The organism is Pseudarthrobacter sp. CCNWLW207, from assembly GCF_037203945.1.
Lineage (GTDB): Bacteria > Actinomycetota > Actinomycetes > Actinomycetales > Micrococcaceae > Arthrobacter.
Map to the genome: position 1 here is coordinate 115343 of NZ_JBBCBS010000004.1, position 230686 is coordinate 346028.

Annotated in this window: 217 protein-coding genes, 1 tRNA gene, 2 pseudogenes and 2 riboswitches (1 of these 222 only partly in view); of the genes and pseudogenes, 130 read left to right on the plus strand and 90 right to left on the minus strand. The window is 64.2% G+C overall.

The window, feature by feature from the left end:
• The 4 genes from V9L17_RS08370 to V9L17_RS08385 form a co-directional block, all read left to right on the plus strand.
• On the plus strand, window positions 1-768 hold the 3' portion of the coding sequence (locus V9L17_RS08370; protein WP_337351112.1) for an acetolactate synthase catalytic subunit. 951 nt of this gene lie to the left of the window's left edge; only the last 768 of its 1719 coding nucleotides appear in the window; the start codon falls outside the window, past its left edge; it ends in the stop codon at window positions 766-768.
• 723 nt (window positions 769-1491) lie between these two features.
• Window positions 1492-2385, plus strand: a complete 894-nt coding sequence (gene pdxS / locus V9L17_RS08375) for a pyridoxal 5'-phosphate synthase lyase subunit PdxS (RefSeq protein WP_337351113.1) — start codon at window positions 1492-1494, stop codon at window positions 2383-2385.
• Between the two features lie 6 nt (window positions 2386-2391).
• On the plus strand, window positions 2392-2634 hold the full coding sequence (locus V9L17_RS08380) for a hypothetical protein (RefSeq protein ID WP_337351114.1): 243 nt from the start codon (window positions 2392-2394) through the stop codon (window positions 2632-2634).
• A gap of 654 nt (window positions 2635-3288) precedes the next feature.
• Window positions 3289-3492, plus strand: coding sequence for a hypothetical protein (locus V9L17_RS08385; protein ID WP_337351115.1), 204 nt, complete (start codon window positions 3289-3291; stop codon window positions 3490-3492).
• Window positions 3493-4256: 764 nt separating this feature from the next.
• On the opposite strand, the gene V9L17_RS08390 is transcribed toward V9L17_RS08385, so the two are convergent.
• The 4 genes from V9L17_RS08390 to V9L17_RS08405 all read right to left on the minus strand — a co-directional run bounded on the left by V9L17_RS08390 (window position 4257) and on the right by V9L17_RS08405 (window position 6724).
• On the minus strand, window positions 4257-5024 hold the full coding sequence (locus V9L17_RS08390) for an SCO1664 family protein (RefSeq protein ID WP_337351116.1): 768 nt from the start codon (window positions 5022-5024) through the stop codon (window positions 4257-4259).
• A complete protein-coding gene (locus tag V9L17_RS08395) occupies window positions 5024-5578 on the minus strand; it encodes a DUF3090 domain-containing protein (RefSeq protein ID WP_337351117.1) in 555 nt (184 codons plus the stop codon). The genes V9L17_RS08390 and V9L17_RS08395 overlap by 1 nt, the downstream gene beginning before the upstream one ends.
• A 24-nt stretch (window positions 5579-5602) precedes the next feature.
• Complete coding sequence (locus V9L17_RS08400) at window positions 5603-6295, minus strand: MSMEG_4193 family putative phosphomutase (RefSeq protein WP_337351118.1); 693 nt, start codon at window positions 6293-6295, stop codon at window positions 5603-5605.
• A gap of 66 nt (window positions 6296-6361) precedes the next feature.
• On the minus strand, window positions 6362-6724 hold the full coding sequence (locus tag V9L17_RS08405) for a UBP-type zinc finger domain-containing protein (protein WP_337351119.1): 363 nt from the start codon (window positions 6722-6724) through the stop codon (window positions 6362-6364).
• 179 nt (window positions 6725-6903) lie between these two features.
• Here V9L17_RS08405 and V9L17_RS08410 point away from each other — a divergent pair, with 179 nt between their 5' ends.
• From V9L17_RS08410 to V9L17_RS08420, 3 genes are all read left to right on the plus strand, one after another.
• Window positions 6904-8670: an FAD-dependent oxidoreductase gene (locus tag V9L17_RS08410; protein ID WP_337351120.1), complete on the plus strand. Its 1767-nt coding sequence runs from the start codon at window positions 6904-6906 to the stop codon at window positions 8668-8670.
• Window positions 8654-9520, plus strand: a complete 867-nt coding sequence (locus V9L17_RS08415) for a hypothetical protein (RefSeq protein ID WP_337351121.1) — start codon at window positions 8654-8656, stop codon at window positions 9518-9520. The genes V9L17_RS08410 and V9L17_RS08415 overlap by 17 nt, the downstream gene beginning before the upstream one ends.
• 103 nt (window positions 9521-9623) lie before the next feature.
• Window positions 9624-10058 carry a hypothetical protein gene (locus tag V9L17_RS08420; protein ID WP_337351122.1) on the plus strand — a complete coding sequence of 145 codons (435 nt, stop codon included), beginning with the start codon at window positions 9624-9626 and terminating at the stop codon, window positions 10056-10058.
• 168 nt (window positions 10059-10226) lie between these two features.
• Here V9L17_RS08420 and V9L17_RS08425 read toward each other — a convergent pair.
• From V9L17_RS08425 to V9L17_RS08450, 5 genes and pseudogenes are all read right to left on the minus strand, one after another.
• Window positions 10227-10591: pseudogene (locus V9L17_RS08425) on the minus strand (PDDEXK nuclease domain-containing protein).
• Window positions 10588-10857, minus strand: coding sequence for a DUF1016 N-terminal domain-containing protein (locus V9L17_RS08435; protein ID WP_337351125.1), 270 nt, complete (start codon window positions 10855-10857; stop codon window positions 10588-10590). The pseudogene V9L17_RS08425 and the gene V9L17_RS08435 overlap by 4 nt, the downstream one beginning before the upstream one ends.
• Before the next feature lie 872 nt (window positions 10858-11729).
• Complete coding sequence (locus V9L17_RS08440; protein ID WP_337351126.1) at window positions 11730-12467, minus strand: hypothetical protein; 738 nt, start codon at window positions 12465-12467, stop codon at window positions 11730-11732.
• 70 nt (window positions 12468-12537) lie between these two features.
• Entirely contained in the window at window positions 12538-14067 is a 1530-nt protein-coding gene (locus V9L17_RS08445; protein ID WP_337351127.1) for an FAD-dependent oxidoreductase, read from the minus strand.
• A gap of 146 nt (window positions 14068-14213) precedes the next feature.
• A complete protein-coding gene (locus V9L17_RS08450; RefSeq protein WP_337348148.1) occupies window positions 14214-14681 on the minus strand; it encodes a DUF4383 domain-containing protein in 468 nt (155 codons plus the stop codon).
• A 195-nt stretch (window positions 14682-14876) separates the two neighbouring features.
• On the opposite strand from V9L17_RS08450, the gene V9L17_RS08455 reads away from it, so the two are divergent.
• Window positions 14877-15695, plus strand: a complete 819-nt coding sequence (locus tag V9L17_RS08455) for a CPBP family intramembrane glutamic endopeptidase (protein ID WP_337351128.1) — start codon at window positions 14877-14879, stop codon at window positions 15693-15695.
• A 42-nt stretch (window positions 15696-15737) separates the two neighbouring features.
• Here the strand turns inward: V9L17_RS08455 and V9L17_RS08460 are convergent, their stop codons facing one another.
• Both V9L17_RS08460 and V9L17_RS08465 read right to left on the minus strand, forming a co-directional pair.
• Window positions 15738-16637: a hypothetical protein gene (locus V9L17_RS08460; RefSeq protein ID WP_337351129.1), complete on the minus strand. Its 900-nt coding sequence runs from the start codon at window positions 16635-16637 to the stop codon at window positions 15738-15740.
• 9 nt (window positions 16638-16646) lie between these two features.
• Window positions 16647-17675 carry an SPFH domain-containing protein gene (locus tag V9L17_RS08465; RefSeq protein WP_337351130.1) on the minus strand — a complete coding sequence of 343 codons (1029 nt, stop codon included), beginning with the start codon at window positions 17673-17675 and terminating at the stop codon, window positions 16647-16649.
• A gap of 75 nt (window positions 17676-17750) precedes the next feature.
• Here V9L17_RS08465 and V9L17_RS08470 point away from each other — a divergent pair, with 75 nt between their 5' ends.
• Entirely contained in the window at window positions 17751-18512 is a 762-nt protein-coding gene (locus tag V9L17_RS08470; protein ID WP_443198021.1) for an NUDIX hydrolase, read from the plus strand.
• A 145-nt stretch (window positions 18513-18657) separates the two neighbouring features.
• Window positions 18658-20154: a flotillin family protein gene (locus V9L17_RS08475; RefSeq protein WP_337348143.1), complete on the plus strand. Its 1497-nt coding sequence runs from the start codon at window positions 18658-18660 to the stop codon at window positions 20152-20154.
• A gap of 127 nt (window positions 20155-20281) precedes the next feature.
• Here V9L17_RS08475 and V9L17_RS08480 read toward each other — a convergent pair whose 3' ends face one another.
• Window positions 20282-21046, minus strand: a complete 765-nt coding sequence (locus V9L17_RS08480; protein ID WP_337351132.1) for a hypothetical protein — start codon at window positions 21044-21046, stop codon at window positions 20282-20284.
• 485 nt (window positions 21047-21531) lie between these two features.
• Window positions 21532-21692, minus strand: a riboswitch (cyclic di-AMP (ydaO/yuaA leader).
• A gap of 446 nt (window positions 21693-22138) precedes the next feature.
• On the opposite strand from V9L17_RS08480, the gene V9L17_RS08485 reads away from it, so the two are divergent.
• The 4 genes from V9L17_RS08485 (at window position 22139) to V9L17_RS08500 (ending at window position 26167) form a co-directional block, all read left to right on the plus strand.
• Window positions 22139-22351 (plus strand): hypothetical protein, encoded by a 213-nt coding sequence (locus V9L17_RS08485; protein WP_337348141.1) that lies wholly within the window; start codon window positions 22139-22141, stop codon window positions 22349-22351.
• Window positions 22352-22400: 49 nt separating this feature from the next.
• Window positions 22401-23294: a ribonuclease Z gene (locus tag V9L17_RS08490; protein WP_337351133.1), complete on the plus strand. Its 894-nt coding sequence runs from the start codon at window positions 22401-22403 to the stop codon at window positions 23292-23294.
• An 82-nt stretch (window positions 23295-23376) separates the two neighbouring features.
• Window positions 23377-24354: a dienelactone hydrolase family protein gene (locus tag V9L17_RS08495; protein ID WP_337351134.1), complete on the plus strand. Its 978-nt coding sequence runs from the start codon at window positions 23377-23379 to the stop codon at window positions 24352-24354.
• Between the two features lie 349 nt (window positions 24355-24703).
• Window positions 24704-26167, plus strand: a complete 1464-nt coding sequence (locus V9L17_RS08500; RefSeq protein ID WP_337351135.1) for a protein adenylyltransferase SelO — start codon at window positions 24704-24706, stop codon at window positions 26165-26167.
• Between the two features lie 69 nt (window positions 26168-26236).
• On the opposite strand, the gene V9L17_RS08505 is transcribed toward V9L17_RS08500, so the two are convergent.
• A complete protein-coding gene (locus V9L17_RS08505; RefSeq protein ID WP_337351136.1) occupies window positions 26237-27094 on the minus strand; it encodes a C40 family peptidase in 858 nt (285 codons plus the stop codon).
• Window positions 27095-27097: 3 nt separating this feature from the next.
• Window positions 27098-27299, minus strand: a riboswitch (cyclic di-AMP (ydaO/yuaA leader).
• 378 nt (window positions 27300-27677) lie between these two features.
• Here V9L17_RS08505 and V9L17_RS08510 point away from each other — a divergent pair.
• Entirely contained in the window at window positions 27678-28955 is a 1278-nt protein-coding gene (locus tag V9L17_RS08510; RefSeq protein ID WP_337351137.1) for a lytic transglycosylase domain-containing protein, read from the plus strand.
• A gap of 72 nt (window positions 28956-29027) precedes the next feature.
• On the opposite strand, the gene V9L17_RS08515 is transcribed toward V9L17_RS08510, so the two are convergent.
• Entirely contained in the window at window positions 29028-29129 is a 102-nt protein-coding gene (locus tag V9L17_RS08515) for a hypothetical protein (RefSeq protein ID WP_337351260.1), read from the minus strand.
• Window positions 29130-29322: 193 nt separating this feature from the next.
• Here V9L17_RS08515 and V9L17_RS08520 point away from each other — a divergent pair, with 193 nt between their 5' ends.
• From V9L17_RS08520 to V9L17_RS08530, 3 genes are read left to right on the plus strand one after another with little or no spacing between them, the layout of a single operon-like run.
• Window positions 29323-29685, plus strand: coding sequence for a TraR/DksA family transcriptional regulator (locus tag V9L17_RS08520; RefSeq protein WP_337351138.1), 363 nt, complete (start codon window positions 29323-29325; stop codon window positions 29683-29685).
• Between the two features lie 2 nt (window positions 29686-29687).
• Complete coding sequence (locus tag V9L17_RS08525) at window positions 29688-30203, plus strand: DNA alkylation repair protein (protein ID WP_337351139.1); 516 nt, start codon at window positions 29688-29690, stop codon at window positions 30201-30203.
• A 24-nt stretch (window positions 30204-30227) separates the two neighbouring features.
• Window positions 30228-30668, plus strand: coding sequence for a DUF1810 domain-containing protein (locus V9L17_RS08530; RefSeq protein WP_337351140.1), 441 nt, complete (start codon window positions 30228-30230; stop codon window positions 30666-30668).
• A 30-nt stretch (window positions 30669-30698) separates the two neighbouring features.
• Here V9L17_RS08530 and V9L17_RS08535 read toward each other — a convergent pair whose 3' ends face one another.
• Window positions 30699-31205, minus strand: a complete 507-nt coding sequence (locus tag V9L17_RS08535; RefSeq protein WP_337351141.1) for a metallophosphoesterase family protein — start codon at window positions 31203-31205, stop codon at window positions 30699-30701.
• A gap of 118 nt (window positions 31206-31323) precedes the next feature.
• Here V9L17_RS08535 and V9L17_RS08540 point away from each other — a divergent pair, with 118 nt between their 5' ends.
• The 3 genes from V9L17_RS08540 (at window position 31324) to V9L17_RS08550 (ending at window position 32934) form a co-directional block, all read left to right on the plus strand.
• Window positions 31324-32079 (plus strand): class I SAM-dependent DNA methyltransferase, encoded by a 756-nt coding sequence (locus tag V9L17_RS08540; RefSeq protein ID WP_337351142.1) that lies wholly within the window; start codon window positions 31324-31326, stop codon window positions 32077-32079.
• Window positions 32080-32144: 65 nt separating this feature from the next.
• A complete protein-coding gene (locus V9L17_RS08545; RefSeq protein ID WP_337348129.1) occupies window positions 32145-32336 on the plus strand; it encodes a DUF1918 domain-containing protein in 192 nt (63 codons plus the stop codon).
• A 49-nt stretch (window positions 32337-32385) separates the two neighbouring features.
• Complete coding sequence (locus V9L17_RS08550) at window positions 32386-32934, plus strand: NUDIX hydrolase (RefSeq protein ID WP_337351143.1); 549 nt, start codon at window positions 32386-32388, stop codon at window positions 32932-32934.
• 24 nt (window positions 32935-32958) lie between these two features.
• Here V9L17_RS08550 and V9L17_RS08555 read toward each other — a convergent pair whose 3' ends face one another.
• Window positions 32959-33636: an endonuclease/exonuclease/phosphatase family protein gene (locus V9L17_RS08555; protein ID WP_337348127.1), complete on the minus strand. Its 678-nt coding sequence runs from the start codon at window positions 33634-33636 to the stop codon at window positions 32959-32961.
• 158 nt (window positions 33637-33794) lie between these two features.
• Here V9L17_RS08555 and V9L17_RS08560 point away from each other — a divergent pair, with 158 nt between their 5' ends.
• Window positions 33795-34598, plus strand: coding sequence for a thioesterase family protein (locus V9L17_RS08560; RefSeq protein ID WP_337351144.1), 804 nt, complete (start codon window positions 33795-33797; stop codon window positions 34596-34598).
• Between the two features lie 38 nt (window positions 34599-34636).
• Here the strand turns inward: V9L17_RS08560 and V9L17_RS08565 are convergent, their stop codons facing one another.
• Both V9L17_RS08565 and V9L17_RS08570 read right to left on the minus strand, forming a co-directional pair.
• Window positions 34637-36331 (minus strand): SulP family inorganic anion transporter, encoded by a 1695-nt coding sequence (locus V9L17_RS08565; protein WP_337351145.1) that lies wholly within the window; start codon window positions 36329-36331, stop codon window positions 34637-34639.
• Between the two features lie 11 nt (window positions 36332-36342).
• Window positions 36343-36732: a DUF2177 family protein gene (locus V9L17_RS08570; RefSeq protein WP_337348125.1), complete on the minus strand. Its 390-nt coding sequence runs from the start codon at window positions 36730-36732 to the stop codon at window positions 36343-36345.
• Window positions 36733-36748: 16 nt separating this feature from the next.
• Here V9L17_RS08570 and V9L17_RS08575 point away from each other — a divergent pair, with 16 nt between their 5' ends.
• On the plus strand, window positions 36749-37516 hold the full coding sequence (locus V9L17_RS08575; protein WP_337351261.1) for a lipoate--protein ligase family protein: 768 nt from the start codon (window positions 36749-36751) through the stop codon (window positions 37514-37516).
• A 46-nt stretch (window positions 37517-37562) separates the two neighbouring features.
• Here the strand turns inward: V9L17_RS08575 and V9L17_RS08580 are convergent, their stop codons facing one another.
• The 3 genes and pseudogenes from V9L17_RS08580 to V9L17_RS08590 form a co-directional block, all read right to left on the minus strand.
• Entirely contained in the window at window positions 37563-38204 is a 642-nt protein-coding gene (locus tag V9L17_RS08580; protein ID WP_337351146.1) for an MBL fold metallo-hydrolase, read from the minus strand.
• Window positions 38201-39286: pseudogene (locus tag V9L17_RS08585) on the minus strand (S-(hydroxymethyl)mycothiol dehydrogenase). The gene V9L17_RS08580 and the pseudogene V9L17_RS08585 overlap by 4 nt, the downstream one beginning before the upstream one ends.
• 97 nt (window positions 39287-39383) lie before the next feature.
• Window positions 39384-39641, minus strand: a complete 258-nt coding sequence (locus tag V9L17_RS08590; RefSeq protein WP_310163639.1) for a mycoredoxin — start codon at window positions 39639-39641, stop codon at window positions 39384-39386.
• A gap of 118 nt (window positions 39642-39759) precedes the next feature.
• Between V9L17_RS08590 and V9L17_RS08595 the strand changes: the two genes are divergently transcribed.
• Entirely contained in the window at window positions 39760-40509 is a 750-nt protein-coding gene (locus tag V9L17_RS08595) for an SOS response-associated peptidase (RefSeq protein WP_337351147.1), read from the plus strand.
• A gap of 59 nt (window positions 40510-40568) precedes the next feature.
• On the opposite strand, the gene V9L17_RS08600 is transcribed toward V9L17_RS08595, so the two are convergent.
• Window positions 40569-40991 carry a VOC family protein gene (locus V9L17_RS08600; RefSeq protein WP_337351148.1) on the minus strand — a complete coding sequence of 141 codons (423 nt, stop codon included), beginning with the start codon at window positions 40989-40991 and terminating at the stop codon, window positions 40569-40571.
• A 19-nt stretch (window positions 40992-41010) separates the two neighbouring features.
• Between V9L17_RS08600 and V9L17_RS08605 the strand changes: the two genes are divergently transcribed.
• A complete protein-coding gene (locus tag V9L17_RS08605) occupies window positions 41011-41331 on the plus strand; it encodes a chorismate mutase (protein WP_337348120.1) in 321 nt (106 codons plus the stop codon).
• A 93-nt stretch (window positions 41332-41424) separates the two neighbouring features.
• Here the strand turns inward: V9L17_RS08605 and V9L17_RS08610 are convergent, their stop codons facing one another.
• Complete coding sequence (locus V9L17_RS08610; RefSeq protein ID WP_337348119.1) at window positions 41425-41814, minus strand: hypothetical protein; 390 nt, start codon at window positions 41812-41814, stop codon at window positions 41425-41427.
• 166 nt (window positions 41815-41980) lie between these two features.
• Here V9L17_RS08610 and V9L17_RS08615 point away from each other — a divergent pair, with 166 nt between their 5' ends.
• The 6 genes from V9L17_RS08615 to pdxS (V9L17_RS08640) all read left to right on the plus strand — a co-directional run bounded on the left by V9L17_RS08615 (window position 41981) and on the right by pdxS (V9L17_RS08640) (window position 50244).
• Window positions 41981-42313, plus strand: a complete 333-nt coding sequence (locus V9L17_RS08615) for a DUF6504 family protein (protein WP_337351149.1) — start codon at window positions 41981-41983, stop codon at window positions 42311-42313.
• Complete coding sequence (locus tag V9L17_RS08620; protein WP_337351150.1) at window positions 42310-45798, plus strand: DNA polymerase III subunit alpha; 3489 nt, start codon at window positions 42310-42312, stop codon at window positions 45796-45798. Before V9L17_RS08615 ends, V9L17_RS08620 begins: the two co-directional genes overlap by 4 nt.
• A 146-nt stretch (window positions 45799-45944) precedes the next feature.
• Window positions 45945-47954 (plus strand): threonine--tRNA ligase, encoded by a 2010-nt coding sequence (thrS, locus tag V9L17_RS08625; protein ID WP_337348116.1) that lies wholly within the window; start codon window positions 45945-45947, stop codon window positions 47952-47954.
• 20 nt (window positions 47955-47974) lie between these two features.
• Window positions 47975-48562, plus strand: coding sequence for an HIT family protein (locus V9L17_RS08630; RefSeq protein ID WP_337348115.1), 588 nt, complete (start codon window positions 47975-47977; stop codon window positions 48560-48562).
• On the plus strand, window positions 48552-49181 hold the full coding sequence (gene pgsA, locus V9L17_RS08635; RefSeq protein WP_337348114.1) for a phosphatidylinositol phosphate synthase: 630 nt from the start codon (window positions 48552-48554) through the stop codon (window positions 49179-49181). The genes V9L17_RS08630 and pgsA overlap by 11 nt, the downstream gene beginning before the upstream one ends.
• Window positions 49182-49317: 136 nt before the next feature.
• Window positions 49318-50244, plus strand: a complete 927-nt coding sequence (pdxS, locus tag V9L17_RS08640; protein WP_337351151.1) for a pyridoxal 5'-phosphate synthase lyase subunit PdxS — start codon at window positions 49318-49320, stop codon at window positions 50242-50244.
• 73 nt (window positions 50245-50317) lie between these two features.
• Here the strand turns inward: pdxS (V9L17_RS08640) and V9L17_RS08645 are convergent, their stop codons facing one another.
• From V9L17_RS08645 to V9L17_RS08655, 3 genes are all read right to left on the minus strand, one after another.
• Window positions 50318-51814, minus strand: a complete 1497-nt coding sequence (locus V9L17_RS08645; protein WP_337351152.1) for an FAD-binding oxidoreductase — start codon at window positions 51812-51814, stop codon at window positions 50318-50320.
• Between the two features lie 117 nt (window positions 51815-51931).
• Complete coding sequence (locus tag V9L17_RS08650) at window positions 51932-53572, minus strand: helix-turn-helix transcriptional regulator (RefSeq protein WP_337351153.1); 1641 nt, start codon at window positions 53570-53572, stop codon at window positions 51932-51934.
• A gap of 183 nt (window positions 53573-53755) precedes the next feature.
• Window positions 53756-55768: a M3 family metallopeptidase gene (locus V9L17_RS08655; RefSeq protein ID WP_337351154.1), complete on the minus strand. Its 2013-nt coding sequence runs from the start codon at window positions 55766-55768 to the stop codon at window positions 53756-53758.
• An 83-nt stretch (window positions 55769-55851) separates the two neighbouring features.
• Here V9L17_RS08655 and V9L17_RS08660 point away from each other — a divergent pair, with 83 nt between their 5' ends.
• The gene (locus tag V9L17_RS08660) at window positions 55852-57105 is read left to right on the plus strand and encodes a CapA family protein (RefSeq protein ID WP_337351155.1); all 1254 of its coding nucleotides are present in this window, start codon (window positions 55852-55854) and stop codon (window positions 57103-57105) included.
• Between the two features lie 6 nt (window positions 57106-57111).
• On the opposite strand, the gene V9L17_RS08665 is transcribed toward V9L17_RS08660, so the two are convergent.
• The gene (locus V9L17_RS08665; protein ID WP_337351156.1) at window positions 57112-57861 is read right to left on the minus strand and encodes a type 1 glutamine amidotransferase; all 750 of its coding nucleotides are present in this window, start codon (window positions 57859-57861) and stop codon (window positions 57112-57114) included.
• Window positions 57858-59150, minus strand: a complete 1293-nt coding sequence (locus tag V9L17_RS08670) for a Mur ligase family protein (protein ID WP_337351157.1) — start codon at window positions 59148-59150, stop codon at window positions 57858-57860. The genes V9L17_RS08665 and V9L17_RS08670 overlap by 4 nt, the downstream gene beginning before the upstream one ends.
• A gap of 91 nt (window positions 59151-59241) precedes the next feature.
• On the opposite strand from V9L17_RS08670, the gene pdxT reads away from it, so the two are divergent.
• The 9 genes from pdxT (at window position 59242) to V9L17_RS08715 (ending at window position 69143) form a co-directional block, all read left to right on the plus strand.
• Window positions 59242-59952 (plus strand): pyridoxal 5'-phosphate synthase glutaminase subunit PdxT, encoded by a 711-nt coding sequence (gene pdxT, locus V9L17_RS08675; protein WP_337348617.1) that lies wholly within the window; start codon window positions 59242-59244, stop codon window positions 59950-59952.
• A gap of 3 nt (window positions 59953-59955) precedes the next feature.
• Window positions 59956-60711: a YebC/PmpR family DNA-binding transcriptional regulator gene (locus V9L17_RS08680; protein ID WP_337351158.1), complete on the plus strand. Its 756-nt coding sequence runs from the start codon at window positions 59956-59958 to the stop codon at window positions 60709-60711.
• A 35-nt stretch (window positions 60712-60746) separates the two neighbouring features.
• Window positions 60747-61325 (plus strand): crossover junction endodeoxyribonuclease RuvC, encoded by a 579-nt coding sequence (gene ruvC, locus V9L17_RS08685; protein ID WP_066291703.1) that lies wholly within the window; start codon window positions 60747-60749, stop codon window positions 61323-61325.
• 90 nt (window positions 61326-61415) lie between these two features.
• Window positions 61416-62060, plus strand: coding sequence for a Holliday junction branch migration protein RuvA (ruvA, locus tag V9L17_RS08690; RefSeq protein WP_337351159.1), 645 nt, complete (start codon window positions 61416-61418; stop codon window positions 62058-62060).
• Window positions 62053-63141, plus strand: a complete 1089-nt coding sequence (gene ruvB / locus V9L17_RS08695) for a Holliday junction branch migration DNA helicase RuvB (RefSeq protein WP_337348614.1) — start codon at window positions 62053-62055, stop codon at window positions 63139-63141. Before ruvA ends, ruvB begins: the two co-directional genes overlap by 8 nt.
• Window positions 63142-63329: 188 nt before the next feature.
• The gene (yajC, locus tag V9L17_RS08700; protein ID WP_337348613.1) at window positions 63330-63734 is read left to right on the plus strand and encodes a preprotein translocase subunit YajC; all 405 of its coding nucleotides are present in this window, start codon (window positions 63330-63332) and stop codon (window positions 63732-63734) included.
• A gap of 103 nt (window positions 63735-63837) precedes the next feature.
• Window positions 63838-65595, plus strand: a complete 1758-nt coding sequence (gene secD, locus V9L17_RS08705; protein WP_337351160.1) for a protein translocase subunit SecD — start codon at window positions 63838-63840, stop codon at window positions 65593-65595.
• A complete protein-coding gene (gene secF, locus V9L17_RS08710) occupies window positions 65596-66615 on the plus strand; it encodes a protein translocase subunit SecF (protein WP_337351161.1) in 1020 nt (339 codons plus the stop codon).
• A gap of 134 nt (window positions 66616-66749) precedes the next feature.
• Window positions 66750-69143, plus strand: coding sequence for a RelA/SpoT family protein (locus V9L17_RS08715; protein WP_337348610.1), 2394 nt, complete (start codon window positions 66750-66752; stop codon window positions 69141-69143).
• Here the strand turns inward: V9L17_RS08715 and V9L17_RS08720 are convergent.
• The 3 genes from V9L17_RS08720 to V9L17_RS08730 form a co-directional block, all read right to left on the minus strand.
• The gene (locus V9L17_RS08720) at window positions 69024-69749 is read right to left on the minus strand and encodes a type IV toxin-antitoxin system AbiEi family antitoxin (protein ID WP_337351162.1); all 726 of its coding nucleotides are present in this window, start codon (window positions 69747-69749) and stop codon (window positions 69024-69026) included. The two genes, V9L17_RS08715 and V9L17_RS08720, sit on opposite strands and share 120 nt — an antisense overlap.
• A gap of 111 nt (window positions 69750-69860) precedes the next feature.
• On the minus strand, window positions 69861-71600 hold the full coding sequence (locus V9L17_RS08725; RefSeq protein ID WP_337351163.1) for a DUF349 domain-containing protein: 1740 nt from the start codon (window positions 71598-71600) through the stop codon (window positions 69861-69863).
• A gap of 67 nt (window positions 71601-71667) precedes the next feature.
• A complete protein-coding gene (locus V9L17_RS08730; protein ID WP_337351164.1) occupies window positions 71668-72468 on the minus strand; it encodes a peptidylprolyl isomerase in 801 nt (266 codons plus the stop codon).
• A 234-nt stretch (window positions 72469-72702) separates the two neighbouring features.
• Between V9L17_RS08730 and hisS the strand changes: the two genes are divergently transcribed.
• The gene (gene hisS, locus V9L17_RS08735; RefSeq protein WP_337351165.1) at window positions 72703-74073 is read left to right on the plus strand and encodes a histidine--tRNA ligase; all 1371 of its coding nucleotides are present in this window, start codon (window positions 72703-72705) and stop codon (window positions 74071-74073) included.
• Window positions 74074-74193: 120 nt separating this feature from the next.
• Here the strand turns inward: hisS and V9L17_RS08740 are convergent, their stop codons facing one another.
• On the minus strand, window positions 74194-75438 hold the full coding sequence (locus V9L17_RS08740) for an APC family permease (protein ID WP_337351166.1): 1245 nt from the start codon (window positions 75436-75438) through the stop codon (window positions 74194-74196).
• Window positions 75439-75545: 107 nt separating this feature from the next.
• Between V9L17_RS08740 and aspS the strand changes: the two genes are divergently transcribed.
• Window positions 75546-77330 carry an aspartate--tRNA ligase gene (gene aspS, locus V9L17_RS08745; protein WP_337351167.1) on the plus strand — a complete coding sequence of 595 codons (1785 nt, stop codon included), beginning with the start codon at window positions 75546-75548 and terminating at the stop codon, window positions 77328-77330.
• Window positions 77331-77402: 72 nt separating this feature from the next.
• Window positions 77403-78203 carry a GNAT family N-acetyltransferase gene (locus V9L17_RS08750; RefSeq protein WP_337351168.1) on the plus strand — a complete coding sequence of 267 codons (801 nt, stop codon included), beginning with the start codon at window positions 77403-77405 and terminating at the stop codon, window positions 78201-78203.
• Between the two features lie 19 nt (window positions 78204-78222).
• On the opposite strand, the gene V9L17_RS08755 is transcribed toward V9L17_RS08750, so the two are convergent.
• Window positions 78223-78894, minus strand: coding sequence for an acVLRF1 family peptidyl-tRNA hydrolase (locus tag V9L17_RS08755; RefSeq protein ID WP_337351169.1), 672 nt, complete (start codon window positions 78892-78894; stop codon window positions 78223-78225).
• Window positions 78895-78973: 79 nt separating this feature from the next.
• On the opposite strand from V9L17_RS08755, the gene V9L17_RS08760 reads away from it, so the two are divergent.
• The 14 genes from V9L17_RS08760 to nusB all read left to right on the plus strand — a co-directional run bounded on the left by V9L17_RS08760 (window position 78974) and on the right by nusB (window position 92560).
• Window positions 78974-80386: a replication-associated recombination protein A gene (locus tag V9L17_RS08760; protein WP_337351170.1), complete on the plus strand. Its 1413-nt coding sequence runs from the start codon at window positions 78974-78976 to the stop codon at window positions 80384-80386.
• Between the two features lie 228 nt (window positions 80387-80614).
• Window positions 80615-81241: a 30S ribosomal protein S4 gene (gene rpsD, locus V9L17_RS08765; RefSeq protein WP_066291666.1), complete on the plus strand. Its 627-nt coding sequence runs from the start codon at window positions 80615-80617 to the stop codon at window positions 81239-81241.
• A 145-nt stretch (window positions 81242-81386) separates the two neighbouring features.
• A complete protein-coding gene (locus V9L17_RS08770) occupies window positions 81387-81761 on the plus strand; it encodes a DUF948 domain-containing protein (RefSeq protein WP_066291665.1) in 375 nt (124 codons plus the stop codon).
• Window positions 81762-81777: 16 nt separating this feature from the next.
• On the plus strand, window positions 81778-82008 hold the full coding sequence (locus V9L17_RS08775) for a DUF6167 family protein (protein WP_337351171.1): 231 nt from the start codon (window positions 81778-81780) through the stop codon (window positions 82006-82008).
• A gap of 113 nt (window positions 82009-82121) precedes the next feature.
• On the plus strand, window positions 82122-84800 hold the full coding sequence (gene alaS, locus V9L17_RS08780) for an alanine--tRNA ligase (protein ID WP_337348600.1): 2679 nt from the start codon (window positions 82122-82124) through the stop codon (window positions 84798-84800).
• A 7-nt stretch (window positions 84801-84807) separates the two neighbouring features.
• Entirely contained in the window at window positions 84808-85407 is a 600-nt protein-coding gene (gene ruvX / locus V9L17_RS08785) for a Holliday junction resolvase RuvX (protein ID WP_337348599.1), read from the plus strand.
• The gene (gene mltG, locus V9L17_RS08790; RefSeq protein WP_337348598.1) at window positions 85404-87164 is read left to right on the plus strand and encodes an endolytic transglycosylase MltG; all 1761 of its coding nucleotides are present in this window, start codon (window positions 85404-85406) and stop codon (window positions 87162-87164) included. The genes ruvX and mltG overlap by 4 nt, the downstream gene beginning before the upstream one ends.
• The gene (locus V9L17_RS08795) at window positions 87161-88021 is read left to right on the plus strand and encodes a shikimate dehydrogenase (protein WP_337348597.1); all 861 of its coding nucleotides are present in this window, start codon (window positions 87161-87163) and stop codon (window positions 88019-88021) included. Before mltG ends, V9L17_RS08795 begins: the two co-directional genes overlap by 4 nt.
• A 26-nt stretch (window positions 88022-88047) precedes the next feature.
• Entirely contained in the window at window positions 88048-89247 is a 1200-nt protein-coding gene (gene aroC / locus V9L17_RS08800) for a chorismate synthase (RefSeq protein ID WP_337348596.1), read from the plus strand.
• 59 nt (window positions 89248-89306) lie between these two features.
• On the plus strand, window positions 89307-89816 hold the full coding sequence (locus tag V9L17_RS08805) for a shikimate kinase (RefSeq protein ID WP_337348626.1): 510 nt from the start codon (window positions 89307-89309) through the stop codon (window positions 89814-89816).
• Complete coding sequence (gene aroB, locus V9L17_RS08810; protein ID WP_337348595.1) at window positions 89813-90904, plus strand: 3-dehydroquinate synthase; 1092 nt, start codon at window positions 89813-89815, stop codon at window positions 90902-90904. The genes V9L17_RS08805 and aroB overlap by 4 nt, the downstream gene beginning before the upstream one ends.
• Complete coding sequence (locus tag V9L17_RS08815) at window positions 90904-91422, plus strand: tetratricopeptide repeat protein (protein WP_337348594.1); 519 nt, start codon at window positions 90904-90906, stop codon at window positions 91420-91422. The genes aroB and V9L17_RS08815 overlap by 1 nt, the downstream gene beginning before the upstream one ends.
• A gap of 164 nt (window positions 91423-91586) precedes the next feature.
• Window positions 91587-92150 (plus strand): elongation factor P, encoded by a 564-nt coding sequence (gene efp / locus V9L17_RS08820; RefSeq protein ID WP_337348593.1) that lies wholly within the window; start codon window positions 91587-91589, stop codon window positions 92148-92150.
• Window positions 92150-92560, plus strand: a complete 411-nt coding sequence (gene nusB / locus V9L17_RS08825) for a transcription antitermination factor NusB (protein WP_337348592.1) — start codon at window positions 92150-92152, stop codon at window positions 92558-92560. The genes efp and nusB overlap by 1 nt, the downstream gene beginning before the upstream one ends.
• 107 nt (window positions 92561-92667) lie before the next feature.
• On the opposite strand, the gene V9L17_RS08830 is transcribed toward nusB, so the two are convergent.
• On the minus strand, window positions 92668-93939 hold the full coding sequence (locus V9L17_RS08830; RefSeq protein ID WP_337351172.1) for a PrsW family intramembrane metalloprotease: 1272 nt from the start codon (window positions 93937-93939) through the stop codon (window positions 92668-92670).
• Window positions 93940-94141: 202 nt separating this feature from the next.
• Between V9L17_RS08830 and pyrR the strand changes: the two genes are divergently transcribed.
• The 13 genes from pyrR to V9L17_RS08895 all read left to right on the plus strand — a co-directional run bounded on the left by pyrR (window position 94142) and on the right by V9L17_RS08895 (window position 109305).
• On the plus strand, window positions 94142-94729 hold the full coding sequence (gene pyrR, locus V9L17_RS08835; protein WP_337348590.1) for a bifunctional pyr operon transcriptional regulator/uracil phosphoribosyltransferase PyrR: 588 nt from the start codon (window positions 94142-94144) through the stop codon (window positions 94727-94729).
• The gene (locus V9L17_RS08840; RefSeq protein ID WP_337348589.1) at window positions 94726-95724 is read left to right on the plus strand and encodes an aspartate carbamoyltransferase catalytic subunit; all 999 of its coding nucleotides are present in this window, start codon (window positions 94726-94728) and stop codon (window positions 95722-95724) included. Before pyrR ends, V9L17_RS08840 begins: the two co-directional genes overlap by 4 nt.
• Window positions 95724-97064 (plus strand): dihydroorotase, encoded by a 1341-nt coding sequence (locus tag V9L17_RS08845; RefSeq protein WP_337351173.1) that lies wholly within the window; start codon window positions 95724-95726, stop codon window positions 97062-97064. The genes V9L17_RS08840 and V9L17_RS08845 overlap by 1 nt, the downstream gene beginning before the upstream one ends.
• Complete coding sequence (locus V9L17_RS08850) at window positions 97064-97585, plus strand: PH-like domain-containing protein (RefSeq protein WP_337348587.1); 522 nt, start codon at window positions 97064-97066, stop codon at window positions 97583-97585. Before V9L17_RS08845 ends, V9L17_RS08850 begins: the two co-directional genes overlap by 1 nt.
• A gap of 4 nt (window positions 97586-97589) precedes the next feature.
• Complete coding sequence (gene carA / locus V9L17_RS08855; protein ID WP_337348586.1) at window positions 97590-98867, plus strand: glutamine-hydrolyzing carbamoyl-phosphate synthase small subunit; 1278 nt, start codon at window positions 97590-97592, stop codon at window positions 98865-98867.
• A complete protein-coding gene (gene carB / locus V9L17_RS08860) occupies window positions 98867-102196 on the plus strand; it encodes a carbamoyl-phosphate synthase large subunit (RefSeq protein WP_337348585.1) in 3330 nt (1109 codons plus the stop codon). Before carA ends, carB begins: the two co-directional genes overlap by 1 nt.
• The gene (gene pyrF / locus V9L17_RS08865) at window positions 102189-103061 is read left to right on the plus strand and encodes an orotidine-5'-phosphate decarboxylase (protein WP_337351174.1); all 873 of its coding nucleotides are present in this window, start codon (window positions 102189-102191) and stop codon (window positions 103059-103061) included. Before carB ends, pyrF begins: the two co-directional genes overlap by 8 nt.
• A gap of 109 nt (window positions 103062-103170) precedes the next feature.
• Window positions 103171-103488 (plus strand): integration host factor, actinobacterial type, encoded by a 318-nt coding sequence (gene mihF / locus V9L17_RS08870; RefSeq protein WP_337348583.1) that lies wholly within the window; start codon window positions 103171-103173, stop codon window positions 103486-103488.
• Between the two features lie 44 nt (window positions 103489-103532).
• On the plus strand, window positions 103533-104105 hold the full coding sequence (gene gmk, locus V9L17_RS08875; protein ID WP_337348582.1) for a guanylate kinase: 573 nt from the start codon (window positions 103533-103535) through the stop codon (window positions 104103-104105).
• Between the two features lie 39 nt (window positions 104106-104144).
• Window positions 104145-104405: a DNA-directed RNA polymerase subunit omega gene (gene rpoZ, locus V9L17_RS08880; protein WP_003800778.1), complete on the plus strand. Its 261-nt coding sequence runs from the start codon at window positions 104145-104147 to the stop codon at window positions 104403-104405.
• 30 nt (window positions 104406-104435) lie between these two features.
• Window positions 104436-105680 carry a bifunctional phosphopantothenoylcysteine decarboxylase/phosphopantothenate--cysteine ligase CoaBC gene (gene coaBC, locus V9L17_RS08885; RefSeq protein WP_337348581.1) on the plus strand — a complete coding sequence of 415 codons (1245 nt, stop codon included), beginning with the start codon at window positions 104436-104438 and terminating at the stop codon, window positions 105678-105680.
• Between the two features lie 77 nt (window positions 105681-105757).
• A complete protein-coding gene (gene metK / locus V9L17_RS08890) occupies window positions 105758-106993 on the plus strand; it encodes a methionine adenosyltransferase (protein ID WP_337348580.1) in 1236 nt (411 codons plus the stop codon).
• Window positions 106994-107142: 149 nt separating this feature from the next.
• Window positions 107143-109305: a primosomal protein N' gene (locus V9L17_RS08895; RefSeq protein ID WP_337351175.1), complete on the plus strand. Its 2163-nt coding sequence runs from the start codon at window positions 107143-107145 to the stop codon at window positions 109303-109305.
• A 23-nt stretch (window positions 109306-109328) separates the two neighbouring features.
• Here the strand turns inward: V9L17_RS08895 and V9L17_RS08900 are convergent, their stop codons facing one another.
• From V9L17_RS08900 to V9L17_RS08915, 4 genes are read right to left on the minus strand one after another with little or no spacing between them, the layout of a single operon-like run.
• Entirely contained in the window at window positions 109329-110432 is a 1104-nt protein-coding gene (locus V9L17_RS08900; RefSeq protein ID WP_337351176.1) for a glycosyltransferase family 4 protein, read from the minus strand.
• Complete coding sequence (locus V9L17_RS08905) at window positions 110429-111358, minus strand: alpha/beta fold hydrolase (protein ID WP_337351177.1); 930 nt, start codon at window positions 111356-111358, stop codon at window positions 110429-110431. Before V9L17_RS08905 ends, V9L17_RS08900 begins: the two co-directional genes overlap by 4 nt.
• A gap of 11 nt (window positions 111359-111369) precedes the next feature.
• Window positions 111370-112245, minus strand: coding sequence for an aldo/keto reductase (locus V9L17_RS08910; RefSeq protein WP_337351178.1), 876 nt, complete (start codon window positions 112243-112245; stop codon window positions 111370-111372).
• A 35-nt stretch (window positions 112246-112280) separates the two neighbouring features.
• Window positions 112281-113243, minus strand: coding sequence for a sugar-binding transcriptional regulator (locus V9L17_RS08915; RefSeq protein WP_337351179.1), 963 nt, complete (start codon window positions 113241-113243; stop codon window positions 112281-112283).
• Window positions 113244-113366: 123 nt separating this feature from the next.
• Here V9L17_RS08915 and V9L17_RS08920 point away from each other — a divergent pair, with 123 nt between their 5' ends.
• The 4 genes from V9L17_RS08920 (at window position 113367) to V9L17_RS08935 (ending at window position 117765) form a co-directional block, all read left to right on the plus strand.
• Window positions 113367-115178 (plus strand): glycerol-3-phosphate dehydrogenase/oxidase, encoded by a 1812-nt coding sequence (locus tag V9L17_RS08920; protein ID WP_443198022.1) that lies wholly within the window; start codon window positions 113367-113369, stop codon window positions 115176-115178.
• A gap of 95 nt (window positions 115179-115273) precedes the next feature.
• Window positions 115274-116023 (plus strand): MIP/aquaporin family protein, encoded by a 750-nt coding sequence (locus V9L17_RS08925; RefSeq protein WP_337348574.1) that lies wholly within the window; start codon window positions 115274-115276, stop codon window positions 116021-116023.
• A 40-nt stretch (window positions 116024-116063) separates the two neighbouring features.
• Entirely contained in the window at window positions 116064-117578 is a 1515-nt protein-coding gene (gene glpK / locus V9L17_RS08930) for a glycerol kinase GlpK (protein WP_337351180.1), read from the plus strand.
• A gap of 40 nt (window positions 117579-117618) precedes the next feature.
• Complete coding sequence (locus tag V9L17_RS08935) at window positions 117619-117765, plus strand: hypothetical protein (RefSeq protein ID WP_337351181.1); 147 nt, start codon at window positions 117619-117621, stop codon at window positions 117763-117765.
• On the opposite strand, the gene V9L17_RS08940 is transcribed toward V9L17_RS08935, so the two are convergent.
• The gene (locus V9L17_RS08940; RefSeq protein WP_337351182.1) at window positions 117756-120095 is read right to left on the minus strand and encodes a PEP/pyruvate-binding domain-containing protein; all 2340 of its coding nucleotides are present in this window, start codon (window positions 120093-120095) and stop codon (window positions 117756-117758) included. The genes V9L17_RS08935 and V9L17_RS08940 overlap by 10 nt on opposite strands.
• Window positions 120096-120393: 298 nt before the next feature.
• On the opposite strand from V9L17_RS08940, the gene leuS reads away from it, so the two are divergent.
• The 5 genes from leuS (at window position 120394) to V9L17_RS08965 (ending at window position 127121) form a co-directional block, all read left to right on the plus strand.
• Window positions 120394-122925: a leucine--tRNA ligase gene (leuS, locus tag V9L17_RS08945; protein WP_337348570.1), complete on the plus strand. Its 2532-nt coding sequence runs from the start codon at window positions 120394-120396 to the stop codon at window positions 122923-122925.
• Between the two features lie 58 nt (window positions 122926-122983).
• On the plus strand, window positions 122984-123991 hold the full coding sequence (locus V9L17_RS08950; RefSeq protein ID WP_337348569.1) for a DegV family protein: 1008 nt from the start codon (window positions 122984-122986) through the stop codon (window positions 123989-123991).
• 49 nt (window positions 123992-124040) lie between these two features.
• On the plus strand, window positions 124041-124970 hold the full coding sequence (locus tag V9L17_RS08955; protein ID WP_337348568.1) for a ComEA family DNA-binding protein: 930 nt from the start codon (window positions 124041-124043) through the stop codon (window positions 124968-124970).
• 24 nt (window positions 124971-124994) lie between these two features.
• The gene (locus V9L17_RS08960; RefSeq protein ID WP_337351183.1) at window positions 124995-126881 is read left to right on the plus strand and encodes a ComEC/Rec2 family competence protein; all 1887 of its coding nucleotides are present in this window, start codon (window positions 124995-124997) and stop codon (window positions 126879-126881) included.
• A gap of 66 nt (window positions 126882-126947) precedes the next feature.
• Window positions 126948-127121, plus strand: coding sequence for a hypothetical protein (locus V9L17_RS08965; RefSeq protein WP_337348565.1), 174 nt, complete (start codon window positions 126948-126950; stop codon window positions 127119-127121).
• 537 nt (window positions 127122-127658) lie between these two features.
• On the opposite strand, the gene V9L17_RS08970 is transcribed toward V9L17_RS08965, so the two are convergent.
• A complete protein-coding gene (locus V9L17_RS08970) occupies window positions 127659-128519 on the minus strand; it encodes a hypothetical protein (RefSeq protein WP_337348564.1) in 861 nt (286 codons plus the stop codon).
• 618 nt (window positions 128520-129137) lie between these two features.
• On the opposite strand from V9L17_RS08970, the gene holA reads away from it, so the two are divergent.
• The 6 genes from holA to V9L17_RS09000 all read left to right on the plus strand — a co-directional run bounded on the left by holA (window position 129138) and on the right by V9L17_RS09000 (window position 133954).
• Entirely contained in the window at window positions 129138-130154 is a 1017-nt protein-coding gene (holA, locus tag V9L17_RS08975; RefSeq protein WP_337348563.1) for a DNA polymerase III subunit delta, read from the plus strand.
• A 400-nt stretch (window positions 130155-130554) separates the two neighbouring features.
• Window positions 130555-130851: a hypothetical protein gene (locus V9L17_RS08980; RefSeq protein ID WP_337348562.1), complete on the plus strand. Its 297-nt coding sequence runs from the start codon at window positions 130555-130557 to the stop codon at window positions 130849-130851.
• Between the two features lie 219 nt (window positions 130852-131070).
• Complete coding sequence (locus V9L17_RS08985; RefSeq protein WP_337348561.1) at window positions 131071-132288, plus strand: hypothetical protein; 1218 nt, start codon at window positions 131071-131073, stop codon at window positions 132286-132288.
• On the plus strand, window positions 132285-132887 hold the full coding sequence (locus tag V9L17_RS08990; protein ID WP_337348560.1) for an ATP-binding cassette domain-containing protein: 603 nt from the start codon (window positions 132285-132287) through the stop codon (window positions 132885-132887). The genes V9L17_RS08985 and V9L17_RS08990 overlap by 4 nt, the downstream gene beginning before the upstream one ends.
• Window positions 132884-133387 (plus strand): hypothetical protein, encoded by a 504-nt coding sequence (locus tag V9L17_RS08995; RefSeq protein ID WP_337348559.1) that lies wholly within the window; start codon window positions 132884-132886, stop codon window positions 133385-133387. Before V9L17_RS08990 ends, V9L17_RS08995 begins: the two co-directional genes overlap by 4 nt.
• A 3-nt stretch (window positions 133388-133390) precedes the next feature.
• Entirely contained in the window at window positions 133391-133954 is a 564-nt protein-coding gene (locus V9L17_RS09000; protein WP_337348558.1) for a hypothetical protein, read from the plus strand.
• A 134-nt stretch (window positions 133955-134088) separates the two neighbouring features.
• On the opposite strand, the gene rpsT is transcribed toward V9L17_RS09000, so the two are convergent.
• Window positions 134089-134349: a 30S ribosomal protein S20 gene (gene rpsT / locus V9L17_RS09005; RefSeq protein ID WP_066291556.1), complete on the minus strand. Its 261-nt coding sequence runs from the start codon at window positions 134347-134349 to the stop codon at window positions 134089-134091.
• Between the two features lie 161 nt (window positions 134350-134510).
• Entirely contained in the window at window positions 134511-135104 is a 594-nt protein-coding gene (locus V9L17_RS09010) for a type II toxin-antitoxin system PemK/MazF family toxin (protein ID WP_337348557.1), read from the minus strand.
• Window positions 135105-135288: 184 nt separating this feature from the next.
• On the opposite strand from V9L17_RS09010, the gene lepA reads away from it, so the two are divergent.
• Both lepA and hemW read left to right on the plus strand, forming a co-directional pair.
• Window positions 135289-137142 (plus strand): translation elongation factor 4, encoded by a 1854-nt coding sequence (gene lepA / locus V9L17_RS09015; RefSeq protein ID WP_337348556.1) that lies wholly within the window; start codon window positions 135289-135291, stop codon window positions 137140-137142.
• A gap of 36 nt (window positions 137143-137178) precedes the next feature.
• Window positions 137179-138408, plus strand: coding sequence for a radical SAM family heme chaperone HemW (gene hemW / locus V9L17_RS09020; RefSeq protein WP_337348555.1), 1230 nt, complete (start codon window positions 137179-137181; stop codon window positions 138406-138408).
• A 74-nt stretch (window positions 138409-138482) separates the two neighbouring features.
• On the opposite strand, the gene V9L17_RS09025 is transcribed toward hemW, so the two are convergent.
• Both V9L17_RS09025 and V9L17_RS09030 read right to left on the minus strand, forming a co-directional pair.
• Window positions 138483-138902 carry a DUF4870 domain-containing protein gene (locus V9L17_RS09025; protein WP_337348554.1) on the minus strand — a complete coding sequence of 140 codons (420 nt, stop codon included), beginning with the start codon at window positions 138900-138902 and terminating at the stop codon, window positions 138483-138485.
• A gap of 99 nt (window positions 138903-139001) precedes the next feature.
• The gene (locus V9L17_RS09030) at window positions 139002-139847 is read right to left on the minus strand and encodes a DUF3097 domain-containing protein (RefSeq protein ID WP_337348553.1); all 846 of its coding nucleotides are present in this window, start codon (window positions 139845-139847) and stop codon (window positions 139002-139004) included.
• A gap of 187 nt (window positions 139848-140034) precedes the next feature.
• Here V9L17_RS09030 and hrcA point away from each other — a divergent pair, with 187 nt between their 5' ends.
• From hrcA to V9L17_RS09045, 3 genes are all read left to right on the plus strand, one after another.
• A complete protein-coding gene (gene hrcA / locus V9L17_RS09035) occupies window positions 140035-141048 on the plus strand; it encodes a heat-inducible transcriptional repressor HrcA (protein WP_337348552.1) in 1014 nt (337 codons plus the stop codon).
• Window positions 141049-141129: 81 nt separating this feature from the next.
• Window positions 141130-142257, plus strand: a complete 1128-nt coding sequence (dnaJ, locus tag V9L17_RS09040; RefSeq protein ID WP_337348551.1) for a molecular chaperone DnaJ — start codon at window positions 141130-141132, stop codon at window positions 142255-142257.
• Window positions 142258-142259: 2 nt separating this feature from the next.
• Window positions 142260-143042: a 16S rRNA (uracil(1498)-N(3))-methyltransferase gene (locus tag V9L17_RS09045; RefSeq protein ID WP_337348550.1), complete on the plus strand. Its 783-nt coding sequence runs from the start codon at window positions 142260-142262 to the stop codon at window positions 143040-143042.
• Window positions 143043-143050: 8 nt separating this feature from the next.
• Here the strand turns inward: V9L17_RS09045 and V9L17_RS09050 are convergent, their stop codons facing one another.
• Entirely contained in the window at window positions 143051-143971 is a 921-nt protein-coding gene (locus V9L17_RS09050) for a GerMN domain-containing protein (RefSeq protein WP_337348624.1), read from the minus strand.
• Between the two features lie 390 nt (window positions 143972-144361).
• On the opposite strand from V9L17_RS09050, the gene V9L17_RS09055 reads away from it, so the two are divergent.
• The 5 genes from V9L17_RS09055 to V9L17_RS09075 all read left to right on the plus strand — a co-directional run bounded on the left by V9L17_RS09055 (window position 144362) and on the right by V9L17_RS09075 (window position 149871).
• On the plus strand, window positions 144362-145447 hold the full coding sequence (locus V9L17_RS09055; RefSeq protein ID WP_337348549.1) for a PhoH family protein: 1086 nt from the start codon (window positions 144362-144364) through the stop codon (window positions 145445-145447).
• Complete coding sequence (ybeY, locus tag V9L17_RS09060; RefSeq protein ID WP_337348548.1) at window positions 145444-145917, plus strand: rRNA maturation RNase YbeY; 474 nt, start codon at window positions 145444-145446, stop codon at window positions 145915-145917. The genes V9L17_RS09055 and ybeY overlap by 4 nt, the downstream gene beginning before the upstream one ends.
• On the plus strand, window positions 145914-147245 hold the full coding sequence (locus V9L17_RS09065) for a hemolysin family protein (RefSeq protein WP_337348547.1): 1332 nt from the start codon (window positions 145914-145916) through the stop codon (window positions 147243-147245). Before ybeY ends, V9L17_RS09065 begins: the two co-directional genes overlap by 4 nt.
• The gene (era, locus tag V9L17_RS09070; RefSeq protein WP_337348546.1) at window positions 147229-148188 is read left to right on the plus strand and encodes a GTPase Era; all 960 of its coding nucleotides are present in this window, start codon (window positions 147229-147231) and stop codon (window positions 148186-148188) included. The genes V9L17_RS09065 and era overlap by 17 nt, the downstream gene beginning before the upstream one ends.
• Before the next feature lie 99 nt (window positions 148189-148287).
• The gene (locus V9L17_RS09075) at window positions 148288-149871 is read left to right on the plus strand and encodes an LCP family protein (RefSeq protein WP_443197971.1); all 1584 of its coding nucleotides are present in this window, start codon (window positions 148288-148290) and stop codon (window positions 149869-149871) included.
• 67 nt (window positions 149872-149938) lie between these two features.
• On the opposite strand, the gene V9L17_RS09080 is transcribed toward V9L17_RS09075, so the two are convergent.
• Window positions 149939-151891 carry a M13 family metallopeptidase gene (locus V9L17_RS09080; RefSeq protein WP_337351184.1) on the minus strand — a complete coding sequence of 651 codons (1953 nt, stop codon included), beginning with the start codon at window positions 151889-151891 and terminating at the stop codon, window positions 149939-149941.
• 253 nt (window positions 151892-152144) lie between these two features.
• On the opposite strand from V9L17_RS09080, the gene leuA reads away from it, so the two are divergent.
• From leuA to V9L17_RS09095, 3 genes are all read left to right on the plus strand, one after another.
• Window positions 152145-153884, plus strand: coding sequence for a 2-isopropylmalate synthase (gene leuA / locus V9L17_RS09085; RefSeq protein WP_337351185.1), 1740 nt, complete (start codon window positions 152145-152147; stop codon window positions 153882-153884).
• Between the two features lie 88 nt (window positions 153885-153972).
• Window positions 153973-154725: a DNA repair protein RecO gene (gene recO / locus V9L17_RS09090; RefSeq protein ID WP_337351186.1), complete on the plus strand. Its 753-nt coding sequence runs from the start codon at window positions 153973-153975 to the stop codon at window positions 154723-154725.
• A gap of 2 nt (window positions 154726-154727) precedes the next feature.
• Window positions 154728-155573 (plus strand): isoprenyl transferase, encoded by an 846-nt coding sequence (locus V9L17_RS09095; protein WP_337351187.1) that lies wholly within the window; start codon window positions 154728-154730, stop codon window positions 155571-155573.
• On the opposite strand, the gene V9L17_RS09100 is transcribed toward V9L17_RS09095, so the two are convergent.
• The gene (locus V9L17_RS09100) at window positions 155561-156565 is read right to left on the minus strand and encodes an alpha/beta hydrolase (RefSeq protein WP_337351188.1); all 1005 of its coding nucleotides are present in this window, start codon (window positions 156563-156565) and stop codon (window positions 155561-155563) included. The genes V9L17_RS09095 and V9L17_RS09100 overlap by 13 nt on opposite strands.
• Window positions 156566-156687: 122 nt before the next feature.
• Between V9L17_RS09100 and V9L17_RS09105 the strand changes: the two genes are divergently transcribed.
• Complete coding sequence (locus V9L17_RS09105) at window positions 156688-157758, plus strand: quinone-dependent dihydroorotate dehydrogenase (protein WP_337348540.1); 1071 nt, start codon at window positions 156688-156690, stop codon at window positions 157756-157758.
• 86 nt (window positions 157759-157844) lie between these two features.
• Here V9L17_RS09105 and V9L17_RS09110 read toward each other — a convergent pair whose 3' ends face one another.
• Window positions 157845-158447: a DUF3043 domain-containing protein gene (locus tag V9L17_RS09110; protein ID WP_337351189.1), complete on the minus strand. Its 603-nt coding sequence runs from the start codon at window positions 158445-158447 to the stop codon at window positions 157845-157847.
• Between the two features lie 166 nt (window positions 158448-158613).
• Between V9L17_RS09110 and V9L17_RS09115 the strand changes: the two genes are divergently transcribed.
• From V9L17_RS09115 to V9L17_RS09135, 5 genes are all read left to right on the plus strand, one after another.
• Window positions 158614-160044 carry a dipeptidase gene (locus tag V9L17_RS09115; protein WP_337351190.1) on the plus strand — a complete coding sequence of 477 codons (1431 nt, stop codon included), beginning with the start codon at window positions 158614-158616 and terminating at the stop codon, window positions 160042-160044.
• A gap of 206 nt (window positions 160045-160250) precedes the next feature.
• Entirely contained in the window at window positions 160251-160640 is a 390-nt protein-coding gene (locus tag V9L17_RS09120; protein ID WP_066291471.1) for a HesB/IscA family protein, read from the plus strand.
• 184 nt (window positions 160641-160824) lie between these two features.
• Entirely contained in the window at window positions 160825-161697 is an 873-nt protein-coding gene (ctaC, locus tag V9L17_RS09125) for an aa3-type cytochrome oxidase subunit II (protein WP_337348538.1), read from the plus strand.
• A 10-nt stretch (window positions 161698-161707) separates the two neighbouring features.
• Entirely contained in the window at window positions 161708-163435 is a 1728-nt protein-coding gene (gene ctaD, locus V9L17_RS09130) for an aa3-type cytochrome oxidase subunit I (RefSeq protein ID WP_337351191.1), read from the plus strand.
• Complete coding sequence (locus tag V9L17_RS09135; RefSeq protein WP_337348231.1) at window positions 163432-163833, plus strand: cytochrome c oxidase subunit 4; 402 nt, start codon at window positions 163432-163434, stop codon at window positions 163831-163833. Before ctaD ends, V9L17_RS09135 begins: the two co-directional genes overlap by 4 nt.
• Before the next feature lie 156 nt (window positions 163834-163989).
• Here V9L17_RS09135 and V9L17_RS09140 read toward each other — a convergent pair whose 3' ends face one another.
• Window positions 163990-164283 carry an HPr family phosphocarrier protein gene (locus V9L17_RS09140; RefSeq protein WP_337348232.1) on the minus strand — a complete coding sequence of 98 codons (294 nt, stop codon included), beginning with the start codon at window positions 164281-164283 and terminating at the stop codon, window positions 163990-163992.
• Window positions 164284-164456: 173 nt separating this feature from the next.
• Between V9L17_RS09140 and V9L17_RS09145 the strand changes: the two genes are divergently transcribed.
• Window positions 164457-165248: a GntR family transcriptional regulator gene (locus tag V9L17_RS09145; RefSeq protein WP_337351192.1), complete on the plus strand. Its 792-nt coding sequence runs from the start codon at window positions 164457-164459 to the stop codon at window positions 165246-165248.
• An 83-nt stretch (window positions 165249-165331) separates the two neighbouring features.
• Here the strand turns inward: V9L17_RS09145 and qcrB are convergent, their stop codons facing one another.
• From qcrB to ctaE, 4 genes are all read right to left on the minus strand, one after another.
• A complete protein-coding gene (gene qcrB, locus V9L17_RS09150) occupies window positions 165332-167008 on the minus strand; it encodes a cytochrome bc1 complex cytochrome b subunit (RefSeq protein ID WP_337348234.1) in 1677 nt (558 codons plus the stop codon).
• The gene (gene qcrA / locus V9L17_RS09155; RefSeq protein WP_337348235.1) at window positions 166986-168056 is read right to left on the minus strand and encodes a cytochrome bc1 complex Rieske iron-sulfur subunit; all 1071 of its coding nucleotides are present in this window, start codon (window positions 168054-168056) and stop codon (window positions 166986-166988) included. Before qcrA ends, qcrB begins: the two co-directional genes overlap by 23 nt.
• 100 nt (window positions 168057-168156) lie before the next feature.
• Entirely contained in the window at window positions 168157-168945 is a 789-nt protein-coding gene (qcrC, locus tag V9L17_RS09160; protein WP_337348236.1) for a cytochrome bc1 complex diheme cytochrome c subunit, read from the minus strand.
• An 87-nt stretch (window positions 168946-169032) separates the two neighbouring features.
• Entirely contained in the window at window positions 169033-169671 is a 639-nt protein-coding gene (gene ctaE, locus V9L17_RS09165; protein WP_436473916.1) for an aa3-type cytochrome oxidase subunit III, read from the minus strand.
• A 148-nt stretch (window positions 169672-169819) separates the two neighbouring features.
• Between ctaE and trpD the strand changes: the two genes are divergently transcribed.
• A complete protein-coding gene (trpD, locus tag V9L17_RS09170; protein ID WP_337348238.1) occupies window positions 169820-170878 on the plus strand; it encodes an anthranilate phosphoribosyltransferase in 1059 nt (352 codons plus the stop codon).
• Between the two features lie 62 nt (window positions 170879-170940).
• On the opposite strand, the gene V9L17_RS09175 is transcribed toward trpD, so the two are convergent.
• Together V9L17_RS09175 and V9L17_RS09180 are read right to left on the minus strand one after the other, a co-directional pair.
• Complete coding sequence (locus V9L17_RS09175) at window positions 170941-171222, minus strand: Lrp/AsnC family transcriptional regulator (RefSeq protein WP_337348239.1); 282 nt, start codon at window positions 171220-171222, stop codon at window positions 170941-170943.
• Between the two features lie 105 nt (window positions 171223-171327).
• Window positions 171328-171726 carry a DUF3054 domain-containing protein gene (locus tag V9L17_RS09180; RefSeq protein WP_337351193.1) on the minus strand — a complete coding sequence of 133 codons (399 nt, stop codon included), beginning with the start codon at window positions 171724-171726 and terminating at the stop codon, window positions 171328-171330.
• Window positions 171727-171840: 114 nt separating this feature from the next.
• Between V9L17_RS09180 and V9L17_RS09185 the strand changes: the two genes are divergently transcribed.
• Both V9L17_RS09185 and V9L17_RS09190 read left to right on the plus strand, forming a co-directional pair.
• Complete coding sequence (locus tag V9L17_RS09185) at window positions 171841-172221, plus strand: VOC family protein (RefSeq protein ID WP_337351194.1); 381 nt, start codon at window positions 171841-171843, stop codon at window positions 172219-172221.
• 38 nt (window positions 172222-172259) lie between these two features.
• Complete coding sequence (locus V9L17_RS09190; protein WP_337351195.1) at window positions 172260-172730, plus strand: VOC family protein; 471 nt, start codon at window positions 172260-172262, stop codon at window positions 172728-172730.
• A gap of 412 nt (window positions 172731-173142) precedes the next feature.
• On the opposite strand, the gene V9L17_RS09195 is transcribed toward V9L17_RS09190, so the two are convergent.
• The 4 genes from V9L17_RS09195 to V9L17_RS09210 form a co-directional block, all read right to left on the minus strand.
• Window positions 173143-173376, minus strand: a complete 234-nt coding sequence (locus tag V9L17_RS09195; protein ID WP_337351196.1) for a hypothetical protein — start codon at window positions 173374-173376, stop codon at window positions 173143-173145.
• 9 nt (window positions 173377-173385) lie between these two features.
• Window positions 173386-173556 carry a hypothetical protein gene (locus V9L17_RS09200; protein WP_337348244.1) on the minus strand — a complete coding sequence of 57 codons (171 nt, stop codon included), beginning with the start codon at window positions 173554-173556 and terminating at the stop codon, window positions 173386-173388.
• Window positions 173557-174399: 843 nt separating this feature from the next.
• Window positions 174400-174813: a hypothetical protein gene (locus V9L17_RS09205; RefSeq protein ID WP_337351197.1), complete on the minus strand. Its 414-nt coding sequence runs from the start codon at window positions 174811-174813 to the stop codon at window positions 174400-174402.
• A 1038-nt stretch (window positions 174814-175851) separates the two neighbouring features.
• Window positions 175852-176262 (minus strand): RidA family protein, encoded by a 411-nt coding sequence (locus tag V9L17_RS09210; protein ID WP_337351198.1) that lies wholly within the window; start codon window positions 176260-176262, stop codon window positions 175852-175854.
• A gap of 107 nt (window positions 176263-176369) precedes the next feature.
• Between V9L17_RS09210 and V9L17_RS09215 the strand changes: the two genes are divergently transcribed.
• Window positions 176370-176738, plus strand: a complete 369-nt coding sequence (locus V9L17_RS09215) for a winged helix-turn-helix transcriptional regulator (RefSeq protein WP_337348247.1) — start codon at window positions 176370-176372, stop codon at window positions 176736-176738.
• A gap of 66 nt (window positions 176739-176804) precedes the next feature.
• On the opposite strand, the gene V9L17_RS09220 is transcribed toward V9L17_RS09215, so the two are convergent.
• A complete protein-coding gene (locus V9L17_RS09220; protein WP_337348248.1) occupies window positions 176805-179198 on the minus strand; it encodes an excinuclease ABC subunit UvrA in 2394 nt (797 codons plus the stop codon).
• Between the two features lie 179 nt (window positions 179199-179377).
• Here V9L17_RS09220 and V9L17_RS09225 point away from each other — a divergent pair, with 179 nt between their 5' ends.
• From V9L17_RS09225 to V9L17_RS09235, 3 genes are read left to right on the plus strand one after another with little or no spacing between them, the layout of a single operon-like run.
• Entirely contained in the window at window positions 179378-180574 is a 1197-nt protein-coding gene (locus V9L17_RS09225) for a type III polyketide synthase (RefSeq protein ID WP_337351199.1), read from the plus strand.
• A 49-nt stretch (window positions 180575-180623) separates the two neighbouring features.
• A complete protein-coding gene (locus V9L17_RS09230) occupies window positions 180624-181280 on the plus strand; it encodes a class I SAM-dependent methyltransferase (protein WP_443198023.1) in 657 nt (218 codons plus the stop codon).
• Entirely contained in the window at window positions 181273-182403 is a 1131-nt protein-coding gene (locus V9L17_RS09235; RefSeq protein ID WP_337351201.1) for an FAD-dependent oxidoreductase, read from the plus strand. Before V9L17_RS09230 ends, V9L17_RS09235 begins: the two co-directional genes overlap by 8 nt.
• A 59-nt stretch (window positions 182404-182462) precedes the next feature.
• Here the strand turns inward: V9L17_RS09235 and V9L17_RS09240 are convergent, their stop codons facing one another.
• Window positions 182463-182882 carry a nuclear transport factor 2 family protein gene (locus tag V9L17_RS09240; protein WP_337351202.1) on the minus strand — a complete coding sequence of 140 codons (420 nt, stop codon included), beginning with the start codon at window positions 182880-182882 and terminating at the stop codon, window positions 182463-182465.
• A 61-nt stretch (window positions 182883-182943) separates the two neighbouring features.
• On the opposite strand from V9L17_RS09240, the gene V9L17_RS09245 reads away from it, so the two are divergent.
• Window positions 182944-183624: a peptide deformylase gene (locus V9L17_RS09245; RefSeq protein WP_337348253.1), complete on the plus strand. Its 681-nt coding sequence runs from the start codon at window positions 182944-182946 to the stop codon at window positions 183622-183624.
• Between the two features lie 22 nt (window positions 183625-183646).
• On the opposite strand, the gene V9L17_RS09250 is transcribed toward V9L17_RS09245, so the two are convergent.
• Window positions 183647-185665 carry a S9 family peptidase gene (locus V9L17_RS09250; RefSeq protein ID WP_443198024.1) on the minus strand — a complete coding sequence of 673 codons (2019 nt, stop codon included), beginning with the start codon at window positions 185663-185665 and terminating at the stop codon, window positions 183647-183649.
• A gap of 97 nt (window positions 185666-185762) precedes the next feature.
• On the opposite strand from V9L17_RS09250, the gene V9L17_RS09255 reads away from it, so the two are divergent.
• The 4 genes from V9L17_RS09255 (at window position 185763) to V9L17_RS09270 (ending at window position 188813) form a co-directional block, all read left to right on the plus strand.
• Complete coding sequence (locus tag V9L17_RS09255) at window positions 185763-186635, plus strand: putative RNA methyltransferase (RefSeq protein WP_337351204.1); 873 nt, start codon at window positions 185763-185765, stop codon at window positions 186633-186635.
• 135 nt (window positions 186636-186770) lie between these two features.
• On the plus strand, window positions 186771-187235 hold the full coding sequence (locus tag V9L17_RS09260; protein WP_337348256.1) for an NfeD family protein: 465 nt from the start codon (window positions 186771-186773) through the stop codon (window positions 187233-187235).
• 38 nt (window positions 187236-187273) lie between these two features.
• Entirely contained in the window at window positions 187274-188221 is a 948-nt protein-coding gene (locus V9L17_RS09265) for an SPFH domain-containing protein (RefSeq protein ID WP_337348257.1), read from the plus strand.
• A gap of 244 nt (window positions 188222-188465) precedes the next feature.
• Window positions 188466-188813 carry an RNA polymerase-binding protein RbpA gene (locus V9L17_RS09270; protein ID WP_066291394.1) on the plus strand — a complete coding sequence of 116 codons (348 nt, stop codon included), beginning with the start codon at window positions 188466-188468 and terminating at the stop codon, window positions 188811-188813.
• A 124-nt stretch (window positions 188814-188937) separates the two neighbouring features.
• On the opposite strand, the gene V9L17_RS09275 is transcribed toward V9L17_RS09270, so the two are convergent.
• The 18 genes from V9L17_RS09275 to V9L17_RS09360 form a co-directional block, all read right to left on the minus strand.
• Window positions 188938-189678 carry a polyprenol monophosphomannose synthase gene (locus V9L17_RS09275; protein ID WP_337351205.1) on the minus strand — a complete coding sequence of 247 codons (741 nt, stop codon included), beginning with the start codon at window positions 189676-189678 and terminating at the stop codon, window positions 188938-188940.
• A gap of 102 nt (window positions 189679-189780) precedes the next feature.
• Window positions 189781-191442: an amidohydrolase gene (locus tag V9L17_RS09280; protein ID WP_337351206.1), complete on the minus strand. Its 1662-nt coding sequence runs from the start codon at window positions 191440-191442 to the stop codon at window positions 189781-189783.
• A gap of 58 nt (window positions 191443-191500) precedes the next feature.
• A complete protein-coding gene (locus V9L17_RS09285; protein ID WP_337351207.1) occupies window positions 191501-194446 on the minus strand; it encodes a DEAD/DEAH box helicase in 2946 nt (981 codons plus the stop codon).
• A 24-nt stretch (window positions 194447-194470) separates the two neighbouring features.
• The gene (gene tatC / locus V9L17_RS09290; RefSeq protein ID WP_337351208.1) at window positions 194471-195265 is read right to left on the minus strand and encodes a twin-arginine translocase subunit TatC; all 795 of its coding nucleotides are present in this window, start codon (window positions 195263-195265) and stop codon (window positions 194471-194473) included.
• A 48-nt stretch (window positions 195266-195313) separates the two neighbouring features.
• A complete protein-coding gene (tatA, locus tag V9L17_RS09295; RefSeq protein WP_337348262.1) occupies window positions 195314-195589 on the minus strand; it encodes a Sec-independent protein translocase subunit TatA in 276 nt (91 codons plus the stop codon).
• A gap of 32 nt (window positions 195590-195621) precedes the next feature.
• Window positions 195622-195963, minus strand: coding sequence for a hypothetical protein (locus V9L17_RS09300; RefSeq protein ID WP_337351209.1), 342 nt, complete (start codon window positions 195961-195963; stop codon window positions 195622-195624).
• Between the two features lie 10 nt (window positions 195964-195973).
• Complete coding sequence (locus V9L17_RS09305) at window positions 195974-197959, minus strand: helix-turn-helix transcriptional regulator (RefSeq protein ID WP_337351210.1); 1986 nt, start codon at window positions 197957-197959, stop codon at window positions 195974-195976.
• A 103-nt stretch (window positions 197960-198062) separates the two neighbouring features.
• Window positions 198063-198458, minus strand: coding sequence for an FKBP-type peptidyl-prolyl cis-trans isomerase (locus V9L17_RS09310; RefSeq protein ID WP_337348265.1), 396 nt, complete (start codon window positions 198456-198458; stop codon window positions 198063-198065).
• 78 nt (window positions 198459-198536) lie between these two features.
• Window positions 198537-199472 carry an FKBP-type peptidyl-prolyl cis-trans isomerase gene (locus V9L17_RS09315; protein ID WP_337348266.1) on the minus strand — a complete coding sequence of 312 codons (936 nt, stop codon included), beginning with the start codon at window positions 199470-199472 and terminating at the stop codon, window positions 198537-198539.
• 107 nt (window positions 199473-199579) lie between these two features.
• The gene (gene pafA, locus V9L17_RS09320; protein WP_337348267.1) at window positions 199580-200944 is read right to left on the minus strand and encodes a Pup--protein ligase; all 1365 of its coding nucleotides are present in this window, start codon (window positions 200942-200944) and stop codon (window positions 199580-199582) included.
• A 1-nt stretch (window position 200945) separates the two neighbouring features.
• Complete coding sequence (gene prcA / locus V9L17_RS09325; RefSeq protein ID WP_337351211.1) at window positions 200946-201653, minus strand: proteasome subunit alpha; 708 nt, start codon at window positions 201651-201653, stop codon at window positions 200946-200948.
• A gap of 2 nt (window positions 201654-201655) precedes the next feature.
• Window positions 201656-202474 carry a proteasome subunit beta gene (gene prcB, locus V9L17_RS09330; RefSeq protein ID WP_337348269.1) on the minus strand — a complete coding sequence of 273 codons (819 nt, stop codon included), beginning with the start codon at window positions 202472-202474 and terminating at the stop codon, window positions 201656-201658.
• Between the two features lie 81 nt (window positions 202475-202555).
• Window positions 202556-202759 (minus strand): ubiquitin-like protein Pup, encoded by a 204-nt coding sequence (locus tag V9L17_RS09335; protein ID WP_337348270.1) that lies wholly within the window; start codon window positions 202757-202759, stop codon window positions 202556-202558.
• 86 nt (window positions 202760-202845) lie between these two features.
• A complete protein-coding gene (dop, locus tag V9L17_RS09340) occupies window positions 202846-204465 on the minus strand; it encodes a depupylase/deamidase Dop (protein ID WP_337351263.1) in 1620 nt (539 codons plus the stop codon).
• 50 nt (window positions 204466-204515) lie between these two features.
• On the minus strand, window positions 204516-206267 hold the full coding sequence (gene arc / locus V9L17_RS09345; protein ID WP_337351212.1) for a proteasome ATPase: 1752 nt from the start codon (window positions 206265-206267) through the stop codon (window positions 204516-204518).
• Window positions 206268-206349: 82 nt separating this feature from the next.
• Window positions 206350-207414, minus strand: a complete 1065-nt coding sequence (locus V9L17_RS09350) for a tRNA (adenine-N1)-methyltransferase (RefSeq protein WP_337348272.1) — start codon at window positions 207412-207414, stop codon at window positions 206350-206352.
• A gap of 115 nt (window positions 207415-207529) precedes the next feature.
• Complete coding sequence (locus V9L17_RS09355; RefSeq protein WP_337351213.1) at window positions 207530-208696, minus strand: site-2 protease family protein; 1167 nt, start codon at window positions 208694-208696, stop codon at window positions 207530-207532.
• On the minus strand, window positions 208689-209435 hold the full coding sequence (locus V9L17_RS09360) for an HAD family hydrolase (protein WP_337351214.1): 747 nt from the start codon (window positions 209433-209435) through the stop codon (window positions 208689-208691). The genes V9L17_RS09355 and V9L17_RS09360 overlap by 8 nt, the downstream gene beginning before the upstream one ends.
• 152 nt (window positions 209436-209587) lie before the next feature.
• On the opposite strand from V9L17_RS09360, the gene V9L17_RS09365 reads away from it, so the two are divergent.
• Together V9L17_RS09365 and V9L17_RS09370 are read left to right on the plus strand one after the other, a co-directional pair.
• Entirely contained in the window at window positions 209588-210493 is a 906-nt protein-coding gene (locus V9L17_RS09365; protein WP_337348275.1) for a PAC2 family protein, read from the plus strand.
• A gap of 26 nt (window positions 210494-210519) precedes the next feature.
• A complete protein-coding gene (locus V9L17_RS09370; protein WP_337351215.1) occupies window positions 210520-210861 on the plus strand; it encodes a YciI family protein in 342 nt (113 codons plus the stop codon).
• 61 nt (window positions 210862-210922) lie between these two features.
• Here V9L17_RS09370 and mshC read toward each other — a convergent pair whose 3' ends face one another.
• Both mshC and V9L17_RS09380 read right to left on the minus strand, forming a co-directional pair.
• Window positions 210923-212200: a cysteine--1-D-myo-inosityl 2-amino-2-deoxy-alpha-D-glucopyranoside ligase gene (mshC, locus tag V9L17_RS09375; RefSeq protein WP_337351216.1), complete on the minus strand. Its 1278-nt coding sequence runs from the start codon at window positions 212198-212200 to the stop codon at window positions 210923-210925.
• Between the two features lie 15 nt (window positions 212201-212215).
• On the minus strand, window positions 212216-213049 hold the full coding sequence (locus V9L17_RS09380) for an undecaprenyl-diphosphate phosphatase (RefSeq protein ID WP_337348277.1): 834 nt from the start codon (window positions 213047-213049) through the stop codon (window positions 212216-212218).
• Between the two features lie 50 nt (window positions 213050-213099).
• Here V9L17_RS09380 and V9L17_RS09385 point away from each other — a divergent pair, with 50 nt between their 5' ends.
• A complete protein-coding gene (locus V9L17_RS09385) occupies window positions 213100-214041 on the plus strand; it encodes an aldo/keto reductase (RefSeq protein ID WP_337351217.1) in 942 nt (313 codons plus the stop codon).
• A gap of 22 nt (window positions 214042-214063) precedes the next feature.
• Here the strand turns inward: V9L17_RS09385 and V9L17_RS09390 are convergent, their stop codons facing one another.
• Window positions 214064-214330 carry a hypothetical protein gene (locus V9L17_RS09390; RefSeq protein WP_337348279.1) on the minus strand — a complete coding sequence of 89 codons (267 nt, stop codon included), beginning with the start codon at window positions 214328-214330 and terminating at the stop codon, window positions 214064-214066.
• A gap of 39 nt (window positions 214331-214369) precedes the next feature.
• On the opposite strand from V9L17_RS09390, the gene V9L17_RS09395 reads away from it, so the two are divergent.
• Window positions 214370-214603, plus strand: a complete 234-nt coding sequence (locus tag V9L17_RS09395; RefSeq protein WP_337348280.1) for a DUF5703 family protein — start codon at window positions 214370-214372, stop codon at window positions 214601-214603.
• 20 nt (window positions 214604-214623) lie between these two features.
• Here V9L17_RS09395 and V9L17_RS09400 read toward each other — a convergent pair whose 3' ends face one another.
• Complete coding sequence (locus V9L17_RS09400; protein WP_337351218.1) at window positions 214624-215784, minus strand: acyl-CoA dehydrogenase family protein; 1161 nt, start codon at window positions 215782-215784, stop codon at window positions 214624-214626.
• 12 nt (window positions 215785-215796) lie between these two features.
• Window positions 215797-217101 (minus strand): M20/M25/M40 family metallo-hydrolase, encoded by a 1305-nt coding sequence (locus V9L17_RS09405; protein ID WP_337351219.1) that lies wholly within the window; start codon window positions 217099-217101, stop codon window positions 215797-215799.
• Window positions 217102-217274: 173 nt separating this feature from the next.
• Between V9L17_RS09405 and V9L17_RS09410 the strand changes: the two genes are divergently transcribed.
• Both V9L17_RS09410 and V9L17_RS09415 read left to right on the plus strand, forming a co-directional pair.
• Window positions 217275-217357, plus strand: a tRNA-Leu gene (locus tag V9L17_RS09410).
• Window positions 217358-217619: 262 nt separating this feature from the next.
• Window positions 217620-217922 (plus strand): DUF4193 domain-containing protein, encoded by a 303-nt coding sequence (locus tag V9L17_RS09415; RefSeq protein ID WP_131132986.1) that lies wholly within the window; start codon window positions 217620-217622, stop codon window positions 217920-217922.
• A 94-nt stretch (window positions 217923-218016) separates the two neighbouring features.
• On the opposite strand, the gene V9L17_RS09420 is transcribed toward V9L17_RS09415, so the two are convergent.
• Window positions 218017-218481, minus strand: coding sequence for a GatB/YqeY domain-containing protein (locus V9L17_RS09420; protein WP_337351220.1), 465 nt, complete (start codon window positions 218479-218481; stop codon window positions 218017-218019).
• A 111-nt stretch (window positions 218482-218592) separates the two neighbouring features.
• On the opposite strand from V9L17_RS09420, the gene V9L17_RS09425 reads away from it, so the two are divergent.
• From V9L17_RS09425 to V9L17_RS09440, 4 genes are read left to right on the plus strand one after another with little or no spacing between them, the layout of a single operon-like run.
• The gene (locus V9L17_RS09425) at window positions 218593-219336 is read left to right on the plus strand and encodes a M50 family metallopeptidase (RefSeq protein ID WP_337351221.1); all 744 of its coding nucleotides are present in this window, start codon (window positions 218593-218595) and stop codon (window positions 219334-219336) included.
• Window positions 219337-219345: 9 nt separating this feature from the next.
• The gene (locus V9L17_RS09430; RefSeq protein ID WP_337351222.1) at window positions 219346-220455 is read left to right on the plus strand and encodes a glutathione S-transferase family protein; all 1110 of its coding nucleotides are present in this window, start codon (window positions 219346-219348) and stop codon (window positions 220453-220455) included.
• Window positions 220456-220472: 17 nt separating this feature from the next.
• A complete protein-coding gene (locus V9L17_RS09435) occupies window positions 220473-221582 on the plus strand; it encodes a serine hydrolase domain-containing protein (protein WP_337351223.1) in 1110 nt (369 codons plus the stop codon).
• 27 nt (window positions 221583-221609) lie between these two features.
• A complete protein-coding gene (locus tag V9L17_RS09440) occupies window positions 221610-222743 on the plus strand; it encodes an FUSC family protein (RefSeq protein ID WP_337351224.1) in 1134 nt (377 codons plus the stop codon).
• On the opposite strand, the gene V9L17_RS09445 is transcribed toward V9L17_RS09440, so the two are convergent.
• Genes V9L17_RS09445 through V9L17_RS09455 form a run of 3 tightly spaced genes read right to left on the minus strand, consistent with a single transcriptional unit; the run spans window position 222740 to window position 226365 of the window.
• On the minus strand, window positions 222740-223651 hold the full coding sequence (locus V9L17_RS09445; protein ID WP_337351225.1) for a MaoC family dehydratase: 912 nt from the start codon (window positions 223649-223651) through the stop codon (window positions 222740-222742). The two genes, V9L17_RS09440 and V9L17_RS09445, sit on opposite strands and share 4 nt — an antisense overlap.
• Window positions 223648-224988, minus strand: a complete 1341-nt coding sequence (locus tag V9L17_RS09450) for a 3-oxoacyl-ACP reductase (RefSeq protein ID WP_337351226.1) — start codon at window positions 224986-224988, stop codon at window positions 223648-223650. Before V9L17_RS09450 ends, V9L17_RS09445 begins: the two co-directional genes overlap by 4 nt.
• A 9-nt stretch (window positions 224989-224997) precedes the next feature.
• Complete coding sequence (locus V9L17_RS09455; protein WP_337351227.1) at window positions 224998-226365, minus strand: acetyl-CoA C-acetyltransferase; 1368 nt, start codon at window positions 226363-226365, stop codon at window positions 224998-225000.
• 60 nt (window positions 226366-226425) lie between these two features.
• On the opposite strand from V9L17_RS09455, the gene V9L17_RS09460 reads away from it, so the two are divergent.
• A complete protein-coding gene (locus tag V9L17_RS09460) occupies window positions 226426-227160 on the plus strand; it encodes a TetR/AcrR family transcriptional regulator (protein ID WP_337351228.1) in 735 nt (244 codons plus the stop codon).
• Window positions 227161-227210: 50 nt separating this feature from the next.
• Window positions 227211-229349, plus strand: coding sequence for an acyl-CoA dehydrogenase family protein (locus tag V9L17_RS09465; protein WP_337351229.1), 2139 nt, complete (start codon window positions 227211-227213; stop codon window positions 229347-229349).
• A 103-nt stretch (window positions 229350-229452) separates the two neighbouring features.
• Here the strand turns inward: V9L17_RS09465 and glgA are convergent, their stop codons facing one another.
• A complete protein-coding gene (gene glgA / locus V9L17_RS09470; RefSeq protein ID WP_337351230.1) occupies window positions 229453-230649 on the minus strand; it encodes a glycogen synthase in 1197 nt (398 codons plus the stop codon).
• Between the last annotated feature and the right edge of the window lie 37 nt (window positions 230650-230686).

The window sequence follows — 230686 nt, forward strand, 5'->3', positions numbered from 1 at the left end:
TCGGTTCGCATTGTCGGGGACGCAAAACTTGCCGTCCGCGACCTCATCGACGTCCTCGCCGGAATGGATCTCAGCCATCGCAAGTCTCGCCGCGATGCCCTTGTAGCAGAAATTGCGAGGGTGCGACGCGACCGCGAGGCAGTGATCAAGTCTTACGCTGAACCTGAGGAGGACATCAAGCCACAAAGCGTTGCTGCGCTGCTGGATGAGCTGACTGATGGCGAGACGACGTTTGCGGCCGACGCCAGTTACTCCTCCCTATGGACCACGAACTACTTGCGGGCCAAGCGGGCCGGGCAGCGCTTCCTGACCCCCCGGGGGTTGGCTGGTCTCGGCTGGGGGCTTCCCTTCGCGCTCGGGGCGCAGGTGGCAGACCCGGGAGGACGAGTCGTCTGCCTGACCGGCGACGGTGGGTTCGGGCACGTCTGGTCCGAACTGGAAACCATGATGAGGGAGTCATTGCCCGTCACGGTAGTTGTGCTGAACAACCAGATTCTGGGATTCCAGCGTCACGCAGAATTCGTGCAGTTCGAGGCGTGCACGTCCGCTTGCGAATTCTCTCCCGTCGACCATGCGGCCATCGCTCGCGCAGTGGGCATGGATGCAGTCCGTGTTGAACGCGGCTCCGAACTCCGGGCGGCACTGGCGTCGGCACTTGCGTCGGTGCGCCCCACCCTGGTCGAGGTGGTCGTGTCGCCTAACGAGCACCCGCCTATCACTCTGTGGGAAGCACGCGCAGAAGTCCTGGCCGCGAACCGACTTTCTTGACGAACAAAGTCTCGATCAGGCGGGCAGAGCCCAAGAGCACCGGCTTCAGAACCGGACGCAGTCTGAGGCCACTTTTCGCCGCGGAGACCATCTGGAACCTCATGACTGCTCCGCAACCAGCTGGTGCGGACATGAGGTTCCTCCCCTGGGCGGATGGCTGGATGAGCAGGGACGGGTTTTAGCCGGCAGATGAGCAAATCACCAGAGCGCTCGTCGAAACCGAGAGGGACCCGTCCCGTGCCCCACGGTTACTCCATCGCGGTCCCTGTAGAAGGGCTGGCGCCGCGTCGAAAAATGCGACACCCCGAGTGGTGGTCGCTCACGTCGCCGAAGTGACAGGGCATCTCCCGCGCCTGCGCCTCCAAATGTGACAACCCGCGCGCGGGCACATGGTGGCGCACGAGGGCAGCCTGATGATCGAGACCAATGACTGGGCCGCATCCTGATTGGCCGCAACGGGGGCCAGCAAGATCGACACCAGAGAGCGCCCCGCACTTATCAGGTGGACTGGGCCTAACACCTTGCTGAACCTGTCGAGGGCCGTCCACCTGATAAGTGCGGACCACGCATGGCCCCGGCTGTGCCGCGTGGAGGTGGCGGCCAGTCCGCGCCCTGCCCGGGTGGAGAGCGTGGATGGCTTGACGATAGACACTGCCACCCGTCGAACGGCATTCCGGGGCCTTGGAGCGCCGTGAACGTCATCGAATGGTTAGGAATATAGGAATGAACGAACAACAGCACGTAGGCACTGCCCAGATCAAACGCGGTATGGCGGGGATGCTCAAGGGCGGCGTCATCATGGACGTCGTCAACGTCGAGCAGGCCCGCATCGCTGAAGATGCCGGTGCCGTCGCCGTGATGGCGCTCGAGCGCGTTCCGGCCGACATCCGCGCCCAGGGCGGCGTGTCCCGCATGTCCGATCCGGACATGATCGACAAGATCATCGACGCCGTGTCCGTCCCGGTCATGGCCAAGGCCCGGATCGGGCACTTCGTCGAGGCCCAGGTCCTGCAGTCCCTCGGCGTGGACTACATCGACGAGTCCGAGGTCCTGACCCCGGCCGATTACACCAACCACATCGACAAGTGGAACTTCACCGTTCCCTTCGTCTGCGGCGCCACCAACCTCGGTGAGGCCCTGCGCCGCATCAACGAGGGCGCGGCGATGATCCGCTCCAAGGGTGAGGCCGGCACCGGAGACGTCTCCAACGCCACCACGCACATGCGCCAGATCCGCGCCGAGCTCCGCCGGTTGTCCTCCCTCCCGGAGGACGAGCTGTACGTCGCGGCCAAGGAGCTGCAGGCACCGTATGAACTGGTCAAGGAGGTTGCTGCCGCCGGCAAGCTCCCGGTGGTGCTGTTCACCGCAGGCGGCATCGCCACCCCGGCCGACGCTGCGATGATGATGCAGCTTGGTGCTGACGGCGTGTTCGTCGGCTCGGGCATCTTCAAGTCCGGCAATCCGGCCCAGCGCGCCGCCGCCGTCGTGAAGGCCACCACCTTCTTCGATGACCCCGATGTCATCGCCAAGGCCTCGCGCGGCCTGGGCGAAGCCATGGTGGGCATCAACGTCGACGAAATCCCGCAGCCGCACCGCCTCGCCGAACGCGGCTGGTAGCCGGTTATGTACACCGTAAATCGGAAGGCTTTCCCGTGGGACCACACACAAGCACTTCGCGAAGATTGGTCCGGGCTTACGGGATTCCTCGTGGAGGTACGTCTCTCGGGACACCGGGTGGCGGCAGGGATGGTTGAAGCTGTGTCATCTGAGGGGGATCATATCTGGATCGCAGCAGAGGGCGTGAACACCCGCAAGCTCTACGACAAACCCAGCGGTTACGAAGTCTGGGCCCAGGGAAATACCTGACGTGGCCCATCCAATGGTTTCCCCTACATCCTTGGCATAGCCCGGCCGCGGTTTGGTTCCTCCGCCGCATCGGGCTTGGGCCGGCTGCCACCTCGTGCAGGCATGGGCTTGCTATGACATGAACGATGCGTGGTCGGCCGACCGGACGAGAATCCTAAATTGAGGTGAAGAACCCATGACAAACACTCCCGAGATTCCGCTTTTCTTCGACCCCCTACTTCAAACGGGATCGCAGGAGCAGGGCCGGCCCCGGCGGAGGCCAAGCAGTTTCCGGGCACCAGAGCACACCAGGCGCCAGAGCACCCCTCTCAACCGATCCAGAGCACTGGAGCTAGTAGCAACGGACCTCGATGCCCTGCAGAAACGTCGCGCCAACATTGGACCACGCAACGCCGATCCAGCCTGAGCTGCGCATATATCCAGCGCCCTTAAGAGGTATGCCTGCGCCTCCTCTTTCAGCCATGTTTTGGTGGCAGACGACCGACCACCGCAATGGAGCATGGCCGCCGGGGCCGCAGCTGCAGCCCAAGAAATTCAACGAGCGCCCGGCGGTTTCCAAAAAACAACGAGAACGAGAAATCGCGCGCTAATAGGCCTCTACGTATTTTTCACATCCATAAACGCCCTGAAATCGACAGAAGAAGGAGAGCCGCCGTGTCGACAACAACCTCAAGGATCACTGTCAAAGTTGAGGACCGCGTATCAAGGGATCGCGAACTGGAGCAGACCTCTGCCCTGCTCCGCAGGCAAGCTACAGATTGCGGCATTCTCGTAACCAGGGTCGACCACACTACCTTCGAGGTCGTCCTCAGCCCCGACGTTCCGTTCGGACTCACCCGTGAACTCGATTTGCTCTGACTCAGAGCCGGCATGCGTGTCCCAGATCCCGCCCAAGCACCCGCGCCCCTGTCCTGGAAGCGCCAACAGGACAATTTCGTGACAGAGCCGCAACAAGGCGACGCGTACCTGGTAGAAGAACAGCATCACGAAGATGTGGAGAAACATCCCTTTGTGATTTGGACGAGTCTCAGCCCCGGCGACGTCGTGTCACTGCGAAGGCCCGGCAGCAAGGACTGTGTCGGAACAGTCGAGTCCAGGACAAGCGACGGCCTCATTATTTGGATAAGTGGCGATCTAAATGAGAGGAGAGCTTTCCATTTTCGCGAATGTCAATCCGTCCGCGTAATCCAGGGCTCCAGCCCAGATCCGCACAGTCCACCGGGTATTGCGGGGGACTGCGACTCATCGTAACCAGTTACGTGCATGAGACACGTCCAACGCTGTTCAGCGCCACCTGCCAGGACTACAACTTGAGAGACGTACTGGCGGCCCAGCTCCGTGGTGGCGAATCCGGTGCAGGATCTCGTGCATGCGTCGGGCGATCATGCCTTGGGTCGCGTTGATGGGCTGCATTGCGAGCCCGTCCGTGAGTCTGAAGCTCGCGTGCAGGCGAGAGCGGTCCCGTGGTGTTGGCCGGCAGCTTCGAAAAGGGTCAACTAGGTTGGAACAACGGCTTCTTCAAGTGATCCCAACTATCCCGAAACAGCAGGGCCCAACTTTGCGGAATGGTCCAGATAGATCGGAATCTCACACGTGCGGGGCATTCGTGTACATAAACATGCCTAGAACAGCGGCCAAGGCACCGCGGGCATCTCACCATTCGGAGCCGGAAACTGCCGGGTGGACCGCAACCGTGTGCAGCGTGCAGTGAGCGAAGCGATTTCTTCGGCGCTGAGCAAGCCGGCCAGGTTTCGGCCCAGCCCACCGTCCAGTCCTTCGGTGACACGGTCGATGCCCTCAAGTTCCTCGACGGTCAGAGCGTCTCCCAGCCACCCCCACAGCACTGTCCGCAGCTTGTGGTCACGGTGGAAAGTGAGCCCATGGTCCACGCCGTGCCGGTGTCCGTCCTTCATGGCCAGCACGTGATTGCCTTTGCGGTCGGCGTTGTTCACGACGGCGTCGAACACCGCCATGCGTCTGAGCGCCGGAGAGTCCTCGTGGATGAGGGCCACCATCCGTCCGTCCTCATCCTGACCCTCAAGGACTTGTTTCCACCCGGTCTCCGGTACGTCGTCCGCCGCAATGAGTTCCACTGCGTTCTGGTCGGGGTCTGACTCCTGCCACAGCTGCACCATTCCCCTGCCTAACGGACCGTCCCGCAGCCATGTGCGTGGCACAACGTTCCATCCGAGGACCTCAGAAACCAAGTAGGCGGCGACCTCCCGGTGGGCAAGGAAACCATCGGGAAAATCCCACAGCGGTTTCTCCCCGGCTATCGGCTTATAAACGACCGTGGTGTCGCCGATGCTGCCCAGGAAGGTGGCGTTCGACGCCGTCGTGATGCGCCCAGTGAGGAGCAGTTCGTCAGTCAGCAGGTCGGACGCCGGCATCAGACTTCCGGCAGGGTGCAGACGTGCCCGTCGGGGTCCACGGGATAACCGCAGAGCGGGCATGCCGGGCGCCCGGCGCCCACCACCTCCCGGGTCCGCTTGGCGAATGCCCGGGCGGTGCCAACCGGCATCCGCACCAGCAACATTTCGGGCACTTCAGCGTCGTTCTCCGCAAGTGATTCGACGGTGTCATCAGAGTCGACTTCGGTGATTGGGTACGCCTCTATAACCACCTGCGCGGTCGTCGGGTCCCAGCCTAAGGTCATGGCCCCTGTTCGAAATTGCTCCGTGACCGTCTCGAGCTGGTCATTGTCGACGAGCTCGATGGGAGTTCCTTTGGGAACGCTGAAGGGGTTGGATTCGAGAGTGATGAGCTGATCGAGGATTTCGTCAATCTTCTCGGCGAGCTGAGCCGACTGCTGCTTCTCCAGTGCGATGCTCACGATTTGCTTACCTGAGCGAACCTGCAGGTAGAACGTGCGCGCCCCCGGAACGCCGATGGTGCCGATGACAACCCGGTCAGGCCAGGCAAACTCGTGAACAAGTGTGGGCATGACAGTATTTTAGGCACACGAGGTTTACTGCGACTTCTGCCCTGCGCCGCCGCCCACCTGCGCATCGCCGGAGTTGATGCCCTTCGACAGCCAGGACAGATCGCCGGCGTCGGTGTTCGTCGCATAGACGGTCGGCCGAACAGCACCATAGTGGACGATCGATACGGAGGCAGGGCCCACGTTAATGCGCTGGAACAGGTCGAGGTGCATGCCGAGCGCGTCGGCGACGATTGATTTGATGACGTCACCGTGACTCACCGCCACCCATACGGCTCCTGGCCCGTACTCTGCTTCGAAGGCCGCATCGTGGCGTCGAATTGCTGCTACCGCCCGGGCCTGCATTGCGGCCATGGATTCACCGCCGGGAAAAATGACGGAGGACGGCTGCGATTGCACAGCTGACCACAGATCTTCGGTTGCGAGATCACTGAGTGTGCGGCCCTGCCACTGGCCGTAATCACACTCGGTAAGATCGGGTTCCAACGGCGCGTACGGAGTGCCGGCCTGGCGATCAAGGATGAGCTGGGCGGTCTGCTGACAACGCTCGAGGGGGCTCGATACCACCCCAACTACGGGCACGGCCGCGAGCCGGTCTCCGGTCAAGGCTGCCTGTTCGCGCCCGAGCTGGTCCAAACTGACGCCGGCCGCCCGACCCGCCAACAGGCCGGCGGCATTGGCCGTGGTGCGGCCATGCCGCACGAGGATAACTGTTGCCATCCACCCAGCCTAGCCAGCATCCTTCGCCGAACCTTGGCGACAGCACGTTTGATGCCTGGTCAGGGGTTACCGGTGCAGGCGCTCCCGCCAGTCTGCCGGTACCTTGTCTGCCGGCGCAGGCGCTGGCTGGTCCGCTGGTTTGGACTGAGGATCCGGAAGCCGCGGGCCGCGGAAGAACTTCTTCGTGGTGTGCGCGTAGAACCAGTCCTCCCCAGGTTCGAAGGACCTCACGACGGGGTGACCAGCGGTGCGCGCGTGGGCACTGGCATGCTGTGAGGGTGATGAATCGCAGCATCCGATGTGGCCGCATTGGGCGCAGCGGCGAAGATGCAGCCACCATCCAGGGCCGTCACCGCTAAGGCACTCCTGGCACCCTGTTCCGCTGGGTGTGGCAGCGAGGTTGATTCCCGGAATTGGGCGATCCTCCATGGATTCCTCCATCCATCGTTCCGGTTCTGCATCCAGCTTGCCCACTGTAGGGAGCTATTCTGGCAGAATCCCAGCGCCCTCGGAATGGCGGAATCGGGGGAACAAAGGCCCTTGTCCCCAATGTCATGGCGCGAGTATCGTGAGCGCCACCGAACCATTGAACCGGAAAGACGGCGGCCATGGATCCCTCGGTTCCGATCATGCTGATTGCCACCACAGACCCGACCTCTCGGCGCGTTCTTGGAGATGAGTTACGTCGACGGTACGGTGCCGACTACGAGGTGGTGACCTGCGCCGACTACGCCCACGGGAGGGCGGTGCTGGAGGGGCTCCGGCGCTGGAATCGCCAGGTCGCCCTCATACTCGGGTGCTACGGACCGGCTGACCGCGGTGGACTGGAATTCCTGCGCCGTGCTTATGGCTATCACCCGGCCGCCAAGCGTGGCGTTGTGGTGATATGGGGTGACTTCGCCAGCGCCCCCACTGTATTCCGGGCGATCGCGCAGGGATACGCCGAATTGGTGATCATACGTCCCGAACGATTGCGCGACGAGGAATTCCATGGGGCGATTACCGACGCCCTCGACGACTGGCACCTGGCCCAAGGGGTCGGGTTCGAGGCGGTCCGGCTGATCGGGGATGTAGGCGACGAAAGGACTCATACGTTGCGCGACTCCTTGAGTCGAAACCACATTCCGGTGGTTTTCCACCCTGCCGGGTCAGAGACGGCGAAACGGACGCTGGAGAGCGTGGACCTGCGCGACCCCAAGCTGCCGGTCATGGTGCTGGAGTTCACCGTCCCACCAATTGTCCTCGAGAACCCCAGCGACCTGGAGATCGCCGAAGCGATGGGGGTGACGCGGCCGCCACCAGCGGACAAGATCTTCGATGTGGTGGTCGTGGGAGCTGGCCCCTCCGGTCTTGCGACCGCCGTGTATGCCTCCTCCGAGGGCCTCTCCACCATGGTGGTGGAGGGCGAGGCTGTGGGAGGCCAGGCCGGCACGAGCTCGTTGATCCGCAACTACCCTGGTTTCTCCCGCGGTGTGAGCGGCGCCCACCTGGCCTACCGCTCATTTCACCAGGCCTGGACTTTGGGCACGGATTTTCTGTTCCTGCGGAAGGTGGAGGGGATTGGCGTAGACGGAGCATGCTACGCCGTGTCGATTTCCGATGGCAGTGTCGTACGGTGCCGCTCAGTGGTGGTAGCTACCGGCGTGGACTACCGTCGCCTCGGCCTGCCTCAGCTGGAGGATCTGGTCGGCAGAGGCGTCTTCTACGGGGCCACAGTCTCCGAGGCGCCGTCGATGGCCGGAAAGCACGTCTGCGTCGTGGGTGGGGGCAACTCGGCCGGCCAGGCGGTTCTGCACCTTGCGAAGTACGCTAAGCACGTGACGCTCCTGGTGCGAGGACCCACTCTTTCGGTCAGTATGTCGGACTACCTCATCTCCCAACTTGAGGCCACCCGGAACGTTGCGATCCGCTATGGCAGTGTGATCGTGGGGGCCCGCGATCGGGATGGATTCCTTGCCGCCGTCGAGGTTGCCGCGCCCGGAGCTCCCGACGCAACCCCGAGCGAGGAGATCGAGGCGGGTGGCTTGTTCGTGCTTATCGGTTCGGTGCCGCGGACCTCGTGGCTGCCCGACACCGTAGAGCGTGACCCGGCCGGTTTTCTGCGCACGGGCGTCAGCCGGGAAAACAGGGACGCCGGGTCCGTCAGGCCGGACAGGCAGCCATTGGCGTTGGAAACCAGCATGCCCGGCATTTTCGCAATCGGTGACGTCCGGGCCGGTTCGATCAAAAGAGTGGCGACCGCCGTCGGGGACGGCGCCACAGTGGTCTCGATGCTTCACACCTACTTGGCGGAGAACCCCCTGCCTGTCCCGCCCCCCGCCCCTGGTGAGGCGGCCTCGCGAGAGGAACTGCCCGGTGATGTCCGCTTCAAGTGAGGTCACACCGCTGATTCCGCCGATGCGGTGGCTGCTCTACGTCGCTGCGTTCCTCGTGTTTCTTGCCGGGCTCGTGCTGTTCGTGTTTACTCTGCAGACTGATGAATTCTTCGCGTGGACAGTTAATCCGCCCATGACCGCGGTCTTCCTCGGTGCGGCATACTGGTCGGCCGCCGGCCTTGAGGTAACCGGCGCCCGCTCAGCAAGTTGGGAGTCAGCGAGGCTGGCAGTCTGGCCCGTGTTCGTCTTCACCACATTGACCCTCGGAGTCACGCTGCTTCATCTTGATCGATTCCACTTGTCACCAGACGCTGCTCCCACTGCCCAGATAGCCACGTGGGCGTGGCTGGCAATCTACGCCATGGTGCCCGTGGCAATGGTCGTCATCAGCTGGAGACAGGTCCGGTCCCGCCGTCCTATCCCGAAGTCCATAACGGCGGGACGGCCAGTGCTACCGCCTGCACTCCGGGTGCTCCTGGTGGGAATTGCCGGCGTACTGCTGTTGTACGGCGTGGCGCTCCTGGCAGTACCCATTCCTGCCGCGACGTGGTGGCCGTGGCCACTGTCCGAGCTCACCGCGAGGGCGATCGGGGCGTGGCTGATCGGTCTTGGGTGGGCCGCCGCCCAGGGCCAAAAGAGCGGCGACCTCCGCACCGTCCGGCCCGTGGCCCTGACCTCCGTTGCCTTCGTCATCCTGCAGGCGATTGCCCTGCTGCGGTACGGCGGGGCCCTGACATGGGCGAGCGCGCAGGCTATCGGCTTCGTGACCGTATTGCTTGCTATTGGACTGGCCGGCGGATGGGCACTCGCACTGTCCCGTTCGCCGGTGGCCCGGGCCGGCATTACGTGAGCTTATCGAGTACCTACATTGAAGAGGAGAGGGGGCGGCGGCTGTGACTGCCATCCAAACTACCCCGGGGAACCAGGCCCGCCTTAGGGCGGGAGCCGCTCTCATGACGCTTGCGGGGCTGGCTTTCGTTGCGTATGCCGCAGTCTTCCTGGGGCTCAACTTTACGGGCGCCTTCCTTGAGCTGGGTATCGGCCCCGATCAAGTGGACAAGGGGATGGCGGAAGTCGAGGCATTCAGCCCGCAGCTGCATCACTACATCAGCCATCTGCACATTGCGCTCAGCGGCTTCATCGCTGCAACCGGGTTCGCCATTGCGGGCCTGTCCTGGTTCGGGGTGCGCCGAGGGGAACGGTGGGCCTTCGCCACAGCAGTTGTGGTCCCGGCCGTAGGACTCGCCGTGGCCCTCCCCGCGCATTACCCGTGGGGGTTGGCAACGATAGGGCACCTCGGCCCGGTCTACCTCGCAGTCCTGATTTTCCTGGCAGGGGTCGGCGTGGCCTACAGCGGAATGCGAAGCCCTGCGGTGAAACACGACTGAGGTGTCCTCGTTCGAACGAGTCTGAGCCACGGTGATTCCGCCTGGTTGCCTGGATCCCCTGGCTAAAGGCCCTGCGACAGCTCGGCTTCGAGTTCGCTGATGCTCGGCAGTGTTGAGGTGAATTCCTCCGGCAGGGACTTCACTATCTCGGATTCCATTCGGCAATGCCTATCGGCTTGGAGAAGCCCCGCAACGAGTATTCGGCCACCACGTTGTTTTCTTGGTTTTGCACAGCAGTAGACCGATGGTCGGCTGGTCATCCGCATGGGCAAGAAGATCGTCCACGGCGGACATGTACATGTTGATCTGGCCCAGGTACTCGGGTTTGAAGGCAGTGGCCTTCAGCTCGACCACAACGAAGCAGCGGAGCTTGAGGTTGTAGAACAGCAGGTCGACGAAAGATTCGTCCGCCCCGATAGTCACCGGACTTGCCTGCCAACGAAAGCGAATCCCTGGCCGAGTTCCAACAGGAACCTTTCGACGTGCACCACCAGTTGCCCCTCGAGCTCACGCTCATTCCGTTTGCCCGTCATGGCCACAAAGTCGAAGACGTAGGGGTCTTGAAAGACTGCTGGGCAAGGTCCGAGCCCGACGACGGCAAGGTCGCTTGGAAGTTGGTGATCGCCTTCCCGGAACGTTCGTGGAGTTTCGTCTCGATGTGGTGGGCGAGTACGTTACGGGACCAGCCATTTTCGACGGCGGCGGCTGCGTACCAGAGCCGGGCGTCCGAGTCCCCAAGTTTGTCGAGGAGGATGACGTTGCGGCCCCTGCCCAATGTTGCAACAGGCTGTTGCAACATTGGGAAGCGTCCCTGACATCTAGGACCACGGCCAATTGAGAATCATTCCCATAAATGTGTGGACTTATCTCAGAAGACCACCGTAGGTTCTGAATAGTGAATACTCGATTCGATGGACTAGCGGCCGCCGCTGCCCTTGCATGCATCATCTCTACGGCAGGCTGTGCGATATCCTCATCCCGAACTGACCCGTCAGCTCCCAAATTGTCGACCTCCGAGGCTTGCCTGTCCTTGGAGAACACCATGGACCGGGCCAGCCTGTCGTGGCCGGTGGCCAATCAACCCGTGAGCCGCGAGAGCGCAGATTTGCTTCATCAAGGCTTTGAAGAAGTGGCCGCGCGCACTGACGGGGATTTACGCACGACCCTCGACGCGTGGACAGATCGCGGGCCAGCCAGCCATCTATAAGCAGTTAGCCGGTGAGACCACCGGCGAGATGATTACCACCCAAGCCTTTGACCCGTACGTCTGCACGCTTAATCCCTCAGTCGTGCACCCTAGGCAATCGTCCGGCTACGGCTCGGTCGGAGCCAAGCCCTATACCAAATGCCTGGTCGGAACGCCCAGTCAGATCAGCCACAGCAGCGTGCTGTACATCGTGGAATGGGGTGGTCTTTCCTGGGTCCCCATGGCGAGCAGAGGTCAAACGGGCTATAACACTCGTAGCCTGACGCTGACTTCTCTCGAGTGGTTCTGTAAGAACTGGAACACGTCGACGTTCGTGCAGACAACGAACGGAACCAGCGTGCAGGCGGGACGGACGTATTACTCATCAGTTTCGACGGTGAAGACCCCATTGAGCTGCGGCAAATAGCCTCCCACAAGCACACGATTGACGGTGCCGCGCCGAAGGGCGCGGTGCCCTCACCGTTTCAGCGGGGTTTCGGTATTGACGAGGACAAGTCGGTGAAGGGCGTGACATGAAGAGTTTCGAGCTCCGGGAGCGCTTCCACTTCAGGCAGGACAGCGGAGGGCACTCCGAGAACGCTGGAGTCAAGGTCGATACTCGTGCCAAGGCACCAGCTTCCGTCTGCCGGCCACAGGTAGTTGGGCGTGAGACCGTTTCCCTGAGCCCATCCGAATGCCGGCGTCAGCATCCACCTGGCGTCGGCCAGCTCGCGGCTTTCAAGGCTGTAGAGCACGTACTGCTCGCCCTGGATGGAGGCGGTGTCCCCTTGGCGGATGGCCCTTGCTGATTCACTGTCCTCTACGACTGGCTCCCACCCTGTCCAGAACGCTGCCAGGACGGGTCCGTCAGTCGTCTTGCTGAGGACGCGGGCCAAGGCTCGGAATCCTGCGCCATCGAGGCGGCCTTCCTCAGGCGGGTACACGGTGCCAAGCCCCGGCACTGATGCCGGCTCCCCATATGCTCCGGAGAGCTCGGCCCATCTGATTCCAGGTGAGAGCCTGCGCCCCAGTGCAGTCGCGACAGCCTCCCAGCTAGCCTCGGGGGAGAAATTGTAGCCAGGAGCAGCTGTCCCGGCGGGGTGAGCTTTGTGGAGAATGCGCAGATATGACTCAAAGACGGCGGGTACGATGCCCTCGACTTTGGCCGATCGGTCAATCCGGTTCAGCCAGTCAGCTGGACGCTGCGCTTTTTCGAGTTTCATCGAGCACCTGTTCGCATGGTCGTCTCTCGTTGTTGAGTCCAACGTACCGGGGGAAAGACCTCGAAGGCGATCAGGTCGTCGGCGCGGGTGGGAGGTTTTTCGCGGCCGGCCCATGGATGACAGTGCCGTCGGTAGTGAACCTGGAGCCGTGGCAGGGGCAGTCCCAGGTGGCCTCGGCGGCGTTGAAGCCGACGGTGCAGCCCAGGTGGGTGCAGGTGGCGGAGACGGCGTGGATCTCCCCATCGGCGTCCTTGTACACGGCGGTGCTCTGACCGTTGACTTTAATGACGGCCCCGTCGCCCGGCAGCAGGTCCGCTTGGCTGGACCTACCTCCCAGTTTGCCAGCCAGGACGGCCGCCACGGTCCTGACATTCTCCTTCACGAACCGTCTGGCGCTGGAAACCGGCGTGATCCGGTTGCTGTTGAACACCGGGGCCCACGGGTTCTCCCGGCCAGTGAGGGTGTCAGCGAGAATGAGCGCGGCAGCGGTCCCGTTGGACAAGCCCCATTTGCGCAGCCCGGTGATCACATAGACGTGTTTGGCGGTGGGGGACATCAGTCCCACATACGGCAGCCCGTCGAGCGGCATGCCGTCCTGTGTTGACCAGCGGTAGGCGATCTTGTCCACGCCAAGGCGGTCGTGGGCGAATGCTGAGAGTCTGCGGTACCGTGCGGCTGTGTCGCCGGGCTCGGAGACACTGTGGCCCTCGCCGCCCGTCAGCACGTAGCTTTCCCCGTTGACGCTGGCGGTCAGAATGGAGCGCATCGGTTCGTCGACGCTGATGAAGGTGGCGTCCAGCGGTGGCGTGTCCACGCGCCCGGCCACGATGTAGGAGCGGTGCGGATGGGACCGCAGGTAGAACAGGCCCTGGCCGCCCCACGGCACATTCGTGGCGACGATGATGTCGCGGGCCCGGATGGTGCCGTTGTCGGTGTCGACTACCGCAGGGGAGCCATCACGGACGTCCTGCACCCGGGTTTCCTCGTAGACGAAACTGCCCTCGCCATTTACCGCGCGGGCCAGACCCTGAAGGTACTTCACGGCATGGATTTGTGCCTGGCCGTCGAACCGGACGGCGCCCTTGACAGGGAACGGCAGGGGCACCTCGGCGGTGAAGGTGGCCGGAAGGTCGAGCAGGGCGGCAAGGTTGGCTTCGGCGCGCACGAGGTCGAGCGCGTCATCAGTTTCGGCGTAGGTGTAATTGGCGACCCTGCGGAAGTCGCAGTCGATGGCTTCGGAGGCCACAACCTGCGCGACGTGTTCAATCGCTGCCTGGTTGGCCTGCCCATAGACGCGGGCAGTGCCAGTGCCATGGCTGCGTGCAAGTTCGGTGTAGGCGAGGCGGTGGAGGGAGGTGACCTTGCCGGTTGTATGGCCGGTGACGCCCGTTCCAATGCGTGCGGTATCGATGACCGCGACGCTCCGGCCAGCCCGCTTGAGTGCCAGCGCTGCGCTGAGCCCTGCGATGCCCGCCCCAACAACTGCGACGTCGACGTCGAGATCTCCGCTCAGGACGGGAAAATCGGTGGTTCCGGCGGTCGCGACCCAGAGAGAGGCAGGTTCACCTTCGGGCCGATCACTGTCCGCTCCATCCTTCACTGCCTCACCCCAGGATCCTGCTCTACTACCCGGCTGTGGTTTGTGCTGCGTCAGCCGCCGCCGCAGAGGGACAGCCGGCGGCCGGCCCGGGGATTTCACCCGGGGGACCGGCCGCCGTCGTCGGTTTTCCACGAACCGTGGAGGCGCTACATAACGCTTTCCTTCTTCTCCATGGCATCCCGGCCCAGCCAGAGGCCCAGGCCGACCATGCCAACACCCAGGACCAGATGCAGCCAGTTGTCCGCTGTGTTGAATGGCACGAAGTTTGCGGCCGCGTTCATGTCAATGACAAGGCCGTAGATCCACAGCAGCAGGTACACAACGCCGCCGCCAAGCAGGAACCAGCGGGCCATCCGGTTTGTCCTGGCCATGGCAATGCCGGCCACGCCAAACAGCAGATGCACGATGTTGTGCAGGATGGACACTTGGAAGACGCCAAGCAGCATGGCCCCGGACTCATGTCCGGCAAAGGTCATGGCGCTGTAATTGGTGGTGACTCCCGGGATGAACCCGAGGACGCCTACCAGCAGGAAAACGGCACCAACAATCATGGCGGTGTTGTGAAGCGTCAACCCCATCATGTGGTGGTGGGCGGGGTGTGAAGCGGTAGTCATTTTGGTCTCCCATTCACGCAAACTGCCGGCTCTTCAGGTGGAGAACCGGACCGCGGCAAGGAGTCGCAGGAATCCTGCCGACGCCCACATCGTACTCCTGAAAACCGCGCCTGGGCAGGGGAAACAGTGCCTTTGGGGCCGACGGGAACATACTGCCTGCCACTCCATCTTTTCCAGAAGTGACATGCTTGAGAGGTGACAACGCTTTCGACGCAACCGCCCCGGACCGCGCTCACCTGGAAGCTATTGCCAGCGGTCCTGCTCTCGGCATCCGGAGTGCTGCTTTTTGGCGTCGAGAATGACCTTTTTGGTTACGGGCTGCTGGCCACGAGCCTGGTGACCGCGGCACTGATCGACCGCGAGTTCGTGCGGCACCTGGTGCTGGTTGCCGGGGGAATGGTTATCATCAGCCTGGTTCCCTTGAACGCTGACCTGAGCATCACACACATGACCCTCATGGGTGGTGCCCTTGCGCTGGCCGTGCTCCTACCGTATCTCGTGTCGCGTTTCGCCTACCGCGAGAACATCATCACCTTTCCCGTGAACACGGGCCGCCGCTGGCCGTTGAGCGCGAAACTATACCTGCTTGCTGTTGTGGCCCTTGGGTACTTTATTCTTCCGGTGTACCTGATCAGCACGGGGGTCTACCAAAACTGGCCTGACGCGTCCGACCCCACCATCTTCTGGAGGCTCTTCCTCGGTGTGAACGCTGTTGGCATTTGGGACGAGCTGTTCTTCATCTGCACCACGTTCACCCTGTTGCGGCGGCATTTCCCCGACTGGCTCGCCAACATCCTTCAGGCCGTGGTTTTTTCGTCTTTCCTTTGGGAGATCGGCTACATGGCCTGGGGGCCACTGCTGACGTTCCCGTTCGCGCTTCTGCAGGGATACACGTTCAAGCTGACGAAATCGTTCACCTATGTGGTGTCGGTGCATTTGCTCTTCGACTTCGTTCTCTTCCTCGCGCTGGTGCATGCCCACAACCGCGATTGGCTGCCGATCTTCCTCTACTGAGCCTGTTCCGCAGACACGGCCCACATTGAGGGGCCTGGATGCTTACATCACGAGCTGCAGCGGCCGTTCGCCCAGCTGTACCGTGATTTCCTGGCCCCAGGATGCCGTGAGGCGGTCCTCTTCCATGCCGTCGCCGAACACGACGAGCTGGTCGGATGCAACGGTTATGTGCAGTGTTTCGCCCGACTCCAAAACACCCTCGGTCAACGAGATTCCGGTGATGGGGGAGGGCCACGCTTCGCGGACGAACCAGGCCAGGCGGGTATCTGTTGGTGCGGGCAGGGGGCGTCCTCCGCGTTCGAGGGCGATTGATGCGCACCATCCTGTGGCCCCCGTGCCGGTAGAGACGATCAGGCCGGACGAGGAATGGCGCTCGGACCGCCCATCCGGCGCGGTCAGCCGGTACCGTGCCGACTGGTGTGAGGCGTGCCCAATGAAGACCTCATTGAGTCCCGAGAGTTCCTGGCCGTCGTCGAGCCGCGCGGTCACGGTAGTGAGCTCATGGCAGCCCAGCCGTTCCGCAGGCCAGGCCGCTGCAGCTTCCTTGAGCAGCCTTGCCGCATCCCTGGGCGTGTGACGGACCAGAATGCCCGGGTTCGCTCCGGGCTCCGGGTCTATCCCGATCACGGGCTGGCCGTTGAGGTATTTGGCCGCGTTGGCCACGAGCCCGTCCTGCCCCACCACGGCGATGACATCCTCAGGTGTGAGCAGGAAACGGCTAAGGTCCGCGCGTTCCACTTCGGCATGACGCCACTCGGCGGGAACAGCGGTCCGGAGCGACGCCAGGGCTGCGGTGAGCCGGTCATGGCGCTCCTGCACGTCCTGGATACTGCGGCCCCTGGTGCGGAGGAAGAATTCGGCCTGGCCCCGCGTGGCGTGCCGGTCCAGCAACTCCTGGAGCTCAGTCCGCCGGTGGACGATGACGAGGCGCGGGTTTGCCATGGCGTGTCCCTACTTGGTGAGTGCGGTTGGCGTCGTGGGGGTGGCGGGCTCCCTGAACAGGCCTGCGAGTGCTCCGCTGAGCAGGTCCGGCGTGATGGTCAGGTTGCCGATATTCGGCAAGGACCCGGCTGCATCGCGGAGCGCCAAGGCCAGCAACGTCGCCTGCTCCATGCCCCGGTAGACCTCCATGGTGGCGGCTTCCCTGGCTGCCGCGGCCTCACCGACCAGGCGGATCTGATTTGCTTCCGCAGCGGCACCGATGTCCTTCCTTTCGGCGGATCCCCGGGCCTCGATCAGTCCGGCGGCGGCCTTTTCCTCGGCCTGGCGCCGTGCGTTGGCGCCTTCCTGGGCAACCAGGTGTTCGCGCCGGGTGGCCAGTTCGATCTGGCTCGCCATTTCGTTTTCGGAGATGGTCCGTTCACGCTCGACGGCGACGGCCCTGCGTTCGTACACGGCCCGGTCGGCTTCAGACTGAAGTTTTTCGCGGACGGGGGTCTGCAGTGCCCGTTCGACGTCGGATTCCGGCCGGACCGCCAGGACCTGGACCCCGAGGATCTCAATACCGGTGGACAGGAGCCGCGCGTCGGTCCTCAGCGCTTCGGTGAGGACAGTGCGGAGTTGGCTGACACCGCGCTCGAGGGCTTCGGCGAGCGTGGTGGTGGCGATCTGGTCGATTGCGTGGCTCTGGCACAACTGGCCGATGATTGTGGCCACCTGCTCGCGACCGGTGGCCGGGGCTGCACCGGCATGCTGGAGTCCGAAGTCGAGCCGGTTGGATACCGAGACGGGGTCGATAAAACGGTAGGTCACGTTGGCCTGGACGCTCACGTCCTGGTGGTCCCGGGTGATGGCATGGAACAGGGTGGGCAGCTCCTGGTCATCCACGGGGACCTCGCTGAGCACGGAATTCGCCGGCCGGAACCAGAATGCCTGGCCCACCCCTTGATGCTTGACCTGGCCTTTCTGCAGGTGGACGACGTAGCCGGTGGGGCTGCCAAGGAAGTGGCTGATCCAGGGGTAACGCTTGATGCTGGCCATGGGGTTCTCCTTAAGATTTATTGTCGTCACTTCGACGATAACTAACCCTAAGGCTCGTTGGGATTTATTGTCAATATGACGATAATTGCCTACGATGGCTTCATGACCCAAACCCCTGCTGCGCCGGCGCGCTTTCCGGTGACTGTCGACGTCGTCGCCCTCACCGTCCGCGACGGCGAGCTGAACGTCCTGCTGATCACCCGCCTCATTGATCCCTTCCGCGGCAAACTCGCCCTCCCGGGCGGTTTCGTGCTGGCCGGCGAGGAACTGCTGGATGCGGCCGGCCGGGAACTCGCGGAGGAGACCGGCGTCGGGCAGCTCCCGGGCCATTTGGAGCAACTGGGCAGTTACGGCCCCAAGGGGCGCGATCCGCGGGGGGATGTACTCACTGTGGCCCACCTGCTGCTCGCGCCTGACTTTCCGGTCCTCTCGGCGGGGAGCGATGCTGAACACGCGGCCTGGTACCCCGTGGGCCAGCTCATGGATGGCGGATTGCAGCTCGCCTTCGATCACGAGCGGATCCTCGCTGACGCCTTGGAGCGGGCCAAGTCAAAGCTCGAATACTCGCCCTTGGGGGCGGCTTTTTGCGGCGATGAGTTCACCATTGCCCAACTCCGGGCAGTGTATGAGGCCGTCTGGGGCACCCGGCTCGACCCCCGGAATTTCCACCGCAAGGCCACAGGCACCCCCGATTTCCTGGAAGACACCGGGCGGACGACGGCGGGGGACGCCGGCCGGCCGGCGGCCCTGTTCCGCCTGGCTCCGGCCGCCCGGCCGGCAGTAGGACAGCCGGTGCGGGCTGTACTCAACCCCCCGATCATGCGGCCGCGGGACTGAAGCCTTGCCGGGTAGGGTTTGATGCATGACGCCTGTCGCCAATTGGGGCCCACACAAAGTTGTGGCGCGGTTGAGTCCGCACCTGGACTCCGGGCTCCATGATCTGCGATGACCAGGGCGATCTGACACATCATAGGGGGAAACAATGACAGTACTTTTGATTGGCGGGGGCGCACTGGCCCTCCTGCTCATCGCAGGATTTATCTTTTACACCTCGAGCATCCGGTTTGCCAAGCCCAATGAGGCCATGCTCATCACGGGCAAGAGTGATCCAAATACGACGGATGAGACCTCGGATGACCAGTCCCGTGTCATCATCAACAATCGGGCGTTCGTCAACCCCATCACTGAACGCGTCAGCCACATCTCGCTGTCCTCGCGCCAGGTTGAAGTCACCATCGAAGCCATCTCCAACAACGGCATACAGCTCAAGCTGACCGGCGTTGCGCAGGTAAAGGTCGGGGGCGACAAGATTTCTGTCCGCAAGGCAGCCCAGCGGTTCCTTGACCAGCAGGACGCGATTGACCACTACACCCAGGAAACCCTCTCCGGCTCGCTTCGTTCGATCGTGGGTACCTTGAGCGTCGACGCGATCATCAAAGACCGTGCCCAGTTCGCTGCATCCGTTAAGGAAGAGGCCGAGCACTCCATGACCAACCAGGGTCTGGTCATCGATACGTTCCAGATCAAATCGGTTGACGATGCGGGCGGATACCTGAAGAACCTTGGCCGGCCGGAGGCTGCCCTGGTGGCACGGAACGCCAGTATTGCCGAAGCGAACTCTCAGCGCGAGGCGGCGGAAGCGAAGGCCCTGGCAGACCAGAAGACGGCTGAAGCTGAGCAGAAGCTGGCTCTCCGGCGCGCCGAATTGAAGCAGGAAACGGATGCCCGCCAGGCGGAGGCTGACGCCGCCGGCCCCCTTGCCCAGGCCGACCAGCAGCAGGCGATTATCCTGAAGAACCAGCAGGTTGTGGCGCGCCAGGCCGAACTTCGCGAGAAGGAACTCGACATCGAGGTCCGCAAGCCTGCCGACGCCGCCAAGTACAAGGTTGAAACTGAAGCAGCGGCTGACCTTGCCCGGCGTACCCGCATCTCGGAAGCCACGAAGGTTGAAGCCGCCGCTGAACTCGAAACCCGCAAGCTCAAGGCTGCCGGCAACGAGGTCGAAGCAAAGGCCCTGGCAGCAGCCAATACTGCCAAAGGCAATGCCGAAACCGAGATCAACAAGATCCGCGGCCTTGCTGAGGCTGAAGTAACGAAGTCCAAGGGTATAGCCGAGGCCGATGTCATTGGCTTGCGTGGTACTGCTGAGGCAGGGGCCATCGAAGCCCAGGCCAAGGCATACAGCGAGTTCAACGAGGCAGCCATCCTGAACAAACTTCTGGAGGTTCTGCCTTCCATCGCCCGGGAAATCGCCGCGCCGATGAGCGCCATCAGCAATATGACGGTCATCTCCAACGACGGCGCTGGCCAGGTGAGCAAAAATGTTTCCTCGGGTGTCCAGCAGACCGCACAGATGCTCAAGGACACCACCGGCTTCGACGTCATCGAAATGCTTAAGAACTTTGGCAATTCGACCCCCGCCGCGTCCACGCGAGGCACCGGCAACGGCGCAGTCAAGGAACAGGCCGGACCACAGTGATCACTCCCGGACCGGGGGACGGGTTCGCCGGGTAACACCGCCGGAACCAACAGAACGCCGCGGAACCCCTTGCGGGTCCGCGGCGTTCTGGTGTCTTCGTGGCTACGTCTTCTCAGGGGGCCCTGGCTCAGTACCAGTTGTTTGTGGCGCGGAACTCGAGGGCTTTTGCCGGGGAGCCGTGGCGCTCCTTGATGTAGCTCAATCCTCTATCCACCTGGCTGGGACGCCATTTTACTGACGTGTCCCACAACTGGTTCAGGGCATTCATTTGTTCCGCGCCCCATCCATACGATGCCAGTCGGGCGATGGCATACGAGCGTGTGTCGACTGCTTCTTCGGAGGCGCCCCCTGTAGCCGTAGCAGTGGGCGAGGGCGGGAGCGACGAGGCTGTTGGTGTGGGTGAGGTTGCCGGAGCCGGCGCCGTTGGGGGCGCCGCCGGTGCGGGCCCAGCCGACGACGTCGGCTCGGCGGGTGTGGCCGATGACATGACCGGTGGCTCGAGGACCACCGTGGGCGCCGGGGATGGCGGAACCGTGGCGGGCGATGCCGCGAGCATTCCGTCCAGCGTGGGAGCGTCCACTGGCATCGAGAGGTCGGCCACGGCTGGCAAGGCAGAGGCGCCGTGATCCTCACCTGGGTGGGAATCATCGGTGCCCGGGGAGGCCTGTGCCGGCGCGGCGCCCGGCGTGCCCGGGGCAGTGGAGGCGGCCGGCTGTGGTGCCGCACGTCCGCTGCTGTACGTGGGCAGCGTTCCCTTCGTCGTATGGGGCGCATCAGCTGCGTCGGGGGCATCTTGGACGGAGGACTCATTGCCGAAAAAGGGCAGCTCGGTAGCCTGGCTGGCCGTTCCGACCGCAAGCACTACGGCAAGGGCGCCGGTAACGACGGCCATCCGATGACCCATGACACGAAGCGAAGCGGCCCTCCTGAGGACGGCTTGGGCGTCGGACGTGAAAGCGGATGCAATCTGTGGGCTATGTGCTGTAGCCGGCCTGCTCCTTGGGGCTGCAACGGGTTTGGCCTCTGCGGGCTTCCCAGCCGCTTCGCGTCGCTCCCGGGGCCGGCGCGTTGTCTCCGGCGCGGCCGCGCTTTTTAGAGCTGACGTCGTGGGTGGTACAACTGCAATTACTTCGGTTGCAGGTGACGCAGCTTGGGTCTTGGGTGCTGAGTCCGGGGCAGGCGGGACCTCGAAGGCCGGGCCCCTGACTCTTCTTCGGCGCAGTGGGGCAGATGCCGGTCCTGCCGGAGTCGCCGCGGGATGTGGCACTTCTGCCCCGGGAATGGTTGGGGTGGGTGGAGTGGTGATGGCCGGCGCAGTTTCTGCGCGGTGTCGCCCGGCCCGAAAAGGGCGCGACTGATCCAGCGAACGGGACATGGTATTTGCCTCTCAACGCCTGCGAAGTTAGCTGTCGGGTTCGGAAGAGGTCAACCGGCCGGCACGTTCAGGCGTGACGGCTTCACCCCAAGGACCGCTGCGAAACGGCCCGAAGACTGTGGGTCCCCCGTCTCTGCCTTACTGTGTTGGGAGCCCGGGATGTGGCAGAGCTCGGCGTCAGCCCGGACGCGGCCCGATCCAGATGGGCCACCCGAAAACCGTACATGAACCGCCCCCCTTAAGTCACGTTTAGGTAACAGGACTGTCCGGAGTGGTGAGTCACCTTGCTTGCCGAGCCCATTTCTTCCGCGCGGGAGGATCGAAGAGTAGGCTGGATAGACCGTTAGGCAGTATGCGGCCGCCATTGCAGACTGGGTGTGAGTCCACCCCAGCATCCTGGAGGGGTTCCCCGTGGCCGCAGCCAGCGTCAGTCTCCCCATTGCAGGCATCGCACGGCTGTGCCCGATTTCGTGTTGGACGATTCCTTATTGGATCGAGCTTCCACACAGGCGCGTCATCACTGGCCCCGGACAGTCTCCCTTGGATTATGACAAGCGCCCAAGCGCCTGCCCTGACGATTAAATCCGTGAAAAGCGAAGAGGAGTTGAGATGGACGCCGAGGCCGTTCTTGGGTTGATCGGTGGCTATCTGGCCACTATGGCTGGGGTGTTCCTCCTGTACGCGCCCGTCCTTATCCTTGTTGTCTGCCTGTTGATGACAGCAGGCATGCTGCAACTGTTGGCATGGCCTTTTGTCGCCCTCTTCCGGAAGCTGCGCCGGAAACCTGAACCCCCCTCGGACGGGTCCTGGCTGCTGCACTAAGTATCGTCCCAGCGCTCATCGCCAAACCAGGCTTGGTTACGCTATCCCCATGCGTGACCTCGTCATTCTTGGCACAGCCTCCCAGGTTCCCACCCGGACGCGGAACCATAACGGCTACCTGTTGCGGTGGGACGGCGAAGGCCTGCTCTTTGACCCTGGCGAGGGAACCCAGCGCCAGATGCTCCACGCCGGGGTGGCGGCCAGCCAGATCACACGCATCTGCCTGACCCATGTGCACGGCGACCATTGCTTCGGACTGCCCGGGGTGCTTTCGCGGATGGCCCTGGACGGCGTTGCCCATCCGGTCCACCTGCACTTTCCGGCTTCGGGGGAGGACCTCGTCCGTGCCCTGGTTGCGGTTAGTTCTCCCGGGATTGATTTACGGTTGTATCCGCACGGCGCCGCGGGAACCGTGGCGCCCGGCCTGGAGGTCCAGCCGCTGAAGCACCGCATCGAAACGTACGGTTACCGGCTCACCGAACCAGATGGCCGCACTTTCCTTCCGGATAGGCTGGCCGCGGCAGGGATCAGGGGAGCCGACGTCGGCCGCCTGGAGCGTGAGAGAAGCCTGGGAAACGTCCGTCTCGAGGACGTGACGGTGGCCCGGCCAGGCCAGAAATTCGCCTTTGTGATGGACACCGCCCCTTGCGCGGGCGCGGAGAAACTGGCTGAGGGTGCGGATCTGCTCGTGGCGGAGTCAACATTCAGCAACGACGACGCCGGGCTCGCCGGGGAGTATCGGCACCTCACCGCCGGGCAGGCAGGGGAGTTGGCGGCCAGCGCCGCCGTCGGCACGCTGATCCTGACGCACTTCTCCTCGCGGTATGGCGATGACGTCACGCTCCTGGCCCAGCAGGCGCGGGACCGTGCCGGCGGGGCTGCCGTCACTGCCGCCCATGACCTGGACCGGATCGCTTTTCCCAAACGCCGGCAACCGCACTAAACAACAACCCCCGCAACGTCCGGCGCCCCTTGCCCGGCGCCTGACATCGGAGGAGGATGTTTGGGCATCCCAGGAGGCTCCCATGATCCAGCTTGGCAAGTTTGAGAAGTATCTGATCGAGGAATTCTTCGACGATTACCGCGCCGGGGACATGACCCACCGCACGTTTACCCGCCGGGTCGCTTTCATCACCGGAAGCATGGCAGCGGCCTCGGCCGCAATGTTGCTCGTGGGCTGCACTCCCGAAGAAGTCCCGCGCAGCACCGACCCCATGCCCACCCCCTCTCCAACGTCCTCGGCGGCAGGCAACGGCACCGCGGCCGCCGGTGCCGTCCCCGGAGCCAAGAGCCCGCTCTCCGTTCCCGAGGGAACAGCAGGGCTGACGACGTCGACAATCACGTTCCCCTCCAGCGGCACCGACATCAGGGGCTACCTTGCCCGGCCCGACGGGGGAGCGGCTGGTCCTGCAGTGTTGATCTGCCACGAGAACCGCGGACTCACCCCGCACATCCAGGACGTTGCCCGACGATTCGCCAAAGCCGGCTACAGTGCGCTGGCCCTGGACCTGCTTAGCAGGGAGGGCGGGACGGCGGGGATGGATGCCGACGCCGTACCTGGTGCACTGACGGGCGCCGGCGCCAAACGCCACGTGGCCGATTTCGCCGCTGCCTTTGACTACCTGGCGTCACAGGACTTCGTGGACCCGGCGAGGATCGCCATGACGGGTTATTGTTTCGGCGGCGGAATCACGTGGCAGGCGTCGACGGAGCTCAGCGGGCTCGCAGCCACGGCCGCTTTCTACGGCCCGGCACCGGACCTCAACAAAGTCCCAGCCATCAAGGCAGCGGTCTTCGGTGTCTATGCCGAGCGGGACCAGCGGATCACGGGGGCCATGCCGGCGCTGAAGGACGCGTTGGCGGCCAACAACATCACGCACCAGCTGACCGTTTACCCGGGCGTGGACCACGCCTTCCACAACGACACCGGTGAACGGTACAACGAGGCCCAGGCAACGGCGGCCTGGAACGACACCTTGGCGTGGTTCAAGCAGCACGTCTGACGCGCGGCGTCACCCGATGGGATGGCCGTGGTGGCACGTGGTTTGCCCGTCCGGTATCTCATGTCCCTGGATGCAGGTCACAGTGGGCGGCTGGGGAAGGTCATGGGCGAGGAAGAAGAGACTGCTCCGCCCGTGTTCAAAACCCGCATCCTCCCTCTTCAGCCAGGGCCGGTGGCTGTGTTTGGCTGAATCGGCCGGTTTCTGTTCCTCGTGCTGATGATGCCCGAACGGATTCTTGACCATGGGTACCGCGACCTTCCCATTACCCTGACTGCCCTTGGGCAGCGATGAACCGGTACGAAAAATTTTACGCCGCCGGTCCCGCCGCAGGCGCGGGTAGTCTTGAAAGATGAGCACCACAACGCCAACAACGCTCACCTTCGATGGCCGCTTCGCCCGGGAGTTCGAGGAGCTTGCTGTACCCTGGCAGGCCGAGGAAGCTCCGTCCCCGCAACTCCTCGTGCTGAACGAGCCGCTGGCCAGCGAACTTGGCCTGGATCCGGCGTCGCTGCGGACCCCGGAGGGGACGCTGGTGCTCATCGGCAACCGGGTCCCGGAAGGTGCCACGCCTGTGGCCCAGGCATACGCCGGGCATCAGTTCGGAGGCTATTCGCCACTCTTGGGAGACGGGCGCGCCCTCCTGCTGGGGGAGGTTACGGATATTTACGGGCGCCTCCGCGATGTGCACCTCAAGGGCTCGGGCCGTACCCCGTTCGCCCGTGCCGGTGACGGCCTCGCCGTCGTCGGTCCGATGCTGCGCGAATACCTCGTCAGTGAAGCCATGTATGCCATGGGCATTCCCACCACACGGTCGCTTGCCGTCGTGGCCACTGGACGGCCAGTCCGCCGCGAAACTATGCTTCCCGGGGCTGTGCTGACCCGCGTCGCGAGCAGCCACCTGCGTGTGGGCAGCTTCCAGTTCGCCCGGGTCAACGGCGACGCCGAGCTCCTCCGTCGACTGGCCGACCACGCGATCAGCCGCCATCATCCGGACGCCGCGAAGGCGGACCAGCCCTATCTCGCGCTGTTCGATGCGGTCATCGCCGCCCAGGCGTCCCTGGTGGCCCAGTGGATGCTCGTGGGATTTGTCCACGGGGTAATGAACACGGACAACATGACCATCTCGGGCGAGACCATCGACTATGGACCGTGCGCGTTTATGGATGCCTTCAACCCCGGTGCGGTCTACAGCTCCATCGACGCCGGCGGACGTTATGCCTACGCCAACCAGCCAGTCATCGCTGAATGGAACCTCACCCGGCTGGCCGAGGCGCTTCTGCCCCTGCTCCACGAGGACCAGGAGCAGGCCGTTGCGCTCGCTGTGGAGTCACTGGGCGCGTTCCGGAAGCTGTACAGCACGGCCTGGTCCACCGGGATGAAATCCAAGCTGGGACTCGGCGCGGAGGCAAGGGACGACGAAGCGGGGCCTCTGGTGAATGACCTGCTCGCCATGCTTGAAGAGGGGCAGGTTGATTACACCTCGTTCCTCCGGGGCCTCGGGTCCGCAGCCCGCGGTACACCCGATGCAGCCCGAACCATGTTCACGGACCCAGGAGCATTTGACGCCTGGGCCAAGAAGTGGCTCGCCCTGGCACCGGACGCAGACATGATGGACCGGGTGAACCCTGTCTACATCCCCAGGAACCACTTGGTGGAAGAAGCCCTGGGCGCCGCTACCGCAGGCGACCTGGACCCGTTCCACCGCCTGGTGGGCGTCCTGACGCAGCCGTACACTGAGCGCCCCGGCCTGGAACGCTACGCCGGTCCCGCGCCTGTTGACTTCGGCAGCTACCGGACGTTCTGCGGAACCTGAGCGAACAAAAACGGGGGACGACGGCGACAGGCGGCTGGTTGCCGCCCGCCGCCGTCGAACCGGCCGGACTCACGCTACGCGAACGAAGGACGCTCCCGACAACCAGCTGATGGAGTGGACTTCGGTCTTGTAACCGTCCACGCCGCCGCTAACAACCTGGCCATTGCCGGCGTAGACGCCCACGTGGCCGGCGGTGATGACCAGGTCACCGGCCGCAGGGGTGCCCACCACGGTGCCGTATGCGAAGAATTGCGTGGGTGCAAGGTCTCCTACGCTCTTGCCCACCGAGCGGAGTGCCTTCTCCACCATGGCGGTGCAGTCCTGCTGAACGCCGAGCTGCGAATAGGCGGAAGCCAGGATGGCAGCGCCGAGCGAGCCGGACGGTGCCTGCGCCGCCGGGGCGGCGGTGGAAGCCAGCTGGACGCCGGTGTTGGCCGGGGCAGTGGGCGCTGCGGCTGCCTTCGCCACCGGAGCCGGAGCCGGAGCAGTGTAGCCGGCACCCGGGATCTGGATCTGGTCACCGGGGTAGATGATGGTGGTCAGCGACAGGCCGTTCACAGCCAGGACGTCGTTCAGGGCCACGCCGTAGGTGGCGGAAATTGCGCCCAGGGTGTCGCCTGAGACGACCGTGTGGACGGTGGCTGCGGCGGCCGGAGCGGCAGCCGCGGCCGGTGCAACGGCGGCCGGTGCAGCTGCCGGTGCGCTGTTCTGGCCCTGCACATTGACGGTGCCGGACGAGTCCGGGCCGTGGACCCCGGCCTGCGCCGGGGTGCCAATGCTAAAGAGCAGCCCGGACGCGGCAACTGCGGCAAGTGCGGGCCGGCCGAACGTCAGTGCGCGGGCTTTGGCCGAGGAAGACAGGCCAACCAGGACGGTGGGGCGGACAGAAGTCGCACGATGGCGTGCGGCAGTGGAGTTTTTTGACACGGGTAATCGCCTCTCCCATGCCTGCGGGGTGAGCTGTCGGGTTCGGGTCGGAGACACCCGGCCGGTTACGGCTCCGTACGGGACGGAGCAATATCGACTTAACCCCAAGGCTTCGGAACGAAGCCGTGGAAACGTGGTTCCCCCGTCCCTGCCAGTGAAAGTAACTGGGGTCCCGGTTCAGCGGCAGGGTTCGGCATACTGACGGGAATGCCCCGGCTTGAGCCAGGACACCGCTCGACCATAACCTCTGCTCTTTTGGAATGTCACATTCCGGTAACGGAATGTAGGCCAAAAAGCCGCCTCATCTTCGGGTGGGGTTCTTCCCTGTGTGGAATGACGTTGCAGGTCAGGTCCCGATAGCGGTATATGCTGCGAAAGCTGGTGCCGCGTGATTGAAATCACGTAACAAAAGAGGTCGTCTTGCGTTTTGATCCTCAGATTGAGGCCTGATGCGTGGTATTTGAGGCCTGCCTTGGGGCTGCTGAGGGAGGGATCTCTGCTGGATAACAATGTTGGACCAGGATCCACAAGGCAAGAGTTTTGCCCGGTAAGCTCACCAACTATGTCCCGGTTTGCTCAAAGAATGAGGCTGCCTGCCGTTGCAGGCCTGCTGGCGGTTGTTTTGGCGGCCCCGCTCGCCATGGCGCCTTCGCATGCCGACGACGATACTCCGCCAGGCGGTTACCCCTCCTGGCAGGACGTGCAAAACGCCAAGCAAAGCGAGGCCGGTAAGGCTGCGGAGGTCACCAGGATCAACGAACTGTTGAGTGGGCTGCAGACGCAGGCTGAGGCACTGGGTGGCGCTGCCGTGACGTCCGCTGCCGAATACGCCGCGGCGGACGCAGCGCTCCAGGCTGCCAGCTCAAGGGTCGACGTCCTCACCGCACAGACTGAACGCGCCACGGCGGAACTCGGGCAGTACAAAAAGGAAATCGGTGCCCTGGCAGCCCAGTCGTACAAGACCGGCGGCACCAATATGGGATTCTTCGTAGCCCTCGACGCCGTCCAGACCAACAGCATCCAGGGTCTGAATATCGTCCAGATCGTCAGCGACAAGACCGCGGCCCTGGTGAACAAATCCGCGGCTGCCGAACGCGTCGCCAGCGCCCTCGCCGATCAGGAAAAGGCGGCGAGGATTGAACGCGAACGGCTGTCAGGGGAAGCCAAGAGCAAGCTCGACGCCGCCCAGGCGGCCCAGCAGGCCATGTCGCGGCAGGTTGCGGAGCAGCAGGAGCACAGCCAGGAACTGACCGCGCAGCTGGCATCCCTCAAGGGCACCACTGCCGCCGTCGAGGGGGAGTTCCGGCAGGGCCAGGCGGCTTTGGCTGCCTACGAGACCGCGCAGGCAGCTAAGCGCGCCGCAGCGCAGGAGCAGGCCCGCCAACAGGCCGAGGCGGCGGCCAAGGCCGCGGCCCTGGCCGCCGCCCAGAAGCCGGTAAACCCAGGGCCCGCCGCACCGGCCGCCCCAGCTGCACCGGCGCCGGCTCCTGTCCCAGGTCCGACGCCCAGCCCGCCGCCCGTCGTCGTCCCTTCCGTTCCTGGCGGTGCCGTCAACGACCCCGCCGGAGCCAAGAGTTACGCTTCGGGCCGGCTGTCCGCCTATGGCTGGGGCCAGGACCAGTTCCTGTGCCTGGCGCAGCTCTGGACCAAGGAATCCAACTGGCTGACCACGGCCACCAACCCCTACTCCGGCGCTTACGGGATCGCCCAGGCGCTGCCCGCTGGGAAGTACGCCAGCGCCGGTAGCGACTGGCTCACCAATTACCGGACGCAGGTCGAGTGGGGCCTCGGGTACATCCGGGACCGCTACACGTCTCCGTGCGGGGCCTGGAACCACTCCATCCAATACAACTGGTACTGACCCGGCCGGCGCGGACGCGAAGGCTAGGCGGAGTCCGGTGCAGGTTTCGCAAATTCGGCGGCGCTGACGAATTCAATGCCGACGAAGGCCTGGGTCGCCGTCGACCCAGGAGTCATGCCCCGGTGGAATGGTGTAGGAATCACCAGCGGCGATACTGGTCCGCCGCCCATCCATTGTTTCGACCGTGAGTGCCCCGGACACGCAATATCCGACGTGGTTCACCTGGCATGACGCTGGTCAGGCTGCATCAAGCCCGTGGTTCAAACGGATTACCAGGCGGCATCTGAAGCGCTTACGAGTGACAGCATGCTCCGTTGAGTGCCACTTGTCGAGTCCTGCGAAGGTGCCGCGGCGCTAGGCTTTTCCCATGGCTGACTTTGAGCGGTTCCGGATCCTGCTGGAGGAAGAGCGTACGCGAAAGCTTGCCCTGCTTCCGGCGCTGCGCGCCGACATTTCCTCAACCAATGCTGCACGCCAGGACTCCAACGTCGACGACGAGCACGACCCCGAGGGTGCCACCATCGCCTTCGAGCTGTCCCAGGCCTCGGCCTTGCTGCAACAGAGCAGCTCCGGCCTGGCCCAGGTGGAAGCTGCCCTGCAGCGACTGGCCGATGGCACCTACGGCGTGTGCGCGGTGTGTGGCGCGCCTATCGCCGAGGGCCGCCTGGAGGCCAGGCCCTGGACCCCCTATTGCCTGGAGCATGCCTCCACCGGGCGCCGCGGACGGTAGCCGTGAACCAGACAGTCCTGGATGCCGCGGACTTCATTGATGCCACCCTGCAGAACGAAGGCGCCTGGTACCGGGCGGACGAGGTGGAGTCCCGGATGGGCGGTGCCCTGGGCTCCTATGGTGCGTCGGTGGGGGCGGTCCGGGGAACCGTCCGCGACGCCGGACGGAAGTTCAAGGACCTGGGCCACGATGACGTGGTGGCCTTGGCCTCACTGCTCTGGGGCCAACCAGGTCCCGGCAGGAAGCCCGTCTATGAGCGTCGCCTCGCCGCTGTGGTGCTGCTGCAGTCCCGGGTGGCCATGCTGCGGCACACGGACCTGACCAGGCTCGAGGGCTTTATCAGATCCGCGCACAGCGGTGAGCTGGTAATCCCGCTGATCAACGACGTTGTAGTCCCGCTCCTGAAGGTGCTGGACGGACCTGGCCGGCAACGCGCCGACGTCGTGATCACCCGCTGGAGCCAGGACCCCGATGGCTGGATCCGCCACGCAGCATCCCTGACCGCAGGCGTAGCCTGAAACACCTGAGAGAAGGAGACGGAAATGAGCGATCCCTACGACCTGGAGCGTTTTGTCGAGGCCCAGGACCACGGCGGCACCTACAGCCGGGCCTTGGCCGAATTGCAGCTGGGCAGGAAGACGGGCCACTGGATGTGGTTCATCTTCCCGCAGATTGCCGGGCTCGGAAGCAGCCCCACGTCGGTCAGGTACGCCATCAATTCGCTGGAAGAAGCGCAGGCGTACTTGAAGCATGATGTCCTGGGCCCGCGCCTGCTGGAGTCCGCAGCCGCCATCGACACGCACGCCGGCCGCTCGGCCACGGACATCCTCGGCGGCATCGACGCCAGGAAGCTGCACTCTTCGATGACACTGTTCCTGCGTGCCGCGCCCGGGGAGACCATCTTCAAGACCGTGCTGGCCGACTTCTTCGACGGCCAACCGGACCCCGCCACGGACTCCCTTCTGGCGGCTGACAGGGACTGACCGGGCGGACGGACGCTCCCGACCTGCGGGTCAGTCCTTCCGCACCTCCACGAGTTCCACCTGCTGCACGAGGCCGCCGTCAACCACCGCAGTCATGTACGTGCAGACCGGCTGGCGCCGGCGGTCCGTAGGCGAGCCGGGATTGAGCAGGCGCAATCCGCGCGGGGTAGTGGTATCCCACGGTATGTGGCTGTGCCCGAACACCAGTACGTCGGCGTCCGGATAATGCGACTCCGCGCGTTCGCTACGCCCCCTGGCCGGGCCGGTCTCATGCACCATGGCAAACTGCACGCCTTCCAGTGTGACGGCCACCGTTTCCGAAAGCCGCCGGCGGAGTTCCGGCCCGTCGTTGTTGCCGTACACCCCTATGAGGCGCCGGCTTCGCCGCTCAAATTGGTCCAGCAGTTCCGCTGTTACCCAGTCTCCGGCATGGAGCACCACGTCGGCGCTTTCGACGGCGGCCCAGACCTGCGCGGGCAGGTCCCGGGCGCGGTGGGGAACATGGGTGTCGGAGACGAGTACGAGGCGCAGCGTCATGACTGAATCCTGCCACGTTGCCGGCGCCGGTGGGGTTCGTGGATCCTTTTGGCGGCCCTGACCGCCGGCCTCTGCTGGCCCCTGGATTCCATGCGGCACCCGGTGCAATAGTGGCGGGATGATCAACCAGCAACAACTCTGGGACGACGCCACCGCGCAGCAGTACGACACGCCGGGAGAGGGGATGTTCTCCCCAGACGTCCTGGGACCGACCGTCGACGTCCTGTCCAGGCTCGCGGGCGACGGTCCGGCCGTGGAGTTCGCCATTGGGACGGGTCGTGTCGCCATCCCCCTCTTCGAGGCGGGGATCCAGGTCAGCGGCATAGAACTTTCCCACGCGATGATCTCCCGTCTCAGGGAGAAGGTCGATGAGGAAAGTATTCCCGTCGTTCAAGGTGACATGACCGAGGCTGTCGCGGGCGAGAACTTTGCGCTGGCGTTCCTGGTGTTCAACACCATCGCGAACCTCCTGACCCAGGACGACCAGGTCCGGTGTTTCCAGAATGCCGCCCGTCATCTTGCACCTGGTGGGCGATTCGTCGTCGAGCTCTGGGTACCGCAACTGCGTTCCTTGCCGCCCGGACACGGCGGGACCGTTGAGGTGAGCGAGCCCGGCTACCTTCTGGTCGACACGTATGACGTGCTCAACCAGTTCGTCGTCTCACACCACGTGCGGTTCGGCCCGGAACTTGTCGATGGGCGTCAGGCACGCATCGGGCGGACACCCCACCGCTACATCTGGCCCAGCGAACTCGACCTGATGGCGCAGTTGGCAGGATTTAGGCTGGAATCCAGGTGGGCGGACTGGGACGGCAGCGAATTCACCGCGGATTCCCGCAGCCACGTCTCGGTGTACCGGCTCACCGAAACCTGAGGCCCGAAATACACCCTGTTACGGCCTGCTGTTGAGTCGTACTCTGGGGCTGGGAGGTGATTGCCATGGAGGCAGCTCAGGGTGACAGGATCATCGTCAGGGGAAGGACCGTCGGGTCGACCGACCGGCACGGTGTCATCCTTGAAGTCAAAGGACAGGAAGGCCATCCGCCTTACCTGGTCCGCTTTGACGACGGCCACGAGACCGTTATGTATCCCGGCGGGGACTTCGCCGTCGACAAGCCGCACGGGGAATAGGGCCGTCTGATTCTGCGTGCCGCCGGAAGGTACATGTCAGACTGGAGCCATGGATCATTCCGTGACCGCACCCCCGTCCGGCACCGACGCCCATAATCCGCACCTTCAGCAACCTCCTGCCAGGACGGGTCCCCGTGATCCCGGCGATGCCTGGGTGGAAGGGGACCGCGGGCGTTTCTGGGGCAGGTTCGGTGCAGCCGGGGTGCTCGCCTACGATCCGGACCGGGGCGTGCTCCTGCAGCACCGCGCCCAGTGGAGCCACAACGGCGGAACGTGGGGGCTTCCCGGCGGAGCGCTGCACCAGGGCGAGGATGCAGTTGCAGGCGCGCTGCGGGAGGCCCACGAAGAAGCCGCCGTGCCCGGGGAGAACGTCAGCGTCCTGTTCACGTCCGTGCTGGACGTCGGCTACTGGTCCTACACCACGGTGGTCCTGTTCGTCACGGATCCCTTTGAGCCCGTCATCAGCGACCCCGAAAGCATCGAACTGCTCTGGGTTCCGCTGGCCGAGGTCGACGCCAGGGAACTGCACCCAGGCTTCGCCGCCGCCTGGCCTGGGTTGCGGACGCGCATGCTCTCATTGACGGACGCCCGCCTTTAGGGGCACCCCCAGGCTACTTGGCCGTCAGGTGTCCTGGCCGTACTCCGCGGTAACCAGGATGGGCAGGTGATCGGACTTGCCGCGGGGCAGCGTCTCCACGCTTTCGATGTCCAGGCCCAGGGACGTGGCGAAGTCGAAGTGGCCCTTGAAGACCTTGTAACGGGTGTAGGTCCGCCGATCGCTGAGGGACAGCGCGTAGCCGGAGTCCTTCATGTGGGCATGAAGGTTCTTAGTGAAGAACGGGTAGTTGAAGTCACCCACCATCAGCGTCATGAGTCCGCTGCCCATGCTCAGCAGTTCAGCGTGGGCAGCATGGATCTGGTGCCGCCGCAGGGAGTTGGAGGCGGTGAGCGGAGCGGCGTGGAAGGAACCGATGACCAGTTCGTGCTGGGTTTCATTGTCCACCACACGGGTTCCGATGAGCCGTTCGTGGGCGGGCGCCAGCACGCGGTCGTGCATGGACTTCTTCAGCGCGAAAGACTGCGTGTTGACGGCCGTAAAGCGGCTCGCCCGGTAGTAGATGGCCAGCCCCAGCCGGTTGCCCTTGGTGGTGTCGGCCAGGTGCAGGGGGCCGAGGGTTTCGGGCAGGTCGGCGGAATCGACTTCCTGCAGGCACAGCGCATCGATCTCAAAGTTCCGGGCGAGGGCCAGGAGTTCTCCGCTCGCCTTGTGCTTCCGGAGGTTGTAGCTAATGACGCGCATCGGACACCTCTTCTCGAGGGTTGCTGACAGGACCAGTTCATGAGTCTACTTTGAACGCACTCTGCAGGTGCCAACATTTCGCCGCGTCCGGGCAAAGCGTCCTGAGCGAACCGATAGAGTTAGTGGCGATTCACCCAGAACCACGGGAAGGGCCAACGTTGACCAGAGATCTGCCCGAACTTGCCGACGGCAACTTCTACTACCAGGCGTTGGGCGGCGGCCGGTTCCGCTCCACTATCCACGCCCAAGGGGCCTGGAACGAGCACGAGCAGCATATGGCCCCGGCCTCCGGCCTGATGGCAGACAGCCTTGAGCGGCACCATCCCCGCGAGGACATGAGGATGGCCCGTCTCAGCTACGAGATCCTGGGGCTGATCCCCGGCGGCGAATTCCACATCGAGACCTCCACGCTCCGGCCGGGCAGGACCATCGAGCTGCTTCAGGCCGAGCTCATCGCCAACGGCCGGGTGGCCATCCGTGCCACCGCCTGGCGCCTGGTCACCAGCGACACAAGTGCTGTGGCCGCCGTCGAGGACTCCACCATTGCCACGCCGGATGAATGCAAGCCGTACGACGGCGCCAGCGTCTGGCCGGGTGGGTATATCCGGTCCCTGGAAATGCGCGTCGCAGAGGGGCACCGGCCCGGGGCCGGCACGGTCTGGCTTCGGACCGCCCACCCGCTGACCGACGCCGCCGACACCGGAGACCTCGCCCGGCTGATGGGCCTGGTGGACACGGCCAACGGGATCGCAGCACGCGTCCCGCCGGGAAAGGACAGCTACGCGTTTCCCAACCTTGACCTGCAGATCCACATGTACCGGCGTCCACAAGGTGAGTGGCTGGGGCTGGAGAACGCGGTGTCGTTCGGGACGGACGGAATTGGCCTCACCTCCACGGTTCTGCACGACATCTCCGGGCCGTTCGGCCGTGCCGAACAGATCCTGACGCTGCGCAAGACCTGAGGCGGGCCCCGGGTCCTTCCCGGCCGCCCGCTGGCCAGTTAGCCGGTTCCCTCGGCCTGGCTATAGGACCGGACAGCAGTGTCGATGGTCGGAAAGAAGTGATCCGCGGTAAACCTTGCCGACGCGCCGAACCGGACCAGCCGGTCCTTGATGGGCCCCTTCAGCTCGGCAAAGACCAAATCGATTCCGTCCTGCGCCAGTTCGTCATCGAGGTGGGCCAGTTCGTCCAGCGCCGTGGTGTCCAGGCCCGTAATGGGTTCGGCCGCCACAATGACACACTTCACGGGCCAGGGTGCAGCGTCCACGAGGCCGCGGATGTGGTCGGCAAAGACTTCGCCATTTGCAAAAAACAGCGGCGCGTCGAAGCGTGCGATGACCAGGCCCTTTATTCGCCTGCCTTCGGGATGCCGCTCGAGGTCGTGAAAGCCGGGCACATTCTCCAGGTTCGCCAGTTCGGTGCGGTAAGGATCCCAGGCGCGCTGGACGAAGGCGATCAGGGACAATCCAATGGCAACGACTATGCCCTCCAGGACGCCCACGAAGGCGACCCCGAGGAACGTGACGATCAGGAGGACGGACTCCATCCGGCTCATGCTGAAGAGCCGGATCAGTGCCTTCACATCAACCAGCGAAGCGGCAGCCACAATCACCACTGCGGCGAGCGTGGCCGTGGGCAGCAGGGCTGTGGCCCCCGGGGCGGCGATCATAAAAAGCAGCACCAGCAAGGCTGCCACCACACCGCTCAGCTGCGTTTTCGCGCCGGCGTCGATCACGATCGGAGTGCGCGACGAACTTCCGCACACGGGAAAGCCGCCCAGAAACCCGGTAGCCACGTTGGCGATGCCGAGGGCGCCCATTTCCTCATTGCCGTTGACCCTCGCCCCGCGGCGTCCAGCAAGGCTTTTTGACAACGTAGAGGTGTCCGCGAAGGCAATCAGAGCGATGCCGGCGGCCGGGCCTGCGAGCGCCAGGATGTCGTTTATGCCGATCCCACCGAGGGCGGGCGCGGGGAGGCCCGGAGGCAGGGCGCCGACCACCGGCAGCTGCCCGCTGAGCTGCAGCGCTGCGACGGCGGCGATGGAGCCGGCCACGGCAAGCAGGACGCTGGGAACGCGCCAGGGAAGAAACCGGCCCGCCACGATGACGGCGAGGCTCCCTGCGCCCACGGCAAGGGCAACAGGGTTGATTCCCTCCCGGCCGACGACGTCGGCCAGGGACATGAGGCGCGCCAGCAGGTTGTCCCCCTCAATTGAGATACCCAGCAACCGCGGAAGCTGGCTCACGATGACGGCGAGCGCGATGCCGTTGAGGTAGCCGATGCGGATTGGCCTGGACAGCAGTCCTGTCACGAACCCCAGTTTGAAAATCCGCCCGGCGATCAGGAACACTCCGATCAGGATGGCGAGCACACCGGCCATGGCAACGGCCTCATCAGGGTTGCGGCCGGCCAGCGGAAGGATTGCCGCCGCGATCATGGGTGCCAGTGCTGAGTCCGGGCCGACGATGACCACCCGTGAGGGCCCAAAGATGGCGTAGAAGATCATCGGCACCACAGAGGCATACAGGCCTGTCACGGCCGGCAGCCCGCTTGCCTCGGCATAGGCCATCCCGGCCGGAACGAGGGCCGCACTCAATGCCGCTCCGGCGACCAGGTCCGGTTTCAACCAGGAGCGCTGGTAGTTCCGTGCCACGTCGATGGCAGGAACCGCCTTGCTGATCCAGTTGCTGTGCATGGGAGCGGTAGTCAGTTCGTCCGGAACACGAGCCAGCCCACCAGCGTGGAGAGCCCGGTCAGCACGGCTCCCCAAAGCATGTCCACCACGATGAGCTGCAATGGCCAGGTTTTGAGGGTCGCAGCGTTGGTCAGGTCATAGGTGGCATAAGCGAAGGCGCCCAGCGCGGCGCCGTAGCCGACGGCGGTCAGCCAGCTGCCGCCGTCGAGCGCTGGCCGCAGCGCAAAGAAGACAATGCCTGCGATGTAAATGACATAGAAGGCCACGGCGTAACCTAGGTGTGGTTTGTCCGCCAGCAACTCGCCGATGTGGCTCCGGTAGAACGGGTTCATCAGCTTCAGCCACACGGCGTCAATAGCCGCAAACGCGGCGGCGACAACGAGGAATTGCAATATGACCATAAGGGAGCTTAGCAACATGCAGGATGCCGGAACCGGAGGGCCACACCTCACCGTGGTGCGGCAGGAACGGTCGCTGGGCGCGGCGGAGGATCTTGACCTTGCACTGGACCTGCTGGGCCAGGCAAAGACCGGCCGGATCGGCTCCACCCTCCGCCTGTACCGTCCCGCCCCCACGGTTGCGTTCGGCCAGCGGGACACCAGGCTTCCGGGTTTTGAGGCCGCCGCCCAGGCCTGCCGCAACCGCGGCTTCGAGCCCCTCGTGCGCAAGGCGGGCGGGCGGGCAGCGGCCTACCACCAAGGCACCCTGGTAGTGGACCATATCGAACCCCACGCTGATGCGATCGCCGGCTCCAAGACCCGGTTCGGGTTCTTCGGTGAACTGCTGGCGCAGGCCCTGCGGAGCGCGGGCGTGCAGGCAGCCGTGGGCGAAATCCCGGGGGAGTACTGCCCGGGGGAGTTCAGTGTCCACGGCACGGACCCGGCCGACCCGGCGCACCAGGTCAAGCTTGTAGGCACCGCCCAGCGTGTGGTGGCAGGCGGTTGGCTCTTCAGTTCCGTGATCGTTGTGGAGGACTCCGCTCCTATCCGCGGGGTGCTGACCGACAGTTACGCGGCGCTGGGCCTGGACTGGGACCCGGCAACCGCCGGCGCGGCCAACGATCTGGTGCCCGGGCTCGACGTCCAGGCCGTCGAGGATGCCCTGCTGTCCACCTATGCGGGCTACGCCTCCCTCCGGTTTGCCGATTTCAGCAGCTACGCCGGATTGGACAGCGGGACAGCGTAGCCCGCACGGCCGCCTGCCTCCCGGCTTGTCAGCGGCCCGGGGGCTGTCAGTGGCCCCGGGCGATCCACTCATCCAGGTGGGGAGCCTCGGCACCGATAGTGGTGCTGTCGCCGTGGCCCGTCCGCACCACCGTCTCCGGGGGGAGCGGCAGCAGCCACGACCGGATGGAGTCGATGATCGTGGGGAAGTCGCTGTAGGACCTGCCCGTGGCGCCGGGCCCACCCTGGAACAGCGTGTCACCGGTGAACACGGTGCCACCGGCGTCGGGCCCCTCCTGCAGGTGGAAGGATACGGATCCGGGCGAGTGCCCAGGCGTGTGGAGGGCCCTGAGCTTCGCCCCGCCTACCTCGAAGATGTCGCCGTGGCTGATGTCGCGGTCGGGATCCACCTCCGGGTAGACGCTCCGCCAGAGCATCCAGTCACCCTGGTGGAGATGGATGGGCGCCTGCACGAGGTCCCAGAAGTCGCCAACAGACCCGATGTGGTCATCATGGCCGTGCGTGAGCAGGATGGCCTTCAGCGTCCGTCCACCCACTGCAGCGGCGACGGCCTTGGCGTCGTGCGCAGGGTCGATGACGATGCACTCCTGGTCATCGCCCACAATCCAGACGTTGTTCTCCACGTCCCAGGTGCCGCCGTCGAGCGAAAACGTCCCGGACGTCACCAGACGGTCGATCCGAAGGCTCACAGCTCCACCACCGAACGCAGCACGGAACCGGAGTCCATCTTGTCGAAGGCTTCCTCCACCTGGTCGATGGTGATCCGTTCGGTGACGAAGGCGTCGAGGTCCAGCTTCCCCTGCCTGTAGAGGCTGATGAGCATCGGGAAGTCCCGCGACGGGAGACAATCGCCGTACCAGGACGACTTCAGCGACCCGCCCCGGCCGAAAAGGTCCAGCAGCGGGAGTTCCAGCCTCATCTCTGGCGTAGGGACGCCAACCAGCACCACAGTTCCGGCGAGGTCGCGGGCGTAGAACGCCTGTTTGTAGGTTTCGGGACGTCCGACGGCGTCAATCACCACGTCTGCGCCGAAGCCCCCGGTGAGCTCGCGGATCTTTTCCACCGGATCGGTGTCCGAAGAATCAACGGTGTGGGTGGCGCCGAGTTCCCGGGCCCGCTCCAGCTACTTCGCGTCAATGTCGACGGCAATGATCGTGCTGGCGCCGGCGAGTGCGGCGCCGGCGATGGCGGCCACACCCACGCCGCCGCAGCCGATGACGGCCACTGAGTCGCCGCGTTTGACGCCGCCGGTGTTGATGGCGGCGCCAATCCCAGCCATGACGCCGCAACCGAGCAGTCCGACGGCGGCAGCGTCGGCGTCGGGGTCCACCTTGGTGCACTGCCCGGCGGCCACCAGGGTCTTTTCGGTGAAGGCGCCAATGCCCAGGGCAGCGGACAGTTCAGTGCCGTCCTCCAGGGTCATTTTCTGGGTCGCGTTGTGCGTGTTGAAGCAGTACTGCGCCTCGCCGCGGTTGCACGCGCGGCAGTTGCCGCAGACGGCGCGCCAGTTCAGCACCACGCGATCGCCGGCGGCCACGTCCGTGACGTCCGGGCCCACTGCTGAGACAATTCCGGTGGCCTCGTGGCCCAGCAGGAAGGGGAAGTCGTCGCTGATGCCGCCGAGCTTGTAGTGCAGGTCAGTGTGGCAGACGCCGGAAGTGATGATGTCCACCAGGGCCTCACCGGGTCCGGGATCCGGGACCAGGATGGTTTCCAGCGTGACCGGGGCCCCCTTGGAACGGGCTACGACACCTTTGACTTTATGGACCATGGAAGGCTCCCTAATGCAGATAGACAGAACGGGACCAACAGTGAATGTTGGTCCCGTTCTGTCTATCACGCCAGGTTCGGGGGTGTCCGGTCCGGCACTAGGCAGCCAGGCGGCTCTTGACCTCAGCGGCTGAGGGGTTGGTGGCAGCAGTGCCGTCCGGGAAAAGCACGGTGGGGACGGTCCGGTTGCCGCCGTTGAGCTGCTCCACAAGTTCGGCCGTGCCATCAACTTCCTCGATGTTGATTTCCGTGTAGCCGATGCCCTGCGCGTCCAGCTGCTTCTTGAGCCGGTTGCAGTAGCCGCACCAGGTGGTGGAAAACATGGTGATGGTGCCGTTCTCGGGGGTAAAGTCCACGGAGCTCTCCTAAATCAGTAAGGGGGTTCGTTCCCATCAACGGTAACCCGCGGCCCACTATTCCCCGGAGCCGATGGCCCCGGATGACAGTGAATAGCAGTAATGGCATGCTGGTGCCATGTGTGGACGCTATGTGATGGCACGTGCCGTGGGGGACCTGCTGGCTGAATTCGATGCCCAGCTCGAGGAGGACGTCGAGTTGCCGCCGTCGTGGAATGTGGCACCAACCGATGACGTTCCCATAGTCCTGGAGCGCCTGATTGACGACTCCACCGTCCGCCAGTTGCACGTGGCCCGCTGGGGCCTGGTGCCGTCCTGGGCCAAAGACCCCGGCATCGGGTCCAAAATGATCAATGCCCGCTCCGAAACGGTCCTGGAGAAGCCCGCGTTCCGCAAAGCCGTCCAGTCACGCCGCTGCGCTGTCCCGGCGGATGGCTACTACGAGTGGAAACAAGGCACAGGTAAGGCGAAGCAGCCCTACTACGTGCACCCGGGCGAAGGCAGCGGGCTGGTGTTCGCCGGCCTGTACGAATGGTGGAAGGATCCGTCCAAGGCCGAGGGCGAGCCGGGGCGGTGGCTGCTCTCCACCTCCATCCTGACCGCTGACACACCGCCGCCGGGATCGGAGTCAACTGTCTTCGGCAAGCTCACCGCCCTGCACGACCGGGTGCCGCTGCCCATGGACCGGGCCACCATGGAGTCGTGGATCGACCCGCAGATTGACGATGCAGCCTTCCTGGTGGACCTGGTCCGCGCCCATGTGAAGGATGTGGCAGGGGACTGGCGCGTGGATTCCGTTGGCCGGGAAGTGGGAAACGTCCGCAACAATTCCCCGGAACTCATCCGTCCCGTCGAGGCGCTTTTCTAAGCCAAGCCGTTCGTTCGTTGACCCCTCCCCTGACCCGGGGCGGCGGGGGTTCCTGACTCCTAGACGGTGACCTGGCCGGCGTCGTCCACTGCCCACGTGGGGTTGTAGGCAATTTCCCAGCGGAAGCCGTCCGGGTCCGCGAAGTAGCCGCTGTACCCGCCCCACGGCTGAGTGACCGGCTCCGCAACGATCCTCGCCCCGGCAGCAGCGGCTTCGGCCATGACCCGGTCCACTTCCTCCGTGCTGGCCAGGTTGTGGCTGAGCGTGATGCAGGGGACCGGCCCTGGCGCATCAACTCCGGCCTCGGCCTGCATTTGGCCGGCGTTCCACAGGGAGAGGATGAGTCCGTGGTTGACCTGGATGAATAACACGTCATCAGGGAATTCCTTGTGCACGGGCCAGCCAAGGCCTTCGGCATAGAAGCGGCGGGAGGCGGCTACGCTGCGCACACCTAGTGAGATGAAGTCGACTCTGGGCTGCATGCTTCGATACTGTCAGAAGATGGCGACAATTCAAGGAAACGATAGGGACGCGCTGGCCGACAAGGAACAGCTCGCCGCCGTGCGGATTGCAGTCGACGAGGTGGATGACCAGATCGTCACCCTCATTGCCCGGCGCGAACGGCTGATCAGGATTGCCGGAACCCTCAAGGGGGACGACGCCGAAGTCCGGGCCCCTGGCCGGGTGGAGCGGATCATCGAACACGTCCGGTCCGCCGCGGAAAAGAAGGACATCGATCCGGACATCGTGGAGTCAACGTACCGGGCCATGATCTCGGGATTCATCGAACTCGAGCTGAAGGTCCACAAAGAAAACAGCTGACACTGTCCCCAGCAGTCCCGAGCTGTTCCCAGTAATTCCAAGGCGCCCTGCCACCGGATTTGTTCCGGCAGGGCGCCTGCTCTTTTTCCCGGGTTAGAGTGATTCCTCGACGGCGATGCCGGACTGGAATTCCCGGCCATCGGCCTCACTGAACGCCGACATGATGTGTCCCTTGCCCAGCCCGTGGATAGCATCCATAGGGAAGACTCCGGTAATGGTGCTGCCCGAATGCGTGACTCCGCTGAGGTCGTAGTTCTCCTCGGTTCCCTGTTCATGGCTGAACGAGTAGAAGGCGATCGCCTCCCCGTTCATGAATTCAATGCCCAGCCGTCTTTGCGACGAGTAGTCAGGGCTGGCAGCCATAAGCCCCACCACGTACGCACCCGAGCCCGGGATGTTGCCTTCAATATCAAAAGTGGCCAGGAGCGTGGAGTCCTGGGCTTTGATGCTTACCTGCTTCAGGAGTGCGTCATTGGTGCTCATGCCACCATCCTGCTACCTGCCGTCCCGTCCGTCCACCCCTGTCTAGGTTTTGCCGGGGCACCGGCGTAGACTGGATTTATTCGAATATGTATTCGAACAGCCGTGTTCGAAACCCCGGGATGACCCGTCCCCGGGGCAACGGTTCATTCAGTTCCGGGAGGCGCCCATGGGCATGTTCAGCGAATCAGTTGACGTCCTTTGCAGCGCATCCGGACAGCCGGTGTCCCTCCAGTGGGCAGGGCGGCACTACATAGTCTGCGCCGAACCTGTCCGGTGGTTCGAACGCAGGCAGTGGTGGGCCGAGGAAAGCCGCGCACCCCTGGGAAGCGGGCCAGGGCTGGTGGACCACGAAATCTGGCGGGTCCAGGTGCGGGCAGAACCAGCTGAAACCGGCCACCTGAAGCAAGAAACCCTCACCCTGGACCTGAGCCGCCACCTCGGAAGCGGCCGCTGGCGGCTGCTCCGGATCCATGACGCAATCCACCCCAGAACAGCATGACCTTCACACACCTCCACGTTTCCACAGCCTTCAGCGCCCACTACGGGGTGTCCTGGCCGGACGAACTCGCCCAGGTTGCTGCCTCCGACGCCGCCACAGCGCTCGCCTGCACTGACCGGGACGGCCTGTACGGCACCGTCAAACACCTCAAGGCCTGCATGGCAGCAGGGATTGACCCCATCGTGGGTGTTGACCTTGCGGTGTTCGACGACGACGGCGACCACCGAACCCAGCTCGCCGGACGGGTGGTGGTCCTCGCCCGCGGCCACAACAGCGGTGCGGGCTATCGTGCGCTGTGCCGGCTCGTGTCCGACGCCCATGCCCGGACCTCCGGCAAAGCCGGGGGAGCAGTGCCGGTAGCCGTCACCCGCGCGGAACTTGCCTCCCGGACGCTTGACCCGAAAACCCTGAAGCCGGTCCTGACTGTCCTGATCGGCCCGGATTCCGACGTCGGACGTGCCATGGGCGGGCGGCGGTACCTGCGTCCCCGCACCCTCTTCAAACGCTGGCTTGATGCCATGCCCCGAGGAACCATAGTCGCCGAAGTGGTTTCCCAGCTGAGCTCGCCTGGCTCACCACTGAGCACAGCCCACGCAGTGCGGATGCTCAAACTCGCGGAGGAGCACCAGGTCCCGGCCGTGCTCACCAATGCCGTCCGGTACTGCGCCGAGGACGGCGCCGCAACGGCTGACGTCCTGGACTCGGCCCGCACACTGAAGTCACTGCCTGAACTGGCCGCAGAACCCCTCCTTCAGCCCAACGGGCAAGCCTGGCTGAAGTCGTCCGTCCAAATGCTCCAGCTGGGCAAGGAAATCATCGGCGCCGCAGGATACGGTGCGGCGGACCTCAAACAGCTCATGGCGCAGACAGAAGCGCTCGCCGACCTCTGCCGGATTGACCCCGTAACAGACATGGGCTGGAAGCAGCCCGTAGTCCCTGAAGCCTCGGTCATCGGTATCAGCCAGGACCCGCACCTTGAGCTGGTCCAGCGCTGCGAGGCCGGTATCGGCAAGAGGTTTCCCGGCGTATCCGGTACCGCCGAAAAGGAAATGCGCTCGCGGCTGGAGCACGAACTGGGGATCATCCGGAACCTTGGGTTCTCCTCCTACTTCCTGACTGTTGCTGAGGTTTCCCGGATGATCATTGACATGGGAGTCCGCGCCGCAGCCCGGGGTTCAGGAGCTTCCAGCCTGGTCAACTACCTCATCGACGTCAGCCAAGTGAACCCCCTGCAGCATGACCTGATCTTCGAACGGTTCCTGTCCCAAGACCGGGCCACCTTGCCGGACATCGACATCGATGTTGAAAGCGCTGAGCGGCACAACGTATACCGGAGGATCTTTGACCGCTTCGGTGCCGAGCGCGTCACGCTGATGAGCATGCAGAACGGCTACCGTGCCCGCGGCGCTGTCCGGGATGCCGGCATGGCCCTGGGCATGGACGAGGGCGATGTGGGGGAGATCGCCAAGCAGCTGTGGCGTTTTTCGGCCCGCAAGTTCCGCGAAGCGCTGGTGGAGAAACCTGAACTGCGCGAGTTCGCCGGCAGGGTGGAGCAACGGGAGTTCGCCGAAAACCAGCAGCTTGACCTGCTGGTGGACCTCACGGAACGGCTGGACCGGCTTCCCAGGCATATTTCCATGCACCCGTGCGGGGTGATTCTTGGTGACGCCACGCTCCTGGACCGTACCCCCGTGCAGCCCAGCGGACTGGGATTGCCCATGAGCCAGTTCGACAAACATGACATGGACCCCATGGGGATGCTCAAGCTGGACGTTTTGGGGGTCAGGATGCAAAGTGCCATGGCCTTCGCTGTCCGTGAGGTCATCCGGCTTCATCCCTCCAAAGCCGAAGTGGTTGCTGCGGGGGCACACCCAACGGGTCCGGAGGGAACTGGCCCGGACTATATCGCCCACAATGGCCTTATCAACCTCAACGCCGTGCCACTGGACGACGAACCAACCTATGAACTGATCCGCAGCACCCACACCCTGGGATGCTTCCAGATCGAGTCGCCGGGGCAGCGGGAGCTCATTGGCAAGATGGCGCCGCGCGAATTTAACGACCTCATCATCGACATTTCGTTGTTCCGCCCGGGACCCATGAAATCGGACATGGTGCGCCCGTTCCTCGAACACCGCCACGGTTTTGCACCGGAGGTGTACCCCCACCCGGACCTGAAACCGGTTCTGCAGGAAACCCATGGCGTCACCGTCTTCCACGAACAGATCCTGAAGACCTTCGACGTCATGACGAGGTGCGGACTTGCCCGGGCGGACGAATTCCGGCGGGCCCTGGGCAACGAGGCACTCGAACCGAAGGTGGAGGAATTCTTCCGGAAGGAAGCCCGGGCAAAAGGCTATTCACCGGATGTCGTGGACAAGGTGTGGGGCACTTTGAAGGCCTTTGGAAGCTTCGGCTTCTGCAAGGCGCATGGAGCAGCCTTTGCCGTACCCACTTACCAGTCCGCCTGGCTGAAGGCGCACCATCCGGAGGCTTTCCTCGCCGGGCTGTGGGAGCACGATCCCGGGATGTATCCCAAGCGGCTCCTGGTGGCCGAAGCCCGCAGGCTGGGCATCCCCATCCTGCCTCTTGACATCAACCGGAGCCAGGCCGAATACCGGGTGGAACGCGTGGGGCAGGGGCAGGACCGCGGCAAACTTGGCATCAGGCTGAGCCTGAAGGGCATTTACGGGCTCTCCGGGGCCGAGCTCAAACGTATCGTGGCAGGGCAGCCGTATGACTCGCTGGCTGACCTGCGGGCGCGGTCCCGGCTGAGCAAACCCAGCATCAAGAGGCTGGCGCAGCTTGGTGCCTTTGATTCCCTGCACCGTGAATCTGGTGGCGCGGCCAACCGTGCAGACCTCGTCCAGCACCTGCAAAGAATGCAGTCAGCGGGAAGTGCACGGAAGGGCATCGAAGTTATTGAGGGACAACTGTCCTTGCCACTGGGTGACGTGGAACTTCGAAACGTCAAGCCCGGCCTTCCTGCGCCAACACTCGTGGATAACGTCCGGGCTGAGCTGGATCTGATGGCCATTGATGCCAGCGGGCACCTGATGGACAGCCACCGTCCCATGCTGGACAGGCTCGGCGTCACCACCTCGGACAAGCTCCTGGGCCTGCGCAACGGCACTGAAGTGCTGGTTGCGGGGGTGCGCATCGCCACTCAGACCCCGCCCATGCGTGGTGGGCGCCGCGTGGTTTTCATCAGTATCGACGACGGCACCGGCTGCATCGACTCGGTCTTCTTCCACGAAGCGCAGGAACAGGCAGGACTGCTGCTGTTCGGCACCAGGCTGCTGCTTATCCGCGGCACCACCAGGCGGACAGGGCCCCGGGGAATCAGCCTCAGCGCCAACATGGCCTGGGACCTGAGCCGGGTGGAGACCCTCCCGTTCCCGGCCTCCAGCCCCGAGGCAACCGATGTACCCCATCCCCTGGACGGAATCAACCGCAACCTGGCCATCACCGGGATGGGTGGCTGAGCCGCTCCACCCCAGCCAAACGAGGCCCCCGGGGACTGCGGGTCCCGTTGGTCGGCCCCTTGGGAAACCGATAGCATTGACGATGGCTGGCTGTGGTCCCCGTACGCCACAAGCTATGAAGCCTTAACTTTGAATAGGAGACACCCGTGTCAGATGCCCAGCAGATCACCCTCATCGTCGATGGCGAAGAGACCAAGGTGACTACCGGGACAACCGGTGCGGAACTCTTCTTTGAGCGCCGCGACGTTGTTGTAGCCCGCGTCAACGGCGAGCTGAAGGACCTGGACCAGGAGCTGCCCGAAGGCGCCGACATCGAGGGCGTTACCATCGATTCCCCTGACGGCCTGAACGTCCTGCGCCATTCCACCGCCCATGTCATGGCCCAGGCCGTGCAGCAGCTGCGCCCTGAAGCCAAACTGGGTATCGGTCCCTACATCACCGACGGCTTCTACTTCGACTTCGACGTCGCAGAACCGTTCACCCCCGAGGACCTCAAGACCCTCGAAAAGATGATGCTCAAGATCATCAACCAAAACCAGAAGTTCGTCCGCCGCGTGGTCTCCGAGGACGAGGCCCGCGAATCAATGAAGAATGAGCCCTACAAGCTCGAACTTCTGGGCAAGAAGAACCAGGCTGCCGAGGCGGGCGAGGGCGTCAACGTCGAGGTTGGCGCCGGCGACATCACCATCTACGACAACGTCGAGCGCAAAGAGGGAACCACTGTCTGGTGCGACCTCTGCCGCGGCCCGCACCTGCCCAACACCAAGCTCATCTCCAACGCCTTCGCGCTCACCCGGTCCTCCTCCGCGTACTGGCTGGGCAACCAGAAGAACCAGCAGCTGCAGCGCATCTACGGCACCGCCTGGCCCACCAAGGACGCGCTGAAGGCCTACCAGGAGCGCATCGCGGAGGCAGAGCGGCGTGACCACCGCAAGCTCGGCGTCGAACTTGACCTCTTCTCCTTCCCGGACGAGCTGGGCTCCGGCCTGCCGGTGTTCCACCCCAAGGGCGGCATCATCCGCAAGGAGATGGAGGACTACTCGCGGCAGCGCCACGTCGACGCCGGTTACGAGTTCGTCTACACCCCGCACATCACCAAGGGCCATCTGTACGAAGTCTCGGGCCACCTGGACTGGTACAAGGAGGGCATGTTCCCGGCCATGCGCGTGGATGAGGAACTCAACGCTGACGGTACTATCCGCAAGCCTGCCCAGGACTACTACCTGAAGCCGATGAACTGCCCTATGCACAACCTGATCTTCCGCTCCCGTGGACGTTCCTACCGCGAATTGCCGCTGCGGCTCTTCGAATTCGGTTCCGTGTACCGCTACGAAAAGTCCGGCGTGGTGCACGGCCTGACCCGCGTCCGGGGCATGACCCAGGACGACGCCCACATCTACTGCACCCGCGAGCAAATGAAGGACGAACTCACCAAGACCCTGACGTTCGTGCTGGACCTGCTCAAGGATTACGGCCTGAACGACTTCTACCTGGAGCTCTCCACCAAGGACCCGGAGAAGTACGTCGGTGAGGACGCAGCCTGGGAGGAAGCCACCCGGACCCTCGCCGAAGTGGCAGAGGAATCCGGCCTGGAGTTGGTAGCGGATCCCGGCGGAGCAGCCTTCTACGGACCGAAGATTTCCGTCCAGGCCAAGGACGCGTTGGGCCGTACGTGGCAGATGTCCACTATCCAGCTGGACTTCAACCTGCCCGAACGCTTCGAGCTGGAATTCCAGGCAGCCGACGGCACCCGCCAGCGTCCGGTGATGATCCACCGTGCGCTGTTCGGTTCCATCGAACGGTTTATGGGTGTCCTCACCGAGCACTACGCCGGCGCGTTCCCCGCGTGGCTTTCCCCTGTCCAGGTAGTGGGCATCCCGGTAGCCGAAACGTTCAACGAATACATGTTTGACGTCGTTGACCAGCTCAAGGCGGTCGGCATCCGCGCCGAGGTGGATACGTCGTCGGACCGGTTCCCGAAGAAGATCCGCACTGCCAGCAAGGACAAGATCCCGTTCGTCCTGATCGCCGGGGGCGACGACGCCGAGGCAGGCGCAGTGTCCTTCCGCTTCCGTGACGGAAGCCAGGACAACGGTGTGCCGGTGGCCGAGGCCGTCAAGCGGATCACAGAAGCCGTCCGTAACCGGACCAGCTAGCGGAAACGGATAAGAATACGGTGCAGGAGAACACAGGCGCAGGGCATCCAGGCGATTCCGGCGTGACCGACGACTTTGACCTCGCCGGTGTCCCGGATGCCTTCCAGCGCCTGTGGACTCCGCACCGGATGGCGTACATCAAGGGCGGCCAGCACCAGTTCAAGAATGAAAATGACTGCCCGTTCTGCGTGGGCCCCGGCCGGAGCGATGAGGAAGCCCTCATCGTCTACCGGGGGAAGACCTGCTATGTGGTGCTGAACCTGTTCCCGTACAACCCCGGCCACCTCCTGGTTTGCCCCTACCGGCATGTGCCGGACTACACAGACCTCACGTTGGAGGAGACCGCCGAGTTCGCCGAGCTGACGCAGACCGCGATGAAAGTGCTGCGAAAGGTGTCGAACCCTGGCGGCTTCAACCTGGGCATGAACCAAGGTGTCGTGGGCGGCGCAGGGATCGCGGCGCACCTGCACCAGCACATCGTTCCCCGGTGGGGAGGGGACGGTAATTTCTTCCCGATCATCGCCCAGACTAAAGCCATCACCCAAACCCTCGATGAGGTGCGCCGGCAGGTGGCCGAGGCCTGGCCCGGGGAGACGGATGCTGAATAGGCACGCGCGCGGTTTCTTCACCGCGCTGTTTACACCGCTTGCCCGCTGGCTCCTGAAAATTGGTGTTTCCCCCGACGCCGTCACGGTGGTAGGTACGGTTGGCGTGGTGTCCGGCGCCCTGGTTTTCTACCCGCTCGGCCAGCTGTGGTGGGGAACGCTGTTCATTACAGCCTTTATCTTCTCCGATGTGCTGGACGGCATCATGGCCAGGATGCGGGACACCGGCGGGCGGTGGGGGAATTTCCTGGACTCCACGCTTGACAGGATCGCCGACGGTGCACTGTTTGCAGGCCTCGCCATCTGGTTCTTCACCGGTGGCGCGGACCTGGTGATCGGTATTGGAGCGATGGTCTGCCTTGTCCTGGGGATGGTGGTCTCCTACGCGCGTGCCAAGGCCGAATCATTGGGCTTTACCGCAAACGTGGGGATCGCCGAACGGGCCGAACGGCTTGTTTCGGTACTGGTCGTTACAGGATTCACCGGTCTGGGCCTGCCTCTTATTGTCCTGCAGGCAACCCTCGCAGTGCTTGCCGTTGCCAGCCTCGTTACGGTGATCCAACGCATCGTTTCGGTCCGGCGCCAATCCCTGGCCGGAGCGGCAACAACGGATGAAGCCTGATTAAGCCCGCCGCCCGCAGTGGGACTAGTATTAGGACTGCCCGGTCAATGGATCCGGCAATCCGGTGCGTGTTCATTTCGGCTTTGTGCCGCCCTCACGCCCGGCGAAGGTCATCTATCTACCCATAGGGGTTTTTGTGTCTACACCTGATGTAAGCAGCGAAGCCGGTTCGTCCGCGAACAGCGTCACGGGCAGCAGCCGTGTGAAGCGCGGCATGGCTGAGATGCTCAAGGGCGGCGTCATCATGGACGTCGTCAACGTCGAACAGGCCCGCATCGCCGAAGACGCCGGTGCCGTGGCAGTGATGGCGCTGGAACGCGTTCCGGCCGATATCCGTGCCCAGGGCGGCGTGTCCCGCATGTCCGATCCCGACATGATCGACAAGATCATCGACGCCGTGTCCGTGCCGGTCATGGCCAAGGCCCGGATCGGCCACTTCGTCGAAGCCCAGATCCTGCAGTCCCTCGGAGTGGACTACATTGACGAGTCCGAGGTCCTGACCCCGGCCGACTACATCAACCACATCGACAAGTGGAACTTCACCGTTCCCTTCGTCTGTGGCGCCACGAACCTGGGTGAGGCGCTGCGCCGCATCAACGAGGGCGCGGCAATGATCCGGTCCAAGGGCGAGGCCGGCACCGGAGATGTCTCCAACGCCACCGGGCACATGCGCCAGATCCGCGCCGAAATCCTCAAGCTCGCGGCCCTGCCCGAGGACGAGCTCTACGTCGCGGCCAAGGAACTGCAGGCCCCGTACGAACTCGTCAAGGAAATCGCGACCACCGGCAAGCTTCCCGTGGTGCTCTTCACCGCCGGCGGCATCGCCACCCCGGCGGACGCGGCGATGATGATGCAGCTCGGCGCCGACGGCGTGTTCGTCGGCTCCGGCATCTTCAAGTCCGGCAACCCGGCCCAGCGCGCCGCCGCCGTCGTGAAGGCCACCACCTTCTTCGATGACCCCGACGTCATCGCCAAGGCCTCCCGCGGCCTCGGCGAAGCCATGGTGGGCATCAACGTGGACGAGATCCCGCAGCCCCACCGCCTCGCAGAGCGCGGCTGGTAACAGCTCCAAAGCAGTACGACGGCGGGTGGTCACCTTTTCCAAGGTGGCCACCCGCCGTCGTCCGTTGGCTCCTTCAGCTGCCTGTGGATTCCATGGATGGAACGGAGGGGGCAATGTTGCGGTTGCTTCTGAACAAGTTGTCGGGATCATACTTCGTCTTCACCTGGACCAAGCGTTCATAGTTGGTGCCATAGGCTGCCCGGACCTGCTGTTGTCCCTCGTCCGCCGTCTGGAAGTTGATGTAACTGCGGCCTGCGGTGAATGGACGTTGCCGCTCCCACGACTCGCGGATCCACGCCCGGTACGAGTCCGCGGCCGGATCGCCGGGATCCCACATGCCATTGGATCCAATGACGTACCGGGCGTTTCGGTTGCCCACTGCACCGTCATCTTCGGCGTGCTCATTGATGGCGCCGGCGAGGTGAAGGACACCGAGCTCCGCCCCCTCTATGGGGCAGCCATCGAAAAGCTCGCGGATGGTGGAGAGCAGATCGTCGCTCAGCTCGTCGGCGTACTCCGTCTTCCAGTAGTAATGGAGGCCCTTCGGCTCACTGTCGTCCAGATAGGACTGGACCTGTGCGTACGGCTGCTCCGACAGGAGATCCACAGCGGGGTCACCAATTTCGCGGATGGACGCCATAACTTCCGGGACGTTTCGGAGTTCGCCGCTGTAGCAAACTGCCATGGCGCAGATCTTCTTGCCTTGCCACTGTTCAGGAATGAAAGGTTCCGCCGGGGCAGTCATGAGGATCAGCCACACGGCAAGCTCGCGGGGCGCGCGGTGTGTGAGCGTCCGATACCGCCGGAGGATTTCGTCCGTGCGCTCGAATGGCCAGGCAATGAGACCGCCGTAGACGGTCGGCCCCACCTCGTGCAGCCGAAAGGTGAAGCGCGTGACCACGCCAAGATTGGCCCCCGCCCCGCGGACACCCCAGAACAGATCCGGGTTCTCGTGACGGCTGGCGGTGCGGACCAACCCGTCGGCCGTAACAATCTCAACCTCCTCAAGGTTGTCCACGGTCCACCCGAACCTGCGGCTCAGATAGCCGAGCCCACCCCCGAGAGTCAGGCCCGCCACGCCCACTTCGGAGATGAATCCGAGGACAGTGGCCAATCCGTGTTCCTGCGTGGCTCGGTCGACGTCCTGCAGCAGACAGCCCGGGCCAACCTGGGCCAGCCTGGCCACCGGATCCACCTCGACTGAGTTAATCCTCGACATATCCAACATGAGGCCGCCGTCGGCGATTGCGGTACCGGCGATGTTGTGGCCGCCGCCCTTGGTGCTGATCTGCAGCCTGTGTTCCGCGGCGAACATGACAACGGCCGAGGCCTCCCGCGCCGATGTCGGCTGGACCACCAGTGCCGGTTTCTTCGTCACCAGACCGTTCCAGAGCAGGACGGCCGAACCCCAGCCGGAGTCGCCTGGGCGTAACAGTGGCTCGGCCACCAGGGATTCGAGTGTCTCAAGATCCACGGACGTCAGGATCACCGGGAAGCCATCGAGCCCACCTACTTCCATATCGGTGATGCGCCGGCCCGCCTCGGCAGCATTTCGCGATTCCCTTTTCATCACGGCACCTCCATTGGCCTTTCAGACTCCATAATGAGGATGCTATGTTCCGCAGCCTGCCGCCGCATCGGCAGGGTTGCCGGTGATGGGAAGATGGGTAATTCTGCCCAGTCTGGGTCAGGTTCGGTTGATAAGCCCGTGCTCGTAGGCATAGGCGGTAGCGGCGGTACGTGACGTCAGATCCAACTTCGTGAAGATGTTACTGGCGTGATGGGCAACCGTCTTTTCGCTGAGAAACAGTTCAACTGCAATCTCCCGGTTTGACCTTCCACTGGCAATCAGGAGCAGCACCTGGGTCTCCCTGACAGTCAGCGGGTTCGCCCTAACGGCCTGTTGCCGGTTCGAATATATGGCTATGTTCGCTGCATCCGGCCCAGCGCCAAGATGGAGGAAAGCCCATCTGGCGGCATCAAACTCCAGCTCGGCCGAGTGCGCGTCGCCCAGCCCGCGATAGGCCCGCCCCATAAGCACCCTGGTGCGTGCAGACTCATAGGGCGCGTCGAGCTGCTGCCATGCTGACCATGCCTGACGTGCCACTCCCAAAGCCGCCGCGTATTCTTGCTCCGCGAGAAGTAGGGCTCCCTCCCACTGGGCAGTCTCCGCATTTAGCCACAGACTGCCCAAGGCCCCGGCCCTCGCCCGCAGTTCTTCGGCGGCGGCCCGAGCGCCGGAGAGGTCAGCCGACACCAGCATGATCTCAATGGCAGCACCGAGGAGCCGGGAACGCTCCGGCGGAGACGCTGTTTCCGCAAGGGACCGGCGGATCGCGGCCACGGCCGCCTCTGTCCGGCCTTGCGCAAGCAGCAACAGCGCGACACCGGGCTGCGGATCCCTTACCCAGCGGCTGGCCTGCAGATATGTGTCCCTGGCTTCGGTGAACCGGCCTCTCAGACGATGCAGCTCGGCAAGCTGGTATAGCGCAGCACCGATTCCCGGCCGGGTAAGCGGTCCGGCGAGCCGGCGGTAGGCATCCTGTGCAGCATCGAATGCATCGGGCCACGCTCCCTGAAATTGCATGATCCGTGCCCTGTGGATCTGGCAATTGCCTTGATAGGGGACCAGGTCCGGCTGGGCGGCGCACCACCGGGTGAATGCGGCCGTCCACTGCTGTGCCCGAGGCAGGTCGAAGGCGTCCATGCACGCTTCGATGACCGCGCAATACACAATCCCGGCGGTGACCGGGGAAAGTTCACTGGCGGTCACGCTCACAAAGACTTCGTCCAACAGTGGCATTGCCTGCCGTGTATCACCCGTTGCGATCAGCGATTCGCTAAGGCCCGTCCTTGCGAGGGCTGCAAGGTCCTGGTGTCCGAAGCGGTGGCTGATTTCCAGCGCGGTCGCGAAACTTGCGGTAGCTGTCGCGGCATCGCCCTGGGCGGCGCTTTCAAGGCCGGCCGGCACAAGTAGCAGTCCCTGCTCCACACAGTCCAGGTCGTCAGGAAGGGCACGCCGTGCCCGTTGCAGCCACGCATTCGCCAACGTTTCTTCGCCGCTGAGGATAAAGTGCAGGGCAAGCCAGATAGCGTTTCGCGCCGCCCCCGAACTGTCCGTGTGTGCCAGGCGTGCCCGATACTCACGGGCCAGTAGCCTTGATCCTTCGTCGTCGTGGCCGACGAGGTAGGCCGCATTGGCCACAAGCTCAAGATCGTCAGGTTCGAGCAACGACTGGCGGTCAGCATCCGTCAGGAGGGCGTGTGCAGTCGCCCATTCCTGTCGCCTGAAAGCCTCCCGGCCCAGACGGAGAGGGTCTGCCGCCATTGCTTCTCCACTGCCGTTGTTCGGTGCGGACGGCGCCGATACGTGAAGCTTATCGCTTCGGCGTTGACTCCGGCAGGCAGCCAACGACGCCGGAGAGTTACCCGCCGTCGTTCTTCCAACGATTGCTCCGTAAGGGCCCTTATGAACCTCCAAAAGGGCCCTTCCGGAGCAATCGATGAGGGGCTACTCGAGGCCGCGGCGTTTCAGGAGGGGTTCCAGTTGGGCGTCGCGTCCCCGGAGCGTGCGAAATGATTCCAGCGGGTCCCGGCTGTTCCCGCGTGAAAGCAGTTCCTGGCGAAAGCGTTCGCCGTTGGCGCGGGTCATGCCACCGTTTTCGGTGAACCAGTCCACGGTTTCCGCGTCCAGGACTTCACTCCAGATGTACGAGTAATAGCCGGCCGCGTAACCTGCCCCGGCGAAGATGTGCTGGAAATATCCGGTGCGGTAGCGAGGCGGAATAAGGGCATGGGCCACTCCGGCCGCGGCGAGGGATTTGGCCTCAAATGCCAGGACATCGTCCGGGATCCCGGTTTCGTCCAGCACATGCCAGGCAAGGTCGAGCAACGCGGCGCCCAGGTACTCGGTGGTGGCGAATCCCTCGCCCCACAGCCGTGACTCGTTCAGCCTGTCAACGACCTCCTGCGGGAGCGGCTCGCCGGTAGCGTGGTGCCGCGCGTAGTTTGCCAGCACCTCCGGCCACAGGATCCACATCTCGTTGACCTGCGACGGGTACTCCACAAAGTCCCGGGGGACACCTGTTCCGGAAAAGCGCGGGTACGTCACGTTGGAGAAGAGCCCATGAAGCGCGTGCCCGAATTCGTGGAAGGTAGTGCGCAGCTCATCCAGCGTCAGGAGGGTGGGTTCCCCGGCCGGCGGTTTGGAGATGTTCAGGTTATTGATGACCACCGCCTGGGTCCCCAGCAGGCCGGATTGTTCCACCAGCGAGTTCATCCAGGCACCTCCACGCTTGGACTCCCGGGCGTAGTAGTCGCCCAGGAACAGTCCCAGCGGGCTGCCGTCTTCGTTCCGGACTTCCCAGACGCGGACGTCCGGGTGGTAGCCTTCCAGCTCTGCCCGTTCGTGGAAGGTGATGCCAAACAGGGATGTGGCCGCATGGAAGACCCCGTCCTTGAGCACCCGGTCCAGCTCGAAGTAGGGTCGGAGGGCCTGCTCATCAACAGCGTATTTCTCGCGCCGGACCTTGGCCGAGTAGAAGGCCCAGTCCCAGGCCTCCAAGGGGTGCCCGGCAAGGTCAGCCAATGCCGCGGCCTCGGCGTCGGCGTTCCGGACGGCGGCGGGGGCCAGCCTGTTCAGCATGGCTTGCACAGCTTCGAAATCCGGGGCAGTTTGCCGGTCCACCACGAGTTCGGCGTAGTTGGCAAAGCCCAGCAGCCTGGCCTTCTCGGCGCGGAGTCCGGCCATGGACCGCACGAGTTCCAGGACGTCCAGGCTGCCCCCGTCACTGCCCCTGCCGATAGAGGATTCGAACAGCCGACGGCGGACATCCCGGTTTTCGAGGACGGCCATGGCGGGCTGGTTGCTCGGCTGGATCAGCGTCAGGAGGAACTTGCCTTCGTGCCCCGCGGCGCGGGCGGCTTCGGCGGCGCCGGCAATGTCGTCGGCCGGCATGCCGGCCAGGTCCTCAGCACTGTCCAGCAAGAGGGCCGCGGACTTCATGGCTTCCTTCACCCGTTGCCCAAACTCTGTGCCGAGCCTGGAGAGCTCCGCGTTCACGGCCTTCAGCCGTTCCTGGTCCGTGGCGTCCAGTTGGATCCCCGACTGCCGGAACTCCTTCAGGTACTCCTCAACAAGGCGCACTCCTTCCGGCTCCAGGCCAGTGGTGTCAATGGCTGCAAAACGGTCGAAAAGGGCGCGGTTCAGGTACACGTCGTCCTGGTGTGCGGTGAGCAGCGGCGTCAGCGCTGTTTCCAGGCCGCGGATCGTGTCGGAGGCGTCTGCTGACACCAGGGTGAAAAAGGACGCGGCCGCCCGTTCCAGCAACCGGCCCGCCTGCTCCATGGCCACGGCGGTGTTCGCAAACGTCGCGGGCTCTGGATTGTCCACGATGGCCTGGATTTCGGCGAGGTGCCCGGCCAGCCCTGCGTGCACCGCCTCGGCGTAGTGCTCTTCGGAGATCCCGGCAAAGGGCGGCAACTGGAATGGCAACGGGCTGGGGCTGAGGAGCGGATTCGTCATGAAGTAAAGCTTTCATATGTGGCCGTGCATCTCAATGAGCCAAATGCGCGGTTCTGCCTGTTTCCAAACTTAGAATTGCACTTATGGGGAACAGAATTGGCGCCACTGCCGCGCGTGCCGGCGCGGCCTTGTCCGCGGTCATCTTTGCCGGGGCCATGGCAGGCTGCGGTCTGATAGCCGAACAGACCCAGCCATCGGCAAGTACCGGCACCAGTGCCGGCACCGGCCAGCCCAGTGCCACTCCGACGCCGGCCCCAACTCCCACGCCAACTCCCACCCCGGGCGCCGGACCGGCGTGTCCAACACTGCGTTGCACGTCCGTACTGGTCACCGGCGACATGCTGGTCCATACCCAGCTCTGGCGGCAGGCCCAGCAGGACGCAGCCGCGGCGGGCAAACCCGGGCTGGACTTCACGCCGCTCCTTGAAGGCCAGCGCCGGTACATCCAAGCCAGCGACCTTGCAATCTGCCACCAGGAAACACCGGTGGCAGGACCTGAAGGTCCTTTCTCGGCGTACCCTTCGTTCAATGTCCCGCCGCAGATCATCAGCGCCTCCAAGGCAGTGGGGTACCAAGCTTGCACCACCGCCAGCAACCACACCATCGACCGGAGCACGGACGGCCTGTTGCGGACGCTGGATGCCCTGGACGCCGCCGGGCTGAAGCACACCGGTTCCTACCGGACGGAAGCTGAGTCGCAGGGCATCCTTATCCTGCAGACTCCGGCCGCCAAGATCGCCATCATCCAGGGAACCTACGGCCTCAACGGGCTCTACCCGGAATACCCGTGGCAAGTGGACATGCTCGCCGCACCCACCATGATCGCCAAGGCAATTAAGGCGCGGGCTCTTGGCGCAGACATCGTCCTCGGTGCCATGCACGCCGGGGACGAGTACGCCAGCGAAGCCAACGCCCAACAGCAGGAGGTGGCACACGCGTTGGTGGACAGCGGGCAGTTCACCATGATCTACGGCCACCACACCCACTCCGTGCTGCCCATCGAGAACTACAAAGGCACGTGGATTGTCTACGGGCTGGGTAACGGCGTCACCGAACTGTCGCCCTGGTATGTCGTCAACAATGAGGGCCTGTTGGTGCGGGCCCAGTTCAGCCAGGACGCGTCGGGCAGATGGACCGCCTCCGACCTCGCCTGGGCACCGTCGGTCATCGTCCGTGATCCGTACCGCTGGTGCTCCGTGGCATCCGATGCACCCCAGGGTGTGTGTGCCACGCCCGAGGCGGACGCCGCCACCAGGCTAAGGACCGCCACCGTTGTGGAGTCCATGGGAGCAGCCACGGCAGGAGCGCACGAACTCCTGATCACCAAGGAACCGTAGAGCCCCTCAGCGCGGGCGCCGGGCGGCGTGCTCCCTGGCCAGCACGGCGAAGTGGTCGTCAGGCCCACCGGGAACAAAAGTCCCGAACTTGCGTTCGGCGGCGGTTCGGATGAGGAAGTCTGCAATGGCAGGGTTCTTGGGCAGAAGCGATCCGTGCAAGTAGCTGGCCACCACATTCTTGTAGCGCGCGCCCTCATGGCCGTCCCGGCTGTTGTTGCCCGTTCCCTTCGCCACCGTTCCCAGCGGGCGGACGCCGCTGCCCAGTGTGGTCTGGCCGCTGTGGTTTTCGTACCCGAGGACGTCGCCGAACTCGGCAGTGGCCACCTTGACGTTGCCGATGAGGCGCTCGTCAGTACCGTGAGTTTCCACGTCCAGCACGCCTATGCCCGGAATGACCGAGCCCGAGCGTGTTTTGAAGAAACGCCCGAACAGCTGGTAGAGCCCACAGATGAGCAGCATCGGTGCGCCATCTTCTGCGAGGTCGGTCAGGACGCCGGCGCGTGATTGAAGGTCGTCCTGGATAATCAGCTGGCCGCTGTCCTGCCCGCCGCCGCCAAGGATCACGTCGACTTCGTCAGGGAAGTCGTCGCCCACGTTGTACTCGAGCAGTTCAGGAGTGTAGCCATGCCACTTGATCCGTTGCTTGAGGACCAGCGCGTTGCCCCAGTCACCATAGATGTTCATGTCCCGCGGATAAAGCTGCATGACACGGAGGGTGCCCTTGCTGTCCTGTGGGTCCTGCGTATCCGGGCTCATGAGACCACCTCTACCGTGGTGATTTTGGACAGCTCGCGGCGGATGGCCATCATGGCTGTGTAAGTGCAGAAAATCCGTTTCGGTTTGCCCTTGGCTTCGCGGATGAACGCCGACAGTGCCGGCGCGATCTCGGTCTGGACCGCCCCGACAGGGACGTCGTCGTACTGCAGCCGGAGCGCCATGTCATAAGCCCGGGAGCCCGTCAACTGGTCCACGCCCCCGTTGCGGAGCGAATCGAACTCCACGTCCCAGAGCCAGGACATGTCCCGGCCGTCGGCGTAGTTGTCGTTGATGGCGATCATGGTGGCGTAGCCGCCCGCGGGAAAGGACTTCAGTCCCAGCCGGAAACCGCTGGGGTTCTTGACCAGCACCAGGTCCAGGGGCTGGCCGTCGACTGTCAGGCTTTCACCCCGGCCGAAGGCCGGCTCCACCTTGGACAGGGCCGTGAGCAGCGTGCTGTGGTCAGCCGTCGCGGCGCCGCTTCCGAGGATGCTCCGAGCGAGGGCCAGCGCGGCCGCGGCATTAAAGATGTTGTAGACGCCGCGGAGCTTCATCGCGGTGGTGACCGTGAGGCCGTCGTACTCAAAGTCGGCGGTGTCCGGCCCCACCTTGCGGAGCACGACGTCGGCAGCCGGCTTTGCGGGGAGGGCGGCGGGCACGGGGCTGCCGGGGGCAGCCCGCATGTCGTCATCGTTGGGGAACGTGCTGAGAAGGGAGTCGTCCAGGCCGAAGTACTGCACGTCCTGGCCGGTGAGGGTCTCTGCGATGCGGGCCACACGGGGATCTTCACGGTTGAGGACCACTGTGCCTGTGGTTTTTGCGGCGATGTGCTGCAGCAGCTGCGCCGTTTTGTCGATCTCGCCGAACCTGTCCAGCTGGTCGCGCAGCACGTTCAGCAGGAGGCTGTAGCGGGGCGGCACACGGTTTACGAAGTGCACGGCATGGGCTTCGTCCAGCTCCAGGACGGCGACGTCGGCGCTCAGCCTTCCGCGCCAGTCCACCTCGCCCAGCAGGGAAGCAGCTACACCCCGGGTGAAGTTGCTGCCGGTCCGGTTGGTAAAAACCTTCAGGCCCTGGCTTTCCAGGAGTTCGACCACCATCTTGGTGGTGGTGGTTTTGCCGTTGGTTCCGCTGACCACCGCCACGCCGTGGGGGAGGGTAGCGAGCGTCCGCTGCATAAAGCCGGGGTCGATTTTCTCGACCACCAGCCCGGGCAGGGCGGACCCGCCGCCCCTGAGCCGGGACACCCGGCGGACGAGCTTGCCGAGCGGAACACTGATGTAAAGCATGCTCTGTAATATATCCCAGCAACGGCATAGAACCCTGCCCGGTCAGGCCGGCCGGCGCTGGCTGCGGCTGTTCGCGCATTATGCTGAATGGATGACAAACCCCGTTTCGGCCGCTTCTGCACGCGTGGGCTCGGGCCTGCGGATCGGCGTCCTGGCGCTCCAGGGCGATTTCCGCGAGCACCTCCGGGCCGTGGAGGCCGCCGGCGCAACCGGTGAAGGAATCCGCAGGCCCAAGGAACTGGACGGCCTGGACGGCCTCATCATTCCGGGCGGTGAATCCACGGCCATCGACAAACTCGCCCGCGCCTTTGACCTGGCCGGGCCGTTGAAGGAACGCATCAGCGAAGGCCTCCCCGTCTACGGCTCCTGCGCCGGCATGATCCTTTTGGCCAACGAGATTGCCGACCCCGCCACCGACCTCGCCGGCAACCCGCAGCAGACCTTCGGCGGCCTGGACATCACAGTCCGCCGCAACGCCTTCGGGCGCCAGCGAGAATCGTTCGAAACGGACCTGGATTTCAAGGGCCTGGATTTCAGTGCCACAGATTCCGGTGTTGCCCCGGTGCACGCCGTCTTCATCCGGGGCCCCTGGGTGGAACGCGCCGGCGCCGGCGTGGAGGTCCTTGCCCAGGTGGAGCCGGCCGACCCGGAACATGCGTCCCACGCGGCAACCCTGCCGGGGACGGCTAGAATTGTTGCAGTGCGTTCAGGCCAACTGCTGGCCACCTCCTTCCACCCGGAAGTGACTGGGGAGAAACGCGTACACGAACTTTTTATCCGCATGATCAGAGGAGAAGCGTAAAGCATGTCAGGCCACTCCAAATGGGCAACGACCAAGCACAAGAAGGCCATCCTCGATAGCCGCCGCGCAAAATCGTTCGCCAAGCTGATCAAGAACATCGAAGTCGCTGCCCGCATGGGTGGTCCGGACCTCGCCGGCAACCCGAGCCTGGAACTCGCTGTCACCAAGGCAAAGAAGACCTCGGTTCCCGCCGACAACATCGACCGCGCCATCAAGCGAGGGGCGGGCCTGACCGGTGAAGTGGTCGACTACACCGAGATCATGTACGAATGCCGCGGCCCGCAGGGCTCGGCCCTGCTCATCGAGTGCCTCACGGACAACAAGAACCGTGCGGCGTCCGAAGTCCGCCTTGCCATTTCCCGCAACGGCGGCACTATCGCGGACCCCGGTTCAGTCAGCTACCTCTTCAGCCGCAAGGGCGTGGTGTCCCTGCCCAAGAAGGAGCTCACCGAGGACGATGTCCTCATGGCCGTCCTCGACGCCGGTGCTGAGGAAGTCAAGGACAACGGCGACACCTTCGAGATCCACTCGGACCCCAAGGACCTTCAGGCCATCCGCGACGCCCTGAATGAAGCCGGGATCGAATACGACACCGACGAAGCCGAATTCGTTCCGTCCATGGAGGTTCCCCTGGACCTGGACGCCGCCAAGAAGTTCATGAAGCTCGTAGACGCCCTGGAAGACCTCGACGACGTCCAGAACGTCTACAGCAATGCCGACCTCAGCGACGAAGTCCAGGCCGCCCTGGAATCAGAGTGACCTTCCTCCTTGTGGCCTAGGGCGGATGGCGGAGCGTGACGCTGCGAGTACTGGGCGTTGACCCTGGCCTCACCCGCTGCGGCATTGGCGTCGTCGACGTCGAGCGGAACCGGCGGGCCACCATGGTGGGCGTCGGAGTGGTGGGTACCTCCCCGGACGAAACCCTGGACCAACGGCTCCTGGTCATCGCCCTGGCCATCGACGATTGGCTGGACCGCTACGAACCCCACGTCCTCGCCGTCGAACGCGTTTTCTCCCAGTTGAACGTCAGCACGGTGATGGGTGTGGCGCAGGCCTCCGGCGTGGTGATCGCCGCCGCGGCCCGGCGCGGCATCCCGGTGGCGCTGCACACGCCGTCGGAAGTCAAAGCGGCCGTCACCGGCAGCGGCAACTCCAACAAGGAGGCCGTGACCAAACTGGTCACCAAGATCCTCCGGCTTGACGCGCCGCCACGCCCGGCCGACGCCGCAGATGCCCTGGCGCTGGCCATCACGCATGCCTGGCGTGCTGGCAGCGGCGCCGCAGTAGCCACCACCGGCCCTGGCAGCCTGTCGCTGACGCCCGCCCAGCGGGCCTGGGCTGAAGCCGAGGCGAAGGCGCGCCGCGCGCGGTGAATGGCCGCAGCGCTTGCTAGGGTATTCGTAGATATGTTCGGATAGCCGGTTCTGCTCCAAAGAGCCCGGCGGTACACCAGGAGCCCGGCTTTGATCAGTTTCCTTCGCGGAACCGTAGCGCACGTTGGCCTTTCCACTGCCGTGATCGACCTCAACGGCGCGGGCATGAGCGTCAACGCCACGCCCCAGACGCTCAGCCGCCTCCGCGTCGGCGAAGAAGGCAAGCTCTTCACTTCCCTGATCGTCCGGGAGGATTCGCTGACCCTGTTCGGATTTGCTTCTGACGACGAACGCGAAGTCTTCGATGTCCTGCTGAGCGTCAGCGGTGTGGGTCCACGCCTGGCGCTGGCAGTCCTTGCCGTGCATGAACCGGAAGCCATCCGGGTTGCAGCCCACACCGGCGACAGTAAAACGTTCACGAAAGTGCCCGGCATCGGCCCTAAAGTGGCTGGCCGGATCGTGTTGGAACTCGCTGGCAAGCTGGTGCCGCACGGAACGGTTGGAGCTGCCAGTGTAGCCACCCCGGCCGAGGCCGCCTGGAAGCCCCAGGTGGTGGCCGCCATGACCAGCCTCGGTTGGTCGGAAAAGGACGCCACCTCCAGCATCGAGAAGGCATTGGCCGACGACCCCGAGGTCTCTTTCCGTGGCAATGTCGCGGAAATCCTTCGGACCACGCTCCGCTGGCTTGGCCAGGACGGCGCGCGGGCCGGCAACCGCGTAGGCAGCCGTGGCTGACCCGTCCGTGGTGGCGGCCGTGGAAGAGCCCGAAGACCGGGCCATCGAAGCTGCCCTCCGGCCCAAGAACCTGGACGATTTTGTGGGCCAGCACCGTGTCCGGAAACAGCTGTCGCTGGTCCTGCAGGCGTCGCGGATGCGCGGCCGGAGCGCAGACCACGTGCTGTTCTCTGGGCCTCCCGGCCTCGGCAAAACCACGCTCGCCATGATCGTGGCAGCTGAAATGAACGCACCCCTGCGGATCAGCAGCGGTCCGGCCATCCAGCACGCCGGCGACCTCGCAGCCATCCTCTCCTCCCTCTCCGAAGGGGAGGTCCTCTTCCTGGACGAGATCCACCGGATGTCCCGCCCGGCCGAGGAAATGCTGTACATGGCCATGGAGGACTTCCGCGTGGACATTGTGGTGGGGAAAGGCGCCGGTGCCACTGCGATTCCGCTCGACCTGCCTCCCTTCACGCTGGTGGGTGCCACCACGCGTGCGGGGTTGCTTCCTGGTCCGTTGCGCGACAGGTTCGGCTTTACCGGCCATCTTGAGTTCTATTCCGTTCCGGAACTTGAGTTGGTTCTTAGGCGGTCCGCCGGCCTGCTGGACCTGAAGGTCAACTCCGCCGGATTCAGCGAAATCGCCGGACGGTCGCGGGGGACACCGCGTATCGCCAACCGCCTGCTCCGCCGTGTGCGTGACTGGGCGCTGGTCCATGGAATCGAGCAAATCGATGCCCGCGCAGCCTCCGCCGCGCTGGATATGTATGAAGTGGATAAAAGGGGCCTGGACAGGCTCGACCGTGCCGTCCTGGAGGCGCTCATCACCAAGTTCGGCGGCGGGCCCGTGGGCCTGTCCACCCTCGCCATAGCGGTGGGAGAAGAGACCGAGACGGTGGAAACGGTCGCGGAGCCGTTCCTGGTCCGCGAAGGCCTGTTGGGCCGGACACCGCGGGGCCGCATCGCCATGGCCCCGGCCTGGACCCACCTCGGCTACGCCATCCCGTCCGGAGTGTTCAGCCAGGAACCGCTGGACCTGTTCGAACCAGACAGCGACGGCGATGAAGACGGCGTCAACTGGGCGCCCAACACCCCATAGCGCCGACCTTTCAGCTTTTCCCTTTAGACTGGGTATGACGCCCGGCACGTTCGCGTCTTTGTTCCCGCAGGTGGCTCCAGCAGCTACCGGTGGATGCCAGGTGGTTCGCCGCCCGGCCACCCGGTTCAAAGAGGACGGCGCCTTAAACCAATACGCCAGTACAGATCGGAAGCATCCCTGTGGATCCCATGAACATCGTCTTGTTCGCCATGCTCGGAATTTTTATCTTTATGATGTTCCGCCGCAACAAGAAGACCAAGGAGCAGCAAGCAACGCTGCAGTCCCAGTTCGCCCCTGGGGTTGAGGTCATGACGAGCTTCGGTCTTTTTGGCCGGATTGTCTCCATGGACGATGAAGAGAACAAGGTAGTGCTCGAGCTCTCTCCCGGCAACCTCGCTACAGTTCACCGCCAGGCTGTCACCAAAATCGTGGAGCCGGCTGCTGTTGCAGAAGAGGAGCCCACGGTTGTCCCTGACGACGCCTCCTCGCTGACCACGCAGGACGCCGGAACTGCCGGAACCGCCGCCGCTGCCCCCGAGACCCCGGACGAGACCCTGAAGCGCCTCAACGACGAGGGCAAGAAGGACAACTAGTCCTCGCTCACGCATTTCTGCACCTCTACGGCAGCAGGTTGCCGCCGGTGGGAGCAATTGCTCGCACCGGCGGTTCCTGGCATGAATAAGAGAAAGATCGACAATGGCACGAACTGGCCCCAAAAAATCAGGCCTCAGGGTACTCGTCTGGCTTGGCGTAGTCCTCGCTGTGCTGACGGCTGTCCTTGCTGGCGGCACCATCGCCGGACAGGCCAGCTGGGCACCCAAGCTGGCGTTGGACCTCGAAGGCGGCACCCAGATGATCCTGGCGCCCAAGGTTGAGGGCGGTTCGGACATTAACGAGGAGCAGCTTAACCAGGCGGTGGCCATCATCCGCCAACGCGTGGACGGCTCCGGCGTTGCCGAAGCGGAGATCAGCACCCAGTCAGGCCGGAACGTTGTGGTCAGCCTTCCGGGCACGCCCTCTACTCAGACGAGGGCCCTGATACAGGCTTCCGCCGACATGAACTTCCGCCCTGTTCTCCTCAACGGAGCAGGCGCGGCGGTCCCCACGGAGTCGCTCACGCCTGAGGACCAGCTGCCGAAGCCGACGGCGGAACCCGCCAACAGCAGCGACACCAACTGGATCACGCCCGAGGTCTACCGCCAGTTCGAGACCCTCGACTGCGACAACCCGTCCCAGGACAAGCAGGAGCGCTCCGACCCTGCCAAGCCGCTCGTGACCTGTGAGCCCGCAACGGCCACCACTCCGGCGATCAAGTACATCCTGGGACCGGTGGAGGTCAAGGGCAGCAACATTGTCACCTCCTCCTTCCAGCTTCAGCAGGGCGCGCAAGGTGCCGTGACCAACGAGTGGGCCGTCAACATCCAGTTCGACGACGAAGGTACCGCCAAGTTCAAAGAGGTCACCGAACGCCTGAACCAGTTCTATGTGGCAGCCGGCGGCGAAACCGGCACCGACCCCAAGGCACAGTTCGCTATCGTGCTCGACGACCAGGTCATCTCCGCGCCGCGCTCCCTTGCTGTCATCACCGACGGGCGCCCGCAGATCACCGGCGGCTTCACCGAGCAGACGGCGAAGGCGCTCTCAGACCAGCTTCGGTTCGGTGCGCTGCCTATCAGCTTCGAGATCCAGAGTGAGCAGCAGATTTCCGCGACACTGGGTGGCGAACAGCTCCGCATGGGCCTCCTGGCCGGCGTGATCGGCCTGCTGCTCGTGGTGGTTTATTCGCTCTTCCAATACCGTGCCCTGGGCTTCGTCACGATCGCCTCGCTGGTGGTGGCCGGTGCACTGACATACCTCGCCATCGCCATCCTGGGCTGGACCGAAAACTACCGGCTCTCACTTGCCGGCGTTGCCGGCCTTATCGTGGCAATCGGGCAGACAGCGGACTCGTTCATCGTCTACTTCGAACGCATCCGTGACGAGTTGCGCGAAGGCCGCGGCCTGGTCTCCGCCGTCGAGAACGGGTGGAAGCGCGCCAAGCGGACGGTCCTGGCCTCCAAGGCAGTCAACCTGCTGGCTGCCCTCGTGCTGTACTTTGTGGCAGTGGGCAATGTCCGCGGCTTTGCGTTCACGCTCGGCCTGACAGCCATCGCCGACCTCATTGTCGTCTTTATGTTCACGCACCCGACGCTGCAGATGCTTGCACGCACCAGGTTCTTCGGCGAGGGCCACCGGTTCTCCGGCCTTGATCCGAAGCAACTCGGGGCAGTGCCGCTGTATCGCGGAGCCGGACGCCTCCGCACCCCTGAATCGAAGCCTGCTGCGGTCCGGGCCAAGAACGCCGGTGCTGCCGCTGAGGCAGAGCGCAGGATGACCATCGCGGAACGCCGCCTCGCGGAGAAGCAGGAGCAGCTTACCGGCTCCTCCAAGAGCGCATCCAAGGAGAACAAGTAAATGTCCAGCTTTGCCACTTTCGGTAACGAGCTCTACACAGGCAAGCGCTCGTACGACTTTGTCGGCGCCAAGAAGATCTGGTTCCTCATTGCGGCCGTGGCCGTTGCCCTGTCCATCCTTATCCCGGTGGCCAAGGGCGGGTTCAACCTGGGCATCGAGTTCCGCGGCGGATCTGAATTCACTGTGTCGAACGTCAAGACCACCGATGCTGCCGTGGGCGAAAAGGCCGTTCAGGATGTCGTCGAGGGAAGCATTCCGCGCGTGGCCAACGTCGCCGGCACCACCATGCGTATCCAGACGGACAAGCTCACTGACGACGAGACCCTCAAGATCAAGGAGGGGCTGACGGCTGCCTACGGGGTCACTGACAACGAGGTGACGTCCACCTTTGTGGGTCCCACCTGGGGCGCCGACGTCACCAAGCAGGCACTGATCGGCCTGGTCATCTTCGTGGTACTCGCCGCGCTCCTCATGGCGCTCTACTTCCGGACCTGGAAGATGTCCCTTTCAGCCATCGCCGGGATGGCGGTGACGATGTTCATCACCGCCGGGGTATATGCCCTGAGCGACTTTGAGGTGACACCTTCGGCCATCATCGGGTTCCTGACCGTACTCAGCTACTCCCTGTATGACACCGTGGTGGTCTTCGACAAGATCCGCGAAAACACCGCCGATCTTGATGCGTCCACCCGCCGGACTTTTGGCGAGGAGGTCAATCTCGCGGTGAACCAGACCCTGGTGCGTTCCATCAACACCATGATGGTCGCAATCCTCCCCGTGGGCGCCATCCTGTTCATCGGTGCGGGCCTGCTGGGTGCGGGTACGCTCAGAGACCTGTCGCTGGCCTTGTTCGTCGGAATCCTTATTGGGACGGCGGCAACGATCTTCGTGGCAGCCCCCATGTATGCCTGGCTGCGCCAGAATGAACCTGACCTTGTGAAGCAGGCCAAGCGCGTGGAGCACCGGCGGAACGAGGCGGCGTCCAAGGCCGCCGCTCCAGCCGAACCCGCCCAGGCCTAACACCCGAAGCACAGGGGCCGGCGGCATCAGGAGACTGATGCCGGCCGGCCCCTTCGCATTTAATCGCCGGTTACATATGTGTGCTGATCGGGGAATAGACTGGGGTAATTAAACGGGTCGTGAGGGGTGCTTCATTGGAAGAACGTTCGGCGTCGGCGCCAACGGCAGACGGAGATAACGGTCCGGGCCGCGGACCGCAAACCGGGCTGGTCCCTGCCGCACGCCCAGGACAGGCCGTCCCCGTCGACAACTCGGGGGCCCGGCCCACGTTCCCTGGAAGGCGCGAACGCACGCGTTCGCGCCTGGCACGGCTCACCGGTCGCGGCGGGGCCACCTATTCACCCATCCTCGAACCGTTGCTCAGGACCGTCCGGGCCAATAACCCGAAAGAGGACTTCGACCTCATCCAGCGGGCCTTCGACGTCGCCGAGCGAAGCCACCGCGGGCAGAAACGCAAAAGCGGTGACCCGTATATCACCCACCCGGTTGCCGTGGCCACTATTCTGGCCGAACTGGGCCTTAGTGGAACCACGCTGGCAGCTGCGCTGCTCCACGACACCGTGGAAGACACTCCCTACACGCTGGCGGACCTGAAGAGGGACTTCGGGCCCGAGGTTGCCATGCTCGTTGACGGCGTCACCAAGCTGGACAAGGTCAGCTTCGGTGAAGCAGCCCAGTCCGAGACCGTTCGCAAAATGGTTGTGGCCATGGCCAAGGACATCCGCGTCCTGATGATCAAACTGGCGGACAGGCTTCACAACGCCCGCACGTGGCGATTCGTCTCCGCTGAATCCTCCGCGCGGAAAGCGCGCGAAACCCTGGAGATCTTCGCACCCCTTGCCCACCGCCTGGGCATGAACACCATCAAATGGGAACTGGAGGACCTGTCCTTCGCGGCCCTCTACCCGAAGGTTTATGAGGAAATCGTCCGGATGGTGGGCGACCGCACCCCGGAGCGCGAGAAGAGCCTGGGCGTCATTCGCGACCAGATCACCGAGGACCTCCGGGCCGCCAGGATCAAGGCCACGATTACCGGCCGGCCGAAGCATTATTACTCGATCTACCAAAAGATGGTGGTCCGGGACAAAGACTTCGATGACATCAATGACCTGATGGGTGTCCGCGTGCTGGTGGACTCCGTGCGGGACTGTTATGCGGCGCTGGGGACCATGCATGCGCGCTGGAACCCGTTGCCGGGGCGGTTCAAGGACTACATAGCGATGCCGAAGTTCAATATGTACCAGTCCCTGCACACTACGGTGATTGGGCCTGGCGGCAAGCCGGTGGAAATCCAGATCCGGACCCACGAGATGCACCGCCGCGCAGAATACGGCGTGGCCGCACACTGGAAGTACAAGGACCAGCCCAACCGCACGGCCACCGGCCCGGGCAGCCCTCGCGACGGTGACATGGGCTGGCTGCGGTCGCTGGTGGACTGGCAGCAGGAGACGTCCGATCCCGGGGAGTTCCTGGATTCGCTCCGGTTCGAGATCAACGCCCGTGAAGTGTTTGTTTTCACGCCCAAGGGTGAGGTGATGGCCCTGCCCGCCGGATCCACTCCGGTTGACTTTGCCTACGCGGTCCACACCGAGGTGGGACACCGGACCATCGGTGCCCGCGTCAACGGCAAGCTGGTCCCGCTCAACAGTGAACTGAACCACGGCGACTGGGTGGAGATCTTCACCTCGAAGGCCGAAGGAGCCGGCCCCAGCCAGGACTGGCAGCATTTCGTCAAGAGCGCCCGTGCACGGAACAAGATCCGCCAGTGGTTCAGCAAGGAACGCCGCGAAGAGGCGATCGACCGCGGCAAGGAACTACTGACCCGCGCTATGCGCAAGCAAAACCTGCCGCTGCAGCGCCTGATGACGCACGAGGCGCTGGCCGCGGTGGCGGAAGATTTCAAGTACGTGGACATCTCCGGCCTCTATGCCGGCGTTGGAGACGGTCACACGTCAGCGCAATCGGTGATGGAAAAGCTCGTGGAGAGCCTCGGCGGAAGCGAAAGCACCGACGACGACATCACCGAAGTAAGCATCCCCACCCAGGTTGCCAAGACCCGTTTCTCTGATTCCGGCGTGGTAGTGCGCGGCGTTGGCGACGTCTGGGTGAAGTTGGCGCGCTGCTGCACTCCCGTACCCCCGGACCCGATCCTCGGATTCGTCACGCGCGGCTCCGGCGTGTCCGTACACCGCACCGACTGCACCAACATCTCGGACCTGAAGGACCAGCCAGACAGGATCGTGGACGTCGACTGGGCACCCACGCAGTCGAGTGTGTTCCTGGTGGAGATCCAGGTCGAAGCGCTGGACCGCAAATCGCTGCTGTCTGATGTCACCCGGGTCCTTTCAGAGAACCACGTGAACATTCTGGCCGCGAGCGTACACACCTCCACGGATCGGGTAGCCATCTCACGGTTCGCCTTCGAGATGGGCGATCCCAAGTACCTTAGCCACGTCCTCAGTGCTGTCCGGCGGATCGACGGCGTTTTTGACGTCTACCGGACTACCGGCAACAAGCGCCGGAGCTAAGCGGGCGAGTTTCTCCAGGGCAGAGCGCTTGTGGGGCACGCGCGGCGTGGACTCGATGGCCAGGACCAGCAGGCGTAGCCGGACGTCGTTCTGTGGCCGGGACAGCAGCGCATCCAACACTGGAAGTGCGCGCTGGGCGTCCACGTGCAAGGCGATATCCAGCGCTGTGCGGAGCGGACTGGAGATCATCAGGCCACCCAGGCTGACCACATCGCATGGCCCCAGCCTGACTTCGTGCAGCGTGCACCCTCGGGTGTTTCGCAGGCTGGAGATGCGACGCTTGGCATCCACGAGCAGGGCCAACCGGTCAGGTTCGCCGGCGCACCCATAGATCCAGGCTGCGGTCATCCGCCCGGCGACCACACGTTGTCTGATGGCTGCAGGCACGCTGTTGGCCGCCGCCCGTGCCCTCATCTGCGGCGATGGAGCAACGCCTGGGAGGGCATAGCCATGCTGATGGAACTGGCTGAGTACCCCATCACCGGCCATCGCCTGAAGTTCCGGCCACGTGAAGGGCATCCCCGGTGAGTACAGTTCGGGGAACCGGGGGAGGGCAGGTACAGGCACAGTTGCCGCAACGGCGGGCGAAGGGGACGGAGTGGCCATTCAGCCATCCTGCCGGGTTGCCCGCAAACGAGTACAGGCCCGGCTCCGGTTATGTGGATAACCGGAACCGGACCTGCGTGTCCAGCCGTCACGCCCTTGAAGGGCCGCCGCCTAGGAGAGTTCGCTGGCCGAGCGCTGGATCTGGTCCAGCCATGCCTGCCGTGCGTCAAGGGCTTCCTTGGCGGCCTTGATCTTACGCTGGTCGCCGGCCTTCTCAGCCTTGGCGAGGTCATCCTGCAGACCCGCGATGGCGGCTTCCAGCTGTGACAGCGCGCTGTTGGTGCGCGCTTTGGTCTCGGGGTTGGACCGCTGCCAGTTTTCCTCTTCCGCGTGGCGGACGGCGTCCTCCACCTTGCGGAGGCCGGCTTCAATGCGGCCCATGTCGGCGCGCGGAACCTTACCGGCCTCTTCCCACCGGTCGCGGACGGACTGGAGTGCCTTCTTGGCGGCGGCCAGGTCCTTCACCGGAAGGATGGCATTGGCCTCAACGAGGAGTGCTTCCTTCACGGTGAGGTTGGCCGCGTATTCCTGATCGATCTCTTCGTTGGCGGCCTGCCGGTTCGTGAAGAAGACGTCCTGGGCCGCGCGGAAGCGTGCCCACAGGGCGTCGTCATCCTTTCGGCTGGCGCGCGGCGAGGCTTTCCACTCGTCCATCAGCCGGCGGTATTCACCCGCCGCATAGCCCCAGTCGGTGGAGGTGGACAAGGCCTCGGCCTCTGCAATCAGCTTCTCCTTGGCCGTCTTTGCCGCCGAGTTGTTGCTGTCCAGTTGGGAGAAGTAGGCCCGGCGGTGGCGGTCGAAGACGGTGCGCGCCGCGCGGAAGCGCTTCCAGAGGGCGTCCTCGTTGCTGCGGCCCAAGCGTACGCCGCTCTTTTGGGCTGTCTTCCAGCTTTCGAACAGCTCGTTCATCCGGGCGCTGGAGGTCTTCCACTGGATCTGGGAAGGGTCCTGGCCGGAGATGCTTTCGGCTTCGGCAACGATCGCTTCGCGGGCGGCCAGCTCCGCGGTGCGGACGGCGTCGTGCTCGGCCTTCTCGGTCTTCTCAAGCTCCTTGACCTGTTCCGAAAGATTGTCGAGGCGGGTCTCAGCGGCACGGATGTCGCCCACCATGTTCCGCTCGGCCAGCTGTTCGCGCAGGTGCGTGACCGTCTTTTGCATGTCGGTACTCGGGGCTTTGGAACTTACCCGCTGTTCCAGCAGCACGATCTGGGCCAGGATGTCATCGAACTTGCGGGCGAAGTACGCCAGGGCTTCGTCGTCGCTGACACCGGGGTACTGTCCGACTGCGTGCTCCTCGCCGTCGATGGTCAGGAAAACGTGGCCGTCGCCTTCGACGCGGCCCCAGCGCGAAGCCTCGGCCAGAGACGTCGCGGGTACTACCGGCGCGGGTGCCGCGGCAGGAGCTGCAGCTGCCGGCTTAGGACGGGACGCGAAAGCGGCCGGTGACGGCGCCGGACGCGGTGCGGCGGATGGCCGAGGTGATACCCCAGGAGCGGAATCGGCCGGGGTTGCGGCCTCGGCAGCAGCGGCGGGCGCAACAGCCTCGGAGGCTGCCTCCTCAGCGGAACCGGCCGGGGCATCGGTTTCAGAAGATTCCTCAGCAGCTGCGGGGGCCTCCTCTGCGACGGCGTCGCCGGACTGTGCACCATCGGAGGGCGCAGGTTCGGACGGCGCACCTTCCGAAACGGCATCCTCGGTCGGTGTATCTTCAACCGATGCCGTCCCGTTGCCGGGCTCCAGGACCGCGGACTCCTCGGCCGGTGCTTCGTCAGCCGCTGCCGGTTCAGCCACGGGGGCCGTTTCCTCGGTCAGGTCTGCTGCTGTTTCGTCGGATTTCTGACTGTCTGTCACCGCTAAAAGTCTTTCGCTTGGAGGGAAATACTCACGTACTGCACCGTGGCCGTGAAGGCCTGGCTTCCTACTTCAGAGAAACCGAGTCTATCGTGACTGGTTGCACAGGTGCGCCGTCTGTGGCGCTGGAACCGGGAGTGATTCCCGCGGCGGCAATGGCGTTCACTGCTTCCATTCCGGAGGTCACCTTCCCCACCACCGTATAGCCCCCGGCAGAGTCGGCGGGAATCACCGTGTCTTTGTAGACCACGAAGAACTGCTTGCCGTTTCCGTACGCGTTGTCGCCGGAGCGGGCCACAGCGATGGTTCCGGCGGGGTAGGTGTTGTCCGGCGGAGTGTTTTCGAGGGGACCCCAGGTGTAGTCCGGGTCGGCCGAGGCGGAGGCGCCGCCGCACTGCAGGAGGCCGAACGAGTCAGCGGTGGTCAGGCGGTGGCAGGCGCTGCCGTTGTAAAAACCCTCGTCCGTGAGCGTTTTGAAGACGGCGGCAGCCTGGGGCGCCTTGGTACCGTCGATTTCGATGCCGAGCACGTTCCCGTTGAGCGTCATTTCCCCGGTAAAAACTTTGCCGGCAGCGGTGTCCGCCGCCGGAATGTTGGGACCGTTAGTGGGCTGTGCCGACGGCGTGGGGGAGGCGGACGGACTGGTGAGCCCGGCCTCGGCCGCAGCATATTCCTCTTCCGTGGGGTTTCCGGCAAAGACCGTGAGTTGGAGCACGACGGCGAGGATGACGGCGGCTGCACCCGCACCGGCGGCAATAATATTGTCCCGTTTGCGCCTTTGCTCCTGCTCGCGCCGCAGCTCGCGCTTGGCTTCCATCTGCTGGATGCGCCGTTTGGCCTCGCGGGCGCTGCGTGAACTGGCCGCCAATGGTCCTCCTGATAGTCGCCGCTGCGGCGTGCCTGGTGGTTCCGGTGCGCCTGCAGTTCTTTGACAGCATTTACTGCCCTCACCCGCACATTAGAGATGCAGGCGGATGACGCATAAACTGACTGCCGCACATAGTTTATGCATGAGTTGCCGGACAACCGCCGTTCGCGCCCCGTTTCGGGTGGAATGCCGGCAAAGTCCCAGGCGCCCTTCATCCAGAGGAGATATTCCACCATGGCACGCACCGCCTCCCTGTCCGGATTCCCAGAGTGGCTTCCCGAGGAGCGGCTGGTGGAGCTGCATGTGCTGGACACCCTCCGCAAGGTTTTTGAGCTGCACGGGTTCGCCTCCATCGAGACCCGTGCCGTCGAAACGGTTGGCCAGCTGCTGCGCAAGGGCGAGATCGATAAAGAGGTGTATGGGCTTAGCCGCCTCCAGGATGACGAGGGCGAGGAGTCCAAGGCCGGCAGGCACGATCCGCACGCCCTCGCCCTGCACTTCGACCTGACGGTGCCCTTTGCCCGCTACGTCGTAGAGAACGCGGGCTACCTTGCCTTCCCGTTCCGCCGCTACCAGATTCAGAAAGTGTGGCGCGGAGAGCGTCCGCAGGAGGGCCGCGCCCGCGAATTCACGCAGGCTGACATCGACGTGGTGGGCGACGGCGAACTGCCGTTCCGCTATGACGTGGAGATCGCCCTGGTGATCGCCGAGGCCCTCAGCGCCTTGCCCATCCCGGATTTCCGCCTGCGTATCAACAACCGCAAACTGGCCGAAGGCTTCTACCGCGGCATTGGCCTGGATGACACTGCAGGGGTCCTGCGCAGCATCGACAAGTTGGAAAAGATCGGCCCGGCCAAGGTTGCGGAACTGCTCAAGACCGAACTCGGAGCCTCGGAGGAGCAGGCGCAGGCTGCCCTCCAGCTCGCCGCGATCCGCACGGAAGACACATCGTTCGCGGCACGGGTCCGCGCCCTCGGCGTCAGCAACGAACTCCTGGAGGAAGGCCTGAACGAGCTGGAGCAGGTCATCGAGGCAGCGGTGCAGCGCGCCCCGGGCAAGGTGATTGCGGACCTCAGCATCGCCCGCGGCCTGGATTATTACACCGGCACTGTCGTGGAGACCGTCCTGGTGGGCCATGAGCAGCTTGGTTCCATCTGCTCCGGCGGCCGTTACGATGCACTGGCGTCCAAAGGCAACCGCAAGTTCCCCGGCGTCGGCCTTTCCATCGGGGTAACCCGTCTGGTCTCGCGCATCCTCAGCCAGGACTTGGCGAAGGCTTCCCGCTCTGTTCCTACAGCCGTGCTCGTTGCGCTGACTGACGACGACAGCTGGGGCGCTGCCCAGGACGTCGCGGCACAGCTCCGCGGCCGGGGCGTCGCCACCGAGGTGGCGGCGAAGGCCGAAAAGTTCGGCAAGCAGATCAAGTTCGCAGACCGCCGCGGCATTCCGTTTGTATGGTTCACCGACGAGCACGGTAAGCACCAGGTTAAGGACATCCGAACCGGTGTGCAGGTGGACGCCGATCCCGCCAGCTGGTCACCGTCCGACGAAGACCTCTCCGTCCAGGTCACCACTGCCCTCCAGGCATCCGCCCAGCCGGCTTGACCCCAGGCTCCTCCCGGGCCCAATCGCGACCCTTCGTGGGCACTTCGACACGGACTCGCCGAGCCTGTGTCCGGGGTGAGAAGTGCCCCACGACGGCGGAACTTACATGCCGCTTCGGCGCTAACGTCGCAGCCGGAGCACCAGGAACCGCCCTGCTGCTCCGGCGGCCAGGACGCCAACCATGCCCAGCACCGAGGCGGCCGGAAGTGTGAACGCCAGGAGCAGGCAGCCGAGGAACCCAGTGACATTAAGCCACCGGGGGCCGTGTGCAGGGTGTTCGGGCAGCGTGTAGGCGGCCGCATTGGTGACCGCGTAATAGATCAGGACGCCAAAGCTGGAGAATCCCACTACCGTCATGACGTCCGTGGTGAGCAGCAGGACAATGACGACGGCGGCCACTGCCAGTTCGGCCACGAACGGCACCGTATGTTTCCCGCCGACGTGCGCCAGGGCGCCGGGCAGGTCACGTTCCCTGGCCATCGCCAACGCGGTCCGGCCCACTCCGGTGATCAGCGCCAGGAGTGCGCCGAGGCAGGCGGCGGCCGCGCCGGCCTGCACGACCGGTGCGCCGGCGCCCAGAGCCGAATTCCGTACCGCCTCCAGCAGCGGCGTGGCCGTTGCGGCAAGGCCGGCGGGGGACAAGTGGTTGAGCAGCAGCAGCGCCAGGACAAAGTAGATGCCGAAGGCGGCAGCGAGGGCGGCCAGGATGGCGCGGGGAATCGTCCTCGCGGGATCCTTGACCTCTTCACCCAAGGTGGCGATGCGCGCGTACCCCGCGAAGGCGAAAAACATCAGGCCTGCTGCGGGCAGAATGCCCCCGACGCCGGCGGCAGCACCGCCGTCGGCCGCCTGAACGCCCGGGTGGGGGCCAACGATGCTGGCAGCGGCGACAAATACCAGCGTGGCCAGGACAACGGCCAAGAGGATCCTGGTCAGGAGGGCAGTGCGGGTAATGCCCAGCAGGTTGACGCCTGTCAGCGCCACTACCGCGGCAACCGCGACCGGAACGGCGTACTGTGGCGCAACATAGTTCCCGAATGTCAGTGCCATGGCCGCGCACGACGCGGTCTTTCCGGTGACGAAACCCCAGCCCGCCACAAAGCCCGGCCACGCGCCCAGCCGCTTTCGGCCGTAGACGTAGGTTCCGCCACTTGCCGGGTACCTGGCTGCGAGTTCTGCCGAGGCGACCGCGTTGCAGTACGCCACGGCACCCGCAAGGAGGACAGAGATCAGCAGGAAGCGTCCGGCGAGTCCGGCGGCAGGGGCGAAGGCCACAAAGACGCCCGCGCCCAGCATGGAGCCGAGGCCGATAGAGGTGGCGTCGAACACGCCAAGCCTCCGCTGAAGTTGCTGGTGCCTGGTCATGGGGGAGGCGAAGCCTTTCCAACGGGTAAACTCGAACGGGATTGTTCCCGGAACGATCCTATGCAACTTCCTTAAAGTTCCTGCTGTCTCTTTCAGAAAGGCGTGCTGTGCTGCGCACACATGACCTCGGATCCCTTCGCTCCGAGCACATTGGACAAACCGTAACCCTGGCTGGCTGGGTGGGCCGCCGTCGTGACCACGGTGGTGTCGCATTCGTGGACCTGCGCGATGCCTCCGGTGTGGCGCAGGTTGTGGTCCGTGAGGAAGAGGTCTTCCACGGTCTGCGCAACGAGTACGTCCTTCAGATCACCGGCACCGTCTCCAAGCGGCCCGAGGGCAATGAGAACCCGGCGCTGGCTACCGGCGAGATCGAGGTCATGGCGGACAAGGTAGTCATCCTTAACACGTCAGATCCGTTGCCGTTCCAGATTGATGAGCACGTTGAGGTGGGTGAGGAAGCCCGCCTGAAGCACCGCTACCTTGACCTTCGCCGCCCCGGCCCCGCACGCAACCTGCGGCTGCGGTCCGAAGCGAACCGGGTAGCCCGGGAACTGCTCCACCAGGACGGTTACGTCGAGATCGAAACACCCACGCTGACACGCTCGACGCCGGAAGGCGCCCGTGACTTTGTGGTTCCCGCACGACTGGCACCGGGTTCCTGGTACGCCCTGCCGCAGTCCCCGCAGCTTTTCAAGCAGCTCCTGCAGGTGGGCGGCTTCGAGAAGTACTACCAGATCGCTCGCTGCTACCGCGACGAGGACTTCCGTGCGGACCGCCAGCCGGAATTCACTCAGCTGGACATCGAGGCCAGCTTCGTGGACCAGGACGACATCATCGCCCTGGGCGAAAACATCGTCAAGGCACTGTGGAAGCTGATCGACGTCGAGATCCCCACCCCCATCCAGCGCATCACCTATGCGGACGCGATGGCGCGCTACGGCTCGGATAAGCCCGATCTCCGCTTCGGCGTGGAGCTGACGGAGCTCACCGAATTCTTCAAGGACACCAACTTCGGTGTCTTCAAGGCTCCGTACGTCGGCGCCGTGGTGATGCCCGGCGGTGCCTCGCAGCCGCGCCGCACCCTGGACGGCTGGCAGGAATTCGCCAAGCAACGCGGACACAAGGGCCTGGCTTACGTGCTCTTCAAGGAAGACGGCGAACTGGCCGGCCCGGTCGCCAAGAACCTGACCGACACCGAGCGTGCTGGCTTGGCCGATGCAGTGGGCGCCAAGCCCGGCGACTGCATCTTCTTCGCCGCTGGCGAGAAATCAGCGGCCCGCGCCCTCCTGGGTGCTGCCCGCGTGGAGATCGGCCACCGCACCGGCCTGATCGACCCCAACGCCTGGGCCTTCTGCTGGGTGGTTGACGCGCCGATGTTCGAACCGGCCGCCGCAGCCGTGGCTTCCGGGGACGTGGCCGTTGGTGCCGGCAAGTGGACGGCTGTCCACCATGCCTTCACCTCGCCCAAGCCAGAGTTCCTGGAAACGTTCGACCAGGACCCGGAATCCGCACTCTCCTACGCCTACGACATCGTGTGCAACGGCAACGAAATTGGCGGCGGCTCCATCCGTATCCACGAGCGCGATGTCCAGGAGCGCGTCTTCGAGCTGATGGGCCTGGACAAGGCAGACGCCCAGACCAAGTTCGGGTTCCTGCTTGAGGGCTTCAAGTTCGGTGCCCCTCCGCACGGCGGCATCGCCTTCGGCTGGGACCGCGTAGTGGCACTGCTGGCAGGTGTTGAGTCCATCCGCGACGTCATTGCCTTCCCGAAGACCGGCAACGGCTACGACCCGCTGACCCAGGCGCCCGCGCCGATCACGCCGCAGCAGCGCAAGGAAGCCGGCGTCGACTTCAAGCCGGAAGCCAAGAAGGCTGAACCGGACGCCAAGTAGGCTAAAGCTCGCATCTGAACAGGAGGCTCTCCGGACAACCGGGGAGCCTCCTGCCGTTGACGAAGGAGTACCGTGGCCGATACTGCCCTGCCGGACCTTGAACGTGTCATGGACGCAGCCTGGCTGGCGCCCGACCGGGGAGAGGCTGGCGGGTGGGTTCTGCGCGCCGCAGCTGGCGTGACCCAGCGCGCCAACTCAATTTGGCCCCGCCGCGCGCCGGACGGAAGCCCGCACGACAACCCTGCCCTGCTCCGGCAGGCACGGGCTTGGTACCGTGGCCGGCGGCTGCCGGTAATCTTCCAAATCGTCGATACCACGCGCAACGAGGCACTGAATGCCTTCCTCGATGCGGAAGGCTTCACACGGCAGTCTGAAACCGTGATCATGGTGCGGGATGCCGGCGGGAATGAGCCAGGGCCCGATGCCGGCGTCGAAATAACGGCGGAGCCTTCCGCGGAATGGCTGCGGCTCTGGTGGAGTGTTGACGGCAGGGGCGGCGATGAGGCCCTTGCCACCGCCCGTGCCATTCTTGAGGGCTGCCCGGCCCTGTACGCACTGGTGCGGGACGACGCCGGGGTCCCCGCCGCCGTCGGACGGCTTGCCGTTCCTCCGTGCCCAGAAGGCGGGCCGGGCGACTGGGGCGGCCTGTACTGCATGGCCACCCGGTCCGATGTGCGGCGCCGCGGCTATGGCACCCGGGTTCTCCAAGCCTTAGCCGGATACGGAGCGTCACAAGGGCTGAACGGCTACTGGCTGCTGGTCACCGCCGCGAACCGCGGGGCGCAGGAACTTTACGCGAAAGCCGGGTTCCGGGAGGCCGGCCGCTACAACTACCGGCAGGAACGGCCCAAACGGCACTTGACCGGCTGCTGAATTCGAAGGGGAGTGGGTGCTACGACGCCGGGTCGGTGACCTGGATCCGGACTGCACAGGCATCCGCCGCCGCCTTTTTCAGGACGGCGGCACGGGGGTCGGGCACGTCGAGGTAGGCCAGCCGGGGCAGCTTGGCGTAGTCCTTCAGGACCGGCTCTTCCAGCACCAGGTCAACCAGGGTGCGGTCACCCCCGGGAACGACGTATTCGAACGATTGCCCGCTGAACACCTGCCGGGCCTGCCCCGCAACAGCCTGGACCAGTTCGTCCGCCTGGTTGGAACGGCGTCGTGCAAACCTCTGCTGCGACTGGCCGCCCGCCGCCGTCCGGGACTGCACGTACCTCGTGCCCGCTTTGGACGCCACAATGACTCCTTCGCTGGCCACAGCGACGCCGTAGCCTCCCCGCCGGACCAGGAGAAGACCCAGTCGACGCGGCTGGGAGGCGATGGAGGCCAGCCGCTCCAACGCATCGGCGCCCCGCCCCGGCCGGCCGTCCGCGGGCCAGGGCGGCTGCAGCAGCGCCGTGGTGCCGTCCGCCGTAAGAAGCCGCACGCCGTCGTCGTCATCACTGGGCCGGAAGCCGCCGTGGGCGGCGCTGAAGCGCTCCAGCCAACCTGAGAGGCGGGCGCCGGGCACAAAGGCCGTCCGGACCGAACCGGCCCGGCCGGCGCTGTCGGCGTGTGCACTCATGGGACCCCTTTGGGCTGGCGAATTTGGGCGGACGAAGAACTGGGGGAACGGTGCGTTGAACTATGAGTAGCCTATCTATGTGGATGATCTCTTCGCCCAAGGGCCAGGCAACGACGACGACGGCGGCAATGGTGCGCCAGCCGCCGCCGGCACCGGCACGGACAACAGCGGCCGGCCCCGCAGCCCGCTGGCAGTCAGGATGCGCCCACGGACCCTGGACGACGTGGTGGGCCAGCAGCACCTGCTGGGACAGGGCTCGCCCCTGCGCCAGTTGGCCGCCGGCGCAGACGCGGGCGGGCCTGCCGGGCCGGCGTCGGTCATCCTCTGGGGACCTCCTGGGACGGGAAAGACCACGCTTGCCCACGTGATCGCCAAGGGGCGCGGGCGGAAGTTCGTGGAGCTGTCCGCCATCACGGCGGGGGTCAGGGACGTCAGGCGCGTGATGGATGAGGCCCTGACCGCCCGCGACCTGTACAAAACCACCACCGTGCTGTTCCTGGATGAGATCCACCGGTTCAACAAGGCGCAACAGGATGCGCTGCTTCCCGGCGTGGAAAACCGCTGGGTGGTCCTGGTGGCGGCCACCACGGAAAATCCCTCCTTCTCAGTTGTTTCACCGCTCCTGTCCAGGTCTTTGCTGCTGACCCTGAAACCGCTCACCGACGACGACATCGAAGGACTGATCCAGCGCGCTGTCACCGACGCCCGCGGACTGAACGCGAAGGTCGAACTCAGCGATGAGGCACTGGCCCACCTGGTCCGGCTCTCCGGCGGCGATGCCCGGCGCGCCCTGACCGCCCTTGAGGCCGCCGCAGGCGTGGCGTTTGGCGATGCCGACGACACCGGCGACGGTCCCGTGACCGTTGAGCTGAAGCACACAGAACGGGCACTGGACGTGGCAGCGGTGCGCTACGACCGCGCCGGCGATCAGCACTACGACGTCGCCAGTGCCTTTATCAAGTCCGTTCGGGGTTCCGACGTGGACGCAGCCCTGCACTACCTGGCGCGGATGCTGGAAGCGGGGGAGGACCCCCGGTTCGTGGCCCGGCGGATCGTGATATCGGCTGCCGAAGACGTCGGCATGGCGGATCCCACCGCCTTGCAAACCGCCGTGGCTGCGGCCCAGGCGGTGCAGCTGATCGGCATGCCGGAAGGCAGGATCGTGCTGGCCGAAGCCGTGGTGCACCTGGCAACGGCTCCGAAGTCCAACGCGGCCTATATGGGCCTGAACAAGGCGGTGGCCGATGTGCGTGCCGGGCTGGGAAACGGGATTCCGGCGCACCTGCGCGACGCCCACTATCCGGGCTCGAAACAACTGGGCCACGGACTGGGGTACAAGTACGCCCACGACGCCCCGCACTCGGTAGCAACCCAGCAGTACCCGCCGGACGACCTCGTGGGGAGGGATTACTACCTGCCCACGGCCAACGGCGCTGAACGTGACATCGCGATCAGGCTCGAGCGGCTGCGCAAGATCATCCGGGGCAGCTGACTGCCGCGTTTGATCGGGACAGGTGGGGAAAGTAGGGCAAAGATAGCGAATGCTGGTAAGATTGATCGTTGTCTGGCAAGGCACGGACGCACATCCCCGCTAATTTCAGTGTTTATGCTGATTTGTTGGGGTAGCCCTGTGCCCAGTAGCAAAAGGCAGCGGTTGGCCGATGCTCTCCATCGTGGAGGCCAGTAACACTGACACACCGCAGATATTGGAAGGACACAAGTGGCTAACAACACTCGTGCTCGCCGTACCGCACGCCTTTCGCGTGCACTCGGCATCGCTCTGACCCCCAAGGCCGCCAAGTACATGGAGCGCCGCCCTTACGGCCCCGGTGAGCATGGCCGTGCCCGCAAGAAGCAGGACTCCGACTACGCCGTACGTCTGCGCGAAAAGCAGCGCCTGCGCGCCCAGTACGGCATCCGCGAAGCCCAGATGACCCGCGCCTTCGAAGAAGCCCGCCGCACCAAGGGCCTGACCGGTGAAAACCTGATCGAACTGCTCGAAATGCGTCTTGACGCCCTCGTGCTGCGTGCAGGCTTCGCCCGCACCATCGCCCAGGCCCGCCAGCTCGTTGTGCACCGCCACATCATGGTTGACGGCGTCCGCGTTGACCGTCCGTCGTTCCGCGTTGGCGAAGGCCAGCTGGTCCACGTCCACAGCCGCAGCGAAACCATGGTTCCGCTCCAGGTTGCAGCAGCCGGCGCACACCGCGACGTCCTGCCCCAGGTTCCGGCCTACCTGGACGTCAAGCTTGACGCCCTGCAGGCACGCCTGGTCCGCCGCCCGAAGCGCTCCGAGGTCCCCGTGACCTGCGAAGAGCAGCTCGTCGTCGAATTCTACGCACGCTAAATCCCAGCAGCGTATCCAAAGAAGCCCGTGGCAAGCGCCGCGGGCTTCTTTGTATGTAAGGTACTTGGGGGACATCTGCGGATCGCACGGCAAGTGCGCGGGCAGATGGAGAAGATCCACACAGCTTTTGAGGAGATGAACGTCTATGTCTGGTGGCGATATTGCCGGCCTGATCGCTGCCGGGGTGTTCGCACTCCTGGTGCTGCTGCTCGCGGTGCCCATCCTGAAGCTGGGGCGGGTTTTTGACGAAGTGCGCACATCCATTCGTGCTATCAGTGACGGCGCCACTCCGCTGATGGACGAAGTGACGGCCACGGTGTCCACCACCAACCAGCAGCTGAAGAAGGTGGATGGCATTGCCTCCAACGTTTCCGACGCCTCCGCCAACCTCTCCGCGCTGTCGTCCCTGATGGCGGCAACCGTCGGTTCGCCGCTGATCAAGGTGGCCGCATTCAGCTACGGTGTGCGCTCCGCCTTTGCCAACCGCAAGAAGCCCGCTGCCGGCCGTCGCAGCCGCTAAGCCACCGGAGAAACTGATGAAAAGACTTGTCTGGATGGGAATCGGCGTAGCTATCGGAGTCATCGCCTTCCGCAAAGTCACCGAGGCCCAGGCCACCCTGGGCCCGGTTGGCCTGAACCGCGCCGTGGGCCGGCTGGCCGACGGCGTCTACGATTTCGCGGACGCCGTGAGGGCCGGAATGCGCGAGCGTGAGACCGACCTCCGATCCGCGCTCGGCGTCGAGTCCCAGGAACTGGTCCGGCGCTGACGCTCCGGAACCGGCGGAGAATTTAATCAGCAGTCCCGTATGCCGGGCTGCCCACTGAATCAAAACTGTCACGCTTTAGAACGCGTGAACCAAGAAGGGTATGTAGACAGCTCATGAAGTCGCAGGAGATCACCAAGCGCTGGATCGACTTTTTCGTCAGCAAAGGCCACACCGCCGTGCCTTCGGCCTCCCTGGTCTCCAGCGACCCCTCCCTGCTGTTCACGGTGGCCGGCATGGTCCCGTTCATCCCGTACCTGACGGCCCGGGAGGAAGCGCCCTACGCCCGTGCCACGAGCGTGCAGAAGTGCATCCGCACCGGTGACATCGAGGAAGTGGGAAAAACCGCACGCCATGGCACCTTCTTCCAGATGTGCGGCAACTTCTCCTTCGGCGACTACTTCAAGGAAGACGCCATCAAGTTCGCCTGGGAGCTGCTCACCACCAGCGTGGCCGACGGCGGCTACGGCCTCCCGCCCGAACTGCTGTGGGTGACCGTCTACGAAGAGGACGACGAAGCCAAGGACCTGTGGCTCAAGAACACCGGCGTCCCCGCTGACCGCATCCAGCGCATGGGCAAGGCTGACAACTACTGGCACACCGGGCAGCCCGGCCCCGCAGGCCCCTGCTCCGAGATCTACTACGACCGTGGCCCCGCCTACGGCGTCGATGGCGGACCGATCGCCGACGAGAACCGCTACGTCGAAATCTGGAACCTGGTATTTATGCAGTACCAGATCGACAACGTCCGTTCGAAGGACGACTTCGACATCGTGGGTGAACTGCCCAAGAAGAACATCGACACCGGCCTGGGCATGGAACGCCTTGCCATGATCCTGCAGGGCGTCGAGAACATGTACGAGACCGACCAGGTCCGTCCGGTCATCGACAAGGCAGCGGAGCTTTCCGGGCGGGAATACACTTCCGCCGAGTCCGACGACGATCCGCACCACACCGATGACGTCCGGATGCGCGTTGTGGGTGACCACATCCGCTCAGCCCTGATGCTGATCGCCGACGGCGTGACGCCATCGAATGAAGGCCGCGGCTACGTGCTGCGCCGCCTCATCCGCCGTGCCGTCCGGTCCATGCGCCTGCTCGGCGTCGAAAAGGCCTGCCTGCCGGACCTCCTGCCCGCCTCACGCGACGCCATGAAGGGCGTCTACCCCGTGGTGGAAACGGACTTCGCCCGGATCAGCAGGATCGCCTACGCCGAGGAGAAAGCCTTCCTCCGCACCATCGCATCGGGCACCGCCCGGCTCGAGGACGCCGTGACCGTCTCGAAGGCCGCCGGCAAGCCGCTGTCCGGTGCCGATGCCTTCGCGCTCCACGACACCTATGGCTTCCCCATCGACCTCACCTTGGAAATGGCTGAAGAGGCTGGACTCCGGGTTGATGAGCCTGAATTCCGCAGGCTGATGCTGGAACAGCGTCAGCGCGCCCAGGCCGACGCCAAGGGCAAGAAAGGCGGTCACGCCGACCTCAGCGCCTTCCAGGAACTCCTGGCCCAGGGTGAGACCGTCTTCACCGGCTACACCGACCTCGACGGCGAGTCCCGCGTACGCGGCATCCTCAGCGGCGGCCGGGCAGTGGCACAGGCCTCTACCGGGGATGAGATCGAGCTTGTCCTCGCCGAGACCCCGTTCTACGCCGAGGCTGGCGGCCAGGCCGCCGATACGGGCCTGATCACCGGTGACGGGTTCGTCGTCGAGGTCTTGGATGTCCAGCGTCCGCTGAAGGGACTCAGCGTCCATAAGGCGATCGTCCGCGAAGGCGAGATCCCCTCCGACGCCCTGGTGCGCGCCGCCGTCGACCGGGAACGGCGCCACGCCGCGGAACAGGCCCACACCGGCACCCACATTGTCCACGCTGCACTGCACCAGATCCTGGGCCCGGAAGCCACCCAGCGCGGTTCCTACAACAAGGCCGGCTACCTGCGCTTTGACTTCGCCTGGGGCGAGGGCCTCAGCACCGCCACGCGCTCGGAAATCGAGGAAGTCTCAAACCTGGCCATCCGCAACAACTTCCGGGTAGAGACCAAGGTCATGGGGCTCGCAGAGGCCAAGGCGCTGGGCGCCATGGCACTGTTTGGCGAGAATTACGGCAGCGAAGTCCGCGTGGTGGAGATCGACGGCGCGTGGTCCCGTGAACTCTGCGGCGGCACGCACGTCTCCAACACGTCCCTGATCGGCAGCCTGTCGTTGCTGGGCGAGCAGTCAGTCGGTTCAGGAAACCGCCGCGTCGAAGCTTTTGTGGGCATGGACGCCTTCCGTCACTTGGCCGCCGAGCGCGCGCTGGTGACGGAATTGACCGAGATGCTGAAAGTCCCGTCCGGCCAGCTGGCAGACCGGATCGCGGTGACCCTGGCGAAGCTCAAGAATGCCGAAAAGGAACTGGAACGGCTCCGCAAGGAACAGCTCGCGGCCGCCGCCGGCCAGATTGCCGGAACCGCGAAGGATGCCGCCGGCGTCAGCGTCATCGCCCACGACGCCGGCGAGGTCAGCGGCGCGGACGACCTCCGCGGCCTGGCCCTGGACCTGCGGAACCGCCTCGGCTCCGCCGCGTCCACGGTGGCTGTTGCCGGTGTCACCAACGGCCGGCCCATGATCCTGGTGGCCACCAATGAAGCAGCCCGCGAGGCAGGGGTCAAGGCGGGCGCCCTGGTGCGTCTTGCTGCCGGGATCCTGGGTGGTGGCGGCGGCGGCAAAGACGATGTGGCCCAGGGCGGCGGCACGGACGCAAGCCAGGTTGCACCGGCACTTGCGGCCGTTGTGGACGCGATTTCCCGGCGATAAGCACTCCATGACCAGTCCTGCAGAATCCCGCGCCTACCCCCAGGGCATCAAACTGGGGGTGGACGTGGGCACCGTCCGCGTCGGCGTGGCTCTCTGTGACCGCGACGGCATCCTGGCAACGCCCTACAAGACGTTGGACCGTAACCCGAAGAAGAACTCGGATGTCCGCGTCATTGCGGCGCTCGTTGAGGAACTCGGGGCTGTCCAGGTCATTGTGGGGCTTCCCCGCACCATGAAGGGGGAGGAGCACGCCTCCGCGCGGATGGCGACGGACTACGCGGAGCTGCTGGCCGGTGAGCTGGAAAGCCGGGGTCTGGACGTCCCCGTGTGCCTCGTGGACGAACGCCTGAGCAGCGTGACGGCCCACCGCAACCTGCACGAAGCTGGCATGAGCAGCCGCAACCACCGTAAAGTGGTGGATCAGGTTGCGGCGGCCGGAATTCTCCAGCACGCCATCGACATGCAAAAAGCCAGGGGGACGGACGTCGGCAGCCGCGTGAATGCGGCAGCCCGTCCGGGGCTATCCGGGGACGGGGCAGCGAGTACGCCTGCGCCTGCGGTCCCGGAGGACAAGACTCGATCTTCAGAAAACGGAAGGCTACTGTGAGCCCGGCCAACATTGATGACACCCCCGGCACCACCAGCGACGGTGCGGCCAGGCAGCTGACCCGCAAGGAACTCCGCGCGCTGGAGAAGTCCCTGCACACGGAAAGCAACAATGTTGTTCCGGAGCAGGCCTACGAAACCGGGTTCGACTACCTTGACGGGGGCAACGGCCACAACGCCGCCCCGGTCCCGCCCGAACCTGCAGCCCCTCCAGCGGTCCCGGCCGTGCCGGACGTCCCGCCGGCTTCCAGTTCCGTGCCTGCTGCAGCGCCCGAGACAAAAGCGGCGCCAATCATTCCAGCCGAACCCGAGGGCACACCCCTCGTTCCGGCCGCGCCCGACACCCCGCCGGCTATCCAGCAGGGGGAGCCGACGCCGGCAGGGGAACTGCATGAAGAGATCCCGTCCGCGGACGCCCATCATGGGCTTCACGTCGCCCAAGAGCACTACGTTGGTGCCGCCCACCACGTGGATGGCCAGCACCACACAGACCACAGCTACGTCGGCGCTGACCACACCGACCACTACGACGACGGCCATCATGAGGCTGTGCACTATGAGGACGCGCACTATGAGGACGCGCATTATGAGAACGCTCACCACGACGAGACTCACCACGACGGGCATTACCATCCGGATGACCATCACGACGCCGGCCTGCTCGGCGGCGCTTCGGCAGTTGCAGTAGTGCCCCGTCCTTCCAAGAAAGTGCGGCGCCGGCGCCGCCTCCTCGCGCTGTTCCTGACGCTGGCTGTGTTTGTGACCGCGGTGGCGGTGGGGGCCCAGTTCCTCAAGCCGCTGCTCGGAACCGACAAGCCCAGCGATTTCCCCGGTCCCGGCACTGGCGAGGTTGTGGTGTCCGTGGAACCCGGAGAAGGTACCCGGTCCATGGCCAGCAAGCTGGAAAGCGAAAAGGTGGTGGCCAACGCGGACACCTTCCTTCAGGCCTTCATGGCCTCGGGCGGAACCCTGTCCCCGGGCGACTACACCTTCAAAATGGAGATGAAAAACGCAGACGCCGTCAATGTCCTGTTGGGCCAGGACAAGAGCAAGGTCATCTACTTTGCCTTGAGCGCCGGTCTGAGGATCGGCGAATCGCTGCAGGCCATCTCTGAGGGATCCGGCGTCCCCTTGGAACAGCTGACCGCCCTGAGCAACAAACCGGCGGAGTTCGGCCTGCCGGCCAACGCCAAGAACCTTGAGGGCTTCCTCGCTCCCGGTGAGTATCGCTTCCCGCTGGGCACGCCGGTCAAGGACATCCTGCAGTCCCTGGTAAAGACCACGGTGGACGAACTCGTGGCGCAGGGCATTACAGATCCCGCCAAGCAATACGAGGCCGTGATCGTCGCCAGCATCGTTCAGGCGGAGGGCGGCCAGGCCGAGTACAGGGACGTCGCAGGTGCCATCTACAACCGGCTCAAGCCCAACGACCAGACCAACGGGTACCTCCAGGTCGACTCGGCCGTGACCTACGGCTTGGGCACGAAGAGCTTCAACTTCACGGATGAAGAACGCCAGGACAAGTCCAACCCGTACAACACCTACGCCAACCCCGGTCTGCCGCCGGGACCCATCGGCTCGCCCGGCAAGACGGCCATTGATGCGGCTGCGAAGCCCAAGGCCAATGACTACCTGTACTGGGTGACCATCAACCTGGACACCAAGGAGACCAAGTTCTCCAAGACCCTGGCGGAGCACAACGTGTACGTGGACCAGTACAACACCTGGTGTGAAGCCCACGTAGGCCGCTGCGCATGAGCCTGCGGGCTGCCGTCCTGGGTCACCCGATCAGCCACTCGAAGTCACCGGCCCTGCACACCGCGGCATACGCAAAGCTGGGCATCGACATCAGCTACACGGCCGTGGACCTCACAGAGCGCACGCTGCCTGGCTTCATGCAGGAGATCAGGTCGCAGGAGGGGTGGCGCGGACTTTCCGTGACCATGCCGTTGAAGACGGCAATGCTGCAGGAAGTTGACGAAGTCCGCGGCATCGGGAAAATCCTGGGGGTGGTCAACACCGTTGCGTTCGAAGAGGCAGGTGGCAGCGTCCGCCGTGTCGCCTACAACACGGATGTCGCCGGAATTGTTAACGCCGTCCGAAATGCGGGTGCCCAGCCGGCACCCTCCGCGGTGATCCTCGGCGGAGGCGGCACCGCGGCCGCCGCCGTGGCAGCCCTGAAGCAACTGGGCTCCGGCTCGGTGCAGCTGTTCGTCCGTGACGCCTCCAGGGTGCAGGAGGCACGTGCTGCGGCAGCCGGCGTCGGCATGGACCTCGCCGTGCGGCTCCTATCGGATGCCGCGGGACCTGCGGCTGCTGCCGACGTCGTTATTTCAACATTGCCGCCCCGCGCGGCGGATGGACTTGCCGGCGAACTGGCCGCCAGCGGTGCACGGACCACCGGCGTCCTGCTGGACGTGGCCTACGATCCGTGGCCAAGCCTGATTGCCTCGGCGTGGCAGGCCGGCGGCGGTTCGGTAGTCCCCGGGCTCGAGATGCTGCTCTACCAGGCAGTGGAACAGGTGCGGCTTTTTTCCCGGCTCGGGGACGAAGTTAACGCAGCTGTCATAGATGTGATGTGTGACGCAGTCGGACTCCCCCGACGGGCGTTCTGAGCGCCATACATGGCAGGATGGAAATTATGTTGCGTTGGTTGACAGCCGGTGAATCCCATGGTCCGGCTCTGATGGGAATTATTGAAGGCGTCCCCGCCGGTGTGGAACTCACCAGCGGGCAGATCGCTGATTCATTGGCTCGCCGCCGCCTCGGCTATGGCCGTGGCGCACGCATGAAGTTTGAACAGGACGTTGTAACCATCCTCGGCGGCGTCCGGCACGGCTTGACCCAGGGCGGACCGGTCGCCATCCAGGTGGGGAACACGGAATGGCCCAAATGGGAGCAGATCATGTCCGCTGATCCCGTAGACCCGGATGTACTCGCCGACCAGGCACGCAACGCGCCGCTTACCCGCCCGCGTCCCGGACATGCCGACTTCACCGGCATGCAGAAGTACGGATTCGACGAGGCGCGGCCCGTGCTTGAACGTGCCAGCGCCCGTGAAACGGCCACGCGCGTTGCCATGGGCACGGTCGCTGCCCAGTTCCTCAAGCACCTCGGCATCGAGCTCGTTAGCCACACCGTTTCCATCGCCAGTGTGACCGTGCCCGAAGGCCGGCCGCTGCCCGTACCCGCCAACGTCATCGCCCTGGACGCTGACCCGCTGCGCTGCTTCGACCGCGAGACCTCAGACGCCATGGTTGCCGAAGTCGATGCGGCGCACAAGGAAGGCGAAACCCTCGGCGGCGTGGTTGAGGTACTCGCCTACGGCCTGCCGCCGGGGCTCGGCAGCTACGTCCACTGGGACCGTCGGCTCGACTCCCGGCTGGCCGCTGCCCTCATGGGTATCCAGGCCATCAAAGGCGTGGAAGTCGGCGACGGTTTCCTCACGGCAGCACGCCGAGGCTCCGCTGCCCATGACGAGATCGTCAAGGACGCAGACGGCAAGATCATCCGCACATCCAACCGTGCTGGCGGCATCGAAGGCGGCATGAGCATCGGCGACGTGCTGCGCGTCCGTGCGGCGATGAAGCCCATTGCCACGGTTCCCCGTGCCCTGAAGACCATCGACGTCAGCACCGGCGAGGCTGCCAAGGCACACCACCAGCGCTCGGACGTCTGTGCCGTGCCCGCCGCTGGCGTTGTGGCCGAAGCCATGGTGGCACTGGTCCTTGCCGAGGCCGTCACCGAAAAGTTTGGCGGCGATTCCGTGGCCGAAACGAAGCGCAACATCAAGGGTTACCTGGACAACATTCCGGCGTCCCTGGACTCGATCGGCCACTAGTGCCCCACCGCAGCAAACCACATGCGGCGGACGCCAGGCCCATTGTCCTGATCGGCCCCATGGCTGTCGGAAAGTCCGCCATCGGCTACCAACTGGCGCAACAGCTGGGGGCGCCGTTTGTGGATACCGACGTCGTGATCGTGGGCAACCATGGGTCCATCGCTGACATCTTTGCCGGACGGGGCGAGCGTGCCTTCCGGGAAATCGAAGCCCGGACCGTGGCCAGCGTCGTGGAACAGGCCTCCGGCACCGCAACAGTGATCTCGCTGGGGGGCGGGGCCGTCCTGGATTCCGGAACCCAGCAGCTGCTGGAAAGCTGCACCGTGGTCTACCTGGAATGTGACGCGGAGACCGTGGCCAGCCGCATTGCCCGCAATTCCGGCCGTCCCTTGCTCGCCGGCGATGCCATGGGAAAGTGGATCTCGATGTTCGCCGCCAGGAAGCCGGTCTACGAACGGCTGGCAGACGTGGTTCTGGACGTCCGTGAGGGCTCCATCGCCGAAATCGGGCGCCGGCTCGAAGTTGCGCTGCGGGAATTCGCAGCTGCCAAACAGGAAGTTGAAAAGTGAGCGTCGAATCAACAGTTATCAAGGTCACCGGAGAATCGGCTGCCCAGAACTACGACGTCGTGGTCGGCCGGGGCCTGCTCGGCAGCCTTCCGGAACTCCTGGGTGAGCGGGTCCGGCGTGTGTTGGTCATCCACCCCCGGGCGCTGCGGCTCACGGGTGACACCGTGCGGGACGAACTCGCCGCCGCCGGGTTCACCTCGCTGACCGCAGAGATCCCGGATGCCGAGGAAGGCAAGCACATCCAGGTGGCGGCTTTCTGCTGGCAGGTACTGGGCCAGAACGACTTCACCCGCTCTGATGCCATCGTCGCCGTGGGCGGAGGCGCCGTGACTGACCTCGCCGGCTTTGTGGCCGCCACGTGGCTCAGGGGCGTCAAAGTCATCCACATGCCCACCAGCCTGCTGGGAATGGTGGACGCCTCCGTAGGGGGTAAAACCGGCATCAACACGGCAGAGGGCAAAAACCTGGTGGGCGCCTTCCATCCGCCCGCAGGGGTGCTGGTGGATCTGGACACCCTGAACACGCTGCCGCGAAACGAGCTGGTTTCCGGCATGGCGGAGGTGGTCAAATGCGGTTTCATCGCCGATCCGGCCATCCTGGACCTCGTGGAGAAAGATCCTGAAGCGGTGGTGGATCCGCAGTCCGCCGTACTGCGGGAACTTATTGAGCGGGCCATCGCTGTCAAGGCAAAGGTTGTTTCGGAGGACCTTAAGGAATCCGGGCTGCGCGAAATCCTCAACTACGGCCACACCCTGGGCCACGCCATCGAACTCGTGGAGCGTTACTCGTGGCGCCACGGCGCGGCAGTGTCGGTCGGCATGATGTTCGCCGCTGAGCTGGCCCGCAGCGTAGGTCGCCTCAGCGACGCCGACGCCGACCGCCACCGCAGCATCCTCGAGACACTCGGCCTGCCCGTCACCTACCGCCGGGACCGGTGGCAGGGCCTCCTGGATGGCATGCGCAGGGACAAGAAGTCCCGCGGAGACCTCCTGCGCTTCGTTGTCCTTGACGGCGTGGCCAAGCCTGGCATCCTCGATGTCCCGGACACCTCTCTGCTGTTCGCCGCCTACCAGGAAATTGCTTCCTGATGCAGGGCGACCTTGAAGGCACCAGCGACTGGCCGGAGGCCGGCTTCCCCGGGATTCGCATCAACCCGGAATCCCTGCTGCCGGAGATCGTGAACGAGGACGTCTGCCGGGATGCCTTGGCAGTGTCCACCGACCCCGCCGACCACATTTTTGTGCTGCTGGTGGAAGGCCATGGCCCGGAAGCGGCCGAACTGTTGGCTGAAGCCCGCTTCAGGGATCCCGAATCGTTCAGGTTGAGGGCTTTCGAAGCCGAGGTCCTGCGGGTTTCCAACCGCCTGGACCGGGCCGTGGAGCTGTTCCGGCAGCTGCTCGCCGAGGTCCAGGGAACGCCCCGTGAGGCTTTGGTCCTGCAGTTCCTCGGCAAAACGCAGTACACGGCCGGCCAGACCTCCGCCGCTGTTGAGTCATTCGCCCGGGCACTGGACCTGCGGGTTGCCCAGTCGGCCGACGCCGCCCTGATCTACTCTTCCACCGTGGCACTCCAGCGGGCCCGCGACGTACTCGAACTGGCCTGCTGAGAGTAGCCCGCCAGCGGCCCGGACGTCCCTGACCGAAGCCGCGCCGGATTTACCGGTAGAATGGTTCTTGGATTTTTGACAAACACGCGCTGGCGGGCCGATTGGCATGCTGGCCGGCATAGATACGTCTGACCGCCCAGGCAGATAGAAACCAGAGGAAATCAGTGGCAACCACTAACGACATCAAGAACGGAACGGTCCTCAAGCTTGAGGGCCAGCTCTGGAACATCATCGAATTCCAGCACGTCAAGCCTGGCAAGGGTGGTGCGTTCGTTCGGACCAAGATGCGCAACGTGATGTCCGGCAAGGTTGTGGACAAGACCTTCAACGCCGGCCTCAAGATCGAGACCGCCACGGTTGACCGCCGCGATTACCAGTACCTGTACCAGGACGGCGCGGACTTCGTGTTCATGGACACCTCCGACTTCGACCAAATCACCGTTTCCGGAGCAACGGTAGGCGACGCCACCAACTTCATGCTGGAAAACCAGATGGTCAACATCGCCATCCACGAGGGCACCCCGCTCTACATTGAACTTCCCCCCAGCGTTGTCCTGGAAATCACCTACACCGAGCCGGGCCTGCAGGGCGACCGCTCCTCCGCGGGCACCAAGCCCGCCACGCTCGAAACCGGCTACGAGATCCAGGTTCCGCTCTTCGTCGAGAACAACACGAAGGTCAAAGTCGACACCCGCGACGGCAGCTACCTCGGCCGGGTCAGCGAGTAGTGAGCGCACGCGGTAAAGCCCGTAACAGGGCGCTGGACGTTCTTTTCGAAGCTGAGCAACGCTCGGTCTCCGCTTTTGATGTCCTCCGGGCCCGGCGGGAAAACACGGACCAGATCGTCAACCCGTACACCCTGGAAATAGTTGAAGGCGTGGTCTCACAGCAGACCGCCATCGACGAGTTCCTGGAGACCTACTCACAGGGCTGGACCCTGGAGCGCATGCCCTCGGTGGACCGCATCATCTTGCGCATCGGCACCTGGGAACTGCTGTACAACGACGACGTCCCCGACGGCGTGGCTGTCAGTGAGGCCGTGGCGCTGGCCAAGACGCTGTCAACCGACGAGTCGCCGTCGTTCATTAACGGACTCCTTGGACGCCTGCAGCAGCTGAAGCCTTCGCTGCTGGCTTAGTCCGCACGTCCATCCCCAAGGGGCCGGCGTCCGCCATCTGGCGGACGCCGGCCCCTTGCGCGTTTTCCCGGCTGGCAGCGCACGCGCTTTGCTGCCAGCTGGTGCCGTCAGCCGGCGACGGCGGCCCGCAGGGCCAGGATCCGGTGCAGCTGATCGCGTTCTTCAGCCTGGTGCAGCGCCACATCGCGGCCGCTCAGGATGCGCTGCCGGGTGAAGGCGAGCTGCGTGGCTGCCTTCACGAAGGCCTTCATCTGCGGCCGCCGGTTGTAGCCGGCAGCCCAACTGAGTGCAGTGCGCCTGCCGCCTGGCGTGGCGAGGAGGTCGACTTCGGCAGGCGTGAACCAACCTGCCGCGGCATACTCCAGCAACCGCTGCCGGGTGAGGCGGTTTTCGGCGACGCGCAGCAGGATGACCACGCCAATGAACAGCACAAAGATGGGCACCTGGATGAGGATGTAGTCCGCGAGGAAGCCCTGGCCCATGCTGTTCCACCGGTTGTGCAGGAACATCGCTGGAAGCAGGCCCACCACAAACGCCGCAACCGACGCGCCCGTGTGCCAACGCCGGGCTGCAAACCCCATGATGAGGCCGGTTGTTCCGGTGAAGATGGCGTGGGCGAACGGTGACATGACCCCGCGCAGGAGGAAGATCTGGGCCAGGTCGGTGGCGGGGCTGGCAGACTCTGCGATGGCCCGGCCGAAGTACAGGATGTTCTCCGTGAACGCGAATCCTCCGGCAATCGTGAACGCGAAGACCACCCCGTCAACCGGTCCGTCGAAGTGCCTGCGCGCCATCAGGAGCAGCAACAGCAGCCCGAGGGACTTGGCGAATTCCTCAACGACCGGTGCCTGGACAGTGGCCATGTACGTCTGGATGTCGGGTTCGTCGGAAAACTGGTAGGTGAGCGCAAAGAACGGCTGGACGAGCAGCGTGACGGCGATCGATACTGCGGCGCCCCAGGTGAACGCAAAGAACAGGAGTCTTTTTGGTTCCGGCTCCCACCGGTCGATCACGTGGACTGTCAGGAGCACCGCGGACAGCGGGAGCAGCGAGGCGATGAAACCCACCATGAACCCGGCGGTTCCCGTGTTGGCCAGGAGGAACGGAACCACCAGGAACAGGCTGAGGAATGCCAGGGCACCGCCGCCGATCATCAGTACCAGCAGGCCCGCACGGCTCGGGGGAGCGACCGGGCCCTGCCGGCCCTGGGCGACCGGCTGGACCAGGGAATGGACCGGGCCGCCTGCATTGCCCGGCACCGGCCGGTAGTACTCCGGCTGGACGTGGCCCATCCAACTGGGGTTCGCCTGGCTGGGAAGAGGTCCCTGCGGTCCGGAGGGTCCTGGCTGGCCGGGACGGTGATGGGGGTGCATCGACATAAGGAAAGCCTATGGTGCGTCCATCATGGCTCAAAAGGCTCAGCTTGCGGTGTGGCAAGGCGCAACGCAGGGGAGGGGCCCGGATGTGACCATTAACGCGCTCCTCCGGCAAGGGACGGCACCGCGCCGTGTGGTAATTTTGGAACGCAAATAATCCTTCTTTTAATTCCGTCCTGTGAGGCGGGGAAAGGGGAGACGAGCGTTGACTTCTGTCACAAGCGCACCGGTTCCAGCCAGGGTTGTCCTCAACCAGGCAGACATTGACCGCGCCCTCACTCGTATCGCCCATGAGATCCTCGAGGCCAACAAAGGCTCCAAGGACCTGGTGCTGCTGGGCATTCCGCGGCGCGGCTATCCGCTGGCACTCAGGCTGGCCCGCAAGATTGCTGCCGCTGACCCCACCGTTGACGCCGCCGCGATCGTCGGACAATTGGACGTCACCATGTTCCGCGACGACCTCTCCCACCAGCCCACCAGGCCTCCCTATCCCACCCAACTCCCGCGCACGGGGATCGACAACAAGGTCGTGGTGCTCATCGATGACGTGTTGTACTCCGGCCGCACCATCCGTGCCGCCTTGGACGCCATTATCGACCTCGGCCGTCCACGGATCGTCCGGCTCGCCGTGCTGATCGACCGTGGCCACCGCGAGCTTCCCATCAGGGCGGACCACGTGGGAAAGAACCTGCCCACGTCCTCCGCCGAGAAGGTCCGGGTCCGCCTTGAGGAAACCGATACTTCCCCCGACGGGTCCACGGTCAACGAAGTGGTTATCGAGGGCGGCGCGTGAAACACCTGCTCTCAACCGAAGACCTGAGCCTGTCCAACGCCATCCGCATCCTCGACACCGCCGAAGAAATGGCCGCCGTGGGGGACCGTGAGGTCAAGAAGCTCCCGGCCCTGCGTGGCCGCACCGTAGTGAACCTCTTCTTCGAAGACTCCACCCGCACCAGGATCTCCTTCGAAGCGGCCGCCAAGCGGTTGTCCGCCGACGTCATCAACTTCGCGGCGAAGGGGTCTTCAGTCTCCAAGGGTGAGTCCCTCAAGGACACAGCCCAGACACTGGCAGCCATGGGAGCGGACGCCGTAGTAATCCGCCACTGGGCTTCCGGTGCGCCCCACCGCCTGGCCGCCACCGACTGGATCGATGCCGCGGTCATCAACGCCGGGGACGGCACCCACGAACACCCCACCCAGGCACTCCTGGATGCCTTCACCATGCGCCGGCACTGGGCGAAGCTCGCCGGTACCGGATCCATCGGCGCGGACCTGTCGGGCATGCGCGTCGCCATTGCCGGAGACGTCCTGCACTCCCGCGTAGCCCGCTCCAACGTCTGGCTGCTCCGCACGCTCGGCGCGGAAGTCACGCTCGTTGCCCCGCCCACCCTGCTGCCCATCGGCGTCGAACAGTGGCCGTGCAAGGTCAGCTACAACATGGATGAAACCCTTGAACAGGGAGTGGACGCCGTCATGATGCTGCGCGTGCAGGGCGAGCGGATGAACGCCTCGTTCTTCCCCTCCACCCGCGAATACTCCCGCCGCTGGGGTTTCGACGACAACCGGCTCCGTGCCCTGGACAGCCTGGGGCTCAAAGACACGATCATCATGCACCCCGGCCCCATGAACCGGGGCCTGGAAATTTCCGCAGCCGCCGCGGATTCGCCCCGCTCCACCGTGCTGTCGCAGGTGAAGAACGGCGTCTCCGTCCGGATGGCCGCCCTGTACCTGCTGCTCTCCGGGGATACCCGCGAACCAGCCGCCACCCCCACTAAGGAGAGCAACTGATGGCAGAGAATAACGGAACCTACCTGATACGTGGCGCAGCGGTACTGGGCGCCGGCGCCGAGGACCTCCTTATCCGCGACGGCGTCATCGCAGCCCGGGGAACCGGCGCAGCCACGCACGCCGACGCCGACGATGCCACCGTCATTGAGGCAGCGGGCCTGGTGGCGCTGCCCGGCATGGTGGACGTCCACACGCACCTGCGCGAACCCGGCCGCGAGGACGCCGAGACCGTCGAAACGGGTACCCGCGCGGCCGCCCTTGGCGGCTACACCGCCGTGCACGCCATGGCCAACAGCACCCCCGTGGCGGATACCGCCGGAGTAGTGGAGCAGGTCTACAGCCTGGGCCGCGCCGCCGGCTGGGTGGATGTCCGTCCGGTCGGCGCAGTCACTGTCGGGCTTGCTGGGGAGCAGTTGGCCGAGCTCGGTGCCATGGCCGACTCCCGCGCCCGCGTCCGCATGTTCTCCGACGACGGCATCTGCGTCCACGATCCTGTCCTGATGCGCAGGGCCCTCGAATACGTCAAGGCGTTCGACGGCGTCGTGGCCCAGCATGCGCAGGAGCCGCGCCTCACCGCCGGTGCCCAGATGAACGAGGGCGAAGTTTCCGCCGTCCTCGGACTTACCGGCTGGCCGGCGGTCGCCGAGGAGAGCATCATTGCACGCGACGTCCTGCTCGCCCAGCACGTGAACTCGCGCCTCCACGTCTGCCACGTATCCACCGCCGGTTCTGTGGAGATCATCCGCTGGGCCAAGGAGCGCGGCATCAACGTCACCGCCGAGGTCACCCCGCACCACCTCCTGCTCACTGACGACCTCGTCCGCAGCTATAACCCCGTCTACAAGGTCAACCCGCCGCTGCGGACCGACGCGGACGTACAGGCACTGCGCGCCGGCCTCGCCGATGGCACCATCGACGTCGTGGGCACCGACCACGCCCCCCACCCCAGCGAGCACAAGGAGTGCGAGTGGGCGCAGGCCGCGATGGGCATGACCGGGCTGGAAACCGCGCTGTCCGTGGTCCAGCACACCATGATCGAAACCGGACTGATGACCTGGGCCGACTTCGCCCGGGTGACCTCCACGGCCGCAGCACAGATCGGCCGGCTGGCGGACCAAGGCCGCCCCCTCGAGGCTGGCGAGCCCGCCAACCTCATCCTGGTGGACCCCAACGCCCGCTGGACCGTCGACCCCGCCAAGATGGCAACCATGGGCCGCAACTCGCCGTTTGCCGGCCTGGAACTGCCTGGCAAGGTGGTGGCCACGTTCTACAAAGGGCACCCCACCGTCCTGGACGGCCAGCTCAACACCCCCTACCGCGAAGTGGCGGGCGTCTCCTGATGGACACCAAGCTCCTCACCGGCATCATCACGGTGGCGATCATCGCCGTGGTCCTGCTGATGATCTGGACCGGGTGGCGGAACCGCCTCAAGCGGCAGGCCGACGTCGAGCAGTTACCTGCAGTGCCCGAGGCACCCGGAACGGCTCTCGAGGTAGCGGAAGGCCAGTACGTCGCATCAACCACCGCGGGGGACTGGCTGGACCGGATCGCCGTGCACGGGCTGGGCATCCGGACCAACGCGACCCTCTCGGTCTACGCCCATGGTGTGCTTTTTGACCGGTCCGGGGCGCCGGCGGTCTACATTCCGGCCGCGGACCTCACGGGCGTGCGGCAGGACAGCGGCATGGCCGGCAAGTTCGTGGAAAAGGACGGCCTCCTGGTTCTCAGCTGGAGGCTGGGCTCCCATGAGCTGGACACCGGCTTCCGTACCCGCCGCGCCGCAGACAAAACAGCCCTTTTCGAATCCCTTCAGCAATTGATCTCCGCGGCCCCCCAGGCTGATCCCCAGAGTGGAAAGTAAAACAGTGACACAAACAGCAGCAGAAAAAGTGGATGCCACTCCAGCAGTTTCCACCACGGCAGCGCTCGTTCTGGAGGACGGCCGTATCTTCCGCGGCACCAGCTACGGCGCCACCGGCACCGCCTTGGGCGAGGCGGTCTTCGCCACTGGCATGACCGGCTACCAGGAGACCATTACGGACCCCTCTTACGCCCGCCAACTGGTGGTGCAGACCGCGCCGCACATCGGAAACACCGGCGTCAACAGCGAAGACGCTGAGTCCCGCCGCATCTGGGTAGCCGGCTACATCGTCCGCGACGCCGCCCGCCGCCCCTCCAACTGGCGGTCGGAGCGATCTCTTGACTCCGAACTCGTCGAGCAGGGAATCGTGGGCATCCAGGGCGTGGACACCCGCGCCATCACCCGCCACCTGCGCGAGCACAAGACCATGCGCGCCGGCATCTTCTCCGGCGACGCCGCCCAGGCCACCGACAAGGAACTCCTGGACACCGTCCTCGCCAGCGCTCCCATGGAAGGCGCCCGCCTGGCTGAGGAAGTCAGTGTCGATGAGGCCTACGTCGTTGAGCCCAAAGACCACGGCTGGGACGGCGACGCCCGGTTCAGCATTGCCGCAATCGACCTTGGCATCAAGGCGATGACCCCCATCCGGTTCGCCGAACGCGGCGTGCGCGTCCACGTGCTGCCCGCCACCGCCACCCTTGAGGACGTCAAGGCCGTCAACCCGGACGGCTTCTTTATGTCCAACGGCCCGGGAGACCCCGCCACCGCCGACGCCCAGGTCAAGCTCCTGCGCTCGGTCCTGGACGAGAAGCTGCCGTACTTCGGCATCTGCTTCGGCAACCAGATCCTGGGCCGCGCCCTGGGCTTTGGCACCTACAAGCTGCGCTACGGCCACCGCGGCATCAACCAGCCCGTGATGGACCGCCGCACCGGCAAAGTGGAAATCACCTCGCAGAACCACGGTTTCGCCGTGGACGCACCGCTCGACGGCGCCACCCAGGCCCCTGAGGAGCGGTACGGCCGCGTCGAGGTCAGCCACGTAAGCCTGAACGACGACGTCGTGGAAGGTCTCGCGTGCCTGGACATCCCCGCCTTCTCGGTCCAGTACCACCCCGAGGCGGCAGCCGGACCGCACGACGCCGCCTACCTTTTCGACCGCTTCATCGACCTGATGGAAGGTACCCGCGATGGCAGGACCGCGGGCCTGTCCAAGGACCCGGTTGACGCGAAGCACCCCGCCGATCCGACCACGACTGACAACAAGACTGAGGACAAGAAGTAATGCCCAAGAGAACTGACCTTAAGAGCGTCCTGGTCATCGGTTCCGGCCCGATCGTCATCGGCCAGGCCGCCGAATTCGACTACTCCGGCACCCAGGCACTTCGTGTCCTCAAGGAGGAGGGCCTGCGCGTCATCCTCGTGAACTCGAACCCGGCCACCATCATGACGGACCCGGAGTTCGCCGACGCCACGTACATCGAGCCCATCACCCCCGAGGTGGTGGAGAAGATCATCGCCAAGGAGCGTCCGGACGCAGTCCTGCCAACCCTGGGCGGCCAGACGGCGTTGAACACGGCCATCGCGCTGGACAAGAACGGTGTGCTGGAGAAGTACAACGTGGAACTCATCGGCGCGAACATCGCCGCCATCGAGCTCGGCGAGGACCGCGAAAAGTTCAAGGGCGTTGTGGAGCGCTGCGGCGCGGAATCTGCCCGCAGCCACATCATCCACACCATGGACGAGGCCCTCAAGGCCGCCGAAGACCTCGGCTACCCCATGGTGGTGCGTCCGTCCTTCACCATGGGCGGGCTGGGTTCCGGCCTGGCGTACAACGAGGATGACCTCCGCCGCATCGTGGGCCAGGGCCTGCAGTACAGCCCCACCAGCGAGGTTCTGCTCGAAGAGAGCATCCTCGGCTGGAAGGAATACGAGCTCGAGATGATGCGGGACAAGAACGACAACGTGGTTGTCGTCTGCTCCATCGAGAACTTCGACCCCGTGGGCGTTCACACAGGCGACTCCATCACCGTGGCGCCAGCACTGACCCTCACTGACCGTGAGTACCAGCGGCTCCGTGACATCTCCATCGCAGTGATCCGCGAAGTCGGCGTCGACACCGGCGGCTGCAACATTCAGTTCGCCATCGAACCGGACACCGGGCGTGTGGTGGTCATCGAGATGAACCCGCGTGTGTCACGCTCCTCGGCGCTGGCATCGAAGGCTACCGGCTTCGCCATTGCCAAGATCGCCACCAAGCTCTCCCTCGGCTACACGCTTGACGAGATCCCGAACGACATCACGCAGAAGACCCCCGCTTCCTTCGAACCCACGCTGGACTACGTGGTGGTCAAGGTTCCGCGCTTCGCGTTCGAGAAGTTCCCGGCCGCCGACAACACGCTCACCACCACCATGAAGTCCGTGGGCGAGGCCATGGCCATGGGCCGTAACTTCACCGAAGCGCTGCAGAAGGCTCTCCGCTCCCTGGAACAGAAGGGCTCGCAGCTGGACTTCAGCTCCGTCCCGGAATGGGAAGTCCCGGAACTCATCGAAAAGTCCAAGCGCCCCACCACGGAGCGGCTGCACCAGGTCCAGCGGGCCATGCTCGGCGGTGCCACCGTGGAGGAGCTGTATGCAGCCACGAAGATTGATCCGTGGTTCCTGGACCAGCTCCAGCTGCTGAACGAGATCTCCCGTGAGATCCGCGAGGCCGGCGCCTTGACCGTGGACATGCTCAAGCGCGCCAAGCGCCACGGCTTCTCCGACGAGCAGATCGGAGCCCTGACGCACAACTCCGAGGCCGTGGTCCGGGGTGTTCGCCAGGCGCTGGGGATCCGTCCCGTCTACAAGACTGTGGACACCTGTGCGGCCGAGTTCGCCGCCTACACCCCCTACCACTACTCGGCCTACGACGAGGAGGACGAGGTAGCGCTGCACTCCAAGCCGTCGATCCTGATCCTTGGTTCCGGTCCGAACCGCATCGGCCAGGGCATCGAGTTCGACTACTCCTGCGTCCACGCCTCCATGGCGCTGCGCAAGGCCGGCTACGAGACCGTCATGGTCAACTGCAACCCGGAGACGGTCTCCACCGACTACGACGTCTCCACCCGCCTGTACTTCGAGCCGCTGACCCTTGAGGACGTCCTGGAGGTCATCGCCGCGGAGGAACGCACCGGCGGCGTCATGGGCGTGTTCGTGCAGCTTGGCGGCCAGACCCCGCTGAAGCTGGCGCAGCAGCTGGCCGACGCCGGTGTCCCCATCCTGGGCACGTCGCCGGAGGCGATCGACCTCGCCGAGCACCGCGGGGCGTTCTCCCGCGTCCTGGACAAGGCCGGCCTGATCTCCCCGAAGAACGGCACCGCCGTGTCCTTCGAGGACGCCAAGAAGATCGCTGACGAGATCGGCTACCCCGTCCTGGTCCGCCCGTCCTACGTGCTGGGCGGCCGCGGTATGGAAATCGTCTATGACGAGGCCAACCTCTCCCGCTACATCGCCAACGCCACCGAGATCACCCCGGACCACCCGGTCCTGATCGACCGGTTCCTGGAAGACGCCGTCGAAATCGACGTTGACGCGCTCTTCGACGGCACGGACATGTACCTTGGCGGCATCATGGAGCACATCGAGGAAGCCGGCATCCACTCCGGCGACTCCGCCTGTGTCCTGCCGCCCATCACCCTGGGTAACAACGTCCTGGAACGCGTCCGCACAGCCACCCGCGCCATCGCAGAAGGCGTGGGCGTGCGCGGCCTGATCAACATCCAGTTCGCCCTCGCCTCGGACGTCCTCTATGTCCTGGAAGCGAACCCGCGTGCCTCCCGCACCGTGCCGTTTGTGTCCAAGGCCACCGGCGTCCAGATGGCCAAGGCCGCGGCCCTGATCGGTACAGGCGTTACCATCGGCCAGCTCCGCAGCGCCTACAAGATGCTGCCGGAAACGGGAGACGGTTCCACTCTGCCGCTGGACGCGCCGGTGTCCGTCAAGGAAGCCGTGCTGCCGTTCAGCCGCTTCCGTACGCCTGAAGGCAAGGTCGTCGACTCCCTGCTCGGCCCGGAAATGCGTTCCACTGGTGAAGTGATGGGCATCGACAAGCACTTCGACACCGCGTTCGCCAAGAGCCAGGCAGCCGCCAACAACGCGCTGCCCACCGAAGGCAAGATCTTTGTCTCCGTGGCCAATCGGGATAAGCGGTCCGTGATCATGGGCGTCAAGCGGCTTTCGGACCTTGGCTTCGAAATCGTGTCTACTGGCGGTACCGCTGATGTCCTGCGCCGCAACGGCATCCAGGCCACCCCGGTGCGCAAGGTCGCCGAAGGCAGCAGCGCCGAAGGCGAGGGCACCATCGCGGACCTCGTCATCGCCGGCGACATCGACATGGTGTTCAACACTCCGTCCGGCGGCGAAGCCCGCAGCGATGGCTACGAACTCCGCGCAGCCGCCACCTCCATCGGCATCCCCTGCATCACTACTGTGGCTGAATTCAACGCGGCAGTGCAGGCGATCGAGGCCATGCGCACGTACGAGTGGTCCGTAACCAGCCTGCAGGAGCACGCCGCGGCGCTGGCCGCGTCGCAGCTCGCCGCGTCGCAGGGCACGGCAGTGCACCATGCCTGACGCCGGATCCGCAGTAACCAGCTCCACAGTCCGGGAGCCGTTCGGCTCCCGGCTGGGGGCGGCCATGGCCGCCCGCGGGCGGCTGTGCGTGGGCATTGACCCGCACCCGGCGCTCCTGAAGAGCTGGGGATTGAACGACGACGCCGCCGGGCTGAGGCGCTTTTCGCTGACGGTCCTGGAGGCGGTCGGTTCGCTCGCTGCCGCGGTCAAGCCACAAGTGGCACTCTATGAACGCCACGGCTCGGCCGGCATGGCCGTCCTTGAGGAGTTCCTCGCCGCGGCACGCGACGAGTCGGTGCTCACCATCGCCGACGCCAAGCGCGGCGACATCGGCTCCACCATGGCCGCGTACGCTGACGCCTGGCTGCGGGACGGGTCGGCACTGGCAGCCGACTCCGTGACGCTCAGCCCGTACCTGGGGTTTGAATCCCTCCGCCCCGCCCTGGACCTCGCGGCCGAATACGGCCGCGGTGTGTTCGTCCTGGCACTGACATCCAACCCGGAGGGGGCGTCCGTGCAGCACATCGGCGGGGGCGACTCCGTGGCCCGGCGGATCACCGAGGCGGCTGCAGCGGAGAACCGCCGCTACGACGGGCCCCTCGGGTCCGTTGGACTCGTGGTCGGAGCCACCGTGGGTTCTGCGCTGACTGACCTGCAGCTTGACCTGCAAGCCGTCCGCGGGCCCATCCTTGCCCCGGGGCTGGGGGCGCAGGGCGCCACCGGGGCTGACCTGCGCACGACGTTCGGTCCGGCGTACCCGCAGGTGCTGGGGACATCCAGCCGCGACATCCTTGCCGCCGGCCCCGATATACGGGGGCTCCAGGAGGCCGCCCTGCGGACGCTTGAGGGACTTCGCAAAGGCTAGCCTGGCGTAGCGCCGGTCCATTGATTCGCGGGGCACCAGAGGGTAGGTTTCAGGACAAGTCCAATGGCGGCCGCCTTGGATGCATCCGAGAAAACCGGGGGTGTCCTCCATGAGCCTGCGACCGTTATCCGCGTCGGAACGCGCGGACGCGCTGCAGAAGGCAGCCGCTGCCAGGGCAGCCAGGGCGGCGGCAAAAGAGCGGCTCAAGAACGGCGAGACGTCGGCCGCGGACATCATCAGTTCGGCGGCCGGCGACGACGCCCTTGCGAGGATGCGTGTGGCCGAACTCCTTGAAGCGCTGCCTGGCATCGGCAAGGTGCGGGCCGCGGCCATTATGGAGCAGCTGGGAATAGCCGCTTCCCGGCGGGTCCGGGGGCTGGGCATTCACCAGCGCCAGGCGCTGGTAGATTTTATAGACGAGAAGTAGGGCGTGCCACGGTTCGCCCCATCCGAACCGCCGCAAAGGAATATGTGAGCAAGAAACCGGGACTGACAGTCCTCGCAGGTCCGACGGCTGTTGGCAAAGGCACCGTGTCCACCTACATCCGGGATAACTACCCCGAAGTCTGGCTTTCCGTATCGGCCACCACCCGCGCTCCGCGGCCCGGTGAGCAGGACGGCATCCACTACTTCTTTAAATCGAAGGAAGAGTTCGAGTCCCTGGTCGCTGCCGGGGAGTTCCTGGAATGGGCAGTGGTCCACGGCCAGAACACCTACGGCACGCTGAAAAGCACCGTGAACGAAGCCATCGCCGACGGAAAGTCGGTTCTGTTGGAGATCGACCTGCAGGGTGCCCGACAGGTCAAGGCGGCGGTCCCGGATGCCCAATTCGTCTTCCTCGCGCCGCCGAGCTGGGACGAAATGGTGCGCCGGCTGGTAGGCCGCGGCACCGAAACTGCGGAGGAACAGCGGCAAAGGCTGGAAACCGCTAAACTAGAACTTGCCGCTGAACCGGAGTTTGACCACACCGTCATCAATGATGACGTTCGCCGGGCAGCGGACGAGCTTGTTTCACTCATGGGGCTGACACCGCACCCGCACTAGTTGCCGGTAGCAGTCGGCCCGTTAGAATTTGGAGAATTCGTGTCCACGAACCTTGAAGGCATCATCAACCCGCCGATCGACTCGCTGCTTGAGGCAGCTGATTCCAAGTACGGCCTGGTGATCTTCGGCGCCAAGCGTGCACGTCAGATCAACGCTTACTACGCCCAGCTGCACGAGGGCCTGTTCGAGTACGTCGGCCCGTTGGTCGACACCAAGCTGAACGAGAAGTCACTCTCGATCGCCCTGCGTGAGATCAACGAAGGCAAACTCGTTTCCACGCCGATCGAAGCCGCAGAGTAATTACACAGACTGCCTGTTGACGGAGGTCACGTGCGCATAGTCCTCGGAGTCGGGGGAGGGATTGCCGCCTACAAGGTGGCATCGCTCCTCCGGCTTTTTACTGAAGCCGGCCATGACGTCACGGTGATTCCCACGGAAGCGGCTACCCGCTTCGTGGGAGTCGCTACGTGGGAGGCCCTGTCCGGGCACCCCGTCAGCAACAGCGTCTTCGACGACGTCCACCAGGTTAACCATGTGCGGTTGGGTCACGAAGCGGACCTCATCGTGGTGGCACCGGCGACGGCGGACCTGCTGGCGCGTGCCGCCACCGGCCAAGCCAACGACCTCCTCACGAACACCCTCCTGATGGCCAGTGGTCCGGTGCTTTTTGCCCCGGCCATGCATACGGAGATGTGGCAGCACCCGGCCACGCGCGCCAATGTGGAGACATTGCGGGGGCGGGGCGCAGCTGTCCTGGAGCCCGCCTCCGGACGGCTGACCGGCTCTGACTCAGGCCCTGGCCGCCTGCCCGAACCGGAGGCCATCTTCGACGCCGCCATCGCCCTGGCCCAGGGCAGGTCCGACTATCAACTGCCGCTTGCCGGAAAAACGGTCACCATCAGCGCCGGCGGTACACGCGAACCACTGGACCCGGTGCGCTTCCTGGGAAACCGGTCATCGGGCAAGCAGGGCGTCGCCCTGGCAGTTGCCGCCCGCAACGCTGGAGCTTCGGTCCGGCTCCTGGCTGCACATATGGAAGTACCGCCGCCGGCCGGCGTTGAAGTAGTGGAAGTGGAGACTGCGCTGCAGTTGCGGGAAGCCGCGCTGGCCGCTGCAGCGGATTCCGACGTCGTCATTATGGCCGCCGCGGTGGCCGACTTCCGTCCCGCTGAGATATCCGGCACAAAAATCAAGAAGCGCGACGACGCCGCTGACCCCGTCATTTCCCTGGTCCGGAATCCCGACATCCTGCACGAACTGGTGGAAGTACGCGATGCCGCCCACGACCAGGCGCGCCGCAGCCAGCTGATTGTGGGCTTCGCCGCTGAGACCGGTGACGGCGAGGGGGATGTGCTGGCGTACGCCGAGGCCAAGCTCAGGCGCAAGGGCTGCGATCTGCTGGTCGTCAACCATGTGGGCACGGATAAAGTCTTTGGCCAGGACACCAACGCCGTCGTCATCCTTTCGCGCTCCGGCTCCGAACCCCAGGAGGCTTCAGGATCAAAGACCGAAGTCTCTGCCGCCGTTATTAGCCGGATCGGCTATGAGCTGAACCACGTTTCGCACCGCGCCTGACGGCAGGCCGGCAACGTTTCCTTAGCATGGGGACATACGCTGCCGGACGCCCGTTTCCCAACCAGTAAGGTAGTTGAGTGACTTTACCGCTGCACATTCCCCACACCCACGGGGCCACGCCCTCGGCGCTCCGGCTCTTCACCTCCGAGTCGGTGACTGAAGGCCACCCGGACAAGATCTGTGACCAGATCAGCGACGCCATCCTCGACGCCCTGCTGGCTGCGGATCCGGAGTCCCGCGTCGCCGTTGAAACCATGGCCACCACGGGCCTGGTCCACGTTGCCGGCGAGGTCACTACGGACGCCTACGTTGAGATCCCGCAGATCGTCCGCGAGACCATCCTTGGCATCGGCTACGATTCCTCGGCCAACGGCTTCGATGGCGCACGTTGCGGCGTGTCCGTCTCCATTGGGCAGCAGTCAAACGACATCGCCGGCGGCGTGTTCAACTCCCTCGAGGCCCGCGAGGGCCGCCAGGAGGATGACTACGATCTCCAGGGCGCCGGCGACCAGGGCCTGATGTTCGGCTACGCCAGTGATGAAACGCCGTCGTACATGCCGACGCCGATCTGGCTCGCGCACCGCCTGTCCGAACGCCTGACCGAAGTGCGTAAGTCCGGCGAGCTTTCCTACCTCCGACCCGACGGCAAGACGCAGGTCACTGTGGGCTACGACAAGGACATCCCCGTCTCGGTGGAAACCGTGGTCATCTCCAGCCAGCACGCCGAGGGAACCAGCCTGGACCGGCTCCGCGCCGACCTCGCCTCCTTCGTGATCAATCCGGTACTGGCCGCCGCCAACCTGGACATCTCGCGGGCAGCCAACATCCTGAACCCCGCGGGAGAATTTGTCATCGGCGGACCCGTCGGCGACGCCGGCCTGACCGGACGCAAGATCATCGTTGACACCTACGGCGGCATGGCCCGCCACGGCGGCGGCGCGTTCTCGGGCAAGGACCCGTCCAAAGTGGACCGGTCGGCCGCCTACGCCATGCGCTGGGTTGCGAAGAACGTGGTGGCCGCAGGCTTGGCAAAGCGCGCCGAAATCCAGATTGCCTACGCGATCGGCCAGGCCCGCCCGGTTGGCACGTACGTGGAAACGTTTGGCACGGAAACCGTGGACCCGGCGCGGATCAGCGCCGCGATCGCCGAAATCTTCGACCTCCGCCCGCGTGCCATCATCGACGCCCTGGATCTCAAGCGGCCCATCTACGCCAAGACTGCGGCACACGGCCACTTCGGCCGCGACGATCCCGACTTCACCTGGGAGCGCCTGGACCGCGTGGACGATCTCAAGGCCTTCTTCAACGCCTAGTTTGCCTAGCCGACCAAGCCTTCCGCCCGGCCCGGCTGAAAATGTCAGGGCAAGGTGGTTGGTTGGTTGTGTCCAGTCAGTAAGGAACGCCGGAGTCAGTGTCCGGCAACCAACCTGGCCCGCGCCGGATGCTGTAGGGGGTAGCCGACATGGCAAGAGATAAGGCTGTCCAGGCAGAGCCTGACGTTCCCGGCGGTGTGCAGATGTCCTTGCTCCAGGGTTTCCCGCCGCGCACGCCGCAGACCGGTCCTGCCCTGGCCGCGCGCCTCCCGGTTGCCAGGGTGCTGGTGGAGTCGGCGTTGCCCCACCTTGACCGCCCGTTTGATTACAGTGTGCCGGCGGACCTCGATGCCGCTGCGCAGCCCGGAGTGCGGGTCAAGGTCAAGTTCAGTGGCCAGGAACTGGGCGGTTTCATCATGGAACGCGCCGCCGAATCTGACGCCGGCCATACCCTGGTTCCGCTGTACAAGGTCATCTCGCCGGTGCCTGTCCTGACTCCGGCCGTCCGGGACCTGGCCTCGGCAGTCGCCGCGCGCTACGCCGGAACCCTCAGTGATGTGCTGCGCGCTGCGGTTCCGCCGCGGGTGGCCAAGCTTGAAAAGGAGTTTCTGGCCCGTTCCGTGGAGGCAGAGGCATCAGGCCCTGCGTCGCCGTCGGGCGGGGGTTCTGACGTCGAAGACACAGCCGCAGCCGCTAACCATGCTGTGTCCGGCGGTTGGAAGGCGTACCGCAACGGTGAAGCATTTGTCCGTCATCTGAGGGAGGGCGGTTCTCCGCGCGCGGTGTTCAGTCCCCTCCAGGGCTTTGGGAGTTCGGCGTGGCCGCGGCTGATCGCTGAAGCCGTCGCTGCGGTCCGCGCCTCCGGCCGGGGTGCTGTGGTGGTGGTTCCCGACTACCGTGACCTGGACCGCCTCGAAAAGGCGCTGGCGGCACTCTTGCCAGCCGACGACGTCGCCCGGTTGACCGCCGAGGACGGCCCAACACCGCGGTACCGGAACTTCCTGCGCGTGCTCGACGGTTCCGCGCAGGTGGCCATCGGCACCAGGTCGGCGGCATTCGCGCCGGTCCGCGACCTCGGCCTTGTGGCCTGTTGGGACGACGGAAACGACCTCCACATCGAGCAGCGTGCTCCCTACGCGCACGCGCGCGACGTCCTGCTCCTGCGTGCCGGCCAGGAAGGCACAGCTTGCCTGATGGCGGGTCACAGCCGCAGCACAGAGCTGCAGCGGCTGGTGGAAACGGGCTGGGCCATGCCTGTGGTCGCCGAACGCACGGCAGTCCGCTCCACCGTACCCAGGGTCTTGAACACTGCAGACAGTTTCGAACAGGAACGTGACCCGCTGGCCCGCATCGCCAGGCTTCCCGGGGCGGCCTGGCGCGCCGCGAAGGAGGGCCTGGAACGGGGGCCGGTCTTGGTCCAGGTGGCCCGTGCCGGCTACGCACCATCACTGATCTGCGAAACGTGCCGCGAGCCGGCGCGCTGCGGATCCTGTCAGGGCCCCTTGGCCATTGCCGGTGCCAGTGGCAGCGCCGCAATGCCCCAGTGCCGCTGGTGCTCCACCCCGGCCCCGGACTGGGAGTGCAGCCATTGCGGCGGCCGCCGGCTCCGCAAGGGCGCCACCGGGGTCATGCGGACCGCCGAGGAATTGGGCCGGGCGTTCCCCGGCAAGGCGGTGGTCACCTCCTCAGGGGATCACGTCAAGACAGACGTCGGCAACGGGAAGGTCCTCGTGGTCGCCACGGTGGGTGCCGAGCCGGTAGCGGACGGGGGATATGCCGCGGCACTGCTCCTGGACGGCGACTCGCTTCTCCGCCGCGAAAACCTCCGGGCGGGGGAGGACACCGTCCGGCGCTGGTTCAACGCCGCCGCCCTGGTGCGGCCCGCCTCCGATGGTGGGCTCGTAGTGATCACGGCGGCCGATACCGCTGCGGTTGGCGCCTTGCTGCGCTGGGATCCCGCCGGTTATGCCCAGCGTGAACTGGCGCTCCGGGTGGAGCTCCAGTTGCCCCCGGCGGTCCGGATCGCCTCCGTCACGGGCCCGCGTGCCGCCGTCGTGCATTTCACCGAGGGTGTGGAAAAGCAGCTGGAGGCAGACGGGGTGACCCTGCGGACGGCAGGACCGGCGCCGGTGCTGCTCGTCGGCGCGGCCACGCCCCAGCGGCTGGGCGAAGATGTCCGCACGCTATTGTTCTTCCCGTATGGGCAGGCAGCGAAGGTAACCCGGGTGTTGCGTGCCGCACGTGCAGCGGCTGCGGCCAAGCGGATCGAGGAACCGGTACAGCTCCGCCTGGACGGGGTGGATGTCCTGTAGTGCGGTCGGCCCGGCTAGGCCGCTCAGGCCGGATGAGTCGGACGTTTCCGGCCGCCTGACCGGGCCGCCACGATGTCATGGGCCACGTCAACCAGTTGCCGGGCGGATTCATCCCAGGTGAACTCTGCCGCCCGCGCCACGGACCGCCGCGACACGTCCTGCCAGTGCACGCCGTCGCGTAGTTTTTTCACGGCGGTGGCAAACTCCGCGGCGGAGCCGGGGTCAACGTAGGACGCAGCGTGGCCGCCAACCTCCCGGAAGATGGGGATGTCGCTGGCGATGACCGGGGTGCCCAGTGCCATCGCCTCCACGAGTGGCAGTCCGTATCCCTCCGCCCGGGAGAGGCTCACCAAGGCAGTTGCGCTCTTGAGCAGGGTGGCGTAATCGTCGTCAGTCACCCCGTTATGGAACACCACCTTGGCGCCCTGGGGCACCATGATCTCCAGTTCGGCCCTGCGTTGGGGGGTGATCCTGCTGAGCAGGTGCAGGGTGAAGTCGGGCAGTTCGGCCATTCCGGCCACCATGGTTTCCACGTTTTTGTAGGGCATGAACGAACCCATGTAGATGAGCGAGTGCTCCGCCCCGGCGGCTGCGTCCCGGGGCTCCTGGTCTGGTTGCGGTGCGTTGCTGATGATCCGCACGGGGCGGCTGGTGAGCCGGTACTTGGCCATCAGTGCTTCCGTGGTGCTGCTGATGGTGGCCACGATGTCAGCCCGGTTGAGCAGGAGCCGCTGTGGCCAGTACGCCTTGTGGTAAAGGCGCCACAAGACGCGCACGGGTGCTGGCAGGAATCCCGGCGGGGCGGGGTGCTCATAGTAGATGAGGTCGTGCAGGGTCAGGACCAGTCCGTACTTTCGGCCCCACGTGCCCATGGTCTGCATGGGACACACCACCACGTCAGCTTTGAGCGGGTTGATCTTCCGCGCCACGAAGAGCTCCATCGGGGAGAGCGGGCTGTTGATCAGCGTGTAGGGAACGTCGGGGAGCAGGGCAAGCTGCCGGTGATCGCTGATGAGCATGGACACGTCGGCGATCTTTGCCGTTGCGGCTATCAGGCTGGCTCCATACCGGCTGATTCCGTCGTGGTGGTCGGTCCGGGTGAAGCGGGCGTCGACGACTATTTTCACGCGGGGTGGTCCTTAAGGAAAGTGAGGATGAAGCCGGCGGCCGGCGCGGGCGTTTCGTAGTGGATCAGGTGCCCGACGCCGGGGATCACCTTCAGGGTGCCGTCAGGCAGCAGCGCGGCGAGGCGGCGCTGGTCAGGCAGCATCGCAATCTCGTCCTTCTCGCCGGCGATGAGCAGGACCGGCAGTGACAACTGCCCGGCCACCTCGGCCACGTTTCCGCTGACGGAGGCAGTGAAGGATTCCAGCAGACTGTCCCGGTCGGCAAAGGCGCTGAAGTAGGCATGGTGCTGGCCGTGGATGAACCGGCGAAGCTCTTTGTCAGGGGTTTTGGCCATGGCCTCGCTCATGACGCGGACGATCAGGGGGCTGCGGAGCAACGCAAGGCCCAGCCTCCGGGGGAGCCGGGCCGCGAGCCGATAGTAGAGGACGGCAAGTTTCGTCATGATCCCCTTCGGCCCCTCCAACGCCGGTGCCGCAATCGGGTTGATCAGGATCAGCGGTGACACCGCACCGGGGTGGGCTGCCACGAAGTGCGCGGCAACGATGGACCCGAACGAATGGCCCAGCAGCACGGTGTCCGGGCCGAGGCCCAAGGCAGCCATAAAGTCAGTGATGAACGTGCCGTAGTGCTCCACGGAATGGGTTCCTGAGGCAAAGGCCCCGGAGCTGCCGAAGCCGGGGAGGTCCGGCATGATGATCCGCATTCCGGGCAACTGGTCCGCAACCCTGAGCAGCCCATGGTGATCACCCCTGAAGCCGTGGATCACCAGAATGGTCCGTGTCTCCGGTGTCGCCTGTACCGGTTCATAGGTCCAGTAGGCCACGGTGCTGCCGTTGAGCTCTATCTCAGAGGCCTGGGTCCGGGCCGCGAGTTCATGGCTGAAGTAGGACGGCGTGGTGGGAGGCGGGGAGTCAGCTGTTTTCATGGCCCTCGGTCCTAGTTGACGTTGTCAGGGTGGGACCCGGTGCGGTATCCCCGGTCAAGTTCAGCGAGCGCAGTCATGTCGCGGTCCGAAAGCGCAAAGCGGAAGACGTCCAGATTTTCGCGGATCCGGGGCTCCGAGCTGGCTTTGGGGATGGCGATGTGGCCCAGCTGGACATGCCATCGCAGGATGACCTGTGCCGCCGTCACCCCGTGTTCGGCGGCGCAGGCCAGGACCACGGGGTCCGCCAGGACCTGCCCGCGCCCCAAGGGGCTCCACGCCTCCGTCAGGATACCGAGTGCAGCATGCAACTCCCGGAGCTCAGCCTGTTGGAGCCAGGGATGCAGTTCGATCTGATTGACGGCCGGCACAACCTCCGCCGTCTGCAGCAGTCGGTCCAGGTGGGCGGGCTGGAAATTGCACACGCCGATGGCACGCACTTTGCCTTCGCGATACAGAGTTTCCAGGGCGCGGTAAGTTTCCGTGAAAAGCCCGCGCCGGGCGCAGGGCCAGTGGATCAGGTACATGTCTATGTAGTCCAGGCCGAGGTTCACCATGGAGGTATCGAACGCATGGAGCGTTGCGTCATAGCCCTGGTCATCGTTCCAGACCTTCGTGGTAATGAAAACGTCCTCGCGGGACAACGCGGGGGCAGCCTCTCCTGAGCCGCCACTTCCGGTTCCGCCGTCGTACCCGAAGGAGGAGCTGATCCCGCGGGCCACTCCGGTTTCATTCCCGTACATGGCTGCGGTGTCGAAATGCCGGTAACCGGCGCCCAGTGCGGTGGCCACCAGGGCGGACGCCTCCGCGACCGGAACCTTGTACAGCCCATATCCCAACTGGTCGATCAGCACGCCGTTGTTCAGGCTGAGCCGGGGAGAGGTTTTCATAGCAACGACTCTACCCATTCTGTACACAGACTCCGTCAGGTGGGGCCGTCGAAACTGACCAAGCGCCGCGCGCTTGCTTCATCAAGGATCAGGTCGGTGGCCAGCCCCGCGGTCAGGGCTCCGCGCAGGCCATTGATCTTCGACGCCCCGGACACCACGCAGATGCGGCGCCGGACCTGCTTCAGTTCCGCGAGCGCAGGGCCGGTGGACCGTTCATTGAGTACGATGCCGTCAGAAGACCCGTCACCACGGAAAAACACGGTTGCGACGTCGCCCACAACATCCGATTCTGCAAGGATCTTGAGGTCACTTTCGTCCAAATAGCCCCCTGCGTAGACGTGACTTGGAAAGTCAGCGTCCACCGAACCCACGCCGAAGATCGCCATGCTCATCCTTGACTGGAGCTCCAGGATCCGTTGCACGCTGCGTTCATTCCACATGGCCGTCTTGGTCGCTGCGTGGTCAAAAAACGCCGGTACCGGGAACTGCTCCACCCGGGCGCCGTAGGCACTTCCGAAGCGCCGCATGATGTCGCTGGCGTACGTGATGCCCGTAGTGTGCATATTGCCCGCACCGTTGAGTTGGACAATGACGGTGTCGTGGGTGATCTTGCGGGTAAGGTGCCGGCTCACTGCGCTCAGCGTGGAGCCCCAGGCCACCCCGATGATGGCGTTGGAATCCACCAGCGGCCCGATCGTTCGTGCGGCCTGCATGGCTACGCGGTCCAGGGTTTCAGCTTCGTTCAGGGTTTCCAGGATTGGGACAACGTGCACGTCCACGTTGTACTCGTCCCGCATCATGCCCTCCAGTTCCGGGCCGGTATCCATTGGATTGCGGATCTGGATCTGAACGAGGCCGGAGTCCCGGGCCGAGGACAGGAGCCGGGAAACCGTGGAACGGGACGTGCGCAGTTCCCGGGCGATGGCGTCCATGGTGAGGTCCTGCAAGTAATACATCTGGGCTGCCCGCAGGGTATCGGAGTGGCGTGAGGGTGACATGGGGAATCCATTCTGCACGTTTGTGCATAGAGGTTGACTCTATTTTCCATTACTTCAAACAATAGTGGGAGACCTGCGGTTCGCCAGGCGGCAGCCGCATACACCAAACCCAAGGGAGTTGTTTTGGGAACCCATGATTTGTTCGGCCACAGCGGAGCCAAGCCGTCTGCAGCCTCCGGAGCGCGTTCTTCAGTGCAGGCCCTGCGGCAGCGTCCGCGGGCAAAAGTGCTCATCGTCGGCGGCGGAATCAACGGCGTGGGCACGTTCCGCGATCTTGCCCTGCAGGGTGTCGATGTTGCCTTGGTGGAGCGCGGAGACTACTGCCAAGGTGCCAGCGGCGCCTCCTCGCACATGATCCACGGCGGCATCCGCTACCTGGAAAACGGCGAGTTTCGGCTGGTCCGGGAATCAGTGGTGGAACGAAACCGCCTGCTCCGCATCGCGCCCCACTACGTGAAGCCACTCCAAACCACGATTCCGATTTTTAGTACATTCTCCGGGGTGCTGTCGGCCCCGTTGCGCTTCCTGACGCACAAGCAGCAGGGCAAGCCGAAGGAGCGCGGTGCGTTCCTCATCAAGGTGGGGCTCAGCCTTTACGATTCGTTCTCCCGTGACGGCGGATCCGTTCCCCGCCACCAGTTCCGGGGCCGGAAGCGTGCACTGGCCGAACTGCCGCACCTCCACCCCGGCACCAAATATGCGGCCACCTACTTTGATGCGTCCGTGCACAATCCGGAGCGCCTCACCCTGGACGTCCTCCAGGACGGTGAGAAGGCCGGGTTGGGCGTCGACGGCCCCGCTGACGCCACGGCCCGGGCCAGCAACTATCTTTCGCTGCAGTCCATGACAGCCGCCGCGGCGCCCGGCAGTACCGGCCGCACCGCGGGAAGCACCGTCCAGTTGCGCGACGAGCTCACCGGCGACGTTTTTGACTTCACCGCGGATGTCATCGTCAACACCACCGGGGCCTGGGTGGACCTGACCAACGGGGCGATGGGCGCTGGCTCCCAGTTCATGGGTGGCACCAAGGGCTCGCACATTGTCTTGGACCACCCCGGACTGCTCGAAGCATGCCGTGGCCGCGAAATCTTCTTTGAGCACACGGATGGGCGGATCGTCCTGATCTACCCGATGGGGGACAGGGTCCTGGTGGGAACCACCGACGTGGAGGCCGACATGGGCCAGGACGCGGTGTGCACCGACAGCGAGATCGACTACTTCCTTGAACTGATTAGCCACGTCTTCCCCGACATCCCGGTGAACCGCGGGCAGATCGTCTACACGTTCTCCGGTGTCCGCCCGCTCCCGCGGCACGACGCAACCCAGCCAGGATTTGTCTCAAGGGACTACCGGATCGAGCGGCGCGAAGGGGCCGCAGGCGCCGTCGTTCTTTCCCTGGTGGGTGGCAAGTGGACAACGTTCCGCGCGCTGGCCGAGCATATGGCCAACGACGTGCTCGCCGAATTGGGGATGGAACGGAAGGTTTCGACGGCGAAGCTCGCCATCGGAGGCGGGACCGGCTTTCCTGAGGACGAGGCGGGGGTCCAGAAATGGATTAAGGCCCACATGTCCGCCAGCCGCGACGCCGACCGGACCGCGGTCCTGCTGACGCGCTATGGCACCCGCGCCGAGGAAGTCATGGACTACCTCGACGCCGGAGCTGACCGGCTCCTGCACTCCACGCGCGAGCTCAGTGTCCGCGAGCTGGAATTTATGGCCGCCAATGAGCAGATCGGGCACCTCGCAGATGTGCTCATCCGCCGGACGTCCCTTGCCTTCCGCGGCCTGGTGACGGGTGAACTGCTGCACGAGGTGGCGGAGGTGCTCGCCGGTCCGCTGGGTTGGGATCCCGCCACAACGGCCGCGCAGATCCGGGCTGCCCACGACGTGCTGGAGCGTCTCCACCGAGTAGAGATCCACAGTTTGGTCGCCTAGGCAACCCGGCTGAAAGCCGGGGCACCACCGTGCCCCGGCCCTACGGTCGGTCCTGCAACCGCGATGGACCGACAACAGATATAGAGGAGTCAAAGATGTCTCTTGGAATTGTTTTCCTTTCCGAAGTCTTCGGAACTGCGATGCTCACCCTCCTGGGTTGCGGCGTGGTCGCCAACGTTGCGTTAAAGGGCACCAAAGGCTACAGCGGCGGGTTCCTGATGGTGACCTGGGGGTGGGGCATCGCCGTTTTCGCGGGTGTTTTCGTTGCTGCCAAGTCCGGCGCACACCTCAATCCCGCCGTCACCCTCGGGATCCTGGTTGAGGGCAAACGGCCCTATGCCCCAGAGGTCCCGATTGATGTTGCTTCAACCCTGACGTACTTCGGCGGCGAAATGCTGGGGGCTTTCCTCGGCGCAGTGGTCTGCTGGGCCGCCTATAAGCAGCACCTCGACGCCGACCTCGAGACGGCCAGCAAACTGGGCGTGTTCTCCACCGGCCCGGCGATCCGCTCCACGCCGTGGAACCTCGTCACCGAGATCATCGGCAGTTTTGTGCTGGTTTTTGTGATCCTCACCCTCGGCGGAACGCCCTCGGGCCTGGGACCTCTTGCCGTCGCCCTGCTCGTGGTGGGCATCGGTGTTTCCCTCGGCGGACCCACAGGCTACGCCATCAACCCGGCCCGTGACCTGGGGCCGCGGATTGCACACGCTTTGCTTCCCATCAAAGGAAAGGGCACCAGCGACTGGGCCTATTCGTGGATTCCCGTAGTGGGACCCCTGGCGGGTGGTGCCCTGGGCGGTATTGTCGCCAGGATAGCCCCGATCATCATTACTGCCGCCGCCTGACCGTTCAGCCAACACCCCGTATACAGACAAGGACGTCATCATGAACCAGTACGTAATCGCCATTGACCAGGGCACCACCAGCTCCCGCGCCATCGTCTTCGACCACAGCGGCAATATTGTCTCGTCGGGCCAGATGGAGCACGAACAGATCTTCCCGCAGGCAGGCTGGGTGGAGCACAACCCCGCCGAGATCTGGAACAACACCCGGGAGGTCATTGCCTCCGCGCTCTCCAAGGCGAACCTGACCCGGCACGACATTGCCGCCGTCGGCATCACCAACCAGCGCGAAACCGCCGTAGTGTGGGACAAGACCACTGGCGAGCCTGTTTATAACGCCATCGTCTGGCAGGACACCCGGACCCAAAGCATCGTTGACGAGCTCTCCCAGGACGGCGGGCCGGAACGGTTCAAGCACAAGGTGGGCCTTCCCCTTGCCACTTATTTCTCCGGCACCAAGATCAAATGGATCCTGGACAACGTGGAAGGTGCCCGGGCCAAGGCGGAAGCCGGTGAACTTATTTTCGGCAACACCGACGCCTGGGTCCTGTGGAACCTGACTGGCGGGGTCGATGGCGGCGTGCACGTCACTGACGTCACGAATGCCTCCCGCACCCTGTTTATGGACCTCGAGACCCTGAGCTGGGACGAGGAGATCCTCGGGATCTTCGGTGTCCCGCTGAGCATGATGCCGGAGATCAAATCCTCCTCCGAGGTCTACGGCACGGTCCACACGTCGCAGTTGCTGCGCGAAGTCCCCGTAGCTGGCATCCTCGGGGACCAGCAGGCGGCCACGTTCGGCCAGGCGGCCTTCCAGACGGGCGAAGCCAAGAACACCTACGGCACTGGCTGCTTCCTCATCTTCAACACTGGGGAGGAGATCGTCCACTCCAAGAACGGGCTCCTGACCACCGTCGGGTACAAGCTGGGAGATGCCGCACCGCACTACGCACTGGAAGGCTCCATCGCTGTCACCGGGTCCCTGATCCAGTGGCTGCGGGACAACCTGGGCATGATCAGCAGCGCTCCCGAGGTGGAGACGCTGGCGGCGTCAGTCAAGGACAACGGCGGCGTTTACATCGTCCCGGCGTTCTCCGGCCTCTTCGCCCCGTACTGGCGCTCCGACGCCCGCGGCGCCATTGTGGGCCTGACCCGCTTCGTCAACAAGAACCACATTGCACGGGCAGCGCTGGAAGCAACGGCGTTCCAGACCCGCGAGGTACTGGACGCTGTCAATGCGGACTCAGGCGTTCCCCTCACGGAGCTAAAGGTCGACGGCGGCATGGTTGCCAACGATGCCCTGATGCAGTTTCAGGCGGACATCCTGGGCGTCCCGGTAATCCGGCCCGAGGTCGTGGAAACCACCGCCCTGGGCGCGGCCTACGCAGCAGGCCTCGCCGTCGGATTCTGGAAGGACCTCGGCGAGCTGTCGGCCAACTGGTCCGAGGACAAGCGCTGGGAACCGCAGCTTGACCAGGCCGAACAGGACCGCCAGCTCCGCCTGTGGCGTAAGGCCGTCACGAAATCGATGGACTGGGTGGATGACGACGTGAGGTAGTTGTTTGGTGGTGAGCATGGCGGGCTGTGACGTTCTGACCATGGGAAATGGTGCCTCCATCACCAGTGTCATCTTCAACACCCAGCCCGAGCCGGCCTTCGCGGGCAGGGAAGCAGCGCGGGCGTGGATGACTACAGAGCAGTATGCACAGCTGAAGGCCGTGATGCTCAGCCTGGCCTATGCGTGAGAACCCCGTTGATCTGAAAGACTCCCCACTTCGACAGTCCCCGCGTTGCCATCGACAGTAACCAGCTGCCCTGTCCGAAGGAGCTCGGTGGCGTTGCCGGTACCAACAACGGCGGGGATGCCGTACTCGCGGGCCACGAGGGAAGCGTGCGCGGCCAGGTTGCCGCCGTCCGTCACGACGGCGGCAGCCACGGCAAACAGCGGGGTCCACGCCGGCGCCGTGGCTTTGGCCACCAGGATCTCGCCCGGCAGGAACCGGGAGAATCCCTCCGGACCGTCCACCACGCGCACCCGGCCCTCCGCCCTCCCTGGACTGGCCGGATGCCCCACCAAGGCACCTGTCGGCACGTCCCTGGTGCTGCGTGCCGAGTTGGCTATGCGGTCGAACATGTTGCCCACCACCGGCGGCATCTTTCCCAGTTGCAGCGGAGCTGATAGCTTCCGCTGCCGTGCCCATTCCTTGCGGCGCCGGGCTACTTCTTGGTGCTGCGGCGGCGCGTCCAGGCGCAGGGCGTCGAACGTCAGGAAGTAGATGTCCGCGGGGTCGGCGATGATTCCGCTGTCCCGAAGGCGGGTGCCTATTTCGGTGGCACACTGGCGCAGCAGCGGCCAGCCAAGCGTGAAGTCCCTCGCCTGCTCCTCGCGGAGCAGGGCAAAGTGCTGGGCCGCGCTGAGGAGGGTGTCAAACCTGTGCAGCTGGCGTGTCCGCTTCAGCACCGCACGGCACGACGCTTCAGCCGCCCGGCGCCGTTCAGCTGCCGGCGGGGCACGCACGTGCTGCGGAGTGTTGATACTCGGCGTCTGGGGCGTCTGGGGCGTCGCTGGGTGCGGGTCGGGCTGCTCGCCCGCGGTCCGGTGATACCAGTCGAGGCTGTAGACAGCGTGCGGAACGCTTGCAGGCAGGGCAGGAGCCAGGCCGCCCAGAAGTGTTTGGTATCCGGTGGCGTCCAATGCGCCCTGTGCGGCCCGGCTGGCGGGCGCACCGGCAATGTTTCGGCGCCAGAACCGCGCGAGTGCCATCTCCATCTTCCAGGCAGCACCGCCGGTGGCTGCAAAGAACCAGAGATATTCTCCTGCTTTCTGCGCCACACGCTCCACGATGTCCATCAGCTCGGGCAGGGCAGCCGTTTCCACGACACCCCTCGAGGACTCCACAAGTGCCCGGTATGAGGGCAGGCACTGGGTGCGCCATTCGTCTTCGAGCCCCCGCAGCACTGTCCTGTCCGCCCCGGCGGGGTCGAACATGGGCCGCACCACGGAGTTGAAGAAGTACGGCAGGGACCGGGGTTCGCCGCCGAACAGCAGGTGGGGGAGCGCCCTGGGGCTCGGCGGGGCGACGTAGTACCAGCCATTGACCAGCCCATGCCCCATGGGCACGGAAATGCCGGCGGACGCGAAGACGGCCTGGTTGTAGGCGGCATCGATCCGCGGTATGACCCAGTCCATGAACAGCGGAGTGACCGGCTCAGGCAGCCATTCGCCCAGGCGGAAGTTCCGCAGCCAGGTGCCCCTTCCGGGCGGGTTCCAGGAAACAGGATCGGGGAGGGCGGTCATCGGACGGGCCTGCAGAACCTGGACCTTGCCCGCTTTGTCCAGTGCCCACTCAATGTCCTGCGGGCGCCCAAAGTGCCGGGCCACCTGCGCCGCAGTGGCGGCCACCGCCGTCGCGCTTTCCTCCGAAAGAACACCGGCCGCGCCCCGGGCCAGGGCGGGCCGCCCCTCGCGCACAATCCATTCCTCGCCCGTCTCCACGCCGGAAACCAGGCCGTCGGCGAGGCCCGGAACCGCGGAGATGACGGTTTCGCTGCGGTCTCCGGTCAGCGGGTTGGCGGTCAAGGCGACGCCCGCGGTGACAGGGTCCACCATCTGTTGCACGAGAACCGCCATGCCGGACCAGGCACCTGCCGCGGCGCCGTCGTACGTGTCCGGCCCCTCGCCGGCGCCGGTCCTGATAGAGGCTTCGTAGGCCCTGACGCGGTCAGCCCTGGCCGATTCAAAGCAGCGCTCCACGGCCCCGGGCAGGCCGGCTGCGTCCACGTTGAGGTAGCTCTCATACATGCCCGCGAAGGATGCGCCGGGCAGGTCTTCCGCAGCGGCCGAGGACCTTACTGCATACGGGCCGGGGCCGGCAGCGGCTGCTGCCGCCTGAAGGCCTCCGGTCACACCTTGGGATACTCCGGCCTCAAGGGCAGTGCCCGTGACCACAAAGCCGGGCGGTACCGGGAAACCTGCTGCCGCCAAGGCCGAAAGCGCAGCAGCCTTGCTGCCGACGGCCTCCCGGGCCAGCGCGGCGGGGTGGCCGAGAGGGGGAAACAGGATGTTTTCACTCACCAGGGTCACCGGTCCCGTCCGTTGTTGCACAGCGGATTTCAGTCTATTCACGCCCGGCCGCAACGGGTAGGCAAAGGTCACCGCAGCGTCCCTTCCCGGTGCGCTAAAGTAGTTCTATGCGTGCGATCCTTCTGCTTAGCTAGCCGCCCGGTATCCGGAGTCAACCGGATCGCCGCGCGGCAGCCCCTCCATGGAGAGGGGCTTTTGTGTGTCCGGGCAGGTTTGCCGGGCCGGCAGCAGAAGGGATCAGAGAAGTTACGGCCGCACAGATGCCGTAACAGAACAGAAGAGGGCAGCAGTGAGCGTTCAGCCGGAGACAGAGACCGGAACACCAGCAGTGGCAGCTGAGGGGCCTGAGGAGGGCACCTACAGCTTCGCGGCTATGGAGGCCAAATGGCCGCAGGTATGGGAAGACCTCAAGGTCTTTACCCCAGCCGATGACGGTTCCCGCGAGCGCCGCTATGTCCTGGACATGTTTCCGTACCCATCGGGCGACCTCCACATGGGCCACGCCGAAGCGTTTGCCATGGGCGACGTCGTGGCACGGTACCTGCGCCAGCAGGGCTTCGATGTCCTGCATCCGATCGGTTGGGACTCCTTCGGCCTGCCGGCGGAGAACGCCGCCATCAAACGCAACGCCCACCCCAGCGAGTGGACCTACGCCAATATCGAAACGCAGGCCGCGTCGTTCAAGCGGTACGCGATCTCCGCGGACTGGTCACGGCGGCTGCACACTTCCGACCCGGAGTATTACCGCTGGACCCAGTGGCTGTTCAAGCGCTTCTATGAGCGTGGCCTGGCCTACCGCAAGGATTCCCCGGTCAACTGGTGCCCTAAGGACCAGACCGTCCTGGCCAACGAACAGGTGGTCAACGGGGCCTGCGAACGCTGCGGCACCGCGGTCACCAAGAAGTCCCTGAACCAGTGGTACTTCAAGATCACCGAGTACGCCGACCGGCTCCTCGATGACATGGAGGAGCTACGAGGCCACTGGCCCGAGCGCGTGCTGGCCATGCAGAAGAACTGGATCGGCCGTTCCGAAGGTGCCCACGTCACCTTTGTGATCGAGGCCGACGGCGGCAAGCCCGCCAAGGACGTCACGGTCTTCACCACCCGCCCCGACACCCTTTACGGCGCCACGTTCTTCGTGGTCGCCGCTGACGCGCCGCTCGCCGTCGAGCTGGTCACGGAAGAGCATGCCGGCGCCCTGGACGCGTACCGCGAGCAGGTCAAAGCCCTCACGGAGATCGAACGCCAGTCCACCGAACGCGAAAAAACCGGTGTCTTTACCGGCCGGTACGCCGTCAACCCGCTGAACGGCGAGAAGCTGCCCGTCTGGGCCGCAGACTACGTGCTGGCCGACTACGGTACCGGAGCCATCATGGCTGTCCCGGCCCACGACCAGCGTGACCTTGACTTCGCCAAGACCTTCGACCTGCCCGTCCGCGCCGTGCTGGACACCGGCGAGGAGGACCCGGCTGCTTCCGGTAAGGCAACTGCGGGGGAGGGCACCCTGATTAACTCAGGCGTCCTCGATGGCCTGCCAAAGGCTGAGGCCATCCCCGCCGCCATTGGCATCCTTGAAAAGCAGGGCACCGGCGAGAAGTTCGTCAACTTCCGGCTGCGTGACTGGCTGTTGAGCCGGCAGCGGTTCTGGGGCACGCCCATCCCCATCATTCACTGCCCCGCCTGCGGTGAGGTTGCGGTACCGGACGAGCAGCTGCCCGTCACCCTCCCCGCAGATCTCCGTGGCGAGGACCTTTCGCCGAAGGGGACGTCGCCGCTGGCTGCCGCCGAGGCCTGGGTCAATGTTGAATGCCCCAACTGCCACGGACCGGCGAAGCGGGACACCGACACCATGGATACGTTTGTGGATTCGTCGTGGTACTTCCTGCGGTTTGTCTCCCCGGAATACACGGACGGCCCCTTCGACCCCGCGAAGATCAACGACTGGATGCCAGTTGGCCAGTACGTCGGCGGCGTGGAGCACGCCATCCTGCACCTGCTCTACGCCCGGTTCTTCACCAAGGTCATCCACGACCTCGGCATGATCGACGCCGACGAACCGTTCAGCGCCCTGCTGAACCAGGGCCAGGTCCTCAACGGCGGCAAGGCCATGAGCAAGTCCCTCGGCAATGGCGTTGACCTTGGTGAGCAGCTGGATAAGTACGGTGTGGACGCCGTCCGGCTCACCATGATCTTCGCTTCCCCTCCGGAGGACGACGTCGACTGGGCGGATGTTTCGCCGTCGGGCTCTGCGAAGTTCCTGGCCCGCGCCTGGCGGCTGGCGCAGGACGTCACCAGCACCCCCGGCACCGACGCCGCCTCCGGCGACCGGGCGCTGCGTTCGCTGACCCACCGCACGATTGCCGACGCCGCGGCCCTGTTGGACAGCAACAAGTTCAACGTGGTGGTGGCCAAACTGATGGAGCTGGTCAACGCGACCCGCAAGACCATTGATGCGGCTGGCGGCGCCGGTGGTTCCGATCCTGCGGTGCGCGAAGCCGCGGAGGCCGTTGCCGTTATCCTCAGTCTCTTCGCGCCGTACACCGCGGAGGACATGTGGAACGTCCTGGGCCACCCTGCCTCCGTGGCGAACGCCGGCTGGCCAACCCACGACGAAGCGCTCCTGGTGCAGGAAACCGTCACCGCTGTCGTCCAGGTCCAGGGCAAGGTCCGCGACCGTCTCGAGGTCTCCCCGGAGATCAGTGAAGACGAGCTGCGTGAACTGGCCCTCGCGTCGGAAAACGTTCAGCGCGCCCTCGATGGGCGGGGTATCCGCACAGTCATCGTGCGTGCCCCTAAACTGGTGAACATCGTCCCGGCTTAGCCGGGTCACCGGCCGCCGGATCCTTCCGGCGGCCGGCAAAAAATTCCAGGAGGCGCACTTGCCCGACCGTGATTCCGCTGCCTGGCTCTGGCTCCGGGACCGTCTGGCGGCCTTCCGGCCCGTGCCCCGTCCGGGGGCAGCGGGTGCCGGCCCGGCCGACGTCGTCCGCACTGCCGTGGTCACCGATTCCGCAGCCGCGCTGCCGGCCGACTGGGTCGCAGCCTTCGCCGGCGACGGGCGCCTGACTGTGATTCCCATGCCCGTGATGGTGGGTGAGGAAATCTACGGCGAGGGCGAAGACGACATCACCGAAACCATTGCACTGGCACTCGCCAGCGGCAAATCCGTTAAGACTTCCCGTCCGTCACCCGGGCAGTTCGAACAGGCGTTCCGTGCCGCCGGACGGCGGGGCTACGAAGCCGTTGTTTCGATCCACATTTCCGGCGGTTTGTCCGGGACCGCAGATGCGGCCCGGCTCGCGGCCAGCCGGGTGGACATCCCTGTCGAAATTGTCGATTCCGGGACAGTCGGAATGGCGCTGGGCCTGGGCGTGCAGGCCGCTGTGGTCGCAGCCGCAGCGGGCGGCGACGCAGCCGCCGTGGCGGCCGTCGCACAGGAACAGCTTGGCCGGACCAAGGTGTACTTTTATGTCCCCAGTTTGGAGCAGCTCCGCCGGGGCGGCAGGATCGGGGCGGCCGCGTCCCTGGTGGGAACCATGCTGGCCATCAAACCCATCCTCGCGGTCGACGGCGGCAAGATCGTTCCGCTGGAAAAGGTCCGTTCTGCGGCCCGCGCAGTTGCCCGGTTGGAGGAGATCGCTGCCGAGGACGCAGCTTCCCGGCCGGCCGGCCGCGTCAGCCTCGCCGTCCACCACTTCGGAAATCCTGCCGAGGCTGAAGCGCTTGCCGACAGGCTGGCCGCTGCGCTGCCTCACTGCCCGCGCGCCCAGATCAGTTCGCTTCCTGCGGTGCTGGCCGCCCACGCCGGCCTGGGCGTCCTGGCTGTGATCGTGGGGGAGGGCTACTCCCCGGGGCTGGCCGACGACGTCCCCGGACTTTCCACATAGCCGCTGCCGGCGCTGTCCCGTTCCGGCGGACTTCCCTAGCGTGGGGGATATGTCACGCCGTGAAGCTGGAGCCGCCAGTCCTGGGGCGCGCCATGCCGGAAGCCGTTTGCAGGCCACACTCGGATCTTCCTCCGCCGGGCTGTTACCCGGCGGTGAGGAGGCCTTTGTCTACGGCAGCTCCGGCCAGGGGGAGTCTTCCCAGTCGGCCGAAGGCTTCGGAGGGGGAGCGTCCTCCGATCACGCGCCCGCCATCCGCGCAAGCACCCCGTCGGTCCCCGTGCGCAGGGGGCCGGTCCTGAGGTGGCGGCTTGGACTGAAATCCGCCCTGCTTGTGGGAGCTGTGGCTGTCCTGTGTGGTGCCTGGTTCTGGTGGCAGGTTTCCGCCGGCCGTCCCGAAGTGCTGCCAATCAGTGAGGCGGCGTCGTCCGGAAGCTCGGTGTCGGCCAGCCCCGACATGGAGGGTGGTCAGACCGCGGGAACAGTTGCGGAGCCTTCGCAGCCCGTGAGTGGCGGTCCTGCCGTGCTGCATGTGGCGGGAGCGGTTGCCCGGCCGGGCGTCGTGGAACTGTCGCCGGGAAGCCGCGTCAATGATGCCCTCATTGCCGCTGGCGGAGGCACCCCTGGGGCAGACCTTGACCGGCTCAACCTGGCAGCCGTCGTCGTGGACGGGCAGAAGATCTATGTGCCGCGGCAGGGTGAACCCCTCCCGGCCGACTCCGCAGGTGCCGTTTCGGGAGAGGAGGGCGGCTCGGCTGCCGGCGGTGCTGCGTCACGTTCCGTGGGGGGCAAGACCAATCTCAACTCCGCTGGTCTTGAAGAGCTGGGGACCCTGCCCAAAGTAGGCCCCGTGCTGGCCCAGCGGATAGTGGATTGGCGTAAGGAGCACGGCCCGTTCACGTCAGTCGAGGAGCTCGATGCGGTGGACGGCGTGGGACCGAAAATGCTCGAAACGCTGCTTCCTTTGGTGAGCGTGGAGTGATGTGTCCGGCAGGAGCAGGCCGCCGTGGGTAGCCCCAGCCGGTGGAACCGGTTTGTGGAGTCGGCAGTCCGGACGCCTGATGCTGTCGAATCCACCGCACACCGCACCCGGCCGGCAGAGGAACCCTTCAGGACCGGCACGAAAGTGCAGGGGAGTCCTATACAGGAAAAGGTCCGCCGGGCGGTTGCGGAGAACGTCCGTGGGAAGCCCAAGACTCCGGCTGTAGACGGGCCGAGGCGGCGCACGGACGTCCGTCTTGCTCCGGCTGCCCTGCTGGTTTGGGGTGCCGCCATCGCAGGTGTCTGGCTGACGCCGGACGCCCTTCTGGTCCTCAGCTGTGGACTACTGGTTCTCGCGGGCCTTCTCCTTGGCAAGGCCGTGCGGAGTGCCGTTCCCCGCAGCTTCCTGATCACTGCCGCCCTTGCCGTGCTCCTGGCTGTGTCCACCGCCGCGCATTCGGCGGTCTCGTCCTCGCAGCGCAACCACGGTCCCTTCGCCGATGCCGTGCGGGACGGCGAATCTGTGGTGGCCGTCCTGGAGGTCACGGGACCGCCTCGAGCCGTTTCGCCCGTGGGACAGAGCGGCGCCACAGGGCGGTGGGCCGTACCGGCCGCGGCGGTTGAAGTCACCACCGGTGGCCAGCTGCTTCGGGCCAACGCCGACATCGTGGTCATGGGCGGAAGCGACTGGGGCGCCGTGGCGGCCGGTCAGCGCCTCCGCACCACCGGAAAACTCAAGCCCGCAGATCCGGGGCAGACCGAGGCCGGTATCCTGGCGGCCTCATCGGCTCCGGGCCTGCTGGCAGGAGGCTCCTTGGGCTGGCAGGAGGGTCCGGGCCAACTGCGCAGCCGTTACGTCGCCGCCGCCTCGTTCCTTGAGCACGACCCCGCCGGTCTCCTGCCCGGCATGGTCACCGGGGACACCAGCGCCTTGGATGAAGGGCTGAATGGCGCCATGCAGTCGGTGGGCATGACCCATCTGACCGCCGTCAGCGGCGCCAACTGCAGTCTGGTGCTTGGTGCCCTCCTGCTGCTGGCCCGCAGCCTGCGCATGCCCAGGGTGCCAGCGGCCGCCTTGGCACTGTCCGGATTGGGACTGTTTGTCCTCTTGGTCGGCCCCGATGCCAGTGTCCTGCGCGCTGCCCTGATGGGTTCAATAGCCCTCGCGTCACTGGCCGGCGGGAGAACGGGCCGGGGACTGAGCTTCCTTTGCCTCGCCGTGATCGGGCTTCTGTTGTTCGATCCGGGCCTGGGGACCAGCTTCGGCTTCCTGTTGTCGGTCCTCGCAACCCTGGGAATCATTGTGCTTGGCCAGCGGTTGGTGGACCTGGCTCCTGTTTGGGTGCCCCGGTGGGCGGCGGCAGCGTTCGCCGTGCCGTTGTCCGCCCAGCTGCTGTGCGGTCCCGTAATTGTGCTTCTGCAGCCACAATTCTCGACCTACTCATTGGTGGCGAACATCGCGGCTGCCCCGCTCGTTGCCCCGGTGACGTTGCTCGGCACAGCCGCTGTTCCCCTGACGGTACTGGCGCCATGGGCTGCAACCGTACTCATCGCGGTGGCGGGCGTTTTCTGCGGCGGCGTTGCCGGGACGGCCAGGTTTATGGCGGCTCTGCCCGGTTCCTCACTTCGGTGGCCGGAAGGAGGCTTCGGGGTGATGACCATGGTGGCGTTGTCGGTACTGACGCTGGCAATGGTGCTGCTTGCACTCCGCCCACGGATGGCAGCGGACCTGTTGCTGGGCTTGCACGGCCGCATCGAGCGACTTCTCGAAAAGGCGGAAGGCCTCCGCTGGCCGGCATGGCCGCGCTCCCCGTACCGCGGTCCACCTCGTGGCTTGGAGCCACGGTGCGAGCGAACGCTGGGCAGGGAATTTGAAGGGGATTCCCGCAACGGCTCGGGAACCGCCGACTGACGTTCCAGAAACGCGTCTCGGAGAGACCATCGAGACGCGGGGTCGACGCTATCCAGTTCGCATGACATGACCTGGCGCGACGAACGGACCAGGATCGGCGTGAACGCGCTGAACGCGGCCGCTTGGACACTCGCAGCCACGCCGTTGTCGGCATTCGATCAGGACAGGAAGGACCGTGAAGCGCCGGCGGTCCAGCAGGCCTTGGACCTGTTCGCGTCAATGGGACCGGCCTTCGTGTAAGCGGACGAGACCGACACGAACCCAAACTGGGCAGCACGAGGCGCGACATTCAACATCGGCACGCTCCTGCTGTCACGAGGAGCATCATCCCAGCTCAAGGCTGGTTCCCTCACCAGCAAGGCCGTCCTCGCGGCCGAACGGCTAAGCATCGCCACAATGGACAGTGCCAGGCTGGGCGGACTTTCCGCGGCCCTGGGCAGCACCGCAAACGGACTGGGGACAGCAGGGGCTCTTGGGCCGGCTTAGTGATCAAGCACGCTTGTCGCTGTACGACTTTCAGCAGGTCGCGGTGAAAGCTGTGGAGAGATTGCATGAGGCCAGGAGGATCAGTGGCCCCCAGATCCAGATCGAATAGATGGGGTACTACAGCCGTTAGCTCAGTCTCGTTTGCGTGTTGGATATTTCGGTATGTTCGTCAGCTGTCCCATGGTCGGTCATGGCCTCCGCCTAAATGACCGAAACACAGCGGGTCAACGGAGCGGAACGGAACGGTCAGTCCTGTCCTCCAACGACTGAACTGACCGACCGCTCACTGGTCTATTTGATGTTGGCCGTCGCGGTAAGGATCGCGTGTCCGTCCTTAACCCGATCTACGTGAAAGGTCCCCCCTGACTTCAACGGGGTCTGCTTAGCGGAGAAGAATACATAGTCGATCTTCCGACCGTCGACCGTGTCTACGCCCGCGCGAGCCGCCTTTCCGGTCTGGAGCTGGTGCGCTTCCACGAACTTTCCCTCACCGTTGTACTGGTACATGTTTGTCATTGCCTCTGTCTGAGGGCCCGTGTTGAAGTCACCTCCGACGACGACGGAAATGCCATCGTGGATCCAGCGCTTAGTGATGTTCTTGATTTTTTGGGTCTGCTCGGTGCGGTCTGCATCCACATCATCGCCGTACGCCTGCAGGTGCGTCGCGCAGGCATTCACCTTGTTGCCGTCCTTTCGAAACTTCACACAAGCCATCCCAAAGGTCTGGCCCTTCGCCTTATTGACTTCGGCGCCGAAGAAATTAACGTCTGTGGCGGTGCCGGCGCCGGTGTGAACGGCGACCAGCCCCTTCCAGGTCGTGCCGTCTTCTGATGTCGGACAGACGGCCGCAGCGTTGCCCGCAGTGGTTTGTTTCTGCCGGTGGAACGAGAACGTCCAGTTGGGATGGGCCGCCTTTGCAGTCTCGTACGAAGCCTCGCAGACCTCTTCAGCGAGCAGTACATCATTGTCGCCAGCAAGCTTCAGGACATCGTTCCAGCGCTCCGGAATTTGGTCAGTGTTGTGCTGGACGACCCGAAGCTTCGTCTCTGCGGCGGCCGCCGGCAGCGCCGTAGCGGTCGCTCCGGCACAGAGCGCCGCGGTCAGGCCTGCCGCCAGCAAAGCACGGCTCAGGGCCCTAGGTTGATAACTCATCGTTGTCGATCCCTTTCGTTGAATGTGTCGGGGACGACGAAATTCCCCCAGTGAGAGGCGATAGACGCCCCTCACTGAAGATACATCCAACGAATGGAATAATCACGCAGTTCTGTCGGAGAATCCTGACTGTCCACAGTTTTTCGTCCCCGAGTTGCTTCGCGCTGCGCTCACGCCCCGGCACTCCGGAGGGGACCGTTTGGACGGTAGGCGTTAGTACCTGACCTCGACGTCGAAGTCATGTCCGGGGCGTCCGGTAAGTCTTTCCGCGGCGTCGCGGACTGCGTCAGGGATGTCCTCGACATTTTCGGGCGTGGGCTTCAAGATCCGGCATCTCGATCACGCGCAGGTCGAGCCAGCCGTCGGCCGCTTTCTTGATCTGTGCAGTGAGTATCATGTCTTCCCCTCCGAGCGTCAGGTTACTGCTCGGTGCACCTGAAGGCACGTGCGTTTACATTTTCCAGCTCGTCCGGGCTTCACCTTTTAGTTCAGACCATGGTGTCCTGATGGGGCTGCGCCCCTATGTCTGCAACGGGGCGATAGTTCTGATGGCTTGGAGCTACGGCCCCGTCATGGCAGGCTTAGACACTGCACTAACACTTCCGGAAGGAACCCAGAATGGCCGCTGCGCCGAATGCACGAAACAGGGCGACGGCGTCCGGCGCGGCCACCTGGCGGGATGTAGAACCTGCCGGAGTGGTGTTGATTGGCGGTCCGGAAGAGTACTTGGGGATCCGGGCCATGGACCGTGTCAGGGCACAGGTGCGGGCTGTTTCGCCGGATGTCGAAGTCACCCGGTTGAACGCGGGAACCTACGAACCCGGGTCACTTACTTTGCACGTCAGCCCCTCCCTCTTCGGCGAGAACAAGCTGATCGAGGTCGAGGGCGTTGAAAGCATGAACGACTCCTTCTTGGCAGATGCCCTCGCGTACGTCGCCCGCCCCGAACCTGATGCAGTCCTCGTCCTGCGCCACGGCGGGGGTGTCCGGGGAAAGAAGCTCCTTGATGCTGTCAAGGCGGGGGGCTGGCCGGTAGTGGACTGCCAGCCGCTGAAAAAAGATGCAGACAAGACCGCTTTCGTCACTGCAGAATTCAGGGCTGCCGGGCGCAAAATCAGCGGCGACGCCGTCCAGTCGCTGGTCAACGCAGTGGGCGCCAACCTTGCCGAACTCGCGGCGGCCTGCAACCAACTGATTGCGGACGCAACCGGGGCCGTGACCCCTGAGCTGGTGGACCGCTATTACGGCGGCCGCATCGAGGCCACGGCCTTCAAGGTTGCCGACGCCGCCATGGCGGGCAACGGTCCAGCAGCGCTTTCTGCGCTGCGCCACGCCCTGGCCACTGGAGCCGACCCCGTTCCGCTCGTGGCCGCGCTGGCTGCCAAGCTGCGGACGGTAGCCAAAGTGGCGGGCGCCCAGGGGTCTTCCGCCCAGATAGCCCGTGACCTCGGGATGCAGCCCTGGCTCGTGGAACAGGCTCAGCGGGACGTCCGGCGCTGGACACCCGAGGGCCTGGTGCGCTCCATCCAGGTAACTGCCGAAGCAGACGCCCAGGTCAAAGGACTCTCACGGGATCCGGTCTACGCGGTGGAGCACGCCGTCACGGTCATTGCCGCCTCGGCCCGGGGCCGCTAGAGGACCAAATGCCGGGCGGCTATTTGCTAGCCGCTGGCCAACTTGAGCCGCGTACGTCCCGGAGCGCGGAAGCTGCCTGAACAGCCGCTCCGCCCCTTTCCAGGAACGCAACACAGGACCATGGATCGGTAGCTCTCGCCCGTCCACGGAAAGTCATCGGCGTGCCACAGGGCCGCGGGTCTTTCCCCGTGTACCTACTCATAGGCGGCTCGCATCCACTCAAATTCGCGCCGATCAACACTGAAATTCAGGCGAACGGCCACCTACCTGACTTTTTCGGCCTTAGCGTTCGTCGTGGGAGCTGACCCCACCGAATGGCGTGCCCGAAATGTCAGCCCCCTTAAGTGTCGGGCGCGTTTCCATGAGTGGCTAAGAAAGTCACTATACGAAAGGAACATTCATGTCAGCTCTCGTTGAGAGTCCGAATCGTACCAACGGCTCAGTCCAAGGCAACGTGGCGAAAGTGGGAGGGGCCTCCTTGGCGCTCATCGTCACAATGTCGGTGGCTTTTCAGGCCGTTGCCACCCTAGGCATTTCTTCTGGTCTTGCCACGAACCTCTACTTTGCGCTCAATGCTCTGTCTTGGGCCGCGGCGGCGGCAGCAGTGGTGGCGTCTTTCGGCATTGGAGCCGCAGTGGCTGGGCTCATTTTTGGCCTGGCCAAGAAATGGGCTCTGAAGCAGTTCGTTGCCTGGTAAACGCCTAATACCTTCGTACCAGCCCATGAGATGGCCACAATGAAATCACCTCACGTCAACCAACGGCGTCCGCGTGAATGCGCTGTGGTCCTCTCCGGGTGTAAAGCCACCTTCATAGACGATTTTCGGCGCAGGTCCCACCGACTCCAGGATCTTCTGAAAAGCATAGGTTTTCCCTCTCACGCTGCAGCGGTAAATAAGGTACTGATCTTCGGGTACTTGTTGACATTACTCATCATCGGCGTCGGTTTTTTGTGGACGCCTCAGTCGGCTGGATTAGTCACCTTGGGAATTCCGCTCAGCACTCCTGACGTGGTGAGCATTGCGGCCGTGTTGTTGGCAGTCACGCTTTTACAGGCGAGGCGTCGCTATAGGCAGGCCCACCGTTGCTGGAATTCCGTTTCGATACCCCTGGAGGCGGGGATGCGCGCGGGTTGGGTCCTGATGGATCTGGGTCTTGCCAGTATGCTCGTCCTTCAGAACCTGCAGTGGCACCACGCCAGTAATCTATTAGCCTTCGGGGCTCTGTTTGGTTCATCAATTCTTGTCGTGGCACCTCTGAAGAGAATCACCATCCGGGTGCTCGTTGTTTTGATTGGTGTCTTATCTGCGAGCAGCCTCATTATTATTCTTGCGAATGCGTCGTGGTTGGCGGGCGGTGAAAACCTAGGCTCCGGTTTTGGTTCCGCGTTGTTGTTGATTCTGGCTGGTACCGTTATTATCGCCACCTCTACACCTGCCCTTTACAGGGCCACCGCTGACCCCCGCGCCCTGCGTAGCCGAGGATTGCTGACTGATTTATCAATCAAATCAGGAAGCATTTTCCTGTTGTCAAGCTTGGCTCTGTCAATTATGGAAAAGACCCCATGGCCGAGGACGGCACCGTATATTGCTCTTGCTGTTTTCTTCTTGGGGTTGGTTCTTTACCGGTCATCCTTCGCAAGGATCGCTTCGCCTGAAACGCTGGGTTTTGCCTTATTCCTCGTACGGCTTAGACCATCCTGGGTACGGCCGATTATTTTCCACAGCCTAGTGGCCGCAACAGTCGTGACTACACCTTTGACCTTGGGGCTATGCGTATTCTTCTTTTTAGGAAAATATACTCAGGTGCCACTCTTGCTTTTTGCACTTGTCGCTTTAGAGATCAGCATCGATGCCTTGATTGTCCAGCGTCGGACTGCCGTTTTGCCAGCCTCGCACATTTCGAAATTGGTGCAGAAATCCAAGGCCGGCTTAGGCGCAGCGCTTTGCGCCGGGCTTGCGGTTGTGTTCTCAGGCATTCTGGGAACGATCACACCGCCAGCAGCACAAACTCCCTGGCTCGGCCTCACGTCCGGCGCGCTTGCTCTGGTGGCTGTTCTCTTGACAGTCCTTGCTCTCAAAGACGCCCCTGCATGGCTGCGTGAACTATCAGCCACCGAGACGGAGGACACATGAAATCTCTGTCGCGTGTAGATCATGCCTTTGGATCCCACCTCGTTTTCGACGCAGCCTCTGTGGATCTTCCGGACCGAGGCGTTGTTGCGCTTCGAGGGCCGAATGGATGCGGCAAAACGACCCTGCTCAAGCTCCTCGGTGGGGTGATCGCGACATCCTGCACGGAGATCACGCGGTGGAGAAAGGACTTCACGGCGGCCTATCTGGACACGGAGTTTCTTACGCTCGACTACCTCACGGTCGAAGAACACTTGGCTATGGTCAGACCGCTGACTCTTCCGTCAGAAGATGACTGGCGTCATCTTCTGACGGAAGAGATGATGCCAATCAAGGTTGGAGACCTATCCCTCGGACAACGCCAGCGACTTGTTCTGACGGTGGCCTTGGCACTCAAGAACGTCGATGTCCTACTGCTGGACGAGCCAAACAACGGATTGGACCAGCAAGCCTCTTTGGCTGCACGCAAGTCCATTCTCACCGTAGGGAAAAGCCGTCTGGTCCTCGTGGCTACCCACGAAGAAAACCACTGGACCGACTACGATCTCGTGGTCCGCCAAAATGATGCGGTCGAACTGAGCCCAACAGGAGCGCGAAGGTGAGCACTCCTCTCACTCGCTTCCCGTATCTGGGCATCGATTTCTTGAAGATTCTGATCGCTATCGTCTGTGGGATTGGTCTTGCTTCTCTCTTCACGTGGGACAGCACCAGCGACCTAACCTCCATTAGCGCGCCAGGAATTCTTCTGCACAACGCTTCCTTGGCCGTTCTCGCACTATTTCTGACCCACTACGGTGCGATCGTCATGATGATCCTCAACGGCTTTTGGCTCGGGATGGGCCTGGTTGCCGCTACCGCCGCTGTTGGCCTGCAACAGACCGTTGCGCTCACCGTGGTCCATGTGCCCCTCGAGACCGTGGCGTGGGCACTCACCATCCAAGGGGCACGTCTGTTCTGGCCGACACTTCTCGGAACGATCAGAAAAGAAGGCACCTGGCGCTGCATGGCTCAGACAATGGGCGAAGTACTCACTGCCCCCGCCATCTTCTACATCCTGGCGGCACTTGCCGAGTGGGCCGAACACGCACTACTTGAAAGGTAAGTAATGACCTCCGCGAACCCAGAGACGTCCAGTCATCCCACTCCGCAGAGCCTGAAGAAACTCAACCCCGTCTGGATCATCTGCCTCCTGCTTGCATACAGTGCAGCTGCCCAATTTGCGGTAGGAACCGGCATTGAACGGCTAGTTACAGAAAATGCCGAACACAACCAGTTTTCGAGCCGCGAAGTGCTCGTCACCTTCCTTCGCGTGGGCGTCATTGTCTGGAGTATCCTGGCGTCGTTTCTACAAGGCCTCGTACTGAGGCTTATGTACAAGGGCATCGTCAAAGGACATGGCCCCACCCTCAGGGCCAGCTGGTTTTGGGTTCTTCTGGGTCAAATCCCGTTTTTGGCCACTGTCCTCATCATGGGACTGTTTTTGCAGCCCGACGCGATCGGCCTCCTCGGTCAAGCCTGGGTGCGTATCCTGTTCGGCGCCATCGCAGCCGGCATCTACATTGCAGCTGCCAAGACAGTCCTTGGAGCCCAGAACTGGCGCCTGGCGATTCTCTTCGTCGTCGTCGCCATCATCAACTCCCTCCTGCTCGTCTCAGGTAGTTCCGCCTGAACCACACATCGAAGGGAAGCGCCGAGTCATAGCATCTGAAAATGCATATGAGACCAGACTGAGTAGCGCTTAAAGCGGTGTGGCCGGCACCCAGGGGTGCCGGCCACAACCATCAGTTCAGGGAACTGGAAACCTTACAGTGCGTTGACCTTCTTGGAGATCGCCGACTTGCGGTTCGCTGCGTTGTTCTTGTGCAGAACACCCTTGCTGACAGCCTTGTCCAGCTTGCGGCTGGCGGCAACCAGGGCAACAGCAGCTGCATCCTTGTCGGTGGACTCAACGGCGGTGTTGACGGCGCGGATGGCCGTCTTCAGCTCAGACTTGACTGCGTTGTTGCGCAGGCGTGCCTTCTCGTTGGTGAGGATGCGCTTCTTCTGGGACTTGATATTAGCCACGTGTGAACTCTCTTTTTAATGCGGAAATGGTCTAGAGGGCTTTCAGATTGGCCATTGACTGAGCGGCGTGGGGATACCTATGGCGGCCAACCATCAGTGGCCGTCGACCTGCACGGACACACAGCTATAAAGAATAGCAGATTGGCCCGAAGGCTGGCCATTTAGCGGACCTGGTCCCACGCGTGTCGCTTCTGGAGTGCAGCCGCGACAACATTGAAGCGCTGCCGGTCAAGAACTGCACCCTCGCGGCGGATCCGATCAGGGCTGACTTGCAGGATTCGGTCAAGCTTGGCTTCGCTTGGCCTGGACTGCCGGTCCCAGGCGCCGGTGCCGATATCCACGTAGTCCTGGCTGGCGTGGGCTTCCTGGTCGTGGTCGCGGCTCGTGAGCATAAGCCCCAGGAGGTGGCGGCCGTTGTGCCCGATCAGCAGCACAGGACGATCCTTGCCCCTGGTGTAGTCCTCTTCATAGGGCACCCAGGTCCACACCACTTCACCCGGATCGGGCGAGCCGTCAGGATGTGGGGCGTACTTGACGGCTACAGCGCCGTGGAAGTCGCCCGGGTAATCGGCTGCGGTCCCTGTGCCGGCGGAAGCGGATGCTGGTGCTGCAGGCTTTGCCCGTTTCGCCGGTGTCCGCGCCGGGCTGCCCACCTTGGTGCCGGGGGTGGCGGTCCTTTGGTCCCGCCGTATCGTGTCGAAAACGCGGATAGACGTCCGGAACGCATTGACCAGTGAGCGGAAGTTCAGTGCCATGGGACAACCCTATCGCTGCGTGGGAAACGCGGCCCTGGCTATGTCGCTGGAGAGTTGTCGGCCGGATGCGGTGCGACAGGCACTGACGTGGGACACTGGAGGTTGAAAATGTGCGGCCCGTCCGCAGGGCGCCGTCGGCGTGTCCTGGTGGTGGCCGTGTGAATGCCAACAGTAAGGACCCTGCGTGTCTCCCATGGCCCGCACCGCCCCGGTGCCCGCCGCGACAGATCCGGCCATTATTCGGAATTTCTGCATCATCGCGCACATTGACCACGGTAAGTCCACCCTGGCCGACCGGATGCTGCAGTACACCGGAGTGGTCCAGTCCCGCGACATGAAGGCCCAGTACTTGGACCGGATGGACATCGAGCGCGAACGCGGCATCACCATCAAGTCCCAGGCCGTCCGTATGCCCTGGGAACTCGATGGCACCAGCTACGCGCTGAACATGATTGACACACCCGGCCACGTGGACTTCACGTATGAGGTTTCCCGCTCGCTTGCGGCCTGCGAAGGTGCGGTGCTCCTTGTTGATGCGGCCCAGGGCATTGAAGCCCAGACCCTTGCCAACCTTTACTTGGCGATGGAAAACAACCTCACCATCATCCCGGTCCTGAACAAGATCGACCTCCCGGCTGCCCAGCCCGAAAAGTACGCCGCGGAACTGGCCAGCCTGATCGGCGGCGACCCCGACGACGTGCTTCGTGTCTCCGGCAAAACCGGTATGGGCGTCGAAGCGCTGCTGGACAAAATCGTCCGCGACCTGCCTGCACCCGTGGGCGACGCCAACGCCCCCGCCCGCGCCATGATCTTCGACTCGGTCTATGACACCTACCGCGGCGTGGTCACCTACGTCCGCGTGGTCGACGGCATGCTGCACCCCCGCGAACGCATCCAGATGATGTCCACCAGGGCCACGCACGAACTCCTCGAGATCGGCGTGAGCTCCCCGGAACCCACCCCTTCCAAAGGCCTTGGTGTTGGCGAAGTCGGCTACCTCATCACCGGCGTTAAGGACGTCCGGCTGTCCAAGGTTGGCGACACCGTCACCAACCTTGCCAAGCCTGCCTCTGATTCCCTTCCTGGCTATGCGGATGCCAAGCCCATGGTCTTCTCCGGCCTGTATCCGCTGGATGGCACGGACTACCCGGTGCTCCGCGATGCGCTGGAGAAGCTGATGCTCAACGACGCCGCACTGGTGTATGAGCCAGAAACGTCCGCCGCTCTTGGATTTGGCTTCCGCGTGGGCTTCCTTGGGCTGCTCCACCTGGAAATCACCAGGGAACGGCTCGAACGCGAATACAACCTCGACCTGATCTCCACAGCCCCCAACGTGGAATACGAGGTGACGCTGGAGGACAAGAAGGTTGTCCATGTGACCAACCCCAGCGAATACCCCTCCGGCAAGATCGCCGAAGTCCGTGAGCCGATGGTGTCCGCTACCATCCTGGCTCCGAACGAGTTCGTGGGCGCCATCATGGAGTTGTGCCAGAGCCGCCGCGGCGTGATGGGCGGCATGGACTACCTGTCCGAGGACCGTGTGGAAATCCGGTACCGCCTGCCACTGGCCGAGATCGTCTTCGACTTCTTCGACATCCTCAAGTCCAAGACCCGCGGCTATGGCTCACTGGACTGGAAAGCGGACGGCGAGCAGGTGGCCGACCTCGTGAAGGTGGACATCATGCTCCAAGGCGAGCAGGTGGATGCGTTCTCGGCCATCACGCACCGCGACAAGGCCTATGCCTACGGTGTAATGATGACTACCAAGCTGCGCGAACTGATTCCCCGCCAGCAGTTCGAGGTGCCCATCCAGGCTGCCATCGGTTCCAGGATCATCGCCAGGGAGAGCATCCGGGCCATCCGCAAGGACGTTCTTGCCAAGTGCTACGGCGGTGACATTTCCCGAAAGCGCAAACTGCTGGAAAAGCAGAAGGAAGGCAAGAAGCGCATGAAGATGGTGGGCCGCGTAGAGGTCCCGCAGGAAGCCTTCATTGCCGCGCTGACCACCGACGAGTCCAAGGACAAGGCCAAGAAGTAGTGATGACCGTGGCCGGAACCACCGGAGGCCGCACCCGTGCCTAGCGTTCTTCCCCTCGGCGACCCCGCGCCGTCGGACGGTCTGCTGCCCGCCCAGGCAGCGGAAGGTTCGGCGGACCGGGCGTTCGGGCTGTACGTGCACATTCCGTTCTGTGCGGTCCGCTGCGGATACTGCGACTTCAACACCTACACGGCCACGGAGCTGGGAGGCGGCGCGTCGCAGGATGCCTACGCCGCCACGGCCGTCTCAGAGGTGGACTTCGCAGCAGCAGTGCTGCGGAACTCCGGAATTCCGGACCGGCCGCTGAGCACCGTGTTCTTCGGCGGCGGGACGCCAACGCTGCTTCCGGCCGGGGACCTGGCCCGAATTCTCGGCGCTGCCATTGGCGAGTGGGGCCTGGAGCCCGGCGCTGAGGTCACTACCGAGGCCAACCCGGACTCCGTCACCCCGGAATCCCTTGCCGTCCTCAAGGATGCCGGATTTACCAGGGTTTCCTTCGGAATGCAGTCCGCCGTGCCCCATGTGCTGAAGGTCCTGGACCGTACCCATACCCCCAGCCGCGTGCCGCAAGTGGTGCAATGGGCGCGGGACGCCGGACTGGCTGTGAGCCTGGACCTGATCTACGGCACACCGGGAGAGTCACTGGACGACTGGCGGTACTCCCTTGAGACGGCCCTGTCGTACCAGCCTGATCACATCAGCGCCTACGCGCTGATCGTGGAGGACGGTACCAAGCTGGCAGCCCAGATCCGCCGCGGTGAAGTCCCCGGAATCGACGACGACGACCACGCGGACAAGTATGAACTCGCGGACCAGCTGATTCGCGAAGCGGGTCTGAGCTGGTATGAAGTCAGCAACTGGTCACGGACGCCGGAGCAGGCGTGCCGGCACAACCTGGCCTATTGGCGCGGCGACGACTGGTGGGGCATCGGTCCCGGAGCCCACTCGCACGTGGGCGGCGTGCGCTGGTGGAACGTCAAGCACCCCACCGCCTACGCCGGCCGGTTGGCTCAAGGGCTCTCGCCGGCAGCAGGGCGGGAAACGCTCGACGACGGCACCCGGGACATGGAGCGGATCATGCTTGAGGCACGGCTCGTCTCAGGTGTGGGCATCAGTTCGCTGGGGGAGTCAGGCCGGAAAGAAGTGGCTGGACTCATCGCCGACGGGCTGGTGGACCCTGCCTCCGCCTTTCAGGGAAGCCTCGTCCTGACGCTGAAGGGCCGTCTGCTGGCTGACGCCGTGGTCCGCAGGATCCTGCCGGACTGACGCGGGAGTCGTTTCCTGCAAGCCCGGCTCGGGACCTCCTGACGCCGCTTAGCGGAGCCAGCGGAAGCTGACCCTTATTTGATCCACCGCAGGTTGTACTGGTAGCGGTGCGGCTGGCCCCGGTTCACGTGGATGCCGGCGGCAACCGAGTAGCAAGTCAATGCGATCCAGATGAGGGTGGCAATCACGGCGAAAATGTTGCCGACCACAGGGATGAACACCAGAAGGTTGGCCACAACGGCCGCGATGGTGGGCGGCAGGCTGAAGTTCAGCGCCTCCTTGGATTCCTGGGCGGTAAACGGCCCACGTTCCCGGAAGATGAGGTAGATCAGCAGCGACGGCACGCACCCGAGGATGCCGCCGAAATGCGCCAGGGTTGCCCACTGCCGGTCTTCGCTGGCCGTTAGCGGCAGCGCATTTGCTGGAACGCCATGGTACTCGGAGCGGCCCTGGCCGCTCTGGTTGTCCCTGTGTTCGTGTGCGTTTTCTGCCACGGTGTCTTCCTTCGAAAAGCAATGGTGCGGGGGTAGAACATTCAAAGTTACAGTGTGCCGGGCTCAAGCGCACTGGCAACTGCAGTACCAAGAATACTGCTAGGGAACGGTGAGGAAGTCGATGACCTCTTCAACCCTGCCCAGCAGCGAGGCTTCAAGGTCTGCGTAGCTGCGGACCGCCCCCAGGAGTTTCTGCCAGCCCAGGCCGATATCTTCCTTCGTGGAATGCGGCCAACCGAACGCCGCGAGGATGCCGGTCTTCCAGTCCTGGCCACGTGGGACCACCGGCCACCTTTCAATTCCCAGCACGGAAGGCCGGATGGCTTGCCATACGTCAACGTACGGATGCCCCACAATCAGGACATTGCCGGCAGCGCCCGGGGATGCCATCACGGCATCCGCAATCCGCGATTCCTTGGAATCGGGAACCAGGTGGTCAACGAGCACTCCAAGCCGGCGGCCCGGCCCCGGTGCGAAGTCTGCCACGGCCGCAGCGAGGTCATCGATTCCATGCAAAGGCTCGACGACGATGCCCTCCACCCGGAGGTCGTCTCCCCAGACTTTTTCCACCAGTTCGGCGTCGTGCTTTCCTTCCACCCAGATCCTGCTGGCCTTGGCCACCTGGGCGCGCTGACCGGCTACCCGGACCGAGCCCGAGGCCGTCCGCCCGGCCGGGGCGGTGGCTTGCCGCGGCGCCGGGGGCATCAGTCGGATCGGCTGTCCCTCCAAGAGGAAACCGAATCCGAGCCGGAAGGACCTTGATTTGCCCCGCCGGTCCTCAAGGGCCACCACATGCATTCCGCCTGACTTCTCGACCCGCGTGACGGCGCCCACCCAGCCGGACTGGACCTCTTCCAGGACCATCCCGCGCTCTACCGGGACTTCAGGGAGCTGATTCCTCACGGGGACGGCGATCTCCCGGGGACCCCAGTTCTGGTACTGCATGGATGTGTTCCGCCTTGCCTAGATCCTGGCCCGGAATTTCGCCCGGAGCGGTACCAATGCTAACAACGGGGTGAGTCATATTAGACTGTTAGCACTTAGGCATGTCGAGTGCTAAGCCGCGCCAAGACGGCGGCCGGTGCACGCGCCGGGGAAACCGGCGGCCTGTGACCATGGATGGAGGTGGAGTGTGAGCGAGCCGCGCAAACTTGAAGTACTGCGTGCCATCGTTGAGGACTACGTGCACTCCCGCGAACCTGTGGGCTCGAAGGCGCTGGTCGAACGCCACCATTTGGGCGTCTCCAGCGCCACGATCCGCAACGACATGGCAGCCCTTGAGGACGACGGCCTCATCACCGCCCCGCACACCAGCGCCGGACGCATCCCCACAGACAAGGGCTACCGGCTGTTTGTCGACCAGATTTCGGCCATGAAGCCGCTGTCACCGGCAGAACGCCGTGCCATCCAGACCCTCCTGGAGGGCCCGGACGATCTCGACGACGTCCTGGAGCGCACTGTCCGGCTGCTGTCGCAGTTGACCAACCAGGTGGCAGTGGTCCAGTACCCGCACCTGAGCCGCGCCACGATCCGGCACATCGAGTTCGTGTTGCTGGCTCCCCGCCAGGTCCTTGTTGTCCTGATCGCCAACACCGGCAAGGTGGAGCAGAAAGTGGTCGACGTCGGGCAGGACCTTGGTGACGACGCCCTGGCAGGTATTCGGGGGCGGTTCCTCGGTTCGCTCGCAGGGACGCCGCTGAGCCAGTTGACCCAGTCGCTGCCGGCAGTTGTTTCCGGCCTGGGCCCAGGACAGCGGCAGGCTGCGCAGGCCCTGGCGCACGGTCTGGAGGTCCTTGCCCACAGCAGCCGCGAAGACCGCATGGTCATGGCCGGCACCGCCAACCTCGCACGGTCCAACGTCGACTTTCCCCTGAGTATCGGCCCGGTGCTGGAAGCGCTTGAGGAACAAGTGGTCATGCTGCGCCTGTTGAGCGAGATGGCACAGGATCCGCGCGGCGTGACGGTCAGCATCGGCCGCGAAAACCCGTACGACGGGCTCACCGAAGCGTCGGTGGTCGCCACGGCGTACGGCCCGGACAGCACAGCCAAGATCGGGGTGCTCGGTCCTACCCGCATGGACTACCCCACCACCATGGCAGCAGTCAGGGCCGTGGCCCGCTACCTTTCGAGGATTCTGGGCCCCTGACAGCAACTGGCCGGGCCCCAGGCAACAAGAGCAGTACAAGCAGTCCGACTGCAGCAGTACAAACAGGAAGAGATACGAACTTTGAGCAGCCACTACGACGTCCTTGGAGTCTCGCCGGAAGCCACCGGGGAAGAGATCAAGAAGGCCTACCGCAAGCTGGCCCGCACGCTCCACCCGGACGTCAACCCCGGTGAGGATGCCTCGGACCGCTTCAAGGCCGTGACCCACGCCTACGAGGTACTCTCCGACCCGCAGAAACGCAGGGTCTACGACACCACCGGCAACGAAAACGGTACCGACAACGGCTTCGGCGGCGGCGGTTACGCCGGACAGGGCTTCGCCTTCCAGGACATCTTCGATACCTTCTTCGGCGCTGGCGGATCGCAGGGTCCGGCATCACGGGTCCGGCGCGGCCAGGACGCCCTCATCAGTGTCCGGATTGAACTCCGCGACGCCGTGTTCGGGGTCAATAAGAAGCTTGAGGTGGACACCGCAGTCGTTTGCCCCACGTGCAACGGCTCCTGCTGCCGGGAGGGAAGCCACCCGGAACGCTGCGACATTTGCGGCGGCAGCGGCCAGGTCCAGAGAGCGGTCCGCTCCATCCTTGGCCAGGTCATGACGGCCGCCCCCTGCGGCAGCTGCGAAGGCTTCGGCACCGTGATCAAGGACCCCTGCAACGAATGCAGCGGGCAGGGGCGGATCCGTAGCCGGCGGTCAATGACCATCAAGGTCCCTGCAGGCGTAGCCACCGGAACCCGCATCCAGCTGTCGGGCCAGGGCGAGGCAGGCCCGGCCGGCGGCCCGGCCGGTGACCTGTACGTTGAGATCCGGGTCAACAACGACGCCACGTACGTACGTGACGGCGACGACCTCCATGCAACGCTCAACATCCCCATGACCGCTGCCGCGCTGGGAACCGAACTTTCCCTGGAAACCTTCGACGGGCTGCAGGAAATCGACGTCAAGTCGGGAACCCAGTCAGGGGAGATCATCACCCTGCGCGGCCTGGGCGTGACACACCTTCGCGGATATGGCCGCGGCGACCTCAAGGTACACCTTCAGGTGGAGACCCCGGCCAAACTGGATTCGGCGCAGGAAGACCTGTTGCGGCAACTGGCCAAACTGCGCGGCGAGCAGTTCACTGAGGGCAAACTCGCGGCCAGCGGCGGCGTCTTTGCCAAGCTGCGGGACCGGCTCGGTAACCTGTAGGGGTGAGCAATCCGGTTTTTTTTAGCGCTCCCGGGACGCTGGACCACATGGTCCCAGGGGGCCACTTTGTCCTGGAAGGGGCTGAGGCGCGGCATGCGGTAGCGGTCAAGCGGCTTGCCCCCGGCGAGTCCGTGGACATCGCAGACGGGGCCGGCAAGCGGTTGACCGGCACGGTCGTGGCGGCGTCGCCGTCGGAGCTGACAGTGGAGTGTTCGGCGCTGACGGTCGAAGAAAAGCCCGCCATCCGGCTTGTCCTGGTGCAGGCGCTGGCCAAGGGCGACCGAGACGAGCTAGCAGTTGAAACTGCCACCGAACTGGGGATTGACGCGGTCATCCCGTGGCAGTCCGAACGGTCCATCGTGAGGTGGAAGGGCGAACGGGCAGCCAAGGCACATGCCAAGTGGCAGTCGGTGGCGACGGCGGCGGCCAAGCAGGCCCGGCGGGCCTGGATTCCTGAGGTGCGCGCCGCCGTCGAAACCCCCGGACTGGCAGCGGCTGCCGGCGTGGCCGATCTCGCAATCGTCCTGCACGAGGACGCTGTCCGGCCGTTACGGTCCGTTTTGGAGAATTGGCAGGCGGCTGCGAACGGCAGCGAAACCCGCGAAATCCTGCTCATTGTGGGACCGGAAGGCGGGATCAGTCCGCGTGAAGTGACCAGGCTGTGCAGTGCCGGTGCCGTAACGGCGCTTCTGGGGCACCACGTCCTCAGGTCGTCCACCGCCGGCCCCGCTGCAGTCGTCCTGGCCAGCGATGTGTTGGGCCGCTGGTCCGCACCTGGGCTCTGACAGTCGAGCTAGCGCACGCTGAAGCTGCGCGTATCAACGTTCAGCTCCTGGTCGTTTCCTGAGGTGTCCGCCTGCGCGACGCGAAGCTCATAGTTGCCCGGCGTGAGGGTTAAGGCCAAGGTAAAAACTCCGGACTGGGCGGCCTCGGTCGCGGCCGTGGTTTCCCCGGTCAGGTACGGCGTCTTGTCGCCGTTGTCTTCCTCGCGCAGGATCCGCCAGCGGAGCTTGCCACCGGCCAGGGTGTTGCGGCCAGTAATCTTCACGCTGCCGTCGGCGACTTCTACGTTCTCCTGCGGATCGATAATCCAGACCGGCGCCACCATGCCCGGGCTCCGGGACATGAGCGTGCCGAGGCGCACGTGGTCAAAAGCAAGATAGTCCGTGTGGCCGTCGACCAGGATCATCACCTGGATCTGCTGGCCGGAGTCAATGAGCCCGGAACTCGCCCCGGCTGCCGTGGCCGTATAGACGAGCTGCTGGATGGCGCGGCCGGCCATGTCGGCGTCGAGGTTGCTGTTGAAGGCATCTTCCGAGACGTCCACTGTGATGACGTTTTTGCCCGAGATGGACGTGGCCAGTTTCTTGGGGTTCTGCCATGGGGTAAAGAAGTCCGGGTCCAGCGGTTTATCAGACATCATGGCCCGCAGTGCCCTTGTAACCGGGTTTTCCTGTTCGGGCACGTCCCTGAACTCGCGGTACAGGAAAACGTTGCTGTTGCTGCGGCCGATCCAATAGACGGGTGCCTTGTTCGACGACTGTGTGGTCTCGAGCGGTGCGCTGGTGGCCGGCACCCCTGGCGAGGTGTTTTCGGTGCCCTGGCTTGAATTCTGCACCACAGTGGGCTCCGGCCCTGGCTCCGCGATGCAGCCCGTGAGGATCAGGACGGCAGGCAGGAGGCTCAGCAGGGCGGTGGAGCGGATGCGCCCCAGGGCAGTACCCAAGGCAAGGGGCGTTTCTGGTCCCGGCACGGTGATGGCACTATCCTTCCTGGCAGCGATGATGCAGCCGGTCCCCGGACGGCCTTGAATTTCCAGCATTGCATAAGGAAAGTCGCCTCGGTGGCGCAAGACGGCTGCCCGGTACAACTGCAACGGGAACGATATGAGGCCGATATGAAGTTGATACCTAATGACGGCAACTTCCCGCCCACATGGGCCGTTCCGGCACTGGCGGAAGGCTGCCCCCAGCCGCTGACAGCGGCGCGCTGGCGTAAGATGGTATGAATCCGGAGACCTCCGACGGGCGGGACCACACGCCACGGCGGTCTGCGGGATTACGTACTTGAACTGGAGGGGACCATAGGCCTGCGGGCCAGCACCATGACTGAATCAGCTAACGGAAAGCGCCGGCTGAACACTGAGCGCACCGCAGGAGAATTTCCCCACACCCTTCCCGGCATCCGGACGGAGGTGGTTGTCTTTGATAACTCCGATCAGATGGTCCAGTCGCTCGGTAGCCACGATGAGGCGTTGCGTTTCATCGAAGATCAGTTTCCCGCCGTCAATTTCCATGTGCGGGGCAACGAACTGTCCATCAGCGGCCCGGCGGCCGATGTCCCCAGGATCATGCGGCTGCTACAGGAGGTCCGGGGCCTGGTAGCCCGTGGCACGGTGATCAGCCCCGCAGTGCTGCAGCAACTGGTGGCGCTGCTGCGGAGCCAGTCCCTGCAAAACCCGGTCGATGTCCTGACCCATGACATTCTTTCCAGCCGGGGCAGGACCATCCGGCCCAAAACGCTGAACCAGAAAAACTACGTAGACGCGATCGACGCCAACACGGTGATTTTCGGCATCGGTCCTGCCGGAACCGGCAAGACTTACCTCGCCATGGCGAAGGCCGTCCAGGCGCTTCAGCAGAAGGAAGTCAGCCGCATTATCCTCACCCGGCCGGCCGTCGAAGCGGGGGAGCGGCTTGGTTTCCTGCCCGGCACGCTCAGCGACAAAATCGACCCCTACCTCCGTCCCCTCTACGACGCGCTGCACGACATGATGGACCCGGAGTCCATCCCGCGGCTGATGGCCGCCGGCACCATCGAAGTGGCGCCCTTGGCCTATATGCGCGGACGTACGCTCAACGATGCCTTCATCATCCTTGACGAAGCGCAGAACACCACACCCGAACAGATGAAGATGTTCCTGACCAGGCTCGGCTTTGGTTCCAAAATGGTGGTGACCGGGGACGTCACCCAGGTGGACCTGCCGTTTGGGACGCGTTCCGGATTGCGGATCGTGGAGGAGATCCTGCGCGGTATCGAGGACATCAATTTCTCCGTCCTGGACGCGACGGACGTCGTACGCCATCGCCTTGTCGGTGACATTGTGCAGGCGTACAGCGTCTGGGACGATGTCCAACGGAACCGGGTGAAGCACTCGGTGAGCCGTGAAAAGCAGGGGGAGCGGGCATGAGCATTGAAGTGAACAACGAATCCGGTATCCAAGTGGACGAGGCGGAGCTGGTTGCACTGTCCAGGTACATCTTTGGCCAGCTTTATATCCACCCCCAGGCTGAACTGTCCATTCTCCTCGTGGATGAACCAGCGATGGAAAAACTTCATCTTGAATTGATGGACGAGCCCGGTTCCACAGACGTGCTCTCCGTCCCCATGGATGAACTGACCCCTGGAACTCCGGACCGGCCCACTCCGCAGGGAATGCTGGGTGACATTGCAGTCTGCCCGCAGGTTGCCAAAGTCCAGGCCAAAAATGCGGGCCACTCCCTCCAGGATGAGATGCTCCTGCTGACCACCCACGGTATCCTCCACCTCTTGGGGTACGACCACGCAGAGCCCGAAGAAAAAGCTGAAATGTTTGGGCTCCAGCGCGAACTGCTGTCCGGCTTCACCGGCAAAGAAGCTCCCGCCGAGACCACGCAGTGACGCCCCTGCTCCTTGTTGGCATGGCCCTGGCTTTCCTCAGCATTGCCGCCATCCTGACCGCGGCTGAGGCTGCGTTCAATTTCCTTCCACGGCACGACGCCGAAGAGGCTCTCCTCAGGAGCCGCGGAAACGCCATGAAAAGCATCATGGCCCACCCGGTGGCGCACATCCGCGCGCTGAGGTTTTGGCGGATCTGGTTCGAGATGGCCTCGGCAGTGGCCGTGGCCGTCCTGCTGCACAGCCTGCTGGACAACGTCTGGCTCGCCGGGCTGGCAGCCACGGGCATCATGGCCCTGCTCGGTTTCGTGATCGTTGGCGTCTCTCCCCGGCAACTCGGACGGCTCCATTCGGCAGCTGTCGTGAGGTTCACGGCCCCGCTGATCCGGTTCCTCACCTGGGTCCTTGGTCCCATTCCGGCATGGCTGGTGGCACTGGGCAGTGCTGCGGCGCCCGGTGCGCCCGGCGGGGACGAAGCATTCTTCAGCGAACAGGAATTCCGCGAGCTTGTGGACCGGGCCAGTGAATCGGACATGATTGAGGACACCGAGGCGGAGATGATCCAGTCCGTCTTCGACTTTGGCGACACGCTGGTGCGCGCCGTCATGGTTCCCCGGACTGACATCCTCAGCATCGACGCCGGGTCCAGCCTCAGGCGGGCAATGTCCTTGTTCCTGCGCTCCGGCTATTCCAGGATTCCGGTGATCCAGGACAATACGGACCAGATCCTGGGAATCGTCTACCTGAAGGACGTGGCAGCCACTCTGCACGAATTGGCGCCGGACGAGGAACCACCGCCTGTCGAGTCCTTGGCCCGTGAGGTGCGGTACGTTCCGGAGTCCAAGCCGGTCAGCGACCTGCTTCGTGAGCTACAGAAAGAATCCACGCACGTGGCGATCGTCATCGATGAATACGGCGGCACGGCGGGCCTGGTCACGCTGGAAGATCTCATCGAGGAGATCGTCGGGGAAATCGTGGACGAATACGATACCGAAAGTGCCGAAGCCGTGGCACTGGATGATGGCTCCTACCGGGTCAGCTCCCGCATGAGCATCGATGACCTCGGCGAGCTTTTTGATATTGAACTCGACGACGACGAAGTGGACACCGTTGGCGGGCTGCTGGCGAAGGCCCTCGGCCGGGTGCCGATCGTGGGAAGCACCGTCGAGGTGGGCGGCATCTCGCTGCGCGCCGAACGGCTTGAAGGCCGCCGCAACCGCGTCAGCCACATCGTTGCGGCAGCCGTACCAAAAGTAGACACTGACCTTGAAGACCTCCTCGACGAGGCGGAAACAACCCAGCAGGGAGTTCCACGTGAGCAAGAAAAGTAAAGCCCCTTCCAATGAAGATTTCGGTGGCTTCCGCGCCGGCTTTTCGGTCCTGGTGGGGCGCCCGAACGCCGGCAAATCGACGCTGACCAACGCGTTGGTGGGCAAGAAGGTGGCCATCACCTCGGCCAAGCCCCAGACCACCCGGCACACGATCCGCGGGATCGTCCACCGTGACGACGCCCAGCTGATCCTGGTGGATACCCCCGGGCTGCACCGTCCCCGCACGCTGCTGGGTAAACGCCTTAACGATCTTGTGGCAGACACCCTGGCCGAGGTGGACGCCATCGGGTTCTGCCTCCCGGCCAACGAAAAGATCGGTCCCGGCGACAAGTACATCGCTGCCCAGCTGGCCGCAGTGGGCAACAAGCCGGTCATCGCCATCGTCACCAAAGCGGACCTGGTTGATCGCCAGGCGCTGACGGAACAGCTCCTCGCCGTCGCCGCCCTCGGCCGTGAGGTCTTCGGGGACGAAGGCTGGAAGGACATCGTTCCGGTCTCAGCCGCTGACGGTTTCCAGGTCGAAACTGTGGCCGATGTGCTCATCAGCCACATGCCGCCGTCGCCTCCGCTGTATCCCGGCGGCGAACTTACCGATGAGCCCGAAGCCGTAATGGTGGCTGAGCTGATTCGCGAGGCCGCCCTGGAGGGAGTCCGCGATGAGCTGCCCCACTCCCTGGCGGTGGTCGTGGACGAGATCGTACCCCGCGAAGGACGGGCAGAGGACAACCAACTGCTCGACGTGCGGGTCAACCTCTATGTGGAACGGCCCTCCCAGAAGGCAATCATTATCGGCAAGGGAGGCAGCAGGCTGCGTGAAGTGGGCACGAATGCCCGAAAGGGAATCGAGGCCCTTCTGGGCACCCGGATCTACCTTGACCTCCATGTGAAGGTAGCCAAGGACTGGCAGCGCGACCCCAAACAGCTGGTCAAGCTAGGCTTCTGAGAACGTCTTAGCCTGTGCCCCGACGGCGGCACCCGGCTTTTTCCCAGCCTGGACTACTAAAATGGGCCGGATTCAGATTTTTAGAGGAAGGTACATCCTGTGGTGCGAGGCCGCGACAAGCGCGAGTACGGAGCTGATCTGTCAGCCGGATCAGGACCTGTTTCCCGTCACGCGGAAGATGCCGCGGTGGGCGCCGCCCGCCACCTTGGGCCAGAGCGCGGGATGCCGGTATGGCTGAAAGTAGCCACCGCGCTCGTCACCGTTGTGGTGGTAGGCGGCCTGGCTTTCGCCGGCTATTGGTACTTCCGCCTGCAGTCAAACATCTCCAAAGCACCGCTCACCGCAGGGGACGGCACCGCCCAGCCTGTCAGCGACTCCAACGACCGGATGCAAATCCTGATCCTCGGCTCTGACACCAGGGACGGCAAGAACTCCGAATACGGCACGGCCGAGGACTCCAGCGGGTATGGACAATCTGACGTGATGATGCTGATGGACATTTCCGCCGACAACAAGCGCGTCAATGTCATCAGTTTCCCCCGTGACCTGCTGGTGGACATTCCCCAGTGCAAGGACCAGAAGACGAACCAGGTCTACCCGGCCCGCAGCGGAGTCATGATCAATGAGGCCATGGCCCAAGCCGGCATAGGCTGTGCCGTTGACACCGTCAACAAGCTCACCGGGCTCGAAGTCGACCACTTCATGATGGCGGACTTCAACGCCGTCAAGGAACTCTCCAACACCGTGGGCGGTGTTGAAGTCTGTATTAGTGACGCCGTCTACGATCCGGATTCACGCCTCCGGCTCCCAAAGGGCACATCCTCTGTGGAAGGCGAAATGGCCCTCGCCTTCCTGCGCACCCGGCATGCCTTCGCCGACGGCGGGGACCTCGGGCGGATCAAGGCACAGCAGGGCTTCCTCTCCTCCCTGACCCGCAAGATCAAAGACGAAGGCACCCTGTCCGACCCCTCCAAGATGCTCCGCATCGCTGACGTGGTCACGCAGAACCTGACCGTGGACGAGGGACTGGCATCTGTGCCGTCACTGCTCACCATCGGGAACCGGCTCAAGGACATTGACATCAGCAAGGTCGCCTTCGTTGCCGTACCCACCACCACTGCGCGGCTGGACGTGAACCGGCTGGAGATCGCTGAGCCGGCAGGCGCCCAGTTGTTCTCGGCACTCCGCAAGGACGTGGACCTCACTGATCCCACGGCGCCCACCACGCCGTCGCCATCACCTACTGACCCGGCAACCGCTCCACCCACTGCGGCGCCCACGGAAACGACGACGCCGCTGCCGCCCTACGACAAAACACTTCAGCCCGTGACGGTGGCAAACGGCACCAGCGTTCCCGGGCGCGCGCAGGAGATTGTCCAGGCGCTGGTCTCAGGTGGCTTCGCCCAGACCGGACAACTCGAAGCCCAGGCAGTGGCACAGTCTGTGGTGTACTACGGACCTGGCTTCGAGGACGTGGCCACGGACGTGGCTGCGCTGCTTGGGATTCCTGCTGGACAGATCCTGCCCGCCCCCGCCCTGGTGGGTGTGGAGGTTTACCTTGGAACCGACTTCACCAGCGGCGCCAAGTACGGGGCCGTGGCCCTACCCGAGGACATCGTGAACCAGACCGCCGGCGACGCCGTCTGCCAGCAGGCCAATCCGGAACTCATCGTCTCCGGCTGACGGGCACTTCAGAAGCAAGCAAAGGCGGGCCGCACTGATGTGCCGGCCCGCCTTTGCTCAGGGGTGGTTACCAGATACTGACGCGGTCCTTGGGCGACATCCACATGCCGTCCGCTTCGGTCACGCCAAAGGCATCATGGAAGGCATCCAAGTTCTTGGCGATGGCATTGGTCCGGAACTCGTTGGGGGAGTGGGGATCGGTGGCCAGCCTCCGGATGGCCTCCTCCGACCTGATGACTTGCCGCCATCCGGCAGCCCATGAGGCGAAGAAGCGCTGCTGTCCGGTCAGCCCGTCCAGGACTTCCGGTTCCTTGCCGTCAAGGCTGATGAGATAGGCCTTGTAGGCGATGGTCAAACCGCCGAGGTCGCCGATGTTCTCGCCAAGCGTCAGCCTGCCATTAACGTTGTGGCCGGGCGCGGCGTACGGGGACAATGCATCGTACTGGGCTACGAGCTTGGCCGTTAGCTCCTCAAACGCCTTCCGGTCCTCCTCTGTCCACCAGTTGCGAAGCGCGCCGCCGCCGTCGAACTGGGATCCCTGATCGTCAAAACCGTGGCCGATCTCGTGGCCGATGACAGCCCCGATGCCACCGTAATTGACGGCGTCATCGGCGTCCGCGGTAAAGAACGGCGGCTGGAGAATGGCTGCCGGGAAGACGATTTCGTTCAGCATCGGGTGGTAATAGGCATTGACCGTCTGTGGGGTCATCAGCCACTTGTTCAGGTCCACGGGCTTGCCCACCTCATCGAGATGGCGGTCGACGTCGGCATTGTGGGCCCGCTCAATGTTCCCCAACAGGTCCTTCGGATCGATCTCCACCGCAGAGTAGTCAATCCACTTGTCCGGGTAGCCGATCTTCGCGCGGAACGCGGCGAGCTTCCGCAGCGCTTCGGCTTTGGTGTCCTCGCCCATCCAGTCAAGGCCCGTGATGCTTTGGCGGTAGGCCTCGATGAGGTTGGCCACCAGGGTCTGCATCCGTGCCTTGTGCGTCTCGGGGAAATGCCGGGAGACATAGATCTGGCCTACGGCTTCACCGAGGGCTGCCTCAACGACGCCGACACCCCGCTTCCAGCGGTCCTTGTTCCGTGGCGTGCCGCTGATGGTGGTTCCGTAGAACGCGAAGTTGGCATCCACGAAGGCCTGTGAAAGATAGGGCGCGGCCGCACCGATAACCCGCATCGCGAGCCATTCCTGCCACACCGCGAGGGGCTCCGACTCGATCAGTCCGCTGGCCCCGGTAAAGAAGTCCGGTGTGCTGACAACAATTTCCTGCCGTTTGTCGGCATCGATTCCGGCGGCGTCGAACCAGGTCCCCAGCAGGGGGAACAGTCCGGCGGCCTCCTCGGCGGTCTTCAGGTTGTACGTCTTCTGCGGGTCGCGAAGGGTGACGTTGTCCCAGTGGTGCGAAGCCAGCCGGGTTTCCAGCGCTACCACCCGGGCGGCCGCGTCCCCGGGGTTGTCGATGCCTGCAAGGGTGAACATCGTGCGGACGTGCTCACTGTATGCCGAGACCATCGGCGCGAACTTCTCTTCGCGGTAGTAGGACTCATCCGGCAATCCGAGGCCGCCTTGGCCGGTGTACAGCAGGATTCGGTCCGGGTTCCCGGCATCCGGGGCGGGGTAGATGTAGAAAAGCCCTGAGACATCGGCGCGAAACAGCTTGCCGGCCAGTGCCACGAGCTCCGCCACCGTGCTGGTGGCGAACACCTGGGCCAGCCGGTCGCGGATAGGTTCCATGCCCTTTGCCTCCACCGTTGCTTCGTCCATGAAGCTGTTGTAGAGGTCCCCGACCTTCCGTTCGATGCCGCTGGCTGTTTCGCCCTTGCCGGCGGCTTCCTCAATGATGTCCCGGACTGCGATCTCTGCTCCGTCCCGCAGGGCCGTGAATGTTCCTTCCAGTGGGCGGTCATCAGGAATTTCGGTGGACTTGAGCCAGGACCCGTTCACATGCTGGTACAGGTCATCCTGCGGCCGGACGCTGTGGTCAAAGTTGGACAGATCGATCCCCGAGATGGGCACGTAAGCTCCTTCGTGCGACGGTCCGTGCCGATGCCGGCACTGGCGCAGCGTCTGCATGCTGGACGATAAGGACGGTGGTGCACTCTCATCTTACGCACGCGTGCTACCCTCAAAAGGTGCGCGCAGAGCTCCTTCTTCTTATCTGCCGCGGCGAGGCCTCAGACGCGATCTAGCGCAAGGCCCATCCTCGTCGCGGAGTTTGTGTTGCCCGGCCACCTTTCAGATAAGAACCATAGAAAAGGCCCCGATAGTAATGCGAAACGCACAGAAGCCCTCTGGAATGCCCGCCCACCGGTACCGCCCGTTCCACGAACAGATCACGGTTGAACTGCCGGACCGCACGTGGCCGGACAAAATCATCACCAAGGCACCGCGCTGGTGCGCAGTGGACCTGCGCGACGGCAACCAGGCCCTGATTGACCCGATGAGCCCCGCCCGCAAAATGAAGATGTTCGACCTGCTGGTCCGCATGGGCTACAAGGAGATCGAAGTCGGGTTCCCATCAGCGTCCCAGACCGACTTTGACTTCGTCCGCCAGCTCATCGAGGGCAACCACATCCCCGACGACGTCACGATCCAGGTCCTGACCCAGGCCCGTGAACACCTGATTGAGCGGACGTACGAGTCCCTGGTAGGCGCCAAGCAGGCCATCGTCCACCTCTACAACTCCACGTCCGTCCTGCAGCGCCGCGTGGTGTTCAACCAGGATGAAGACGGAATCCTGGACATCGCACTCCAGGGCGCCCGGTTGTGCAAGAAGTACGAGGAAACGCTCGTCGATACGCACGTGACGTACGAATACTCCCCGGAATCGTTCACCGGCACGGAACTCGAGTATGCGGTCCGTGTGTGCAACGCCGTCGCCGATGTTTTTGAAGCCTCCGCAGACAGCCAGGTCATCATTAACCTGCCGGCCACGGTCGAAATGGCCACCCCTAACGTCTACGCCGATTCCATCGAATGGATGAGCCGGCACCTGCACCCACGCGAGGGCATCATCCTGTCCCTGCACCCGCACAACGACCGCGGCACCGGCGTCGCTGCCGCTGAGCTGGGCTACATGGCCGGTGCTGACAGGATTGAAGGCTGCCTCTTCGGCAACGGCGAACGGACCGGCAACGTCGACCTGGTGACGCTGGGGCTGAACCTCTTCGTCCAGGGCATTGACCCGATGATCGACTTCTCGGACATTGACGACGTCCGGCGCACCGTGGAGTACTGCAACCAGCTGCCCGTGGCCGAACGTTCCCCGTACGGCGGGGACCTGGTCTTCACGGCGTTCTCAGGCTCGCACCAGGACGCCATCAAGAAGGGCTTCGAAGCGCTGGAGCGCGACGCTGCCGCCGCAGGCAAGGACGTAGCCGACTTCACGTGGCAGGTCCCGTACCTGCCGGTGGATCCCAAGGACCTGGGCCGCAGCTACGAAGCCGTCATCAGGGTCAACTCCCAGTCCGGCAAAGGCGGCGTGGCCTACTTGCTCAAGAACGAGCACAGCCTGGACCTGCCGCGCCGCGCCCAGATCGAATTCTCCGGAGTGATCCAGAAGCGCACCGACACCGTGGGGGGCGAGGTCAGCGGAGCCCAGCTGTGGCAGGTCTTCCAGGACGAATACCTGCCTGCGAGTGAATCCGAAGGGCAGTGGGGGCGCTATTCCCTTGGCACTGTCCGCACCGAAACTGACGAGAACGGTGGCATGACGCTGCACGCGTCCCTCGGCATCGACGGCACCCAGGTCAGCCGGACCGGGACCGGCAACGGCCCCATCGCCGCGCTGCTGGACATCCTCGGCCAGGATGGCGTTGACGTCAGGGTCCTCGACTACAGCGAGCACGCCTTGTCCGAAGGCGGCAACGCCATGGCCGCGGCCTACGTCGAATGCGCAGTGGGGGAGCGGGTCCTGTGGGGAATCGGCATCGATGCCAACACCAGCATGTCCTCTCTCAAGGCAGTCATCTCCGCCGTCAACCGCGCCATCAGGGACGCCCGCGCCTGACCCGGAACGCGTTGCGCGCCGGCACCCGGCGCGCAACGCCTGCCCGTCCCAATGGGCCGCATTCCGCCAGACAATGGGAAGATTAAGCGTGGTCCAACAATCCTTCGCTGCCCGGTCCTACCGGGATGACGCCGTGGTGCTCCGCACCCACAAGCTGGGCGAGGCCGACCGCATCATCACGCTGCTGACCAAGCACCACGGGCAGATCCGGGCCGTCGCCAAAGGTGTGCGACGGACCAGCAGCCGTTTCGGCGCCAGACTTGAACCGTTCATGGTGGCCGACCTCCAGCTCGTGTCCGGGAAAACGCTGGACATCGTCACGCAGGCCGTCGCCAAGGGCGCCTACGGCGGAAATATCGCCGCGGACTATGGCCGCTACACGGTGGCCGCGGCCATGACGGAAACCGCCGAAAAGCTTACCGACGTCGACGGCGAAGCGGGAACGGCCCAGTACAACCTGCTCGTAGGGGCGCTGGCATCGCTGAGCCGGGATGAACACTCCGCCGGGCTAATTCTGGATTCCTACCTCCTGCGGGCTCTCGCCACCGGCGGCTGGGCTCCCAGCTTTACGGATTGTGCCCGTTGCGGCACCCCTGGACCGCACACGGCGTTTTCGGCCCCCGTAGGCGGGATGGTGTGCGGCAACTGCCGCCCGCCCGGCTCTCCCGCGCCGGCAGCGGAAACCGTTGTACTGCTGGGTGCCCTGCTGACAGGGGATTGGCCGACGGCGGATGGATCGCTGCCCGCTCATCGACGGGAAGCTGCCGGACTGGTAGCGGCCTACCTGCAATGGCACTTGGAACGTGTCGTGAAATCACTCAAACATGTGGAGCGTAGCTGACTGTGGCCTTGGGAAGAAAGAACAGCCCGTCCCGAAAGCGGACCACCCCCGTGGTAGCACCGTACCCGCACCCCTCAGGTGCGGTGGCGCCGTCGATCCCTGCCGAATTCATCCCCCGGCACGTGGCCATCGTGATGGACGGCAACGGCCGCTGGGCCAACCAGCGCGGACTGCCCCGCATTGAGGGGCACAAGGCGGGGGAGCCTGCGTTGCTGGATGTCATGGCAGGTGCCATCGAACTCGGCATCGAGTATGTGAGCGTCTACGCTTTCTCCACCGAGAACTGGCGCCGCTCGCCCGAAGAGGTCCGGTTCCTGATGGGTTTTAACAAGGATGTGCTACGACGCCAGCGGAACCAGTTGGACGCGTGGGGCGTGCGGGTCCGCTGGTCGGGACGCCGGCCCAGGCTGTGGGGTTCGGTCATTCGGGAGCTGGAAGAGGCGGAGGAATACACCGCCGGCAACAGCACGTGCACGTTGAACATGTGTGTTAATTACGGCGGACGCGCCGAGATCACCGATGCCGTATCGGCGATTGCCGCCGAGGTGGCGGCGGGACGGCTCAAACCTGGCGCCATCACCGAGAAGACGATCCAAAAGTATCTCGACGAACCGGACCTGCCGGACGTGGACTTGTTCCTGCGGAGTTCGGGGGAGCAGCGGTTGTCCAACTTCCTGCTGTGGCAGTCTGCGTACGCCGAGTTTGTCTTTATGGACACGCTGTGGCCTGATGTGGACCGGCGGACCCTCTGGGACGCCGTCGAAATTTACGCCCAGCGGGACCGGCGCTACGGTGGTGCGGTGGATGCCGCGTCGCCGGGCAGCGCTGCAAAGGGTCAGCCCGGGTAGGAATCCCGAGCGGTGTCATTGGAGCTTGCCCCGGCGTAACCGCGCAACCAACGCTCCAGCCGGGCGTACGCATCGGCGCGGACCCGGGCCGGCGAGAGGAAGACATCGTGCAGGGCGCCGTCGATCCGTTCCACCGTTACTGTGCGCCCCAACGTCAATGCCCGCAGGGCAATGATGTTAACGTCGAGGACGGCGTCTGTGCGCCGCATTTCTTCCGTCCAGAAGGGCCCATTCGCGCTTCCTCCCGAAAGGAGGACAAGGATGGGGATCTCAATGCCCAGGCCCCGCGCCACCCTCGCGTGCCCGGCAAGGACGGCGCTTAGCCAGCCCGCACGCAACGGGAATGCCATCGGCGGCCGGTATCGGTCGTCCAGGGCCCACTCGCCTTCAGCCGAACTGCTGATCGTGCGCCAGTAGAAGCCCCGTTCGGGAAGGCGCAATATGGCCTCGGGCCGGAAGCGGGCCATGGGTCCAACCATGGTGGAGGCGGCACGGCGGACAAACGAATTGCCATGCATTTCCAGCCATGGGCTGTTCAGGATCAGATGCGAGGCGGCCCCAGGGTGGTCGCTCACCCACAGCGCGGCAACCAGTCCGCCGGTGGAATGCCCCATCATGGTGAGCTCCGGCTCCGGCCCGTCGCCGCTGATGATGCCGATTGCCTTGCTGATCTCCGCGTCGTAGTCCGCGAGGTTTGCCACATAGCCGCCGGGGGCATCCGGGCGCAGGCTCCGGCCATGGTTGTGCATGTCCAGGGCAAAGAATTCGTAGCCTCGCTCTGTCCAGAACCGGGCGAGGTCCACATTGAAAAAGTAGTCACTCCAGCCGTGCAGGAAGAGCACTGCCCGACGGCGGCTGGAAGCCTTTGTGATCGGTGCACCAGCGGGGCGGTGCCTCACGAGCGTCGCGGTGCGCGCCACACCGTCATCACCGGCCGCCTCGAAGCTGCACGCTTCAAAGTCGGCACCAAGGATATCCGGGTGCCAGATCATGGAATTATGCTAGTCCGCGTCCCTACTCATGAGTAGCCGCTTGCTCCGACACCCAGCCGGCGTATTGGCCGATATTGGGGTTCCGGTTTGGTCTGTGCCGTCGCAGACGGAAAACTAGAGGCATGCGCGTATATCCCACATTCTTTAAGCTGGCCTTTTCATGGATGGACGCCGAACGCGCCCACAAGATCGGATTCAAGGGCATCAGGCTTGCGCATTCCTCCGGTGCCGGCAGGATCCTGCAGAAGTTCACTGCACCGTCGCCGTCACTGCAGACCACGGCCTTCGGGATTACCTTCCCCTCGCCGTTTGGCCTCGCGGCGGGCTTTGACAAGGAAGGCCACGGAATAGAGGCTCTCACCGAACTGGGCTTTGGGCATGTGGAAGTAGGAACCATCACCGGCCAGGCGCAGCCGGGCAATCCGAAGCCCCGCCTTTTCAGGTTGGTCCAGGACCGGGCGGTCATCAACAGAATGGGCTTCAATAACGACGGCGCTGCCACCGTTGAGCCGCGGCTGAAGGCTGCGCGTGCCGCGCTTCAGCGCAGGCACCCCGGCGTCCGTCCCGTCATCGGCGTAAATATCGGCAAGAGCAAGGTCGTTGAACTCGAGGACGCCGTCGCGGACTATCTGGTCAGTGCCCGGAGCCTCGCGCCCGCTGCCGACTATTTGGTAGTCAACGTCAGTTCGCCCAATACCCCCGGGCTGCGGCTGCTGCAGGACGTTGAGAGCCTTCGCCCGCTGCTGACAGCGGTGGGGGAGGAAGCTGACCGGGCTGCGGGACGGCACGTTCCCTTGCTGGTCAAAATTGCGCCTGACCTCAGCGACGAAGATATCGACGACGTCGCACGCCTGGCGCTTGACCTTGGACTGGACGGCATCATTGCCACTAACACCACCATCGGACGCTCCGGGCTTAGCTCGCCGCCCGAGAGTGTTGAAAAATGCGGTGCCGGTGGCCTGTCCGGCGCCCCACTTAAGCAGCGTTCGCTCGAGGTGCTTCGCCGGCTGAGGGACGCCACAGGAGGTGCCCTCACGCTGGTGGCCGTTGGCGGCGTCGAGAATGCCCAGGATGTCCAGGACCGCCTGGACGCCGGTGCCACCCTCGTCCAGGGCTACACAGCCTTCCTTTATGAAGGGCCCTTCTGGGCGGCACGGATCAACCGGCAGCTCGCCAAGAACCGCCGGGCCTGAGGCTCCGCAGAGACAAAAACCCCGGCGGTATCACCGCCGGGGTTTTCCGTAGCTCAGGGCCGACGCGTGTGCACCGGCCGGAAAGTTCAGGAGGGGTATTCGCCGCGCTTGACGAGCGGCTTGGGCAAACGCAGTTTGCGGAATTGCAGCGACCGCATGGAGCCGTACCAGACAACGCCCCGCTCCACCTCGCCGAATTTCGCGGCCAGCCGCTTACGGAGCTTGCGGGACAGAATAAAGACGTCCACGAAAACGGCTAGGAACATCACCCAGAAACCGCCCAGGACGTAAATCATCTGATCACTGGTGGACGGCACCAGCAGCGAAATGATGACAAAAACCAGTGCGCCGAACATCAAGTACTCGCCCAGGCTGAAGCGGGCATCGACGTAGTCGCGGGCGAAGCGCTTCTGCGGGCCCTTGTCCCGCAGCGGCAGGAACCTTTCGTCACCAGTGTCCAGTGCCTGCCTCATCTTCAGCCGCTGGTCCTGGACTGCCTGGCGCTCAGCCGCCTTGGAGGCCTTGCGGTCCTCCGGCACCAGCGGGCGTTTGCGGGCTGCTTCCTGCGCTTTGCGCTTGGGAGTGGGCACACCTTTGCCTGCCGCGGCGTCCTGCCGGGCGGCTGCTTCCGCGGCCTGCTGGTCTATGATTTCCTGCGCCGAGGGCGCTTCCTTTTTACGTCCGAACACCCCAACAGAATACCCTGCGGCGGCGTGCCTCCGGCCCCGTGACGGCGGGGGTCCGGCGTCACGCGCGGGCAGTCCCATATCTTTGTGCCCGCCGTCGCCGAAAGTGCCTAACAGCTTCGGGTTGTGGTGTGGCCCACGCTGTGTCCGGCGCAGGTAGGGTTTTGCCATGACTTCTCCCACAGCGGCGACCCCGCACAACTCCGGCAGTCCTGCAGGCACCATCCACGCCGAGGAACTCCGCCGTTCTATCGACCAGGCGTTTGGGGCCACCGTGGCCCAACTTAAGGAACTGGTGTCCATTCCCGGCATCGCCTGGCCAAGTTTCGATCCCGAACCTCTGGACCGCAGCGCCCAGGCCGTGGCGGATCTGTTGACGCGGTCGGGCGTGGAAGACGTCCGGATCCTCCGGTGCGACAAGGAAGACGGCACTCCGGGCGGGCCCGCTGTCGTCGCCCGCCGCGAGGCCTCGAACGGCAAGCCGACCATCCTCCTGTACGCCCACCATGACGTTCAGCCACCTGGAGATCCGGCGTTGTGGGAGACGGAGCCGTTTGCCGCCGTCGAAAAGGACGGCAGGCTCTATGGCCGGGGCGCTGCCGACGACAAAGCGGGAATCATGGCGCACGTGGCGGCCTACTCGGCCGTCTCCAAAGTCCTCGCGGACGATCTGGGCCTGGGCGTGACGTTCTTTTTCGAGGGCGAAGAGGAGGCTGGATCGCCCACCTTCCGGTCCTTCCTCGAAGCCCACAGGGAACTGCTTCGCGCCGACGTGATCGTGGTGGCTGACTCAAGCAACTGGAAAGTGGGCGTTCCTGCCCTGACCACCAGCCTGCGCGGACTGGTGGACGGCACCATCGAAGTCCAAGTGCTGGAGCACGCAGTGCACTCGGGGATGTTCGGCGGCCCAGTCCTGGACGCTCCTACGCTGCTGGCACGCCTCATTGCCACCTTCCACGATGAAGAGGGCAACGTGGCCATCGACGGCCTGGTGTCCCGTGACGACGTGGCCGTGGACCTCACGGAAGCCGAATACCGGGCGGACGCCTCGGTGCTTGAGGGTGTCAAATTGGCGGGCTCCGGCAGCATCGCCTCGCGGCTGTGGACCAAGCCTGCGCTGTCCATCATCGGCTTTGATGCCCCGGCCGTGGATATGGCATCGAATACGCTGTTGCCGCGAGCAAGGGCTAAGTTCAGCCTCCGGATCGCGCCGGGGCAGGTTCCCGCCGACGCGATGGACGCCGTGCGTCGGCACGTCGAGGCCAACGTGCCGTTTGGCGCGAAGGTCGTGTTTACTCCGGGGGAGAGCGGTAATTCGTTCCTGACAGACACGTCCTCGAAAGCGGCCTCCCTGGCACTCTGGGCACTGCGCGAAGCCTGGGGTGTGCCTGCCGTGGAAATGGGAATCGGTGGTTCCATCCCGTTCATCGCAGACCTGACCGAGCTGTACCCAGACGTGCAGATCCTCGTCACCGGCGTGGAGGACCCGGATTCCAGGGCGCACAGCGCCAACGAATCCCTCCACCTGGAGGATTTCCGGAATGCCATCGTGGCGGAGGCGCTGCTGCTTGCCCGCCTGAATGCCGACGGGCTGGACTGAACTTTCGACGGCGGCCGAGGAGTCCACCGCCGCCGTCGGGGGTGCGAGCCACGCCCAGGGAACAACAATCAGCCTTCCACGGTTACGTCAGGAGTTAGAGCTATACGTCTGACCGACGTAGCATGTAGCTATAGCCCATACCGTTTCCGTAGGGGCAGGCACCGCTGATGCGGGGCCGCCGAGGACCGTCCTAAGAAGGTAGGCCAATGAGCACCGCAACCAATGAGAACAGCACCGAAACCACTAGCGCTGCCAGCGATGAACTGGCCGCCCACGAGGTCAAGCTGACTGACGTCGCCGCAGGCAAGGTACGCAGCCTCCTCGAACAGGAAGGCCGGACCGATCTCCGCCTCCGCGTCGCTGTCCAGCCGGGCGGCTGCTCGGGACTCATTTACCAGCTTTACTTTGACGAGCGCCTGCTCGATGGCGACGCCGTCCGCGACTACGACGGCGTTGAAGTCGTCGTCGACAAGATGAGCGTGCCCTACCTCAGCGGCGCCAGCATTGACTTTGAGGACACCATTTCGAAGCAGGGCTTCACCATCGACAACCCCAACGCCGGCGGCTCCTGCGCCTGCGGGGATTCGTTCCACTGACCCGGACTTTTCGCCCGATGGCGGCACCTCGTGCGGCCGTGCCCGAAACGGCACGGCCGCACTGTGCCGACATGTGGGCGAAACGCCCGGCGGAGCGGTAAGCTCTACACCGAGTAGTAAAACTTTTAGTGTGCCCGGGCAGCCAACGTTGCCGGGTAACAGCAACAAGTAGGAAGGGCCGTCTGTGAGTTCGCAGAACCGAACCGGCAGCCGACGCAAAACGATCACTTCGATCTCAGGCTTGGCACTTGCCGGCGCGTTGGTTTTGACTGGATGTTCGCCAGAGGTAGAGAAGGGGTGGCTGCCCACCGAGCGTGGCACCACCAATCACACTGACCGGATCATGGACCTCTGGGTCAACTCATGGATCGCCGCACTTGTTGTAGGCATCATTACTTGGGGTTTGATCGTCTGGTGCCTGGTTGCCTACCGCCGCCGCAAGGGGACCAAGGGCTTCCCGAAGCAGATCAGCTTCAACCTGCCGCTTGAGGTCTTCTACCTGACCATCCCGCTGTTCATGGTCCTGGTGTTCTTCTACTTCACCGACCGCGACCAGCAGGCCATCGATGACCGCTCACAGCCCGCCGACGTCGTTGTGGACGTCCGCGGCAAGCAGTGGGCCTGGGACTTCAACTACAAGGCCGGCGACGTCGTCGAAGACGACGTCCATGAGGCCGGGGTGCAGGCACACCTCACCGGCGACACCATCGATAAAGAGAAGCTCCCCACGCTGTACCTGCCCGTTGGCAAGTCCGTGGACCTGGAACTGAACTCCCGCGATGTCATCCACTCGTTCTGGGTTCCCGCCTTCCTGCAGAAGCGCGACATGATCCCGGGCAAGACCAACTACATCAGGTTCACCCCCACCAAAGAGGGCACGTACGACGGCAAGTGCGCCGAACTCTGTGGCGAGTACCACTCCGAAATGCTGTTCCGCGTGAAGGTAGTGTCCGAGGCCGAATTCGCGGCCCACATGGACGAACTGCGCGATGCTGGCAACACGGGTCTCCTCGGCGAAGAGTACGACCGCAACCCGAACCTGAACGAAATTAAGTAAGGGGAGCGACGTGGCTACATACACTCAATCCGCACCCACCGGAGTGCTCACCGCTCCCGTGGTTCCTAAATCCAAGGGACGCATCGTCGTCAACTGGATCACTTCCACAGACCACAAGACCATCGGGTACATGTACCTGATCGCCTCTTTCGTGTTCTTCTGCCTCGGCGGCGTCATGGCCCTGCTGATCCGTGCCGAGCTGTTCGAGCCCGGCATGCAGATCCTGCAGACCAAGGAGCAGTACAACCAGCTGTTCACGATGCACGGCACCGTGATGCTGCTGATGTTCGCCACCCCGCTGTTCGCCGGCTTCGCCAACGTCATCATGCCCCTGCAGATCGGTGCACCTGACGTCGCGTTCCCGCGGCTGAACGCACTGGCTTTCTGGTTCTTCCTGTTCGGCTCCACCATCGCCGTCTCGGGCTTCATCACCCCGCAGGGTGCTGCATCGTTCGGCTGGTTCGCCTACGCACCACTGTCGAACACCACGTTCAGCCCGGGTATCGGCGGTGACCTCTGGGTCTTCGGTTTGGCACTGTCCGGTTTCGGCACAATCCTCGGTGCGGTCAACTTCATCACCACCATCATCTGCATGCGCGCCCCGGGCATGACCATGTGGCGGATGCCGATCTTCACCTGGAACACGCTGGTCACGGCCATCCTGGTCCTCATGGCCTTTCCGCCGCTCGCCGCGGCTCTGTTCGCTCTCGGTGCGGACCGCCGGTTCGGTGCCCACATCTTTGATCCCGAGAACGGCGGCGCCGTCCTGTGGCAGCACCTCTTCTGGTTCTTCGGCCACCCTGAGGTGTACATCATCGCCCTGCCGTTCTTCGGCATCGTCTCCGAGATTTTCCCGGTCTTCAGCCGGAAACCGATCTTCGGCTACAAGGGCCTGGTCTACGCTACGATCGCCATCGCCGCCCTGTCGGTGACCGTGTGGGCGCACCACATGTACGTGACCGGTTCGGTGCTCCTGCCGTTCTTCGCTTTCATGACCATGCTGATCGCGGTGCCCACCGGAGTGAAGTTCTTCAACTGGATCGGCACCATGTGGCGCGGGTCGATCACGTTCGAAACCCCGATGCTGTGGAGCATTGGCTTCCTGATCACCTTCCTTTTCGGTGGCCTGACCGGCATCATCCTGGCCTCGCCGCCGTTGGACTTCCACGTCTCTGATTCCTACTTCGTGGTCGCGCACTTCCACTACGTCGTGTTCGGCACCGTGGTGTTCGCGATGTTCGCCGGCTTCTACTTCTGGTGGCCCAAGTGGACTGGCAAGATGCTCAACGAGCGGCTCGGCAAGATCCACTTCTGGCTCCTGTTCCTCGGCTTCCACGGAACCTTCCTGATCCAGCACTGGCTCGGTGTCGAGGGCATGCCCCGCCGGTACGCGGACTACCTCGTGGAGGACAACTTCACCTGGATGAACCAGTTCTCCACCATCTCCTCCTTCGTTCTGGGAGCTTCGCTGATTCCGTTCTTCTGGAACGTCTACATCACGTGGCGCAGCTCGGAGCGTGTCGAGGTGGACGACCCCTGGGGCTTTGGAGCTTCGCTTGAGTGGGCCACGTCCTGCCCGCCGCCGCGCCACAACTTCACGTCCCTGCCGCGGATCCGCTCGGAACGTCCCGCATTGGACCTGCACCACCCCGAGCTGGCGCAAATCCACACCGTCGAGTCTCCGTCTGCGGCTGCAGCGGTGCTCGGTAACGCCGACCAGAAGGACACTGCCAAGTGAAGATCGAATCATGGATTTTTGGAGCCGGAGTCTTCTTCTTCGTGCCGGTCTCCCTGGTTTACGGTTTCCTGACCAACTGGCATGAATGGGTAGGCACGCTGGGCATCCTCCTGGTGGGCGGGCTCGCCGGAATGATCGGCGGCTACCTGGGCTTCACCGGCAAGCGTGTGGGTATGCGTCCCGAGGACCGCAACGACGCCGAGATCCACGAGGGTGCCGGCGAACAGGGGCACTTCAGCCCCTGGAGCTGGTGGCCCCTGGTACTCGGCCTTGCCTGCGCGGGCGGGTTCCTTGGCTTGGCCATTGGTTTCTGGATTACGTACGTCGCGGCCGGACTTGCTCTGGTAGCGCTCGTTGGCTGGGTCTACGAGTACAGCCGCGGAGACCACGCACACTAGGTCCTCCCAGACTGGCAGCAAAGACTCAATAACGACGGCGGGCCCCACCTTGAAAGGTGGGGCCCGCCGTCGTTATGCGTTAAAATCGTTGGGGGAGGGGCGGCGCCACTGTGCCGCCAGGAGCGCCGCGTTACCTCGGCACAGGCTGAACGGCCCTTACTGAGCCCCCTGTGACTCCAAGAGCTCCACGAGGGCCTGGAGGGCTGCGTCGGCGGCGAGAAGGCCATGAGAGGCGTCCACAGCCGATTCATTGATGCTCAGCTCAACCTCGCAGCCGTGGTGGAAGTCCGCGGTCATCACTTCCAGCAGCGACCGGGCGTCAACGCTTTCGATACCGGCCTTGCGGATGGTGACGGGCAGTCCCGTATCCGTTACTGCCCGGACGAACACCGCGGCGGGACGGGCGTGCAGCCCGATCGATGCCGAAACCACTGCCTTGTGAACTGGCAACGCAACTCCTTTTCCCTGACGGCCCCCTCCGTCTGACGACAAATTTCCTGTCCAATATAGCCGTCCGCATGCGGCTGCGCCCAAACCGCAGCATAGAGGATGGCCGCTGGTCTAGACCTGCCGGCGTTTGACTTAAGATTGAGGGGTGAAGAGACAAGCAGGGAACCTGCATCATGGCTGCTAGCGCGGCCGCCGTTGCCGGTGAAATTGATCGCAGCAGTGGGACCGCAATCTATGTCCAACTCCGTGAGATTCTCAGGCAGTACATAGCGGACTCCTGTCCGCCCGGATCTGCGTTGCCGTCGGAACGGGATCTTGCGGAGCGCTTCGGGCTGGCCCGGATGACTGTACGCCAGGCCATCGATGCCCTGGTGGGTGAAGAGGTCATCGAACGCGTAGTCGGACTTGGCACCTTCGTGCGGAAGCCCAAGCTCGACCTGCAGGTGAAGCTGACCTCCTACAGCGAGGAGATGCAGCGTCGCGGGATGGTTCCCGCGGCCAAGGTCCTCAGTTTCGAACAAATTGGCGCCAGCGCCTTCCTGGCCCGCGAACTCCAGCTCGATGAGGGCACGCCCCTCGTCCGGTTCCGCCGGCTCCTGCTTGCCGACGGTGAACCCATGAGCGTGGACGAAAACTTCATCCCGGCCCACCGCGTTCCTGGGTTGCTGGACGGCGAGCCGCCAACGTCGCTGTACAACGTCCTCAGTGAACAATTCGGCCTGGTGATGGAGTGGGGGGAGGACATGATCGAAGCTACCGCCGCCTCACCCTCCACCGCACGCCTCCTCAGCGTCGATGTCGGTGCACCGCTGCTCAAGATCCAGCGCCATGCCTTCGTTGCCCGTTCCATGGTGGACTATTCGGTGTCCTACTACAGGGCAGACCGTTACAAGCTTTGGGTACCGCTGCAGCGCCCGGGGGCCAGGCCTGCCAGGCACCACGGCTCCGGCTACCGCAACACCTAGTCGCGGCCGCCCGAAACGACGATCAACGAGAAAGGCCCGGTCCAAACGGACCGGGCCTTTCTCGTTGACACCGAAGGTGTCCCTTAGTGGCTGAGGCTCTTGCTTTCCTCGGCAGCTTCCACTGCAGGGTGTGCATGGTGGCCGTGGGCGGCCTCCAGCTCTGCGGGGGTGGCCGGGGCTACCCGGTCCTCGAAGAACCACCTGGACAGGAACGCACGCTGCTTTTCCTTGCGAGTGACGATGCCGTGGTCGTTGGGGACTGCAGGCAGCGGCACCGGCGACTCGAAGCCGACCAGCTTGTAGCGCTTGTATTCATCCAGGGGAGCGTGCACCTCAATGAACTCACCGTGAGGGAGGCGCACGATGCGGCCGGTTTCGCGGCCGTGGAGTGCAATTTCGCGGTCCTTGCGCTGGAGGGCTAGTGCAACGCGCTTTGCAACAATGAACGCGATGATGGGGCCGATGAAGAACAGCGCGCGGAGCCAGTAGGTGACATCGTTCAGCGACACATGGAAGTGCGTGGCGATGAGGTCCGAGCCTGCCGCCGCCCACATCACGCAGTACCAAACGAAGCCTGCCACGCCAATGGCGGTGCGGGTGGGGGCGTTTCGCGGACGGTCCAGTACGTGGTGTTCGCGGTTGTCCTTGGTGATCCAGCTTTCGATCCATGGGTACATGAACATCACTGTGAACAGGATGCCGGCCGGCACCAGGGCTGGCAGCAGGACGTTCAGCGTCAGCGTGTAGCCGAAGATGACGTACTCGAAGTGGAAGTCGCCGATGACGCCGGGCATCAGGCGCAGTGCGCCGTCAACGAAGCCGATGTACCAGTCAGGCTGGGTACCCGCGGACACCGGTGAGGGGTCGTACGGGCCGTAGTTCCAGATCGGGTTGATCGTGAAGAAGGCCGCCATGAGGGCGACGACGCCGAAGACGATGAAGAAGAAGCCACCGGCCTTCGCTGCGTAGACAGGACCCAGGGGGTAACCGACGACGTTGCCGTCGTTGCGGCCCGGACCGGGGTACTGGGTGTGCTTGTGCACAACCACCATAAAGAGGTGCAGCACGATCATCAGCAGGATGAGGGCAGGCACCAGCAGGATGTGCAGCATGTAGAGGCGGCCGATCACGGCAGTGCCGGGGAACTCGCCGCCGAAGAGGAAGAACGACGTGTACGTACCGATCACCGGGATGGACTTGATGACGCCGTCGATGATGCGCAGGCCGTTGCCGGAGAGCAGGTCATCGGGGAGGGAGTAGCCCGTGAAGCCGGCTGCCATGGCCAGGATCAGCAGGACTCCGCCGACAACCCAGTTCATTTCACGGGGCTTGCGGAAAGCCCCGGTGAAGAAGACACGCAGCATGTGGACTGCGATGGACGCCACGAAGAGCAGGGCTGCCCAGTGGTGGACCTGGCGCATGAACAACCCGCCACGAACATCAAAGGAGATGTCCAGCGATGAGCTGTACGCTACGGACATTTCGACGTTCTGCAGCGGAATGTACGAGCCGTCGTAGTGCGTTTCCGCCATGGACGGGTCGAAGAAAAACGTCAGGAACGTGCCCGACAGCAAGAGGATGACGAAGGAATACAGCGCCACCTCGCCGAACATAAACGACCAGTGGTCGGGGAAGACTTTGCGTCCGAATTCCCGCAGGATTCCGGAGCCTCCCACACGTGCATCCACGAAATCGGTGATGCGTCCGGCTTTAGTCGTGGCGACGAAGGCGGGGGCTTTAGCTGTTGATGATGCGCTCATGCTCATCACGCTCCCAGTAACTCGGTCCAACAGGTTCTTTGAAGTCGCTGGTAGCGACCAGGTAGCCCTCGTCATCAACTGCGATCGGCAGCTGGGGGAGTGGCCGGCTGGCGGGGCCAAAGATCACCTTGCACTCATTCGTGAGGTCAAAGGTGGACTGGTGGCACGGGCACAGCAGGTGGTGCGTCTGCTGCTCGTAGAGAGCAACGGGGCAGCCAACGTGGGTGCAGATCTTGGAATACGCAACGATTCCGTTGTAGCCCCAGTCTTCGCGGCCCGGTGACGGGTTCAGCGACGCGGGGTCGAGGCGCATGAGGAGCACAACGGCCTTGGCCTTTTCGTTGAGCTTTCCCTCATGGAGCTCGTTGAGCCCTTCCGGAATAACGTGGAAGGCCGAGCCAAGGGTGACATCGGAAGCCTTGATGGGGGTGCCGTCAGGATCGCGGGTAAGGCGCTTGAGTTTGCCTTCCACGGGTGCCCACATGGTGTGCGACAGCGCCTTATCCGGGCGCGGGCCAAGGTCACCGAAGATGGCCAGGGCGGGCAGCGGTGCCAGTGCGACAGCTCCCAGGAGGGTGTTGCGGATCAGCGGGCGGCGCTTGATGCCCGTCTCGTCAACGATGTCGTCGACGATGCGGACTGCGGCCTGGCGGTCGTCCTCTGTGCGGATCGCGTGGCGTTCCTCGGAGACTTCGTGGTCAGGCATCAGGGCCTTCGCCCAGTGCACGATGCCCGTACCGATGCCAAGCATGGCGAAGGCGGTGCCTACGCCGAGCAGGGCGTTCTGCAGCCGGATGGTGGCGATGTCGGCGCCTTCACCCAGGTCGATGGCGAAATATGCCACCAGGAAGATCAGTGTGCCGACAACGGAGGTGCCAAAAAGTAGCGCGACCTGCCGTTCTGCACGCTTGGCGGCCTTCGGGTCCGTGTCAGCCAGGCGCAAACGGTGCGGAGGAAGCCCAGGATCCTGGAACTTCTCCACCTCATTCTGACCAGCCGTAGCTACGGTGCCCGAGTGGTTCGGACTGCCGTCACTATGGTTGCCCATAATTCGCCTCATCCTTCTCTCGTCCCGGCGTATGCCGAGTTAGTTTTGCAATTTCAAACTGCTGACGGATCAGCAGGAGTTCTAATGTGTCGCGGAGCGCCTAGGACGTCCGGGACGTCAGCCAGATGGTGAACGCAATGATGACGCCCAGACCGGCAACCCAGACAAACAGGCCTTCAGCCACGGGGCCGAGGGAGCCCAGGTCAGCGCCGCCGGGGGAGCCGTTGGACTCGATCTGCTTGAGGAAGGTGATGATGTCGCGCTTGCCTTCAGGGGAAACGTTGGCGTCGCTGAACACCGGCATGTTCTGCGGGCCGGTGACCATGGCCTCGTAGATGTGCTTCTCAGAAACATCTGCGAGAGCAGGAGCGAACTTGCCTCGTGTCAGGGCACCGCCTGCTGCGGCGGCGTTGTGGCACATTGCGCAGTTCACGCGGAACAGCTCGCCACCCTCGGCGGCGTTGCCCTTGCCATCGAGCAGGTGTTCTTCAGGGATTGCCGGGCCGGCTCCCAGGGAGGCTACGTACGCTGAAAGCTGGTGGGTCTGCTCGTCGTTGAACTGGGCCGGCTTCTTGTAAGCCTGCGGTCCGTTCATCTGCATCGGCATACGGCCGGTTCCGACCTGGAAGTCAACTGCTGCTGCACCTACACCAACGAGGGAGGGACCATCCTGCGTGCCGCTGGCACCCATGCCGTGGCAGGTCGCACAGTTCGCTGCAAAGAGCTTCTCGCCCTCCGCGGTGTCGTTGGCGCTATAGCTCGTGGTGGATGCCTTCGCCTCGTTGACGGTAGTGGCGACGGCGTAGAGCCCACCCGTGACGAGTAGCCCCATCAGGAGCAGCGCTATTGCTGCTAGTGGGTGACGCCGCTTTTGCGAGAGTGCCTTCACGTGGTGGTTCCTTTTTTCGATCGTGCGCCGGCTCCGAGAGCCGCTTCTTGAAATTCTGCCTCTTGTAGAAAAAGAATCAAAGCGTGGCTACTTGAGGACGTAGATGACCAGGAAGAGGCCAATCCACACGACATCCACGAAGTGCCAGTAGTAGGACGTGACAATCGCTGACGTCGCCTCGAAGTGGCCGAACTTCTTGGCTGCAAACGCGCGGCCGATGATGAAGAGGAACGCAATCAGGCCGCCGATGACGTGGAGGCCGTGGAAGCCCGTCGTGATGTAGAAGGCGGAGCCGTAGGCGTTGGACGACAACGAGACGTGCTCGGAGACGAGCATTGCGTATTCGGTGGCCTGGCCTGCAACGAAGAATGCGCCCATGAGGAAGGTCAGCGTGAACCATTCATTCATGCCCCAGCGGGAGAACTGGAACGGGCCGCCGGTCTTGCGGGGCTGCAGCCGTTCGGCGGCGAAGACGCCCATCTGGCAAGTAAAGGAACTAGCCACGAGGACGATCGTGTTGACGAGCGCAAAGGGGAAGTTGAGCTTGGCCGTCTCTTCCGCCCACATCTGTCCGCTCGTGGAGCGCAGTGTGAAGTACATGGCGAAAAGACCGGCGAAGAACATCAACTCGCTGGAGAGCCACACTACGGTTCCAACGGAAACCATATTGGGGCGGTTCAGCGTGGGGTGCGCCGGGGTACTGGGGGCATGGGTCGCAGATGTCACATAGACATTATGTCTATAAAAGTCCGTACTTCCCAACGCAAACCGCCTTTTGGGGGGACTTTTTCTACAAAGACGCGAAATCACTGGGAAAAGTTCCCGGAGGGGTTCACATTGGTCAGGGCGCGGCGTCGCTCGATAGCATCAGGGAGTGACTTCACTCGCATCCGCACCGGCGGCAGGCAATACTTGGCCACGGCTCATCTCGGCACTCATCAGCGGCACGGACCTCACTGCAGATAACACGGCGTGGGCAATGGACACCATCATGTCGGGCGAAGCGACGCCCGCCCAGATCGCCGGGTTCCTGGTTGCGCTCAGCGCCAAGGGTGAGACCGTGGAAGAGCTGTCCGGCCTGGTGGAAGCCATGCTGGGCCACGCGAATCCCGTCAACATTTCCGGTGAAAAGCTGGACATTGTGGGCACCGGCGGTGACCAGCTGAACACTGTAAACATCTCCACCATGGCCGCACTGGTGGCGGCCGGGGCAGGCGCCAAGGTGGTGAAGCACGGCAACCGGGCGTCGTCGTCGTCCTCTGGTTCCGCCGATGTTCTGGAGGCGCTGGGCGTCCGGCTGGACTTGCCCATCAGCCAGGTTGCCCGGAACGCCGAAGAGGCTGGAATCACTTTCTGCTTCGCGCAGGTGTTCCACCCTTCGTTCCGCCACACGGCAGTTCCGCGCAGGGAACTGGCCATCCCCACTGCCTTCAACTTCCTCGGCCCGCTGACCAACCCTGCCGGTGTCCAGGCCTCGGCTGTCGGTGTGGCAAATGCCAGGATGGCGCCGCTGGTGGCAGGGGTGCTGGCCCGCCGGGGCAGCCGTGGCCTGGTTTTCCGGGGGAATGACGGTCTTGACGAACTGACCACCACGGGCCCGTCCACTGTGTGGGAAATTAGGGACGGCGCCGTGACCGAGCTGATGTTTTCGCCGTCCGATCTGGGTATCCGCCGCGCAACCGTGGAGGAGCTTCGCGGGGGAGACGCGCAGGTGAATGCCGCCGTCGTGCGTGATGTCCTTGCGGGCCATCCCGGGCCTGCCCGAGATGCGGTCCTGCTCAACGCCGCCGCCGGGCTCGTGGCTTTTGACCCTTCGGCTGACGGCGACTTTTTGGAGCGCATGCGTTCAGCGCTTGCGCGTGCGGCCGCGTCTGTGGACTCGGGCGCCGCGGCGGCCGTCCTCGACCGCTGGGTGTCGCTGAGCCACGGCTAGAAATGCCCGGAAATGAGCGGGGCCCGGCTGGAAGCCGGGCCCTGCTCATTTAACTTTTGACGCTACTGTTCGAAACCGAGAGAGAAAGCGGCGTCGAGATCGTGTTGGGAGTACGCGCGGAAGGCGATGTGCGTGGTGGTGTGAACCACCGCCGGGACCTTGGAGAGCCGGTCGGCGATGACATCGGCGAGGTCCTCGTGCTTGGCCACCCTGGCGACGGCAATCAGGTCCCATTCCCCGGTTACCGAATACACCTCACTGATGCCCTGGATCGCGGAGATTTCCTCGGCGGTTTCAGGGATGCGGGCGGCGTCTGTTTTGATCAGAACGAATGCGGTGATCACTTCAATCCTTCCGGATCTGTTGCGCCGTAGCAGTGCCCGGCAAGACTGGTCAGTGCTGCCAGCCTATTACATGGCCACCGGCGGCAGGCCCTTGTTTCGCCTGCCTCAGGACTTCCTCATCCTGCGGACCAAAGCCAGCAGTGCCCGGTAGCCCACCAGAAAGAGTCCCAGGCTCAGCAAGGCCACGATCACAAAGGCCACCACCACTGTCTGGCCGGTGAGAGCCCGTAGGATCATGCCGCCGGCAACGGCGCTGAGCCACACGGCCACACCCGTTGAAAGTGACAAGGGACGCCGTCGTACCTTGCCCGACATCCATGCGAGAGCTGCTCCGGCGAGGAAGGGCCAGGCAGTGAGAAACACTCCTGTGACGATGTCACCCCTTTGGTGCGCGTCCCTCCCTATCGCCGCAAAAACCAGGATCAGGACCACGTCGGACAGGGCTGCGGCGATGACGGCCTGCCGGCTGCCGGACATGGGGCGGGGAGAGGTCTTGAAAGTCATGACTTCGAGCCTAGCGTTGCGGCCAGGACGTTCGGGAACCCATGGTTGCTCCCTGCTTCCCGATTGCGGAAGATTGCAGGGACAAGACCGTGGGCATACCACCAGGGAGGCAGCATGCGCTTAATTCAGGTGGCCCAGCAGGCCAAGGACCTGCAACGCGCCTCCGCCTTCTATGCCCAATTGCTCGGGGTGCAGCCAACCGCTGTCTATGACCCGCCAGGGCTGCTGTTTTTCGATCTCGACGGCGTCAGGCTGCTCCTCGAGCGCGGGGCGCCGTCGTCAGTGCTCTATTTGGAGGTCACCGACGTCCGCTCCACGATCGAGTCACTCCAGGACAGGGCAGTGGAAGTTATTGCCCCGCCGCAGGTGATTTATCACCATACTGACGACAAACTGGGCCCCGCCGGAACGGACGAATGGATGGCCTTCATCAAGGACTCTGAAGGGAACACTGTGGGTCTGGTCAGCCGGCTTCCCCCCGCCGTTGTGCCATAAACGCCCCCGGACTAGGCTCAAGCCGGAAGGGAGCACCCATGCAGAAGATTTCCACTTGCCTGTGGTTCGAGAACCAGGCCGAAGAGGCTGCCGAGTTCTACGTCTCGGTTTTTGATGATTGCAGGATCCTGGACGTGTCGCGTTACGGCGAGGGTGGTCCCGGACCGGCTGGGGAGGCAATCACCGCCGAGTTCGAGATCGAGGGGCGCAGGTTTCTGGCTCTGAACGGGGGAGTGGCGTCCAACTTTACCGAGGCTGTCTCGTTTGTTGTTGACTGTGCAGACCAGGAAGAAGTGGACCGCTACTGGGAGGCCCTGACGACTGGGGGAGCGGAGAGCCAGTGTGGATGGCTCAAGGACCGCTATGGCGTGTCGTGGCAGATCGTCCCATCAGTCCTGTCGTCCCTGATCGCCGGACCGGATCCCGAGGGCTCACAGCGCGCCATGCAGGCCATGCTGGGAATGCGCAAGCTGGATATTGCCGCACTTCGAAGCGCCTATGAGGGCTAACGGCCTTCCTGTGACGCACCGATGAACAAGGCTTTGTGGATCGGGACGCTGCTGGGAGCTGCCGTTGGCATAGCTGTTGGACTGGCGTATTTCGACAGTCCTTTTGTTGGCGTGGCCGTTGGAGCCGGTCTGGGAGCCGTCGTCGGTGCCGGGGTTCGACCGCGACGGTGAGCCGGCCCACCCACCGACCGGGGGCCGCACGCGGTGATGCCGATTCCAGGAGTGTCGTTCAGCGGAGCTCCTCAACCTGCCTCATGACGTCGCGACCGCGTCGACGACGAACGTGAAGCGAACGGTGCCCGGCACGTTAGAACTATTCTCAGCTGGCTACAGAGCCCGCATTTAACCGGTAGAGCCGATAGTCCCGCCCAGCGGTCTGGTGATGGCCAGTTGAGGAACTCTGCCACCGAGGTTATCTGGCCGAGACAAGCCCAAGGATCGCAATGGCGACGCGGATCCCAACCCAAGCCCCAGCCATGATCCGCAGTATTCTGACGTTTCGCCGCTTGAATGCCAGCCGGTTCAGATTTGGCTGAAACCACTCGACGCGGATCCTCGCCACCCGTTCCGTCAGGGCAGCTGAAATAGCGAACAGAATGATTCCTGCCCCCACCAGTACCAGGCCGAATATAGTTCCGGGCGCCATGCGTTCTCCCTAGTAGCGGAGTATCTGTGCGGCCATTATCCATGCCATCTCTGTGCTTGCGTAACGCGACCACGGTTCTGCCGCTGCGGCGGCGTGTTTCTGGGTGACTCGGTAGCTGTAGCCGAGCATTTGGGCAACCAGCGGGGTGTCGATGTTGCCGGTGAGGCAGGCTTTGGGCATGGCGAGCCGCCGAGTCCTATGCGGGCGCTGGGCGCTGCAGATCCCGCTTAGCTGTCGGTTTCCCGATCGTTCCTCGCTGCCACCGGCTATTAGAAATAGCTACCGAATATGGACGCCACGTAAGCAAGGAGCAGGACGTATCCCAGTGCGAAGGCCGTTTGGTAGGGCCATCGAGTGCGGCGAAGTTCAGGTTCACCTACTGAGTGCTTCGCTGCCGTCCCGGGGCGGACCGGCCGAATTGGCGGCAGCTGGACTCGAAAGATGCTCACAGCGAAAACTTGGAGGATTGCGGCCGCGTAGGCCAGCAAGGGCTGACCAAGAAAACCTGTGACGGCGGGAAGCAGGAGTTCCACTCCGATGGCGACTACGTTCCCTGCCAACTGGAGCCGTTCGAAGAAGTGATCTGCTCGGGATCCTTCTTTGATGGGGTATCGATAGCGTCCGGCTGTGCAGACTGCCACTGAAGCTAGGACTATGGCCAGCAGTATCAGAAACCGTTCCAGTCGGGTCACCTCCTGCGTGTCGTCGGGGCATCGCGATCATGAATTCGGAACACGCGCTGCACTCGGCCACGTCCCCGGGGAGAAACCGTGCAGACCACCCGTCACAAGACCGACCTTAGTTGTGCGGGGACCCACGGTGCTGCAGCTGAGGAAGACGGGGATGTTCCAGGCTTATTGATTCATCTGATGAGATACGCAGAGTCCTACTGGTAAGTGTGCATATTCAATTCGGCACTATTCGAAGACCACCACGCCGCAGTGAAGGACTCCATACAGGGCTGGCGGGATGGTTGGCCGGACGGTGCGCTTGTGAAACGCCGGGTTCACACGGGCGCGACGCTCACACGAACTTTGCGTAAATCGTTGCCACATACCATGCAGCCAGAAAGTAGCCTGTGGCCCACGCAAAGGAATATGGCCATTTAGTCCGACGCTGCTCTGGCACCGGCTTCGCCCTTGAGCCCGACGCAGGACTGAGCGACAGGATAAGGCTTTTCGTTTTGAGATTGAAGAGCGCGAGGGCTGCTATTAGTACAGCTCCGGAGGAGTAGGCAAGCTCAGGACGACCATGAAAGTCAGTCATGGGTGGCAACGCAAACATGAAGACCGCAAGTAGCGCCATCAGCCCGAGATGTATGGTCTCTAGGACCAGTTCCGTTGTCGAACCACTTTTCAGATCCAGTCTGAAGCGTCCGCTCCAGCCCAGCGAGTATCCGAATATCAGGAACGTCACAAGTATCATGATCCTGATCATCACTAGTACTTCCGGGTTGTAACGATGTCTTGGCCCGATACAGCGCGGCCTCTCGCGCTGATCCTAGTCGCTTGGCAATGTAGCGGGACCAAAGCTCGGCAGCGCCGTGTTTTTGGGGTGACCTGGGTAGCTGCAGGGCCTGAATGATTCATCTGATGAGATACGCGGTGGAACTATTCAGCGTCGGCCGACGGAAACCGCTCCGGATGTTTAGGATCTCTTCCTCGTTCTCGCCAGTACTCGTCCCTCTGCCATAGCGAGAATCTGGTTATTTGGGCGCCCATTACGAGGACTGCGATGCCGAAGAGAATGGTCCGAGTCCAGAGCCAAGGCTCCGAATCGACACCAACGAGGCTTAGGACGGTGGAGATCAGCATGATGACCACTATTGGAAGGGACCAGCGGAGGATGCGTTGAAGCCTCCGTCGCAATTCTTCCTTTGTTGCCACAATTGTCTCCAGTAGTCGGGCTGCCATCCGTGAGGCCCGTCGCAGATCTCTAGGGAGTGGCTATCGATCGATGCTGTAAGCCGAGCATTTCGGCGACGAGAGGCGCGGGCACTCGCGGGGGTGCCGGGTGGCAACGGGCGAGGAAGGTCGATCGTGCACCAGATGCGATAATCACGTTTTACTTTACATAATGTAGATTATCGGCGTAAAAAGCACTGGAGTGGAAGTGGATGCGAGAACTGCCGGTCAGGCACGAGTCGACACCACCGAGCTAGAGTCCACGCACTAATTTCAGCCTTCAATGCCGACTCAAATCTTCTAAATACGCGCCGTACGGTTTGAGCCGCCGGGATGCGTGCGAGATGGCAGTTCGAGGCAATGCGGCCGTTGACCATTGCCTCGAACTGACATCTCGCGGCCGCACCAGGTTGACATAACTCAACCCGGCTTCACCACCCCTGTTATTTGCCTAACTGGCGCAGGCCGCAGAGTGGTTGCCTGTCAGGGTGGACCTGGCCGCTACAAGCTCGCCGCAAACTTGGCCACGACCCACCCCCTCGCACTCCAACACCGACTGGGCTTTCCGTCCTCAGTCGACGAGCGCGGTGGCCTCGACCTCCACGAGCACGTCCTTCTCGAACAGGGCCTCAACGCCGATGAGCGACGTGGGTGGCATCGGGAGTTCGAGGCCGATCTCGTCGGCGACGGCTTCCACGCCGGCCATGAAGTCGCCGATCCGCTCGGGCCGCCACTGCGTGACGTAGAACGTTAGCCGCAGCACGTCCGCAAACGTCGCGCCGGCACCTGACAGGCCTGTGGCTGTGTTCCGCAGGACCTGCGCGACCTGCCCCGCCAAATCGCCCACCGCGACGGGCGTGCCATCGGCCTGGCGCGCAACCTGCCCGCTGACGTGCACGTGCCTTGCACCCGTGCCGACGGCGACGTGGTGGTACGGGACCGGCTGAAGCATGCCCTCAGGGGTAAAGCGTTGGACCGTCATATCGAAACTCCTCTTCTCGTCCAATGTGTATCGTCATGGTGCCCATTTCTAGGTATCATCAAGATACTTAGGCGCCAGAGGACACTTCAACGAGACCAGGTTTCACCATGGATACCCCCACCGAGCTCCGCATCGCGACCGCGCACCGAGACCTCCTCGACCAGGTGCTCGACAAGTGGTCGCTCAGCGTCCTGAACGAGCTGTGCGAACGGCCTTCCCGCTTCAACGAGCTCCGCCGCGCCGTCCCGGAGGTCACGCAGAAATCGCTCACCGGGACGCTCCGGCGGCTGGAACGCAACGGCATCGTCGAACGTGAAGTGACCTCGTCGCGACCGGTCGCCGTCACCTACCGGATTACCCCGCTCGGCAAGACGCTCCGCCACCCGGTTGACGTGCTGCTGGAGTGGGCGGAGCAGAACATGCCGCACATTGAGGCGGCACGCGACCGCTTCGACGAGGAGCTCGACCGCGTCTGATGCTCGCCAGGGCACAGGCCCAAGTTGAGATAACTCAGTCCGGCTTAATCCGTTGGCTGTTCAGTCCTAGGAACCGACGTAGGCCGCGAGGTGCTTGCCGGTCAGCGTGGAACGGGCGGCCACCAGCTCGGCGGGCGTACCCTCGAAAACGATCTTGCCGCCGTCGTGACCTGCACCGGGACCGAGGTCGATAATCCAGTCAGCGTGCGCCATGACCGCCTGGTGATGCTCAATGACGATCACGGACTTGCCGGAATCAACCAGCCTGTCCAGGAGGCCCAGCAGGTTCTCGACATCGGCAAGGTGGAGGCCGGTGGTGGGCTCGTCGAGTACGTAAACGTCGCCCTTCTCAGCCATCTGGGTGGCCAGCTTGACGCGTTGACGCTCACCGCCTGAGAGCGTGGTGAGTGGCTGTCCGAGCGTGAGGTAACCGAGCCCCACGTCGACGAGCCGGTCGAGGATCTTGTGGGCGGCAGGCGTGTTCGCCTCGCCGTCGCTGAAGAAGGCCTCAGCCTCCGTCATGGACATTGCCAGCACCTCGGAGATGTTTCGCCCGCCGAGCGTGTACTCCAGCACTGATGCTTGGAACCGGCGGCCTTCGCAGTCCTCGCAGGTGGATTCGACGGTGGCCATGACGCCCAACTCCGTGAAGATGACGCCGGCGCCGTTGCACGTGGGACAGGCGCCCTCGGAGTTGGAGCTGAAAAGCGCCGGTTTCACGCCGTTTGCCTTAGCGAACGCCTTGCGGATTGGCTCGAGCAGCCCGGTGTACGTGGCCGGATTGCTGCGCCGTGAGCCTTTGATGGCACCCTGATCGATCACCACGACGCCGTCGCGTTGCGCCACGGAGCCATGGATGAGCGAGCTTTTTCCCGAGCCGGCGACACCGGTCACGACGCAGAGCACGCCGAGCGGGACGTCGACGTCCACGTTCTGGAGGTTGTGGGTGGAGGCGCCGCGGACTTCCAGTTTGCTGGTGGCCAAACGGACCGCGTCCTTCAAAGCCGCCCGGTCGTCGAGGTGGTGACCGGTGATGGTGTCGCTCCCCCGCAGCCCCTCCAGGCTTCCCTCGTAGCAAACGCTGCCGCCTTGGGTTCCAGCACCCGGACCCAGGTCGACGACGTGGTCGGCTATGGCGATGGTCTCAGGCTTGTGCTCCACGACGAGTACGGTGTTGCCTTTGTCCCGGAGCTGCAGCAGGAGCTGGTTCATCCGTTCGATGTCATGCGGGTGCAGGCCAATGGTCGGCTCGTCGAAGACATAGGTAACGTCAGTGAGGGAGGACCCGAGATGGCGGATCATTTTGGTCCGCTGGGCCTCTCCCCCGGACAGCGTCCCGGCCGGCCGGTCCAGCGACAAATAGCCGAGCCCGATTTCTGCGAACGAGTCGAGCAGGTGCCGCAGGCCTTTGAGCAGCGGCGCCACCGACGGTTCGTCGAAGTCGCGGACCCATTCGGCCAGGTCGCTGATCTGCATCTCGCAGAGGTCGGCGATGTTCTTGCCCTGGATTCTCGAGGACCTGGCCTCAGGGCTCAGCCGCGTTCCCTCACACTCGGGGCAAGCTTGGAAAGTGATGGCGCGCTCCACGAAGCGCCGCACGTGTGGCTGCATCGCCTCGACGTCCTTGGACAGCATGGACTTCTGGATCTTGGGGATGATGCCCTCGAACGTAAGGTTGATGCCTTCAACCTTGATCTTGGTGGGTTCGGCGTACAGCATCGTCTCAAGCTGCTTCTTCGTGAAAGTGGCAATCGGCTTGTCCATCGGCAGGCCCATTCCCTCGAACAGCCGGCCGTACCATCCATCCATGCTGTAGCCGGGGACGGTTAGTGCACCGTCGCCAAGCGACTTGCTGTCGTCGTACAGTGCGGTGAGATCGAAGTCGGAGACCGAACCCATGCCCTCGCAGCGAGCACACATGCCGCCCAGATAGACAGCATTCTGGACTACGGCCTTCTCCACCCGGCCGCCTGCCTTCTCGGTGCTCATCACGCCGCTGGCCTTCCGCGTCGGGACGTTGAAGGAAAAGGCTGTGGGTGGCCCAACATACGGCTTGCCCAGGCGGCTGAAGAGGATCCGGAGCATCGCGTTGGCATCAGTGGCAGTGCCCACCGTGGAGCGCGGGTTGGCTCCCATCCTCTCCTGGTCGACGATGATCGCCGTCGTCAGTCCTTCGAGAAAGTCCACGTCGGGCCGCGCCAGCGACGGCATAAACCCCTGCACGAAGGCGCTGTAGGTCTCGTTGATCATCCGCTGCGACTCCGCGGCGATGGTAGCAAACACCAGCGAGCTCTTCCCGGATCCCGAGACACCGGTGAACACCGTCAGACGGCGTTTGGGGATCTCAATGCTGATGTCCTTCAGGTTGTTCTCCCGCGCGCCCTGGACGCGGATCAGATCATGGCTGTCGGCAACGTGCAGTTCAGACGACTGCTTCTCCGACCTCGTGGCGATGCTCATTGTTGTCTCCCTGTTTTACCGCGGTTTCGCGCGGCGGCGCCCCGGCAGCCCCCTGCAGCGTGCCCTGGGTCTATCTAACCAGCTTCCCCCACTCTGTCGAAGGGTATTTGCGCTCTTCAGAGGCCGTTCCCGCGACCCGACCCATTGTCATATCCGCGGACCTCGCCAAGAATAAGCCAATGACGGTCTATGTGCGTTCCCTGGAAACAGCTGTCCCGCCAACGATGCTGGTTCAAACAGAAGCGCGTGACGTTTTCGCCGCCCAGCCCGGACTGACCCGTCTTGGCTCGAGGCTGGTGAGCACATGCTTCGACTCGGCGGCAATCGACACCCGCTACACCGCCGTCGAGGAGATGACGAGGGATTTCCGGGCTGATGATCCGCAGTTCTTCGACCCGGCAACCAGCCTGTTGCTGAACCCCAGCACTAAAGTCCGCAATGAGATATTCGGCCGCGAAGCCACCAAGCTGTTCATCGAGGCTGCACGGTCCGCCATCGACGCCTGCCCGGACCTGGCAGCACAGGAGATTACCCACCTCATTACGGTCTCCTGCACCGGGTTCTACAATCCTGGCCCTGACTATAAGATCGTCCGCGCGCTGGGGCTGGACCCTTCCGTACAGCGCTACCACCTCGGGTTCATGGGCTGTTACGCGGCGTTTCCTGCCCTCCGTGCCGCAAAATCCTTTTGTGAAGCCGATCCGGAGGCGGTGGTCCTTGTTGTCTGCGCCGAGCTCTGCTCCCTGCACGTCCGAACCTCCAACGATCCTGACACCATCATGGGGTCGGCGCTCTTCGCAGACGGCGCAGCGGCCGCCGTCGTCACCGCCCGCGAAGCACCGGACGCCCCTGCGCTGATGCAGTTAGACCACTTTGAAACCGTGCTGACACCCGTGGGCGAGGAATCCATGGCCTGGAATATCGGCGATCACGGATTCGAAATGATCCTGGGAAACTACGTGCCCCACATCATTGATGACCACATCATCGGGGCACTGCAGCCCCTACTCGCCCGCGACCCGTCAGTGCAGGCACTCCCCTACCGTGAAATCCAGCATTGGGGCATCCACCCGGGCGGCCGGAGCATCCTGGACAAGGTCCAATCGAGGCTGGAACTGACCGATGAGCAACTCGTGCCGGCACGGGAGACGCTGCGGAACTATGGCAACATGAGCAGCGCCACTGTCCTCTTCGTCCTCAAATACATCCTCGACCAGCCGTTGGACGGAGGTGACGAGCGTATCTGCTCCATGGCTTTCGGCCCGGGGCTTACGGTGGAAACCGGCCTGTTCACCAAATTGCGGCAGGGCACAGGACGAATGCCCTCAGCTGCCTCAGCCGTAGGGGAAAAAGCCGCAGAATCTTCGCTGGCTTGAGCCCCAGGTGTGGTTGATGCGGCGACGCGCCTCCGATGCTGTTGAAAAGATGGACTTGCCTGACTGCGATCCAAACCGGCTGGAACGGACCTACCGGCAGTTCGCTCTGGTCAACGGCGCACTATCAGGCTGGCACCGGCTGTATGTGCGGGAAATTCGACCCCTACTACACGCCGGGAGTACCACCACCTTGCTGGACGTCGGCTCCGGCGGTGGCGACCTCGCCATCCGACTGTCCCGGTGGGCGGCCAAGGACGGGTTGAGGCTGCACGTCACCGGCATAGATCCTGACGGGCGCGCCCATGCTTTCGCGTCCTCCCGCCCGCCTGTTCCCGGGGTCGAATTCCGGCGCGCGCACACCACAGAGCTCCTCGGGGAAGGACTGACCTTCGACGTAGTCATCTCCAACCATGTCCTTCACCACCTTCAACCGGCCGAGCTGCAGCAACTGCTGTCAGACTCGCAGGAACTCGCGCGCACGAAGGTGCTGCACAACGACCTGCGCCGCAGCCCGGCTGCCTATGCACTGTTCTCCGTTGCCGCATTGCCTTTCCGTGGTTCGTTTATCCGGGAAGACGGCCTCACCTCCATTCGCCGCAGCTATACGCAGCAGGAACTTGAGGCTTTGGCTCCGCCGGGTTGGCATGTGGAATCCAGTTCTGCCTTCCACCACTTGCTGGTCTGCCGCAAGGAACCCCATGACTGACGTGGCGATAGTGGGCGGCGGCCCGGTGGGCCTTTACCTGGCCGCGTTGTTGCTGCAGGAAGGCGTGGGTGTCCGTGTACTGGAACAACGGTTTGAGCGTGACCGGCATTCGCGCGCCATAGGCATCCATCCGCCCGCTCTCGCTGCGCTTGAGCGCGCCGGGGTTGCCCGGGCTCTGGTCGCTGACGGGGTGCCGATCCGCCGCGGCCGGGCCTACAGCGGCGGGAAACTTGTGGGCACTATGTCGTTTGAATCGGTTTCACGGGACTTCCCCTTTGTGCTGTCCCTGCCGCAGTGCAGCACGGAAGCGCACCTTGAGCGCCGTGTACAGGACCTGGATCCCACGGCGCTGGCCAGGGGCGCCCGCGTCACTGGAATAACGGACGACGGCGACAGGCTGGCTCTCGCAGTGACTTCCGGCGGGGCCTCCACGCAGCTGGCGTCCGCACTCGCCGTGGCTGCGGACGGCACCCACTCCACGGTGCGCCAGCTGCTGGGGATTCCGGTGACCGCGAGACGATACCCGGACCACTATGTCATGGGAGATTTCGCCGACGCCGGGATTTTTGGCACGGACGCCGTCCTGTTCCTGGAGGAAGGCGGGATCGTGGAGTCCTTCCCGCTGCCCGGTGGCTTACGGCGCTGGGTCGTCCGAATCGGCGAGCCCCGCACTGCCTCCGCCGCAGACCTTGCTTCCCTGGTGCAGGAACGGACTGGAATAGGCCTCGATGCCGGCAGCAGTACGATGCTCAGCAGCTTCAGTGTCCGCTCGGCTCTGGCACGCAGCATGGTGGCCGGCAGGACTGTGCTGATTGGTGACGCCGCCCATGAGGTCAGCCCGATCGGGGGCCAGGGAATGAACCTCGGATGGCTGGACGGCGAAGCGTTGGCGCCCATCATCTGTGGCGCCATGGCGGGCGGGCCCGTTGAGCGCCGCCTTCGGGACTTTGAGGTCCTGCGCCGCCGGGCAGCAGGTATTGCGCGCCGGCAGTCCGAAGTCAACATGATGCTGGGGCGTCCTCTTACGGGGCCATGGCTCCGCCTGAGGAACTTCGCCATGGGGGCGGTCGCTTCCGTGCAGCCACTCAACAGGGCAGTGGCGCGCCGTTTCACGATGCAGTGAGGTCGATGCAGTGAGGTCCTCACGCAGCCGGGGCGGAGCGGGCCGTTTGAAGGTGGCGTTCAGGAACCGATGAAGTAGCAGTCGTAGCTGTCCTGGCTCACGATCAGCCCGTCACGGACCTCAAAAACAGATGACGTGCGCGCCCGGATGGTCTCCCCGGCATCCCAATACCGCAAGTCCATCAGGGACGTCGCCGACCAGTCAGCCTCCAGGACAACGCGCCCCTGTTCACAGGTGGTCCGCCGGATCTCGAACTTCTGGTTGGCAACGACGCCGCCGCTGTGATCGGCACCCGCCAGGACCTGATCGCGGCTCCGGGTTGAACCTTCGGGCGCCAGCAGGTGCGGCGCCTCAACGAGGACAAACCCGTCCGCCAGGAAGGGCCGGATGTCGGCACCCACGCCTCCCGCCTCCAAAGTCCGGACAAAATCAAGGACCAGTTCCAGCGGTGGTTTTTCCGACGACGTCTCTTCAGCCATGGAACCGACACTAACCGATGGCTGCTGCAGCCGCTTCTTTTGCGCCGCTAGGCTGTTCCCCATGAGTCACGCATCGTTGCCGACGCCGTTCAGTCCCGCCCGCATCCAGGAGACCGTGCAGGAAATCCTTGCGGCAGGACCACTGCCGCCGATCGTGCAGGCCGGACATCCCGTGCTGCGGCAGCAGGCGGCCGCTTTTGAGGGCCAGATAACGTCCAGCGAACTGGACCAGCTCATTGATCTGATGCGGCGGGTGATGCACGAAGCCCCCGGAGTTGGTCTGGCCGCCCCGCAGTTGGGCATCCCCCTCCAGCTCGCGGTCATGGAGGACAAGTTCGACGTCGATCCGGAAGCTGCGGCCGTGCGGAACCGGACACCGCTCGAGTTCCTCGCGGTCCTGAATCCGCGTTACCGTGCGGTGGGCACGCAGGCTGCTGCCTTTTTCGAAGGTTGCCTCTCGCTGAACGGCCTGCAGGCCGTGGTGGTCCGACCAGAACGCGTCCGGCTGAACTTCGTTGAGCCTGGCGGCTTGCCGGCCGAAAGGGAGTTTACCGGCTGGCAGGCCAGGATCGTCCAGCACGAGACCGATCACCTCCAGGGGACGCTGTATGTTGACCGGGCCGAGCTGAGGTCCCTGAGTGGCAATGCCGAATATGCGGCGCACTGGGCGGAGCCCGGCATCGGCAAGGCACGCGCTGCGCTGGGTTTCCTCCCTGGCCTCCCGGACCTGCCACGGCATTAGCTCTGTTGCCGCCGTCGGGCCCTCAGGCGTCGGTCCCGGCGGGGTTCGCCGCCGTCGGCAGGTATCGGGACCACCAGCGGAGGATGTGCTCGAACCGGAGGCGACGGTGGTGTGGCGTACCTGTCCTGGAAAGTTCATGGTCCTCGCCCGGGAACAGGAGCAGCCCGGTCGGGACCCCGTTCCGCTTCAGGGCAGTGAAGTAGCGCTGGCCCTGCTCCACCGGGCACCGCAGGTCATTCTCGCTGTGAATGACCAGCGCAGGAGTCCGGACCTCGTCCACATGTTCCATTGGGCTCTGCGCCGCCACGGCAGAGCGCGACCGGCCCAGGTACTCTGCACCGAAGTACCACCCAATGTCCGCCGATCCTTCAAAACTGACCGGATCGAGGAATCCACGCTCCACGATGGCAGCTGTGAAACGGTGGTCGCGGGCAATGGTCAGCGCGGTGAGATAACCGCCATAGGAGCCGCCCACCATGCCAAGCCTGCCGGTGTCCAAGGCCGGAAATTTCGACAGTGCCCCATCAAGGAACGCCAGGACATCCTGCATGTCGAGCGTGCCCATGGCCCCCTTGATGGCGCGTCCGTGGTCCTGGCCATAGCCTGCGGAGCCTCGCGGGTTGCACATCAGCACCGCATAGCCGGCAGCCGCATAAACCTGGGCTTCGTCATGAATGGCCAGCGTGTACTGGGCGAACGGCCCGCCGTGAACGGACAGGAGTACAGGATGGGGCCCCTTGCCCGCAGGCATGAACAGCCAGCCGTGCACCGGATATCCGTCCGCTGAAGGGAACGTGAGCTCCTGGGGAACGGTGAGCTCCGCCTGCCGGCGAAGCGCAGCGGAAAAATCCGTGAGGAGCCGCAATTGCCCGTCCTCGAGGATGGCCACATCGCCGGCGGTGGAAGGGCCGCTGAACGAGACGAACATGGATCCGCCGGCCCAGGCGGCCCCGGTAACAACCTGGTCCCCATGAACCAGCAATGCATGCTCACCTGTGGCATGCAACTCCAGCAGTTCCACGGTGCCCTGGGCGTTGTTCAGCACTACGGCTCCGGCCGGCCCGCGCAGTTCGAGGCGGTCGTCTGGGCAGGCCACGTCCATGATCTCCGGGTCTGTGAGCGCTGTTGCTTCGCCGCCCCCCGTGGGCATGCAGTAAAGTACCGCGTTGCGGGCCACGAAGTCCGTTCCGGATTCACCGAGATCCCTGGCGACAAAGAACAGCCACTTGCCGTCCCTGGACTGCCGGACGGCGTGAACGGTTTGCCGCGGCGCTCCTGCCTGCTCCACGTGCAGTGGTTCTCCACCCCCGGACGGCACACGGTAGATGCCGGTCTCCAGCGATTCGTCGCTCCCGGGCGGTGCGGAAACATAGTAGACGAAGGCGCCGTCGGCACTGAATGCCGCGCTCTCATGGTCGGTGGCGGCGGAAGTCAACTGCGTGGCGAGGGGGACGTTGCCAGCTGGCTTGTGGTCCTGCTGGGCACGTCCGCGCGGAACAACGCGCGGTTCCTCGCCAAATTCCGGGACGTCCAGGACAAAAAGCTGGGCAGGTTTGTCTTTCGTGTACCCCACCCCGTTGAGCCGGTACTGGAACTCGGTGACGAGCCGCGGATCCTCAGCTGCGTGTCCTACGTTCTCCCAGGTACCGTAGCGGCCTGCGGCAGGTTCCCGGGAGCTGAAGACAATCCGCTGGGAATCCGGTGACCAGGAAAAGCCGTCGACGCCCAGGAGCCGGTCAGTCAACGCCCGCGGTTCACCGCCACCTGCTTCCACAACAAACAGCTGCGGCTTCGCGGACGGCCCCGTTGCGCGCAGAAAAGCCAATGCCAGGCCGTCCGGGGAGAAGGAAGGTGCCGAATCCTTGAAGCCTCGGGTGATCCGGCGCGGCAGGAGCCCGGGATCCAGGGGGACAGTCCATAGCTGTCCGACATAGGCGTCGGCATCAAAGTCGGGTCTGGTGACCGAAACCACGGCACGGCTCCCGTCAGGGTGGACGGCCGGAGCCGATACGGTGTTTAACAGCGGGAGGTGTTCTGGCATCACCCCGTGAGCCTAACCTGCGCCCCTCCCCGGGAGAAGAACGCCGAGTGGTCCCGCGCGCGGTGTCTGCGCGGCCAGCCGCCATAAGATGGTGGACATGCTCTCCTCCCCTGTACTGGCGCTGCGCTGCCCAGTCTGCCGTTCGCAGCTGAACATGATCCGCGACGCCGGCACGCCAGTCCTGGCCTGCGCTGAGGGACACAGCTTCGACGCCGCCAAACAGGGATACTTCAATCTCCTCGTCGGGAAAGGCACCGCATTCGAGGCCGATACCGCCGAAATGGTGGCCGCCCGCGTGGGCTTCCTGGCGACCGGCCACTACGGTCCGCTCGCTGAGGCAGTGGCTGCCGCCGTCGTTCCCTTCCTTCCCACGGAAGCGGCGACCCTGCTGGACTCCGGCACCGGCACTGGCTACTACCTGCGGGTGATGCTTGACGCGGCCGCGGCAGCGTCCTCCCATGTCACGGCCATCGGCTTGGACATCTCAAAATTCGCCCTGAGGCGGGCGGCCCGCCTTAATCCCGAAGCCGTCAATCTCGTATGCGATGTGTGGCAGCCGCTGCCCGTGGCGGACCATGCCATCGACGTCGTGACGGTGATCTTCGCGCCCCGAAACCGGGCGGAATTCGCCCGCGTCCTGCGGCCCGGCGGACGGCTGGTGGTGGTCACGCCCAGGGCTGGCCACCTCGCGGCCATAGCCGGGCGGACGGGGATGCTCGGGATCGAAGAGGGCAAAGACGACAAGCTCGTTGATGCGATGTCTGCCCAGTTCAGCCTCGAAGCCGTCCACGACCTGGACATTCCACTGGTCCTTTCACCCGAGGAAGTTGCCGACCTCGCCTACATGGGTCCAGCCGGTCATCACCTGGACCGCGCGGAGCTCTCAGAACGTCTGGCCGGACTGGAATCAAACACCGCCGTGGCGGCGCGGTTCCGCATCAGCGTCTTCCGCCTGACACCGTCGCGGTAACGACTTGGCCACTATCCCCGCGAAAGTCGGCGCAACCTAACGCCCTGCTGCCCTTCGGACTACGATTGGAGGACAGTACTGAGGGCCTGCCGTCGTTGCACGCTGCACGACCGAAGGCTGTCGAAGGGGGACGGAATGTTTGAGTGGCTTGGCGAGAACTGGTGGGCACTGTGGCTCACCGCCTTCCTCGCTTTTGCAGTGATCGAGATGATCACACTTGACCTGTTCTTCATCATGCTCGGCGGCGGCACCCTCGCTGCCCTGGTCGCAGACTTCGCCGGCGCCGACCTCTGGCTGCAGATCGTGGTCTTCTGCGTGGTGTCACTGTTGATGATTGCCTTCGTGCGGCCAGTGGCACTCACGCACCTGAAAAAAGGGCCCAGCGAACAACGCACCAACGTTGACCGGCTCATCGGCGAGCAGGCGCTGGTGATGGAACCTGTCAGTTCCACCGGTGGCCTCGTAAAGATCGGCGGCGACGTCTGGACCGCTCGCTCGGCAGCCGGAGTCCTGGCGGCCGGCGAGAAGGTAGTGGTTTCCGCTATCGACGGCGCCACCGCGGTGGTTGCAGCCCGGCCGGAACCTGCCGGCCCGGCCTAGATACAGCTTCAATAACAACTGGGGATAAGAGGAGATGTATGGATAACGCAGGAGGAGCCGCAGTGGCCATTGTGCTGGTGGTCCTGATCGTGTTCGTGATAATTGTTCTGGTCCGCTCGGTGCGTATCATCCCGCAGGCGCGGGCCGGTGTTGTAGAACGCCTCGGTAAGTATCAACGGACGCTGAACCCCGGCCTGACCATCCTGATTCCCTTCGTCGACCGACTCCTGCCCCTCCTTGACCTTCGGGAACAGGTGGTGTCATTCCCGCCGCAGCCGGTCATCACCGAGGACAACCTGGTGGTATCCATTGACACCGTGGTCTATTTCCAGGTCACCGATCCACGGGCTGCCACATACGAGATCGCGAACTACATCCAGGCCGTTGAGCAGCTGACCACCACCACGCTGCGAAACGTCGTCGGTGGACTGAACCTGGAAGAGGCCCTGACCTCCCGCGACCAGATCAATGGACAGCTGCGCGGTGTGCTGGATGAGGCAACCGGCCGATGGGGCATCCGGGTCTCGCGCGTTGAGCTGAAGGCCATTGATCCGCCGCATTCCATCCAGGACTCCATGGAAAAGCAGATGCGCGCCGAACGTGACCGCCGCGCTGCCATCCTCACTGCAGAAGGCACCAAGCAGTCGGCGATCCTCACTGCCGAAGGCCAGCGCCAGGCATCCATCCTGGCCGCAGAGGGTGACGCAAAGGCGGCCATCCTCCGTGCTGACGGTGAAGCGCAGGCCATTCAAAAGGTCTTCGATGCCATCCACAAGGGCAATCCCGACCAGAAGCTCCTGGCGTACCAATACCTTCAGACCCTGCCTAAGCTCGCTGAGGGAAGCTCCAACAAGCTGTGGATTATCCCCAGTGAAGTCGGCGAAGCACTGAAGGGAATCGGGAATGCACTCGGCGGCACCAACCCCGACCCTCAGGCCAGCGGGGGTTTGTTCGATGAGGTGGCTGCCAAACAGCCAGGGTCCTGACCCGAAACACCACATACTGATGGGGATCCGTGCTTTGGCGCGGATCCCCATCAGTTTGGTGACCGGTCCCCAAAACCCGTATAATTGAATATTTGTCCGGTCCGGTGAGAACCGACGGAACAAGAAAGCTTCGCAATGCGTTGAATCTATTGATGCAGCACAGTGCACACAGTAGTCCGGGCGGCCTGTACCGCCCCCGGCTAGCGTGGGGCCTTGCTCCGCGAACCGACCAGAGGGAGAAAACATGAGCGATCGCAGCCTGCGGGGTATGCGCCTTGGCGCGCAGAGCATGGAGACCGAGTCAGGCGTGGAGCCGGCTCCGCGTCAGCGTGTCGAATACAGGTGCGAGGATGGCGAGCAGGTCTTTGTCACCTTCTCCTCCGAGGCGGAAATCCCCCCGGTCTGGGTTTCCAAGACCGGCAAGGAAGCGCTTCTGGTTGACGGCGAGCGTCCCGACACCAGCAACGAAAAGGCCGTCCGCACTCACTGGGACATGTTGCTTGAGCGGCGGACCCTCCCCGAGCTGGAGCAGATTCTTGAAGACCGTCTCACAATCCTGCGCGAACGCCGTGGCGAACGGCGCACAGCCTAACTCCGCAGACCAGTAAGAGCCGCCGAGCGGCATACTGAAAGGGCCGTCCCGCACCAACAGGTGCCGGACGGCCCTTTTCAGGTTTGACCAAAAGCCGGGCGGCGGCCGCCACCCAGCGCGGCGGTCATGTCTGGGAAGAATCCTTGCCGGTCAGCTTGTTCCAGCGGGCCAGCAGACCCCACTTGGTGACGTTGATCATTGCTTCCACAACGATGTTTCCGCTCATCTTCGACGCACCCAGCTCACGCTCCACGAAGGTGATGGGCCGTTCCTCAATCCTTAGCCCCATCTTCGCGACGCGCCAGGCGAGGTCGACCTGGAAACCGTAACCCACGGAGTCCACCTGGTCGAGGTTAAGCTTTTCCAGGGTGGTCCTGCGGAAGGCCCGGTAACCGCCGGTGACGTCCTTGATCTTCAGGCCCAGCATGATGCGGGCGTAAGTGCTGCCGATCCGGGAAATGGCCTGGCGGTACAACGGCCAGTTGACCACGCTGCCGCCAGCGACCCACCGCGAACCCATCGCCAGGTCTGCGCCCTGGTCAATGGCGTCCAGAAGGAGCGGCAGCTGTTCCGGCTTGTGGGAGCCATCAGCGTCCATTTCCACCAGGACGTCGTAGCCGGCGTCCAAACCCCATTTGAAGCCCGCAATGTATGCAGCGCCAAGGCCTTCCTTACCCTTGCGGTGCAAAACGTGGACCTGGGAGTCTTCGGCAGCGAAGCCGTCAGCCAACTGCCCCGTCCCGTCAGGGCTGTTGTCATCGACCACCAGTACATCCGACGCCGGCACGGCGGCCCGAAGGCGTTGGAGGGTCTTGGGAAGCGATTCCAGCTCGTTGTAAGTAGGAATGATGGTGAGGACGCGCACGGAGAGCCTTTCCTGGATGAAAGCGGTCAGAGCACCTGGTGCGCAGCGGAGGCACTGGCAGGCGCAACTTCCCATTATAGGGTGATGCCCGGTGGGCCGTGTTCAGGAGCGGAGGGCCGGGTTGCAGTACAGCTCGGCTCCGTCACGGACCGTCTGCAGGCAAACGGGGTCCGTATCCGTGTCCAGGGCGGGGAGGAGGGGGGTGCGGGCACGGGGGTCGGTGCTCCACGACTGGACCCTGCCGTCAGCCACCTGGACCATAAGTTCTTCGACGTCCCACACGGCAAAACTTGCCGGTGCCCCCGGAACCAACTGCCCGGCCATGGGGTTGTGGTACTTCGCAGCCCGCCAGCCGGCGCGGGTGTGGCCAAGGAAGGCGGCGCGGGCCGAGATCCGCTGATCGGCATTGTGGTGTTCCAGGCATGCGCGGACACTGGCCCACGGGCGCAAAGGCGTTACCGGGCTGTCGCTTCCGAAAGTGATGGGCACACCGGCTGAGTAGAACGAGGCGAAGGGGTTCATGCTGCTGCTGCGGCTGCCAAGGCGTTGTGCGTAGAGGCTTCCGTCTGCGCCCCAGGCGGCGTCAAATCCAGGCTGCGAACTGACCGTGACGGAGTAGTGCGCCAGCCGCTCCACTGCCTTGGAATCTGCGATCTCGACGTGCTCAAACCGGTGGCCCGCAGACCGGATACGTTGTTCCCCCACTTCGGCGGCGGCAAGGTCAAGGGCCGCGAGGGCGGTGTCCAGCCCGGCGTCGCCTATGACGTGGAACCCGCCCTGGATTCCAAGGAGGGAGCACGCGGCGAGATGGGCAGCAGCCTGGTCCACCGAAAGGTACAGGCTGCCCCGCTCCCCCGTCGCGTCGCTGTAGTCGGAACGGAGCGCCGCGGTCCTGGAACCGATGGAGCCATCGATGTTCAAGTCGCCCGCAAGTCCACGGACGGGCACCCCCAGTTCATCGAGGATCGACTGTGCGTGTTCCGGGGTCAGAGCCAGTTCTCCCCAGTACGGGAGAACCTCCGGGAACGCTTCTGTTCCGGGCCAGCCAAGGTTCCAGGACGCAGCCAGTCGAAGGTCAGCCATCCCGCCAATGTGGGGTGCCCCCATTTCGGCGGCCGCGACGTAGCCGTTCGCTGCCGCCTCAGCCAGTGCGCGCCGCTGGTAGTTGCGCAAGGCTTCCTCCGGCAGGTTCCGGGTGGCCTGCCGGGCAGCGCTATGGGCCGCACGCTTTAGGTGGCCTTCCGGCGAAAATCCGTCCAGTTGTGCCAGGCCGGCCGTGGCGGTGAGGGAACGGGACACCAGGGCTGAGTGAACGTCCACCCTGGACAGGTAGACAGGCCGGCCCTGCGCAGCGCGCTCAAGTTCATCGGCGGTGGGCAGGGAAGGATCGTGCCAGGTGGATTCGTCCCAGCCGTGTCCGAGCACGGTACCCTCCCCGGGCGCAGACTGGACTGCGTCCAGCAGCTCCCGGGCGGATCTGACCAGGCCAAGTTGGAGGGAGTCCAGGGCGATCCCCGTTTCGGTCAAATGGATGTGCGAGTCGACAAATCCCGGCGCCACCAGGCCACCATGGAGGTCGATGACCTCCATGGTGCTGTCAGCGATGGATGACGCCGCCTGCTCAGATCCCACCCACGCCACTGTTTCGCCGTCCACGAGCATGGCAGTGGCAAAAGGATCCGCCGCCGTGTACACGGAACCGTTGCGGTAAAGCACCACCTTGCGCTCGTTCGGGGACGGCGTGGCAGACTTTGCTTCGGTCATGTGTTGTAAGGCTCCTTGAGATAGTGCGCCGCGCGCGGAGGTGGCAGCGGCAGGTAGGTCAGACGACGGACGAGTAGGCCACCACGCCACGGCGGACCAAGGAAATGGCTTCGGTGCAGAGCCGGGCAAGGCGGGGTTCCAGCCCGGGAATCTTGGCGAGCTGGTCAAGCAGGTCGATGACCTGCTTGACCCAGCGTACGAAGTCGCCTGCGGCAAGGTCCGTGCCGTTAAGCACCTCCTGCAGGTGCCTGCCCTTTGCCCACTTGTACATCGGCCACACCAGGCCCAGTTCCGGCTCGCCGGTCAAAGGAAGCTTGTTCTGTTCCTCCACATCCTCAAGCGAGGACCATTCCCGGATGACGACGTCCACGGAGGACTCCAGCGAGATGCTGGGCATCCGCGGCCGGAGCCCCCGGTCCTCGCGCTTGGCCTGGTACACCAGCACGCTGGCAAGGGCCGCAACTTCGACGGCGTCCAGGTCATCGAAAGCACCAAGTCGGAGGGACTGGGAGATCAGCAGATCCTTTTCACCATATATGCGCCGCAGCCGCTGGCCGTCCGCGCTGATGGACTGCCGTCCGTCAGCCGTGGTTTCCAGGTAGCCGTAGGCCGAGAGCACGTCGCAGACGCGGTCGAACGTTTTGGCGATGGTGTTGGTCCGGCCCTGGATCTGCCTGACCAAGGCGTCGGTTTCCCGGCGCAGCTTCCACCAGCGTTCGGACCATCTGGCGTGGTCTTCACGCTCACTGCAGCCATGGCAGGGGTGAGCGCGGAGCGCCCGCCGGAGGTCAGCGATGCGCTTTTCCTGGTTGGGCAGCGCCGTAGCCAGGCCGAAGTCATTGTTCCGGCTGCTGGTGGCCGCCGGTGGCCGGTTCTCCCGCAGGGCATTCCGTGCTGACGAGGCAAGGTCACGCCGTGACTTGGGCACTTTGGCGTTGAAGGACTTCGGGATCCGGATCCGGGTCATGGGCGCAATGGGCCCTTCCAGATCCTCGGTCCCGATTCGACGCAGCTGGTTGTCCAGCGTCAGGACGGCCGGCCGCGGTTCCCGGCTGCTGTGATCGGCACTCAGCACAATCGCCGGCCCTGGCGCGCGTCCGCCGGGCACATCCACAACGTCCCCCGGCAGCAGCCGCGCCAAGGAGTCGTCACTGAGTGACTTTCTTGCCCGCGATTTGCTCCGGGAGGTCATGTTTTCGGCGTCTGAGAGCTCCCGGCGCAGCCTTGCATATTCGGTGAAGTCCCCCAGGTGGCAGGTCATCGACTTGGCGTAGCCGGCCAGCGATTCCTCCCTGCTGCGCACTTGCCTGGCGAGGCCCACCACCGAGCGGTCCGCCTGGAACTGTGCAAAGGAGGATTCCAGGATTTCGCGGGCCCGGGCGCGGCCGAACTGCGCCAGCAGGTTGATGCTCATGTTGTAAGTCGGGCGGAAACTTGAGTTGAGCGGATATGTCCGGCGCGATGCGAGCCCGGCCACCGCCGTCGGATCCGTTCCTGGCTGCCACAGCACTACCGCATGGCCCTCGACGTCGATTCCGCGCCTGCCCGCGCGGCCCGTCAACTGGGTGTACTCCCCTGCTGTGATATCCACGTGGGCTTCGCCGTTGAACTTGTCCAGTTTCTCCAGGACCACGGACCGCGCTGGCATGTTTACACCCAGGGCGAGCGTTTCCGTGGCGAAGACCGCTTTGACCAGGCCCTCAACGAACAGTTTCTCCACGACCTCCTTGAAGGTGGGCAGCATTCCAGCGTGATGGGCCGCAAAGCCCCGGAGCAGGCCGTCCCTCCACGTCCAGAAGCCAAGCACATCAAGGTCTTCGGAGGGGATGTCCTGCCCGGCCTCGTCAACGCGCTGGGCAATAATGCGCTGCTCTTTCTCCGTGGTCAGCCACAGCCCGGAGGAGACGCATTGTGCCACGGCTGCATCGCAGCCGGCACGGGAAAAAATGAAGGTGATGGACGGCAGCAGGTCCTGCCGGTCGAGGCTGGCAATGACCTGGGGGCGGCTGGCCTTCCGGACGCCGACTGGCTGGGGGCCCTGGCCCGGCCTGTCGTCTCCGCGCTGCCTGTGTTGTCGGCGTTGGCTGCGGCCGCCGTGGCCGAAGCGTCCGCGGAAACTTTGCTGGCTCTCGCTTCTTGCCATGGCCAACAGGTCCGGATTGACCTCGAATCCACGGCCGGGCAACTCCTCCGGCACTGCTGCAGGGGCCGGTACTCCGGTCTCCGCGTCTGCAGGTGGGGCGATCTCGTCAAAAGTGGTCTCGCCGGCGAAGAGGTCCACGATTTCCTTGCCCACCATGACGTGCTGCCACAATGGCACGGGCCGATGCTCCGAGACGATGATGTCGGTGTCGCCCCGGACGGTGTCCAGCCAGGCCCCGAACTCTTCCGCGTTTGAGACCGTGGCGCTCAGCGAAGCTACCTGAACCTCACTGGGCAGGTGGATGATGACTTCCTCCCAGACGGCGCCACGAAAGCGGTCTGCGAGGTAGTGCACTTCATCCATCACCACGAAGCCAAGGTCTTCCAGGGACGCGGAGTCGGCGTAGAGCATATTACGGAGGACCTCGGTGGTCATCACCACCACCGGCGCTTCGCCGTTGATGCTGGTGTCCCCCGTCAGGAGGCCAACGTTTTCGGGTCCATACTTTTCCGAAAGCTCGGCGAACTTCTGGTTGCTCAAGGCCTTGATGGGCGTGGTGTAGAAGGCTTTGAGGTTGCGCTCGAGTGCGAGATAGATCGCGAACTCACCCACGATGGTTTTTCCGGCGCCGGTGGGTGCGGCGACCAATACGCCCCTGCCTTCCTGCAGGGACCTGCAGGCCTGGCGCTGGAAGTCGTCCAGCTCAAAATCGAGGGTGCGGACGAAGCCGCCCAGATAGCTCGCGGCCTCGGCTGTCCGCTCCGTGCTGGCCCGGTAACTTTCAGAGGGCGACAGCTGCTCTGGAACGGTCGGCCGGGAAGGGAACGGACCCGCGGGGGGCGGCCCGGAAATAGAGGACATGACTCCAGCCTAGTGGGCGCGGGGCTACAGGTTCTTCAGTTCGTTTCCGGGCGTCGCGACGTCGGCTGTTGCCTCGGTCTCGGCTTCGCGCTTGGCCACTCGCCGGGCACGGCGCTTGTCGTTCAGCAGACAGAGGCCGATGGCTGCGAAAAAGAGCACCAGCAAGGGCCCTGCCAGCATGAACATGGAGATAGCGTCAGCACCCGGGGCGGCGATGGCCGCGAGGACGAACACCAGGAATACAGTGATGCGCCAAGCCTTAAGGATGGTCCGACCGGTGACGACGCCGGCCATGTTGATCCCTACCAAAACCACCGGGACCAGGAAGGCAAACCCGAGGACAAGGACCATCCGGGTGACAAAGTCGATGTAGTCCCTGGCATCGATGATGTTGGAGAACCCGGCGGGGGTGAACTGTGTGAGGGCGCGGACGACCTGTGGGACCACAAGCCAGCCTGCCCAAATGCCGGCAAGGAAGAGCGGAACGGCGGCAGCCATGTAGCCCAAGGTGTAACGGCGTTCAGTGCTGGTCAGTCCCGGGGTGATGAAAGCCCACAGCTGGTAGATCCAGATGGGACTCGAAATGACCAAGCCGATGATGAGAGACATCTGCAGCTGGAAATCGAATGCCGACCCGATGTTCGAGAAGTTGACCGACGATACGCCACCGGTCTGCTGTGCGATCCGGTCCACCGGCTCCTTGAGGGCCGACAGCAGCGGGTTATAAAGTATCCATCCGCCGATCGCGCCGACCAGGACACCGATCCCGGATTTGATCAGCCGGTTCTTGAGTTCCTTGAGGTGGTCCCAAAGGGCCATGCGGCCCTCTGGGTTGGCTTTGCGGCCCCTCGTCAGTGCCACCGTGGGTTAGGCGCGGTTCGACGGCGGTACATCAGTACCGTCCGTCGCGTCACCGGGCTTTGCCTGCGGGTGGTTGACGATCTTGCCCTCCACCGGTCCGGTCGTGTCAGCGGGGGTTTCGGTCTTGCCGTCGTTCTTCATTTCCTTGACCTCGGACTTGATGATCCGCATGGACTGGCCAAGGCTGCGAGCCATGGCAGGAAGCTTAGGGGCGGCGAAGAGCAGCAAAGCAACAACGATAATAATGACGATCGGCCAGGGGCCATCAAAGAGTCTTCCCACGGGAATTCCTTTCCTCTTAAAACATCCTACGTCTAAGTGAAGTCCAGATCGCCAAGCGACTGCCGCTGGCCACGGTCAGTCCTGCGCTGGACCCGCCTCAGGCGGCGGTCTTCCCGGCGGGCTGATTTGGATGTGTGGTAATCATGTCGCATTTGAACAGGAGAGGCAAAAACCGCTGCACCCGGAAGGGTTGCCGGTGGGGCCTGTATCGGCGCAGGGGCGGGGCTGAAATGACCAAGCTTCTCCCCGGCTGCCCCCAGATCCTTGAGCGTCGCCATGAACTGGCGGAACAACCGGATGCCCAACAGGACATAAAACAGCACAGATACCGCAACAAGCGCTATCCAGATAAGGATCCAAGACCACCAAGGCATGCTGAGAAGTCTAGCCGCCGTATCGGGCAAGTGCCGCCGCGACCCAGGCGCGTGACTGGTCGGCAAGCTCCCGTGGCTCCAGGATGCGCACCGCCCCGCCGTGCTGCGCCACGAACATTGGCAGCCACGCCGTGTTGCCAAAGCGGATTTCAGCCAGCAGACCGCCGTCGGGAAGGGGCGAAGTCCGCTCGGCGTAGTAGTCCTCTGCCAGCCCTGCGCCCCGCCTGGTGAGCTGGACTGTCACAGTCGTGTCGTCGTCGTTCGGTGTAAACAACTTGGCCGGGAAACCTTCGTTGGGCTGCAGCCTTGTCGACGCCGCGTTGCCGTTCGGGTGCAGCTCCTGCACGCGGTCAAGACGGAAGTTCCGCAGGCCCTGGGCGGAGTGGCAGTAGGCTTCGAAGTACCACGTATTGTCCAGCGAATAGAGCCGAAGAGGGTCCACGTTCCGTTCGGAAACGCGGTCCCGCAGCGGTGACAGGTATACCAGGCGAAGCTGCGACCGGGACTCGATTGCTTGGCGGACGACGTCCAGCGTGGCCGAATCAGCGGGGCCGACCTCCGGCCCGGCCAACATTCCCGCGCGCAGCCCTTCCTCTCCGGCTGCAGCCATCAGTTTCAGGGTGACCGACTCCAGAGCGCCGCCTTCAGCGAGTTCCGGCAGCCCGTTCAGTGTTTCCAAGCCCGTGAGGAGTGCGCAGGCTTCCTCCACGGTGAACCTGACCGGTCTTTTGAGGTCCAGGTCCTGCGTGATGTAAACGTGGTCGTCCTCCCATTGGATATCCAGGAGGTCGTCAGGATATCCCTCGGGCAGCCCGGAGCAGATCAGGATCTGCAGGTCCCCTTCAAGTTCCTTGCGCGTGACGCCAAACCGTTCAGCGACCTCCTGGATGTGCAATCCCTGATTGTGGACGAGGAACGGAACAAGCTGGAGCATGCGTTTGAGCTGGTCTTCGGAAGTCCGGGTCCGGACGCTGCCCGGCCGGGGCTGGTTCGGGAAATCAATGACCGGAATCGGGGCCGCACAGAAGTCGGCCGCGGCCCGCAGCCGGCGCCGGACAGCCGTGACGAGGTCATCAGGGGTCACAGCGGTGGCGTCCGGACCGTAGGAGGCCAGTTCCTCTGCAAGTACCTCCACGTCCCGGTACTGGACGCTCAGGCGGTCGTAGCCGGCGTCGGGCGTTCCCGATGGTCCAAGGTCGCCTGGCAGGGCCCGCTGGCGAAGCCCCAGCAAGCGGCCGGCCCGCACATCCACCTCGGCGGTCCGGAGCGGCAGTTCCGGCAGCCGGTCCAGCTCCCCCCGGATGTTGAAGTCCGCTGGCGGCGAGTAGCGCTCTTTATCCAGGACGGTGATGGCGCTGGTCAGACGGGACAGCCGGAAGTGCCGAGGAGCCTGTCGGGTCCGGTCGTAGCCGGCAAGGTACCACTGGCCGAAGCGACTGCCCAGGCCCCACGGTTCAACGGTCCGCTGTTCTTCTTTCCCTGTACTTCCCGCGAGGTAGGAAAAGGAGACCGGGTGCTGGGCGTGCATGGCTGCGACGAGGTCGTCGAAGGCCTTTCCTGCGGGTTTGATCCGCGGCTGGACCCCGAGAGGCAGTTCAACGTCAGTGAGGCGGCTGGACGCCTGGAGCTTTCGCAGGGCATTGGCCGCGGCGGTGCCCAGGGCCGCACGCTCCCAGAGCTGCGAGGCCAAGAGAATCACCGTCCACTCCCCTGGGCTGAGTTCGACGTCCGGAAGCCGGTTGGACTCCTTGCCGATCCGGTATCGCGTGGTTGCGGGGTCGTCCTCGCTCCATCCGAGGTCGGTGACGGTTTCGACGTCGAACCCGAAGTTTCGCAGGTCAGTCTTGTCCCGTTCGAACATCCGCCCGAAAGACACGTCGTTGCCGGCAACGTCACGGTAGACCGTTTCGCGCAAATCGCTGCGGTGCAGGCCATACCTGGTGTTCAGGAGGGCTATCAGGAGATTAAGCAGGCGTTCTGTACGGGATGGGGACACCCTCGCTACGTTACTAAAATCCGCGGGGGAAAGCAGAAGGCGCGGTAATGAACGGATGAGCTCATCCGATCATTACCGCGCCCTGGGGCCTGGAGGGCTCCGCTTAGCGGACGCCCACGAGGTCAACTACGAAGATCAGGGCTTCGTTGGGCTTGATCGCTCCCCCGGCGCCGCGTGAGCCGTAAGCCAGCTCCGAGGGGATCTCGAGGCGACGACGGCCGCCAACCTTCATGCCCAGCAGGCCCTGGTCCCAACCCTGGATGACCTGGCCAACTCCGACCCGGAAGTCCAGCGGAGCGCCCCGGCCCCAGGAGGCGTCGAATTCCTCGCCCGTGGACCAGGCGACACCTACGTAGTGGGTGGACACGGTGTCGCCGGCTTTCGCTTCGGCACCGTCGCCCTCAATGAGGTCGGTGATGACCAGTTCCGTGGGAACATCGCCTTCCGGGAAGTCAATTTCCGGCTTCTGGCGGTCGAATTCGCGCTGACCAAATGACATGCTTGCTCCTTTTATTTGTTGGGCGGGTGAAGTTTTGCCTGAAGTCTTGCCGGGCCCGGTTTGGGGCCCGCGATGGGGCTATTTGGCGCCGAGGATATCCACGACGAAGACAAGGTCGCCCTTGGCTTCGCCCTGGCCTGCATCACCATACGCGAGGTCCTTGGGGATGACCAGAAGGACCCGGGAGCCCACCGTCTTGCCTGCAAGGCCCTTGGTCCAGCCCGGAATGACGCCGGTCAGCGCGAAGCTGGCCGTCTCGCCACGGTCAAAGCTGGAGTCGAATTTGGTGCCGCCAACCAGGGTGACGCCCACATAGTTCACCGTCAGTGTGTCGGTTTCCTTGACTTCCGCGCCGGTGCCCTTGATCAGGTCCTGGGACACGAGGGCAGTCGGGGCTGCGACACCCTCAACGGAGATTTCCGGCACGCCCTGGTCGTTGTCCTTGACCGTGGGGAGGCCGGCGGGCGGGGTTACTGTTTCACCCTCGGGCTTTTCGAGCACCGGGGTTACATCCGTGGCTGAAAGTACCTTAATCAGCAGCAGCTGGGTGGGCTGCGCTGCGGCGCCTTCAGCGGCTGCCGCCTTGCCAGGAATGGCCAGGGCCAGGGTCGAGCCGATCTTGGAACCGACAAAAGCGTTATAGATGACGGCGCCGCCGGTCTTTAGCTCCTCGTTCAGTTCCAGGGGCTCGGGTTCGCCTGCGTAGGTGTCTTCGAGTGTGGCCCCGTCAGTACCGTTCAGGGCGAGGATGGAAATGTTGGCCACCTGGTTCGCCTTGAGGGAATCGCCGGTGCCTTCGGTGACGACCTTGATGGTGGGCTCCGCTACGTCCAGCGGCTTGGTGAACTCAACACCGGGAGCTTTTTTGTCCCCGTTGTCCGTCAGTTTCAGGGAGTCGAACTTGGCAGTATCACCTGCGGACTGGCTGGTGGGCTCCGGTGCTGCGGGCGTCCCGCCTCCACAGGCGGTAAGCAGCAGCAGACCGGGGATAAGGATTGCTAGTAGTCGGCGCACGTAAGAACTTTCGTCGGGGCAGGATGGACGCTGCACCGAAAAATATCCCTCGGCGCAGCTCAGGACCGAAGAACGGCCCCATCCAGAATAGCCCCTGAAGCTGAGTGTCAGCCCATAGAGTCCAGGAGCGCATCCACACGGTCATCCACGCTGCGGAACGGATCCTTGCAGAGGATGGTCTGGTGGGCGCGGTCATTGAGTTTCAGGTGCACCCAGTCCACTGTGTAGTCCCGGCCGAGTTCCTGGGCACGCCGGACGAAGTCGCCGCGCAGTTTGGCGCGCGTGGTCTGCGGCGGAGCGTCCACTGCATCCTTGACCACGGTGTCGTCCACCACGCGGCGGACGGCGCCCCTGGACTGTAGGAGGTAGTACAGCCCCCTCGTCCGGGAGATGTCATGGTAAGTGAGGTCCAATTGTGCGATCCGCGGTGCATCAAGGCCGAGCCCGTGCCGTTGCCGGTAGTTGTCCATCAGCTTCTTTTTGATGGCCCAGTCGATCTCGGTGTCAATCGAACTGGTGTCTCCGCTCTCGATGGCCCTCAACGTCCTGCCCCACAGGTCCAGTATCAGCGGCACGTGCGGGTTGTGCGCCCCATGCTCCTGGACGAAAGCAGTGACCTTCGTCAGGTACTCCTGCTGGATCTCCAGGGCTGTGAGTTGGCGTCCGTTGGCCAGCCGGACCAAGGCCCGTCCACTGAGGTCGTGGGAGATCTCCCGGATGCTCCGGATGGGGTTCTCCATACGCATGTCGCGCATGATCACACCCGCCTCGATCATGCGGAGGATCAGGTCCACCGTTCCTACTTTGAGGAGGGCGGTGGTCTCGGACATGTTCGAGTCGCCCACGATCACGTGGAGCCTGCGGAAGAATTCGGCGTCGGCGTGGGGCTCGTCCCGGGTGTTGATGATGGGACGGGACCGGGTGGTGGCCGAGGACACGCCCTCCCAGATGTGGTCTGCACGTTGAGAAAAGGCGTAGGTCGCGCCGTGCGGGGTCTTGAGGATTTTTCCTGCGCCGGCAATCAGCTGCCGCGTCACGAGGAATGGAATGAGGATTTCGGCGAGCCGGGAGAATTCCCCACGCCGTGGAATCAGGTAGTTTTCGTGGCTGCCGTAGGAGTTGCCGGCGGAATCGGTGTTGTTCTTGAACAGGTAGACGGTGCCGTTGAAGCCTTCTGCTGCCAGCCGGGACTGGGCTTCGTCCACGAGGTCATCGAGGATCAGTTCGCCGGCCCGGTCATGGGCGATCAGCTGCGCGAGGTCGTCGCACTCGGCGGTGGCGTACTCGGGGTGCGATCCCACGTCGAGGTAGAGGCGTGAGCCGTTGGTCAGGAAGACGTTGGACGAGCGTCCCCAGCTGACTACCTTGCGGAAAAGGTACCGGGCCACCTCTTCCGGGGCCAGCGGCCGCGAATCGGGGCTCGAATACGAAATGCCGAATTCGGTCTCGATACCGAAGATCCTCTTGTCCATCTCAGTCCTCCTCAGCCAGCAGCGCCGTGATGTCGGCGTCGTTCAATCGTCGGAATGCACGCCGGGACCCGCGCGAGCTCTCCGAGAGCCGGTCCAGGACAGCGACTTCCACCGCCGTGGCCGGCAGCGCGCCGGCTTCGGCGTCGGTGACGAGTCCTCCCATCGCCAAGCGGATCGCTCCCGGGAAACGCAGCGAAGCGCGCCAGCCGTCCGCGATGGCGGCTGAGACCCGGTCCGCCTGGCCGCCCATCACGATGAACCCCTGTTCGTCTGCGATGGACCCGTCAAACGTCAGGCGGTAGAGGTGGTCCTCTTCCTGGGTCTGGGCGACTTCGGCGACCGCCAGCTCCACCTCGAAAGGCTTCTGCTCCGCAGTGAACACTGCGCCAAGACTTTGGGCGTAGACACTGGCCAGTCCGCGGGCGGTGACGTCCTCGCGGTCGTAGGAGTAGCCCCGGACGTCGGCATACCTCACCCCGGCTTGCCGGAGGCTCTCGAACTCGTTGTACTTTCCGACGGCGGCAAAAGCGATTTTGTCGTAGATTTCGCCGATCTTATGCAGGGACGGCGAGGGGTTCTCGGCCACCAGCGCGATGCCGTCCTGGCAGCTGACCACCACGACGGACCTGCCGCGGGCAATGCCTTTCCGTGCGAAGTCCGCACGGTCCTTCATCAGCTGCTCGGGGGAAACATAAAACTGCTGGGTCATTTCTAGGCCTCCCGCCGGGCGATGGTCCGCGCTTCAATGATGCTGCCTGCAACCGCAGCGAGCTCGGACTCGGGTACTCGCCGGGCTCCGCTCCGGCTGACTGTGTATACCACGGGCCACAGCTGGCGGACGGGGTCGGGGCCGCCTGTGGCGGAGTCGTCGTCGGCTGCGTCGTAGAGGGACTCGACGGCGACAGCGACGGCTTCGGCTTCGGTCAGGTTGGGCCGCCAGAGTTTCTTTAGGGCGCCGCGGGCAAACACGGAGCCGGAACCGACCGTGTGATGTTCGCGTTCTTCGTACCGGCCGCCGGTCACGTCATAGGAAAACAGCCGGCCCAACCCCGCGGCAGTATCAAATCCGGCGAAGAGGGGCACCACCGCCAGCCCCTGCAGCGCCATGGGCAGGTTCCCCCGGATCATGGCCCCCAGTCGGTTGGCCTTACCTTCGAGGCTGAGCAGCGTGCCCTCAATTTTTTCGTAATGCTCAAGTTCAACCTGGAATAATCGGGTGAGGTCGATCGCGATGCCGGCCGTGCCCGCAATGCCCAGCACCGAGTAGTGGTCGGCCGGAAACACCTTCTCGATGTGGCGGCTGGCAATGACGTTGCCCATGGTCGCCCGGCGGTCTCCGGCCATCAGGACTCCGCCTTCGTAGCTCAAAGCCACGATAGTGGTGGCGTGCGGCACCTGCAGCGGCGTGGCGGCTGCCCCGGCGGGTAAGTCCCGGTTGTACGGAAGCAGTTCCGGCCGATCCCGCTGCAGATGCTCGGTGAACGAGGATGTCGCGTTGGCGGCTACCTGGTGGGCGGTCGGTTCCTGCACTGATGCACTCCTTCAACGTAGTAAGTCAACGTCTTGCCAGATCTGCGGCCGTCCGCGGCTCCTGCCGCCTTATCGGACCGGTTACTGACCGCCCTTTTGGACGAACGCCCGGACGAATTCTTCGGCGTTGGATTCCAGGACGCCGTCGATTTCGTCAAGGAGGTCATCCACGCCCTGGGTCGCTGCGGATGCCTGCGCTTCGGGCGGCGCGGGAGGGGCCTCCGGCACGTCCTCTTCGACCTGGCTGTCGTGCGACTGCGGCTGCTGTTGCTCCTGGCCTGCCATTGTTATCTCCCTCTTCCTTAAAGCTCGGGTCCGGGTGGAACATCCGATACGCCCATATTGCCACGCTCCGGGGCTGCCGGGGTGGTTTACGCCCCCGGCGGATTGGTGTTATGTCCGAGCAGTTCTGCCAGGAAAGGACCAGCTTCCCGGTGCCGGGCAAACAGGCCACTTGTCAGTGCTTTGGTCCCCCTCAGCGGCTCGCGGGTGGGCACCCGCTGGAGACGTCCGTAGCCCGGCACATCGAAGATTACCGAGTCCCAACTGGCCCCCACGACGTCCTTTCCGAAGCTGCTGACGCAGCGGCCGCGGAAGTAGGCCCGGGTGTCCGACGGCGGTTCCGTGACCGCTGCGGCGATGTCGGCGTCGTTCACAATCCGCTGCATCCGGTCCCTCGCCAGAAGGCGGTAGTAAAGGCCCTTCTCTGGCCGGATGTCCGCCCACTGGAGGTCCACGAGGCCCAGCCTGGCATCGTCCCAGGCAAGTCCGTCCCGATCCCTGTAACCGTCAAGGAGGGAGAGCTTGGAGAGCCATTCGACCGAGGAAGCCGCTGCCGGCCTGTCGCTGTCGAGCTGCGTCAGGGTGTTGGCCCAGCGCTCCAGTACCTCGTGCGTGTGGCCGTCGCCGTCGAGGGCGTCGGAAACCCCGGTGTCCTGGGCGAGCTTTGCCGCTGCTTCGTGGTAGATCCACTGCAGGTCCAGCGCAGTGACGCGGCGCCCGTCCAGCAACCGCAGCTTGGTGGTCAGGGACGTGTCATGGCTGATGGCCTGCAGTGCGGCGACCGGTTCATGCACCTCCAGCTTCGGTGCCAGGCCCGCCTCGATGAGACTGAGGACCATGGCAGTAGTGCCGAACTTGAGGTAGTTGGACGCCTGGCTCAAGTTGGCGTCGCCGATGATGACGTGCAGCCGGCGGTACTTGTCCGCCGTGGCATGCGGTTCATCGCGGGTGTTGATGATGGGCCGCCGGATGGTGGTTTCAAGGCCAACCTCCGCCTCAAAAAAATCGGCCCGCTGGCTGATCTGGTACCCCGGAACAGAACTGTCCTGGCCCAGGCCCACCCTGCCCGCGCCGCAAAAGATTTGCCGCGTAACGAAGAAGGGCGTCAACCCGCGCACGATGTCCCCGAACGGAACGGAGCGTGGCATGAGGTAGTTCTCGTGCGAGCCATAGGACACGGACTTGTTGTCCGTATTGTTCTTGTACAGGTTTACCGCCGGCAGTTCGGGGTCCATTGCGAGCCGGCGTACCGCGGCCAATGCCACCAGGTCTCCGGCGGCGTCCCACGTCACGGCGTCGCGGGGGTTGGTGACCTCGGGGCTTGAATACTCCGGGTGGGCGTGGTCCACGTACAGGCGGGCGCCGTTACCGAGCACCATGTTCATCAGCAGTGTCCCGGACTCGTCCTGTCCGTCCAGTTCCAGTTCTTCGCGGCCGTAGGCAAGGGCGACGGCCTCCGCATCAAGGACCGGCGGCTGGTCCGTGAGCTGGCTCGGGTGCGCCGAGGCCCGGTCAAGGGTCCAGCCGCGGGCGTCGTGCAGCGGCTCCTCATCCGTGTAGTCCCACCGCGTTTCGGCGCCGCCGGCGGCACGCTGCCTCGTTACCTGCGCATACGCCTGCACCACCCGGGCCGACATCATGGTGGCGTTAGCCGAGGGAGCAGCCGGAGCGTGGATCCCGTATTCCGTCTCCGCGCCCATAACCCGCATGGCCCCGCCGACGGGGAGTGCTCCTCCGCTGGCGGGTTCCGCAGCAGCCGTCACAGGTACTGTCCTGTGCTGGGCATCGTTTCGATGGACTTCCCGGGTTCCTGTCCGGCCTTGCCCTGGACGATGGTCCGGATATAGGTGATCCGCTCGCCCTTCTTGCCCGAGATGCGGGCCCAGTCATCCGGGTTGGTGGTGTTCGGCATGTCCTCATGCTCGCGGAACTCGTCCACGACGGCTCGGAGGAGGTGCTCGATCCGCAGGCCCTTCTGGTGGAGGGTCAACAGGTCCTTGATGGCATACTTCTTGGCCCGGTCTACAACGTTTTGGACCACCGCACCGGAGTTGAAGTCCTTGAAGTAGAGCATCTCGGTGTCCCCGTTGGCGTACGTGACTTCCAGGTATTCGTTGGACTTCTCCGTGGAGTACATGGCTTCCACCGTGCGCTGGACCATGGCGTCCACGGTGGCCTGGACATCGCCGTCGTATTCGGCAAGGTCAGACTCGTGGAAGGGCAGGTCCGTGGTGATGTATTTGTTGAAGATGTCCGCGGCTGCTTCGGCGTCCGGCCGCTGGATTTTGACCTTGACGTCCAGCCGCCCCGGACGAAGGATCGCGGGGTCGATCATGTCTTCGCGGTTGGACGCGCCGATGACGATGACGTTGTCCAGGCGCTCCACGCCGTCGATCTCGCTCAACAGCTGGGGCACGATGGTGGTTTCGACGTCGGAGGAGATGCCCGTACCGCGTGTGCGGAACAGGGAGTCCATTTCGTCGAAGAACACCACTACGGGGCTGCCGTCCGAGGCCTTTTCACGCGCACGGGAGAAGATCAGCCGGATGTGGCGTTCGGTTTCACCGACGTACTTGTCCAGCAGTTCGGGGCCCTTGATGTTGAGGAAGTAGCTCTTCAGGTCGACGTTCCCGGACCGCTCGGCTGCCCGGGCTGCCAGCGAGTTTGCCACCGCCTTCGCGATCAGGGTCTTACCGCAGCCCGGGGGGCCGTACAGCAGAATGCCTTTGGGGGCCTTCAGTCCATGCTCGCGGTACAGGTCGGGGTGAAGGAACGGCAATTCGACGGCGTCGCGGATCTGTTCGATCTGGGGACCCAGCCCGCCGATGTCCTCGTAGGTGATGTCGGGAACTTCCTCCAGGACCAGGTTCTCAACCTCGGACCGCGGGACTTTCTCCAGTGCATAGCCTGTCCTCGAATCAATGGACAGGGCGTCCCCAACCCGGAGCTTTTGGCCCAGCAGGGCGCCTGAGAGCCTGATGACCCGTTCTTCGTCGGCGCGTCCGACGACGAGGGCCCGGTCCGTGCCCAGCATCTCCTTCAGGGTTGCCAGCTCGCCGGCGCGTTCGTAGCCAAGGCCGGCAACAATCAGAAGGGCCTCGTTGAGGAGGACTTCCTGGCCAACGGCCAGCTGGCTGATGTTGACCAAGGGGCTGATGCCTACCCGCATCTTCCGGCCGGCATTGAAGATGTCCGCTGATTCCTCGGTGGTGGCTTGGCCGCTGTTGCCGGGGGACGGCTGGCGCTTCGGATTGAGTTGGAGAATGGTGCCGAAGCTGTATGGCGGCTGCCCCTCCTGGTCGAGGGCGTTCTTGAGCCGCAGGATCTCCGCTTTCGCGGCTTCCAGCATGGTGACCAGCTTGGCGTTGTTCTGTGTTGCGGCCGCGAGTTGGCGGTCAATGTGCCTGAGCTTGTCCCGGAGGATGTTGACCTGCCTGTCAGCAACAGACAAATCATTAACGGCAGACTGCTCTGCCGGTGTACGTCCGGAGTCCTGGTTCGGAGTCTCCATGATGCATCAGCCCCTTCCTGCGCTTCTCTTAAGACCTTAGCCCCAAGTTGGCAGGTACAGCTGAAGACTCCCGAAATCTGGACTAGTTCGTGATCTCCGGATCGTCCTTGACGTTGGTCCCGGCAATTGCGTCGCGGGCGGCTCGGCGGAGCTTCTTGTCTGAGACCAGCCGCTCCCCCACTGCTCCCGGTGTCCAGGCATTCACATCGGCTTCGTCAAAGTCGGTTTTCGACGGGCGCCGCTTGACAGAGATCCCGGTCACGCCGTCGGCCAAGCGCCGGGTGACCAGCAGGAAACCTGTGTGCGCAACCATCCGGTGGTCGGGGCGGACCGCGAGGCCTTCAAGGTGCCAGCCGCGGACCATGGACTCCCAGGCGTCGGGCTCGGTGAAACGGCCGTCGGCGCGGATAGCTTCAGCCGTGCGGGAAAGCTGGGTCACTGTGGCCACGTAGTTGATCCAGACGCCGCCTGGAGCAAGCACTGTTGCTACGGCGTCGAGGCACTCCCAAGGGGCCAGCATGTCCAGAACCACCCGGTCAACGGATCCGGGGGCTTCGCTGCGGACAACTTCCTCCTGGAAGTCACCGAGTGAAACTTTCCACGCCGGGTGGGGTCCGCCGAAGATTGTTTCAACATTGCCGCGGGCAATGTCGGCGAATTCTTCCCGCCGTTCAAAGGAGTGCAGGTAACCGTTGTCGCCCACTGCCCGCAGGAGGGAGATGGACAGTGCTCCGGAGCCGACGCCCGCTTCAACGACCCTGGCGCCGGGGAAGATATCCGCCATGGTGACGATCTGGCCGGCGTCCTTGGGGTAGACAACGGCGGCGCCGCGGGGCATGGACAGGACAAAGTCGGAGAGGAGGGGGCGCAGCGTCTGGTACTGCTGGCCAACGTTGTTCACCACAACGGAGCCGTCAACCTTGCCGATGATCTCGTCGTGGTTAAGGAATCCCCGGTGGGTGTGGAAGGCGCCACCCACCTCAAGAGTGATGGTGTTCATGCGGCCGCGCTCGTCGGTCAGCTGGACGCGTTCGCCCTCACGGAAGGGTCCCCGGCGCCGCGCAGCTCCCACCGGCTGGGCTCCGTTGGCGGCAACACCTGTCTGGGGTTTTGCTGCGGCTTCGGTGGCGGCAGATTCGCTGCTCATGAATTTTCCTCGCTCCTGTAAAACTGTGGGGCTGCGCACTTGGTGGGGGCTGTCCTGTCCGGCCTGGCCCCACAACGGAAACCGTGTGGCAGCTAAACGCGACCGGCAGGTAACTCTACCGGTTCTGGCGCTGTGGATACCTATTGGGGCGCACGCTCTTACCGGTGATGGCTGCCACCACAACATCCTGGGCCAGCAGGCCGGTCACTGTGCCGCGGTGGTCCACCACCGCATACTCCTGGCCTTCCAGCTGGCCGAGGTACTGGATGAGCTCCTGGCCTTTTGACCACTCAGGCACGTAGGCGCCTGCACCAAGGGCATAGGACACCGCCGTTACTGGCGTGGAACTTGTGGCGTGCGGCGGAACTGCGGCCACTGCCGGGGCGTCCACTACGGCCTGCGGGCGTCCATCCGGTCCGCACACCACAACGGCAGGGACACCGGTCGGTGACAGCCGAAGGACGTCCGCCACCGTGGAGGCGTTGGGAATTCCGACGGCTGGCCTTGCCAGTGCGGCAGCGTTGACGAGGTGCAGCCGCCCCCGCATGGTTCCCTGCTGGATAGACGCCGATGCCCCCATCCAGAGGAATCCACCCACCAGGACGGTGATCATGAGCAGGCTGAGTTCGGGCGTTTCTCCGGCCAGGACGGGGCGGGCCAGGAACCAGAAACCCAGGGCGACGACGATGACGCGGCCTGCCCAGCCTGCCGCGACCGTGCCTTTGGCTTGGCTGCCCGTGGCTTTCCAGACGGCGGATTCGACGATCCTGCCGCCGTCGAGGGGCAACCCGGGAAGGACGTTGAAAATACCGATCAGCAGGTTGGCCCACATAAAGATGTTGGTCAGGAGTTCCGCGACGCTGGGAAGGCTGGTGCCGGACAGGACCAGCCACGCGCCACCGGCCAGCGCGAAGTTCGCTGCAGGTCCTGCAAGCGCCACCAGCACGGACCGGCCCGGAGTGGCTGTGAAGTTCTCAAACTGGGTGTGCCCGCCCCAAAGGTTCAGGACGATCTTTTGCGTCGGCCAGCCATAGATTTTCGCGGTCAGTGCGTGGGCGAGTTCGTGCACCAGGACGGAAATCAGGAGCAGGATGGCATAGGCAAAGGCCACCGTGTAGGCAGCTACGCCGAGAGCCGGATTGTTCTCCCGGAGGACCGGTCCGTAAACAATCACGGTGAAGGCGGCGATGACGAACCATGAGTAGGCCAGGATGACAGGGATGCCCGCGATCCTGCCGAGGGGGATTCCTTCGCGGCGTGCCGGCGTGGTTTTCTCACCCATCTGCGGGGCTCCCCTGCGCCGCTTCAAGCAGGCGCCCGGCGCCGCCTGTTCCGTTGCGGTCCGCGGCAATGGCGACCAGTTCGGCAACCGTCCGGCCCGCCAGGGACTCCCAGGTGGTGTGCCGGGGGCTGTCTGGGATAGGCACGATGTGCGGAATGGCCACCGTGGATACGCCGGAAGCCACTGCAGCTGCCACGCCGGGCGCGGAATCTTCCAGGGCGATGCAGTGATCGATGGTCAGGGCCGGATCAGAGCCCTGAAGCAGTTCAACCGCGGTCAGGTACGCCTCCGGGTGCGGCTTGCCCTGGGTAACGGTGTCCCCCGTCACCACAAATTCAAAGTAGGGCCTGGGGAGGTTCGCAACGATTTCCCGGGCCAGTGGACCCTCGGACATGGTGACGAGGGCGCACCGGATACCCTCCTGGTGGAGCTCGTCCAGGAGTTCCCGGGCGCCGGGCCGCCACGGCACCCGGCGCTGCACGCCACGGATGACTTCTGCCGTGAGCGTGTCGATGATTTCCCGGGCTTCCAGCTCCACGCCGGCGTTCTGGAGGATGCCAGCCGAGTAGGTCAGCGACTGGCCGACGAGCTGAATGGCCTGTTCGTGCGACCAGGTGCCGCCATGGGCTTCCACCAGCGCATGTTCGGCCGCGATCCAGTAGGGCTCCGTGTCCACAATGGTGCCATCCATGTCCCAGAGGACTGCTTTGAGGGGGGAAATTGTGGCTGGGGGTCGCATGTGTTCAGTCTACGGTGCCCGGCTGGACGCGGGCTGTGGGCTACGCCCTCGGCGAATACATGGCATCCCGCAGGCAGGCGTGGCGCGGCGCCGATCATTTTTCGGCGCTTCATTCTATGCGTGACGCGGGTTCTTGGACGTAGGGTGATGGGATGAATAGCTTCGACGGAGACACCACCGAACCGGGTGCCGAGGCCGGGCCGGAGCGGTTCCTGCAGCCAGTGGCTGAGGGTGAACGCATCACCGTAATGCTGGCCGCCTTTGAGGGCTGGAACGACGCGGGGGAAGCGGCCAGCGATTCCCTGCGGTACCTGAACAAGCTCTGGGGCGGCAAGAAAGTTGCGTCCATCGACGCCGACGAATATTACGACTTCCAGTTCACCCGGCCGACCGTACGGCGCAATGCCGCCGGCGAACGGAAGATCAAGTGGCCATCCACCAGGATCTACAAGGCCAGCGCGCCGGATTCCAACGTGGACGTCATCTTTGTCCAGGGCACCGAGCCGTCCTATAAGTGGCGTGCCTATACGGCCGAGCTGCTGGTCCACGCGGAAGCCCTGAATGTGGACTACGTTGTGCTGGTCGGGGCCCTGTTGGCTGATGTGCCCCACAGCCGCCCCATCCCGGTCAGCACGTCCTCGGACGATGCACCGCTGCGGGAACGGCTGAACCTGGAGGCCTCCCAGTACGAGGGACCCGTGGGCATAGTGGGAGTTTTGGCCGAAGTGGCGCTGCTGGCCGGGATCCCCACCGTCTCCCTATGGGCTGCCGTGCCGCACTACGTGGCCCAGGCGCCGTCGCCCAAAGCGCAACTGGCCCTCCTGCACCGCATTGAAGAATTGCTCCAGGTGCCGCTGGACACCCATGAACTGGCCGAGGAAGCTGATGCCTGGGAACGCGGCGTGGACGAGCTCGCCACCGAAGATCCGGAGATCGCGGCCTATGTGCGCCAGCTTGAGGAAGCGAAGGACACCGCCGATCTGCCTGAGGCCAGCGGGGAGTCCATCGCCCGGGAGTTTGAGCGGTACCTGAAGCGCCGGGGCAAGGACAAGCAATAAGACTGCCACAGCAGAGGAGTCCTCGAATGACGAAGTACCTGATCTCGTTCCCCAGTGAAGCGATGGTGGTCCCGGAGGAGGAGTTCGAGGCGGTGGTCGAAGCCTCGCACGCCGTCATCGACGAGGCCAAGGCGGCGGGCATCTACGTTTTCGGCGGCGGGATTGATGAGGGCGTAGCCCCGGTGCTCGTCGCCGGTGACGGCACCGTCACCGAGGAAACGTACCCAGGCCACCTGGTGCCCAATGGCGGCTACACAGTTCTTGAGTTGCCGTCGCGGGAGGCGGCACTCGAGTGGGCCGCCAAGATCGCCGTCGCCTGCCGCTGTCCGCAAGAGGTCCGGCAGTTCGCCTACGACCCCGCCAGCTGACAGGTACAACCTCGACTGCCTTCCCTCCCCCGGGGTCAGCCAGATTCTTCAGGACGGCGGTCTAAAGGACGACGCCGAGCAGCGCCTCGACGGCATCACTGACCAGGGCACGGTCCCGCTGGCTGCCCGCTGCCGCGGCGGAGGCGGCTCCGGCGGCCCAACGGTCGACCGCCCCAACCGCCGCCGGCGCGTCCAGATCCGTTGCGAGGGCGGCCCGCATTTCCGCGATCAGCCCGAGCGCAGAACCTTCCGGAGCAGCCTCGAGTGCGCTGCGCCACGCAGAGAGCCGTCCTTTCGCCTCGGCGAAGCCGGCGTCGGTCCAGGACCAGTCAGACCGGTAGTGGTGGGCCAGGATCGCCAGCCTGATGGCCGCCGGCTCCTCCCCCGTGGCCCGGAGCCGCGACACCAGGACCAGGTTGCCTTTGGACTTGCTCATTTTCTCGCCGTCCAGCCCCACCATGCCGGCATGTGCATAGTGGTGGGCCAGCGGCACGCCCGCTAAGGAGTAGGCGTGGCCCGCCCCCATCTCGTGGTGCGGGAAAATGAGGTCGGAGCCTCCACCCTGCACTGTAAACGGGGCTGGGAGGTACTCCTGGGCAATGACAGTGCACTCGATGTGCCAGCCAGGGCGTCCGTCTCCGAGCTCTCCCCCGGGCCAGCTGGGCTCACCTTTTCTGGCGACTCGCCACAGGAGAGGGTCCAGCGCCTGCCGCTTGCCGGCACGTCCGGGGTCGCCGCCGCGTTCGGCGAACAGTTCCAGCATCTCCGTTTCCACAAGGCCGGAGATATCACCGAGGGTCCAGGCATCGGCGGCGGCGGACTGCTTTCCGGCCGCCTCGACGTCGTAATAGATATCGCCGTCCGGCTCGCCCGCTCCGCCGGGCACGCGGTAAGCGAGGCCTTTGCTCAGGAGCCGCTCAATGGCGGGAACGATCAGCGGGACGGATTCCACAGCGCCGACGTAGTGGTCCGGCGCGAGGACATTCAGGGCCACCATGTCCGTCTGGAAAAGTTCGATCTGGCTGGCGGCAAGGTCCTGCCAGTCGACGCCCGTGGCAGTGGCCCGCTCCAGCAGCGGGTCATCGACGTCGGTGACGTTTTGTACGTAGGCCACGCGCTGGCCGGCATCACGCCAGGCCCTGTTCAACAGGTCAAACGCAACGTAACTGGCCGCGTGACCCATATGTGTGGCGTCGTAAGGCGTGATCCCGCAGACATACAACGACTGGTCGCCGTCGCCCCGGAGTTCAACTTCCCGGCCTTGGACAGTGTCAAAAAGCCTGATGGCAGGCATATGGCCGGGCAGGTCAGGAACGGGGCGGGATATCCAGGATTTCACAGGCCAAGCCTACTGTCAGGCGCTGATCACATTGAAACCGAGCAGCAGATACAGGGCAAGGCCCAGGAAGATCCGGTACCAGACAAAGAGCCGGTAGCTGCGCGTCGAGACGAACTTCAGGAACCAGCCAATAATGACGTAGCCCACCACGAAGGCGATGACGGTGGCCATGGCAGTCTCCGGCAGGCCGTAGGGGCCGGTGATGCCTTCCTTCGATACCGTCTTGTAGAGCTGGAACAGTCCGCTGCCGAAGACTGCGGGAATAGCCAGGAGGAACGAATAGCGGGCGGCGGCTTCACGGGTGTACCCCATGAGCAGGCCCGCAGTGATAGTGCCACCGGAGCGGGAAACGCCCGGAATCAAGGCCATTGCCTGGGCGAAACCGAAAAGGATGCCGTGCTTATAGGTTAATCGGGTCAGCTCCCGTTCCTGTTTGCCCACGGCATCCGCCACGGCGAGTACCAGGCCGAACACGATCAAGGTCGTTGCAACAATCCAGAGGCTGCGCAGGACAGATTCGATCTGGTCCTGGAACAGGAGCCCCAGGACGATGATGGGTAGGCTGCCGAGAATCACGAGCCAGCCCATCCGCGCGTCAGGGTCCTGTCGCGAGACCTTTCCGGTCAGCGAGCCCAGCCACGCCTTGACGATGCGGACGATGTCGTGCCAGAAAAAAACGAGGACGGCTGTTTCGGTGCCGAGCTGTGTGATAGCGGTGAATGCGGCACCGGGATCGGCAGCGTTGGGCAGGAATTGCCCGACGATCCGTAGGTGCGCGCTTGATGAAATCGGTAGAAATTCGGTCAGTCCCTGCACTAGGCCCAGCAGGGCCGCCTCAAACCAGTTCACGCTAAGACCCTACGTCATGGACCCGGCTGATTCCCCGTAAGCTTGCAGCTATGCAGCAGCGTTACGTTGGCAACAGTGGATTGCGAGTCTCCGCCCTATCTCTCGGGACCATGTCATGGGCAGGCGAAACCGATGAGCAGGACGCCACCGAATTGCTGCGGACGTTTGTGGACGCGGGCGGCCGGCACATCGATACGGCGGCCTCTTATTCCGATGGCAGGTCGGAGGCACTTATCGGCTCGCTGCTGGGCGACGTCGTCTCCCGCACCGAGGTCTCGATCTCCACCAAAGCCGGAATCTCGACGCCGGACGGCCGGCGGACCGTGGACACGTCGCGTAACGCGATGCTTTCGGGGCTCGATGCCAGCCTCGCACGACTGGGCACCGATTACGTCGATATTTGGTTTGCCCAGGCCTGGGATCCCAACGTCCCCCTCGATGAGACATTGTCTGCGTTGGAGTTCGCCTTACGGAGCGGCCGTGCCCGTTACGCCGGCATCTCAAACTTCAACGGCTGGCAGAGCGCCAAGGCCGCCGCCGTCGCCGGATTCCCGCTGGTTGCCGCGCAGGCGGAATATTCGCTGCTCCGGCGGAGGCCTGAAGAGGAATTGATTCCTGCGGTGGAGGATGCCGGGCTGGGACTGCTGGCGTGGGGGCCGCTGGGGCGTGGGGTGCTGACGGGCAAATACAGAGGCAGCATCCCGGGCGATTCGCGGGCCGCCAACCCTGGCCTTGCCTCCTATGTGGAACCGTATCTCGGCCAAGAGGCCTCCCGTGTGGTGGAGGCCGTTTCAATGGCTGCGAAGGGGCTGGGACGCACGCCGCTCGACGTGTCACTCAGCTGGCTGCTCTCCCAGCACGGAGTGGCCTCGGCAATCGTGGGCCCCCGGACGCCTGTCCAGCTCAAGGAAATCCTTGACGCGCAGCTTTCCCCGCTACCGCCAGAAATTTCGCGGGCCCTGGAGGACGTGTCCGAACCGGCCCAACGCTGACTGGCGGCCGGTTGACCGGGTCTTAGTCTTCGAGGATCTCCAGGTCTTCTTCGTCGTCGACATCCCGTTCTTCGTCTTCGTCCTCTTCGTCGTCAAAAACCTGCAGCGGCGTCACTTCGCTGTAGGCCTCGTAAAGGGCGTCCTCATAAACTTCGAACGCATCCGCGACGGCAAAAAAAGCCGCCTCTACGGCGGGGTCCCCATCACCGCGGCGGTTGGACGCTGCTATAAGGTGTTCTTCCAAGGAGGAAGTTAAGGACTGAAGCGCGACACGCGGATCGATGCTCATGACTTCACGTTAGCCGGAAAAGGACGAAAATGGAGAGCAATGAAGGAACATTTTCTCACCAGCTCGGTCCAGCGGGAACGGGACTATCTGAGGCAGTACGAGTACCTCGTACTGACGGTCAGTCCTGACGATTCCCTGCCTGACGCCCGGCGCCGTCTTGTGGAACATTCCGAATACGGCAAGTGGGAGTTGGAGCGCAGCAAGCTGTACGTGGGCGGAGGCAGGCGCTTTTGGCTCCGCCGCCGGGTGATGCAGGTCCAGCGCACTGTCTAGGGGTTCGTTGCCGATGCCGTTCAGGCTTCGAGCGGGCCGAGCCAGGCGTTCGCAACCGTGTTGTGAGCCGATTCATCATCCGACGGGTGGAATATGCCGGCCAGCACGTCGCGGTAAAGCCGCTCCAGTTCCGAGCCCCGGAAATAGCTTGAGCCGCCGCTCACTCTGATGGCCAGGTCCACCACACGCCGTGCAGTTTCGGTTGCGTTGACTTTCAGCCCCACGAGCTTGGGGAACCACTGGGGTCCATGGTCAACGAGGGCATCCACGTCCCGGGCCACCAAAGCCAACTGCGGATAGAGGCAGTCCATGGCCATGGCCGCCTCTGCCACTTTCCAGCGGATGTCAGGATCCTGGGCATAGCTTCGGCCGCCGTTCTTCAGCGAAGTCCGCCGCTTAACCGCTGCAACCCCCAAATCCAGGGCCCGTTCTCCGATTCCTGTGTAGACGGCGGCCAGCAACGTTTCGAAACACGCGAAGATGGCGAAAATCAGCGGATCGGCGTTGGGACCGACGGGCAGTTTGCGGAAGATCCGGTCCGGTGGGATTTCGGCGCCGTCCAGCACTGTGGTGTTGGACTGGCTGGCACGCATCCCCAGCGTGTCCCAGTCGTCCAGGATCCGGTAGCCGGGGGCGTCCCGGCGGAGGAAACCGTGGACCAACTCCCCTTCGCCGTTCCGGGCCTCGGTATCTTTGCCGAAGATCCCCAGCTGTGTCCAGGCCGGTGAGAGGCTTGTGAAGATCTTTGTTCCCGTGAAGCTGTAACCGCCATCCGGCAACGGCGCCGCCACCGTGCGCGAATCAAACAGCACGGAGTCGTTGCCCGCCTCCGAGTTCCCGAACGCGAAGATCTCGCCTCCGGCCGCTTCCCGCAGGACATAGTCCAGGGACTGATCGCCCCTGGCCGCGAGCACCTGTGCGACGCCGGTCCAGACCAAATGCATGTTCACGGCCAGGGCGGTGGCTGGTGCCGCCGTTGCCAGCCGCCGTTGGCACTGTGCCGCCGATTCCAGCCCAAGCCCCAGGCCGCCGTCGGACACGGGGACAAAGAGCCTAAGGTAGCCGGCGGCGGCGAGTTCCTCAAGGTCTTCGTGGAAAAAGGCATTATCGCGGTCGTAGGCTGCGGCGCGCCCCCTGAACCGCTCCAGCAGGGCGTCCGGCAATACGTCCTCGGGTGTCATGCTGGGCCTGGCTCAGTAGTTCGTAAGGAGTGTGTTGAGCACGCGTGCACCGAACTTCAGCGAATCCGCCGGGACGCGCTCGTCGACGCCGTGGAACATGCCGGTGAAGTCGAGGTCGTCCGGAAGCTGCAGCGGCGCGAAGCCGTAGCCCGTGATGCCCAGGCGGCTCAGGGACTTGTTGTCCGTGCCTCCAGAGAGGGTGTAAGGCAGGACTTTGGCTCCCGGGTCTTCGGCATGCAGCGCGTCAATCATGGAATCCACCAGGTTGCCCGCGAAGGGAACCTCCAGGGAGACATCGTTGTGCACGTAGCTGACGTCCACCCCGGTTCCGGCGAGCTCACGGACTATTTCGAGCACGTGGTCCTGCTGGCCCGGCAGTGTGCGGCAGTCAACAAGGGCCTCGGCCGATTCCGGAATCACGTTGTGTTTGTAGCCGCCGTTCAGCAAGGTCGGGTTGGTGGTGTTTTGCAGTGTTGCCCCCACGAACCGGGCCACCGTGCCGAGTTGGTTCAGGAGGACGTCCGGGTTGTCCGGATCGAATTCCACTCCCGTAAGTTCTGTCACGCCGTCCAGGAACTGACGCGTGGTAGGGGTCAGCTCAATGGGCCATTTGTATTCCCCGATCCGGGTCACAGCGGCTGCCAGCCGTGTGATCGCGTTGTCAGTATTGATCTGGGAACCGTGGCCGGCGCGTCCTTGGGCAACGAGGCGGAGCCAGGAGATCCCCTTTTCCGCTGTCTGAAGGAGGTAGGTGCGCTGCCCCCCAATGGTTGCCGAGAACCCGCCTACCTCGGAGATGGCCTCCGTCGCACCTTCGAAAAGTTCCGGGCGCTTGTCCACCGCGTACCGGGCCCCGTATTCGCCTCCAGCCTCCTCGTCAGCGAAGAAGGCGAAGATGATGTCCCGCTTCGGTTTCCGTCCTGTCCTGGCGAACCCGCGCAGTACGGAGAGGATCATGGCGTCCATGTCCTTCATGTCCACTGCGCCGCGCCCCCAGATGAGGCCGTCCTTGAGCTCCGCGCCGAACGGATCTACCGACCACTGCTCCCTGATAGCGGGGACCACGTCAAGGTGGCCGTGGACCACGAGGGCACTTGCGCCCGGGTCCTCCCCAGCCATCCTGGAGACGACGCTTGCCCTGCCAGGGGCCGACTCGAAGATTTCGGCGGACAACCCGACTTCCTCGATCAGGCCGGCTGTGTACTCGGCTGCGGCGCGTTCCCCGGGTCCGGACCCGTCGCCGTAATTGGAGGTGTCAATCCGGATGAGTTCCTGGCAGATCCGGACGACTTCATCTTCGGGACGGATTTGGGTCATTGGGCACTCCTCATGAAGGTGGCGGCTGCTGGGAACCTGGGCGGATTTCCGTGCCTTCAGCCTACCCATCGGGCCCGATTTCATGTTCCAGGAAAGTTCATGTAGAGTCTTTCTCGCTGCTTCGGAGAAATGCGAAACGCTGAAAGGCGGAAACATTGTCCGAATTACCACCTGCGCGGGTGGCGGAATGGCAGACGCGCTAGCTTGAGGTGCTAGTCCTCGAAAGGGGGTGGGGGTTCAAGTCCCCCTCCGCGCACAGAAGGGAAAGCCCCTGGAATCCAAGGATTCCAGGGGCTTTTTTCTATGGCGGCAAACTTCGATCCGGCTGCGGCCGCCGTCGGTCTTGTGCTGATTGCAGGTTCCATGCTTTAGTAGCCCGCAGCAATGCCGTTGGTCACATTCGGATCGAACATCGCCCGCCACACGTGTAGTGGAGCGTTAGCCCGTTGGGGAATACCAGCGCCATGCTGTACGTTGCATACGCGACAGACTGAACCAAAGAAAAGAGAAACACCTAAGTGGCAACCGATTACGATGAACTCCGCTCCGACGTCAAGGAGTCGCAGGACAACTCGCTCGAGGCGCTCCAGTCCGCGAACGCACCGGACGCCCGCAGCGTTGTGCTGGAACTCGATGAGGCAGATGGACTGGATGGCGCAGGCGTTCCGGGCGGCGAATTCGTTGCCGAGGAACTGATCGTCCAGGTGATCCCCCAGGCCGATGACGAGTTCACCTGCTACTCCTGCTTCCTTGTCCGGCACCGCTCGCAGATCGCGCGGCAGAAAGACGGACACAGCTACTGCACGGACTGCGAAGGCTGATAGCAGTACGAAGGACACCCCCGGCGCCCGCTACCGCAGGCGCACCCGGAGACGATGAGGCGCGCCCACGGCAACCGTGGACGTGCCTTTCGTTTTAACCGAGCCGGCTGCGGACCATCTGGCTGACGGCTTTTCCGTCGAAGCGGCCAGCGACCTTCGCGGTGACCGGCTTCATCACCTCGCCCATCTGGCGCATGCCGGGCACCTGGCCCTGGGCGCTGATCTCGGCAATGACGCCATCAACGATGGCTTCCACTTCAGCTTCGGTCAGCTGCTTTGGCAAGTAAGCCTCGATGACCTCCGCCTCGGCGATTTCAGCGGCAGCACGGTCAGGTTCTCCTGCCTCCGTATAGATCCGCGCGGTGTCGCGGCGTTTGGCCGCTTCCTTCTGCAGCAGGGACGTCACCTGGGCGTCGTCCAGCACCACAGGCGTCTTCCCTGACTTTTCGCGGGTTTCGATCTCGCCCAGTACGTTGCGCACGGTCGTGAGCGCTATCTTGTTGCGCTCCTTCATGTGAATCACCACATCAGCGTGCAGTCGTTCCTTCAAAGTGGACACGGTATTCCTCGATTCATAGCGCGCCCCAGGCCGGGGCGCCGGCAGGTCCACCTGCCCTCTAGTACCGTAGAGGGCTATGGCGCACTCTGACTACCTCCCCGCGGGCAGGCGATGAACACCCTGCCCGGCCAACTGTGGCAGCGCCTCGTTGAAGCTTTCGGCCGGACCGCCCTGCCTGATGTTTCCCTCAGTGAATTGGCGGTGGTCCTTCTTCTGGCCACTGCATTGTCGATTCCCCGGGCCACTTGGCGATACTTTGGCCTGTTGGCCACCGCTACCCATGAGCTGGGCCATGCTTTTGCCGCTCTTATGAGCGGACAAAGACTGGGCGGGATCAGGCTCAGCCTGGATCACTCGGGGACAACCACCAGCTACAGCAGGGGCCGGTTGGCTGCCGTGTGGTCCGGCTTCTGGGGATACCCGGTTCCGGCACTGACCGGGGCGGCGCTGGTCTGGTCCGGCTTCAACGGCTGGGGGCCGGCCGCGCTGACCGCAGGCTCACTGACCCTGCTCCTGTCGCTTCTTTTCGTTCGCAACCTGGCGGGGTTCCTCATCACTGTGTGCGCAGCCGCGGCGGGCGCCGCGCTGGTTTTTTTCGTTCCGCACGCCTTTACCGGCCATGTGGCGATCGCGCTCGGGCTGGCTCTGTTAGTGGCTGCAGTCCGCGATGTGATCAAGCTCATGCACGTGCATTTTCGCCGCAGGGACCGCTTGGCCAGCTCCGACGCCTATCTGCTTTATCGCTCCACGTCCGTGCCCTCGTTTATCTGGATTGCGTTGTTCGCCGCCGTCGTGGGGGCTTCGTGGGTGGTGGCCTGGCAGCCTATCTCGGCGATTCTCGTTGCAGGAGCATAGGGTAGTCGGATGAAACAGGAAACGGGAGCAGCGCCGACGTCCGGCCCCAAGGGTGGCGACGATCACAGCACGTTGGGCGCCTATGTTACCGGCGGTGCGGAGTTCACCCGCGATACCAATTACATCGAGGACCGGATCACCCGTGAAGGCACTCCCGGACCCAACGGGGAACGCGGCTGGCCCGTGGAGTCGGGACGGTACCGCCTGATCGCTGCAAGAGCCTGCCCGTGGGCCAACCGGACTGTCATCGTACGAAGGCTTCTGGGCCTCGAAGATGCCATTTCTCTTGGGCAGCCTGGACCCACCCATGACGCCCGTTCCTGGACTTTCGACCTGGACCCAGGCGGCGTTGATCCGGTCTTGGGCATCGAGCGTATCCAAACCGCGTATTTCCGGCGGTTTCCCAACTATCCGAGGGGCATCACTGTCCCTGTGATCGTGGATGTCGCCAGTGGTGAAGTTGTGACGAACAATTTCCCCCAGATCACCCTCGACTTCTCCACCGAATGGACGCAGTTCCACCGTGCGGGCGCGCCGCAACTGTACCCGGTAGAGCTGCGGGCAGAAATTGACGCAGTCAACAAACGCGTCTTTACAGAGGTCAACAACGGGGTCTACCGCTGCGGCTTTGCCGGGTCGCAGGAAGCCTACGACGCCGCCTTCGCCCGGCTTTGGATGGCTTTGGACTGGCTGGAGGAGCGGCTCTCCGGCCAGCGATACCTGGTCGGAGACACCATTACCGAGGCGGACGTCCGGCTCTTCACCACCCTGGCCCGGTTCGATGCCGTGTACCACGGCCACTTCAAGTGCAACCGCCAGAAGCTTGCGGAAATGCCAGCGTTGTGGGGCTATGCCCGTGATCTTTTCCAGACGCCCGGATTTGGCGACACGATCGACTTCGTCCAGATCAAGCAGCACTATTACCTCGTGCACAGGGACATCAATCCCACGGGCATCGTGCCGCAGGGGCCGGAGTTGTCGGGCTGGTTGGATGCCCACGGCCGGGAATCCCTGGGCGGACGCCCCTTCGGAAACGGTACTCCCCCGGGTCCGGTGCGGCCAGATGAAAAGGTGACGCCAGGGCATGGGGCCGGGTCAGCACCGGAAAGCGCTTTCTAAGCCGCTAAGCTAAGGCCATGCAGATTTCCCATGGCTTTGCCGCACCCGGTTTCGAGGGCGTTTTTGACCTGTTCGAATCTCTCCTTGCCCAGGATGAGCGCTACAGCGCGCAGCTGGCTGCCTACCAGCACGGTACCAAGGTAGTTGACCTCAGCGGCGGCCCTCTCATCTCGTCAGATTCCATCACGGGCGCCTACTCCTGTTCGAAGGGCGTGGCCGCGATGGTGATTGCCTTGCTGGTCCAGGACGGCCTGCTGGATCTGGACCGCACCATGGCACACTACTGGCCGGAATTCGGGCAGCACGGAAAGGACCGCCTCCTTGTCCGTCAGGCTTTGTCCCACCAGGCCGGGGTGTTGGGCGTCGAGGGCGGCTTCGCCCTCGGTGAGTTCACTACGCCGGAAGCCGCCGCGCGGCTAGCGGCAACTGTGCCGGCGTGGCGCCCAGGCAGCTGCTTCGGATACCACGCGATCACCATCGGGATCATGATGGAGGAACTGTGCCGGCGAGTGGCCGGCAGCACGCTCCAGTCGCTGTACAACAGCCGCATCCGCGAGCCGTTCGGCGTCGACTTCTTCCTGGGGCTGCCGGTTGAGCTGGACAGCCGCTACCGGGATGTCCTCTACGACGCCGACCCGCAGCAGCCGTGGCTGGACCCACTGAGCCTTGAAGGAATCAATGGCAACGCTGCCGTGAGCACCATCATGGAGCTGCCCAACCAGCGGACGGTACGGGAGGCCGGCATGAGCGCGGCCGGCGGGGTCGGTTCGGCCGAAGGGCTTGCACGCCTGTACGCAGCGGCTACCACCGGCGTCGAAAGCGGCCCGCCATTGCTCTCGCCCGGCACAGTTGCGGCGATGTCCCAGGAACAGGCGTGGGGCCTGGACCGTTCCTCGGGGCTCGACAACGCCTTTGCCGTGGTGTTCATGAAGCCCCATCCGTCACGGAATTTTGGCAGCCACCGCGCCTTTGGCCATGAAGGCGCCAACGCGGCCCTGGGCTTCGCGGACCCATCCTACGGACTTGGTTTTGGCTACATTCCGCAGCGCGCAGAGGACGGCCGTACTCCCGGTAAGGCGCACCGCCTGGCCGCTGAGGTCAGGCGTGCGGCCGCTGCCTTGTCCTAGCGGGACCCTGCCCCTAAGGTGGGGCGGATGGGTGATACTCAACCGCCGCGGGCGGCCAGGCTGCCTAACGGGACCAGGCTCTTGCGCCGGGCGGTCAAAGGCGTAGGTGTAGCGTTCGAAGTGCAGCGCCTTCAGCTGGCCGCAAAGGCTGCGCTGGCTGCCGGCCTGGCCTTTTTTGTTGCCCCGTACATGCCGGGAGCGGCGGCGGAGTATCCGTACTATGCCCCTCTGGGCGCCTTGGTCTCGATGTACCACAACGTTGCCGGTTCAGTACGCCAGGGCCTCCAGACTCTGGTGGGCCTGGCCATGGGAATTGGCCTTGCGTTCCTCCTGGTCAATGTCACGGATCCTTCTCCGGTAAGCGTTGCGATTTTCATGGGTATCGGCGTGTTGCTCGCGGGCCTGCCGCGGCTGGGATCGGGAAGGGACTGGATTCCCACGGCGGCCCTGCTGGTCCTGTTGGTGGGCGGAAGCAACCCGGACGATTTTTCCTTCGGCTACCTCATCCAGATGGGTGTGGGCGTTGCCGTCGGCATCGCCGTGAACCTCCTGGTGTTTCCGCCCTTGCACTTCAATGCTGCGGCCGCCAGCCTGGACGAGCTCCGACTGGCACTTGGCACACAGCTGACCGACATGGGGGCAGCGCTCAAGGAGAAGTGGCCCCCGGAGCATGAGGACTGGTCCCGCCGTTCGGACGAGCTGGCAACGGCCGCCCGGTCCGTCAGGCACCTGGTCCAGGAAGCAGACGCCAGCCGTCGCGCGAACCCGCGCCGGCGGCTCCACCCCCGGGACGTGGACCTGGACTACCGCAACCTGCGCGAGCTGGAAAGGGTGACGTTCCACATCCAGGACATGACGGAGGTTCTCTCCGACGTCATCTGGCAGGAAGACGTACCCTATACGGTCCCCTTCAGGGACAGCCTGCCGCTGGCAGAAGCCATGACCGCCACCGGAGAGCTGTTGCGCTCATTCCATAGTGAAGACTCCGCATCACAGCACCGGCTGTTCAGCTCTGCGGAAGCGGCTGTGGCAGCCTGCATGGCCGCCACAGCCAGCCCGGACCCGGCAGAGCCTGACCCCGACGAAAGGACCGTGACCGCTTCCGAATCGATCCTCCTGAGCCTGCACCGGATCCTGCGCGCAGTGAGGCCAGCACCCTAGAATGCAGCCACGGTTCCGGCGAAATACTTGCGGCCGGACCTCGGGTTCCAGGCAACAAAAGAGGACTTTTGCCACGGCCCTGCCGGAAGCTGCTCGCTGCTGATGTCCAGGGCAACGCGTGCCGGCAGGAACACCGGCGCTTCGAAGTCAACGTCCCAGCTAAATGAATCCCCCTTGACCGCGCCAACGTCCGCCAGCGCCCTCGACGCCAAGTACATGCCATGGGCTATGGAGCGGCGCATCCCGAGGGCTTTGGCTGACAACACGCTGAGGTGTATGGGGTTGAAGTCGCCTGAGACTGCTGCGTAAGCCCTGCCGGTATCAACGCCCAGGTGCCACAAAGCCGTTGGATCGGGGGCTTTGAAGTCAGCCCTGCTTTCAGCAGGCGAAGGTTTGTCGATCCCCGGCAGGAATACGCCTTTGGCGAGATACGTAGAGACTCCCCGCCACCGGAGGTCGGCCGTCCCGGCACTGCGCACCTCCACCACCACGTCCACTTGCGTCCCGGAACGGTGGCCCCTCAGGTCCTCCACGTGAGCTGTGATGTCCAGCCGTTCCGAGAACAGGACTGGGGACCGTTGTTCGACATGGTTGCTGAGATGGACCATGCCCAGCAGTGGCAATGGGAAGTCATCCCTGTTCATCACGCTGATGGCAAGCGGGAAGGCGAGGGCATGGATGAAGCCGGCCGGCAGGACATCACTGGCAGTCTCGCCGATGAGGTGCTGATATGCAGTGAGGTTGCCGACGTCGGCAGTGACTCCCCTGACTTCGTGGCTGGCCTCTGGAAGTTCAGCCGCATCGTGGGATCCCAGTATTCGGCGGCGTGCGGCCTGCGCGGCCGCATTGACATACAGCTTGGAGAGGGACGGCATCTCACCCAGGATGACCGGCTGGACTGTGGTCATGCCCCCACCATGTACTGTCCGCAGACCCGCAGGACGCCGCCGTTGATTCCTCCGGCGGCATCGCTGGCCAGGAAGGCGATGGCTTCGGCAACGTCGGTGGGCTGGCCGCCCTGCCGGAGTGAGTTGAGCCGGCGGCCCGCCTCCCTCAGAGCCAGAGGTACTTTGGCGGTCATGTCGGTTTCGATGAACCCGGGTGCCACGGCGTTGATCGTTCCCCCGCGCTCGGAAAGGAGCGGAGCGGAGGCTCGCACCATGCCCATCACTCCGCCTTTGGAAGCAGCGTAGTTTGTTTGGCCGCGGTTACCGGCGATGCCGCTGGTGGAGGCCAGCGACACGATGCGGGGTGAATTGCGAAAGTGTTCAGAAGCGAGGAGGGCCTCGTTGATTCGGAGTTGGGCGGCAATATTGACGTTGATGACGGCGGACCAGCGCCCGTGATCCATGTTGGCCAGGAGTTTGTCCCTGGTGATTCCGGCGTTGTGGATGAGGATGTCCAGGCGTCCGTGCCGCTGCACGGCATGTTCGATGATCCGCTGGCCCGCGTCCTCACGGCTGATGTCCAGCTGGAGGGCCGTGCCGTGGACTTCGTTGGCCACCGCGGCGAGATGGTCTCCTGCCGCCGGAATATCCACGAGGACCACGGTTGCCCCGTCGCGGTGAAGGGTCCGGGCAATCGATGCGCCGATTCCGCGGGCGGCACCGGTAACAACGGCAACCTTGCCCGCCAACGGTTTCTCGAAATCTGCCGGCAGGCTGCCTTCCGTCGAGGTGACGGTCAGGAACTGACCGTCCACGTATGCCGAGCGTCCAGAGAGGAGGAACCGCAAGGCTGCTAAGGCGCTGGGGCTGGTAGTGGTGACGCCATCACCGAGCAGGATGCCGTTGCCGGTCGCGCCGGCACGGAGTTCCATTGCCAGCGACCGCAAGTAGCCGTCCACGCCCTGCCTGGCCGCGGCCTGTGAGGGGGTCGCGCTGTTGGCTGCAGGCCGGGAGAGGGTGATGACGCGGCCACTGGGAGCGAGATCGCGGAGCGAAGCTGCCGCTGCCAGGACTGGGTGTTCAAGATCGTCGGGCCGGTCCAGCTCATCGAGGACCAGCACTATGGCGCCAAGTTTTTCGCGCGGTACGGCATGTCTGCGGACATCCAGGTCCCACGAGAGCAGGCTGGCCGCCAGCGCGTCAGCTCCCGCAGAGTTGCCTTGCACCAGGACCGGGCCGGTGATCAGTGGCTGCCCCGGCTCGTACCGCCGCAGGATCGCCGGCTGTGGGAGGCCCAGCTTCTTTGCGACGTTCCTGCCGAGTCCGTGGCTCACGAACTGCGTGTATTTGTCTGTCATCCGGTCCCCCTACAGTGCTTCGAGAATTGCGACAACGCCCTGGCCACCTGCGGCGCAGATGGAAATGAGTCCACGCGCCGGCCGTCCGTCAACGCTGCCCTTGGCATGCAGCATCTTCGCCAGCGAGGCAACGATGCGGCCTCCAGTGGCGGCAAAGGGATGCCCTGCGGCGAGGGACGAGCCGTTGACGTTCAGTTTGGCGCGGTCGACAGTTCCGAACGCGCCTTCAAGGCCCAGCCTGGTGCGCCCAAACTCTTCGTCCTCCCATGCTGCCAGGGTGCTGAGGACTGTGCCGGCGAAGGCTTCATGGATTTCAAAGAAGTCGAAGTCCGCCAGGGTGAGGCCGTTGCGGGCCAGGAGTCGCGGAACAGCAAACGCGGGAGCCATCAGCAGGCCGTCCTTGCCATGGACAAAGTCGACGGCGGCCGCCTCACCGTCCACGACCGCTGCCAGTTTGGGAAGGTCATGGGCATCAGCCCACGCCTCAGCTGCGAGGAGGACTGTGGAGGCTCCGTCAGTCAGAGGGGTCGAATTACCCGCGGTCATGGTGGCTTCCGCCCCAAGGTTCCTGCCGAAAACCGGTTTCAGCGTGGCCAGCTTCTCCAGCGTGGTGTCAGCCCGCAAATTGGAGTCCCGCGCCAGGCCGCGGTAGGGGGTCAGGAGGTCGTCAAAAAAGCCGGCGTCATAAGCAGCCGCGAGATTGTGGTGGCTGGCGAACGCAAGCTGGTCCTGCGCCTCCCGCGTGATGTTCCACTGGGCGGTGGTCAGCGCTTGGTGTTCGCCCATGGAGAGGCCGGTACGGGGCTCGCCCGTGTTGGGCGCATCGGGGGTGAGGTCCTTCGGCCTCAACCGGCTGAGCACCTGCAACCGCTGCGGGAGGGTTTTGGCCCGGTTGAGGTCCAGCAGTACCTGCCGCAGCCCCTCGCTCACGGCTATGGGCGCATCCGATGCAGAATCCACGCCGCCGGCAATCGCGGAGTCGATTTGGCCGAGCTTGATCTTGTTGGCAAGGCCGAGAACGGTTTCCAGCCCTGTGGCGCATGCCTGCTGGACATCGTACGCGGGTGTCTCAGCGGACAGCGCTGAGCCCAGGACGGCCTCGCGCGTCAGGTTGAAATCCCGGGAATGTTTGAGGACGGCGCCGGCGGCGACCTCGCCGATCCGCTCCTCCTGAAGTCCGAACCTGGCAATGAGGCCATCCAGGGCGGCGGTCAGCATGTCCTGGTTCGAGGACTTGGTGTAGGCGCCCCCTGACCGTGCAAAGGGGATCCGGTTTCCGCCTACCACCACAGCCCTGCGGGGCGTTGGAACCGTTGCGGGGACAACCGGGCTGCTGGATTCCTGGGGTCCTGCGACGGACTGTCCTTCGACGGACATAGGTGTCTCCTCTGTTGTGGTCTGTTACCGATACCCAGCGTACCTGATACGCTGGGTATCGTGAACAACCCTCAGGCGAAGGCAGCACCATCCCCGGTCATTGTCAGCGAAGACGGCCGCTCGTCCCGCTGGCAGAGCCACCGCGAAGAACGACGCCGGGAGCTGATCAAGTCGGCGCGCCGGGCAGTGCATGCCCTCGGCAGTGATGCTTCCATGGAGGAGATCGCCCACGCCGCCGGCACGTCGAAGTCTGTTTTCTACCGTTACTTCGGGGACAAGGCAGGGCTCCAGAAGGCAGTGGGCGAGGTTGTCCTCAGCCAGATGCAACGCCGTATCGGCGAAGCCGCCCAAAACGCCCAGACTCCCCGTGAGGGGCTGCTGGCCATGGTCTCTGCCTACCTTCAGATGGCCGAGACCAGCCCCAATGTGTACACGTTCGTGACACGGCAATCCGGTGGCGAGCCGGACAGTCTGCACGGTTCAGCAGCTATTTCCGGCGCCCTCGGTCATTTTTTCGACTCCATCGGGGAGATGATCGCCACGCCTATGCGCGCACATCTTGGCGAGGGCAAGGAAGCAGTGATCGGCTACTGGCCAACGGCTGCTATCGGCCTGGTCCGCAACGCCGGGGAGCAGTGGCTGAGCACCCCCGATTCCCCGGCAAAGCCCGGCCAGGAAGCCATGGCACGTCAGATCACGGCCTGGCTGTGCGTGGGGATAGCCCCTGAGCTGGACCCCGCCAAATCGCTAGGAAATCCGCATTCAGCCCGGGAATCCCGTAACTGGCCCAGCTGAGAGCACCACCGTCAGGACACCACCTGTCAGAACCAACGAAGGACATTGACATGACTGAAGTAGTGGACCGCCCCACAGGCAAGGGGCCGCGGCCCGCCAAGCAGGCCACGGCGTCTGCGTTGCCCTCGAGCAGCCAGCACGGAAAGGCCCAGCCCGCCGTCGACGTCGCCGCCCTGGGTGAACAGCTCCTGGGTAAGTGGGCCAGCATCCGCCGGCAGGCGCGCCAACTTGCCAAGAGCCCTGAGCTGCACAAGCAGGAGGGCCTGACGCACACCGACCACCGGAGCCGCACCTTCGGGCAGCTGAAGTTCCTCGTGGACAACGAAGCAGTGCACCGGGCCTTCCCGGCTGCCCTTGGTGGTTCGGATGATCATGGGGGCAATATCGCCGGATTTGAGGAGTTGGTCACGGCCGACCCGTCGCTCCAGATCAAGGCAGGCGTCCAGTGGGGGCTCTTCGGGTCGGCGGTGATGCACCTGGGCACCGAGGAGCACCACGCAAAGTGGCTGCCAGGCATCATGAACCTGGACATTCCCGGCTGCTTCGCCATGACGGAAACGGGCCACGGTTCGGATGTGGCGAGCATCGCCACGACCGCCACGTACGACGCCCAAACCCAGGAATTTGTGGTCCACACACCCTTCCGGGCGGCGTGGAAGGACTACATTGGCAATGCCGCCATCGATGGCCTCGGTGCTGTTGTCTTTGCCCAGCTGGTGACCAAGGGCGTCAATCATGGCGTCCATGCCTTCTACGTTGACCTGCGCGATCCGGCAACGAAGGAGTTCCTGCCGGGAATCGGCGGCGAGGATGACGGCGTCAAGGGCGGCCTGAATGGAATAGACAACGGGCGCCTGCACTTCACCAATGTCCGCATTCCCCGCACGAACCTGCTGAACCGATACGGGAACGTGGACGAGGACGGAACCTACACATCAATGATCGCCAGCCCCGGCCGGCGGTTCTTCACCATGCTGGGCACCCTGGTCCAGGGCCGGGTTTCCCTGGACGGCGCCGCCGTCGCCGCCTCGAAGATTGCGCTTAAGGCGGCCATCCAGTACGCCACGGAACGCCGCCAGTTCAACGCCTCCTCCCACACCGACGAGGAAGTCCTCCTCGACTACCAGCGGCATCAGCGCCGCCTCTTCACGAGGCTGGCAACCACGTACGCCGCCGGCTTTGCCCACGAGCAGCTTCTGCAAAAGTTCGATGACGTGTTTTCCGGCGCCCACGACACCGATGAGGACCGCCAGGACCTGGAAACCCTGGCAGCCGCCCTCAAGCCGCTCAGCACCTGGCACGCCCTGGATACGCTGCAGGAATGCCGTGAAGCCTGCGGCGGCGCCGGCTTCCTGATCGAAAACCGCTTTGCTTCCCTCCGCGCAGACCTCGATGTGTACGCGACCTTCGAAGGGGACAACACGGTGCTGCTCCAGCTCGTGGCCAAACGGTTGCTTGCCGATTATGCCAAGGAGTTCCGGAACGTCGATTTTGGCGTGTTGGCGCGCTACGTCGTAGGCCAGGCGACAGGTGCGGCCATTCACCGCACCGGCCTGCGGCAGGTTGCCCAATTTGTGGCCGACACCGGTTCTGTGCAGAAGGCGGCGCTGGCCCTCCGTGACGAGGAAGGACAGCGCGCGCTCCTCACCGACAGGGTCCAGACCATGGTCGCGGACGTCGGATCCGCGCTCAAGGGCGCCGGGCGGCTGCCCCAGGACAAGGGTGCCGCCTTGTTCAACCAACACCAGAATGAACTCATCGATGCTGCCCAGGCACACGCGGAGCTGCTGCAATGGGAAGCTTTCACCGAAGCACTCCGTGACGTCGCAGATCCAGGCACCAAGACTGTGCTGACGTGGCTGCGGGACCTTTTCGGTCTGTCGCTGATCGAGAAGAACCTGTCCTGGTACCTCATGAACGGCAGGCTTTCCATGCAACGCGGTCGCACTGTGGGTGAGTACATCAACCGGCTACTGACCAAGATCCGCCCGCATGCAGTGGACCTGGTGGACGCCTTCGGCTACGGCCCGGAGCACGTCCGCGCCGCGATCGCCACAGGCGCTGAAAAGGCGCGGCAGGACGAGGCCCGGGAGTACCTTCGGGCACAACGCGCAAGCGGCCAGTCCCCCGTTGAGGAAAAAGTCCTGTTGGCGCGCACCGCGGCCGCCGCGCGCACGCCGCGGAGTTGAGTCCCTTCCGTACTTCGTCGTCCGGGCACGGCTAAGCGGTGAAATAACGACGGCGCCACTCCCCTTGCGTGGGGCGCGGCGCCGTCGTTATTTATCACCGGCCTCAGGCGAGGACTGAGCGGTACACCTCAAGGGTGGTTTCGGTGATGGATTCCCAAGAGAAGTGCTTCTCGGCGCGCAGGCGGCCTGCCTGTCCCATGGCACGTGCGCGTTCCGGGTCGGAGACGACTTCGGTCAGGGCAGCCGCGAACTCTGTGACGAACTTCTCCGGATCCAGGGGCGTCCCCGTGCCGTCAGTGACCTGTTCGAGTTCCACGAGCAGGCCCGTTTCGCCGTGCTGGACAACCTCCGGAATGCCGCCCGTGGCACTGGCAACCACGGCAGCGCCGCACGCCATGGCTTCGAGGTTCACAATGCCCAGCGGCTCATAGATTGACGGGCAGGCGAACGCGGTGGCGTGGCTGAGCACCTGGATAAGTTCGTTGCGGGGAAGCATACGCTCAATCAGTACTACGCCCGTGCGCTGACTCTGGAGTTCTTCAATGAGGCGGGCCGTCTCGGCCGCGAGCTCCGGTGTATCCGCGGCTCCCAGGCACAGGACCAGCTGCACGTCGGCCGGCAGTTTGGCGGCGGCACGCAGCAGGTACGGAACGCCCTTCTGGCGTGTGTTGCGTCCGACAAAAACGACGCTGGGTTTCGTCGGATCGATCCCCAGCGCCCGGACTGCATCTTCGCCTTCATCGCGGTGCCACATCTCGACGTCGATGCCGTTGTGGACCACCCGGACCTTGGCCGGGTCCACGTCGGGGTAGCTGCGCAGGATGTCCTGGCGCATGCCTTCAGAGACGGCAATGATGGCCGCTGCTGCCTCATAGGCGGTCTTTTCCACCCAGGACGACAGTGCGTAGCCGCCGCCGAGCTGTTCGGCTTTCCACGGACGGAGAGGTTCAAGGCTGTGGGCGCTGAGAACGTGCGGGATGCCATGGAGCAGGGACGCCAGGTGTCCGGCCATGTTGGCATACCACGTGTGCGAATGGACAAGGTCGGCGCCCTCGATGTCCGGCACGATCCGAAGATCCACCCCTAGCGTCTGGACGGCCGCATTGGCTGAGCCCAGGTCTTCAGGCACGGAATACGACGTCACCCCAGCACCGTGGTAATCGGCGTCGCGGGGTGCCCCGAAGGCACGAACCTGCAGGTCAACGTACTTACTAAGCACCCTGCTCAATTCGGCCACGTGGACCCCGGCGCCTCCATAGATCTCCGGCGGGAACTCTTTAGTCACAATGTCTATTCGCACGATACCCAAGGTAGTCCTTCCGGCTTAACTGTTCTAG

Coding starts and splice junctions, on each gene's coding strand:
- V9L17_RS08440 (WP_337351126.1), bottom strand. CDS start 12,467: ATGAAACTCGAAAAAGCGCAGCGTCCAGCTGACTGGCTGAACCGGATT.
- V9L17_RS08830 (WP_337351172.1), bottom strand. CDS start 93,939: ATGTCGATGCACCCCCATCACCGTCCCGGCCAGCCAGGACCCTCCGGA.
- V9L17_RS09245 (WP_337348253.1), top strand. CDS start 182,944: ATGAGTCACGCATCGTTGCCGACGCCGTTCAGTCCCGCCCGCATCCAG.
- V9L17_RS08540 (WP_337351142.1), top strand. CDS start 31,324: ATGATCAACCAGCAACAACTCTGGGACGACGCCACCGCGCAGCAGTAC.
- V9L17_RS09445 (WP_337351225.1), bottom strand. CDS start 223,651: ATGACCACAGTCCAGCCGGTCATCCTGGGTGAGATGCCGTCCCTCTCC.
- V9L17_RS09335 (WP_337348270.1), bottom strand. CDS start 202,759: ATGGCAGGCCAGGAGCAACAGCAGCCGCAGTCGCACGACAGCCAGGTC.
- aroC (WP_337348596.1), top strand. CDS start 88,048: ATGTTGCGTTGGTTGACAGCCGGTGAATCCCATGGTCCGGCTCTGATG.
- V9L17_RS09010 (WP_337348557.1), bottom strand. CDS start 135,104: ATGGCACTGAACTTCCGCTCACTGGTCAATGCGTTCCGGACGTCTATC.
- V9L17_RS09200 (WP_337348244.1), bottom strand. CDS start 173,556: ATGCCCAAAGCCTGCCTCACCGGCAACATCGACACCCCGCTGGTTGCC.
- V9L17_RS08650 (WP_337351153.1), bottom strand. CDS start 53,572: ATGGCGGCAGACCCTCTCCGTCTGGGCCGGGAGGCTTTCAGGCGACAG.
- V9L17_RS08510 (WP_337351137.1), top strand. CDS start 27,678: ATGAGGCTGCCTGCCGTTGCAGGCCTGCTGGCGGTTGTTTTGGCGGCC.
- prcA (WP_337351211.1), bottom strand. CDS start 201,653: ATGACCCAGCAGTTTTATGTTTCCCCCGAGCAGCTGATGAAGGACCGT.
- V9L17_RS09455 (WP_337351227.1), bottom strand. CDS start 226,365: ATGTCCGTCGAAGGACAGTCCGTCGCAGGACCCCAGGAATCCAGCAGC.
- V9L17_RS08815 (WP_337348594.1), top strand. CDS start 90,904: ATGCAGGGCGACCTTGAAGGCACCAGCGACTGGCCGGAGGCCGGCTTC.
- V9L17_RS08610 (WP_337348119.1), bottom strand. CDS start 41,814: ATGAGCACCAATGACGCACTCCTGAAGCAGGTAAGCATCAAAGCCCAG.
- V9L17_RS08990 (WP_337348560.1), top strand. CDS start 132,285: ATGAAATCTCTGTCGCGTGTAGATCATGCCTTTGGATCCCACCTCGTT.
- pyrF (WP_337351174.1), top strand. CDS start 102,189: ATGCCTGACGCCGGATCCGCAGTAACCAGCTCCACAGTCCGGGAGCCG.
- V9L17_RS09370 (WP_337351215.1), top strand. CDS start 210,520: ATGACGAAGTACCTGATCTCGTTCCCCAGTGAAGCGATGGTGGTCCCG.
- V9L17_RS08720 (WP_337351162.1), bottom strand. CDS start 69,749: ATGGCCACTCCGTCCCCTTCGCCCGCCGTTGCGGCAACTGTGCCTGTA.
- V9L17_RS08805 (WP_337348626.1), top strand. CDS start 89,307: ATGGCTGTCGGAAAGTCCGCCATCGGCTACCAACTGGCGCAACAGCTG.
- V9L17_RS08665 (WP_337351156.1), bottom strand. CDS start 57,861: ATGAGCCCGGATACGCAGGACCCACAGGACAGCAAGGGCACCCTCCGT.
- V9L17_RS08980 (WP_337348562.1), top strand. CDS start 130,555: ATGTCAGCTCTCGTTGAGAGTCCGAATCGTACCAACGGCTCAGTCCAA.
- V9L17_RS08595 (WP_337351147.1), top strand. CDS start 39,760: ATGTGTGGACGCTATGTGATGGCACGTGCCGTGGGGGACCTGCTGGCT.
- V9L17_RS08775 (WP_337351171.1), top strand. CDS start 81,778: ATGAAAAGACTTGTCTGGATGGGAATCGGCGTAGCTATCGGAGTCATC.
- V9L17_RS09405 (WP_337351219.1), bottom strand. CDS start 217,101: ATGACCCAAATCCGTCCCGAAGATGAAGTCGTCCGGATCTGCCAGGAA.
- V9L17_RS09195 (WP_337351196.1), bottom strand. CDS start 173,376: ATGGCGCCCGGAACTATATTCGGCCTGGTACTGGTGGGGGCAGGAATC.
- V9L17_RS09385 (WP_337351217.1), top strand. CDS start 213,100: ATGCAGCAGCGTTACGTTGGCAACAGTGGATTGCGAGTCTCCGCCCTA.
- V9L17_RS08495 (WP_337351134.1), top strand. CDS start 23,377: ATGATCCAGCTTGGCAAGTTTGAGAAGTATCTGATCGAGGAATTCTTC.
- dop (WP_337351263.1), bottom strand. CDS start 204,465: ATGCGGGTTATGGGCGCGGAGACGGAATACGGGATCCACGCTCCGGCT.
- V9L17_RS08420 (WP_337351122.1), top strand. CDS start 9,624: ATGACGCTTGCGGGGCTGGCTTTCGTTGCGTATGCCGCAGTCTTCCTG.
- V9L17_RS09210 (WP_337351198.1), bottom strand. CDS start 176,262: ATGACGGTCCAACGCTTTACCCCTGAGGGCATGCTTCAGCCGGTCCCG.
- V9L17_RS08955 (WP_337348568.1), top strand. CDS start 124,041: ATGTCACGCCGTGAAGCTGGAGCCGCCAGTCCTGGGGCGCGCCATGCC.
- V9L17_RS08970 (WP_337348564.1), bottom strand. CDS start 128,519: ATGAGTTATCAACCTAGGGCCCTGAGCCGTGCTTTGCTGGCGGCAGGC.
- V9L17_RS08935 (WP_337351181.1), top strand. CDS start 117,619: ATGGGAAATGGTGCCTCCATCACCAGTGTCATCTTCAACACCCAGCCC.
- V9L17_RS09360 (WP_337351214.1), bottom strand. CDS start 209,435: ATGCGACCCCCAGCCACAATTTCCCCCCTCAAAGCAGTCCTCTGGGAC.
- pdxS (WP_337351113.1), top strand. CDS start 1,492: ATGAACGAACAACAGCACGTAGGCACTGCCCAGATCAAACGCGGTATG.
- V9L17_RS08670 (WP_337351157.1), bottom strand. CDS start 59,150: ATGCTTTACATCAGTGTTCCGCTCGGCAAGCTCGTCCGCCGGGTGTCC.
- qcrA (WP_337348235.1), bottom strand. CDS start 168,056: ATGGGCAACCATAGTGACGGCAGTCCGAACCACTCGGGCACCGTAGCT.
- V9L17_RS09185 (WP_337351194.1), top strand. CDS start 171,841: ATGCGCTTAATTCAGGTGGCCCAGCAGGCCAAGGACCTGCAACGCGCC.
- V9L17_RS08845 (WP_337351173.1), top strand. CDS start 95,724: ATGGCAGAGAATAACGGAACCTACCTGATACGTGGCGCAGCGGTACTG.
- V9L17_RS08755 (WP_337351169.1), bottom strand. CDS start 78,894: ATGAGTGCACACGCCGACAGCGCCGGCCGGGCCGGTTCGGTCCGGACG.
- V9L17_RS08600 (WP_337351148.1), bottom strand. CDS start 40,991: ATGCAGCCCAGAGTCGACTTCATCTCACTAGGTGTGCGCAGCGTAGCC.
- V9L17_RS08620 (WP_337351150.1), top strand. CDS start 42,310: ATGACCTTCACACACCTCCACGTTTCCACAGCCTTCAGCGCCCACTAC.
- V9L17_RS08470 (WP_443198021.1), top strand. CDS start 17,751: ATGACGATAATTGCCTACGATGGCTTCATGACCCAAACCCCTGCTGCG.
- V9L17_RS09285 (WP_337351207.1), bottom strand. CDS start 194,446: ATGTCCTCTATTTCCGGGCCGCCCCCCGCGGGTCCGTTCCCTTCCCGG.
- V9L17_RS08450 (WP_337348148.1), bottom strand. CDS start 14,681: ATGACTACCGCTTCACACCCCGCCCACCACCACATGATGGGGTTGACG.
- V9L17_RS08655 (WP_337351154.1), bottom strand. CDS start 55,768: ATGACGAATCCGCTCCTCAGCCCCAGCCCGTTGCCATTCCAGTTGCCG.
- tatC (WP_337351208.1), bottom strand. CDS start 195,265: ATGGCCCTTTGGGACCACCTCAAGGAACTCAAGAACCGGCTGATCAAA.
- V9L17_RS08405 (WP_337351119.1), bottom strand. CDS start 6,724: ATGGAGGATCGCCCAATTCCGGGAATCAACCTCGCTGCCACACCCAGC.
- V9L17_RS09120 (WP_066291471.1), top strand. CDS start 160,251: ATGAGCACCGCAACCAATGAGAACAGCACCGAAACCACTAGCGCTGCC.
- V9L17_RS09000 (WP_337348558.1), top strand. CDS start 133,391: ATGACCTCCGCGAACCCAGAGACGTCCAGTCATCCCACTCCGCAGAGC.
- V9L17_RS09100 (WP_337351188.1), bottom strand. CDS start 156,565: ATGATCTGGCACCCGGATATCCTTGGTGCCGACTTTGAAGCGTGCAGC.
- V9L17_RS09365 (WP_337348275.1), top strand. CDS start 209,588: ATGAATAGCTTCGACGGAGACACCACCGAACCGGGTGCCGAGGCCGGG.
- pafA (WP_337348267.1), bottom strand. CDS start 200,944: ATGGACAAGAGGATCTTCGGTATCGAGACCGAATTCGGCATTTCGTAT.
- ybeY (WP_337348548.1), top strand. CDS start 145,444: ATGAGCATTGAAGTGAACAACGAATCCGGTATCCAAGTGGACGAGGCG.
- V9L17_RS08910 (WP_337351178.1), bottom strand. CDS start 112,245: ATGAAAACCTCTCCCCGGCTCAGCCTGAACAACGGCGTGCTGATCGAC.
- V9L17_RS09250 (WP_443198024.1), bottom strand. CDS start 185,665: ATGCCAGAACACCTCCCGCTGTTAAACACCGTATCGGCTCCGGCCGTC.
- V9L17_RS08380 (WP_337351114.1), top strand. CDS start 2,392: ATGTACACCGTAAATCGGAAGGCTTTCCCGTGGGACCACACACAAGCA.
- V9L17_RS08795 (WP_337348597.1), top strand. CDS start 87,161: ATGAGCCTGCGGGCTGCCGTCCTGGGTCACCCGATCAGCCACTCGAAG.
- yajC (WP_337348613.1), top strand. CDS start 63,330: ATGAACATCGTCTTGTTCGCCATGCTCGGAATTTTTATCTTTATGATG.
- V9L17_RS08550 (WP_337351143.1), top strand. CDS start 32,386: ATGGATCATTCCGTGACCGCACCCCCGTCCGGCACCGACGCCCATAAT.
- V9L17_RS08395 (WP_337351117.1), bottom strand. CDS start 5,578: ATGCCCACACTTGTTCACGAGTTTGCCTGGCCTGACCGGGTTGTCATC.
- alaS (WP_337348600.1), top strand. CDS start 82,122: ATGAAGTCGCAGGAGATCACCAAGCGCTGGATCGACTTTTTCGTCAGC.
- V9L17_RS08490 (WP_337351133.1), top strand. CDS start 22,401: ATGCGTGACCTCGTCATTCTTGGCACAGCCTCCCAGGTTCCCACCCGG.
- V9L17_RS09425 (WP_337351221.1), top strand. CDS start 218,593: ATGAACACCCTGCCCGGCCAACTGTGGCAGCGCCTCGTTGAAGCTTTC.
- V9L17_RS09235 (WP_337351201.1), top strand. CDS start 181,273: ATGACTGACGTGGCGATAGTGGGCGGCGGCCCGGTGGGCCTTTACCTG.
- V9L17_RS08460 (WP_337351129.1), bottom strand. CDS start 16,637: ATGGCAAACCCGCGCCTCGTCATCGTCCACCGGCGGACTGAGCTCCAG.
- V9L17_RS08545 (WP_337348129.1), top strand. CDS start 32,145: ATGGAGGCAGCTCAGGGTGACAGGATCATCGTCAGGGGAAGGACCGTC.
- V9L17_RS08660 (WP_337351155.1), top strand. CDS start 55,852: ATGGGGAACAGAATTGGCGCCACTGCCGCGCGTGCCGGCGCGGCCTTG.
- V9L17_RS08480 (WP_337351132.1), bottom strand. CDS start 21,046: ATGGCCGTCGTTACCGGCGCCCTTGCCGTAGTGCTTGCGGTCGGAACG.
- mihF (WP_337348583.1), top strand. CDS start 103,171: ATGAGCCTGCGACCGTTATCCGCGTCGGAACGCGCGGACGCGCTGCAG.
- V9L17_RS09440 (WP_337351224.1), top strand. CDS start 221,610: ATGGGTGATACTCAACCGCCGCGGGCGGCCAGGCTGCCTAACGGGACC.
- V9L17_RS09225 (WP_337351199.1), top strand. CDS start 179,378: ATGACGGTCTATGTGCGTTCCCTGGAAACAGCTGTCCCGCCAACGATG.
- V9L17_RS08515 (WP_337351260.1), bottom strand. CDS start 29,129: ATGGATGGGCGGCGGACCAGTATCGCCGCTGGTGATTCCTACACCATT.
- holA (WP_337348563.1), top strand. CDS start 129,138: ATGGCCGCTGCGCCGAATGCACGAAACAGGGCGACGGCGTCCGGCGCG.
- V9L17_RS09390 (WP_337348279.1), bottom strand. CDS start 214,330: ATGAGCATCGATCCGCGTGTCGCGCTTCAGTCCTTAACTTCCTCCTTG.
- V9L17_RS09430 (WP_337351222.1), top strand. CDS start 219,346: ATGAAACAGGAAACGGGAGCAGCGCCGACGTCCGGCCCCAAGGGTGGC.
- V9L17_RS09450 (WP_337351226.1), bottom strand. CDS start 224,988: ATGACAGACAAATACACGCAGTTCGTGAGCCACGGACTCGGCAGGAAC.
- V9L17_RS09265 (WP_337348257.1), top strand. CDS start 187,274: ATGGATAACGCAGGAGGAGCCGCAGTGGCCATTGTGCTGGTGGTCCTG.
- V9L17_RS08740 (WP_337351166.1), bottom strand. CDS start 75,438: ATGACCAGGCACCAGCAACTTCAGCGGAGGCTTGGCGTGTTCGACGCC.
- V9L17_RS09310 (WP_337348265.1), bottom strand. CDS start 198,458: ATGTCATTTGGTCAGCGCGAATTCGACCGCCAGAAGCCGGAAATTGAC.
- V9L17_RS09115 (WP_337351190.1), top strand. CDS start 158,614: ATGACTTCTCCCACAGCGGCGACCCCGCACAACTCCGGCAGTCCTGCA.
- V9L17_RS08770 (WP_066291665.1), top strand. CDS start 81,387: ATGTCTGGTGGCGATATTGCCGGCCTGATCGCTGCCGGGGTGTTCGCA.
- V9L17_RS08390 (WP_337351116.1), bottom strand. CDS start 5,024: ATGCCGGCGTCCGACCTGCTGACTGACGAACTGCTCCTCACTGGGCGC.
- V9L17_RS08895 (WP_337351175.1), top strand. CDS start 107,143: ATGGCAAGAGATAAGGCTGTCCAGGCAGAGCCTGACGTTCCCGGCGGT.
- V9L17_RS08680 (WP_337351158.1), top strand. CDS start 59,956: ATGTCAGGCCACTCCAAATGGGCAACGACCAAGCACAAGAAGGCCATC.
- V9L17_RS09220 (WP_337348248.1), bottom strand. CDS start 179,198: ATGAGCATCGCCACGAGGTCGGAGAAGCAGTCGTCTGAACTGCACGTT.
- ruvX (WP_337348599.1), top strand. CDS start 84,808: ATGACCAGTCCTGCAGAATCCCGCGCCTACCCCCAGGGCATCAAACTG.
- leuA (WP_337351185.1), top strand. CDS start 152,145: ATGCGAAACGCACAGAAGCCCTCTGGAATGCCCGCCCACCGGTACCGC.
- V9L17_RS09030 (WP_337348553.1), bottom strand. CDS start 139,847: ATGCAGTACCAGAACTGGGGTCCCCGGGAGATCGCCGTCCCCGTGAGG.
- V9L17_RS09355 (WP_337351213.1), bottom strand. CDS start 208,696: ATGGGTGAGAAAACCACGCCGGCACGCCGCGAAGGAATCCCCCTCGGC.
- V9L17_RS09465 (WP_337351229.1), top strand. CDS start 227,211: ATGACTGAAGTAGTGGACCGCCCCACAGGCAAGGGGCCGCGGCCCGCC.
- V9L17_RS08915 (WP_337351179.1), bottom strand. CDS start 113,243: ATGTCACCCTCACGCCACTCCGATACCCTGCGGGCAGCCCAGATGTAT.
- V9L17_RS08645 (WP_337351152.1), bottom strand. CDS start 51,814: ATGAAAAGGGAATCGCGAAATGCTGCCGAGGCGGGCCGGCGCATCACC.
- V9L17_RS08485 (WP_337348141.1), top strand. CDS start 22,139: ATGGACGCCGAGGCCGTTCTTGGGTTGATCGGTGGCTATCTGGCCACT.
- V9L17_RS09400 (WP_337351218.1), bottom strand. CDS start 215,784: ATGACACCCGAGGACGTATTGCCGGACGCCCTGCTGGAGCGGTTCAGG.
- V9L17_RS08575 (WP_337351261.1), top strand. CDS start 36,749: ATGCAGGATGCCGGAACCGGAGGGCCACACCTCACCGTGGTGCGGCAG.
- V9L17_RS08435 (WP_337351125.1), bottom strand. CDS start 10,857: ATGTTGCAACAGCCTGTTGCAACATTGGGCAGGGGCCGCAACGTCATC.
- V9L17_RS09180 (WP_337351193.1), bottom strand. CDS start 171,726: ATGACTTTCAAGACCTCTCCCCGCCCCATGTCCGGCAGCCGGCAGGCC.
- pgsA (WP_337348114.1), top strand. CDS start 48,552: ATGCTGAATAGGCACGCGCGCGGTTTCTTCACCGCGCTGTTTACACCG.
- V9L17_RS08415 (WP_337351121.1), top strand. CDS start 8,654: ATGTCCGCTTCAAGTGAGGTCACACCGCTGATTCCGCCGATGCGGTGG.
- V9L17_RS09255 (WP_337351204.1), top strand. CDS start 185,763: ATGCTCTCCTCCCCTGTACTGGCGCTGCGCTGCCCAGTCTGCCGTTCG.
- V9L17_RS09145 (WP_337351192.1), top strand. CDS start 164,457: ATGGCTGCTAGCGCGGCCGCCGTTGCCGGTGAAATTGATCGCAGCAGT.
- V9L17_RS08520 (WP_337351138.1), top strand. CDS start 29,323: ATGGCTGACTTTGAGCGGTTCCGGATCCTGCTGGAGGAAGAGCGTACG.
- V9L17_RS09270 (WP_066291394.1), top strand. CDS start 188,466: ATGAGCGATCGCAGCCTGCGGGGTATGCGCCTTGGCGCGCAGAGCATG.
- V9L17_RS09055 (WP_337348549.1), top strand. CDS start 144,362: ATGACTGAATCAGCTAACGGAAAGCGCCGGCTGAACACTGAGCGCACC.
- V9L17_RS08605 (WP_337348120.1), top strand. CDS start 41,011: ATGGCGACAATTCAAGGAAACGATAGGGACGCGCTGGCCGACAAGGAA.
- secF (WP_337351161.1), top strand. CDS start 65,596: ATGTCCAGCTTTGCCACTTTCGGTAACGAGCTCTACACAGGCAAGCGC.
- V9L17_RS08565 (WP_337351145.1), bottom strand. CDS start 36,331: ATGCACAGCAACTGGATCAGCAAGGCGGTTCCTGCCATCGACGTGGCA.
- V9L17_RS09240 (WP_337351202.1), bottom strand. CDS start 182,882: ATGGCTGAAGAGACGTCGTCGGAAAAACCACCGCTGGAACTGGTCCTT.
- V9L17_RS08400 (WP_337351118.1), bottom strand. CDS start 6,295: ATGGCAACAGTTATCCTCGTGCGGCATGGCCGCACCACGGCCAATGCC.
- pdxT (WP_337348617.1), top strand. CDS start 59,242: ATGACAAACCCCGTTTCGGCCGCTTCTGCACGCGTGGGCTCGGGCCTG.
- V9L17_RS09300 (WP_337351209.1), bottom strand. CDS start 195,963: ATGCCTTGGTGGTCTTGGATCCTTATCTGGATAGCGCTTGTTGCGGTA.
- V9L17_RS08410 (WP_337351120.1), top strand. CDS start 6,904: ATGGATCCCTCGGTTCCGATCATGCTGATTGCCACCACAGACCCGACC.
- hisS (WP_337351165.1), top strand. CDS start 72,703: ATGGCACGCACCGCCTCCCTGTCCGGATTCCCAGAGTGGCTTCCCGAG.
- V9L17_RS08465 (WP_337351130.1), bottom strand. CDS start 17,675: ATGGCCAGCATCAAGCGTTACCCCTGGATCAGCCACTTCCTTGGCAGC.
- V9L17_RS08570 (WP_337348125.1), bottom strand. CDS start 36,732: ATGGTCATATTGCAATTCCTCGTTGTCGCCGCCGCGTTTGCGGCTATT.
- glpK (WP_337351180.1), top strand. CDS start 116,064: ATGAACCAGTACGTAATCGCCATTGACCAGGGCACCACCAGCTCCCGC.
- V9L17_RS08925 (WP_337348574.1), top strand. CDS start 115,274: ATGTCTCTTGGAATTGTTTTCCTTTCCGAAGTCTTCGGAACTGCGATG.
- V9L17_RS09105 (WP_337348540.1), top strand. CDS start 156,688: ATGCGCGTATATCCCACATTCTTTAAGCTGGCCTTTTCATGGATGGAC.
- V9L17_RS08475 (WP_337348143.1), top strand. CDS start 18,658: ATGACAGTACTTTTGATTGGCGGGGGCGCACTGGCCCTCCTGCTCATC.
- V9L17_RS09215 (WP_337348247.1), top strand. CDS start 176,370: ATGGATACCCCCACCGAGCTCCGCATCGCGACCGCGCACCGAGACCTC.
- V9L17_RS09230 (WP_443198023.1), top strand. CDS start 180,624: ATGGACTTGCCTGACTGCGATCCAAACCGGCTGGAACGGACCTACCGG.
- V9L17_RS08500 (WP_337351135.1), top strand. CDS start 24,704: ATGAGCACCACAACGCCAACAACGCTCACCTTCGATGGCCGCTTCGCC.
- V9L17_RS08530 (WP_337351140.1), top strand. CDS start 30,228: ATGAGCGATCCCTACGACCTGGAGCGTTTTGTCGAGGCCCAGGACCAC.
- secD (WP_337351160.1), top strand. CDS start 63,838: ATGGCACGAACTGGCCCCAAAAAATCAGGCCTCAGGGTACTCGTCTGG.
- V9L17_RS09280 (WP_337351206.1), bottom strand. CDS start 191,442: ATGACCGAAGCAAAGTCTGCCACGCCGTCCCCGAACGAGCGCAAGGTG.
- V9L17_RS08850 (WP_337348587.1), top strand. CDS start 97,064: ATGGACACCAAGCTCCTCACCGGCATCATCACGGTGGCGATCATCGCC.
- carB (WP_337348585.1), top strand. CDS start 98,867: ATGCCCAAGAGAACTGACCTTAAGAGCGTCCTGGTCATCGGTTCCGGC.
- V9L17_RS09435 (WP_337351223.1), top strand. CDS start 220,473: ATGCAGATTTCCCATGGCTTTGCCGCACCCGGTTTCGAGGGCGTTTTT.
- V9L17_RS09260 (WP_337348256.1), top strand. CDS start 186,771: ATGTTTGAGTGGCTTGGCGAGAACTGGTGGGCACTGTGGCTCACCGCC.
- V9L17_RS08535 (WP_337351141.1), bottom strand. CDS start 31,205: ATGACGCTGCGCCTCGTACTCGTCTCCGACACCCATGTTCCCCACCGC.
- V9L17_RS09395 (WP_337348280.1), top strand. CDS start 214,370: ATGAAGGAACATTTTCTCACCAGCTCGGTCCAGCGGGAACGGGACTAT.
- qcrB (WP_337348234.1), bottom strand. CDS start 167,008: ATGAGCGCATCATCAACAGCTAAAGCCCCCGCCTTCGTCGCCACGACT.
- V9L17_RS08965 (WP_337348565.1), top strand. CDS start 126,948: ATGACCTGGCGCGACGAACGGACCAGGATCGGCGTGAACGCGCTGAAC.
- V9L17_RS09190 (WP_337351195.1), top strand. CDS start 172,260: ATGCAGAAGATTTCCACTTGCCTGTGGTTCGAGAACCAGGCCGAAGAG.
- V9L17_RS08615 (WP_337351149.1), top strand. CDS start 41,981: ATGGGCATGTTCAGCGAATCAGTTGACGTCCTTTGCAGCGCATCCGGA.
- V9L17_RS08555 (WP_337348127.1), bottom strand. CDS start 33,636: ATGCGCGTCATTAGCTACAACCTCCGGAAGCACAAGGCGAGCGGAGAA.
- arc (WP_337351212.1), bottom strand. CDS start 206,267: ATGGAGACTCCGAACCAGGACTCCGGACGTACACCGGCAGAGCAGTCT.
- V9L17_RS08905 (WP_337351177.1), bottom strand. CDS start 111,358: ATGAAAACAGCTGACTCCCCGCCTCCCACCACGCCGTCCTACTTCAGC.
- V9L17_RS09350 (WP_337348272.1), bottom strand. CDS start 207,414: ATGAGCAGCGAATCTGCCGCCACCGAAGCCGCAGCAAAACCCCAGACA.
- V9L17_RS09205 (WP_337351197.1), bottom strand. CDS start 174,813: ATGATCAGGATCATGATACTTGTGACGTTCCTGATATTCGGATACTCG.